General features: G+C 74.2%; 200 protein-coding genes and 8 pseudogenes (2 of these 208 running past the window's edge). 107 read left to right on the plus strand and 101 right to left on the minus strand.

Features of this window, described 5'->3' with window-relative positions; translation table 11 throughout:
• The 5 genes in view from FHS37_RS18395 to FHS37_RS18415 are tightly spaced (at most 27 nt apart) and all read left to right on the plus strand, a layout consistent with a single transcriptional unit that may run on beyond the window.
• Positions 1–1,055 carry the 3' portion of a beta-ketoacyl-[acyl-carrier-protein] synthase family protein gene (locus tag FHS37_RS18395; protein ID WP_184822519.1) on the plus strand. Its footprint begins 214 nt before the window's first position, so only the last 1,055 of its 1,269 coding nucleotides appear in the window; its start codon lies off the left edge, out of view; the stop codon is at positions 1,053–1,055.
• Entirely contained in the window at positions 1,052–2,299 is a 1,248-nt protein-coding gene (locus FHS37_RS18400) for a ketosynthase chain-length factor (protein ID WP_184822521.1), read from the plus strand. The genes FHS37_RS18395 and FHS37_RS18400 overlap by 4 nt, the downstream gene beginning before the upstream one ends.
• A 26-nt stretch (positions 2,300–2,325) precedes the next feature.
• Positions 2,326–2,586: an acyl carrier protein gene (locus tag FHS37_RS18405; protein ID WP_184822523.1), complete on the plus strand. Its 261-nt coding sequence runs from the start codon at positions 2,326–2,328 to the stop codon at positions 2,584–2,586.
• A 2-nt stretch (positions 2,587–2,588) separates the two neighbouring features.
• A complete protein-coding gene (locus FHS37_RS18410; RefSeq protein ID WP_184822525.1) occupies positions 2,589–3,071 on the plus strand; it encodes an SRPBCC family protein in 483 nt (160 codons plus the stop codon).
• 27 nt (positions 3,072–3,098) lie between these two features.
• Positions 3,099–3,434: a TcmI family type II polyketide cyclase gene (locus tag FHS37_RS18415; protein WP_184822527.1), complete on the plus strand. Its 336-nt coding sequence runs from the start codon at positions 3,099–3,101 to the stop codon at positions 3,432–3,434.
• A 76-nt stretch (positions 3,435–3,510) separates the two neighbouring features.
• Here the strand turns inward: FHS37_RS18415 and FHS37_RS18420 are convergent, their stop codons facing one another.
• Both FHS37_RS18420 and FHS37_RS18425 read right to left on the minus strand, forming a co-directional pair.
• On the minus strand, positions 3,511–4,572 hold the full coding sequence (locus FHS37_RS18420) for a right-handed parallel beta-helix repeat-containing protein (protein WP_184822529.1): 1,062 nt from the start codon (positions 4,570–4,572) through the stop codon (positions 3,511–3,513).
• A gap of 163 nt (positions 4,573–4,735) precedes the next feature.
• On the minus strand, positions 4,736–6,553 hold the full coding sequence (locus FHS37_RS18425) for a glycoside hydrolase family 35 protein (RefSeq protein ID WP_184822531.1): 1,818 nt from the start codon (positions 6,551–6,553) through the stop codon (positions 4,736–4,738).
• A gap of 163 nt (positions 6,554–6,716) precedes the next feature.
• Here FHS37_RS18425 and FHS37_RS18430 point away from each other — a divergent pair, with 163 nt between their 5' ends.
• Both FHS37_RS18430 and FHS37_RS18435 read left to right on the plus strand, forming a co-directional pair.
• Positions 6,717–7,820 carry a LacI family DNA-binding transcriptional regulator gene (locus FHS37_RS18430; protein ID WP_184822533.1) on the plus strand — a complete coding sequence of 368 codons (1,104 nt, stop codon included), beginning with the start codon at positions 6,717–6,719 and terminating at the stop codon, positions 7,818–7,820.
• Between the two features lie 203 nt (positions 7,821–8,023).
• Positions 8,024–9,451 carry a Gfo/Idh/MocA family protein gene (locus FHS37_RS18435; RefSeq protein ID WP_184822535.1) on the plus strand — a complete coding sequence of 476 codons (1,428 nt, stop codon included), beginning with the start codon at positions 8,024–8,026 and terminating at the stop codon, positions 9,449–9,451.
• Between the two features lie 201 nt (positions 9,452–9,652).
• On the opposite strand, the gene FHS37_RS18440 is transcribed toward FHS37_RS18435, so the two are convergent.
• Complete coding sequence (locus FHS37_RS18440; protein WP_184822537.1) at positions 9,653–9,871, minus strand: EF-hand domain-containing protein; 219 nt, start codon at positions 9,869–9,871, stop codon at positions 9,653–9,655.
• A 310-nt stretch (positions 9,872–10,181) separates the two neighbouring features.
• On the opposite strand from FHS37_RS18440, the gene helR reads away from it, so the two are divergent.
• Complete coding sequence (gene helR, locus FHS37_RS18445; RefSeq protein WP_184823231.1) at positions 10,182–12,374, plus strand: RNA polymerase recycling motor ATPase HelR; 2,193 nt, start codon at positions 10,182–10,184, stop codon at positions 12,372–12,374.
• Between the two features lie 150 nt (positions 12,375–12,524).
• Complete coding sequence (locus tag FHS37_RS18450) at positions 12,525–12,965, plus strand: pyridoxamine 5'-phosphate oxidase family protein (RefSeq protein ID WP_184822539.1); 441 nt, start codon at positions 12,525–12,527, stop codon at positions 12,963–12,965.
• A 108-nt stretch (positions 12,966–13,073) separates the two neighbouring features.
• Here FHS37_RS18450 and FHS37_RS18455 read toward each other — a convergent pair whose 3' ends face one another.
• The 5 genes from FHS37_RS18455 to FHS37_RS18475 all read right to left on the minus strand — a co-directional run bounded on the left by FHS37_RS18455 (position 13,074) and on the right by FHS37_RS18475 (position 19,221).
• Entirely contained in the window at positions 13,074–14,690 is a 1,617-nt protein-coding gene (locus tag FHS37_RS18455) for an MDR family MFS transporter (protein ID WP_184822541.1), read from the minus strand.
• A gap of 181 nt (positions 14,691–14,871) precedes the next feature.
• Positions 14,872–15,600 (minus strand): TetR/AcrR family transcriptional regulator, encoded by a 729-nt coding sequence (locus FHS37_RS18460; protein ID WP_184823233.1) that lies wholly within the window; start codon positions 15,598–15,600, stop codon positions 14,872–14,874.
• Positions 15,601–15,675: 75 nt separating this feature from the next.
• Entirely contained in the window at positions 15,676–16,656 is a 981-nt protein-coding gene (locus tag FHS37_RS18465) for a TIGR01777 family oxidoreductase (protein WP_184822543.1), read from the minus strand.
• 205 nt (positions 16,657–16,861) lie between these two features.
• Entirely contained in the window at positions 16,862–17,887 is a 1,026-nt protein-coding gene (locus FHS37_RS18470) for a hemolysin family protein (protein WP_184822545.1), read from the minus strand.
• Positions 17,884–19,221, minus strand: coding sequence for a hemolysin family protein (locus tag FHS37_RS18475; RefSeq protein ID WP_184822547.1), 1,338 nt, complete (start codon positions 19,219–19,221; stop codon positions 17,884–17,886). The genes FHS37_RS18470 and FHS37_RS18475 overlap by 4 nt, the downstream gene beginning before the upstream one ends.
• A 437-nt stretch (positions 19,222–19,658) precedes the next feature.
• On the opposite strand from FHS37_RS18475, the gene FHS37_RS18480 reads away from it, so the two are divergent.
• The 3 genes from FHS37_RS18480 to FHS37_RS18490 all read left to right on the plus strand — a co-directional run bounded on the left by FHS37_RS18480 (position 19,659) and on the right by FHS37_RS18490 (position 24,895).
• On the plus strand, positions 19,659–20,615 hold the full coding sequence (locus tag FHS37_RS18480; protein ID WP_184822549.1) for a sporulation protein: 957 nt from the start codon (positions 19,659–19,661) through the stop codon (positions 20,613–20,615).
• Positions 20,616–20,894: 279 nt separating this feature from the next.
• Complete coding sequence (locus tag FHS37_RS18485) at positions 20,895–21,944, plus strand: TerC family protein (RefSeq protein ID WP_184822551.1); 1,050 nt, start codon at positions 20,895–20,897, stop codon at positions 21,942–21,944.
• Between the two features lie 767 nt (positions 21,945–22,711).
• On the plus strand, positions 22,712–24,895 hold the full coding sequence (locus FHS37_RS18490) for an alpha-galactosidase (protein ID WP_184822553.1): 2,184 nt from the start codon (positions 22,712–22,714) through the stop codon (positions 24,893–24,895).
• A 166-nt stretch (positions 24,896–25,061) separates the two neighbouring features.
• Here FHS37_RS18490 and FHS37_RS18495 read toward each other — a convergent pair whose 3' ends face one another.
• The 3 genes from FHS37_RS18495 to FHS37_RS18505 all read right to left on the minus strand — a co-directional run bounded on the left by FHS37_RS18495 (position 25,062) and on the right by FHS37_RS18505 (position 26,404).
• Positions 25,062–25,433, minus strand: a complete 372-nt coding sequence (locus FHS37_RS18495) for a DUF1264 domain-containing protein (protein WP_229889749.1) — start codon at positions 25,431–25,433, stop codon at positions 25,062–25,064.
• A 186-nt stretch (positions 25,434–25,619) separates the two neighbouring features.
• On the minus strand, positions 25,620–25,991 hold the full coding sequence (locus FHS37_RS18500; protein ID WP_184822556.1) for a ribosomal maturation YjgA family protein: 372 nt from the start codon (positions 25,989–25,991) through the stop codon (positions 25,620–25,622).
• A gap of 35 nt (positions 25,992–26,026) precedes the next feature.
• A complete protein-coding gene (locus FHS37_RS18505; protein WP_221499952.1) occupies positions 26,027–26,404 on the minus strand; it encodes an ASCH domain-containing protein in 378 nt (125 codons plus the stop codon).
• 297 nt (positions 26,405–26,701) lie between these two features.
• Here FHS37_RS18505 and FHS37_RS18510 point away from each other — a divergent pair, with 297 nt between their 5' ends.
• From FHS37_RS18510 to FHS37_RS18520, 3 genes are all read left to right on the plus strand, one after another.
• Positions 26,702–27,385: a HEAT repeat domain-containing protein gene (locus FHS37_RS18510; RefSeq protein WP_184822559.1), complete on the plus strand. Its 684-nt coding sequence runs from the start codon at positions 26,702–26,704 to the stop codon at positions 27,383–27,385.
• Positions 27,379–28,383 carry a MerR family transcriptional regulator gene (locus FHS37_RS18515; RefSeq protein ID WP_184822561.1) on the plus strand — a complete coding sequence of 335 codons (1,005 nt, stop codon included), beginning with the start codon at positions 27,379–27,381 and terminating at the stop codon, positions 28,381–28,383. Before FHS37_RS18510 ends, FHS37_RS18515 begins: the two co-directional genes overlap by 7 nt.
• 543 nt (positions 28,384–28,926) lie before the next feature.
• Positions 28,927–29,103 carry a hypothetical protein gene (locus tag FHS37_RS18520; protein WP_184822564.1) on the plus strand — a complete coding sequence of 59 codons (177 nt, stop codon included), beginning with the start codon at positions 28,927–28,929 and terminating at the stop codon, positions 29,101–29,103.
• Positions 29,104–29,760: 657 nt separating this feature from the next.
• Here FHS37_RS18520 and FHS37_RS18525 read toward each other — a convergent pair.
• On the minus strand, positions 29,761–31,893 hold the full coding sequence (locus FHS37_RS18525) for a cellulose binding domain-containing protein (protein WP_184822566.1): 2,133 nt from the start codon (positions 31,891–31,893) through the stop codon (positions 29,761–29,763).
• A gap of 277 nt (positions 31,894–32,170) precedes the next feature.
• Between FHS37_RS18525 and FHS37_RS18530 the strand changes: the two genes are divergently transcribed.
• Positions 32,171–33,688 (plus strand): MFS transporter, encoded by a 1,518-nt coding sequence (locus FHS37_RS18530; RefSeq protein ID WP_184822568.1) that lies wholly within the window; start codon positions 32,171–32,173, stop codon positions 33,686–33,688.
• A gap of 556 nt (positions 33,689–34,244) precedes the next feature.
• On the opposite strand, the gene FHS37_RS18535 is transcribed toward FHS37_RS18530, so the two are convergent.
• Positions 34,245–35,312, minus strand: a complete 1,068-nt coding sequence (locus tag FHS37_RS18535) for a right-handed parallel beta-helix repeat-containing protein (protein ID WP_184822570.1) — start codon at positions 35,310–35,312, stop codon at positions 34,245–34,247.
• Positions 35,313–35,545: 233 nt separating this feature from the next.
• Between FHS37_RS18535 and FHS37_RS18540 the strand changes: the two genes are divergently transcribed.
• Entirely contained in the window at positions 35,546–38,356 is a 2,811-nt protein-coding gene (locus tag FHS37_RS18540; protein WP_184822572.1) for a SpoIIE family protein phosphatase, read from the plus strand.
• A gap of 307 nt (positions 38,357–38,663) precedes the next feature.
• Positions 38,664–39,716 (plus strand): annotated as a pseudogene (locus FHS37_RS18545) (Kae1-like domain-containing protein); the annotation flags it as partial.
• On the opposite strand, the pseudogene FHS37_RS39655 reads toward FHS37_RS18545, so the two are convergent.
• Positions 39,697–40,206: pseudogene (locus FHS37_RS39655) on the minus strand (hypothetical protein); the annotation flags it as partial. The pseudogenes FHS37_RS18545 and FHS37_RS39655 sit on opposite strands and share 20 nt — an antisense overlap.
• Positions 40,207–40,580: 374 nt before the next feature.
• Between FHS37_RS39655 and FHS37_RS18550 the strand changes: the two are divergent.
• Positions 40,581–41,876 carry a glycosyltransferase gene (locus FHS37_RS18550; protein WP_229889746.1) on the plus strand — a complete coding sequence of 432 codons (1,296 nt, stop codon included), beginning with the start codon at positions 40,581–40,583 and terminating at the stop codon, positions 41,874–41,876.
• A 497-nt stretch (positions 41,877–42,373) separates the two neighbouring features.
• Here FHS37_RS18550 and FHS37_RS18555 read toward each other — a convergent pair whose 3' ends face one another.
• From FHS37_RS18555 to FHS37_RS41315, 3 genes and pseudogenes are all read right to left on the minus strand, one after another.
• Positions 42,374–42,649 (minus strand): hypothetical protein, encoded by a 276-nt coding sequence (locus FHS37_RS18555; RefSeq protein ID WP_184822574.1) that lies wholly within the window; start codon positions 42,647–42,649, stop codon positions 42,374–42,376.
• Positions 42,640–43,977, minus strand: a complete 1,338-nt coding sequence (locus FHS37_RS38865; RefSeq protein WP_229889745.1) for a polymorphic toxin-type HINT domain-containing protein — start codon at positions 43,975–43,977, stop codon at positions 42,640–42,642. Before FHS37_RS38865 ends, FHS37_RS18555 begins: the two co-directional genes overlap by 10 nt.
• Before the next feature lie 102 nt (positions 43,978–44,079).
• Positions 44,080–44,254 (minus strand): annotated as a pseudogene (locus tag FHS37_RS41315) (RHS repeat-associated core domain-containing protein); the annotation flags it as partial.
• Between FHS37_RS41315 and FHS37_RS40810 the strand changes: the two are divergent.
• The 4 genes from FHS37_RS40810 to FHS37_RS18575 all read left to right on the plus strand — a co-directional run bounded on the left by FHS37_RS40810 (position 44,232) and on the right by FHS37_RS18575 (position 45,930).
• Complete coding sequence (locus FHS37_RS40810) at positions 44,232–44,462, plus strand: hypothetical protein (protein ID WP_221500071.1); 231 nt, start codon at positions 44,232–44,234, stop codon at positions 44,460–44,462. The pseudogene FHS37_RS41315 and the gene FHS37_RS40810 overlap by 23 nt on opposite strands.
• A gap of 178 nt (positions 44,463–44,640) precedes the next feature.
• Entirely contained in the window at positions 44,641–45,378 is a 738-nt protein-coding gene (locus FHS37_RS18565; protein WP_184822578.1) for a hypothetical protein, read from the plus strand.
• Between the two features lie 84 nt (positions 45,379–45,462).
• Positions 45,463–45,696 (plus strand): DUF5133 domain-containing protein, encoded by a 234-nt coding sequence (locus FHS37_RS18570; protein WP_184822580.1) that lies wholly within the window; start codon positions 45,463–45,465, stop codon positions 45,694–45,696.
• A gap of 63 nt (positions 45,697–45,759) precedes the next feature.
• Positions 45,760–45,930, plus strand: coding sequence for a hypothetical protein (locus tag FHS37_RS18575; RefSeq protein WP_184822582.1), 171 nt, complete (start codon positions 45,760–45,762; stop codon positions 45,928–45,930).
• 176 nt (positions 45,931–46,106) lie between these two features.
• Here the strand turns inward: FHS37_RS18575 and FHS37_RS18580 are convergent, their stop codons facing one another.
• From FHS37_RS18580 to FHS37_RS18595, 4 genes are all read right to left on the minus strand, one after another.
• Positions 46,107–46,517 carry a DUF2795 domain-containing protein gene (locus FHS37_RS18580; RefSeq protein ID WP_184822584.1) on the minus strand — a complete coding sequence of 137 codons (411 nt, stop codon included), beginning with the start codon at positions 46,515–46,517 and terminating at the stop codon, positions 46,107–46,109.
• Positions 46,518–46,551: 34 nt separating this feature from the next.
• Positions 46,552–47,703 carry a baeRF2 domain-containing protein gene (locus FHS37_RS18585; protein ID WP_184822586.1) on the minus strand — a complete coding sequence of 384 codons (1,152 nt, stop codon included), beginning with the start codon at positions 47,701–47,703 and terminating at the stop codon, positions 46,552–46,554.
• A gap of 138 nt (positions 47,704–47,841) precedes the next feature.
• Positions 47,842–48,036 carry a DUF2795 domain-containing protein gene (locus tag FHS37_RS18590; RefSeq protein WP_184823237.1) on the minus strand — a complete coding sequence of 65 codons (195 nt, stop codon included), beginning with the start codon at positions 48,034–48,036 and terminating at the stop codon, positions 47,842–47,844.
• A gap of 501 nt (positions 48,037–48,537) precedes the next feature.
• Entirely contained in the window at positions 48,538–50,922 is a 2,385-nt protein-coding gene (locus FHS37_RS18595) for a BTAD domain-containing putative transcriptional regulator (RefSeq protein ID WP_311136969.1), read from the minus strand.
• On the opposite strand from FHS37_RS18595, the gene FHS37_RS18600 reads away from it, so the two are divergent.
• Complete coding sequence (locus tag FHS37_RS18600; protein WP_184822589.1) at positions 50,853–51,656, plus strand: AfsR/SARP family transcriptional regulator; 804 nt, start codon at positions 50,853–50,855, stop codon at positions 51,654–51,656. The two genes, FHS37_RS18595 and FHS37_RS18600, sit on opposite strands and share 70 nt — an antisense overlap.
• 9 nt (positions 51,657–51,665) lie before the next feature.
• Here FHS37_RS18600 and FHS37_RS18605 read toward each other — a convergent pair whose 3' ends face one another.
• On the minus strand, positions 51,666–55,037 hold the full coding sequence (locus tag FHS37_RS18605) for a type 2 lanthipeptide synthetase LanM family protein (RefSeq protein ID WP_184822591.1): 3,372 nt from the start codon (positions 55,035–55,037) through the stop codon (positions 51,666–51,668).
• A 112-nt stretch (positions 55,038–55,149) separates the two neighbouring features.
• Complete coding sequence (locus FHS37_RS18610; protein ID WP_184822593.1) at positions 55,150–55,365, minus strand: mersacidin/lichenicidin family type 2 lantibiotic; 216 nt, start codon at positions 55,363–55,365, stop codon at positions 55,150–55,152.
• Positions 55,366–55,706: 341 nt separating this feature from the next.
• Here FHS37_RS18610 and FHS37_RS40815 point away from each other — a divergent pair, with 341 nt between their 5' ends.
• The gene (locus FHS37_RS40815; protein ID WP_184822595.1) at positions 55,707–57,863 is read left to right on the plus strand and encodes a peptidase domain-containing ABC transporter; all 2,157 of its coding nucleotides are present in this window, start codon (positions 55,707–55,709) and stop codon (positions 57,861–57,863) included.
• A gap of 368 nt (positions 57,864–58,231) precedes the next feature.
• Complete coding sequence (locus FHS37_RS18620) at positions 58,232–59,617, plus strand: MFS transporter (protein WP_184822597.1); 1,386 nt, start codon at positions 58,232–58,234, stop codon at positions 59,615–59,617.
• Between the two features lie 51 nt (positions 59,618–59,668).
• Here FHS37_RS18620 and FHS37_RS18625 read toward each other — a convergent pair whose 3' ends face one another.
• The 4 genes from FHS37_RS18625 to lnt all read right to left on the minus strand — a co-directional run bounded on the left by FHS37_RS18625 (position 59,669) and on the right by lnt (position 64,744).
• Positions 59,669–61,657, minus strand: a complete 1,989-nt coding sequence (locus tag FHS37_RS18625; RefSeq protein WP_184822599.1) for a helix-turn-helix domain-containing protein — start codon at positions 61,655–61,657, stop codon at positions 59,669–59,671.
• Positions 61,658–61,731: 74 nt separating this feature from the next.
• Entirely contained in the window at positions 61,732–62,532 is an 801-nt protein-coding gene (locus tag FHS37_RS18630) for a 3-hydroxybutyrate dehydrogenase (RefSeq protein WP_184822601.1), read from the minus strand.
• A gap of 54 nt (positions 62,533–62,586) precedes the next feature.
• On the minus strand, positions 62,587–63,066 hold the full coding sequence (locus tag FHS37_RS18635) for an NUDIX hydrolase (RefSeq protein ID WP_184822603.1): 480 nt from the start codon (positions 63,064–63,066) through the stop codon (positions 62,587–62,589).
• Between the two features lie 64 nt (positions 63,067–63,130).
• A complete protein-coding gene (lnt, locus tag FHS37_RS18640) occupies positions 63,131–64,744 on the minus strand; it encodes an apolipoprotein N-acyltransferase (protein WP_184822606.1) in 1,614 nt (537 codons plus the stop codon).
• Between the two features lie 250 nt (positions 64,745–64,994).
• Between lnt and FHS37_RS18645 the strand changes: the two genes are divergently transcribed.
• Positions 64,995–66,113 carry an O-antigen ligase family protein gene (locus FHS37_RS18645; protein ID WP_184822608.1) on the plus strand — a complete coding sequence of 373 codons (1,119 nt, stop codon included), beginning with the start codon at positions 64,995–64,997 and terminating at the stop codon, positions 66,111–66,113.
• Between the two features lie 37 nt (positions 66,114–66,150).
• Here FHS37_RS18645 and FHS37_RS18650 read toward each other — a convergent pair whose 3' ends face one another.
• Both FHS37_RS18650 and FHS37_RS18655 read right to left on the minus strand, forming a co-directional pair.
• Positions 66,151–66,696, minus strand: a complete 546-nt coding sequence (locus FHS37_RS18650) for a hypothetical protein (protein WP_184822610.1) — start codon at positions 66,694–66,696, stop codon at positions 66,151–66,153.
• Positions 66,697–66,805: 109 nt separating this feature from the next.
• Complete coding sequence (locus FHS37_RS18655) at positions 66,806–67,591, minus strand: glutamate racemase (protein WP_184822612.1); 786 nt, start codon at positions 67,589–67,591, stop codon at positions 66,806–66,808.
• A 39-nt stretch (positions 67,592–67,630) separates the two neighbouring features.
• On the opposite strand from FHS37_RS18655, the gene FHS37_RS18660 reads away from it, so the two are divergent.
• Positions 67,631–68,821, plus strand: a complete 1,191-nt coding sequence (locus FHS37_RS18660; protein ID WP_184822614.1) for a glycosyltransferase — start codon at positions 67,631–67,633, stop codon at positions 68,819–68,821.
• 19 nt (positions 68,822–68,840) lie between these two features.
• Here FHS37_RS18660 and FHS37_RS18665 read toward each other — a convergent pair whose 3' ends face one another.
• Positions 68,841–70,121, minus strand: coding sequence for a TerD family protein (locus FHS37_RS18665; RefSeq protein ID WP_184823239.1), 1,281 nt, complete (start codon positions 70,119–70,121; stop codon positions 68,841–68,843).
• A gap of 299 nt (positions 70,122–70,420) precedes the next feature.
• On the opposite strand from FHS37_RS18665, the gene FHS37_RS18670 reads away from it, so the two are divergent.
• The 4 genes from FHS37_RS18670 to FHS37_RS18685 all read left to right on the plus strand — a co-directional run bounded on the left by FHS37_RS18670 (position 70,421) and on the right by FHS37_RS18685 (position 75,037).
• The gene (locus FHS37_RS18670; RefSeq protein ID WP_184822616.1) at positions 70,421–70,852 is read left to right on the plus strand and encodes a DUF6643 family protein; all 432 of its coding nucleotides are present in this window, start codon (positions 70,421–70,423) and stop codon (positions 70,850–70,852) included.
• A 42-nt stretch (positions 70,853–70,894) separates the two neighbouring features.
• Positions 70,895–71,722 carry an MOSC domain-containing protein gene (locus FHS37_RS18675; RefSeq protein ID WP_184822618.1) on the plus strand — a complete coding sequence of 276 codons (828 nt, stop codon included), beginning with the start codon at positions 70,895–70,897 and terminating at the stop codon, positions 71,720–71,722.
• 98 nt (positions 71,723–71,820) lie between these two features.
• Positions 71,821–72,426, plus strand: a complete 606-nt coding sequence (locus FHS37_RS18680) for an Rv1733c family protein (RefSeq protein ID WP_184822620.1) — start codon at positions 71,821–71,823, stop codon at positions 72,424–72,426.
• A gap of 157 nt (positions 72,427–72,583) precedes the next feature.
• Positions 72,584–75,037 carry a right-handed parallel beta-helix repeat-containing protein gene (locus FHS37_RS18685; protein ID WP_184822622.1) on the plus strand — a complete coding sequence of 818 codons (2,454 nt, stop codon included), beginning with the start codon at positions 72,584–72,586 and terminating at the stop codon, positions 75,035–75,037.
• Between the two features lie 13 nt (positions 75,038–75,050).
• Here FHS37_RS18685 and FHS37_RS18690 read toward each other — a convergent pair whose 3' ends face one another.
• The gene (locus FHS37_RS18690) at positions 75,051–77,423 is read right to left on the minus strand and encodes a hypothetical protein (protein ID WP_184822624.1); all 2,373 of its coding nucleotides are present in this window, start codon (positions 77,421–77,423) and stop codon (positions 75,051–75,053) included.
• 292 nt (positions 77,424–77,715) lie between these two features.
• On the opposite strand from FHS37_RS18690, the gene FHS37_RS18695 reads away from it, so the two are divergent.
• Positions 77,716–78,558, plus strand: a complete 843-nt coding sequence (locus FHS37_RS18695; protein ID WP_184822627.1) for a DeoR/GlpR family DNA-binding transcription regulator — start codon at positions 77,716–77,718, stop codon at positions 78,556–78,558.
• Positions 78,559–78,627: 69 nt separating this feature from the next.
• Entirely contained in the window at positions 78,628–79,098 is a 471-nt protein-coding gene (locus FHS37_RS18700) for an SRPBCC family protein (RefSeq protein WP_184822629.1), read from the plus strand.
• A 31-nt stretch (positions 79,099–79,129) separates the two neighbouring features.
• On the opposite strand, the gene cds1 is transcribed toward FHS37_RS18700, so the two are convergent.
• Entirely contained in the window at positions 79,130–80,254 is a 1,125-nt protein-coding gene (gene cds1, locus FHS37_RS18705) for an L-cysteine desulfhydrase Cds1 (protein WP_184822631.1), read from the minus strand.
• A gap of 335 nt (positions 80,255–80,589) precedes the next feature.
• Here cds1 and FHS37_RS18710 point away from each other — a divergent pair, with 335 nt between their 5' ends.
• The 5 genes and pseudogenes from FHS37_RS18710 (at position 80,590) to FHS37_RS18730 (ending at position 83,697) form a co-directional block, all read left to right on the plus strand.
• The gene (locus FHS37_RS18710; RefSeq protein ID WP_184822632.1) at positions 80,590–80,913 is read left to right on the plus strand and encodes a hypothetical protein; all 324 of its coding nucleotides are present in this window, start codon (positions 80,590–80,592) and stop codon (positions 80,911–80,913) included.
• A 225-nt stretch (positions 80,914–81,138) separates the two neighbouring features.
• A complete protein-coding gene (locus FHS37_RS18715; RefSeq protein ID WP_308436696.1) occupies positions 81,139–81,654 on the plus strand; it encodes an ATP-binding protein in 516 nt (171 codons plus the stop codon).
• A gap of 284 nt (positions 81,655–81,938) precedes the next feature.
• A pseudogene (locus FHS37_RS18720) lies at positions 81,939–82,415 on the plus strand (aldo/keto reductase); the annotation flags it as partial.
• A 103-nt stretch (positions 82,416–82,518) separates the two neighbouring features.
• The gene (locus tag FHS37_RS18725; protein ID WP_229889744.1) at positions 82,519–83,082 is read left to right on the plus strand and encodes a TetR/AcrR family transcriptional regulator; all 564 of its coding nucleotides are present in this window, start codon (positions 82,519–82,521) and stop codon (positions 83,080–83,082) included.
• Positions 83,083–83,112: 30 nt separating this feature from the next.
• Complete coding sequence (locus FHS37_RS18730; protein WP_184822638.1) at positions 83,113–83,697, plus strand: DUF4865 family protein; 585 nt, start codon at positions 83,113–83,115, stop codon at positions 83,695–83,697.
• A 126-nt stretch (positions 83,698–83,823) separates the two neighbouring features.
• On the opposite strand, the gene FHS37_RS18735 is transcribed toward FHS37_RS18730, so the two are convergent.
• The 4 genes from FHS37_RS18735 to FHS37_RS18750 all read right to left on the minus strand — a co-directional run bounded on the left by FHS37_RS18735 (position 83,824) and on the right by FHS37_RS18750 (position 87,193).
• Positions 83,824–84,243 carry a PPOX class F420-dependent oxidoreductase gene (locus FHS37_RS18735; protein WP_184822640.1) on the minus strand — a complete coding sequence of 140 codons (420 nt, stop codon included), beginning with the start codon at positions 84,241–84,243 and terminating at the stop codon, positions 83,824–83,826.
• Positions 84,244–84,296: 53 nt separating this feature from the next.
• On the minus strand, positions 84,297–85,184 hold the full coding sequence (locus tag FHS37_RS18740; protein WP_184822642.1) for an NAD(P)-dependent oxidoreductase: 888 nt from the start codon (positions 85,182–85,184) through the stop codon (positions 84,297–84,299).
• An 83-nt stretch (positions 85,185–85,267) separates the two neighbouring features.
• Positions 85,268–86,506: an ROK family protein gene (locus FHS37_RS18745; RefSeq protein ID WP_184822644.1), complete on the minus strand. Its 1,239-nt coding sequence runs from the start codon at positions 86,504–86,506 to the stop codon at positions 85,268–85,270.
• Positions 86,507–86,542: 36 nt separating this feature from the next.
• On the minus strand, positions 86,543–87,193 hold the full coding sequence (locus FHS37_RS18750; protein WP_184822646.1) for an alpha-ketoglutarate-dependent dioxygenase AlkB family protein: 651 nt from the start codon (positions 87,191–87,193) through the stop codon (positions 86,543–86,545).
• A 68-nt stretch (positions 87,194–87,261) separates the two neighbouring features.
• On the opposite strand from FHS37_RS18750, the gene FHS37_RS18755 reads away from it, so the two are divergent.
• Entirely contained in the window at positions 87,262–88,395 is a 1,134-nt protein-coding gene (locus FHS37_RS18755; RefSeq protein WP_184822648.1) for a methyltransferase, read from the plus strand.
• Between the two features lie 16 nt (positions 88,396–88,411).
• Here FHS37_RS18755 and FHS37_RS18760 read toward each other — a convergent pair whose 3' ends face one another.
• On the minus strand, positions 88,412–89,278 hold the full coding sequence (locus tag FHS37_RS18760; RefSeq protein ID WP_184822650.1) for a class II fructose-bisphosphate aldolase: 867 nt from the start codon (positions 89,276–89,278) through the stop codon (positions 88,412–88,414).
• A gap of 21 nt (positions 89,279–89,299) precedes the next feature.
• Positions 89,300–90,181 (minus strand): SIS domain-containing protein, encoded by an 882-nt coding sequence (locus FHS37_RS18765; protein WP_184822652.1) that lies wholly within the window; start codon positions 90,179–90,181, stop codon positions 89,300–89,302.
• Between the two features lie 133 nt (positions 90,182–90,314).
• On the opposite strand from FHS37_RS18765, the gene FHS37_RS18770 reads away from it, so the two are divergent.
• Positions 90,315–91,094, plus strand: coding sequence for a DeoR/GlpR family DNA-binding transcription regulator (locus FHS37_RS18770; protein WP_184822654.1), 780 nt, complete (start codon positions 90,315–90,317; stop codon positions 91,092–91,094).
• A gap of 679 nt (positions 91,095–91,773) precedes the next feature.
• A complete protein-coding gene (locus FHS37_RS18775) occupies positions 91,774–93,609 on the plus strand; it encodes a glycoside hydrolase family 15 protein (protein WP_184822656.1) in 1,836 nt (611 codons plus the stop codon).
• A gap of 3 nt (positions 93,610–93,612) precedes the next feature.
• Here the strand turns inward: FHS37_RS18775 and FHS37_RS18780 are convergent, their stop codons facing one another.
• Entirely contained in the window at positions 93,613–94,614 is a 1,002-nt protein-coding gene (locus tag FHS37_RS18780) for a DUF8832 domain-containing protein (RefSeq protein WP_184822657.1), read from the minus strand.
• A 1,053-nt stretch (positions 94,615–95,667) separates the two neighbouring features.
• Here FHS37_RS18780 and FHS37_RS18785 point away from each other — a divergent pair.
• Positions 95,668–96,339, plus strand: coding sequence for a phosphatase PAP2 family protein (locus tag FHS37_RS18785; protein WP_184822659.1), 672 nt, complete (start codon positions 95,668–95,670; stop codon positions 96,337–96,339).
• Between the two features lie 238 nt (positions 96,340–96,577).
• Here FHS37_RS18785 and FHS37_RS18790 read toward each other — a convergent pair whose 3' ends face one another.
• From FHS37_RS18790 to FHS37_RS18805, 4 genes are all read right to left on the minus strand, one after another.
• Positions 96,578–97,333 carry a cupin domain-containing protein gene (locus FHS37_RS18790; protein ID WP_184822661.1) on the minus strand — a complete coding sequence of 252 codons (756 nt, stop codon included), beginning with the start codon at positions 97,331–97,333 and terminating at the stop codon, positions 96,578–96,580.
• The gene (locus FHS37_RS18795) at positions 97,327–98,253 is read right to left on the minus strand and encodes a DUF6807 domain-containing protein (protein WP_184822663.1); all 927 of its coding nucleotides are present in this window, start codon (positions 98,251–98,253) and stop codon (positions 97,327–97,329) included. Before FHS37_RS18795 ends, FHS37_RS18790 begins: the two co-directional genes overlap by 7 nt.
• Entirely contained in the window at positions 98,250–99,365 is a 1,116-nt protein-coding gene (locus FHS37_RS18800; RefSeq protein WP_184822665.1) for a Gfo/Idh/MocA family protein, read from the minus strand. The genes FHS37_RS18795 and FHS37_RS18800 overlap by 4 nt, the downstream gene beginning before the upstream one ends.
• Positions 99,366–99,572: 207 nt before the next feature.
• The gene (locus tag FHS37_RS18805) at positions 99,573–100,340 is read right to left on the minus strand and encodes a response regulator (RefSeq protein WP_184822667.1); all 768 of its coding nucleotides are present in this window, start codon (positions 100,338–100,340) and stop codon (positions 99,573–99,575) included.
• 321 nt (positions 100,341–100,661) lie between these two features.
• On the opposite strand from FHS37_RS18805, the gene FHS37_RS18810 reads away from it, so the two are divergent.
• The 5 genes from FHS37_RS18810 (at position 100,662) to FHS37_RS18830 (ending at position 106,650) form a co-directional block, all read left to right on the plus strand.
• Complete coding sequence (locus tag FHS37_RS18810; protein WP_184823241.1) at positions 100,662–101,645, plus strand: Bug family tripartite tricarboxylate transporter substrate binding protein; 984 nt, start codon at positions 100,662–100,664, stop codon at positions 101,643–101,645.
• Positions 101,642–102,196, plus strand: a complete 555-nt coding sequence (locus FHS37_RS18815; protein ID WP_184822669.1) for a tripartite tricarboxylate transporter TctB family protein — start codon at positions 101,642–101,644, stop codon at positions 102,194–102,196. Before FHS37_RS18810 ends, FHS37_RS18815 begins: the two co-directional genes overlap by 4 nt.
• A gap of 1 nt (position 102,197) precedes the next feature.
• Positions 102,198–103,691: a tripartite tricarboxylate transporter permease gene (locus FHS37_RS18820; protein ID WP_184822671.1), complete on the plus strand. Its 1,494-nt coding sequence runs from the start codon at positions 102,198–102,200 to the stop codon at positions 103,689–103,691.
• Positions 103,692–103,857: 166 nt separating this feature from the next.
• On the plus strand, positions 103,858–104,955 hold the full coding sequence (locus tag FHS37_RS18825) for a GDSL-type esterase/lipase family protein (protein WP_184822673.1): 1,098 nt from the start codon (positions 103,858–103,860) through the stop codon (positions 104,953–104,955).
• Positions 104,956–105,012: 57 nt separating this feature from the next.
• Positions 105,013–106,650, plus strand: a complete 1,638-nt coding sequence (locus FHS37_RS18830; RefSeq protein WP_184822675.1) for a cellulase family glycosylhydrolase — start codon at positions 105,013–105,015, stop codon at positions 106,648–106,650.
• A 63-nt stretch (positions 106,651–106,713) separates the two neighbouring features.
• Here FHS37_RS18830 and FHS37_RS18835 read toward each other — a convergent pair whose 3' ends face one another.
• Positions 106,714–107,439, minus strand: coding sequence for a class F sortase (locus FHS37_RS18835; protein WP_184822677.1), 726 nt, complete (start codon positions 107,437–107,439; stop codon positions 106,714–106,716).
• A gap of 131 nt (positions 107,440–107,570) precedes the next feature.
• Positions 107,571–108,464, minus strand: coding sequence for an MSCRAMM family adhesin SdrC (locus FHS37_RS18840; RefSeq protein WP_245005556.1), 894 nt, complete (start codon positions 108,462–108,464; stop codon positions 107,571–107,573).
• A gap of 275 nt (positions 108,465–108,739) precedes the next feature.
• On the opposite strand from FHS37_RS18840, the gene FHS37_RS18845 reads away from it, so the two are divergent.
• The 3 genes from FHS37_RS18845 to FHS37_RS18855 all read left to right on the plus strand — a co-directional run bounded on the left by FHS37_RS18845 (position 108,740) and on the right by FHS37_RS18855 (position 111,701).
• The gene (locus FHS37_RS18845) at positions 108,740–109,252 is read left to right on the plus strand and encodes a hypothetical protein (protein WP_184822679.1); all 513 of its coding nucleotides are present in this window, start codon (positions 108,740–108,742) and stop codon (positions 109,250–109,252) included.
• A 790-nt stretch (positions 109,253–110,042) separates the two neighbouring features.
• Positions 110,043–110,921: an SDR family oxidoreductase gene (locus tag FHS37_RS18850; protein ID WP_184822681.1), complete on the plus strand. Its 879-nt coding sequence runs from the start codon at positions 110,043–110,045 to the stop codon at positions 110,919–110,921.
• Between the two features lie 45 nt (positions 110,922–110,966).
• Positions 110,967–111,701 (plus strand): maleylpyruvate isomerase family mycothiol-dependent enzyme, encoded by a 735-nt coding sequence (locus FHS37_RS18855; RefSeq protein ID WP_184822683.1) that lies wholly within the window; start codon positions 110,967–110,969, stop codon positions 111,699–111,701.
• 18 nt (positions 111,702–111,719) lie between these two features.
• Here FHS37_RS18855 and FHS37_RS18860 read toward each other — a convergent pair whose 3' ends face one another.
• Entirely contained in the window at positions 111,720–112,100 is a 381-nt protein-coding gene (locus FHS37_RS18860) for a MarR family winged helix-turn-helix transcriptional regulator (RefSeq protein WP_184822685.1), read from the minus strand.
• An 88-nt stretch (positions 112,101–112,188) separates the two neighbouring features.
• Between FHS37_RS18860 and FHS37_RS18865 the strand changes: the two genes are divergently transcribed.
• Entirely contained in the window at positions 112,189–112,473 is a 285-nt protein-coding gene (locus FHS37_RS18865) for a DUF6332 family protein (RefSeq protein WP_184822687.1), read from the plus strand.
• Here FHS37_RS18865 and FHS37_RS18870 read toward each other — a convergent pair.
• Genes FHS37_RS18870 through FHS37_RS18880 form a run of 3 tightly spaced genes read right to left on the minus strand, consistent with a single transcriptional unit; the run spans position 112,434 to position 114,576 of the window.
• Positions 112,434–113,099, minus strand: coding sequence for a response regulator transcription factor (locus FHS37_RS18870; RefSeq protein ID WP_184822689.1), 666 nt, complete (start codon positions 113,097–113,099; stop codon positions 112,434–112,436). The two genes, FHS37_RS18865 and FHS37_RS18870, sit on opposite strands and share 40 nt — an antisense overlap.
• The gene (locus tag FHS37_RS18875) at positions 113,096–114,373 is read right to left on the minus strand and encodes a sensor histidine kinase (RefSeq protein WP_184822691.1); all 1,278 of its coding nucleotides are present in this window, start codon (positions 114,371–114,373) and stop codon (positions 113,096–113,098) included. Before FHS37_RS18875 ends, FHS37_RS18870 begins: the two co-directional genes overlap by 4 nt.
• A 53-nt stretch (positions 114,374–114,426) precedes the next feature.
• Positions 114,427–114,576 carry a hypothetical protein gene (locus tag FHS37_RS18880; protein ID WP_184822693.1) on the minus strand — a complete coding sequence of 50 codons (150 nt, stop codon included), beginning with the start codon at positions 114,574–114,576 and terminating at the stop codon, positions 114,427–114,429.
• 602 nt (positions 114,577–115,178) lie between these two features.
• Between FHS37_RS18880 and FHS37_RS40545 the strand changes: the two are divergent.
• Positions 115,179–115,274, plus strand: a pseudogene (locus FHS37_RS40545) (hypothetical protein); the annotation flags it as partial.
• Between the two features lie 19 nt (positions 115,275–115,293).
• On the opposite strand, the gene FHS37_RS18885 reads toward FHS37_RS40545, so the two are convergent.
• The gene (locus FHS37_RS18885; RefSeq protein WP_184822695.1) at positions 115,294–116,079 is read right to left on the minus strand and encodes a TetR/AcrR family transcriptional regulator; all 786 of its coding nucleotides are present in this window, start codon (positions 116,077–116,079) and stop codon (positions 115,294–115,296) included.
• Positions 116,080–116,235: 156 nt separating this feature from the next.
• Between FHS37_RS18885 and FHS37_RS18890 the strand changes: the two genes are divergently transcribed.
• Complete coding sequence (locus tag FHS37_RS18890; protein WP_184822704.1) at positions 116,236–116,691, plus strand: nitroreductase family deazaflavin-dependent oxidoreductase; 456 nt, start codon at positions 116,236–116,238, stop codon at positions 116,689–116,691.
• Here the strand turns inward: FHS37_RS18890 and FHS37_RS18895 are convergent.
• Complete coding sequence (locus FHS37_RS18895; RefSeq protein ID WP_184822706.1) at positions 116,681–117,913, minus strand: geranylgeranyl reductase family protein; 1,233 nt, start codon at positions 117,911–117,913, stop codon at positions 116,681–116,683. The genes FHS37_RS18890 and FHS37_RS18895 overlap by 11 nt on opposite strands.
• A 191-nt stretch (positions 117,914–118,104) precedes the next feature.
• On the opposite strand from FHS37_RS18895, the gene FHS37_RS18900 reads away from it, so the two are divergent.
• Positions 118,105–119,466 carry a dipeptidase gene (locus FHS37_RS18900; protein ID WP_184822707.1) on the plus strand — a complete coding sequence of 454 codons (1,362 nt, stop codon included), beginning with the start codon at positions 118,105–118,107 and terminating at the stop codon, positions 119,464–119,466.
• A 73-nt stretch (positions 119,467–119,539) separates the two neighbouring features.
• Entirely contained in the window at positions 119,540–120,355 is an 816-nt protein-coding gene (locus tag FHS37_RS18905) for an MBL fold metallo-hydrolase (protein WP_184822709.1), read from the plus strand.
• 116 nt (positions 120,356–120,471) lie between these two features.
• On the opposite strand, the gene FHS37_RS18910 is transcribed toward FHS37_RS18905, so the two are convergent.
• From FHS37_RS18910 to FHS37_RS18920, 3 genes are all read right to left on the minus strand, one after another.
• Positions 120,472–121,503 carry an NUDIX hydrolase gene (locus FHS37_RS18910; RefSeq protein WP_184822710.1) on the minus strand — a complete coding sequence of 344 codons (1,032 nt, stop codon included), beginning with the start codon at positions 121,501–121,503 and terminating at the stop codon, positions 120,472–120,474.
• Positions 121,504–121,649: 146 nt separating this feature from the next.
• Entirely contained in the window at positions 121,650–121,841 is a 192-nt protein-coding gene (locus FHS37_RS18915; protein ID WP_184822712.1) for a hypothetical protein, read from the minus strand.
• A 175-nt stretch (positions 121,842–122,016) separates the two neighbouring features.
• Positions 122,017–122,970, minus strand: coding sequence for an ROK family protein (locus FHS37_RS18920; protein WP_184822714.1), 954 nt, complete (start codon positions 122,968–122,970; stop codon positions 122,017–122,019).
• A gap of 212 nt (positions 122,971–123,182) precedes the next feature.
• Between FHS37_RS18920 and FHS37_RS18925 the strand changes: the two genes are divergently transcribed.
• Complete coding sequence (locus tag FHS37_RS18925) at positions 123,183–124,259, plus strand: LacI family DNA-binding transcriptional regulator (protein ID WP_184822716.1); 1,077 nt, start codon at positions 123,183–123,185, stop codon at positions 124,257–124,259.
• Between the two features lie 354 nt (positions 124,260–124,613).
• Here FHS37_RS18925 and FHS37_RS18930 read toward each other — a convergent pair whose 3' ends face one another.
• The 8 genes from FHS37_RS18930 to FHS37_RS18965 all read right to left on the minus strand — a co-directional run bounded on the left by FHS37_RS18930 (position 124,614) and on the right by FHS37_RS18965 (position 131,845).
• Positions 124,614–126,227: a serine/threonine-protein kinase gene (locus FHS37_RS18930; protein WP_184823245.1), complete on the minus strand. Its 1,614-nt coding sequence runs from the start codon at positions 126,225–126,227 to the stop codon at positions 124,614–124,616.
• Between the two features lie 228 nt (positions 126,228–126,455).
• A complete protein-coding gene (locus tag FHS37_RS18935) occupies positions 126,456–126,728 on the minus strand; it encodes a helix-turn-helix domain-containing protein (RefSeq protein WP_184822718.1) in 273 nt (90 codons plus the stop codon).
• Complete coding sequence (locus tag FHS37_RS18940; protein ID WP_184822720.1) at positions 126,728–127,225, minus strand: DUF2975 domain-containing protein; 498 nt, start codon at positions 127,223–127,225, stop codon at positions 126,728–126,730. Before FHS37_RS18940 ends, FHS37_RS18935 begins: the two co-directional genes overlap by 1 nt.
• 115 nt (positions 127,226–127,340) lie before the next feature.
• On the minus strand, positions 127,341–128,645 hold the full coding sequence (locus FHS37_RS18945) for a DUF6986 family protein (RefSeq protein ID WP_184822721.1): 1,305 nt from the start codon (positions 128,643–128,645) through the stop codon (positions 127,341–127,343).
• A gap of 170 nt (positions 128,646–128,815) precedes the next feature.
• Positions 128,816–129,778, minus strand: a complete 963-nt coding sequence (locus FHS37_RS18950) for an electron transfer flavoprotein subunit alpha/FixB family protein (protein WP_184822723.1) — start codon at positions 129,776–129,778, stop codon at positions 128,816–128,818.
• A 62-nt stretch (positions 129,779–129,840) separates the two neighbouring features.
• Complete coding sequence (locus tag FHS37_RS18955; RefSeq protein ID WP_184822725.1) at positions 129,841–130,629, minus strand: electron transfer flavoprotein subunit beta/FixA family protein; 789 nt, start codon at positions 130,627–130,629, stop codon at positions 129,841–129,843.
• A gap of 220 nt (positions 130,630–130,849) precedes the next feature.
• On the minus strand, positions 130,850–131,359 hold the full coding sequence (locus FHS37_RS18960) for a flavin reductase family protein (protein WP_184822727.1): 510 nt from the start codon (positions 131,357–131,359) through the stop codon (positions 130,850–130,852).
• Positions 131,360–131,512: 153 nt separating this feature from the next.
• Complete coding sequence (locus tag FHS37_RS18965) at positions 131,513–131,845, minus strand: TlpA family protein disulfide reductase (RefSeq protein ID WP_184822729.1); 333 nt, start codon at positions 131,843–131,845, stop codon at positions 131,513–131,515.
• Between the two features lie 336 nt (positions 131,846–132,181).
• Here FHS37_RS18965 and FHS37_RS18970 point away from each other — a divergent pair, with 336 nt between their 5' ends.
• Positions 132,182–132,910, plus strand: a complete 729-nt coding sequence (locus tag FHS37_RS18970; protein ID WP_184822731.1) for a lysophospholipid acyltransferase family protein — start codon at positions 132,182–132,184, stop codon at positions 132,908–132,910.
• A gap of 45 nt (positions 132,911–132,955) precedes the next feature.
• Here FHS37_RS18970 and FHS37_RS18975 read toward each other — a convergent pair whose 3' ends face one another.
• The 4 genes from FHS37_RS18975 to FHS37_RS18990 form a co-directional block, all read right to left on the minus strand.
• Positions 132,956–133,528, minus strand: coding sequence for a transglutaminase domain-containing protein (locus FHS37_RS18975; protein ID WP_184822733.1), 573 nt, complete (start codon positions 133,526–133,528; stop codon positions 132,956–132,958).
• A 75-nt stretch (positions 133,529–133,603) separates the two neighbouring features.
• Positions 133,604–134,674 (minus strand): threonine aldolase family protein, encoded by a 1,071-nt coding sequence (locus tag FHS37_RS18980; RefSeq protein ID WP_184823247.1) that lies wholly within the window; start codon positions 134,672–134,674, stop codon positions 133,604–133,606.
• Positions 134,671–135,417, minus strand: a complete 747-nt coding sequence (locus FHS37_RS18985; protein ID WP_184822735.1) for an SDR family NAD(P)-dependent oxidoreductase — start codon at positions 135,415–135,417, stop codon at positions 134,671–134,673. The genes FHS37_RS18980 and FHS37_RS18985 overlap by 4 nt, the downstream gene beginning before the upstream one ends.
• A 38-nt stretch (positions 135,418–135,455) precedes the next feature.
• Positions 135,456–136,853, minus strand: coding sequence for a DUF6421 family protein (locus FHS37_RS18990; RefSeq protein WP_184822737.1), 1,398 nt, complete (start codon positions 136,851–136,853; stop codon positions 135,456–135,458).
• Between the two features lie 253 nt (positions 136,854–137,106).
• Between FHS37_RS18990 and FHS37_RS18995 the strand changes: the two genes are divergently transcribed.
• The gene (locus FHS37_RS18995) at positions 137,107–137,790 is read left to right on the plus strand and encodes a glycerophosphodiester phosphodiesterase (protein WP_184822739.1); all 684 of its coding nucleotides are present in this window, start codon (positions 137,107–137,109) and stop codon (positions 137,788–137,790) included.
• Positions 137,791–137,793: 3 nt separating this feature from the next.
• On the opposite strand, the gene FHS37_RS19000 is transcribed toward FHS37_RS18995, so the two are convergent.
• Entirely contained in the window at positions 137,794–138,330 is a 537-nt protein-coding gene (locus FHS37_RS19000) for a GNAT family N-acetyltransferase (RefSeq protein WP_184822741.1), read from the minus strand.
• Positions 138,331–138,422: 92 nt separating this feature from the next.
• Between FHS37_RS19000 and FHS37_RS19005 the strand changes: the two genes are divergently transcribed.
• Positions 138,423–138,815: a VOC family protein gene (locus FHS37_RS19005; RefSeq protein WP_184822743.1), complete on the plus strand. Its 393-nt coding sequence runs from the start codon at positions 138,423–138,425 to the stop codon at positions 138,813–138,815.
• Between the two features lie 9 nt (positions 138,816–138,824).
• Here FHS37_RS19005 and FHS37_RS19010 read toward each other — a convergent pair whose 3' ends face one another.
• Positions 138,825–139,739 carry a GNAT family N-acetyltransferase gene (locus FHS37_RS19010; protein WP_184822745.1) on the minus strand — a complete coding sequence of 305 codons (915 nt, stop codon included), beginning with the start codon at positions 139,737–139,739 and terminating at the stop codon, positions 138,825–138,827.
• 180 nt (positions 139,740–139,919) lie between these two features.
• Between FHS37_RS19010 and FHS37_RS19015 the strand changes: the two genes are divergently transcribed.
• Entirely contained in the window at positions 139,920–140,684 is a 765-nt protein-coding gene (locus tag FHS37_RS19015; protein ID WP_184822747.1) for a VOC family protein, read from the plus strand.
• A gap of 15 nt (positions 140,685–140,699) precedes the next feature.
• On the opposite strand, the gene FHS37_RS19020 is transcribed toward FHS37_RS19015, so the two are convergent.
• Complete coding sequence (locus FHS37_RS19020) at positions 140,700–141,329, minus strand: MarR family winged helix-turn-helix transcriptional regulator (RefSeq protein WP_184822749.1); 630 nt, start codon at positions 141,327–141,329, stop codon at positions 140,700–140,702.
• Entirely contained in the window at positions 141,326–143,008 is a 1,683-nt protein-coding gene (locus FHS37_RS19025; RefSeq protein ID WP_184822751.1) for an FUSC family protein, read from the minus strand. The genes FHS37_RS19020 and FHS37_RS19025 overlap by 4 nt, the downstream gene beginning before the upstream one ends.
• 230 nt (positions 143,009–143,238) lie before the next feature.
• Between FHS37_RS19025 and FHS37_RS19030 the strand changes: the two genes are divergently transcribed.
• The 4 genes from FHS37_RS19030 to FHS37_RS19045 all read left to right on the plus strand — a co-directional run bounded on the left by FHS37_RS19030 (position 143,239) and on the right by FHS37_RS19045 (position 146,516).
• Entirely contained in the window at positions 143,239–143,790 is a 552-nt protein-coding gene (locus FHS37_RS19030; RefSeq protein WP_184822760.1) for a DUF5134 domain-containing protein, read from the plus strand.
• Between the two features lie 101 nt (positions 143,791–143,891).
• Complete coding sequence (locus tag FHS37_RS19035; RefSeq protein ID WP_184822762.1) at positions 143,892–144,827, plus strand: M56 family metallopeptidase; 936 nt, start codon at positions 143,892–143,894, stop codon at positions 144,825–144,827.
• A 124-nt stretch (positions 144,828–144,951) separates the two neighbouring features.
• Complete coding sequence (locus FHS37_RS19040; RefSeq protein WP_184822764.1) at positions 144,952–145,623, plus strand: phosphatase PAP2 family protein; 672 nt, start codon at positions 144,952–144,954, stop codon at positions 145,621–145,623.
• Positions 145,624–145,799: 176 nt separating this feature from the next.
• Positions 145,800–146,516 (plus strand): TetR/AcrR family transcriptional regulator, encoded by a 717-nt coding sequence (locus FHS37_RS19045; protein ID WP_184822766.1) that lies wholly within the window; start codon positions 145,800–145,802, stop codon positions 146,514–146,516.
• Here the strand turns inward: FHS37_RS19045 and FHS37_RS19050 are convergent.
• Positions 146,504–148,006: an LVIVD repeat-containing protein gene (locus FHS37_RS19050; protein ID WP_184822768.1), complete on the minus strand. Its 1,503-nt coding sequence runs from the start codon at positions 148,004–148,006 to the stop codon at positions 146,504–146,506. The two genes, FHS37_RS19045 and FHS37_RS19050, sit on opposite strands and share 13 nt — an antisense overlap.
• A 190-nt stretch (positions 148,007–148,196) precedes the next feature.
• Here FHS37_RS19050 and FHS37_RS19055 point away from each other — a divergent pair, with 190 nt between their 5' ends.
• Positions 148,197–148,865, plus strand: a complete 669-nt coding sequence (locus FHS37_RS19055) for a DUF305 domain-containing protein (RefSeq protein WP_184822770.1) — start codon at positions 148,197–148,199, stop codon at positions 148,863–148,865.
• A gap of 159 nt (positions 148,866–149,024) precedes the next feature.
• On the opposite strand, the gene FHS37_RS19060 is transcribed toward FHS37_RS19055, so the two are convergent.
• The gene (locus FHS37_RS19060; protein WP_184822772.1) at positions 149,025–149,492 is read right to left on the minus strand and encodes a DUF6214 family protein; all 468 of its coding nucleotides are present in this window, start codon (positions 149,490–149,492) and stop codon (positions 149,025–149,027) included.
• Positions 149,493–149,692: 200 nt separating this feature from the next.
• Here FHS37_RS19060 and FHS37_RS19065 point away from each other — a divergent pair, with 200 nt between their 5' ends.
• Positions 149,693–151,078 (plus strand): FAD-dependent oxidoreductase, encoded by a 1,386-nt coding sequence (locus FHS37_RS19065; RefSeq protein WP_184822774.1) that lies wholly within the window; start codon positions 149,693–149,695, stop codon positions 151,076–151,078.
• Between the two features lie 21 nt (positions 151,079–151,099).
• Here FHS37_RS19065 and FHS37_RS19070 read toward each other — a convergent pair whose 3' ends face one another.
• Complete coding sequence (locus tag FHS37_RS19070; RefSeq protein WP_184822776.1) at positions 151,100–151,459, minus strand: ArsR/SmtB family transcription factor; 360 nt, start codon at positions 151,457–151,459, stop codon at positions 151,100–151,102.
• A gap of 124 nt (positions 151,460–151,583) precedes the next feature.
• Between FHS37_RS19070 and FHS37_RS19075 the strand changes: the two genes are divergently transcribed.
• The gene (locus tag FHS37_RS19075; protein WP_184822778.1) at positions 151,584–152,663 is read left to right on the plus strand and encodes an NADH:flavin oxidoreductase/NADH oxidase; all 1,080 of its coding nucleotides are present in this window, start codon (positions 151,584–151,586) and stop codon (positions 152,661–152,663) included.
• Positions 152,664–152,902: 239 nt separating this feature from the next.
• Entirely contained in the window at positions 152,903–153,706 is an 804-nt protein-coding gene (locus FHS37_RS19080) for a pectate lyase (protein ID WP_184822780.1), read from the plus strand.
• 71 nt (positions 153,707–153,777) lie between these two features.
• On the opposite strand, the gene FHS37_RS19085 is transcribed toward FHS37_RS19080, so the two are convergent.
• Positions 153,778–154,545 (minus strand): PaaX family transcriptional regulator C-terminal domain-containing protein, encoded by a 768-nt coding sequence (locus tag FHS37_RS19085; protein ID WP_184822782.1) that lies wholly within the window; start codon positions 154,543–154,545, stop codon positions 153,778–153,780.
• Between the two features lie 72 nt (positions 154,546–154,617).
• Between FHS37_RS19085 and FHS37_RS19090 the strand changes: the two genes are divergently transcribed.
• The 5 genes from FHS37_RS19090 to FHS37_RS19110 all read left to right on the plus strand — a co-directional run bounded on the left by FHS37_RS19090 (position 154,618) and on the right by FHS37_RS19110 (position 160,561).
• Positions 154,618–156,330, plus strand: a complete 1,713-nt coding sequence (locus FHS37_RS19090; protein WP_221499960.1) for an acyl-CoA dehydrogenase family protein — start codon at positions 154,618–154,620, stop codon at positions 156,328–156,330.
• A gap of 313 nt (positions 156,331–156,643) precedes the next feature.
• On the plus strand, positions 156,644–157,798 hold the full coding sequence (locus tag FHS37_RS19095) for a WD40/YVTN/BNR-like repeat-containing protein (protein WP_184822784.1): 1,155 nt from the start codon (positions 156,644–156,646) through the stop codon (positions 157,796–157,798).
• Between the two features lie 73 nt (positions 157,799–157,871).
• Entirely contained in the window at positions 157,872–158,549 is a 678-nt protein-coding gene (locus tag FHS37_RS19100) for a uracil-DNA glycosylase (RefSeq protein ID WP_184822786.1), read from the plus strand.
• Entirely contained in the window at positions 158,546–159,553 is a 1,008-nt protein-coding gene (locus tag FHS37_RS19105; protein ID WP_184822788.1) for an N-acetylglucosamine kinase, read from the plus strand. Before FHS37_RS19100 ends, FHS37_RS19105 begins: the two co-directional genes overlap by 4 nt.
• Positions 159,554–159,637: 84 nt before the next feature.
• Positions 159,638–160,561 (plus strand): sirohydrochlorin chelatase, encoded by a 924-nt coding sequence (locus FHS37_RS19110; RefSeq protein ID WP_184822789.1) that lies wholly within the window; start codon positions 159,638–159,640, stop codon positions 160,559–160,561.
• A 108-nt stretch (positions 160,562–160,669) separates the two neighbouring features.
• Here FHS37_RS19110 and FHS37_RS19115 read toward each other — a convergent pair whose 3' ends face one another.
• Both FHS37_RS19115 and FHS37_RS19120 read right to left on the minus strand, forming a co-directional pair.
• On the minus strand, positions 160,670–161,701 hold the full coding sequence (locus tag FHS37_RS19115; RefSeq protein WP_184822791.1) for a lactonase family protein: 1,032 nt from the start codon (positions 161,699–161,701) through the stop codon (positions 160,670–160,672).
• Between the two features lie 101 nt (positions 161,702–161,802).
• Positions 161,803–163,290 carry an FUSC family protein gene (locus FHS37_RS19120; RefSeq protein ID WP_184822793.1) on the minus strand — a complete coding sequence of 496 codons (1,488 nt, stop codon included), beginning with the start codon at positions 163,288–163,290 and terminating at the stop codon, positions 161,803–161,805.
• A 269-nt stretch (positions 163,291–163,559) separates the two neighbouring features.
• Here FHS37_RS19120 and FHS37_RS19125 point away from each other — a divergent pair, with 269 nt between their 5' ends.
• The 3 genes from FHS37_RS19125 to FHS37_RS19135 all read left to right on the plus strand — a co-directional run bounded on the left by FHS37_RS19125 (position 163,560) and on the right by FHS37_RS19135 (position 165,743).
• The gene (locus FHS37_RS19125) at positions 163,560–164,036 is read left to right on the plus strand and encodes an Lrp/AsnC family transcriptional regulator (RefSeq protein WP_184822795.1); all 477 of its coding nucleotides are present in this window, start codon (positions 163,560–163,562) and stop codon (positions 164,034–164,036) included.
• Between the two features lie 20 nt (positions 164,037–164,056).
• The gene (locus FHS37_RS19130) at positions 164,057–164,752 is read left to right on the plus strand and encodes an HAD family hydrolase (protein ID WP_184822797.1); all 696 of its coding nucleotides are present in this window, start codon (positions 164,057–164,059) and stop codon (positions 164,750–164,752) included.
• Positions 164,753–164,993: 241 nt separating this feature from the next.
• Complete coding sequence (locus tag FHS37_RS19135; protein WP_184822799.1) at positions 164,994–165,743, plus strand: DUF4142 domain-containing protein; 750 nt, start codon at positions 164,994–164,996, stop codon at positions 165,741–165,743.
• A 33-nt stretch (positions 165,744–165,776) separates the two neighbouring features.
• Here FHS37_RS19135 and FHS37_RS19140 read toward each other — a convergent pair whose 3' ends face one another.
• On the minus strand, positions 165,777–166,556 hold the full coding sequence (locus FHS37_RS19140) for a LysR family substrate-binding domain-containing protein (protein WP_184822801.1): 780 nt from the start codon (positions 166,554–166,556) through the stop codon (positions 165,777–165,779).
• A gap of 58 nt (positions 166,557–166,614) precedes the next feature.
• On the opposite strand from FHS37_RS19140, the gene FHS37_RS19145 reads away from it, so the two are divergent.
• Entirely contained in the window at positions 166,615–167,016 is a 402-nt protein-coding gene (locus FHS37_RS19145; protein WP_184822803.1) for a DUF5997 family protein, read from the plus strand.
• Between the two features lie 494 nt (positions 167,017–167,510).
• The gene (locus FHS37_RS19150; RefSeq protein ID WP_184823251.1) at positions 167,511–167,999 is read left to right on the plus strand and encodes a hypothetical protein; all 489 of its coding nucleotides are present in this window, start codon (positions 167,511–167,513) and stop codon (positions 167,997–167,999) included.
• On the opposite strand, the gene FHS37_RS19155 is transcribed toward FHS37_RS19150, so the two are convergent.
• Together FHS37_RS19155 and FHS37_RS19160 are read right to left on the minus strand one after the other, a co-directional pair.
• Positions 167,965–168,366: a hypothetical protein gene (locus FHS37_RS19155; RefSeq protein ID WP_229889741.1), complete on the minus strand. Its 402-nt coding sequence runs from the start codon at positions 168,364–168,366 to the stop codon at positions 167,965–167,967. The two genes, FHS37_RS19150 and FHS37_RS19155, sit on opposite strands and share 35 nt — an antisense overlap.
• 128 nt (positions 168,367–168,494) lie before the next feature.
• A pseudogene (locus FHS37_RS19160) lies at positions 168,495–168,677 on the minus strand (arginine deiminase family protein); the annotation flags it as partial.
• 20 nt (positions 168,678–168,697) lie between these two features.
• Here FHS37_RS19160 and FHS37_RS39675 point away from each other — a divergent pair.
• Together FHS37_RS39675 and FHS37_RS19175 are read left to right on the plus strand one after the other, a co-directional pair.
• Positions 168,698–169,606, plus strand: a pseudogene (locus tag FHS37_RS39675) (ATP-binding cassette domain-containing protein); the annotation flags it as partial.
• Between the two features lie 292 nt (positions 169,607–169,898).
• Positions 169,899–171,002: a DNA polymerase III subunit beta family protein gene (locus tag FHS37_RS19175; RefSeq protein ID WP_184822805.1), complete on the plus strand. Its 1,104-nt coding sequence runs from the start codon at positions 169,899–169,901 to the stop codon at positions 171,000–171,002.
• A gap of 125 nt (positions 171,003–171,127) precedes the next feature.
• Here the strand turns inward: FHS37_RS19175 and FHS37_RS19180 are convergent, their stop codons facing one another.
• Both FHS37_RS19180 and FHS37_RS19185 read right to left on the minus strand, forming a co-directional pair.
• Positions 171,128–172,375 carry a cation:proton antiporter gene (locus tag FHS37_RS19180; protein WP_184822807.1) on the minus strand — a complete coding sequence of 416 codons (1,248 nt, stop codon included), beginning with the start codon at positions 172,373–172,375 and terminating at the stop codon, positions 171,128–171,130.
• Positions 172,376–172,379: 4 nt separating this feature from the next.
• Complete coding sequence (locus tag FHS37_RS19185; protein ID WP_184822809.1) at positions 172,380–172,850, minus strand: cation:proton antiporter regulatory subunit; 471 nt, start codon at positions 172,848–172,850, stop codon at positions 172,380–172,382.
• Between the two features lie 672 nt (positions 172,851–173,522).
• On the opposite strand from FHS37_RS19185, the gene FHS37_RS19190 reads away from it, so the two are divergent.
• Positions 173,523–174,359 carry a universal stress protein gene (locus tag FHS37_RS19190; RefSeq protein ID WP_184822811.1) on the plus strand — a complete coding sequence of 279 codons (837 nt, stop codon included), beginning with the start codon at positions 173,523–173,525 and terminating at the stop codon, positions 174,357–174,359.
• A 139-nt stretch (positions 174,360–174,498) separates the two neighbouring features.
• Here FHS37_RS19190 and FHS37_RS19195 read toward each other — a convergent pair whose 3' ends face one another.
• Entirely contained in the window at positions 174,499–174,876 is a 378-nt protein-coding gene (locus FHS37_RS19195; RefSeq protein WP_184822813.1) for an ATP-binding protein, read from the minus strand.
• A 287-nt stretch (positions 174,877–175,163) separates the two neighbouring features.
• Here FHS37_RS19195 and FHS37_RS19200 point away from each other — a divergent pair, with 287 nt between their 5' ends.
• Complete coding sequence (locus FHS37_RS19200; RefSeq protein WP_184822814.1) at positions 175,164–177,833, plus strand: helix-turn-helix transcriptional regulator; 2,670 nt, start codon at positions 175,164–175,166, stop codon at positions 177,831–177,833.
• A 116-nt stretch (positions 177,834–177,949) separates the two neighbouring features.
• Here the strand turns inward: FHS37_RS19200 and FHS37_RS40550 are convergent, their stop codons facing one another.
• Both FHS37_RS40550 and FHS37_RS19210 read right to left on the minus strand, forming a co-directional pair.
• Positions 177,950–180,067 (minus strand): LamG domain-containing protein, encoded by a 2,118-nt coding sequence (locus FHS37_RS40550; RefSeq protein WP_184822816.1) that lies wholly within the window; start codon positions 180,065–180,067, stop codon positions 177,950–177,952.
• A 287-nt stretch (positions 180,068–180,354) separates the two neighbouring features.
• A complete protein-coding gene (locus tag FHS37_RS19210) occupies positions 180,355–180,777 on the minus strand; it encodes a secondary thiamine-phosphate synthase enzyme YjbQ (RefSeq protein WP_184822818.1) in 423 nt (140 codons plus the stop codon).
• An 83-nt stretch (positions 180,778–180,860) separates the two neighbouring features.
• On the opposite strand from FHS37_RS19210, the gene FHS37_RS19215 reads away from it, so the two are divergent.
• Positions 180,861–181,976, plus strand: a complete 1,116-nt coding sequence (locus FHS37_RS19215; protein WP_184822820.1) for an NAD(P)-binding domain-containing protein — start codon at positions 180,861–180,863, stop codon at positions 181,974–181,976.
• A 51-nt stretch (positions 181,977–182,027) separates the two neighbouring features.
• Here FHS37_RS19215 and mltG read toward each other — a convergent pair whose 3' ends face one another.
• Together mltG and FHS37_RS19225 are read right to left on the minus strand one after the other, a co-directional pair.
• Positions 182,028–182,873 (minus strand): endolytic transglycosylase MltG, encoded by an 846-nt coding sequence (gene mltG / locus FHS37_RS19220; protein WP_184822822.1) that lies wholly within the window; start codon positions 182,871–182,873, stop codon positions 182,028–182,030.
• Between the two features lie 43 nt (positions 182,874–182,916).
• On the minus strand, positions 182,917–184,719 hold the full coding sequence (locus FHS37_RS19225; protein ID WP_184822824.1) for an ABC transporter ATP-binding protein: 1,803 nt from the start codon (positions 184,717–184,719) through the stop codon (positions 182,917–182,919).
• Positions 184,720–184,821: 102 nt separating this feature from the next.
• On the opposite strand from FHS37_RS19225, the gene FHS37_RS19230 reads away from it, so the two are divergent.
• The 5 genes from FHS37_RS19230 to FHS37_RS19250 all read left to right on the plus strand — a co-directional run bounded on the left by FHS37_RS19230 (position 184,822) and on the right by FHS37_RS19250 (position 190,449).
• Complete coding sequence (locus tag FHS37_RS19230) at positions 184,822–185,286, plus strand: MarR family winged helix-turn-helix transcriptional regulator (RefSeq protein ID WP_184822826.1); 465 nt, start codon at positions 184,822–184,824, stop codon at positions 185,284–185,286.
• A 211-nt stretch (positions 185,287–185,497) separates the two neighbouring features.
• Positions 185,498–187,303, plus strand: a complete 1,806-nt coding sequence (locus FHS37_RS19235) for an ABC transporter transmembrane domain-containing protein (RefSeq protein WP_184822828.1) — start codon at positions 185,498–185,500, stop codon at positions 187,301–187,303.
• On the plus strand, positions 187,300–189,081 hold the full coding sequence (locus tag FHS37_RS19240; RefSeq protein WP_184822830.1) for an ABC transporter ATP-binding protein: 1,782 nt from the start codon (positions 187,300–187,302) through the stop codon (positions 189,079–189,081). Before FHS37_RS19235 ends, FHS37_RS19240 begins: the two co-directional genes overlap by 4 nt.
• A 574-nt stretch (positions 189,082–189,655) precedes the next feature.
• Positions 189,656–190,126, plus strand: coding sequence for a DUF5709 domain-containing protein (locus FHS37_RS19245; protein ID WP_184822832.1), 471 nt, complete (start codon positions 189,656–189,658; stop codon positions 190,124–190,126).
• A 68-nt stretch (positions 190,127–190,194) separates the two neighbouring features.
• Positions 190,195–190,449: a type B 50S ribosomal protein L31 gene (locus FHS37_RS19250; protein WP_184822840.1), complete on the plus strand. Its 255-nt coding sequence runs from the start codon at positions 190,195–190,197 to the stop codon at positions 190,447–190,449.
• A gap of 20 nt (positions 190,450–190,469) precedes the next feature.
• Here the strand turns inward: FHS37_RS19250 and FHS37_RS19255 are convergent, their stop codons facing one another.
• Positions 190,470–191,264, minus strand: coding sequence for a metal-dependent hydrolase (locus FHS37_RS19255; RefSeq protein ID WP_184822842.1), 795 nt, complete (start codon positions 191,262–191,264; stop codon positions 190,470–190,472).
• 145 nt (positions 191,265–191,409) lie between these two features.
• On the opposite strand from FHS37_RS19255, the gene FHS37_RS19260 reads away from it, so the two are divergent.
• Both FHS37_RS19260 and FHS37_RS19265 read left to right on the plus strand, forming a co-directional pair.
• Complete coding sequence (locus tag FHS37_RS19260) at positions 191,410–193,923, plus strand: DEAD/DEAH box helicase (RefSeq protein WP_184822844.1); 2,514 nt, start codon at positions 191,410–191,412, stop codon at positions 193,921–193,923.
• A gap of 19 nt (positions 193,924–193,942) precedes the next feature.
• Positions 193,943–194,812: an acyl-CoA thioesterase gene (locus FHS37_RS19265; RefSeq protein WP_184822846.1), complete on the plus strand. Its 870-nt coding sequence runs from the start codon at positions 193,943–193,945 to the stop codon at positions 194,810–194,812.
• A 954-nt stretch (positions 194,813–195,766) separates the two neighbouring features.
• Here FHS37_RS19265 and FHS37_RS19275 read toward each other — a convergent pair.
• Complete coding sequence (locus FHS37_RS19275; RefSeq protein WP_184822850.1) at positions 195,767–196,180, minus strand: roadblock/LC7 domain-containing protein; 414 nt, start codon at positions 196,178–196,180, stop codon at positions 195,767–195,769.
• 119 nt (positions 196,181–196,299) lie between these two features.
• On the opposite strand from FHS37_RS19275, the gene FHS37_RS19280 reads away from it, so the two are divergent.
• The gene (locus tag FHS37_RS19280) at positions 196,300–196,728 is read left to right on the plus strand and encodes a PPOX class F420-dependent oxidoreductase (RefSeq protein ID WP_184822853.1); all 429 of its coding nucleotides are present in this window, start codon (positions 196,300–196,302) and stop codon (positions 196,726–196,728) included.
• Between the two features lie 73 nt (positions 196,729–196,801).
• Here the strand turns inward: FHS37_RS19280 and FHS37_RS19285 are convergent.
• Positions 196,802–197,233, minus strand: a pseudogene (locus FHS37_RS19285) (roadblock/LC7 domain-containing protein); the annotation flags it as partial.
• Positions 197,234–197,502: 269 nt separating this feature from the next.
• Here FHS37_RS19285 and FHS37_RS19290 point away from each other — a divergent pair.
• A complete protein-coding gene (locus FHS37_RS19290; RefSeq protein WP_184822856.1) occupies positions 197,503–198,123 on the plus strand; it encodes a class I SAM-dependent methyltransferase in 621 nt (206 codons plus the stop codon).
• 4 nt (positions 198,124–198,127) lie between these two features.
• On the opposite strand, the gene FHS37_RS19295 is transcribed toward FHS37_RS19290, so the two are convergent.
• On the minus strand, positions 198,128–199,009 hold the full coding sequence (locus tag FHS37_RS19295; RefSeq protein ID WP_184822858.1) for an oxygenase MpaB family protein: 882 nt from the start codon (positions 199,007–199,009) through the stop codon (positions 198,128–198,130).
• Positions 199,010–199,106: 97 nt separating this feature from the next.
• On the opposite strand from FHS37_RS19295, the gene FHS37_RS19300 reads away from it, so the two are divergent.
• The 3 genes from FHS37_RS19300 to FHS37_RS19310 all read left to right on the plus strand — a co-directional run bounded on the left by FHS37_RS19300 (position 199,107) and on the right by FHS37_RS19310 (position 201,987).
• Positions 199,107–199,403 carry a hypothetical protein gene (locus FHS37_RS19300; protein ID WP_184822860.1) on the plus strand — a complete coding sequence of 99 codons (297 nt, stop codon included), beginning with the start codon at positions 199,107–199,109 and terminating at the stop codon, positions 199,401–199,403.
• A 137-nt stretch (positions 199,404–199,540) separates the two neighbouring features.
• Positions 199,541–200,419, plus strand: a complete 879-nt coding sequence (locus FHS37_RS19305; protein ID WP_184822862.1) for a hypothetical protein — start codon at positions 199,541–199,543, stop codon at positions 200,417–200,419.
• Positions 200,420–200,601: 182 nt separating this feature from the next.
• Positions 200,602–201,987 carry a tannase/feruloyl esterase family alpha/beta hydrolase gene (locus tag FHS37_RS19310; protein WP_184822869.1) on the plus strand — a complete coding sequence of 462 codons (1,386 nt, stop codon included), beginning with the start codon at positions 200,602–200,604 and terminating at the stop codon, positions 201,985–201,987.
• A gap of 4 nt (positions 201,988–201,991) precedes the next feature.
• Here FHS37_RS19310 and FHS37_RS19315 read toward each other — a convergent pair whose 3' ends face one another.
• A complete protein-coding gene (locus tag FHS37_RS19315) occupies positions 201,992–202,174 on the minus strand; it encodes a tail-anchor membrane protein (RefSeq protein WP_184822872.1) in 183 nt (60 codons plus the stop codon).
• Between the two features lie 163 nt (positions 202,175–202,337).
• Between FHS37_RS19315 and FHS37_RS19320 the strand changes: the two genes are divergently transcribed.
• Positions 202,338–205,340, plus strand: a complete 3,003-nt coding sequence (locus FHS37_RS19320) for an SCO1167/SCO6262 family helicase (protein WP_184822874.1) — start codon at positions 202,338–202,340, stop codon at positions 205,338–205,340.
• The gene (locus FHS37_RS19325) at positions 205,337–206,608 is read left to right on the plus strand and encodes an SWF or SNF family helicase (protein ID WP_184822876.1); all 1,272 of its coding nucleotides are present in this window, start codon (positions 205,337–205,339) and stop codon (positions 206,606–206,608) included. The genes FHS37_RS19320 and FHS37_RS19325 overlap by 4 nt, the downstream gene beginning before the upstream one ends.
• Positions 206,609–206,642: 34 nt before the next feature.
• Here the strand turns inward: FHS37_RS19325 and FHS37_RS19330 are convergent, their stop codons facing one another.
• Together FHS37_RS19330 and xylA are read right to left on the minus strand one after the other, a co-directional pair.
• Complete coding sequence (locus FHS37_RS19330) at positions 206,643–207,113, minus strand: hypothetical protein (RefSeq protein ID WP_184822878.1); 471 nt, start codon at positions 207,111–207,113, stop codon at positions 206,643–206,645.
• A gap of 446 nt (positions 207,114–207,559) precedes the next feature.
• Positions 207,560–208,726 (minus strand): xylose isomerase, encoded by a 1,167-nt coding sequence (xylA, locus tag FHS37_RS19335; protein ID WP_184822880.1) that lies wholly within the window; start codon positions 208,724–208,726, stop codon positions 207,560–207,562.
• Positions 208,727–208,853: 127 nt separating this feature from the next.
• Between xylA and xylB the strand changes: the two genes are divergently transcribed.
• The 3 genes from xylB to FHS37_RS19350 all read left to right on the plus strand — a co-directional run bounded on the left by xylB (position 208,854) and on the right by FHS37_RS19350 (position 212,117).
• Positions 208,854–210,299 carry a xylulokinase gene (xylB, locus tag FHS37_RS19340; RefSeq protein WP_184822882.1) on the plus strand — a complete coding sequence of 482 codons (1,446 nt, stop codon included), beginning with the start codon at positions 208,854–208,856 and terminating at the stop codon, positions 210,297–210,299.
• 104 nt (positions 210,300–210,403) lie between these two features.
• Positions 210,404–211,612 (plus strand): ROK family transcriptional regulator, encoded by a 1,209-nt coding sequence (locus FHS37_RS19345; RefSeq protein ID WP_184822883.1) that lies wholly within the window; start codon positions 210,404–210,406, stop codon positions 211,610–211,612.
• 109 nt (positions 211,613–211,721) lie between these two features.
• Positions 211,722–212,117, plus strand: coding sequence for a luciferase domain-containing protein (locus FHS37_RS19350; protein ID WP_184822885.1), 396 nt, complete (start codon positions 211,722–211,724; stop codon positions 212,115–212,117).
• A gap of 25 nt (positions 212,118–212,142) precedes the next feature.
• Here FHS37_RS19350 and FHS37_RS19355 read toward each other — a convergent pair whose 3' ends face one another.
• The 6 genes from FHS37_RS19355 to FHS37_RS19380 all read right to left on the minus strand — a co-directional run bounded on the left by FHS37_RS19355 (position 212,143) and on the right by FHS37_RS19380 (position 217,402).
• Entirely contained in the window at positions 212,143–212,337 is a 195-nt protein-coding gene (locus FHS37_RS19355) for a hypothetical protein (RefSeq protein WP_184822887.1), read from the minus strand.
• Between the two features lie 102 nt (positions 212,338–212,439).
• A complete protein-coding gene (locus FHS37_RS19360; RefSeq protein ID WP_184822889.1) occupies positions 212,440–213,303 on the minus strand; it encodes a phosphatidylinositol-specific phospholipase C/glycerophosphodiester phosphodiesterase family protein in 864 nt (287 codons plus the stop codon).
• A 179-nt stretch (positions 213,304–213,482) separates the two neighbouring features.
• Complete coding sequence (locus tag FHS37_RS19365; protein WP_184822891.1) at positions 213,483–214,565, minus strand: acyl-CoA dehydrogenase family protein; 1,083 nt, start codon at positions 214,563–214,565, stop codon at positions 213,483–213,485.
• Positions 214,562–215,743 carry an acyl-CoA dehydrogenase family protein gene (locus tag FHS37_RS19370; protein ID WP_184822893.1) on the minus strand — a complete coding sequence of 394 codons (1,182 nt, stop codon included), beginning with the start codon at positions 215,741–215,743 and terminating at the stop codon, positions 214,562–214,564. Before FHS37_RS19370 ends, FHS37_RS19365 begins: the two co-directional genes overlap by 4 nt.
• On the minus strand, positions 215,740–216,717 hold the full coding sequence (locus FHS37_RS19375; protein ID WP_184822895.1) for an NADPH:quinone oxidoreductase family protein: 978 nt from the start codon (positions 216,715–216,717) through the stop codon (positions 215,740–215,742). Before FHS37_RS19375 ends, FHS37_RS19370 begins: the two co-directional genes overlap by 4 nt.
• A 97-nt stretch (positions 216,718–216,814) precedes the next feature.
• Positions 216,815–217,402 carry a helix-turn-helix domain-containing protein gene (locus tag FHS37_RS19380; protein ID WP_184822897.1) on the minus strand — a complete coding sequence of 196 codons (588 nt, stop codon included), beginning with the start codon at positions 217,400–217,402 and terminating at the stop codon, positions 216,815–216,817.
• Between the two features lie 77 nt (positions 217,403–217,479).
• On the opposite strand from FHS37_RS19380, the gene FHS37_RS19385 reads away from it, so the two are divergent.
• The 6 genes from FHS37_RS19385 (at position 217,480) to FHS37_RS19410 (ending at position 223,207) form a co-directional block, all read left to right on the plus strand.
• Complete coding sequence (locus FHS37_RS19385) at positions 217,480–218,424, plus strand: NAD(P)/FAD-dependent oxidoreductase (protein WP_184822899.1); 945 nt, start codon at positions 217,480–217,482, stop codon at positions 218,422–218,424.
• Between the two features lie 50 nt (positions 218,425–218,474).
• On the plus strand, positions 218,475–220,013 hold the full coding sequence (locus FHS37_RS19390) for an ATP-dependent DNA ligase (protein ID WP_184822901.1): 1,539 nt from the start codon (positions 218,475–218,477) through the stop codon (positions 220,011–220,013).
• The gene (locus FHS37_RS19395; protein WP_184822903.1) at positions 220,010–220,474 is read left to right on the plus strand and encodes an NUDIX hydrolase; all 465 of its coding nucleotides are present in this window, start codon (positions 220,010–220,012) and stop codon (positions 220,472–220,474) included. The genes FHS37_RS19390 and FHS37_RS19395 overlap by 4 nt, the downstream gene beginning before the upstream one ends.
• Positions 220,475–220,551: 77 nt before the next feature.
• Positions 220,552–221,937 carry an NADP-dependent succinic semialdehyde dehydrogenase gene (locus tag FHS37_RS19400; protein ID WP_184822905.1) on the plus strand — a complete coding sequence of 462 codons (1,386 nt, stop codon included), beginning with the start codon at positions 220,552–220,554 and terminating at the stop codon, positions 221,935–221,937.
• Between the two features lie 25 nt (positions 221,938–221,962).
• On the plus strand, positions 221,963–222,199 hold the full coding sequence (locus FHS37_RS19405) for a DUF6213 family protein (protein WP_184822908.1): 237 nt from the start codon (positions 221,963–221,965) through the stop codon (positions 222,197–222,199).
• A 144-nt stretch (positions 222,200–222,343) separates the two neighbouring features.
• Positions 222,344–223,207, plus strand: a complete 864-nt coding sequence (locus FHS37_RS19410) for an RICIN domain-containing protein (RefSeq protein ID WP_184822910.1) — start codon at positions 222,344–222,346, stop codon at positions 223,205–223,207.
• Here the strand turns inward: FHS37_RS19410 and FHS37_RS19415 are convergent.
• Together FHS37_RS19415 and FHS37_RS19420 are read right to left on the minus strand one after the other, a co-directional pair.
• Complete coding sequence (locus FHS37_RS19415) at positions 223,194–223,874, minus strand: transcriptional regulator (protein ID WP_184823253.1); 681 nt, start codon at positions 223,872–223,874, stop codon at positions 223,194–223,196. The two genes, FHS37_RS19410 and FHS37_RS19415, sit on opposite strands and share 14 nt — an antisense overlap.
• 102 nt (positions 223,875–223,976) lie before the next feature.
• On the minus strand, positions 223,977–224,441 hold the final stretch of the coding sequence (locus FHS37_RS19420; RefSeq protein WP_184822912.1) for an acyl-CoA dehydrogenase family protein. Its footprint extends 762 nt past the window's final position; 465 of the gene's 1,227 nt are visible here — the last part of the coding sequence; its start codon lies off the right edge, out of view; it ends in the stop codon at positions 223,977–223,979.

Below are 224,441 nucleotides of genomic sequence, written 5' to 3' on the forward strand. Positions count from 1 at the left end.
GGTACATCCAGTTCGCCGTGGTCGCCGCCGGCGAGGCCGTCCGCGACGCCGGACTCGACGTGGAGGCCCAGGACCCGTGGCGCACCGCCGTCTCCCTCGGCAGCGCGGTCGGCGGCACCACCCGCCTGGAGCACGACTACGTGCTGGTCAGCGAGCGCGGGAAGCGCTGGGACGTGGACCACGAGAAGGCCGAGCCGAAGCTGCACACGGCGTTCCAGCCGAGCACGCTCGCCTCCGTCGTCGCCGAACGGTTCGGTGCCCGGGGTCCCGTGCAGACCGTGTCCACCGGCTGCACCTCCGGGCTCGACGCGGTCGGCTACGCCTTCCACACCATCGCCGAGGGCCGGGCCGACGTCTGCATCGCGGGGGCGTCGGACTCGCCGATCTCACCGATCACGATGGCGTGCTTCGACGCCATCAAGGCGACGTCGCCCAACAACGACGACCCCGAGCACGCCTCCCGGCCGTTCGACGCCCACCGCGACGGCTTCGTGATGGGCGAGGGCGCGGCGGTGCTCGTCCTCGAGGAGTACGAGCACGCCCGGGCCCGCGGCGCGGAGATCCTCTGCGAGATCAGCGGCTACGCCACCTACGGCAACGCCTACCACATGACCGGCCTGACCAGTGAGGGACTGGAGATGGCCCGGGCGATCGACACCACGCTCGACCAGGCCCGGCTCGATCCCACCCTGATCGACTACGTCAACGCGCACGGCTCCGGCACCCGGCAGAACGACCGGCACGAGACGGCCGCGGTGAAGCGCTCCCTGGGCGCGCACGCGTACGACACGCCCATGAGCTCCATCAAGTCGATGGTGGGGCACTCGCTGGGCGCGATCGGCGCCATCGAGGTGGTCGCCTGCGTCCTCGCGCTGCAGCACCAGGTCGTGCCGCCGACGGCGAACTACGAGACCCCCGACCCGGAGTGCGACCTGGACTACGTGCCGCGCACCGCCCGTCCGCGGAAGCTGAGGAACGTGCTCTCCGTCGGCAGCGGTTTCGGCGGTTTCCAGTCCGCGGTGCTGCTGACCGGGCCGGGCGGGAGGACACGATGAGCAATCGGCGCACCCGGCGCGCGGCCGTCACCGGCATAGGCGTGATCGCGCCCAACGGACTGCGGCCCGACGCCTACTGGAAGTCCGTCAGCGAAGGCGTCCCCGTGCTGGACCGGATCACCCGCGAGGGCTGCGACCACCTGCCGCTCCGTGTGGCGGGCGAGGTCCGGGCCTTCGACGCGGCGGCCATCGTCGAGGACCGGTTCCTGGTCCAGACCGACCGGTTCAGCCACTTCGCGATGGCCGCGGCCGCCCTCGCCCTCGACGACGCCGGCCTCGGCAGCGGTGATCCCGCGGAGCCGTTCTCCGTCGGCGTGGTGACCGCCGCCGGTTCGGGAGGCGGCGAGTTCGGCCAGCGCGAGCTGCAGAAGCTGTGGGGACAGGGCTCGAAGTTCGTCGGCCCGTACCAGTCCATCGCCTGGTTCTACGCGGCGAGCACCGGCCAGATATCCATACGCGGCGGCTTCAAGGGTCCGTGCGGGGTGGTGGCGAGCGACGAGGCGGGCGGCCTCGACTCCCTCGCGCACGCGGCCCGCGCGGTGCGGCGCGGCACCGGGACGATGATCGTGGGCGCCGCGGAGGCGCCTCTCGCCCCGTACTCGATGGTGTGCCAGCTCGGCTACCCCGAGCTCAGCACCGTCGACGACCCGGACCGCGCCTACCGCCCGTTCACCTCGGGGGCCTGCGGCTTCGTGCCCGCCGAGGGCGGAGCGATCCTCGTCGTCGAGGACGAGGACCGGGCCCGTGAGCGGGGAGCGGCCGTACGCGCCACCGTGGCCGGTCACGCGGCCACCTTCACCGGGGCCTCCCGCTGGGAGGAGTCCCGGGAGGGTCTCGCCCGCGCGATCCGCGGCGCCCTCGACGAGGCGGGCTGCGCCCCCGAGGAGGTCGACGTCGTGTTCGCGGACGCCCTGGGCGTCCCGGAGGCGGACCGCGCCGAGGCGCTGGCGATCGCCGACGCCCTGGGCGCGCACGGCACCCGGGTGCCCGTCACCGCGCCCAAGACCGGCATCGGGCGCGCCCACTGCGCGGCGCCCGTGCTGGACACGGTGGCCGCGGTGCTCGCCCTGGAGCACGGTCAGGTGCCGCCCACGCCCAACGTGTTGGACGTCTGCCACGACCTCGACCTGGTGACGTCGCGCGCTCGCCCCGCCGAGCTGCGCACCGCCCTCGTCCTCAGCAGAGGACTGATGGGCTCCAACGCGGCGCTGGTCGTGCGCCGTGGTGGCGAATCCGCCCGGTAGGACGGGCGGGGAAGGAGCAGTCCCCCATGATCACCACCGAAGTGACCATCGACGAACTGGCCGCCCTGATGAAGAAGGCGGCCGGCATCACCGTCGACCCCCAGGAGCTCAAGCAGGCGGCGGAGTCCCCCTTCGACTCCTTCGGCCTGGACTCGCTCGGCCTGCTCGGCATCGTCGGCGAGCTGGAGAACCGGTACGGCCGGTCGCTTCCCCCCGACTCGGAGCGCTGCAGGACGCCCCGGGAGTTCCTGGACCTCGTCAACAGCACCCTCACGGCTGGAGCCTGAAAGTGGCCGGACACACCGAGAACAGCATCACCATCGACGCTCCCTTCGACCTCGTCTGGGAGATGACCAACGACCTCGAGAACTGGCCGAACCTGTTCAGCGAGTACGCCTCGGTCGAGGTGCTCTCCCGCGAGGGCGACACGACGACGTTCCGGCTGACCATGCACCCGGACGAGAACGGGAAGGTGTGGAGCTGGGTCTCGGAGCGCACCCCGAACCGCCGGGAGCGGACGGTCCGCGCCCGCCGCGTCGAGACGGGCCCCTTCGCGCACATGGACATCCTGTGGGAGTACGCGGAGCTGCCGGGCGGGGTCCAGATGCGCTGGATCCAGGACTTCGCGATGAAGCCCGACGCCCCGGTCGACGACGCGTGGATGACGGACAACATCAACCGCAACTCCCGCACCCAGATGGCCCTCATCCGGGACCGGATCGAGCAGGCCGCCGGCGAGCGCGAGAGCGCGTCCGTGGCGTCCTCCCGCTGAGCGCCCGGTCAGGAAAGGACACACCCGATGCACCACGCCCTCATCGTCGCCCGGATGAAGCCCGGTTCGGCGCCGCGGATCGCCGACGTGTTCGCCGCCTCCGACCGGGGCGAGCTGCCCCACCTGGTCGGCGTCAGCCGGCGCAGCCTCTTCCAGTTCGGCGACGACGTGTACCTGCACCTCATCGAGTCCGAGCAGGACCCTGCGCCCGCCATCGCGAAGGTGGCGTCGCACCCCGAGTTCCGCCGCATCAGCGAGCAGCTGGAGGCGTACGTCAGCCCGTACGACCCCGCCACCTGGCGCAGCCCGAAGGACGCCATGGCGCAGTGCTTCTACCGCTGGGAGCGCGGCGCCGGTTCCTGACCGGAGCGTCCGACGGACACCACGAGGCCGCCGGGCCCGCGTCAGTCGCGGAGCCGGCGGCCCCGGGCGGGGCCGGTCAGCACATGCCGGCGGGTTCGGAGAGCGTGCAGGTGTTGTGGCTGAACGTGTTGGTCGTGGCGGTGTCCCGGTCGGCCAGGTCGGCCGGGCTGTTGCCGGTCACCAGGTTGTCGCGGACCTCGTTGCGCTCGCCGGGGGTGCCGGCGGGGTCCTTGGAGAGCACGATGCCGCCGGACAGCGGGGACGTGCCCTTGTTGTCCTCGACCCGGTTCCAGGCCACCAGCGTCTCCTCGACGCCGGTGAGGACGATGCCCGAGCCCTGCAGGAAGGGCAGCCGCGCCGTCCTGGGGCAGTGCCTGTTGTTGGCGTGGACGTGATTGCGCGTCACGCTCAGGGCGCCGGCGCGCGGCTTGTTCCCGTCGCCCACCACGAGGACGGCGGCGCAGTTGCCGGTGGCCTCGTTGCGGTCGACGGCCAGGTCGCGCAGTCGCCGCACGGTGACGCCGACCCGGTTTCCGGTCATCCTGTTGTGCCGGATCACCGTCTTCCCGGCGTCCCTGGCGCCTTCCTCGGTGTCGACGGTGCCGGCCACGAACAGTCCGGCGTCGCCGTTGTCCTCGACGGCGTTGTGGCTGAGCACGCTGCGCACGGAGCGTTCCTCGGCGATGCCCCACCGGCCGTTCTTCTCGGCGGTCACCTGCTGGACCGTCAGCCGGTCGGTCCGGCTGGCCCACAGTCCGCTCTTCTCGAAGCCCCGCAGCGCCAGCGAGTGCACGGTGACGCGCTCGACGGGCTTCTTGTCGGTACCGGTCACGCAGATGCCGTTCCCCGCCTCGGCGCAGGCGCCCTTGCCGGCGTCCGTGCCGGGCACCAGGACGGTGCGGTGGGCGCCGTAGCCGCGCAGGGTCAGGTTCGACGTGGTGATGTCGGCGCTCCCCTCGTGGGTGCCGGGCGCGAGGAGGACGGTGTCCCCCGGCTCCGCGGCGTCCACGGCCCTCTGGATCGACTCCCCCGGCTCCACGCGGTGCACGGTCGGGACGTCGGCCGACGGGGCGGCTCCCAGCCCCGCGGCCACGACGGCGGTGGCGCACGCGAGATACGCGATGTGTCGTCTGCTCATGTGCCGAAGCTATGAGCGGGGGTTCCGCCCCGCCACCGATGATCACCCAGGCGGGCAGGCGTCCGGGGCGGTGGCCCGCCGGCGCGGCCCGGAGCGGCGGGGCGCACGTCCGCTCCGGGGCGGACGGGGTGGTGGGGACGCCGTGGTTCCCGCCTCTCGCTCGTCAGAGGGTTTCGACGTACTCCTCGGTGGGCCCCAGTTCGGGCCGGTCGCGCAGCTCCACCCGGTCGCCCCGCCGCTGGAGCTCCAGCAGGGTGAGGGTGTTGTCGCCCGGTACGAGCAGCGGTGCGGGCAGGTAGAGCGTGCGCTGGGGGCCGATCTCCCAGTAGCGGCCGAGCAGGGTGCCGTTGGCCCAGACGAAGCCCTTGGCGAAGCCGGGGAGGGCGAGGAAGCCGTCGGCCGGCTCGGCGACCGCGAACCGTGCCGTCAGGAACCCGGTGGAGCCGTCCGGCCGCGCGGCGGACACGGCACGCGCCAGGTCGTCCGGTGTCCAGGTGTCGAGCGGCAGCCGGTGCATGGTCCAGCCGTGCACGAGCCTCCGGCCGATCGCGACACCGCCGAGGATGCCCTTGTGCTCGCCGAGCCGCGGGCCGTAGTTCACCCGCCCCTGGTTCTCCACCAGCAGTTCCAGACACGCCCGTTCGCCCCGGCCGGTCACCTCGAGCGAGGCGGTCTCCCGGTCGAGGACGCCGAGGGGGACGCCGTCGAGGAAGACCTGGGCGCGGTCGCGCAGACCGGAGACCGTGAGGGTGTGCCGGCCGCCGGGCAGGCGCGGTCCGGCGCGGTAGAGGACGAGGCCCGACGCCTGCTCCAGTTCCTCGAAGCTCAGCGGATGGGGGGAGGCCACCGGCTCGGAGACCGCGCGCAGCGCCCCCAGCAGACCGGCTCCGGCGGTGACGGGGACGGCACGGGGGGACAGCAGCGCCGGTTCGGCGGGCAGCGGGCGGCGCGGCGCTCCGGCGACGGCGTGCAGCCGGTCCCGGAACGCGTGGAACTTCGGGGTGAGCGCGCCGTGTTCGGCGATCGGCGCGTCGGAGTCGTAGCTGGTCACCGTCGGCCGGAGCAGGTCGCCGTCGTGGTTGGCGCCGGCCCACAGGCCGAAGTTCGTGCCGCCGTGGGCCATGTAGACGCTGACCGAGCCGTCGGCGTCGAGGATGTCGGTGAGGGTCCGTGCCGCGCTGTCCACCGACCGGACGTGGTGCTTCTCGCCCCAGTGGTCGAACCAGCCGTTCCAGAACTCGGCGCACAGGAACGGCTCGTCGCGGCGGCGCGCGCGCAGCAGCCCGGCGGCCTCGTGGGCGTGGGAGCCGAACGTCGCGGCCGCGAGGTGTCCGGGCAGACTGCCGCCGTCCTGCATCAGCTCGGTGGGACCGTCGGCCGTGTAGAGCAGTTCGGTGATTCCGCGGGCGACCAGGGCGTCCCGCACCCAGCGGACGTAGGCGTGGTCGTCGCCGTAGCTGCCGTACTCGTTCTCGATCTGGACGGCGACCACCGGCCCGCCGCGCCCCGCCTGCAGGGCCGCGACACGCGGGATCAGCTCGTCGAACCAGCGTCCGACCTCCGTCAGGTAGGGCGGGTGGGAGCAGCGCGGGCGCATGCCCGGTCGTCCGGTCAGCCAGACGGGCAGCCCGCCGTTGTCCCACTCGGCGCAGATGTACGGGCCGGGCCGCACGATGACGTCCAGGCCGGTCTCCCGGGCGGTCCGGAGGAAGCGCTCGACGTCGTGTCCGCCGGTGAAGCGGTACCGCCCCGGACGGGGTTCGTGGAAGTTCCACGGGACGTACGTGTCCACGGTGTTGAGGCCCAGGGCGGCGACCCGTTCGAGCCGGTCGGCCCACTGGTCGGGGTGGACGCGGAAGTAGTGCAGCGATCCCGCCAGGACGCGGTGCGGGCGCCCGGCCCGCAGGAGCCGGCCGTGCGGGTGGGTCAGGACGGGGCCGGGCGCACGGTCCTCCGACGCTTCCGATGTGAGCGATGCCATGCAGCTCCCCCTCGTGGCGTCTGCTCCGTTCCGGGGAGCAACGGCGGGAACTATGGCAGACGGTGTTACCGATGCCAAGGGAGCGGTCGCGGATAGACTGCGGCCGGGGGGCGGTACCTGCGGCGACGCGGCCGGAGCCGCGGTTTCTCTGGAGAAGCGAACGATGGCATCGGACACGCCGGGAACCGGTGGGGGACCCGTGGGGAAACGGGCGGGCGGCGCCGCGCGGCAGCCCGGGATGACCGATGTCGCCCGGCTCGCCGGGGTGTCCGCGCAGACGGTGTCCCGGACCCTGGCCGGCCATCCGAACGTGCGGCCGAAGACCCGCGCCAAGGTGCTCGCCGCCGTCGAGCAGCTCGGCTACCGCAGGAACAACGCGGCGCGGGCGCTGTCCTCGGGGCGCAGCCGGACGATCGGCGTCGTGACCCTGCAGACCGACTCCTCCTCGCGCACGAACCTGACGTTCGGCATCGAGACGGCGGCGCGGGAGGCGGGCTACACGGTGAGCACCGCGACCACCGCGTCGCTGGACACCGCCGCGATCGAGGGGGCCCTGTCCCGGCTGGCGGAGCAGGGCGTCGAGGGAGTCGTCCTCTCCGTGCCGCTGGTCCACGTCAGTCCGCGGATCGAGCAGCTCACCCGCCGGGTGCCGACCGTCACCGTCGACGGGTCACGCACCCCGGCCACCGAGGTCGTCGCCGTCGACCAGGCCCTGGCGGCCCGTCTGGCGACGCGTCACCTGATCGACCTGGGGCACGAGAGCGTGTGGCACGTCGCCGGGCCCGGGGAGTGGCTCGACGCCGCCGGCCGCCGCGCCGGCTGGCGCGACACCCTGGAGGCCGCGGGCCTGGCCGTCCCGCCGGTGCTGGAGGGCGACTGGACGCCCGCCTCCGGGTACCGCAACGGCCTGGTCCTGGGGCGGATCCCCGGCGTCACCGCGGTGTTCGTGGCGAGCGACGAGATGGCCTTCGGCGTGATCCGCGCCCTTCACGAGCTCGGCAGGAAGGTGCCCGAGGACATCTCCGTCGTCGGCGTGGACGACATCGCGCTGGCCGAGTACTGCTCACCTTCGCTGACGACGGTCGCTCAGCCGTTCACGCGGATGGGCGCGCTGGCGGTCGCCCACCTGCTGCGGCACATCGAGGACCCGGACGCGGCGCCCGAACCCGTCACCGTCGAGCCGACGTTGGTCGTGCGCGCCAGCACGGCACCGCCGCCGGCCGGACCGGCCGGCCGGACCGGCCGACCTGGCGGCCCGGCAGCCTGACGGCCTCGCGTGACGCGACGGCACGGGCACGGACACGCACCGGGATGACGTGTGTGATGCTCGATCCTGCTCGTAAACGCTTCTTATCGAGCACGTATTGACATGTAACCGCCGAGCCCGCAGAGTCATGCCCCGACGGTCCCCACCGTCCCGACAGTGCACCGGCAGTGATGCAAGCCACCCCACCGAGGAGTGTTGCCGTCATGTCCGAAATCCCCGCTGTCTCCCGCCGACTGCTCCTGGGCGGAGCCGTCGCCACCGGCGCGCTCGCGGCCGGGGTGACCGCCGCGTCCCCGACGGCGTCGGCCGCGTCCGGGCAGGCTCCCCGCCGCAGACCCGGACAGAAGTCGATGATCGGCGTCCCGTTCGACGCCCACAGAACCGTCCGCGTCGGTGTGATCGGCCTGGGCAACCGGGGTTCGGGCATGGTCACGGGCTGGGCGGCCGTACCCGGCTGCACCGTGACCGCCGTCTGCGACATCCGCGCCGAGCGCGCGAAGCGCGCCGCCGACCGCCTGGCGGGCAGGGGCGAGCCGCGCCCCGCCGAGTACGGCGGCTCCGCCGACTCCTACGCCCGGATGCTCGAGCGCGACGACATCGACCTGGTGTACGTCGCCACGCCGTGGGAGTTCCACCACGAGCACGGCAGGGCGGCGTTGCTGAGCGGCAGGCACGCCGTGGTGGAACTTCCCGTCGCGACCGAACTGCGTCAGCTGTGGGACCTCGTCGACACCTCCGAGCGCACCCGCAGGCACCTGCTCCTCGCGGAGAACTGCAGCTACGGCCGCAACGAACTGGCCATGCTCAGGATGGCGCACGCCGGCCTGTTCGGGGACGTCACCAACGGCCACGGCGGCTACCTGCACGACCTGCGTGAACTCCTCTTCTCCGACACCTACTACACCGACTCCTGGCGGCGGCTGTGGCACACCCGCAGCACCGCGTCCCTCTACCCCATGCACGGGCTGGCCCCGATCGCGGCGGCCATGGACGTCAACCGCGGCGACCGGATGACCACGCTGCGCGCCACCGCGACCGCCCCGAAGGGGCTGGCCGACTACCGCGAGCGCTTCGTCCCCCGGGACCACCCGTCCTGGAAGGAGACGTACGTCAACGGTGACCTGATCACCTGCATGATCGAGACGGAGAAGGGACGGGTCATCCGGGCCGAGCACGACGTGAGTTCGCCCCGGCCCTACAGCCGGATCAACACCCTCGCCGGCAGCCGCGGGATCGTCGAGGACTACGCCGGGCCCGCCCCGACCGGCGCGCGCGTCTACCTCGAACCGGACCACGGCGGCCACGCCTGGCGCGACTTCGCCGACTACCGCAAGGAGTTCGACCACTGGCTGTGGCGGAAGGTCGGTGACGACGCCGCGAACAACGGCGGTCACGGCGGCATGGACTACGTCCTGCAGTGGCGCACGGTGCAGCTGATGCGCGCCGGGCTGGTGCCCGACATCGACGTCTACGACTCCGCGGCCTGGTGCGCGGCGGTCCCGCTGAGCGCGGCGTCCCTGGCCCGGAAGGGCCGTCCGGTCGAGATCCCCGACTTCACGCGGGGCGCCTGGGCCGACGCGCGGCGGCCCGGACTCGACTCGGATCCCACCGAGATGCCGCCCGTCGGCTGAGCGCGGCCGGGAGCCCCCGGACGTCGTCGCCGGTGCCTCGCGGGCACGGGACCGCGAGCCCCCGGCGGCGGCCCGGCCGCGGTCGGCCGACGGTCCGCCCGGCTCGGGAGCCGGGGCCCCGGTCGGGGTCGCCGCCCGTCGCCGTCACCCGGTCCGGCTCCACGGCGGGCGGCCCGGCCCCTCGGTGCCGGGCCGGTGCCGTCAACGGTTCATGGCCGCCCAGAACTCCTCGAAGGACATCCGGCCGTCGCCGTCGGTGTCGAGCGAGTCGATCAGTTCCCGGGCCTGCGACTCCGTGATCTCGGAGCCCTCCAGCTCCGCCACGACCTTCCGGTACTCGTCCACGGTGACCAGGCCGTCCCCGTCCACGTCGTAGCGCTCGAAGACCTTCCGCGCCGCCGTCTCCACGATGTCCGCCATGTGCTCCGTCCTTCTGCGATCTTCGCTGACGTGCTCACACTATCCGCCCGCGGCGGACGGCGGAAAAGAGAAAGGCAAGGAGGTCACCCACTCCTTGCCACTCTCAACTTATAGCGCACCGGGGGGCTTGCGGCAAGGCCCCAGCGGTACCGCAGAATGGCCGGCCAAAGCCAGGACCTGCGGAAACGGGAGTCGCTCAGTGCCTGTGTCGTCCGAGGACACCGTCAGTACCCGCGTGGACCGCGCGGAATCGTCCAGCCAGACCGCCGCACGCCACGGCCGCGAGCGGTCCCACACCGGAGCCGATGCCCTGAACCCCCTGACCACCAGCGCCTTCGACCTCCCCGACCACCTCTCCCCCAAGGCCGACCCGGCGCTGATCGCCGACGACGAGCGGCACTTCGCGGCCCTCGCGGAGTGCCTCGAGCAGTCGGTCGCCGAGGTGTCCGACCGCCTCGACGCCCTGCGCAGGGCACCCGGCGGCCTCGGCCGGCAGGCGATGGAGCGGGACGCGGAGATCCACCGGCTGACCGCCCGCCTGCGCACACTGCGCCGCTTCGGACTGGACCTGTGCCTCGGGCGCATGGTCGGTGCGGACCGTTCCGAGCCCGTGTACGTCGGGCGGCTCGGTCTGACGGACGGCTCGGGCCGCCGGCTGCTGGTCGACTGGCGCTCCCCCGCGGCCGAGCCGTTCTTCGGAGCCACCCACGCCGACCCGATGGGCCTGGCGAGCCGCCGCAGGTACCGCTGGACCCGCGGCCGGATCAGCGACTACTGGGACGAGGTGTTCACCCCGGACGGGCTCGCCGGGCACGCCGCGCTCGACGACCAGTCCGCCTTCATCGCAGGCCTGGGCGCCAGCCGGTCACCGCGGATGCGGGACGTGCTCGGCACCATCCAGGCCGACCAGGACGCCGTCATCCGGGCGGGTTCCCGCGGCACCCTCGTCGTCGACGGCGGTCCGGGCACGGGGAAGACCGTCGTCGCCCTGCACCGCGCCGCCTACCTCCTCCACTCCGATCCCCGCCTCGGTCACCGTCGGGGCGGCGTGCTGTTCGTCGGCCCGAGCCGGCCCTACCTTGCCTACGTCGCCGACGTCCTCCCCAGTCTCGGGGAGGAGGGCGTGCAGACCTGCACCCTGCGGGACCTCGTCGCCGAGGGGGCCGGGGCGGCGGTCGAGACCGACCCGGAGGTGGCCCGCCTGAAGTCGTCCGCGGACCTGGTGAGGGCGATCGAGACGGCCGTCCGGTTCTACGAGGAGCCGCCCGCCGAGGGCATGACGGTCACCACCCACTGGTCCGACGTATGGCTGAGCCCCGACGACTGGGCCACGGCGTTCGAAGCGGCGGAGCCCGGTGCTCCGCACAACGAGGCGCGCGAGCAGGTCTGGGAGGAGCTGCTGACGATCCTGGCGGACAGGCACGAGGACGACGCCCCGGACGACGACGGCGACGTCCCGGCCGAGCTGCTCCGCAGGTCGTTGGGGCGGAACGGGGAGCTGCGCACGGCCTTCGACCGCGCGTGGCCGCTGCTCGAAGCGGCCGACCTCGTCTCGGACCTGTGGTCGGTGCCCGCCTACCTGCGGATGTGCGCTCCGTGGCTCGGCCCCGACGAGGTCCGGAAGCTGCAGCGCGCGGACGCCCGGGCCTGGACGGTGTCCGACCTGCCGCTCCTGGACGCGGCACGGCAGCGGCTGGGCGACCCGGAGGCGGCCCGGCGCAGGCGCCGGCACGAGGCCGTCCTCGCCGCCCAGCGCGAGCGCATGGCGCAGGTCGTCGACGACCTGATCGACGCCGCGGCCGACTCCGGCGCCGACGGTGACGACGGCGAGGGTCTGGTGAGGATGCTGCGCGGCCAGGACGCCCGGGTCAGCCTGGTCGACGAGTCCGAACTGCCCACCGCCGACCCGGACCTGCTCGCCGGCCCGTTCGCGCACATCGTCGTGGACGAGGCCCAGGAGCTCACCGACGCCGAGTGGCGGATGCTGCTGCTGCGCTGCCCGTCCCGGAGCTTCACCGTCGTCGGGGACCGCGCCCAGGCCCGGCACGGGTTCACCGAGTCGTGGCGGGAACGGCTCGAGCGGGTCGGGTTCGACCGGATCGACGTGGCGTCCCTGAGCGTCAACTACCGGACGCCGGAGGAGATCATGGCGGAGGCCGAGCCGGTCGTCCGGGCCGCGCTGCCGGACGCCAACGTGCCGACCTCCGTCCGCAGCAGCGGCGTCCCCGTCGTCCACGGTTCCGCCGCGGACCTGGACCCGGTCCTCGGCACCTGGCTCGCCGCACACGCCGACGGGACCGCCTGCGTCATCGGTGCTCCCGCGTTCCGGCCGACGACGCCCCGCGTGCGGTCGCTGACCCCGGAGCTGTCGAAGGGACTCGAGTTCGACCTGGTCGTCCTCGTCGACCCGGAGGCGTTCGGCGAGGGCGTCGAAGGAGCGGTCGACCGCTATGTCGCGATGACCCGGGCGACCCGGCAGCTCGTCGTCCTCACGAGTCCCTGACCGCGGGCTCCGGCGGCACGCCCCGCGTACGGGCGGAGACGGACCACGGCGTACGGTCGGGTGTGAGGCCCCGAGCCCGGACGGGACCGGAGGCACTCCGCGCAGCCGCACCGTTCGCACCGTTCGCACCGTTCGCACCGAGGAGAAGCGTTGCACCCCGACACCCCGCCGCCGGACGGCGCCGAGACCGAGGCCGGAGCGGAGGCCGGCGCCGCCTTCTGGCGGGAGCGCCGGGTGTGCTTCCTCAGCACCCGGCGCCCGGAGGACGGCACCCCGCACCTCGTGCCCGTCGGGGTCACCTACGACCCCGAGACCCGCATCGCCCGCGTCATCAGCGACGCCGGGAGCAAGAAGGTCCGCAACGTGCGCCGGGCCGCTCCGGGGACCGTGGTCGCCGTCAGCCAGGTCGACGGCCGGCGCTGGTGCACCCTGGAGGGGCCCGCCGTCGTCCGGGACGACGCCGAGTCCGTGGCCGAGGCCGAGCGCCGCTACGCCGAGCGCTACCGGCAGCCGCGCGTCAACCCGAACCGGGTGGTCATCGAGATCACCGTCACCCGTGCCCTGGGCACCGTCAAGCCGCCCGGCTGGTGACGCCGCGGGCCCGCGACCGGGACGGTGCGCGAGAACCGGACGGGGCTGCCCACCTGTGTGGTGGGCAGCCCCGTCCGGTTCCGCGTGTCCCGTCCGCCGGGTCCCGGCTCAGCCGACCGGCGTCGCCTGGTCCTTGCCCGACGACGGGCCGTACCCGGGCTCCTGCTCCGACGCGGTGTCCGAGACACCGGACGCGCCGGCCTCCTCGGCGAGGCGCTCCAAGCCGCTGGTGGTCTTCAGCGGCTTCTCCTTGATGAAGACCACGGCGACCAGTGCCAGCAGCGCGAACGGGGTGGCGACGAGGAACAGGTCCGCGGTGGCGACGCCGTAGGCGTGCTCCACGATCTCCCGCATCGGGGCGGGCAGCGTGCTCATGTCCGGGACGCTGCCCTCGCCGCCGCCCGAGCCGCCCTCGGCCGCTCCGGCGACGCCCGCCTTCTCCATCCCCTTGGTCATCTCGTCGGCGACCCGGTTGGCGAGGATCGCGCCGAGGACGCTGGTGCCGATCGTGCCGCCCATGCTGCGGAAGAAGGACAGCACGGAGGTCGCGGCACCCAGCTCGGCGGCGGGGACGTCGTTCTGCGCCGCGAGCACCAGGTTCTGCATCAGCATGCCGACGCCGATGCCGAGGACGGCCATGTAGACGCTGAGCAGTCCGAAGGAGGTGCCGGCGTCGATCAGGGAGAGCAGCGCGAGTCCGGCGGTCATGATGACCGCGCCCGCCACCAGGTAGCCCTTCCACTTGCCGGTCCGGCTGATGAGCTGTCCGGCGACGGTGGACGACACCAGCAGACCGAGGATCATCGGCAGGCTCATCAGCCCCGCGATCGTCGGCGACTTGCCCAGGGACACCTGGAAGTACTGCGAGAGGAAGACGGTCCCGCCGAACATGGCGACACCGACCAGGAGGCTGGCGACCGTGGTCAGGGTGACCGTGCGGTTCCTGAAGATGTCGAGCGGGATCACCGGCTCGGCGGTACGGGCCTCGACGAGGACCGCCAGGCCCAGCAGCACCACGCCGCCGGCGACGAGCGCGGCGGTCTGCCAGGAGGCCCAGTCGAACCGGTTGCCCGCCAGGGAGACCCAGACGAGGAGCGCGCAGACCCCGGCGACGATCAGGAAGGCGCCGAGCCAGTCGATCTTCACCTCGCGCTTGACGGTGGGCAGCTTCAGCGTCCGCTGCAGCAGGAAGATGGCCAGCAGCGCGAACGGCACGCCGATGAAGAAGCACCAGCGCCAGCCCAGCCAGTCGGTGTCCACCAGCACGCCGCCGATCAGCGGTCCGGCCACGGTGCCGACGGCGAAGACGGCGCCGAAGATGCCGGAGTACTTGCCCAGTTCCCGGGGCGGGATGACGGCGGCCATGACGACCTGCGCGAGGGCGGTCAGGCCGCCCGCGCCGATGCCCTGCACGACCCGGCTGAAGATCAGCAGCGTCGTGTCGTGGGAGAAGCCCGCCAGCAGCGAGCCGACCACGAACATGAGCAGCGAGAGCTGGAGCAGCAGCTTCTTGTTGAAGAGGTCGGACAGCTTGCCCCACAAGGGCACGGTCGCGGTCATCGCCAGCAGTTCGGCGGTGACGACCCAGGTGTAGGAGGACTGGCTGGCGCCCAGGTCGGCGATGATCGTCGGCAGCGCGTTGGACACGACGGTGCCCGCCAGGATGGCGACGAACATGCCGGCCATCAGGCCGGACATGGCCTGGAGTACCTGCCGTCGGGTCATGGAGGTGACAGGCGCGCCGTCGGGCGCCGGGGGTGAGGTCACGGGATCTCTTTCGATGGTGGTCGGACGGTCCGCGCGGGCCGATGCGCCGACACGTGCCGACGCGTCGGCGCGCTCGGGGCGCGGACCGGACAGCAGGGATGGTGGCCGCGGACAAAAGCCGGGCGGCCTGCGCGGTGACTCAGGCGTGAGGAGCCGGAAGCCCGGCGGCGAGGAGGGCGAACACCTCCCGGAAGACGTCGAGGAAGGCCGCTTCCTCCTGCCGGGCGCACCAGTGCTCCACGCTGGTCCGCACCGCGGTGCTCGCCACCGCGGCCAGCAGTCGCGGGTACAGGTCGAGCGCCTCGCGCCGCTCCTCGTCGGACCCGGGGGCGGACTCGGACCCGGGGGCGGACTCGGACCCGGGAGCGGACTCGGACCCGGGAGCGGACTCGGACACCGGCCGGCCGCCGGAGCGGATGCGCGCGGCGATGACCTCGGCCAGTGCGGTCTCGTCCGCCATGTGCGCGCCGAGACTGCGCACCAGCAGGTGCGGCGAGGCGCGCAGCACCTGGGCGTGCAGCCGCCACAGCTCGTGCTGCTGCTCCGTCTCGGCGAGTTCCGCCGCCATGGCCCCGTGCAGGGCCTCCAGCGGGGAGAGCGCGGCCGGCGCGTCGAGCACCGCTCGCCGGATCCGTGCGCCCGCGTCCGCGTCGATCACGACGAAGGCGTCGTCGCGCGTGTCGAAGTAGTTGAAGAAGGTCCGCACGGACACCCCGGCCGCCGCGCTGATCGCCTCGACGGTGACCTTCTCCGCGCCGTGTTCGGCGGCCAGCCGCACCGCGGCCTCGGCGAGTGCGGCACGCGTCGCCCGCTTCTTCCGCTCCCGCAGACCGCCCCCCGCGGCACCCTTCTCCGACATGATGTGCATCATATGAAAAAATGCACGTCATGCAAAATTAGTGACGGTCGCCGCTCCTCGAGGGCTCCGGCGCCACGAGCCGCATCAGCCCGTCGAGGCGCGCACCGGACCGCTCGTGCCCCGCCGTCCGCCCCGTCGGCGCCGCGCCAGGTCGCGGGCCGCCTCCGGCCACCTCGGGTACGTGAAGGCGAAGCCCGCCTCGAGCAGCCGTCCGGGGACGACACGCCGGCTCTTGAGCAGCAGTTCCGTGTCCGAACGCAGTGCGAGGGCACCCACCTCGGCCATCCAGCGCGTCGCGGGCAGGCCCACCGGCACGCGCCACGCGGTGCGCAGGGCGCGCATGAACGCACGCTGCGGAAGGGGCTCGGGGGCGGCCAGGTTCACCGGGCCGGCCAGGTCGTCCCGGTCGACCAGGAACTCGACCGCGCGGACGAAGTCGTGGTCGTGGATCCACGAGACGTACTGCGCACCGCCCGCGACCGGGCCGCCGAGGCCGAGGCGGGCCAGCCACGACAGGACGTCGAAGACGCCGCCCCGGTCGGGACTCATCACCATGGCGGAGCGCAGGGCCACCTTGCGGGTGTGCGGAGCGGCGGCCCGCTCCTGTTCCCGCTCCCAGGCCTTCGCGATGTCGACGCTGTAGGACCAGTAGCCCGGCACGGCGGGCTCCGTTCCGCCGATCACGCCGGCGGCCTCGTCGTTGGGCGCGTCGAAGCGGTGGGCGTAGACGGTGGCGGTGCTCATCTGGAGCCAGACCCGCGGAGGGCGCGCCGCGGCGCCGATCGCCTCGCCCACGACGCGGGTGGAGAGCACCCGCGAGTCCATCATGACCCGGAGGTTGGCGGGGGTGTAGCGGCAGCTCACGCTGCGCCCGGCCAGGTTGATCACGACGTCGCTGCCGTCGATCGCCCCGGTCCACGGCCCCGGGGACCGGCCGTCCCAGTGGACCTCGTCCGGCCCCACCGGCCGCCTGGTCAGTACCACGACCTCGTGCCCGGCCGCGGTCAGCGCGCGGTTCAGAACCGTACCCACCTGCCCGGTTCCCCCGGGAATCACGATCTTCATCCGGCCCTCCCCCTCCGTGTGAGGGCAACCCTACCCCGGAATTGAACACGTTCAAATCATGGGCCCCGTCACCGGTGGCGTACGGCGCGGTGAGCCGTGTCCGACACCCCCGTCACGCCGTCGCGTCCCGCTCGGCCCGCGCCGCGGCGGGCGCTGCCGGGCCCGGCCGCCCCGAGCGGCGGTGCGCTCGGGGCGGCCCGGCGGGTCACGCGGTGGCCGGAGCCGCCGGCCCGACCAGCTCCGACAGCACGTCCTCCATGGTCACGAAGCCGATGACCCTGCCGCTCTCCCCGACGACGGCGGCGAGGTGGCTGCCCTCGGCGCGCAGGGCGGTGAGGGTGTCGTCGAGCGGGGTGTCGATGCGGACGCGGGTCACCCGGTGCAGGGCCGTGCGGGGGAAGGGCCGGTCGCGGTCGGTGACGCCGAGGGTGTCCTTGATGTGCAGGTAGCCCAGGACGGCGCCGTCGGGGCCGGTGACCGGGAAGCGGGAGAAGCCCGCCTCGGCGGCCAGCCGCTCCAGCCGGGCCGGGGTGACGGTGTGGTCGACGGTGCGCATCCGCTGCGCGGGGACGAGGATCTCGCCGACCGGGCGGGTGCCCAGCTCCAGCGCGTCGCGCAGCCGCTCGCCGTCGGCGGGGCCGAGCAGGCCGGCCTCGCTGGAGTCGACGACCATGCGGGCGAGTTGGTCGTCGGTGAAGACCGACTCGACCTCGTCCTTCGGTTCGACGCGCAGCAGCCTCAGCAGGGCGTTGGCGAAGGCGTTGATGCCGAAGACGAACGGCCGCAGCGCCCGGGTGAGGGCCACCAGGGGCGGACCGAGCAGCAGCGCGCTGGGCACGGGCGCGGCGAGCGCGATGTTCTTCGGGACCATCTCGCCGACCAGCATGTGCAGGTACGTGGCGAGGGTCAGCGCGATGACGAACGCGACCGGGTGCACCAGGCCGTGCGGGAGGTGGACCGCCTCGAAGCCGGGCTCCAGCAGGTGCGCGATGGCTGGTTCGGCGACCGCGCCCAGCACCAGGGAGGAGACGGTGATGCCGAGCTGGGCGGTGGCCATCATCGCGGACAGGTGCTGCAGCGCCCACAGCGTCATCCGGGCGCGCTTGTCGCCCGCCCGGGCGCGCGGTTCGATCTGGCTGCGGCGCACCGAGACCAGGGCGAACTCGGCGCCGACGAAGAACGCGTTGGTCAGCAGGGTCAGGGCGCCGATGGCCAGTTGCAGCGCGGTCATCGGGCCTCCTCCACGAGCCGGACGGTCAGTGCGGCGGCCGGCGCGGTGATGCGCACCCGGTCGGCGCGGTGGTGCTCGACCTCCAGCACCTCCAGCCGCCAGCCGCCGAGGTCCACGACGTCGCCCTTGGCGGGGATGCGGGCCAGGCGGGTGGCGATCAGGCCGGCCACGGTCTCGTACGGGCCCTCCGGTGCGGTGAGTCCCATGTCCGTGAGCTGATCGGTGCGGACGCCGCCGTCCGCCTCCCACACCGCGCGGCCGTCGGCCGTCGGCGGGGCGGGCACCAGGTCGGGCACCTCCACGGGGTCGTGCTCGTCGCGGACCTCGCCGACGACCTCCTCGACGATGTCCTCCACGGTGGCCACGCCCGCCGTGCCGCCGTACTCGTCGATGACCACGGCCATGGTGCGGTGCGCGCGCATCCGCTCCAGCAGCCGGTCGGCGGTGAGGCTGTCGGGGACCAGCAGGGGCGGGGTGGTCAGGTCGGTGACCGGCGTACCGGCCCGTTCCTGCGGTTCCAGGGCGAGCACGTCGCGGATGTGGACGGTGCCGACCACCTCGTCCAGGGTGTCGCGGTAGACCGGGAAGCGGGACAGGCCGGTGGCGTGGCTGAGGTTGGCCGCGTCGGCGGCCGTCGCGTGCACCTCGAGCGCCTTGACGTCGACCCGCGGGGTCATGACGTTCTCGGCGGTGAGCTCGCCCAGGTGGAGGGTCCGCACGAACAGCTCGGCGGAGTCGGCCTCCAGGGCGCCCTCGGCGGCCGAGTGCCGGGCCAGCGCGCCCAGCTCCTCGGCGGTGCGCGCGGAGGCCAGCTCCTCGGCCGGCTCCAGGCCGAAGCGGCGCACGAAACGGTTCGCGGTGCCGTTCAGGTGCCCGATGAAGGGCCCGAAGGCGGCGGTGAACGCGCGCTGCGGCCCGGCGACCACCTTGGCGACCGCCAGGGGGCGGGAGATCGCCCAGTTCTTCGGCACCAGCTCGCCGACCACCATCAGCACGACGGTGGACACCAGCACGCCCAGCACGGTCGCCACCGACGGGGCGGCGCCGCCCAGACCGATCGACCGCAGCGGTCCGCGCAGCAGTGCCGCCAGCGACGGCTCGGCGAGCATGCCGATCACCAGGGAGGTGACGGTGATGCCCAGCTGGGCGCCGGAGAGCTGGAGGGTCAGGCGCCGTACGGCCTTCAGCGCGCCGTCAGCGCCGCGCTCACCGGCCTCGGCGGCGCGTTCCAGCTCACCGCGCTCGACGGTGGTCAGCGAGAACTCGGCCGCGACGAACACCGCGCAGGCCAGGGTCAGCAGGAGGGCGAGCAGGAGCAGCAGGACCTCGGTCACCGCGCCACCCCCGCTCCCTCGGTGGCCGCACGGCGCGGACGGCGGGGAATGGCACGGCTGCTACTAGGAGGATCACCCATCGGGAGACCGTCGCTCCTTTTCGAACATGTGGGAAGACACGGTGGGAAGCAGGATGTCCTGCCTCTACACCAACTGTAAAGGAGGCGCAAAGCCCGCCACGGGCCCGGGGCCCCGCGACGCCGGCGGGGTGCGGGCCGGTTCCGGCGCCGGGCGGCACCGGAGTCCGTTTTCGGCCTTTCCCGACGCGTCCGCGCGGACCGTGCCCCCTCCCCGTTCCGGCCGCCTTATGCTTCTACTCGCTTGTAGAACGATCATGCGAGTCGGGCCTCGCGCCTCCGGAGACGACACGCACGGCTCCGACCGGGGTCCCGGCCGCCCCCACGGAACACACGCACGTGTAAGGAGTGGACGCCACCATGGTGTTCAAACGACTGCTCGGCTCACTCGGCGTCGGCGGCCCGACCGTCGACACGGTGCTCGACCCGGGTCCGGCCCGGCCCGGCTCCACGCTCACCGGCCGGGTCCACCTCAAGGGCGGCAACGCCGACTTCGACATCGAGCACATCACGCTGGAGCTGGTGGCCCGGGTCGAGGCCGAGCACGACGGCGGGGAGGGCGAAGGGGTCGTCGCCTTCGACCGGTTCACCGTCGGCGGCGGCTTCCGGCTCGCCGCGGGCGAGGAACGCGGCGTGCCGTTCGACGTGACACTGCCGTGGGAGACCCCGATCACCGAGCTGCACGGACAGCCGCTGGGCATCGTGCTCGGCGTGCGCACCGAACTGTCGGTGGCCGGCGCGAGGGACAAGGGCGACCTCGACCCGCTGACCGTCGGCCCGCTGCCCGCCCAGGAGGCGATCCTCGAAGCCCTCGGCCGGCTCGGCTTCGGCTTCAGGTCCGCCGACCTGGAGCTGGGCCGCATCGGCGGCACCGGGCAGCGGCTGCCCTTCTACCAGGAGATCGAGATCACCCCGTCACCGCGGTACGCCCATCAGGTGAACGAGATCGAGGTGACCTTCCTCGCCCACCCCGGCGGCATGGACGTCGTCCTGGAGGCGGACAAGCGCGGCGGCCTCCTCTCCGGCGGCCACGACGCGCTCACCAAGTTCACCGTCGGCCACGACGACGCGCGCGACTGGAGCACCGACGTCGAGGGCTGGATCCGGCAGTTGGTCGAGCACCGGGCCTCGTACGGCGTCCACGGCCACGGAGACCATCACCACGACGACCACCACCGTTCCGGTCCCGGCGTGGGCACCGCCGTCGCCGCGGGCGCCGCCGGCCTGGCGGTCGGCGTCGTCGGCGGCATGGTCGCGGCCGAAGTCGTCGACGAGGTCGGGGACTTCTTCGAGGGCGACGAGGGGGACGAGGGCTGACGACCGGCTGCCCGACCCCGCGGGCGGGTCGGGCAGCCGCCGTCCTCGCCGCTCGGGGTGCTCCCGGCGTCCGGGGGCCGACGGCCGGTGCGTGCCCGGCGGCACCCCACGGAGCCGGCACCCCTGATCGGCGGTCACCGCCGGTCAGGAGCCGGTCGCCGCCCCCGTCGGCCGTCCGGGCCGGAGAGGGCGCCGGGCGGACGCGGACGACAAGCCGGGGATATCGGGTCAGACTCTTACAAAGGCGTGTTCTCGCCCCGCACGTGTGAGGGGTCTTCCGTGCTCGATGTGCCGTTCTGGCTGTGGGCGGTGTTCGCCGTCACCGTCGTCGTGTCGCTGGCCGTCGACCTGCTGGCGCACCGGGAGGCGCACGTCATCGGCTTCAAGGAGGCCGCCGCGTGGAGCGGCGTGTGGATCGGTCTCGCCCTCGTCTTCGGCGCGGTCGTCTTCCTGGTTCTGGGCGTGACGCCGGGGGTGGAGTACACGACCGCGTGGCTGCTGGAGAAGAGCCTGTCGGTCGACAACCTGTTCGTCTTCGCGCTGATCTTCGCCTACTTCAAGGTGCCGCGCGCCTACCAGCACCGCGTGCTGTTCTTCGGCGTCATGGGCGCGCTGGTGTTCCGGGGCCTCTTCCTGGCCGCCGGAGTGGCCGTGGTCAGCCGCTTCACCGCGGTGCTGTTCGCGTTCGCGGCCGTCCTCTTCTACAGCACCTACAAGATCCTGCGGGAGGAGGAGGAGAGCTTCGACCCGGGCAGGAGCATCGCCGTGCGGCTGCTGCGCAGGATCGTGCCCGTTCGGGACGACTACGCCGGCATGAGGTTCTTCGTCAAGGAGGCCGGGAAACGGGTCGCCACCCCGCTGCTCGCGGTCGTCGCGGCGGTGGAGGCGGCCGATCTGGTCTTCGCCGTGGACAGCGTGCCGGCCGTGCTGGCGGTCAGTGACGACGCCTTCATCGTCTACACCAGCAACGCGTTCGCCATCCTCGGTCTGCGCGCCCTGTACTTCCTGCTCGCCGGGCTGCTGGACCGGTTCCACTACCTGAGCAAGGGCCTCGCGCTCATCCTGTCCTTCATCGGCGTGAAGCTGATCCTCCAGGCGTCCCACGAGCTGTTCAGCAGCAGCATCCCGGAGATCCCGTCCCCGGTCAGCCTGGCGGTCATCGTCGTGGTCCTGACCGCGTCCGTCGTCCTGAGCGTCCGGCGCCCTCCCGCCCACGGGGACACGGCCCCGGCCGCACAGGACCGGAACGGCGACGTCCGGGCCCCGGTCGGCGAGCGGCCCCCGGTGGAAGGGACGGGAGAGAGGGGCGACCCGCCGCAGGACGGTTGAGCCGCGCACCCCGCCCGGTGCGGTCTTCGCGCCTGCCGCACCCCGCGCCCTTCACCGCCGCCGGCCGGGCCGGACGGGACCGGCGGTCCACCGTCCCCGGCGGACCCTCCGGCCGGGAACGGCGAGGCCAGGGCGTCCGCTCCCCGTGGCGCCGGGCCGCTCCGCCGGGGACCCCACCGGATCGGTCTCCGCCCGCCGGCCCAGGACCGTCTCCCGGGCCGGCCGCGGGGCCGGCCGCAGGGCCGGCCGCGGGGTGCCGTCCGGGACCGCGAACGCCCCACGGCGTCACCGCGGAGCCGGACCCGCCGGTCCCCGGGGCACGAAGTGCGCGGCCGGCGACCGGCGGCTCTCGGCCGGCCGCCGATGCGGTCCGGGGCCGCCTAGGCGACCAGGACGCCGTAGCGGTGGGCGTCCACGCTCGTCGTGGTCGGCGGCGGGAAGGCCGGCCGGCACGCGGTGGAGTCGTCCCGGGCGACGAGGGAGAGGTCGTCGGGCGCCCCGGGGCCCGGCTCCGGCCCGCCCGGGGCCGGGAGGCGAGCGGGGGTGTGCCGTGCCCGTCGGGCGGTGCCGGGCAGCCGGCCCTCGTGCGGGGCGTCCGTGCCGTGTCCGCTCCTTCCGGATCCGGGCGTGCGCGCCGGGGCGGGTCCGCGCCGGGCCCCCTGTTGTTCCCCGGCAGGAGCACCTACGGTTGTCGGGCCGGTGATATCGAGCAAGTCGACAGGTGGCCCTTCCGCTCCCCCTTCCGTTCTCCCGGAGAAAGCCTCCCCGTGCCAACTGACTCCCCTCTCCCCCCGCACGGCGTCGTCCTCCTGCGTGCCGCAGGTGCCTCGCTCGTCCTGGACGCCTCCGGCGACACCCTTCCGCGGGTCCTGCACTGGGGCGCCGATCTCGGTGACCTGTCCGCCGCCGGCCTGCGGGCACTGCGGCTGTCGTCACGCCCCCAGCCGATCGGGTTCTCGGTCGACGGGCCGGTCGAGGTGTCCGTGCTGCCCGAGCAGTCCGCGGGCTGGCTCGGCACCCCCGGGCTGGTGGGCAACCGGGACGGCGCGGACTTCTCGACCGCCTTCCGCGTGGTACGGGCCGAACTCGCGGTGGACGCGGCGCCGCCCGGCGACCGGCCCGGCCGCCTCCTCGTCCACGCCCGGGACCCGGTCGCCGCCCTGGACCTGGAGCTGGTCATCGAACTGACCGCTGCGGGCCTGGTGCGCCAGCGCGCGACCGTGACCAACCGCGGCGGCACCCCGTTCGCCGTCGACGCGGTCAACCTGACCCTCCCGGTGCCGGCCGCGGCCACCGAACTGCTCGACTTCACGGGGCACCATCTGCGTGAACGCAGCCCTCAGCGGACCCCCTTCACCCAGGGGCTGCGCCTGCGCGAGAACCGCACCGGCCGCACCGGCTACGACTCGGCGTACCTGCTGGCCGCCGGCACCGAGGGCTTCGGCAACCGCGGCGGCGAGGTGTGGGCGGTGCACACCGCCTGGTCGGGCAACCACCGCGCCTTCGCCGAGCGCACCTTCCACTCCGTCTCGCTGCTCGGCTCCGGAGAGCTCCTGCTCTCCGGCGAGGTGCTGCTCGGACCGGACGAGAGCTACTCCGCGCCCTGGCAGTACGGGTCCTACGGCCGCGGTCTCGACGAGGTGTCCGCCCGCTTCCACCGCCATCTGCGCGCCCGGCCGCACCATCCGGGCCCACCGCGGCCGGTGGTCGTCAACACCTGGGAGGCGGTCTACTTCGACCACGACCTGGAGCGCCTCCGGCGGCTCGCGGACGCGGCCGCCGCGGTGGGCGCCGAGCGGTTCGTGCTCGACGACGGCTGGTTCGGCGCGCGCCGCGACGACCGGCGGGGCCTCGGCGACTGGTACGTCTCCCCCGAGGTCTGGCCGCAGGGCCTCGGCCCCCTGATCGACCACGTCACCGCGCTGGGCATGCAGTTCGGGCTCTGGGTGGAGCCCGAGATGATCAACGAGGACTCCGAGCTGGCCCGCGCCCACCCGGACTGGATCATGGCGACCGGCGGCCGGCTGCCCGGCGCCGCCCGCCACCAGCAGGTCCTCGACCTGGCGCGGCCCGAGGCGTACGCGTACATCCTGCAGCGCCTGGACGACCTGCTGACCACGTACCCGATCGCGTACCTGAAGTGGGACCACAACCGGGACCTGGTGGAGGCCGGCCACCAGCCCGGCGGCCGGGCCGGGGTGCACGACCAGACGGCGGCGGTCTACCGCCTGCTGGACGAGCTGCGCACCCGCCACCCCGGTGCCGAGATCGAGTCCTGCTCGTCCGGCGGCGGCCGGGTCGACCTGGGCGTCCTGGAGCGGACCGACCGGGTGTGGGTGTCGGACTGCATCGACGCGCTGGAGCGGCAGCGGATCCAGCGGTGGACCAACGCCCTCGTCCCGCTGGAGCTGATGGGCACGCACGTCGGCTCCCCGGTCTCGCACACCACCGGGCGCACGCACACCCTCGACTTCCGTGCCGGGACGGCGCTGTTCGGCCACTTCGGCATCGAGTGGGACCTGACGTCCGCCGAGCCGGCCGACCTGGAGCGGCTGGCCGAGTGGGTGGCCCTGTACAAGGAGATGCGCCCGCTGCTGCACTCGGGCACCGCGGTGCACGGCGACCATCCCGACCCGGCCTACTCGCTCCACGGCGTGGTCGCCGAGGACCGGTCCGACGCGCTCTACGCCCTGGTGGCCACCGGCACGTCGGAGCTGTACCCGACCGGCCCCGTCCGCCTGCCCGGCCTGGACCCGCACACCGTCTACCGGGTGCGTCCGCAGGCCCCCGGCGACGTCCCGGACGGCAACGCCCACCACTGGGGCGCGCACCTGCCGTGGTGGACCCCGCAGGGCGTCGAACTCCCCGGTTCCGTGCTCGCGGAGGCGGGGGTGCAGGCACCCGTGCTGTACCCGGAGAGGCTGGTCCTGCTGCGGGCCACCCGCCGGTAGTCCCCGCCCCGACGTCCCGGGCCCGCCGTCCGGGGAAGGCCGCGCCGGGCCCCGGCCGGGACGGCCACCCGACGTGCCGGTCCCGCCGCTCGTGCGACGTCGAGCCTGTGGTCCCGGGCGCGGATCATCTCGTCCGCGGCCTGCCCGTCCCCGGTGAAGCCCGTCGTCAGCTGCGGAATCCCGTGGGGAAACCGTCGCGGTCGTACCGCCACGTGTGGAGCGCCTTCCCGTAGGTCCTCACGCGGTCCTCGAAGCAGGCGTGCCCGGCCGTGTCGGGAACGCCCGGGGCGGTGAGGCTGCCGGACTCGGCCTCGTAGCGGTGGCTGTGCCACAGCCGCTTCCCGTCGTCGGGCAGGCCGCGGAAACGCTCCTCGCCGATGAGGTGCCCGACGCCGGTCAGGCGGGCGTCGGGCGCGTTGCGGTCGAAGGTCACGCATCGGTGCGGATCGTGCCGGAGGTGGATGCAGAAGTGCGTCGCCTCCACCCGCCGGCCCATGTCGTCGGCGTACGTGGGGAAGCCGTTGGGGTAGGTGCTCATCGCGTCGAGCGGGTACCTCGGCCGCAGGGCACCGGCCGCCGGGTCGAGCGCGCGGTGCTCGAGGGGATGGCCCTTGCCGGTCCTGGCCGGTCCCGGGGGAGGCCGTGCGAGTGGTACGTGCCGGGTGTGAGTGCCATGGGCGGCGGGCGCCCCGCGTCCAAAGGCCGTGACCGCGGGAGGCGGTGCTCACCTCCGGCGCCGGCCCGCCCTTCGGGCGGCCACGGCGAGCCCTCCGGCCAGCGCGCCGACCGCGTACCAGAACAGGTCCGGTGCGTGGAAGGTGGAACCGAGGACCAGGCGGGCGGCGGTGCTGTGCCGGGAGAGCTCCGCGGGCACCCCGCTGAGCTGCAGGAACTCGACCCCCCAACTGAAGGCCAGGGCAAGCGCGCCGGCTCTTTGCGCCGTCACCCGGGGCGCCACCAGGACGACGAGGGCGACGATCAGCAGGGTGTACAGGGCGTCCCCGCCGTACTCGGCCAGGTCTCCCGCCGCCACCGCCCTGAGCCCCAGCCCCGCGCCGGCGATCACCAGCGCGGCCACGGCAGCCGAGAGCCGCACGGCCCGTGTCCGGGACCCGGGGCCGAGGTCCACGGTCAGGAGGCCCGCACGAGGCGGAAGGCGATGCACACGACGGGAGTGTCGTCCTCGACCGGCGTGCCCTCGCCCCTCCAGAACCTGCGGTGGCCCGCGCGCCACTCCTCGAGGGAGGCGTCGCCCTCGCCCTCGGCGAGGGCGTGTTCCCACGGGACCCCGATGAAGGACGTCTGCTCCACCCCCGTGATCTCTATGGTGGCGATCGCGTGACCGTCGTCGTCCAGGAGGGCCATCCGCTCACCGACGAACTCGAGGCCCTCGGTCTCCTCCACGTACTCGGCCAGCAGACCGGTCGTGGCGGTCTTCCGCCCGGCCAGCACCAGGGAGTTCAGCCGCCCCCGCAGCCCGCCCGGGGTGCCGAGCTCCATCGTGCGCATGCCGTCGACCCGTGGCCACACCGTTCATCGCCTCACTCGATCGTCCACGCGACGGGCGTGGGTCCCCTCGGAACGATCATTATGCGCCGTCGGCGGGCCGCCCGTCCTCCGCCTCCGTGGACCGCGTGACCGGAGCATCCGGCTCCCGGCGGCCAAAGCCGCGCCCTGCCGTTCCCGGCCGGACGCGAGGCGCCGCGGACGCCTCCTCCGGGGCCAGGTGCCGGGCGCCCCCCGGTGCGGCCGACTTGACCTTGACACGGTGACAAGGTCTTCACTGCTGCCAGGGAGGTGGTCCCGATGACCATGCCGAGGGAGCACACGGACGTGATGCGGGTTCTTCGAGGGCTGGAGCACGGCAGCCCGGCGGTGCGGCTGCGGACGGCGCTGGCGGCCGGCGCGGCCCCGGATCCGCGGTTCGTCGACGAGCTCGTCGAACGATGCGCGGTCGAGCCCGACTTCCACGTGCGCGACATGCTCACCTGGGCGCTCACCCGCCACCCGTCGTCGCTGACGGTCCCGAAGCTCGTCGAAGCGCTCCGTTCGGAGCGCGCGCAGGCACGGAGCCAGGCCCTGCACACGCTGTCCAAGATCGGGGACGGACGTGCGTGGCCGGCGGTCACGCGAGCGCTCCTGACCGACGCCGACGACGAGGTGGCGCGGAGCGCCTGGCGAGCGGCGGTCGTCCTCGTGCCCGAGGGCGAGGAGCCGTGGCTGGCCGCAGTGCTGGTGACGCAGCTCGGGCGCGGCGGGCGCGAGACGCGGTTGAGTCTCAGCCGGGCGCTGATCGCGCTCGGCGAGGAGGTGGTCATGCCGGTCCTGGGGACCGCGACGACGGCTTCCGACCCCCGCGTGCGCGGGCACGCGATCGCCACGGAGCGGTTGTCGCGCGACCCGGACGCCGGCTCCGGGTTCGCGGTCGAGGAGGCGAAGCGCATCGTCCTCCTCGGGACGACCGGCCGGGAGGCTGACCGACCGTGCTGATCGGCGAGGTGGCACGACGGTCCGGGGTCAGCGCCCGCATGCTCAGGCACTACGACTCGCTCGGCCTGGTGCGGCCGACGGGCCGTACCGAGGCCGGCTACCGGGAGTACTCCAGCGAGGACATCCGGCGGATCTTCCACCTGGAGAGCCTGCGGTCGCTGGGGCTGTCGCTGCGCGAGGCCGGGCGCGCGCTGGACGATCCCGGCTTCACGCCCTCGGAGCTCGTCGACGACCTCGTCCGCCGGACACGGGAGCGCATCGCGCGCGAGACGGAGCTGCTCACGCGGCTCCGTCGGATCGGTGCGGCGGAACCCGCCGACTGGGGGGACGTCCTGCGGACCGTCGCCCTCCTCCAGGCCCTGGGCTCGGAGAGCGCCGGGAAGCGCCAGCACGCGGCCCTGTCCTCGGCCGCGGAGGTACCGGTGCCGGTGGAAGCCCTGGCCGAGGCGGCGCTGGGCGAGACGGACCCGAACGTCGCCGGGGCCCTCCGGTGGGCCCTGGCGCGCTCGGGCGACGGCGGACTGGACCTGCTGGCGGAGGGCCTCGGCTCACCACTGGCCGAAGTGCGCGAGCGCGCCGTCCGGGCCGTCGTCGAGCTTCCCGGCGACGCGGCGACCGCGGTGCTGCGGGACGCCCTCGCGCACCCCGACATCGTGGTGCGCAGGTGTGCGGCTCTGGCGCTCGGAGCACGCGGAGCGGCCGAAGCGGTCCCGACGCTCATCGACATGATCGTCGCGGAGACGAACGACGTCGACGCGGCCGACGCGCTGAGCACGCCGGCGGACGACCCCGCGTGGGCGGACCGGATCACCACCGGGCTCGTCGACCGCCTCGCCGACGCCGCCCTCGCAGCGCCCGCACGTCGGCGGCTGACCCAGGCGCTCGCCGACGTCCCGGGGCCGGCGGCGTCCCGTGCCCTCGCGGACCTGGCGGACGACGGGGACCGCGTCGTCGCGCTCACCGCGGCCTACGCCCTCGAGCTGCGCGGCGCACGGTGACGGACCCTGCCGGGGCGGCCGGACCGGTGCGGGCCCCGCGGCGGATCGGGCCGCACCCCACGACCGGCCCGCCCCGCCGGGGAACAGCCGCCGCGGGCCGCACCGGGCCGCCCTCGGGAAGGGACCGACGGGAACCGCTTCAGGCACGTGCGGAGCCCGCGGTCCGGGCCGCCGGCGGCTGCGTCGAAGCTCTGGACTTGCTCAAGAGGCGCTTCGGGCCACCGGGGCGCGGGGCATCCTGCGGACAGTCGGTGCACGGGCCCGGCGGAAGGGGGACGTCATGTCGATCGCGTTCGTGCTGGTGGGCGGGTGCGTACTGGCGCTCGTCGCGGTGATCACCTGGACGGTGCGCCGGGCGTGGCGCCGGGCCTGGGACGATCTGGGCGTGCGGGCGACCGCGTACGGCTCGGGTGCCGGGCCCGGCCGTGGCGCGTGGCCGGCCGGGACCGGTGCGCACAGCGGAACGTCGGCGCATGACGCCGGCGGCCCCCTCCCCCATGCGTCCTGGTGGGCAGCGGACGCGGGCGGAGGTCCGTCGAGCGAGTGCTCCGGCGGCTCGTCGTCCTGCGGGAGCGGCTCGTCGTCCTGCGGGAGCAGTTCCTCCTCCTGCGGCAGTTCCTCGTCGTGCGGGAGCAGTTCCTCGTCCTGCGGGAGCAGTTCCTGCTGACCCGGGAGGCGGGTCGCCCTCCGCACCCCCTGCGGGCGAAGGCGGGGCGGTGACCCGCCCGTGCCACCGGACGCCCCGGTGACCACGCCCGCGGAACGAGGTGCCGAGGCCCGGACGGTCCGCGCCGTACCGCTCGACCGCCCTCGGTCGGTTCCCCCGGAGCACGGAGAGGACGTTCCCCGCCGGACCGGTGAACCACCCGATCGCCGCGGGGCCGTCGCCGCCGGCCCGGACGACGCCCTTCTCGTCGTGGTCGAATCCCGCGCAGCGCTCCAGGGTGACGCCCCGCCGCTCCAGTTCGGCGACGGCGGCCCCGATGCCGTCGACGGGGAAGCCGAGGGCCGTGAACGTCGCGGGGGTGTGCGTCTCCTCCGGGTGGACGAGGACCTGCGCGCCGCTGCCGAGCGTGAGGGTCAGCATCCGCATGTCCCCCTGCCCGGTCTCCTCCACCCGGAGGCCGAGGGTCCCGCCGCAGAACCGGCGGGCCTCGCCGAGGTCGTCGACCGAGAAGCCGCCGAACGCCTGCGCTTGGCCGGACATGCTCCGTGTCTCCTCCGCGGGTGGGCCGTCCCGCACGTCTCACGCCACACCGCGCGCGCCACCGTGCCGGGGCGCGCCACGCGGGCGGCCGGATGGTCGTACGTCCTTCACCCCGTGAGGAGACCGGCCCGCCCGGGGGCAGGTCGCCCTGCCGCCGGGCGGGCCCGGTGTCAGCCGCCCGAGCAGACGGTGCCGTTGAGGCGGAAGACCGTCGGCTCGGGGTTGGGTCCGTCGTTGGCGCCGACGAAGCCGAACGAGGCCGTCGACCCGCCGTCCGGGGCCAGCGCCCCGGCGCCCTCGGGGGCGGTCACCCGTACGTGCCGGCCGGTCTGGTGGAACGTGGCGTTCCAGCCGGAGGACACCGACTGGCGGTCGGTCGGCCAGTCCCAGTCCACGGTCCAGCCGGTGATCGGGGTGTCCGAGAGGTTCCGGACGGTGACCGTGGTCACGAAGCCGTTGCCCCAGCTCGTGTCACGGTGGTAGGTCACCGCGCAGGCGGCGTCCGGCGGGGTGCCGGTGGTGAAGGTCAGCGGAGCGGACGGGGCGGAGAGCCGTCCCGAGGCGTCGGCCGCCAGCACGTTGACCGTGTGGGTGCTGCCCGGGGGCAGGTTCCGCAGGGTCACGGAGGTGCCGGTGGTCTCGCCGACCAGCCGGGTGTGGGCGCCGTCGCGTGCCTGGACCAGGTAGCGGGCGGCGCCCCGCGCGCCCTCCCAGGACAGGAGCGCGGTGGTGTCGGTGACCGCCTGAAGCCGCGGGGTCCCCGGGGCCCCGGCGTCGGAGGCCCCTGGCCCGGTGCCGGCCTGCGGGGTGAGCGTGAGGGCGAGCATCCCGTACGGCGGCACGGTGACCCGGGAGGCGGACGCCCCGCCGTCGGTGACGGCGGTGACGTCACTGTCGCCGCGCGCGTAGCGGCTGACCTCGGGGGCGGCGGCGGACGGGGTGAAGCCCGCGTACTCGAGGTCCACGGTCCGGGCGGCGTCCGGGTCCTTGTTGACGAGCAGGACGCTCAGCCGCCCGTCGCGGCGGTGCACGGCGTGTGCGGAGACGTCCTGCGCGGAGGACGCGGCGGCGACCAGGGTGTCGCCCGCGGTGCCCAGTTCGCTGGTCATCTTCATGCCGTAGTAGGGGTGGAACGGTGTGTTCGGCGCCGGCTCGCAGACGTCACCGGTGCAGGAACCGCTGGACAGCATGCCCATGTCGCCGTAGTCGGTCTCGCCGTCGACGGTGGTGATCTGCCCCGGGCCGTTGTGGGTGTTCCACCAGTCGACGGTGAAGACGCCGTTCTCCAGGGCCGTCAGGTACGCGTCGGCGGCGAACAGGCCGTTGGGGCGCGCGGTGAGCCGGGCGCCGCCGGTGTTGGTGTTGATCTCGGTGAGGGCGATGCCGATGCGGGGGGAGTCGGCGCCCGCGTACCGGTCGATCTGGCTGCGCACCTCCCGCAGTTCGCCGGGCAGTCTGGCCAGCCTGGCCATGGCGTCCTCGGCGGTGGTGTCGGAGCCGCCCGCGTACCAGTGGACGCTCACGAAGTCGATGACGTCGGTGACCTCGGAGAGCACGGTGTGGTTCCAGTCGCCCGGATCGCCTTCGCCGACGACGCCGTCCGGCCAGTGGCCCGGGGTGGTGAGGACCGCGCCGATCTCGACGGTCGGGTCGACGGCCTTCATGGCCTCGGCGTAGGCGCGGACCTGACGGGCGTACTCCCGGGGGCTCTTGTCCTCGTGCTCGTCGTGCTCCCAGCCGTTGCCGTAGTGGCCGTTGCCGTAGATCTCGTTGCCGATCTCCCAGTACCGCACGCCGTAGTCCTTGGTGACGTTCGCGTACCGGACCCAGCCGGCCGCCTCCTCGGGCGTGCCGGAGCCGTAGTTGGCGATCAGGATCGGCTGGGCGCCGGCGGCGCGGACGGTCCCCATGAAGGAGTCGAAGTCGGTGCCGGGGGCGACGTATCCGCCGGGCGCCGTGTGCGTCTCCCAGTGGTAGATGTCCGCGTACGAACCGCCGGGGTAGCGCATCGCCCCGACGTCGGCCGCCTTCATCAGGGCGGCGACCTCGGGATCGTTCATGTGGGAGTCCCAGACGGCCGTGTTGACTCCGCGCGCGGTGTCGTGCAGGCGGCCCAGCGACGCCTGCGTGTTGACCCGCACGCCGACGTCCGCGGCGGGTGTCCCGGGCTCGGCGGCCGACGCGGCGCCGGCGGCGTCCAGCGGGGCCAGCAGGGCGAGCGCGGCGGCCAGGGCGGCGGCGGTGCGTGCGAGGCGGCGGGTGCCGGTACCGGCCGACCGGCCGGATCTCTGCGGTAAGGGCATGGGGGTCCTCCCCGGGGGTCCGGCGGCACGGGCGGGACGGCGGGTGCCGGACCGTACGGCCGGCCCCGTCGATGGGAGCGCTCCCATGATGGGAGCGGAGTGACGCCCTGTCAACGGACGGTACGGGAGTCGACGGGACGGACTCCCGGCGACGTCCGGCACGGTGATGCGGGTACGGCCTCCTCCGGGAACGTTCCGGTCCACGGGCCAAAGGTGTGCCCGTGCCCCGGTGAGGAACTTGTTCCGCCCGGACCCGGGCCTGGTGAGAGGAGCCCTCGTGACAGCGGCGACGTCGGCGGGAGACGGTCCGGGCCCGGACGCCCGGGAGACCGGGTACGAACCGGATCCGCACCGGTGGCGGGCCCTGTGGGTCACCCTGGTGGCCGGCTTCATGAGCCTGCTGGACGTGACGATCGTGGCGGTCGCCCTGCCCACCGTCCAGCGCGACCTGCACGCCTCCCCCGCCCAGGTGCAGTGGGTGGTGTCCGGCTACGCCCTCACGTTCGCCCTCGCCCTCGTCACCGCCGGGCGCCTCGGCGACGCCCTGGGCCGGCGCCGCATCTTCCTGCTGGCCCTCGGCGGTTTCGTGGTCTTCAGCGCGGCCTGCGGAGCGGCCCCCGACATCACGCTGCTGGTGGCGGCCCGCCTCGCCCAGGGCCTGGCGGCCGGCTTCATGGCCCCGCAGAACTCCGCACTCATCCAGCAGCTGTTCCGCGGTGCCGAACGCGGTCGCGCCTTCGGCCTCTTCGGCGCGACCGTCGGCATCTCCTCGGCCACGGGCCCGGTCCTCGGCGGCGCCGTCCTGGCCCTGGCCTCCGGCCCCCAGGGCTGGCGGTGGATCTTCTACGTCAACGTCCCCATCGGCATCCTCGCCGTCCTGCTCGGCCGCCGCCTGCTGCCCCGCACCCGGCGGTCCGGCCGGGGACACGTGGACCTGCCCGGCGTCCTGCTCCTCGGTACCGGTGTCCTCGGGCTCATGTACCCGCTGGTCCAGGCGGACTCGGGGGGCATCGGCCGCCTGTGGTGGCTGTTCCCCGCCGGGGCCGTGGTCCTCGCCGTCTTCGTCCGGTGGCAGCGCCGTCTCGTCGCCCGGGACGCCCAGCCGCTGCTCGACCCGCGCCTGTTCACCACGGTGCGCGGGTACGCCGTCGGCGCCGGCATCGGCACGCTGTACTTCATCGGCTTCAGCGGGGTCTGGCTGGTGTTCGCCCTCTTCTACCAGCACGGCCTCGGCTTCTCCCCGCTGCGGTCCGGCCTCGCCGTGACCCCCTTCGCCCTCGGGTCGGCGGGCGCGGCCGTGGTCGCGGGCCGGCTGGTGGACCGGTTCGGCCGCCTGCTCACCGTGTGCGGTCTCCTGGGGGTGGTCGCCGGCCTGGGCACCACCGCGCTGCTGCTCCGTTTCGCGCCTCTCGACATCGCCCCCTGGGTCGCCGCCCCGGCGCTGTTCCTCGGCGGCGTCGGCAGCGGCTTCGTCGTCTCTCCCAACATCACCATGACCCTGCGGGAGGTGCCCGTGCGCATGGCGGGTGCGGCGGGCGGCGCCCTGCAGACCGGGCAGCGGCTCGGCGCCGCGGTGGGGACCGCCGCCCTGCCGGGCCTCTTCTACGTGGTGCTCGACAGGAGCGGCGACCACCGCGGCGCCCTCGTCACCGCGCTGGGCGCCGCGCTGGCCGGCATGGTGGCGTCCCTGGCCCTCGCCGTGTCCGACTGGCGACGCGGCCGGCGGGCGCGCCGGCCGCACCGCACGTGCCCGGACGAGGTCCCCCACCAGCCGGTGCACGCCGAACAGGCCTGACCGGCCGGCCCGCCACGGGACGGTGACGGCCGCGGGCGGCCGGAACGCCTCGGGACGGTGGCCCCGGTCGTCCCGCAGCGGGCGCCTCGGAGCTTCCCCGCAGCGGCCGCGCCGGGCGGACACCGCCCGCCGCACCGGTGAGCGCGCCGACCTGTCCGGCGGATCAGGGGGCCACCGGGCCGCGACGATGGAACGTGTGACCGACGTGCCCGAGACCACCGCGCAGCGCCACCGCCGGTCACGGGGCGGACTCGTGCCCGGATCGGATTCCCCGGGCGGGTGTCGCGGTTCGGATCCTGCCGGGGCACCGAGAGGAGGGCCGGCCCGGGAGGGGTCCCCCCGGGCCGGCCCTCCGTCGTTCCGGGCGTCACGCCGCGCACGTGTCACCGCGTCCGCGCGGCGCCCTGCCCGAAGGAGCACGACGCCGCTCCCGGTCGCCGGTCACGTGCTGCGGGACGGCGCCCCTGGCCGTGCGCCGGGGAAGGGGCCTCCTCTCCCGTGGTCATCGCGTTCGCACCCCGGGGACGACCGCCTCGGACCGCCGCGGCCCGGCCGGTCAGCAGGCGCCGGCCGGCTCGGAGGTCTCGCAGACGTTGCTGACGAACTCGTTGCCCTTCCCCTTGTCGTCGCGGGTGGCCAGGTCCGCCGGCCGGTTGCCCAGCACGAGGTTGTGGCGGATGACGTTCCGCTCGTTGGAGACGCCGTCCATGCTGCCGAACACGATGATCCCGCCGGAGTACGGCGAGTCACCCGCGTTGTCGCGGACCGCGTTCTGCGTCACCAGCACCTTCTCCGTGCCGACGAGGACGATGCCGATCCCCTGGAGGTGGGGCAGGCGCGCGGAGGCGGGGCAGTACCTGTTGTTCTCGTGGACCGCGTTGCGGCGGACGGTCAGGTCGCCCGCCGTGCGCGGCAGCACGACGAAGACGCCGGCGCAGTTCCCGGTGACGACGTTGTGCTCGACGGTGAGGTTCCCGAGTCGACGGGTGGTCATGCCGATCCGGTTGCCCGTCAGGCGGTTGCCGCTGATCACCGTGCCGCGGGTGTCGAAGGTCTTGCTCTCCGCATCGGCCTCGAACACGTTGGCCGTGTAGATCCCGGCGTCGCCGTTGCCGCTCGCGGTGTTGTCGCGGAACGATGCACGGGTGGAGCGGTCCTGCGCGATGCCCCACTGGCCGTTGTCCCGGGCGGTCACCCGGTGGACCTCCAGCCGGTCGGTGCGCGTGGCCGAGACGCCGGTCTTCTCGAACCCCTTGACGGTCAGCGACCGGATCCGCACCCCGGTGACGGGGCGGTCGTCCGTGCCGGTGACGCAGATGCCGTTGCCCGCCTCGGCGCAAGCGCTCTGCGCTCCCCCGTCCTTCCCGGGCACGATCACGGTCTGCTCGCCCGCGCCCCGGAGGGTCAGCTGCTTGGTGATCGTGACGCTTCCTCTGTAGGTGCCCCGCGTCAGGACGATGGTGGATCCGGGGTCGGCCGCGTCGACGGCCGCCTGGAGGGACTGGTCCGGCCGGACCAGGCGCTCGCCCCCGCTGTGGGCGGAGACGACCGGGGCGAGGGCGCCCGTGCCGACGACCAGGGGCACGACGGCACAACTAAGGGATATGATCCGATTTTTCCTCATGATCCCGACGCTATGACCCTCCCTCACACAACCGCCACTCCTGGCGACCACATGGATCCAGAAAGTCACCGATCGGATTCATCGGACGAGGGTGTCCGGGGCGGCCCCGGGGGCTCCGCCGTCGGGGGCCGCGCGGACGACGGAGGCGGATCGGCGCGGCGGCCTCGACGGTGTCGGTCGGGTCTCGGCTCCGGCTGTCGCCTCCGGCACGTGAAGCGATGTAGAAATTGGCCATGAGAGGAAAGCGGTCATTCCGCCCGAACCGACGGCCGCGAGACCGCTTCGATCGACGCGAGGCCGGCGGCCCGCGTCGCCGTTCGGGGCCGGGGCTGCGCTCACTGCTGAGCCTGCGCACCACGGCGGGGCAGGCGTTCCTGTTGCAGGTCGTGATCGTGCTGCTGCTGGTCGCGTCCGCGGTGACGGCCCTGCTGGTCCAGGCCACCCAGGACAGTGAGGGAGAAGCCGAGCGCGTGTCGGTGGCGGCGGCCGCGTCCTTCGCGAACGCCCCGGGCACGGCCGAGGCGCTGAACGCCCAGGATCCGACGGCCGTCCTCCAGCCGAGCGCTGAAGCGGCCCGCCGGAAGGCGGGCGTGGACTTCATCGTGGTCACGGACACCGAGGGTGTCCGCCTCACCTACCCGGACCCGAAGGAGATCGGGAAGAAGTTCGTCGGCACCATCGGACCGGCCCTGGAAGGCCGCACCGTCGTCGAGCGGGCCGGTGGGCCGTCGCTGCCCGCCGGCGAAGGAACGGCCGTGCAGGCCGTGGTCCCGGTGACCGGTGCCGACGGTTCCGTGGTCGGCCTGGTGTCCGCCGGGATCACGGTCGAGAACGCGGGCGACATGGTCGAGTGGCAGCTGCCGATCATCCTGGCCGCCGGCGCGGCCGCGCTCGTGCTGTCCACCGCGGGGGCGGCACTGGTGTCGAGCCGGCTGCGGCGGCAGACGCACGGCATGGGCCCGGCGGAGATGACCCGGATGTACGAGCACCACGACGCGGTGCTGCACGCCGTGCGGGAGGGCGTGCTGATCACCGGGGCGGAAGGGCGGGTGCTGCTGGCCAACGACGAGGCCCGGCGGCTGCTGGACCTCCCGGCGGACGCGGAGCGGCGCCGGGTGGAGGACCTGGGGCTGGACGAGGAGATGGCGCGGTTGCTGGCGTCGGACGAGCCGGTCACGGACGCGGTGTGTCTGGTCGGGGACCGGATGCTGGCGGTGAACAAGCGGTCCACGGCCCCGCACGGGGGCCAGGCGGGCAGCGCGGTGACGCTGCGGGACACCACGGAGCTGGCGACCGTGACGGGGCGGGCGGAGACGGCACGGGAGCGGCTGAAGCTGCTGTACGACGCGGGGGTACGGATGGGTGCCACGCTGGACGTGGCGCGTACCGCTCGGGAACTGGCGGAGGTGTCCGTGCCGAAGTTCGCCGACGTCGTCACCGTGGAGCTGTCGGACCCCGTCCTGCGGGGCGAGGAGCCGCCCGGCGCGGGCACCGGGTTGCGCCGCACCGTCGTCCACGGCCGGGAGGGTGGCCACGGCCTCTCCCCCGTCGGTGAGCTGATCCGGTTCCTGCCCACCGGCCCCGGCGCCGCCGCGGCGGTCAGCGGCCGAGCGGTCCTGGAGGCGGACCTGAGGGCCTCCGACGACTGGCGGGCGCAGGACCCCGAGCACGGACGGCGGGTGCTGGAGCAGGGGGTGCACTCCCTCATCGCGGTGCCGATGCGGGCGCGGGAGGCCTTGCTGGGAGTGGTGCACTTCTGGCGGGCGGACGCCTCCGCACCGTTCGAGGAGGAGGACAGGTCCTTCGCCGAGCAGCTGACCGCCCGTGCGGCGATCGCCATCGACAACGCCCGCCGCTACACCCGCGAGCACACCATGGCCGTCACCCTGCAGCGCAGCCTCCTGCCCCGGGGCGTGCCCGAGCAGAACGCGCTGGAGGCGGCCTACCGGTACCTGCCGGCCCGGGCGGGGGTGGGCGGCGACTGGTTCGACGTCATCCCCCTGTCCGGCACCCGGGTGGCGCTGGTGGTCGGCGACGTCGTCGGCCACGGCCTGCACGCCGCGGCCACCATGGGCCGGCTGCGTACCGCCGTGTACAACTTCTCCGCCCTGGACATGCCGCCCGACGAACTGCTGGGCCACCTGGACGAGCTGGTGGCCCACATCGACACCGACGAGGCCGCCGCCGAGGACCAGGACGGGCAGGAGATCACCGGGGCCACGTGCCTGTACGCCATCTACGATCCCGTCTCCGGGCGGGTGACCGCCGCCACCGCCGGTCACCCGGGGCCCGCGGTCGTCCATCCCGACGGGAACGTGAGCTTCCCCCGCCTGCCGGTCTCCCCGCCGCTGGGCCTGGGCGCGGCCCTGCCCTTCGAGACCGCGGAGCTGACCCCGCCCGAGGGCTCGAAACTGGTGCTCTACACCGACGGGCTGATCCGGGACCGGAACCGCGACCTGGACACCGGTCTGGAGGCGCTGCGCGCCGCCCTGGCAGGCCCCGACCGCAGCCCGGAGGCCACCTGCACGGCGGTGATCGAGGCCATGCTGCCCGCCCAGCCGAGCGACGACATCGCGTTGCTGGTGGCCCGCACGCGTCGCCTCGGCCCCTCGGACTTCGCCGAGTGGGACGTGGCCCGCGACCCCGCGGCGGTGGCGCCGGTCCGCGCCGCCTGCGCCCGGCAGCTGGCGGACTGGGGGCTGGACGACATCAGCTTCGCCACCGAGCTGATCCTCAGCGAGCTCATCACCAACGCCATCCGCTACGGCGGCGACCCGATCACCGTGCGGCTGACGCGCGACCGGAGCCTGATCTGCGAGGTGTCCGACGGCAGCAGCACCTCGCCCCGCCTGCGCCGGGCCAAGACCACCGACGAGGGCGGCCGCGGCCTGTTCCTCGTCGCCCGGTACGCCGAGCGCTGGGGCACCCGCCACACCCCCGCGGGCAAGGTCATCTGGACCGAGCAGTCCCTGCACGGCGGTGCGGCGGAACCCGGGAACCTCGCGGACGTCCTGCTCGACCAGTGGGGTGACGAAGCCCTCTGACGAGGACGGGGCCGGGGCCCGCCGTGCCGTCGCGGTCCCGCGCGGGAGCAGCCCGCCGCCCGTCTCCGGCCCCGTGCCGCGGTCCGGATGGAGGAAGGCGGCCGGCGAAACGCCGTCGTGGTCCTTCTCGGCCTCCCCGGGACCGGTGAGCGTGCCTCGTCATGGACACCTTGCTCGTGACCGGCGCGTTCGACGGCCCGTCGCAACGGGTGCGCGCGGAACCAACGGGTGCGCGCGGAACCGTCGGACCGGGGGCACCGGGTGGACGTCGTTGCGGCCCCGCACGGCCCCGAAGCGGTTCGGGCCGGCCGGGCTGGCCGACGCCTGGCTCGCCCACGACCGGGCCGTCGCCTCGCCCTGCGACGACTCCCTGCTGCGGGTGCGCCCCGACGGCACCGAGCAGGTGCTGCGCCGGTCCCGGGGGTACGTACCCCGTCCGCTGCGCCTGCCGGCGGCGGTGCGGCCCGCGCTCGCGGTGGGCGGCGACCTGAAGAACGCGCTGTGTGCCGGTGAGGGCGACCAGGCGTGGTTCGGACCGCACATCGGCGGCATGGGCGACCTGACCACCCTGGAGGCGGCCCGGCGGGCGGAGTCGCTGATGCGGCGTCTGACCGGCGTCAGCCCCGAACTCGTCGCCGCGGACCGGCACCCGGGGTACCACTCCGCGCGGTGGGCCGCCCGACTGGCGCTGGGCGAACCCGTGCTCGTGCAGCATCACCACGCGCACATCGCCTCGGCGACGGCCGAGCACGGCCTCGACGGGACCGCACCCGTGATCGGCGTCGCCTTCGACTGCACGGGCTACGGCGACGACGGCACCGTCCGGGGCGGTGAGATCCTGCTCGCCGACTACGCGGGCCACCGGCGCTTCGCCCACCTGGCCCCCGCCCCACTGCCCGGCGGGGTCTCGGGGGTGGCCGACCCGTGCCGTCTGGCGCTGGCCCGGCTGTGGGCCGCCGGCCTGCCGTGGGACGCGGACCTGCCCGGCGTGACCGCCTGCGCACCGGACGAGATCAGCCTCCTGGAGCGGCAGTTGACGCGCGGGCCGGCCTGTGTGGCGACCTCCGGCATGGGCCGGCTCTTCGACGCCGTGTCGTCCCTCGCGGGCGTGTGCCACCGCGCGGGATACGGGGCCCGGGCCGCCCTGGAGCCGGAGGCCGCGGCCGCTTCGGCCTGGGGCACCGACACCTCGGCGTACGCCCTCGGCATCACCGCCGAGGTGTGGGACCCGGCACCCGTGCTGCGCGCACTGGTCACCGACCTGCGGCGGGGCACCCCTCCCGCCGTGCTCGCCGCGCGCTTCCACCGCGGCGTCGCACGGGCCGTCGTGGAGGTCTGCCGGCGTGCGCCTCGTGCTTCTCCTGGTCGGTCAGCAGCATCGTGCGCAGCGTGGGGATCTCGTCGATCTCCGCGGCGTCGTGCAGGTCGCCCGGGCTCCCCGGGGCCACCTGGGGGTGGTCGGGCAGGACGATCGGCGAGGAGAGCAGGACGTGTCCGGTGGGGGGCTCGCCGCCGAGGACGGGGAAGGTGAACTCGCTCCGGCACGCGCGTGCGTGTTCGCCCAGGTCCGCCGGCGGGTCGATCAGCGAGACGAACTCCACGCCGTCACCGGCGACGAGGGTGTGGATGGCGATGAGTGCCCGCCGCAGCGGCTCGGTGTCCTCGCCGGCGGCCGCTTCGAGCGGGACGGTGCGCTCACCGCGCAGCAGGTCGTCCAGCGGGACCGCGACCTCGGTTTCGCGCGGCACCGCCTCGTCGAAGGTCAGGTGGACCGTGCCGTCGTCGGTCCGCAGCGATGCGACGGCACGGTGGCCGCCGTCGCGTCCGGCTTCCTCCACCTGCTTGCGCCGCGCGCGCCGTGCCGCCCCGACCGGTCCCTGCGACATCGCGCCTCCTCCCGTCCGTGTGCGCGCCCGCCTTGCACCAAGGTCACCTCTCCCGTCCGTTCTCGCCTCCTCCGGCGCGGCCCAGTGGGCCGTTCAAGAGCCACTCGCGGTGGTCGGGTGGGCCGCGGGCGGGTGCCCGTGCCTCCGCGCTCCGGCGGCATCGCTTCGAGGCGCCGGGCCGGAGCGGCGGCCGCACCACCGTGGCGGGGGGCCCGCGCTCCCGGGCGCCGTCCGCACCCGCCTCCGGGCTGCCCGGGACGGCGGTCCCGGCGGTCTTGCCCGGCGTTCGGGTGCGGTGCGAGACTTCCGGACCGCGTTCGCCTGCGAAGGAGTCGGACTTGTCACCCACGGGAAGACCGTTACGGCCACTGACCGTCCTCTTCGCGCCGGAGAGCGCGTACGGGCCGACGAACAACTGCGTGGGGATCGGGGGTGTGCTGCGCCGCCGGGGACACCGTGTGGTGTTCGCCGCCGAGGCGTCCTGGAAGGGCCGCCTCGCGCCGCTCGGTTTCGAGGAGCAGCTGGTCGATCTGGCCCCGCCGCCCGAGAGGCCCCAGGACGCGGGCCAGTTCTGGAAGGATTTCGTACGCGACACCGCGCCCGAGTTCCGGAAGCCGACCATCGATCAGCTGGGCACCTGGATCAAGCCGGTGTGGGAGGAGCTGATCTCCGGCGCCCGGTACTGCGAGCCGCGGTTGAAGGAGATCGTCGACCGGGTCCGGCCGGACGTGATCGTCGAGGACAACGTCGTGTGCTTCCCGGCGTTGACCACGGCGGGCGTTCCCTTCGTGCGGATCGTCTCGTGCAACCCGCTGGAGATGAAGGGCGAGGGCGTTCCGCCGCCGTTCTCCGGGTACCCGGCCGGGGACCGGAGCGAGTGGGACGGGTTCCGCGCCGCGTACGACCGCACGCACCGGGACCTGTGGAGCGACTTCGACGCCTGGGTGACCGGGCAGGGCGCGCGCCCGCTGCCCGACCTGGAGTTCATCCACGAGGGCGATCTGAACCTGTACGTCTATCCGGAGGCGGCCGACTACACGGACGCCCGTCCGCTGGGCCCCACCTGGCACCGGCTGGACTCCTCGGTCCGCGAGACGCGGGAGGGGTTCACGCTGCCGCCCGGCCTGGCCGGTGACGGCGCGCTGATCTACTTCAGCCTCGGCTCGCTCGGCTCCGCCGACGTGGACCTCATGCGCAGGGTCATCGCCTCGCTCGCCCGCACCCCGCACCGTTACATCGTCTCCAAGGGCCCGCTGCACGAGGAGATCGAGCTGCCGCCGAACATGTGGGGCGAGGAGTTCCTGCCGCAGCCCCGGATCCTCCCGCTCGTCGACCTCGTCATCACGCACGGCGGCAACAACACGACCACCGAGGCCCTCCACTTCGGCAAGCCCATGATCCTGCTGCCGCTGTTCTGGGACCAGCACGACAACGCCCAGCGCATGGCCGAACTGGGGTACGGCGTCCGGCTCGACCCGTACCGCTTCACCGACGCCCAGCTCCACGGCGCGATCGGCCGTCTGCTCGGCGACACGGCCCTGCGGCGCACTCTCACCGGAGTCGGTGAGACGATCCGGGCGCGCGACGGGCTGCACACGGCCGCGGATCTGATCGAGCGGGCCGCCGCGGGCTGATCCCACCGGCCCCGGGGGAACCGGGTCCCGTACCCCGACCGCTCGTCGTGGTCGGGGAGGAGGTGGGCGGTGGCGATCCTGCCGCCCTGGGCGGTGCGCACCTTCGCCGGGCCGGCGGGGTGCTGGTAGGAGCGCGTGCCCTTGACGACGTCCCCGGCCTTGTCCAGCCGGATGCCGGCCGGCGGTCCGGCACCGCGTCCGGGGAGGCCGCGGAGACCAAGCGGCTCCGGACCGGGAACGCCGCACTGCGGCGGGCGAACGGGATCCTGAAGGCGGCGTCGGCTCGTCCTCGACGCCCTCGGCATGGCCCTGTGACGCCGCGACCGCGCTGGGCCTCCCGCCGGACCGGGGTGGTTCCTCATCCGGACGCGGGCAGTCACCACACGTCTTCCGCTTTCAGCGAGAGGCCCCGCCGAGACGTCGTCTCGGCGGGGCCCGTCATGACCGTGTTCAGTTGGTCAGAGACTTTCTTTCCTCAGGTCCTCCCCCAACGCCTCTCACCACGGAGGGCAGGGGACCCCTGAAGCCCACCTGGGTTCGAAGAACTCCTCCCGGAAGATGTCCACCGCCGCCCTGAGCAGGGTGATGTCGATTTCCGGCCGGATGAAGCTCAGCCGCGCCGAGGTGTCGTCCATGCGGAATTCGAGCAGTTTCCCGCCGGGTGCGCCGTCGACCCACTCCACCACTTCCATGGCGTCAAAGTCGTTGTGGTCGCTCAGGACGATGAGTGCGAAGTAGTCGCGTCCCTGTACGGAGAAACGCCTCATAGCCACCCCGCGAACTGCACTTGCCCGCCTCGCATGCTCCACCTTGCTCCACGCCCTGTCACATCGTCCAGGATGTTGAGGTGGATGCCGCCGTAGAAAGCGGAGGCGGGTTCGAACACCCTTCGGGCGTTCGGATTGCCCAAGAGCTCGCCGAGCAGTTCCGCGCCACCCCGGTTCAGGACGGAAAAGTCGTTCAGCCGATTGCCGCCGTGGAGGAAGGGCTCGTACTTGGCCACATGACCGGGGCTGCGCTTGACGGGATCGGTGTGCTTCTGCAGAGCCCGTCCGGCCTCGTGCATGTGGAACTTCGGATTCCATGCCTTGTTCTTCTTGGGCGGGATCGGCCTCAGCGCCGCGGCGCTCAGATCGAGGTCGGTCGCGTCCTTGATGTCGACACCGCAGTTGTGGACCAGGGCCGAAGCCCCGCCCGTCACCACGTAGTACGTGTGGATGTCGGCGACGGTCAGGTTGTAGACCGTGGCCTGCTGGGTCCAGCGTTCGACGGCGCTGACCTGGACGCGGGTGCCGGCGCCCGTCTTCAGCCAGTCGCCGGACTCCAGGTCGGTGGCCCTGACCCACTTGCGCAGTTCCGGCACCCAGAAGGGGTGGCCGTCGGTGGCCGTGGTCTTGGCGGTCTCCTTGCCCTTCTCGCCGTCGGTGTCGACGGTGATCTCGACGAGGTTCTTCGCGCCCTTGCCGATGATGAGGGCCGTGACCTCCTTGACCGCCGTCTTGCCGGTCTCCGGGTCCGTGGCCACCGCCTTGTCGCCGGGCCTGATGTCCTTGATGGGCTTCTTCCGCCCGTCGGCCGTCAGGACCGGGGTCTCGGGCGTGAAGCTGTTCACCCGGCAGGACTCGCCGGCGGACTGGGTGCCGTCGCCGCCGTCGCCGTCGCCGTCGCCGTCGCCGTCGGCCTTCCTGGCGGCTGTCGCTTCGGCTTCGTCGGCTCTCGCCTTCTCCGCGGCCTTGGCGGCGTCAGCCTGTTTCCTCCATTCGGCCGTGTCCTCCGTGTACTTGGCCATGGCCTTGGCGTCCTCGTCGGCCCGCCTGATGATGCCGGTGGCCCAGCGGACCTCGTCCTCCCACTTGCGGTAGGCGCTCCAGGCCTTCTCCAGGGCCTTCAGCAGGCGCTTGGCCTTGCCCGCGAACGGGACCGCCGCCTCCAGGGCGATCATGGCGCAGGTGCCCACGGAGCCGTTGAGGCAGCCGACGATGTCGTTGTAGCCGCTGGCCTCCTTCACCGCCTCCTTGGCCACGTGCATGACCATGTCCGTCTTGGACTGCTTCTTCAGCCACCTGGCCCGCTCCACGTCCTTCTTGCTGACGCTGGGCACCGGCTCGGAGGGGGCCGGAGGCGTGCCGCCGGTGAGTGCGGCGTAGGCCTTCTTGTACAGCTTGACGGCCGCCTTGATGAGGTTGAAGAAGCCCCAGAACTGACCGGAGGGGTCGCTGTACGTGACCGGGCTGTTGGTTGGCGTACGCGTACGGGTTCATCGTCTGCGACTCGGCCACGTCCGTCATCGGGTCGACCGAGATGAACCGTCCGATCGCCGGGTCGTACTCCCGTGCGCCGAGGTGGGTGAGTCCGGTGGACTCGTCCGTCGTGCCGCCGGGCTGGAAGTCCCAGCCGGAGACCTGGTACGCCAGCAGCTCGGGGATGCCGGTCTCCGGCGACGCCGACGGTGACGGCCGGGCCGACGTCCTGGCCATGTACCACTACGCGGTCGGGGCCACCCGGGCGTTCGCCTTCCCCTCCCGGGAGGACGGCACGTTCGAGAACCCGCAGCGCTCCTGGTACGCGGAGCCGGGCACGTGGTGACGCCGAACCGGTGACGCACCCGCGCGACCGGTGATCGACGGCCGCCCGTCGCCCCACACCGGCGCGGCACGGTCCTCTTCTCCGCGGCCCACCCCATGCGCGCACAACGGGGTACCCGGTAGGCGTGCAGTCCCCTCAGCGGGGCGCTGGGAGACGGAGCGGAGAGGGGATACGTCCCGTGACCGAGCCGGTGAAGGCGGGCAGGACGCTGACCGGTCTGATGATGCCCGGCCACCTGGTGACGCTGGAGGAGCTGCCGCGGATGGCGGCCGGCCACGGCGAGGCGATGGGCCTTGGCGACGTGGCGTTCTTCCTGGCCGACCCGCAGGGCACGGTGCTGCGCCAGCTCACCGGGCGGGGACTCGACGCCGGTGCCGACGGTGCGGAGCCGGCCGTCGATGCGACCGTGGCGGGGCCGGCGTTCCAGCGGGTGGATCTGGTCGCCGGACCGGATGCGTCGTCCGGGCGGGCGGGCCGCCGGTGGTGGGTGCCGGTCACCGACGGGGTGGAACGCCTCGGGGTGCTGCGGGCGGACACCGATCACGACGACGAGGCGACCCGCGACGCGCTGCGCGCGCTGGCGTCGGTGGTGGCGTTGCTGTTGCTGGGCAAGAGGGCCTTCAGCGACTTCTGCGCCCGCCTGGTCCGGGCCGCGCCGATGAGCGTGGCCGCCGAGACGCAGCGGCGGCTCATCCCGCCGTCGGCCTTCGCCGGCCACCGCACCACCGTCGCCGCGGGGTCGGAACCCGCCTACGCCGGCGACGGCGGCACTCCCCTGGTCGCCGAGGACGAGCAGGCCCGGGACGCGGTGCCGCTCGTCCGCCGGGCCGGAGGGCCGGGGGCGAGATCCGTGGCCGGAGGGCTTCCCGTCCCAGGACGCACGGCGTTCCTCCGGACGTCACCGGCTCCGTGGTGACCGTGGGGCATGCGAGGCGGGGAACGGGGTAATCGGGCGGCGACCTCGCCCCGGATCCGTGGCGGTGTGGAAGGAGAACCCCTGATGTTGATGGCCCACCCCGCAGTGCTGCGGGATCTGATCGAGCAGTACGAGGCCCTGGTGGCTCTGGACGCCTCCGAGGCGGACAGCGCGCGGGTGCGGCAGCGGATGGAGGACGTCGCCTACACCCTGTGCGTCTCCACCGGCACCCGCGACATCGACGCGGCCCTGATCGCGGCCCGTCACCGGTTGCCCGGCGCCCGGCCCCAGGACGACTCCCTCCTGAGCGGCAGCTGACCCTTCCCGGGCCGCACCCGCACTCGTGCCTGTGCCTGTGCACCGAACAGAACGGACGAAGACGTGAACACCACCGGAAGAGCGGCCGCGCCGATCTACGACCGCCTGATAGCCGAACGCGGCGACGTCGTCGCGGTGGCCGCGCTCACCGCGGAGGAGACCCGCCGCGAGGTCGCCGCGGTCCTGGACTTCGGCTTCTCGAGCACGGGCGGTGAGACGGACGAAGACGAGTAGGGCGGGCTGCCCCGGGACAGGCTGAGCACTGCCCGCGGCGGCGGACGCGCGGCCCGGCACCAGGCGTGTCGACGCGGGCAGGCGACGGGCGGTGGCCGCAGTCGCGAGCTGCCGCACCGTCTCGTCCCCCGTGCCTGGTCCGGGTCGCGCGGGAGCCGTCCGCCGGCTCCTCGTCGTCACCGTGTCGGCCGGTGGCCGAGTGCCTCGACGATCCCGGTCACATCGGCGTACGTGCCGTCCTCCGGAAGGCCCCGTGCCGCCTCCAGCACCGGGTCCGGTGCGTGGTGCGCCTCCAGGGCGTCCAGCACCGACCGCCGGTCGGCGGGGAAGGCCGTACGGTCCAGGTGGCGTGCCAGTTCGAGGCGCAGGGAGTCCGCCTCCGCCTCGGCGCGCGCCCGGTCGCGTTCCTCGCCGGGCGGGGGCACCGGTCCGCCCGGGTCCACCCGGATGTCGTCGTCCGCCGGCGGCTCCGGGTCGCTCGCTTCCTCCACGTGGGCCGGCCGACCGGAACGCAGGTGTCCTTCCAGCTCGTGCTTCATCTCGTCGTCGGTACGCGGACTGATCGGGTTGCTGCCTCGTTCGGCCATGTCCCGACACCTCCCTTTCTCGCTTGCGTCGCTGTCACGCCGGAGTCGTGTCGTAGGTCCAGCGCAGAAGGGCGCCCAGGCCGCCTGCCGGAATGTCCGCGGCGTCCGTGCCGTCCTCGTCCGCCGCGGGTAGGACCAGTACGTCGGCGGCGGTGACGGCGGCTGCGCGCAGCAGCGCGTCGTCCGCGCGCACCGTCGTCGGATCGCTCTCCCCCAGCGTCCGGGCGTCGCTCCGGCGCGCCGCGACCTGGTCGGGCCGGGCGCCGACCCACGTCTCACGGTCCAGCTCCGGTCCGTCGGGCCGGACGAGCAGCGTGTCGATGCGGTGTTCCCGGGCCGCTTCCACCAGCGCCGGGATGCCCTCCACCGCCTCCGTGGGCCGGTCGGTGCCCACGCGGCCGGCGCGGAAGCGGTCGAGCGCCTCCTCGACACGGTGACGCGTGTGCCGCTGCCGGGCCTGCTCGACGGCCTCCTCCAGCGCGGGAGAGGCGGACCCTGCGGCGCGACCGCCGTGTTCGGTCTCCGTCGTGACCCGGCGAACCGCCTCGGGGAGCTTCTCGCGCACGGCCGGCCGCTCGCGGGGGTCACCGGCCAGGACGACCAGGTCGGCACCGGATTCCTCGTAGGCCGCACCCAGCGCTTCGGCGATCTCGCCGGCGTTGTGCTCCCAGGTGTTCTCGACCTTGAGCTGGAAGTGCCGCTCGGACCAGTCGGCCGAAGCCGTGCGGTGCACGGGGTGCCGCTCCCCCTCGACCTGCCCTGCGGACCGCGGTCCGACCGCCCCGCGCAGCTCGAAGTCGGCACCCGTCCGGTCGATGTACGCCACGAGGCGGACCGGATCCCGGCCCGCCAGTTCCAGCAGCGGTGTCAGCCGGGGCAGCGGGGCCCAGCAGGCGATCTGCCGCTGCGGTGGGCGGGAGAGCCGGTGGCTGAGCACCACCTCGCCCCCGGCCGCGAAGACCACTCGGCCCGCCGGGTCCTCCGCCGGTCCGATCCGCAGGAGGGCGTCACGCACCGCTTCCGTGGTCGTGGCGTCGGCACCCTCCTCCTCGAGCGTCCGGCACGCTTCGCGCACGGACAGCTCACGCCGCTGGGCACCCGACTCGTCGTTCTGGGCGGGATCGAAGTACACGGTGGCCCACGGGCCCGGGCGGTCGAAGAGCGGTTGCAGGAAAGACAGCTGCACCTTTCCTCCTTCGGTCCGTCGTCGGGCCGGGTGCCCGGAGCACGGCGAGGGACACGCGGCGAACCCGGCACGCGGGTCCCGCCCCGCGCGGTCCGACCACGGCCGGATCGCCGGCGGTGCCCTCAGGAGCCGTCCGGGCTATTCGTTCCCGAACACGGCCTTCTGGACGTCGTTCGGGCCGTCGAACTCGTCCGTGGGGGCATCGGCGAGCTTCTCGACGAGGGTGTCGTCCGCGCCGTTGTCCCTGGCCAGCGTGACCAGGTCGTCGCGGCTGGCAGGGTACTCGGCGCCCTTGAGCGCCTTCTGCAGGTCGATCGGGCTGATGCTCGCCATGGCGGTCTCCTCGCTGTCCTGGTGGTCCTGCCGGTCGGCCCGTCGTACCGGGCCGACCGGCAGGTACATCGTGTCCACAGTGGAGGGGGCGGCGCATGTCGGCCCCTCCGTCCCGGCGCCCCGGCGAAGGGGGCGGCACCGCCCGCGGCACGGGCCGGCCCCGGTTCCGTGGAAGCCCCGGTCCAGCCACTCACGCCGGCATCCGGGTCGCCGCGGGAGCGAGGAGGGCCCCGTGAGCGGACACCCCTGGCGCAGAACCCCGGTGACCGGCGGAGCGGGCTCCGTCGGCTCCCCTCTCGTCGCACGTCCTCGGTCAACCGTCGTCAGTCCCGCGCCACCGCACGGAGCGTCTTGGCCGAAGGGCCGGCCGCGCCCGGGGATCAGGCCCCCGTGCTCGACACCGCTGCGTGCCGGACAGCGGCCTGCGGGGCGCGGACGACGAGGCCGCGCGGCGGGTGCGGTGGCTGGGGTTCCCGCCCGCGTCCGAGAAGCGGATCGCGGTCATGGAGGAGCGCCTCGGCCGGCGGATGCCCCCGTCGTACCGGAAGTTCCCCGAGTCTGCTCCTCGTGGAGTTCTGCGGCCAGTTCGGTGAGGCGGACGCCGGGGCTCGTGGTGGCGCGGGCGGCCAGGACGCCGATGGCGAGGGGCAGACCCGCGCAGTGGTCCAACAGAGCGGTGACGCCCTCGGGTTCGGCGGCCACGCGATCGGTGCCGAGGTACCGGGTGAGGAGGTGGCGGGCCTCGGTGTCGGTGAGCGTGTCCAGGATGAGGGGACGAGCGCCGTGGGCGACGGCCAAGCCGGCGAGCCGCCTGCGGCTGGTGACGATGACGGTGCACGTGGGGCTGCCCGGCAGCAGCGGAGCGACCTGAGCGGTGTCGCGCGCGTTGTCCAGGACGATCAGCAACCGCTTGCCGGCGGTCAGGCCGCGGTACAGCGCGGCCTGCGCGTCCGGATCCGCGGGGACGGTCGCCGGATCGGCGCCGAGAGCGTCCAGGAAGCCGCGCACCGCGGTCCGCGGCTGCACCGGTTCCCCAAGGGGGGTGGAGCCGCGCAGGTCGACGTACAACTGCCCGTCGGGAAAGCGCTCCAGGTTCTCGTGGGCCCAGTGCAGGGCGAGCCAGGTCTTGCCGATGCCTCCCACGCCACCGATCGCGAGGATCACCACGGAATGTGCCTGCCCGGTCGAGGGGCCGAACGGGCTGTCCAGGAGGCCGAGTTCACGGGTCCGACCGGTGAACAGCAAAGGCGGCGCGGGTAACTGGCGCGGTACGGGGGTGGGCGACGGTGCGGACCGGGTCGCCGGCCGGGCCGCGGGGGTGGCGAGGACCGGGGCGGCGGTGAGGACCTGCTGGTGGAGTTGTCGCAGAGCCGGTCCGGGGTCGATGCCCGGTTCGTCCGCCAGTCGCCTCCGGACGGCCTGATAGAGGTCGAGCGCTTCGGCGGTCCGTCCGCTGCGGTACAGAGCGGTCATGAGCTGACCGGCGACCCGTTCGTCCAGCGGGTGCTGCTGTGCCCGGGCGGACAGCTCGGGCAGGAGCCGGGCGTGGTCGCCACGGCGCAGGCGGATGTCGGCCAAGTCCAGTTCGGCCGCGAGGCGCTCCTGGTGCGCAACGGCGCGCAGCGCGTTGAACCAGGGCGTGTCCGCAGCGGCGAAGGCCTCCCCCCGCCAGAGCCCGAGCGCCCGCTCCAGCAGGTCCGCTGCCCGCTCGTCCCTGTGTGCGGCACCGGCTCGGACGACGAGGCGGCGGAAGTGGTGCAGGTCCACCGCTGACGGGTCGACGGTGAGCAGGTAACCACCGGCCTGTCGGGCGATGCGCACGTCCCGGGAAGCGGGTGCCAGGGCGCGACGCAATCGGGAGATGCAGCTGTAGAGGGTACCGAGGGCTCGTTGCGGCGGGCGGCCCGCCCACACGCGGTCGATCAGCTGTTTCGCCGGCACCGGACGATTGGCTCCGATCAGCAGGGCGGCCAGCACGTGTCGCTGGCGGGGGTGGCCCAGGTCCTCGACGAGCAGGCCGTCGATGCGTGCCTCGGTGGTGCCGAGTAAGCCGAACTTCACCGTCATCCACTGTCCCCCGTGGATCGCTGCGAGCTTCGATACTCGAACGCCGACTTGCGGATGGAAGGTTCCCTGAAGGTCGGTGCAAGGTCTGTTCCGCACAGTGGTGCTGCGGTTGTCCCCCAGCGCCGGACCGGCGGCCCGTCGCGGGATCCGGTCGAGGAGGCACCGCCGACGCCGATTCGGCACCGTCCCGGTCCGGTGCCGAAGGAAGGGGGGCAACGGTGCAGGGACAGTACTGCGGCACGGCAGGACGCACGGAAGCCGTACCCGCCGGAATCCCGGACGTCCGACCGGGAACGCTGCCGCGCGCCGGGGGTGCCCGACGCCCGGGCCTTCGCCACCAGGACCGGGCTCGCCCGGAGCCTCCCCGCCCGGGCGCACACCTCGCTCCCGCCCGTCGCGGGGCCGACGGCGGACGCCCTCCGCTGGATGAGGAGGACACCTCGATCTCCTGCGGTCGGGCCAGGGCCCGCGTCCACGACCACATGGCAGCGCGACCGCCACGATGCGTCCCCCACCGCGCCCGTCCGGCCTGGAGCCGTCGGTCCGGGGCCGAGAGGCCGGAACCCACTTCGCGGGCCCGAGGGCAACACCTGCGCGGTTCTCGTCCTCCGCCTCGCCCATGACGGTACCGATCGGCCGCCGGGCTCCGTCACCACCGGTGGCGACGTCAGCACCCGCTTCGGAAACACCACACCACCGTGACTCCGGCTCCCTTGTCCCCACGCACGAGAAGTTGAGAGGTGTTCGCCATGGCCCTGCCCACGCTGATCCGGTACCGGATACTCGGACCCGTCCAGATGCGGTCCGCCGACGGCACATGGCACGACGTGCCGCAGGACAAGTGGCGAACGCTGCTCGCGGTGCTGCTGGTCCGGGCGAATCGCGTCGTGCCGTACGAGGAGCTGTACCGGCAGCTGTGGCCGGAGGCGCCGCCGGAGAGCCGGCGCAAGCTCGTCCAGCAGTACGTGCACCGGCTGCGCCGGATTCTGGGCGATCCCGGCGGCGAGACCCTGCGTACCCGGGCCGCCGGGTACGAGATGCGCGTGCCCGCCGATGAGCTGGACGCCGAGCAGTTCGACGGGCACTGCTCGGCCGGCCGGCTGGCTCTCGCGACGGGGACGCCCGCCGAGGCCATGGAGCACCTGGGGCGGGCGGTGGCACTGTGGCGGGGGGCCGCGATGTCCGACGTCGTGGATACCCGCGCGATCGCCGCCGAGCGCGTCAGGTTGGACGAGCGGCGGCTCGTCGCCACCGAGATGTGGTTGCGCGCGGGGCTGGCCAGCGGTCAGCACGACGTCCTGATCCCCGAGCTGGAATCACTGGTCACCGCGCATCCGCTGCGGGAGTATTTCCGGGAGTTGCTGATGACCGCGCTCTACGAAACCGGTCGGCGGGCCGATGCGCTCAGCGTCTCCCGGAACCTGCGCCGTGTGCTGAGGGAGGAACTCGGCCTCGACCCCGGTGCGGCCGTCCAGCGGTTGGAGCGGACCATTCTGCTCGGGGAGGACGTCAGCCTGCCCCTCCTGCGCCCGTCGGCGCGCTCCTGCTCCTGACTCCCGCCGTCAGCGCGTCTCCAGCAGCAGCACGTTCGGGACGCGGTCCGGCATCGCTGCGCGGAGCAGGCCGTAGCCGATTCCGGACAGTCCCATCAGCAGGCCAGGTGTGCTGACACGGTCCGGCACCCCGGGCCGGAGAACCCCCGAGAGCACGTGCTCGGCCACCGCCCGCGCGCACCGGCGTCCCAGCACGGCGCCGTCCCCCGTGCCGTGCTCGGCGAACCCGCCGAGCACCGAGTCGGCCGTCAGCAGGGCCTCCACCAGGCCGAGGTCTCCGTGGCAGATCGAGTCGTTGCCGATGCCCGCGTACCGGCCGTCCACGATCAGGTCGGCACGGACGCGGTCGGTCGCGATGCGCAGGTCCTCGCGCATCAGGTCCCGCCACGGTGACAGTACGGGCAGTCGCAACATCGCCGCACGCGCCAGGCCGATCCCGGCCGCACCGTGGCACCAGGCGTTCATGAAGGCACCGGGACCACTGATCGCCCGCAGGTCGGGCCAGTTTCCACGCTCCGGCGAGAAGTGGTGCCGCTCGTAGCTCAGGGCCCGCCCGCACAGCTCGGCGAACCGGTCCTCGCCCGTGGCCTCCGCCACCAGGGCCAGCGAGTAGGCGATGCCGCTGGCGCCGTGCGAGAACCCGAGCAACGCGGGCGCGTCCTCGAACGCCGGGCGCCACGCGCTTCCGCCGGGCACGTGGACCGCCCGGTCCGCGAGTGTCGCGCCGGCCGCCTCGAGGGCGTCATGGGTCCGGTCGTCGGGGTGGGCGCGGTGCAGGGCGTGGATCGCCAGCGCCGCCCCGGCGGTGCCGCTGATCACGTCGAACACCCTGTCCTCGGCGAACCTCGCGCGGCAGAGCGAGGCGGCGTCCCGGGCCGACTCGACCATCGCGGGTTCCCCGATCACCGTGGCCAACCGGGTCAACGCGTAGACCAGACCGCCGAGTTCGCCGTACCCGCCGATCGACAGCCCGGCGACCGGGTGTGCGCCGACGCGGAGGTGACGGGTCACCTCGACGAGCTGTTCGGCGAGCCGCTCGGCCGGGCGCCGGAACCGCGCCTCACCGGTGACCGCCGCGAGCTGCGCCAGGAACAGGGCGATCCCGGGAACTCCGCTGTAGAGGTCGAGTCCTGCGTGTCCGACCTTCCAGAAACGATCTCCGATGAAGTTCACCGAGAGCCAGGACGGTGCCTCGCCGTCGGAGGACAGGGCGGCTTCGAGCAGCAGGTCGGCGACCGAACGCGCGGCAGCGATCGCGAGGTCCTGGTCGATCTCCTTGTCGGGAAGCGGCCTCGGGTCGTCGCTGCCGGACTCGCGCGTGGTGACCCTGCCCGTGCCGACCGTGAGCCCGGACATCGACGCGCGGATGCACCAGACCTGGCGTCGCAGGTCCGCCGAGGACATCGCGGTGATCCGCGACCGCACCGCCTCGAGCCCGGCGGTTTCCAGGAAGTCGCGCGCCACGACGCCGTACCCGTCGTAGAGGTCGGTCGAGGCGGGGGTGGTGTGGAAGGACGGGATGTCCTGATCGGCCAACTGACGCTGCTCGGTGGCGAGCAGTGCGTCCCGGTCCGGCACGTCGGCGAACCCGGTGGAGAGCATCTCGAAGAAGATCTCGCGGTCCAGGGAGTCGCGCAGCAGGTCCGGATGCCACGATTCCATCTGGAGGCGGGCGTACGTCAGGGTGGGACGCGGAATGAACCGCACCTCCACGTCGCCGAACCCGGCGACAGGGCCCCCGGCACCGAGAAGGTCGTCACGGTTCGCCTCGATGATCCGGTAGCAGTCGGTGAACCCCGCGGTGAGGGAGTCGAGGTGAGCGAGCGGGTCGACGGGACGGCCGGCCAGCCGTACGCGGTTCTGCGTCTCCTTCATCTCGCGTCGGTCGCGCACCACCCGCGCCTCGTCGGTGCCGCTCGCGACGACCGTGGGCACGCGGCCGGGCGAGAGCTGGCCGCCGCTGCCGGCGAGGCCGCTTATCTCCGCGTCGTAGATGCCCTTCTCGTCGACGGTGATCATCCGTTCGGGCAACAGGCCGATGCGCAGGACCGATTCCCGTACGATGCGCGGCGCTTCGCCCAGCATGAGCGGTGCCCGCTGGTCGGCCACGTCGTCCGTGAGCCGGGGCGGGGCCTGGAAGATGGCCTCCAGGTCGACGAGGACGGGGTGCTCCCCGGCCGCTATGACGTTCTCCAGGTGCATGTCCGAGCCGCAGAGGGCGTGGAAGAGCGCGAGGTGGGCGCCCTGACGCCAGAAGAACCGTCCCACTTCGTCCTCGTCGCCGCACGACGAGGTGGCGACGTGCTCCACCCAGCCGTACTCGTCCCGGTCCAGTACGCGCAGCGGCCGGAGCCGGTGGTGCAGGCCACGGGCGTTGAGCCAGTCGAGCAGTCGATTGAAGTGGACCTCCACGCGGAGGCTGCGTGGCTTGTAGACGAGCTTCTTGCCGTCCTTGAACGTGAGGACGGCGACGGACCGGCCGCCGCGGTGGGTGTCCCCGGCTCCGAGGCCGACCTCGTCCAGATCGGCCGGACCCTGCCAGCGCCCGCCGAAGGTCTCCCGGATCTCGGGCAGATCGTTCAGAAGGCGCTCGACGAACTCGGCCCGGACGTTCACCGTGGTGCGCAGGCAGAGGACCAGTTCCCGGGCGAGCACCGGGTACTCGGCGAGGATCTCGAGCGCTGTCGCCGGTTCGCGGATCTGCTCGACGAACGACGTCATCCGCTCGCCGGGCGTCGTCCCGGTCAGACGGCCCTCCAGACGGGCGAGGTTCACTTCCAGGACCAGGACGGAGGCGATCATCTGGAGGAGTCGATCGAGGGGGAGCCGCAGCAGGGGGTGGGAGGGCGGCAGGCGCCCCTCGTGTCCACGGTGCCCGGGCAACTCCTCGATGCGGTTGCGCAGTTCGTCCTGGGCCCACGCGAGCAGCGGCGCGATGAGGTTCAGGAACCCCAGGTTGCCCGGTTCGGCGTGGGGTTCGTGGTCGCCGACATCGCCCCGTGGTTCGTCACCGTGCGTGTGGCCGGCCGACGGGGCGCCGATGCCGAGGTCTTCGAGCCGTACACCCCGGAACCGCTGCCACGCGTCGAAGATCGTGTCCAGCCAGGCCGGCCGACCGGGAACCCGGGACGCCAGCGACTCGGGCGGCTCGCCCAGCAGCTCCACGATCTGCTCCTCGGTCAGCCCGAGGCGTTCCCAGCGGTCGAGCCGGATGTCCGTACCACGCACGATATGGCCGCCACGCCATGCCTCACGTCGCCGCCGGCCGTGGTCCCGCTGCTCCTCGGTGAGGGCGGGTGTGCCTCCGGTCCGTTGCGAGCGGGGCAGACCGCGCCACCAGGTCGGTGTGTCGAGGGTCGTGTCGAGGGTCGTGTCGATCATGTTCTCCGCCTTCAGTGTCTGCACCGGGTCCGGGGCCGGGCGCGGGGCGGGGTGGGCGTCGCCCGGGCGACGCCCACCCCGGTTGTCCGACTGGCGATCAGCTGGTCACTGGTCAGCAGCCCCAGCAGGTGACACAGGTCCAGTGGCAGGTGAGGCAGGTGTGGAAGGTGAAGGGCCGGTGGTCCCCGCCGAGGATTTCGGCGAGGTCGGTGTCGTCGCCGATGGCGCCGACCGTGCCGACCGGGTGGGTCGGCAACGCCGCGAGGTCGGCGTCGTCGAGGGTGGCCCGGAAAACCGGGTCCTTCCAGGCCCTGGCGACAGTGCTCATGTCTGCTCTCCGATCAGTGCTCGATGAGGGAACGATCGCGCGGCGAGAGGCCGCGATGACGAACCGGCAGCGGGACCCGAACCCATGACCAGGCGGGCGAACGGAGACCGCCTGCTGCCGACGGGACCACATTCGGCAGTCGCCACCCGGCCGGTCAACAGGGGAAGAAGCTCCGCCACCCGCAGCGAACCGACGCCGAACCGAGCGGAGACCACCAGGTCAACGCCGGCCAACCACCGGAGGGCACTCTGGGCGTGCGGGATCCCGTCCCGCCGTGCGACGGGACTCGAACCGTCGGCCACGGACCTTGTGGTCAGTCGTGCAGCCAATGAGGAGGCGGAGTGCCGCGCGTCCCAGTGATCGTGCAGATGAGCAACACCGAGTGCGGACCGAGTTGTCTCGCCATGGTGCTCGGCGGCCTCGGCCGCGCGACGAAGGTGGGGGAGCTGCGTGCGCGCTTCGCGGCGGGGCGCGACGGCACGAGCGCCCGCCGCATCATCGAGGTGGCCCGGGACTACGGGCTGGCCGGGCGGGGACTGCGCGTGAACGCGGCAGGGCTCGCCGAGATCCGCCTGCCCGCCATCGCCCACTGGGGCCAGAACCATTTCACCGTGCTGGAGAAGGTCGGGTCGCGCCGGATCCGGTTGGTGGATCCAGGGCGTGGCCGGCGGTCGCTGACCCACGAGGAGTTCTTCGCGGAGTTCTCGGGCAGTGTCCTCGAGTTCACCCCGGGCGACACGATGCAGCGCCGGCGCCGTCGGCTTCGCGACCATCTGGCACTGCGGTTCCTGCGCGACCTGGTGGGACTCGCCCCGTACTTCATGCTGCTCGCGGTCGTGCTCTCGGGCCTGGTGCAGGTGCTCGGTCTCGCCTCGGCCTGGGCGACCAAGTACGGCGTGGACACCCTGGTCGGGCAGGGAGCGGACACACTGCCACTGTTCGCGGTGGGCATCGGCGCGTACGTCGTGGCCCAGACGCTTGCCTCCCTGGCCCGGGGGATGGCACTGCTGGTGCTGCAACGACGTCTTGACGGCAGCCTGGGCGAGCGCTTCATGACCCATCTGCTGGGGTTGCCGTACGCCTACTTCCAGACCCGCGGCGTGGGCGATCTGATGAGCCGGCTGAGTAGCAACATGGTCGTGCGCGACATGCTGACCTCGCGGCTCGCCTCGTTGCTGCTGGACAGCCTCTTCGTCGTCGTCTACTCGGCGCTGCTGGTGGCGATGAGCCCCGCGCACGCGGCCGTGGTCGCGGTGGTGGCCGGCGCCCAGGTCGGCATCGTGCTGCTCACCGTCCGGCCGGTGCACGAACGTGCCCAGCGTGAGCTGGCCGCCGACGCCAAGGCGCAGAGCGGCGCGATCGACGCGCTGGCCGGTGCGGAGTTCCTGAAGAGTTCCGGCCTGTCCCACCCGGCGTTGCGGCGCTGGGTGCAACAGTTCGCCGAATCGGTGCGAGCGGGGTTCCACCGGCGGCAGCTGGACCTCGTCAACGAGTCGGCGATGGGCGTGTTCCAGGTCGCCGCGCCGCTCGTACTGCTGATCCTCGGGATCGTCCAGGTGACCGCGGGGCGGATGTCCCTGGGCACCATGCTCGGCCTCAACGTCTTCGCGGCTCTGTTGCTCGCGCCCGTCGGCCAGGTCATGGGGGCGTTGCGCTACCTGCAGACGATCGGCTCGCACCTGGAACGCATCTACGACGTACTGGACGAGGAACCCGAACCGACCCGTCCGCAGGCGCCGGGGCCGGTGGAACTGCGTGGCGGGATCGAGTTGCGCGGGGTCGGCTTCCGGTACGACCCCGGCGCCCCCCATGTGCTCGAGAACATCGACTTCCGCGTGACTCCCGGCTCTAAACTGGCCATCGTCGGCTCCACCGGTTCCGGCAAGACGACGCTGTCGCGGCTTCTCACCGGACTGCTGCGACCGACCGCGGGAACGGTCCTGGTGGACGGCCGTCCGCTGGACGACTACGACCCCGAGGCGCTGCGCCGACGCTTCGGCGTGGTCACCCAGTTCCCGTACACCTTCGGCGGGTCGATCCGGGAGAACCTGACGCTCGGCCGCCCCGACGCCGGTGACGACGAGCTGCGCGAGGCGCTGGGCAAGGCGCGCTTCCTGGAAGACCTGGATCGCATGCCGATGGGTCTCGACACCGGCGTGGGCGAGGGCGGCGGAGCGCTCTCCGGTGGCCAGCGTCAGCGTCTGGCGATCGCGCGGGCCCTTCTCGCCGACCCCGATGTGCTGCTGCTGGACGAGGCGACCAGCCACCTGGACACCCTGACGGAGGCGGCGATCGCCGCAGAGCTGTCGGCCACCGGCTGCACGCGGATCGTGATCGCGCACCGGATCAGCACGGTGAGCGACGCCGACCAGATCCTGGTCCTCGACCACGGTGTGATCACCGAGCGCGGCGACCACCAGGAGCTGATGGCGTCGGGCGGACGATACGCCGCGTTGGTGCACCAGCAATCGGCACGGCTCACGGGGCGCGCCACATGACTCGAGGCGGACGGCTTCGAGGGATGGCTTCTTGACGTCCTCGGTGCCGTCGTGGACGGCGTCGACGGCGGCTTGGCGGATGAGGCCGGCGGGGCTTCCGGTGCGGCCGGCGGTGCGTCGGTGGAGGCGGGCAGCGTGGCGGGGAGGGTGCCGGATCTGTGGTCGGTGAGCCCTGACCGCACTTTCCGGACAGCGCTCGTCCCGGCCTCTCCCGGGCCCCTGAACCACCCCTCCCCGAGCCAGCATGGTGGCCGCGCGCATACCCAGCCCCCGAACTATGGGGCCCCGCCACATGTGCGCCTGACCTGCGTGTTTCTACGGTGTGCCGACACGTACCCGTCCCCACCGCACACGAGGAAGTGGCGCACATGGCCTCCCCAGCAACCGCTCCCCCGCCCCCCGGCAACCTCAAGCGCATCGTCGCCGCCTCCCTCATCGGCACCACCATCGAGTGGTACGACTTCTTCCTCTACGGCTCCGCCGCCGCGCTCGTCTTCAACGAGTTGTTCTTCCCGGACTCCGACCCGCTCGTCGGCACGCTGCTGTCGTTCCTGACGTACGCCGTCGGGTTCGCCGCGCGGCCGCTGGGTGCGCTGGTCTTCGGGCACTACGGGGACCGGCTCGGGCGCAAGAAGCTGCTGGTGCTGAGCCTGCTGCTGATGGGCGGGGCCACCTTCGCGATCGGGCTGCTGCCCACGCACGCCACCATCGGCAGTGCCGCGCCCGTGCTGCTCACCGTGCTGCGGCTCGTCCAGGGGTTCGCACTGGGCGGCGAGTGGGGCGGTGCCGTGCTGCTGGTGTCCGAGCACGGGGACGCGCGACGACGCGGGTTCTGGGCCTCGTGGCCGCAGACGGGTGCGCCGGCGGGGCAGTTGCTGGCCACCGGAGTGCTGGCCCTGCTGACCGCCGTCCTGTCGGACTCGGCGTTCGGCTCCTGGGGCTGGCGGATCCCGTTCCTGCTGTCCGGCGTGCTGGTGATCGTCGGTCTGTGGATTCGTCTCTCCGTCGATGAATCGCCCGTGTTCAAGCAGGCGCTGGCCCATGCCGAGGCCCGCAAGGCGGACGCCGCCGCCGAACGGATGCCGGTCGTGGCCGTCCTGCGGCACCACTGGCGCGACGTGCTGGTCGCGATGGGCGCGCGCATGGCGGAGAACATCAGCTACTACGTGATCACCGCGTTCATCCTCGTGTACGCCACCACCTCGGCCGGCGTCTCGAAGCAGACCGCGCTCAACTCGGTGCTCGTCGCCTCGGCCCTCCACTTCGCCGTCATCCCGGCCTGGGGCGCGCTGTCGGACCGGATCGGCCGCCGTCCCGTGTATCTGATCGGCGCGGTCGGTGTGGGGCTGTGGATGTTCCCGTTCTTCGCACTGATCGACACCGGTGACTTCGCGAGCCTGCTCCTCGCGGTGACCGTGGGCCTGGTGCTGCACGGGGCCATGTACGCGCCGCAGGCCGCCTTCTTCTCCGAGATGTTCGCGACCCGGATGCGCTACTCCGGTGCTTCCATCGGCGCCCAGTTCGCCTCCGTCGCGGCGGGTGCGCCGGCCCCGCTCATCGCCACCGCGCTGCTCTCGGACTACGACAGCTCCACGCCGATCGCGCTGTACGTCATCGCGGCGAGCCTGCTGACGGTCGTCGCCGTGGCGGCGGCCAAGGAGACCCGGCACCGGGACCTGGCCGAGGTCGCCCCGTCCGGTGACGCGGGGGAGCCGGCCGGGATCCGGCCCGCGCGGGACGCGCACACCGTCTGATGTCCTGACCCCGTGGGCCACCGGCCCCCGTGCGCCTCGCGCGTACGGGGGTCAGTGCGGTGCGGACGGCGGCGTCTTCGCCGACAGCCGGTGCAGGCGCAGGGCGAGCTGGATCTCCAGCGCCCGGGCGGGGCTCTGCCAGTCCTCGCCGAGGAGGCGGCCGACGCGTTCCAGGCGCTGGGCGACGGTGTTCACGTGGACGTGCAGGTCGTCCTTGGTGCGGGCGGGGCTCATGCCGCTGGCGAAGTACGCGTCGAGGGTGCGCACCAGCTCGGTGCCGCGTCGTTCGTCGTACGCCACGACCTGGCCGATGGTGCGGTCGACGAAGCCCGCGATGTCCCGTTCACCGGCCAGCAGCAGTCCCAGGAAGCCGAGGTCCTCGGCGGCGGCGCCGTCGCCGCAGCGGCCCAGCCGCCGCAGGGCGTCGAGGCAGCGCCGGGCCTCCGCGTAGGCCGCCGCCACGGTGTCGGGGCGGGCGGTGAGGCGCCCGACCGGGGCGGACGCGCCGACGGTGACCGGCTCGTGGACGGCCGTGCCCAGGTGCCGGGCGGTGCGGCGGGCCAGGTCGGTGGCGGTGTCCCCGGGGGCGAGGGGCAGCAGCAGGACGGTGCCGCCGTCGCGGGCGGCGGCGAGGCCCTGCCGGGTGGCCGCGAGGTGCGAGGCCGCGGCCCACAGGCGTCTGCGGGCGTCCGCCTCCTGGTCCGCGTCGGCGGTGCCGCCCTCCAGCCGGGCCGCGAGCACCACGTGGGTGGCGTCGAGGTCGGCGTGCAGCCGGGCCGCGCGCTCGTGCAGCAGGCGCGGGTCGCGGTCGCGGGCATCGAGCAGGTCGTCGAGCAGCTCGCCGCGGACGCGCTGCTCGGCCTCGGCGGCGGAGCGCCGGGCGAGCAGCAGCAGCGAGGTGACCATGGCCGCGCGCTCCAGCGTGCGCTGGTCGACGGGGTCGAGGCCGGGGTGCCCGCGCAGGACGAGGGCGCCGAGGAGTTCGTCCCCGGCGGTCACGGCGGCGACCCAGTCGTCCCGGTGCCGCACCGCGTGTCCTTCCGCCCGCGAGGACTCGAGGGCCTGGGCGGGCGCCGCCGCGGCCTCGGTGAACTCGACCGTGCCGTCCAGGACCTGGGAGACGGCGGCGGCCACGTCGTGCACCCCGCCACCGCGCAGGACCAGCTCGGCCAGCCGGTCGTGGACGTCCGAGGCGCGTTCGATGGCCCCGCTGCGGTCCTGGATGATCTCGTTGGCGCGTTCCAGGTCGGCGAGTGCCGAGCGGGTCTCGGCGAGCAGGTTGGCGGTGTCGATGGCGGCCGCGGCGAGGGCGGCGAAGGAACCGAGCAGGGCGATCTGCTCCCGTTCGAAGACCCGGGCCCGCCGGTCGGCGGCGAACAGGACGCCGATGACGTGGTGCCCGAGCATCAGGGGCACCCCGAGGATGGCCACGAGCCCCTCGTCCCGCACGCCGGTGTCGATGGTGTGGGTGTGCCGGAAGCGGTCGTCGCGGAAGTAGTCGTCGGTGACGTAGGGGCGGGCGGTCTGGGCCACCAGGCCGCCGAGCCCCTCCCCCATGCCGAGGCGCAGCTGCTGGAAGCGGGCGGCGACCGAGCCCTCGGTGACCCGCATGTAGGTGTCGCCCCTGACCGGGTCGTTCAGGCTGAGGTAGGCGACGTCGGTGCCGAGCAGCGAGCGGGCGCGCTGCACGATCGCCTGGAGCACGGCGTCCAGGTCGCGCAGCCCGGCGAGGTCGTGGGCGGTCTCGAAGAGCGCGGACAGCTCGGCCTCCCTGCGGCGCCGGCCCTCCAGTTCCGAGCGGACGCGCAGGGCGAGCAGCTTGGCCTGTTCGAGCGCGGTGACGCGCTCGTCGGCCGTCCCCTCGGCACGGGCGAGCAGCACCGGCTGCTCGTAGGCCTCGGCGGGCGCGCCCCGGGCGAGCAGTTCCAGGAACGGCGTCTCGGCGCTGCCGGACGCGGAGCGGGTGCCGGGGCGTGCCCGGTCCGGCGTGACGGCGCCGGGGGCGGCGCGCTCGGCGGACTGCACGTGATCGCGGGACATGCTCACAGGATTCCTCATCCCACGGCCGCTCCGTCAGGCCTGTGGACAACTCGGCCGGGGCGTCGGCGGACGCCTCAGTGGGCGGTCCAGCCTCCGTCCAGGACCAGGGACGTGCCGGTCACGAAGGACGCCCGCGGGCCGCACAGGTAGGCCACCGCCTCGGCGACCTCCTCCGGTTCGATGAGCCGTTTGACGGCGCTGTCCTGCAGCAGCACCTCGGACAGGACGCGTTCCTCGGGGATGCCGTGCGCACGGGCCTGGTCGGCGATCTGCCGCTCGACCAGCGGGGTGCGCACATAACCGGGGTTCACGCAGTTCGAGGTGACGCCGTGGGGGGCGCCCTCGAGGGCCGTGGTCTTGGACAGGCCCTCCAGGCCGTGTTTGGCGGCCACGTAGGCGGACTTGTAGGCCGAGGCGCGCAGACCGTGGACCGAGGACACGTTGACGACACGGCCCCACCCCTGGCCGTACATGTGGGGCAGGGCTCCGCGGATGAGCCGGAACGGTGCCTCCAGCATCACGGTGAGCACCGTGTGGAAGACGTCGGGCGGGAACTCCTCGATCGGGCGGACGAGCTGCAGTCCGGCGTTGTTGACCAGCACGTCCGTGCCGGCGGCGGCGAGCTCGGCGGCGTCCAGGTCGGTGAGGTCGAGGACGTGCGGCTCGACGGTGCCCCCGAGGCCGCGGGCCCCCTCGGCGAGCGCCTCCAGGCCTTCGGCGTCCCGGTCGACGGCTCTCACCTTGGCCCCGGCGGCCGCGAGCCGCAGCGCGCAGGCACGGCCGATGCCGCCGGCGGCGCCGGTGACGAGGGCGGTGCGGCCACCGAGGTCGAGCGGGGGGACGTGGGGGGCCGGGAGGGCACGGGACGCGGTCATGTCTCGACCCTAGGCAGCACCCGCCCCTCACCCCATGTGGTCACGCCCTACAGTTCAGCCGGTTCCAGTGGGGTCGAACCATGTGGGTGCGTCCGCCATGGCCTGCTTGATCCGGAAGCGGCCGAACTCGTCCAGCTCCGGCAGCGCGTCCACGGCGAACCAGCCGACGTCCAGCGACTCGTCGTCGTTGACCCGTGCCGTCCCGCCGACGGCCCGGCAACGGAAGGTGATGTCCATGTACTGGCAGACGTCGCCGTTGCCGTACGTCACCGGCTCCAGCGCCTGGACCAGCACGACCCGCTCGGCGACGCAGCGCACCGCGGTCTCCTCCTCGACCTCCCGCACCGCGCAGGCCGCGGGCTGCTCCCCCGGGTCGGGGATGCCGCCGATCACCGACCACCTGCGGGTGTCGGACCGGCGGTTCAGCAGCACTCTGTCCTCCTCGTCGAAGACGATCGCGGTGACTCCGGGGAGCCACAGCAGCTGGTGACCGGCGGAGGCGCGCAGGGTACGGATGAAGTCGGGAGTAGCCATGCCCCCGACCCTAACCGGCCGGTCAGGGCCCTCCCCGGCGTTTCGGGGATGTACGGCGGGCGTACTACCGCACGTCACCGGCGCGTCGCCCGCGCACACCGGCGGCGACGGCCCAGCCGAGTCCGCCCGCGGCGACGAGCACCAGGGCGACCTCCGGGAGGACGCCGAGGCGGGTGGCGGGGGTCTGCGAGGAGCGCAGCGGCACCTCCTGCACCAGGGAGTCGGCGACGAACATGCCGGTCCGCTGCGTGACCCGTCCGTCCGGCATGATGACCGCGCTGACGCCGCTGGTCACCGGAACGGTGACGGCACGGCTGTGCTCGACGGCGCGGACGCGGGACATGGCGAGCTGCTGGTAGGTCATCTCGCTGCGGCCGAAGGTGGCGTTGTTGCTGGGCACGGAGATCAGCTGGGCGCCGGCGGTGACCGTGTCGCGCACGGCCCAGTCGAAGGCGGCCTCGTAGCAGGTGACCAGGCCGACCCCGGCGCCGCCCATGCGGAAGACGCCCGGTTCGTCGCCCCGGCTGAAGTCCTGGCGGACCATCGACGTCCAGTCCTCGTTGATCGCCCCGACGAGCGAGCGCAGCGGGAGGTACTCGCCGAACGGCTGGATCTGCCGCTTGTCGTAGGTGTCGACGGGGCCCTTCACCGGATCCCAGAGGATCTGCTCGTTGAGCAGCTCGCCGTCCCTGGCGACCACGCCGCCGACCGAGACGGGCGCGCCGATGGCCCTGGCCGCCTTGTCGATGACGGCGCGCGCGTCGGGGTTGACGAAGGGGTCGATGTCGGAGGAGTTCTCCGGCCACAGCACGATGTCCGGCTGCTCGGCCTCGCCGGCCGCCACCTCGGCGGCCAGGCGCTCGGTCTCGCGCGCGTGGTAGTCGAGGACGGCGCGCCGCTGGGAGTTGAAGTCGAGCCCCAGGCGGGGCACGTTGCCCTGGATGACGGCGACGGTCACGGTGCCGGTCTCGGCCTTGTCGCCGACCAGTGCCCGGGCCGCGAGGGCCGCGACCACCGGGACGGCGACGCTCAGCACGCCGACGACCGCCGCGGCCCGGCGCAGGGTACCGGTGCGGCGCGCCCGCACGGCGAGCCGCACGATCTCGTACAGGCCGAAGCCGCACAGCACGACGGCGAAACCGAGCACCGGGGTGCCGCCGAGCGCGGCGAGCGGCAGGAAGACACCGTCCGCCTGGCCGAACGCGATCTTGCCCCAGGGGAAGCCGCTGAACGGCACGCGCGCGCGTGCCGCCTCGCCGGCGATCCACAGGGCCGCCGCCCACACCGGCCATCCGGGCAGTTTCGACACCACGGTGACACCCGCGCCGACCAGCGCGACGAAGATCGCCTCGATCGCCACCAGGGCGATCCACGGACCGGGGCCGACCTCCACACCGGTCCACACCAGCAGGGGCAGCAGGAAGCCGAGGCCGAAGAGGTAGCCGAGACCGAGTCCCGCCTTCCAGCCGCGTCCGCGCAGCGCCCAGGCGAAGACGGCGAAGGCGGGCAGGGCCAGCCACCACAGGGTGCGCGGCGGGAAGCTGACGTAGAGGAGCAGGCCGGAGAGGGCGGCCGCGGCGGCCGGGAGGAGGCGGACGAGCCGCCCGCCCCGCGCCGTGGGCGCGGTCTGCGGCGGCATCGGGTCCGACGCGCCGACGGAGGTTGCGGTGACGGTCACTCCGGGAGTCTACGGGGAGTGCCGTCGCGGCCGACAGCACGGCCGCCCGGGGTCCGCGCGGCCGGACGGCGCGGTCGGGGCGACGGGCGGCGCGGTTCGCGCCGGATCGTTTCCGCGGGACTTGTCACCACACGTCCCCCGAACGACCACCAGCCGTTACGGTGTGCCGGTGCCTCTGTCGTGCGGCCGGTCGCGGCGTCGGCGGCCGGGGTCCGTCACAGGTCGGGGGCGACGCGGTGCGGGGTGCGGGATGGGTTCCACGGGGACGGCTGGTGCCGGTCCGGAGACGGACGGCGAGAGACGGAACGGTCCGGACGCGGCGGGCGTCGTGGTGCTGGGAGCCTGCGCGGCCTGGCCGCTGATCACGGCGGCGGCCCGCAACGGCCGCCCCGAGGGCATGCTGCTCGCGGTCCTGGCCGTGGCGGCGGGCTACGCCGCCGGCCGGATCGGCGGAGCGCTGCTGCCGGTGGCCGCGCCCTGTGCCGGCGCCCTGGCCGGCGTCGGCCTGACGGTGGCGGTTCCGCACCTGGCGCCGGGTCCGCAGATCACCGCTCCTCTGGGGCACCTCGGTGCCACGGCCGCGATGCTGGCGCTCTCGGCCGGCGCCGCGTGCTGCGCCGCCTGGGCGGTCTCCGCCCGGACCGTACGGTTCGCGCTGCGCCTGCTGGCCGTGGGGATCGCGGTGACCGCGGCCGTGCTGGGCTCGGCCGCGGGCTGCTTCGCCGCCGCCGGGGTGCTGCTGTGCTCCCTCGCCGCGGGCCGCGTGCGGCGCCGCGGGCCGGGCATCGCCTTCCTGGCCGTGACCGCCGCGGGGATGGCGGGGCTGACCTGGGCGGTGGCCGGCGGCGCCGTGCCGCGGGGGTTCGCCGCCTCGCTGGAGGGCCGGCTGACGGCGCACCGCGTGGGCCTGTGGCGGGACGCGCTCGCCATGGTCCGTCACCACGCGGGACTGGGGGTGGGGCCGGGACGTTTCGGGGAGCTGAGCACGACGGCCGTCCGGTCGCCGCTGTCCGACGGGAAGCCCCACTCCGCACCGCTCCAGCTGGCGGCCGAGCAGGGCGTCGTCGGGGTGGTGCTGCTGGCGCTGGCCTTCGGCTGGCTGCTGTACGCGCTGTGGCGCAGTCCGCGCGCCACACCGGTGGTCCTCACCGCGGGGGCGGCCCTGACGGCCGTCGCGGCCGTCGCCGCGGTGGGCAACGCGCTGAGCTTCACCGCGGTGTCCGTGGGAGCCGGTCTGCTGGCGGGACTGGCGACGGCCCGGCCGTTCGCGGACGACGCGGCACGGTGCTCGGCGCCGACGCGACGGACGCCTCCGCGCGGGGACCACCGGCCTCCGCGCGGGGACCGGGCGCTGCCGGGCGCCGGATGACCGCGGTGCGCGACCGGCTCCCGCGGTCCGGCACGGTTCAGTGCGTCGCGCCCGGTCTGCGGGGACGGAGCCGGTCGCGGATGACGTGCACCGCCGCCTCCGCGTCGTCCACGGTGACCGTGAAGGTGTGTCCGTCCCACAGCTGCAGCACGACGCCCTCACCACGGCGTACGACGACCGCCGTGCCCTTCTCGGGCCGCCAGCGGTAGCCCCAGCCGCCCCAGTGGCGCGGGGTGACGAGCGGCGCGAACTCCGCGCCGGCCACCTGCGAGAGCAGGATGCGGCGGCGCGGCACGCCCATGTGGCCGCAGCGCACTTCCAGGTGGTCCTCGTGGACCCGCAGCGCGACGTGCACGAAGGCGAGGGTGCCGAACAGGACGAGCAGCCCGGCGGCGATGCACCCGACGACGGCCATGGCCAGGGGTGCGACACCGCTCGTCCAGGCGGAGCCGACGGCCAGCGCGATGCCGAGCGCCAAGCAGGCCGCGCCGATCAGCGCCAGCAGCCACTGGTAGCGGTTGGTCGCGCGACCGGTCCAGACCTCGGGGCAGGCGGTGTGACCGCCGTGGCGGTGGTCCCTCATACGTCCGAGGTTACTCAGGATCCGCTCCGCGGGGACCGGGCAGCGCAGCGTCACTGGGCCGACCGGGCGGGCGACGGGCCGGGGCCTCCGCGGGCCGGCCCGGCGGTGTTCACCCGGCGGTGGTGACCTGCCGGAGCAGCCGGCCCTCCGCGTAGGTGAGGGCGGGTGCGGGGAGCGCGCCCTCGCGTCCGCTCAGCAGGACCGTCAGGGAGCCGCTCGCCGGGGCCTCGGGGGCGGGCTCCCCGCCGATGCGGCGCAGGGCCTGGGCGGCCACCGCTCCGGCGGAGCCGTGCAGGGCGAGCGGCGGGTGGGCGGAGCGCTGCACGGCGGCCCGGATGCGCTCGGCGACCAGTTCGTAGTGGGTGCAGCCCAGGACGACGGCCGTCACGTTCTCGGGAGTGAGCTCGGCGGCCGCGGCGACGGCGGCGTCGATCGCCGTCGCGTCGGCCCGTTCCACGGCCTCGGCGAGCCCCCAGCACGGCACCTCGGTGACGGCCACGCCGCCGGCGAAGTTCTGGATCAGGTCCTTCTGGTACGGGCTGCCGGTCGTGGCCGGCGTGGCCCAGATGGCCAGCGGTCCGCCGCCGGCCGCGGCGGGCTTGATCGCCGGGACGGTGCCGATGACCGGCAGGTCCGGTTCGAGGCGGGCGCGCAGGGCGGTGAGCGCGTGCACGGTCGCGGTGTTGCAGCCGACGATCAGCGCGTCGGGCCGGTGCGCGGCGGCCGCCTCGGCGACGGCCAGGGCACGCTCGGTGAGGTCCTCGGGCGTCCTGGGTCCCCACGGCATGCCGTCGGGGTCGAGGGAGAGGACGAGATCGGCGTCGGGGCGCAGGCGCCGCACCGCGGCGGTGGCCGCCAGCAGGCCGATTCCGGAGTCCATGAGCGCGATCTTCACCCGGCCACGATAGACGATGGGCCGCTTCCGGCCGGTTCCGTGGGGCAGACTGCGCACGTGAGCGCCGTTGTGTGGACCGCCGCCGGATCACTCGCCGCCTGGCTGTGGCTGCTGCTCTGCCAGGGCTTCTTCTGGCGTACGGATGTGCGGCTCCCGCCGTCGCGCGACCCGGGGGCGTGGCCGTCGGTGTGCGTCGTCGTCCCCGCGCGCGACGAGGCGGCGGTGCTGCCCGCGAGCCTGCCGTCGCTGCTCGCCCAGGAGTACCCGGGGCGGGCCGAGGTCTTCCTCGTCGACGACGGCAGTACCGACGGCACCGGGGAGCTCGCGCGCGAGCTCGCGCGCCGGACCGGCGGGCTGCCGCTCACCGTGGACTCCCCGGGCGAGCCGCCCGCCGGCTGGACCGGCAAGCTGTGGGCGGTGCGGCACGGCATCGGCCTGGCACGCGCGCGCGGTCCCGAGTACCTGCTGCTGACGGACGCGGACATCGCGCACGCCCCGGACGGTCTGCGCCGGCTGGTGGCGGCGGCGCGCACCGGGGGGTACGACGTCGTGTCGCAGATGGCCCGGCTGCGGGTGGAGAGCCTCTGGGAACGACTGGTCGTGCCGGCCTTCGTCTACTTCTTCGCGCAGCTCTACCCGTTCCGCCGGATCGGGAAGGACGGGACGCGGACGGCCGCCGCGGCCGGCGGCTGTGTGCTGCTGCGCGCCGACACGGCCGCGCGGGCGCGGATCCCGGACGCCATCCGGCACGCCGTCATCGACGACGTGGCCCTGGCCCGGGCGGTCAAGCGCGCCGGCGGGCGCGTCTGGCTGGGGCTGGCGGACCGGGCGGACAGCGTGCGTCCGTACCCGCGGCTGCACGACCTGTGGCACATGGTGGCGCGCAGCGCGTACGCGCAGCTGCGGCACGACCCGGTGGTGCTGGCCGGTACGGTCGCCGGGCTGGCCCTGGTGTACCTGGTGCCGCCCGCGGCGGTGATCGCCGGGGCGGCGGGGAACCCGGTCGCGGCGGTCCTCGGCGGGGCGGCCTGGCTCGTGATGACGGGGACCTACCTCCCGATGCTCCGCTACTACCGGCAGCCGCCGTGGCTCGCTCCCCTGCTGCCGTTCACCGCGTTCCTGTACCTCCTGATGACGGTCGACTCGGCGGTGCGGCACCACCGGGGGCGCGGTGCGGCCTGGAAGGGCCGCACCTACGCCCGTCCGGACGCCGTGCCCGACGAGGGCTGACCGGACGGTCCCCCGCCGCTCACTTCCGGCCGGGCGTCCAGTTCATGCCCCAGCCGTAGGCGTGGTCGACGGTGCGCTGCGGGCTCACGCCCCGTTCGGGCACCAGGTAGCGGGCCTCGCGCCGGACGACGAGGTCACCGCCGCCGGTGTTGGTGATCAGGGCGAGCGCGCACACCGTGGAGGGGACGGTGCACTCGTCGAGCGAGAAGTCGATCGGCGCGCCGTGCTGCGGCTGGAGGGTGACCGTGGCGTGCAGGTCGGCGAAGGAGCGGGCGCCCTCGTAGATGGTGACGAAGACCAGGATGCGCCGGAAGAGGTGCTTGTGGTCGAGGTTGACGGTGAGGTTCTCGCCGGTCGCCACGGCACCGGTGCGGTCGTCCCCGTCGAGGTGGATGAACGGCGGCTGGTGCAGGGCCCCGAAGGCGTCGCCGAGGGCCTGGACGACTCCTTTCCTGCCGTCGGTGAGTTCGTACAGGGCGCACAGGTCGAGGTCGAGGTCGGCGTGCATGGCGGCCGGGCGGCCCAGCTTGGCGGCCCATCCCGAGAACTGTTTGCGCACCTGCCAGTTGAGGTTCACGTGCAGGGCTCCGGAGGTGCCGCCCTGTTTGGTCAGCGAGACGGTGGGGGCCGCCTTGGTGAGCGTCACCTTGGTCAGCCGGACGGGCGGGGGCGCGGGGGCCGGCGCGGGAGGTGCCGCGGGCGGCGGGGCGGCCGGCCGGGTCACCGGGGGCGGGGCGACCGGGGGCGCCGCGGCCGCCGGAGGGGCGGAGGCGGTGTGCTGCGGCTCGTCGATGGTGATGCCGTAGTCGGTGGCCAGGCCCTCGAGTCCGCTGCTGTAGCCCTGGCCGACGGCGCGGAACTTCCAGGCGCCCTGGCGCCGGTAGAACTCCCCGAGCACGAACGCCGTCTCGCTGGTCGCCCCCGTGCTGTCGAAGCGGGCCGCCACGGTGCCGTTCGCGGCGTCCTTGACCTCGATGTACAGGTCCGGGACCCGTCCGAAGGCGCCGCCGTCGGAGGAGGCGGCCACGATCACGGTCTCGATGCCGGGCTCCACGCGCGTGAGGTCGACGAGCAGGGTGTCGGTGACCCGGCCGCCGGCGTCCCGCTTGCCCTCGTGGCGGACGGCGCCGGAGGAGTGGGCGGGCTGGTTGTAGAAGACGAAGTCGTCGTCGGAGCGGACCTTCCCGCCGACCAGCAGGAGCGCCGAGGCGTCCGCGTCGGGGACGCCGGGACCGGAGCGCCAGCCCAGTTCCACCCTCAGTGCCGTGGCCGGCACCGGTGTGTTCGATCCTTTCGGCATTGACATGTCCGCCCCCATCACAGGTCGCCGCGCCGGGCCGTCGTGTCCCGGCATCCGTCGGGTTCTCGTCCGCACAACCTATTCCCCGCGGGCGGGGGCTCCTACGGGGAACGCACGAAGGCCGGGGGGCCAACCGTCGGTAACCCACCCGGAACTCGGCCTTTACACGAAATCCATCCGACGGAACGCCCCTTTTACCCAAGTTCACTCACATTGGGGATCCCCGGTCACGGCGGGCACGGAAAACAACCCTCTTATCGGTCTCCCCAACCAGCACATCGTGGGCTTAACTTATGGCCATGACCTCCCCCCGCTCCACTTATGGTGGCGGCTACTACTCCGCCTCCTTCCCGGAGACCCCGATCTACGACTCGCTCGTGGCCGAGCGAGGCACCCCGCAGATCGCCCCGATCCGGGTCCCCGCCGCGTACGACGCGCCGGCCAGCCACCTGCCCGCGCTTCCCTCGGCGTTGCCCGCCCTCCCGGCGGCCCCGTCCCAGCCCGCCTACGGCTACCCGCAGGCGCCGCAGCCGGCCCCGCTCCAGCAGGCGCCCACGGCGTACATCCCGCAGCAGGCCACCGCGCCGCGCGGCTACCCCGGTCCCCAGCCGCAGCCACCGCGTCCGGCCGCCCCCGGCGGCTACGAGGCGATGCGCCCCGCGGCTCCCCGGCCCGGTCCGGCCCCGTACCAGGACCCGTACCACAACCAGCAGCAGTACCGCGGGTACTGAGCCGACCCGGGGGCCGTCGGTGCCGGCTGGCACGATGGCCCCATGGGGAACGCACGCCTGCACTCGATCCACGTTCATCCGGTCAAGGCCTTCCGGAGCCTGCCGCTCCGGGAGGTCCTCGTGGAGCCCTGGGGGCCGGCCGGAGACCGGCGCTGGATGCTGATCGACGACGGGGGAAAGGTCGTCACCCAGCGCCAACAGCCGCGCCTCGCGCTGGCCGCCGCCGAGCCGCTGCCCGACGGCGGCGTCCGGCTGTCCGCGCCCGGGGCGGAGCCGGTGACGGTGCCCGTGCCCCGGCCCGGCAGGACGGTCCCGGTGGTGATCTTCCGTGACAAGGTCGAGGCGGTCCCGGCCGAGGACGACTCCGTGCACGCCTGGTGCAGCGCCTACCTCGGCATCGACGTACGCCTCGTGCACCTGGACGATCCGGCCACGCGCCGGCCGGTCGACCCCGCGTACGCGCGGCCGGGCGAGACCGTCACCTTCGCCGACGGCTATCCGCTGCTGCTCACCACGACCGCCTCGCTCGACCGCCTCAACTCCCTGATCGCGGAGGGCGACCACCCGGCCGAGGGCCCGCTGCCGATGAACCGCTTCCGGCCGAACGTGGTCGTCGAGGGCACCGCCCCCTGGGACGAGGACACGTGGACGCGCATCACCATCGGCGAGGTCCCCTTCCGCGTCGCGAAGCCCTGCGGCCGGTGCGTGGTGACGACCACCGACCAGGAGACCGCCCGGCGCGGGAGGGAGCCGCTGCACACGCTGGCCGCCCGCCGGCGGACCGACGGCAAGCTCGTCTTCGGACAGAACCTGGTGCCCCTCTCCACCGGCACGCTCCGCGTCGGCGACCCCGTGGAGGTCCTGGCGTAGCCGGTTCCCGCCCGCGCGGGCGGGAACCGGGCCCCGGGCCCGCGCGTTGGCCCCCCATGAGAGGTCCATGAGGAAGCGGGTGGACGGCAGGGGGGGCGGTGCGGGCGATCAGCGGACTCTGGCGCTGGCGGCACAACCCGCTGTGCCGCAGGACCGACCTGGCCGAGGCCTGGGTGGCGCTCACGGCGCTGCTGCTCGCCCTGGTCGTCGCCCCGGTGGCCGGCTGCCTCGTCGGCGGCGCCGCCCAGGACGCGCTGCAGCGGTCCGTCCGCGCCCAGCACCAGGCCCGGCACCCGGTGCCGGCCACGGTGGTGCGCACGCTCGGCCCGTCCCCGTCGGCCGCCGACCCGGAGGGCTCCTCCGGCCAGGACGTGCGCAGCCGCGTCCTCGCCCGCTGGACCGCACCGGACGGCACCGGGCGGAGCGGGCCGGTGCCGACGCGTCTGAGAGACCCGCGGCCGGGCGACCGCTTCGGGATATGGACCGACGGGCGGGGGCGCGTCGTGGCCCGCCCGCTGGACACCGCGACGGCGACGACGCACGCCGTGCTCGCCGGGTTCGGCGCGGCCCTGGTGGCCGCGGCCCTGGTGGAGGGCGGCAGACGGCTGATCGTCTGGCGCATGGTCCGCCGCCGGTACGCCCGTTGGGACCGGGCGTGGGACAAGGCGGGCCCGGACTGGGGCAGGACGGGCACCGGCAACTGACGGTGTTCCGCCTCCGGTCAACCCCGTGCCCGCGCGCACGCTACGGTGGTCCGGCCGAACCGGTCGGCGACACCCCGCGCGCGAGCCGGGGGGCCGGCCGCGGTGTCCGGCAGGCGAACGAGCCACAGGTACGACGAGGTGGGGGCACGGCTACACCATGGCACAGGGCACGGTCCAGGTGACGCACACCGGCACGTCGAGGTGGCGCCGCCGCACGGGTGAGTACGCGTCGCTCGCCGCCGCCCTGGAGGCCGCGGCCGACGGCGACGTCCTCACCGTCGCTCCCGGCACCTACCGGGAGAACCTCGTCATACAGCGGGCGGTGACCCTGCGCGGCCCCGAGGGCTCCCCCGGATCGGTGCGCCTCGCGCCCGTGGACGGCGTTCCGCTGACCGTGCGCGCCTCGGCGGTGGTGCAGGACCTGCACGTGGAGGGCCAGGACGCCGCCGCCCCGGCGGTGCTGGTCGAGGAGGGCACCCCGGAGCTGCGCGACGTCCGCGTGGTCACCCGCTCCGCGGCCGGTGTCGAGGTGCGCGGCAGCGCCCGTCCCACGGTGCGCCGCTGCACGGTCGACAATCCGGCGGGCGTCGGCATCGCCGTACTGGACGGCGGGGGCGGGGTCTTCGAGGAGTGCGAGGTGATAGCCGCGGGACAGGCCGCCGTGGCCGTACGCGGTGGTGGCCGTCCCCGCCTGGAGCGCTGCCGGGTGCACCACGCCTCGGGCTCGGGGCTGACCGTGACCGGGGAGAACTCGGCGCTGGAGGCGGTGGGTTGCGAGGTCTACGAGGTGCGGGGCAGCGGCGTCCAGGTGACGCACCGCGCCACCGCCCACCTCACCGACTGCGCAGTGCACCGGACCACCGGCGACGGCGTCACCCTCGACACGGACGCGGTGCTGACGCTGGCCGACTGCCGGATCCACGACATCCCGGAGAACGCGGTCGACCTGCGGTCCCGGTCGGTGCTCACGATGACCCGCACCAGCGTGCGGCAGTTCGGCCGCAACGGCCTGTCCGTGTGGGACCCGGGCACGCGCGCGGACGCCAACCAGTGCGAGATCTTCGACAGCACCGGCGACTACCCGGCGGTGTGGGTGAGCGACGGCGCCACCGCCGTGCTGGACTCCTGCCGGGTGCACGACGTGCCGGACGCGCTGTTCGTCCTCGACCGCGGCTCGCGCGCGGACGTGGTCGACAGCGACCTGTGGCAGGTGCGCAACACGGCGGTGTCGGTGAGCGACGGCGCCACCGCGCAGCTCGACGACTGCCGGATCCGGGAGGCGTCGACCGGCGCCTGGTTCCGGGACCACGGCAGCGGCGGCACGCTCGGCAACTGCACCCTGGACGGCGTGCAGACCGGCGTGATCGTCACCAAGGGCGCCGACCCGACCGTCGAGCGCTGCACGATCGGTTCCCCGGCCGAGGCCGGCGTCTACGTCTCGGCCGGTGGCCGCGGCACCTTCCTCGGCTGCCGGGTCACGGGCAGCGGCGGCTACGGCTTCCACGTGATCGACGGCAGCCGCACGACGCTCAGGAAGTGCCGCACCGAGCGCTGTGCGCGCGGTGGTTACGAGTTCGCCGAGGGCGGCGCGGACGCGGCCTCGGGTGCGGGCGGTCCGGTCGTCGAGGACTGCACGAGCGACGAGAGCGGGAGCCTGAGGCCGGCACCGGCTCCGGCACCGGAGCCGGCCGTGCAGACGGTGGGCGGCTCCCCGGGTCTGCTGGGCCCGGTTCCCGCTCGGCGCACCGAGGCGGCACCGCCCGCGTCCCCCGCACCGGTCCGCGAGCCGGAGTCGGCCGCGCGCACCTCGAAGGACGTCCTCGGCGAACTCGACGCGCTGGTGGGCCTGGAGAGCGTCAAGCGCGAGGTGCGGGCCCTCATCGACATGATCGAGGTGGGCCGGCGTCGGCAGCGGGCGGGGCTGAAGGCGGCGTCGGTCAAGCGGCACCTGGTGTTCACGGGCTCCCCCGGCACCGGCAAGACCACCGTCGCCCGTCTGTACGGCGAGATCCTCGCCGCGCTCGACGTGCTGGAGAAGGGGCACCTGGTCGAGGTGTCCCGGGTCGACCTGGTCGGCGAGCACATCGGCTCCACGGCGATCCGCACCCAGGAGGCGTTCGAGAGGGCGCGCGGCGGCGTGCTGTTCATCGACGAGGCGTACGCGCTCTCCCCGGAGGACGCCGGGCGTGACTTCGGCAAGGAGGCCATCGACACCCTGGTGAAGCTGATGGAGGACCACCGGGACGCGGTGGTGGTGATCGTCGCCGGCTACACGGCCGAGATGGAGCGGTTCCTCTCGGTCAACCCGGGGGTGGCGTCCCGCTTCTCACGGACGATCACCTTCGGCGACTACGGCCCCGAGGAGCTGCTGCGGATCGTGGAGCAGCAGGCCGAGGAGCACGAGTACCGGCTGGCACCGGGTGCGGGCGAGGCGCTGCTGAAGTACTTCGCGGAGCTCCCCAAGGGCCCCGCGTTCGGCAACGGGCGCACCGCGCGGCAGACGTTCGAGGCGATGGTCGAGCGGCACGCGAGCCGCGTCGCCCAGTTCGACGAGCCGACCACCGACGACCTGACCCTCCTCTACGCCGAGGACCTGCCCGCACTGCCCTGAGCACCGCCCGCCGCTACGCCGAGGGCACCGGGGAGCCGGGCGGGCCGCCGCCGTCGGGATCGTCCGTGTGCCGCGGTGCCGGTACGTCCGGCCGCAGTCGGGCGAGCAGCCTGCGGCGTTCCTCGGCGAACGCCGGGTCCGCCTGGTAGTCGGAGTGGCCCAGGATCGGCGCGGGCAACGGGTGGGCCCCGGTGCGGCCGTAGGCGAGGGGATCCCTGAGCGGGGCGCGGTCCACCTCGGGGCCGCGGTCGCCGGGCAGCCGCACCGGGCCGCCGATGGGGTCGGTGAGCCGGTACAGGTTGCGCCAGCAGTCGACCTCCTGGTGCAGGGAGCCGAGCGCGGCCGGGCCGAAGTGGGCCGGGAACCAGCGGCCGTACAGCCGCTCCAGCGGGGAGCCGTAGGTCAGCAGCGCGACGCGCCTGCGGGTGGACGGCGGCAGCTGCCAGGCCGCGGCGGCGGCGAGGACGCTGCCCTGGGAGTGGCCGGAGATCACCAGCCGTCCGCCGGTGGCCTCGGTCCAGGTGGCGATCCGCCAGGTCAGGTCGGGCACCGCGCGCTCGGCGTAGCAGGGCGGCGCGAAGGGGTGGGCGGCGCGCGGCCAGAAGGTGCCCACGTCCCACAGGATGCCGATGGTGCGCCGCGTGGAGGCGTCCTTGTAGGCGCGCCGGCCGTAGGCGACGAGGAGGACGAAGCCCAGGCCGATCAGCCAGGAGCCCAGCGCCTGCGCGGTCTCGGCGGCGCCGTGGACGGCGGCGTACGAGCCCCGGGTGGCCGCGCCGGGCGTCCGGTCGGTGATCAGGGCGCCGGCGAGGGCGCCGGCGCCCAGCAGCAGGGTGGCGGCGGAGGTGACGGCGACGACGCGCGGTGCGCGGTCGGTGAGGGCGGCCATCGCACGCGTGGTGGCGATGCGGCGGGTGCGGCCGGGGTCGCCCGTCTCGCCGGGGTACTCGCGTGCCACGGCGGCGCGCTCGGCCCGCGCGAGGCGCCAGGCGCGCCGGGCCAGCCGGCCGCACAGCACCAGCAGCAGCACCAGCAGCGGCGGGATCACGGACGCCTGCCAGGTCAGCAGCACCGGCGGTCCCGGGATCGACGTCCCGGTGCCGTCCAGCCAGTCGGACATCCGCTGGGACACACCGCCGGACATCACGCCGCCGAGCGCGCAGGCGAGCATGGCGACCGCCGGCCCGGCCAGGCCCCGCATCGCGGCGCGCCGGTCGGGGTCGGTGCGGTACAGGGTGCGGGCGACCCCGGCGAGGACGATCACCAGCAGCCCCTGGGCGAGGGCGAGGGCGCCGAAGGTCGGGTCGCCGGGCAACCGGCCCGCCGACTCCCACCCGTCGCGTTCCCATCCGGCGTACAGGAAGGTCAGCGCCAGCAGCACGAGGGCGGCGAGGGGCAGGCGCCGCACCAGAGCCGCGTCGAGTTCGTCGTCCAGACGGCGTTCGGTGCGGCCCCGGCGGCAGACCACCCACACCACCGCGCACGCCCCCGCCACCAGCACCGCCTCCAGGAGCACGCCGAGCACGGCCAGGAGGGCGGAGCCGCCGGGCTCGCGGTCGTGCCGGGCGGCGGCGGAGCCGACCGCGGCGGCGACCGTCAGCAGTCCGGCGGCGGTGTGCGCGGCGCGCAGTCGCGCGACCAGGCGCCGGCCGTACCAGAAGCCGGGCCGGTTCAGGGCGGTGCGGCAGCCGGCTTCCTCGGGCTCCGGGTCGCGGGGCACCGGCTGCTGGGACTCGTACGCGTTCCAGGTGCGCAGGGACAGGAACCACAGCAGGCCGGTCAGGGCGGTGGGCACCAGGGCGGCGAGGGCGAGCCTGCGGCCCGGGAGGCTCCACCAGCCGCCGCCGGAGACCTCGGGTGAGAGGAAGCCGAGCCAGGAGTGCCGTTCGGCGCACGCGCGCGTGCCCGCGCACTGCCAGGCGGCCAGGTCGAGGGCGACCTCGCAGGCGGCCGCGACGAGCAGCACCGTCAGGCTCAGCCCGACCAGCCGGACCAGCAGCCCGTACAGCCGGACCGTGCGTCTGCGGCCCCGGGTGGTGGGGCGCATCCAGTGGGCGAGGTTGACCACCATGAAGGGCAGCAGCAGCAGCCACAGGGCACGGCTGCCGTTTCCGGAGGTGAGGTTGCACCAGACGTAGGCCTCGGGGACGGGCCCGTCGCGGCGGTCGGCGGGCCGCTGCTCCGCGTCGGCGTCGTCGGCGCGCCGGAACACGGCGGCGATGTCGTCGCCGGTGATCCGGACCGTGCGCGGATCATTGAGCATGGCCTCGGGGGTGGTGCCGCCCACCCCGTGGACCAGGAGTTCCAGGGCGGCCCCGGACGGTCCGGGCCGTGGGGCGGTGCCGTCCGCGTTCCCCGCCGGTCCGTGTTCCTGCGTACGTTCCACTGATGCGCACTTCCCCCGTGACACGCCGTCGGCTCCGCCCGTGCGGACACAGGATCTCCCGTGCCCGCGCGGCTCGCACCCCTCGTCACGGGATCTCCCCGATCCGCGTGACGCGCAAGCACCCTACGGGACACCACTGGCATGTGCGCGACGATCCGCCGGTGGCGCCGCCCGGGGCCCGGCGTGCGAGGATGGGACGCCCGCGCACCGACGACGCGGAGAACGCGCTCGTCGGAGTGGATGCGCGGGGCGGCGTGTCGGGTGGCTTCGAAGCGAAAGGACCGGAGCGTACGTGAGCGAGAATCAGAACCTCCTCGCGGAGCAGCGGCGCACCCTGATCCTCGACGAGGTCCGGCGCCGGGGTGGGGTCCGGGTCAACGAGCTGACCCGCAGGCTCGGCGTGTCGGACATGACCGTCCGCCGCGACCTCGACGCGCTGGCCCGGCAGGGCGTGCTGGAGAAGGTGCACGGCGGTGCGGTCCCCGTGGTGGAGGCGAGCACGCACGAACCCGGCTTCGAGGCCAAGTCGGGCCTGGAGCTGAGCGCCAAGGAGGACATCGCGCGGGCGGCGGCCGAGCTGGTGTCCCCGGGCGCGGCGATCGCGCTCTCGGGCGGTACGACGACGTTCGCGCTGGCGCACCAGCTGCTCGACGTCCCCGATCTGACGGTGGTCACCAACTCGGTGCGGGTGGCCGACGTCTTCCACGCGGCGCAGCGCACCTCGGGTCCCCGGCCGGGCGCGGCCACGGTGGTGCTGACCGGCGGGGTGCGCACTCCGTCCGACTCCCTGGTGGGGCCGGTGGCCGACCAGGCGATCGCGACGCTCCACTTCGACCTGCTGTTCCTCGGGGTGCACGGGATATCCGTCGAGGCGGGCCTGTCGACGCCGAACCTCGCGGAGGCCGAGACCAACCGCCGGCTGGTGCAGTCGGCGCGGCGCGTGGTGGTGGTCGCCGACCACACCAAGTGGGGCACCGTGGGGCTGAGTTCGTTCGCCGCCCTGGACCAGGTCGACACCCTCGTGACCGACTCCGGGCTGCCGGACGAGGCACGCGCGGAGGTCGCGGAGCATCTGCGGCGGCTGGTGGTGGCGGGCGAGCCCGAGGAGCCCGACGGGGAGTCCGCGGACGTCTGACGGGCCGCGGGCCGGGGTGTACGCTGCCCGCCCGCCGCAACTCCGGTTCCCGTCAAGGGGGTTACTCCCATGGCTCACCGTCTGCGCCCCGTGGGGCTCGGCTTCGTCCGGACCGCGCCCGTCCGTCTGGTCTTCGCCCGGGAGCTCTCCGCCGCTCCGGAACCGGTCTTCCGCGCGCTGGCCGAGGACGTGACCGGCTGGACCGAGTGGTTCGGGGCCGTCACGCTGGCCCGCCCCCTCGACGGCGGCGCGGGGCGTGAGATCCGGCTCCGGGGCGGCACCCGCTTCCGCGAGGCGGTCCTCGCGGCGGAGGAACCCGAGGTGTACGCCTATCGCGTCGACGTGACCAACGCGCCCGGCGCGCGCGCCCTGGTGGAGGAGTGGCGACTGACGCCGGCCGGGACGGGCACGCGGGTGCGGTGGACGTTCGCCGCCGACGGCACGGCACCGTTCCGCCTCGCGCTCAGGGCCGCGCGGCCGGGGCTCGGGCGGGCGTTCCGCTCCGCGGTGACCTCGCTGGACCGGCGGCTCGCGCGGTAGGGGGCGCCCGTGCGGCGGGGCCCGCCGGCCGTCAGTCGGGCCAGGCGCCGGTCCGCAGCAGGGTCTCGATCGCCGCCGCGCAGGGCGCGATGTCCAGGCCCTGCTCGGCCAGCCAGGCGTCCGAGTAGTACTTGTCGAGGTAGCGGTCCCCCGGGTCGCACAGCAGCGTCACCACGCTCCCCCGCCGTCCGTCGGCCACCATCTCCGCGACGATCTTCAGCGCGCTCCACAGGCCGGTGCCGGTCGAGCCGCCCGCCTTGCGGCCGATGGCCCGCTCCAGGGCCCGCACGGCGGCCACACTGGCCGCGTCGGGCACCTTCATCATGCGGTCGATCGCGCCGGGCACGAAGCTCGGCTCCATGCGGGGCCGGCCGATGCCCTCGATACGGGAGCCGCGGTCACAGGCGACGTCGGGGTCGCCGGTGGTCCAGCCCTCGAAGAAGCACGAGTTCTCCGGATCGGCGACGCAGATGCGGGTGTCGTACTGCATGTAGTGCACGTAGCGCGCGAGGGTCGCGGAGGTGCCGCCGGTGCCGGCCGTGGCGACGATCCAGGCGGGCTCCGGGAACCGCTCCAACTCCAGCTGCCGGAAGATCGATTCGGCGATGTTGTTGTTGCCCCGCCAGTCCGTGGCCCGTTCGGCGTAGGTGAACTGGTCCATGTAGTGGCCGCCGGTCTCCGCCGCGAGGGCCGCGGACGCCTCGTACATCGTGCGGGGGTCGTCCACGAAGTGGCACCGTCCGCCGTGGAACTCGATCAGGCGGCACTTCTCGGCGCTCGTCGTGCGCGGCATGACGGCGATGAAGGGGACGCCGATCAGCTTCGCGAAGTACGCCTCGGAGACGGCCGTCGAACCGCTGGAGGCCTCGATCACCGGGCGGTCCGGTCGGATCCAGCCATTGCAGAGCCCGTAGAGGAAGAGGGAACGGGCCAGCCGGTGCTTGAGGCTGCCGGTGGGGTGGGTCGACTCGTCCTTCAGGTAGAGGTCGATGCCCCACCGCTCGGGCAGCGGGAAACGCAGCAGGTGGGTGTCGGCCGAGCGGTTGGCGTCGGCCTGGACCCTGCGCACGGCCTCTTTCAGCCAGGCGCGGTAGGCGGGGTCGCTGTGGTCGACGTCGAGGGTGGCGCCGGTCAGGGTGGGGTGGGCAGTGCTCACGACGGGGCTCCTTACGCTGAGCGCCGACGGCGTCTCGCGCGGCCGGTACGCCGATCATAAGCATCCTCCACACCACTTCCCACCTGCATAAACGCATCTTTGAGCGACTCAAAGGCACCCCTGGGACGAGGGGGCGCGGGGGCGCGGGGGCGCATTGGCGCGAGTGCTCCGGGCGCCCCTGGGAAGGGGGGCGCGCGCACTGGTGCTCGACGGCGGGTGGGGGCAGACTGCACCGGCGGGAGCAGGGCCCCGCACCAGGGGCACGCTGGATCTGGACACGGGCCGGCCCGCGGAGCACGGTCCGGCACACCGACGCGCACAAGGGGGCGGGCGGCATGGCGGAGCCGGAGTTCACGGCCACGGGCGTGCGGATCGGCAAGCGGCTGCGGTCGCTCACCCGGGCCGGCCAGGTCCGGATCAGCGACGGCAGGCTGCAGCTGCTCACCAGCTACGGCAGCGAGATCGACAGCGCGCCGGTGCAGGCGGTGCGCGCGTCCCGGCCCTGGTTCGCGCCCGAGGACCGGGCGTTGGCGGACCTCAACGGCAAGCGGTACCTGCTGACCCTGGGCGACCACGACCCCGCGCCGGGCGAGCCCGGTCCGCCCGCGGCCCGCCGTTTCATCGAGGCCGTCCGCCGGGCGTCGGGGCGCGACGCCTGAGATGCCCGTGACTTGCGTCACTCCGCCCCTTGCGTCACGCTGTTCTCACGTCACTCTGGGTTTACCGGCGATAACGCTGCGAACCAGCCCGCCGGCCACGACAGCAGGCGGCAGCGTCACGCGGGCGTCCTGCTGGATCCGTACTCCGTGTTCTTCCGGACCCCTTTCCGGACCTGACACCGGGGAGTCGCAGCCGTGATCAGTCATCCGAGCAGGCACTGCACGGTGGAGCTCCAAGCCCTGCCGTCGCGGATCGGCCAGGTCCGCAGAATCGTATCTGCGCAGTTGCGCTACTGGCACATGGATTCCCTGATAGACCGGGCCTCGCTCGGTGTGACGGAGTTGTTGTCCAACGTCCACCGGCACGCCCGACCCGACAAGACGTGCACCGTCGAGATGGAACTGCTGCTCGACCGGCTCAAGGTCTCGGTGCGCGACCGCGACCCGCGTCTGCCGGTCGTGGAGGACGCCGGTCCGCTCGCCACCTGCGGGCGCGGGCTGGCGATGGTGGCCGCGATGAGCGAGAGCTGGGGCGCGCTGCCGGACGGTGATTCCGGCAAGGTCGTGTGGTTCACCCTGCTGACGCCCTCCGCGACCGCCCCGGCGGCCTGGGACCGGCATCCGCGGCTCACGGCCGGCGAGCCCGCCGGCCGGCGCTTCGCGGAGGTCGCCCTCGTGGAGCACACCGCCGAGGACCCCCACCGCGAACGGGCTCCGGCCCGCTCCACCGTCCCCGGCTGACACCGGCGACCGTCAGGCCGGCGGGGAGCCGGTGGTGAGACCCACCGGGTCCCCGCCGGCCCGCGGGCCCCCGGCCGGCGAGCACGCCGCTGCCGGTCGAACGCTTCGGCAGTTCCGACGGCCGCACCCCGGTGGTCCGTTCCCGGTGCGGACGTGACATTTCGTCCAGTCCACCGGCCTGCCGCGGCCCCCGCGCCCTCCTGCTCTCCTGCTCTCCTGCTCTCCTGACGAACCGACGGGTGAAGGAGCACGGTGAGCGCAGCAGCGGCAGCGGGGACCTGGAGGTGAACCGCGTCGGTTACGGCGCGATGCGGCTGACCGGCAACGGCACGAGGGGCGGCTCCGACGGCGGACCGATCGGCCGCGGCGCCGCCGTCCGGATCCCGCGCAGCGCGTTCGAGCGGGGCGTCAACCACGTCGACACGGCCGCCTTCCGCTTCCCGCCGCTGCGCTCCGCGAACGAGCTCGTCAACCCGGCCCTCGCGTCCCGGCGCGACGACGTGGCCGTGGTGACCGAGGCCGGCCCGGGGCGCGCCCCCTCCGGACAGCGGCTCGCCATGGTCCGCCCCGACCGGCTCCGCGGCCAGGTCGAGGAGAACCTGCGCCGGCCCGGCCGGGACCACCTCGACGTGGTCGACCTGCGCGTCAACGACCCCGGCACCTCGGTCGCCGCGCACTTCGGCGCCCTCTCCGAGCTGCGCGAGGCGGGCCTGGTCCGGCACCTCGGACTCTCGGACGTCCGGCCGGAACACCTGGCCGAGGCCCGGGCGATCGCCCCGGTGGTGCCCCACGGGGAGCAGGCGGACGGCCGGCCCCGCCGAGGAACGCTCGCCTTCTGTACCTACTGGTATGTACAGTGCTGGCATGAGCACCTCGGAACGGCTGATCGAGTCCACCCGCGAACTGCTGTGGGAGCGCGGCTACGTGGGCACCAGCCCGAAGGCGATCCTGGAGCGGTCGGGCGCGGGCCAGGGCAGCATGTACCACCACTTCAGGGGGAAGCCGGACCTCGCGCTGGCCGCGATCCGGCGGACCGCCGAGGAGACACGGGCCACCGCCGACGCGGTCCTCGCCGGGCCGGGAACGCCGTACCAGCGGATCGAGGCGTACCTGCTGCGCGAGCGCGACGTCCTGCGCGGCTGTCCGGTCGGGCGGCTCACCATGGACCCGGACGTCATCGCCGACGACGCGCTGCGCGCCCCGGTGGACGAGACCCTGGACTGGCTGCGCACGCGGATCACCGGGATCGTCGAAGAGGGCAAGGAGCAGGGCGAGTTCGCGCCGGTTCTCGACAGCTCGGAGGTCGCGGCGGCCGTCGTCGCGACCGTCCAGGGCGGCTACGTACTGGCCCGTGCCTCCGGCTCCCCCGCCGCCTTCGACGCGGGGGTGCGCGGTCTGCTCGTGCTGCTCGCGCCACGAGAGCGGTAGGTCCCGTCGATCTCCCCGGAGGTGAACCCGTTGCACGCCCTGCAGTACGAACTCACCCTGCCCGCCGACTACGACATGGGGATCGTCCGGGACCGGGTGGCCCGGCGCGGGCACCTGCTCGACGCGTGGCCGGGCCTCGGCGTCAAGGCGTACCTGACACGCGAGCGCGGAGTCCACGGCTCACCCGTCAACCAGTACGCGCCGTTCTACCTGTGGAACACCGTCGAGGGCATGAACGCCTTCCTCTGGGACGGCGGGTTCCAGGGCGTCGCCGACGACTTCGGGCGTCCCCCGGTGCGGCAGTGGACCGGCCTCGCGTACGAGGAGGGGGTGGCCGCGGACGCTCCGGCCGTCGTCGCCGTCCGGCACCGGCGTCCCGTGCCGGACGGGGGGCGGGTGGGCGAGCGGGCCGAGGAGGCGGTGCGGGAGTGCGGGCGGCTGGCCGGCCGGGACGGCGCGGTGCTCGCCGCGGCCGCCGTGGACACCGCCCGCTGGGAGCTGGTGCACTTCTCGCTCTGGGCGCACGACGCGCCCGAGGAGGACGGCGAGGTCTTCCAGGTGCTGCACGTGTCGGCACCGGAACGGGACCGGCTGCCCCGGAGGCGCCAGTGGTGAGCGCGGTCCGTCCCGGCCCCGGCGATGTGCCGCCCGGGCGCCCCGGGGGGCGCCCGTCCTCGCCGGGGACCCCCGTCCGGGACCTCGATGCCGACCGGCACCGAGGGCCGCCCGCGCGGCGGGCGGTCAGCCGGACTGGTCGCTGTCCTTCATCGCGCCCCAGCCGTGCCAGCGGTCGACCTCGATCCAGGCGCTGACCCGGGCGCGCTCCCGGTCCGGGTAGGCGTTGCCGGTGTAGTGCCGGGCGAGGCGGTCGATGTCGGCCAGACCGTCGTCGTCGCGCAGCTCGGCGACGCGGCCGAGCAGGGTGACGTGGGTGTACCAGTCGTCGTCGGCCAAAACGGTGAGGGTGACGCGCGGGTCGCGGCGCAGGTGCTTCAGGCGCACCCGGCCCTCGTCGAGGTTGACCAGCGCACGGCCGTCCTCCCACAGGTACCAGGTGGGGGTGGAGACGGGCGCGCCGTCGGAGCGGACCGTGGCCATGACGCAGGGGTTGGGACGGCGCAGCAGGGCAGCGGCCTCGGGGGGCAGTGGGGGTTTGGACATGACGACCTCCTGTGATGGTCTTCGGACGGTTCCCGCGCGCCGCGTACGGCTGTTCAGGTGGTGGGCTCGTCGAAGCTGGCGTGGTAGGCGGCGGCCATGTCCTCGTCGCCGTGGCCCCGGGCGGCGGCCCGCTCCAGGCGTTCGGCGCTCGCGGCGGCCACGTCCAGGCGGACGCCGTGCTGCTCGCCCGCCCGCACGATCAGACGGGCGTCCTTGGCGGCGGTGGTCACGGCGAACTGGGCCGGGGACAGCTTCCCGTCGAGGATCAGGGCGGCCTTGGCGCGCAGATAGCCCATGTCGAGCGGACCGCCGGCGATGAGGTCGAAGAAACCGTCCGGTGCGACGTCGAGGGCCTCGGCGAGGGCGAGGGTCTCGCCGGCGGCGGCGGTGGCCGCCAGCACCCAGCTGTTGGCGACCAGCTTCAGGCGGGTCGCGCTGCCCGCCGTCCCGTCCTCCCCGGTCCACACGGTGCGCGCGCCGACCGCGTCGAACACCGGCGTCACCTTGTCCCGGCCCTCGGCGGGGCCGGCGGCGAGCACGGTCAGCCGTCCCGCCTCGGCGGGCTGGCGGGTGCCCAGGACCGGGGCGTCGTAGAAGTGCAGGCCGTGCTCGCGGGCGAAGCCGGCCAGCTCGGCGACGCCCTCGAGGCCGGCGGTCGTGGACTGCGCCCAGGCCGTTCCCCGGCGCAGGGCGGGAGCGGCCCGACGCATCGTCTCCAGGGTGGCCGGGCCGTCGTACAGCACGGTCAGCACGGTGTCGGCGGACTCGACCGCCTCGGCGGGGGTGTCGGCGACGTACGCGCCGTCGGCGGCGAGCGGCTCGGCCTTGGCGCGGGTGCGGTTCCAGGCGCGGACGGTGTGTCCGGCACGGACGAGGTTGCGGGCCATCGCCGCGCCCATGATGCCGGTGCCCAGGACGCTCACGGTGAGCTTGTCGGTCATGACGTCGGCTTCCTCCGGTGGGGCCGTCTTCTGCGATCGGTGCTCGCCGGTCATTGTGCGTGATCCGGTCCCGGCGCGGGCCGCTACGCCAGCGCCGCCAGCGGGTCGTCCAGCACCGGCTGCCAGGCCAGCTCGGCGGCACCGACCAGGCTGTTGTGCTCCAGTGTGCAGGCGAGGATCGGGACGCCGCCGCTGCGGCCCCACAGGCTGCGGTCGGCGACGACGGCGCGGAGCCGGTCGGGGTCGGCCTCCAGGAGGGTGCGGTGCAGGCCGCCGAGGATGATCCGGTCGGGGTTGAGGATGTTGACCAGGCCGGCCAGGCCGAGGCCGAGGCGGTCGATCAGGGTCTCGGTGGCCGTGCGGACGGCCGGGTCGTCGTACTGCCCGCGGATCAGGTCGTCGGCCTGCTTCAGCAGGGACATCTCGGGGCCCGGTGCGCGTCCCGCCGCGGTGAGGAGGGCCAGCGGGTCCGCCTCCACGTCCAGGCAGCCACGGCTGCCGCAGTGGCAGGGCCGGCCCTCGGGGTTGACGGCGAGGTGGCCGACCTCCAGGGCGAGACCCGAGCTGCCCGAGTGCAGACGGCCGTCGAGCACCAGCGCACCGCCCACACCGCGGTGCCCGGTGGCCACGCACAGCAGGTCGCGGGAGCCGCGCCCGGCGCCGTGCCGGTGCTCGGCCAGGGCGGCGAGATTGACGTCGTTGGCCGCGAAGGCGGGTCCGGGCAGGCCGGCCGCCCGCACCTGCTCGGCGAAGATCTCCCGCACCGGTGCGCCCGCGGGCCAGGCCAGGTGCAGCGGGTTGAGCGCCAGCCCTTCCGGTTCGGCCACCGCCGACGGCACCGCGAGACCGGCGCCCACGCACCGCCGCCCGGTCTCCCGCAGCAGCTCCGCACCGGCCGCGACGACGGAGCCCAGGACCTTCGCCGGGTCGGCGTCGACCGCCTCGCAGCCGGGCGTCGTGGCGACGGTACGGCCGCCGAGGCCGACCAGGGCCGCCCGGAAACCGTCGGCGTGCACCTGTGCGGCGAGGGCCACGGGTCCGTCCTCGGCGACCGAGAGCCGGTGCGAGGGGCGCCCCTGCGAACCGGCCGCCGCGCCGGGCCGGGCGTCCACCCGGATCAGTCCGAGCGCCTCCAGTTCGGCGGCGACCGCGCCGGCCGTGGCCCGGGTCACCCCGAGTTCGGCGGTGAGCACCGCGCGGGTCGGCGCGCGTCCGGTGTGCACGAGCTCCAGTGCGGGACCGAGCGCACCGCGTCCCCGGTCCAACCGCGTCCTCGAGGTGGTCCCTTCCCCCGCCGGCCGGGGGTCCGCCTTCCCGCTCATGAGGGCGAGTCTCCCATGATCCGCAACCGGTGCCGACTACAGGCCGCTGACCCGCACGGTGATGTTCAGCCGCCCGGTCAGTCCCAACTCCCGCGGCGCCGTGCCCGCGTGCACCTTCGGCACCCCGTGGTACGCGAACCGGGACGGCCCGCCGAAGACGAACAGGTCGCCGCTGCGCAGCTCGACGTCCGTGTGGGGGCGGGTCCGGGTCTCGGTGTTGCCGAAGCGGAAGACGCAGGTGTCGCCGAGGCTCAGCGACACCACCGGCGCGTCCGCCTTCTCGTCGCTGTCGCGGTGCATGCCCATGCGGGCGTCGCCGTCGTAGAAGTTGACCAGCGCGACGTCGTACGCGGCGTCCCGCGCGGTCCCGGCGCCGAGCGTGTCGGTCACCGCGCGGTGGGCCAGCGCGCCGAGCCGGTCGGGGAAGGGTTTCACCGGGGCGCCGTCGCCGTCGACGACGGTGCGGGCGTAGCCGTACGGGTACCAGTGCCACCCCAGGCACACCTGCCGGGCCGTCATGGTGCCGCCGCCGGGGGTGCGCACCGTGCGCAGTCCGGCGGGCGGCCGGGCCCACTCCCGGCAGGCGTCGAGCAGCTCGCGCTGTGCCCGGGCGTCCAGCCAGTCCGGCACGTGCACCGCGCCGGGCGCCACCTGGGTACGGGAGCGGGGGAACAGCTCGGCGTCCATGCTCCCCATCCTGCCCGACCCGTCCTGAGCTGCGGCTCGGCTAGCCTGGTCGCACGATGAACGACCGTATGACGACTCCGTGGGGCGAGCCGGTGCTGGCCCGCTTCCCCGAGGACCCGCGCGAGAGGCTGCGTGCCTGGGACGCCTCCGACGCGTATCTGCTCAGGCACCTCGCCGAGCGGGAGGTCCCGCTGTCCGGCACGGTCGTGGTCCTCGGTGACCGCTGGGGGGCGCTGGTCACGGCGCTCGCGGAGCACCGGCCGACGCAGATCACCGACTCCTGGCTCGGGCAGGAGGCGACCCGCGCGAACCTGGCCCGCAACGGCGTCGAGCCGGGCGCGGTCCGGCTGCTCACCACGCAGGACCCCCCGCCGGGCCGGATCGACGTGCTGCTGGTGCGCGTGCCGAAGAGCCTGGCGCTGCTGGAGGACCAGCTGCTGCGGCTGGCGCCCGCGGTGCACGGGGGCACGGTCGTCGTCGGCACCGGCATGGTGAAGGAGATCCACACCTCGACGCTGGACCTCTTCGAGCGGATCCTCGGCCCGACCCGCACCTCGCTCGCCGAGAAGAAGGCCCGGTTGATCTTCTGCACGCCGGATCCCGCGCTGGAGCGGCCCGCCAGTCCGTGGCCGTACCGCTACACCCTGCCCGGGGACGTCGGCCCGGTCTCCGGCCGGACCGTCGTCAACCACGCGGGCGTCTTCTGCGCCGACCGCCTCGACATCGGCACCCGCTTCTTCCTGAAGCACCTGCCCGCCGGCCGGAGCGGCGGCCGGGTGGTGGACCTGGGCTGCGGCAACGGCGTCGTCGGTACGGCGGCGGCGCTGGCCGATCCGCGGGCCGAGGTGCTGTTCGTGGACGAGTCCTTCCAGGCGGTGGCGTCCGCCCAGGCCACCTACCGGGCGAACGACGTCCCCGGGCACGCGGAGTTCCGGGTCGGCGACGGCCTGGCGGGCGTACCGGCCGGCAGCGTCGACCTGGTGCTCAACAACCCGCCCTTCCACTCCCACCAGGCGACCACCGACACCACGGCCTGGCGCATGTTCACCGGCGCCCGGCGCACCCTGCGCCGGGGCGGCGAACTGTGGGTGATCGGCAACCGGCACCTGGGGTACCACGTGAAGCTGCGGCGGCTGTTCGGGAACAGCGAAGTGGTGGCGTCCGACCCGAAGTTCGTGGTGCTGAGGGCCGTGAAACGCTAGCCGGCCGGCGGTCCGCTCAGGGCGCCGCGGGGACCGGGCCGAGCGCCCCGATGATCGCCGCCACCGTCCGGGTCATCGCCTCCCGGCCCACCGTCAGGTAGCCGCGGGAGTCGACCGCCTCGGGGTGGGCGGCGAGGAACTCCCTGATCGCGCCGGTCATGGCGATGTTCAGGGCCGTGCCGACGTTGACCTTGGCGATGCCGCCCGTGACCGCCGCGGCGAGTTCGTCGTCGGGCAGGCCCGAGGAGCCGTGCAGGACGAGGGGGACGTCGAGGGCGGCGCTCAGGCGTTTGAGGAGGGCGTGGTCGAGGGCTGCCGTGCGGGTGGTCATGGCGTGGGTGGTGCCGACGGCGACGGCCAGCGCGTCCACGCCGGAGCCGGCGACGAAGGCGCGGGCCTGCTCGGGGTCGGTGCGGGCGCCGGGGGCGTGGGCGTCCAGCGGGGGCTGTCCGTCCTTGCCGCCGATCTGTCCCAGCTCCGCCTCGATCCAGAGGCCGTGGGCGTGGGCCCAGTCGACGGCGGCCCGGGTCGCGGCGAGGTTCTCGGCGTAGGGCAGCCGGGCCGCGTCGTACATCACGGAGCCGAAGCCGGCGTCCGGCGCCTGGCGGAGCAGGGCGTCGCTCCGGACGTGGTCGAGGTGCAGGGCGACGGGGACGGCGGCGCGTTCGGCGGCGGCGACGGCGGCGCGGGCCAGCGGCAGCAGGCGGCCGTAGCGGAACTTGACGGCGTTCTCGCTGACCTGGAGCACGACGGGGGCGGGCACCGATTCCGCGCCGGCGATGACGGCCTCGACGTGTTCGAGGGTGATGACGTTGAACGAGGCGATCGCCGAGCGGTCCGCGGTGGCGCGGGTGACGAGTTCGCCGGTGGTCGTGAGGGGCACGGCCCGTCCTTTCCGACGGTGTCAGGGCGCGAGGATGACCGAGCGGGTGAGGTGGCGGGGGCGGTCCGGGTCGAGGCCGCGGGCCGCGGCGACGGCGACCGCGAGGCGCTGGGCGCGGACGAGTTCGGCGAGCGGGTCGAGGGTGCCCCCGACCCACAGTCCGCCGGTGCCCCGGACCTGTCGGGCCAGGCCGTCCGGGGCCGTCCCGAACATCCAGGTGGCCGTGCCCCGTGTGGTGACGCTGATGGGGCCGTGCCGGTACTCCATCGCCGGGTAGGCCTCCGTCCAGGCCAGTGCGGCCTCGCGCATCTTCAGCCCGGCCTCGTTGGCCAGGCCGACGGTCCAGCCGCGGCCGAGGAAGGTGAACTGGGAGCAGTCCACGAGTCCTTCGGGCAGGGGTGTCGTCAGGGCCGTCCGGGCGTCCTCGACGACCGCTCCGGTGTGCAGGCCCAGATGGGCGCGGAGCAGGGTGAGGGCGGTGGTCGCGAACCGGGTCTGGACGACGGAGCGTTCGTCCGCGTAGTCGAGGACGACCGGCTCGTCGGCCAGTGACATCACGGGGGTGGCCGGGTCGGCGGTGACCGCGGTGGTGCGGGTGGTGCCCTTCAACTTCTCGAGCAGGTCCAGGACTTCGGTGGTGGTTCCGGAGCGGGTCAGGGCGACGACCCGGTCGTAGGCGCGCCCGTGCGGGAACTCCGAGGCGGCGAAGGCGTCGGTCTCGCCCCGGCCCGCCGCCTCGCGCAGGACCGCGATCGCCTGCGCCATGAAGTACGAGGTGCCGCAGCCGATGACCGCGACCCGCTCACCGGGCGCCGGCAGCGCCGGGGCGTGCTCCGCGGCCTGTGCCGCGGCGCGGTTCCAGCACTCGGGCTGGCTGTTCAGTTCGTCCTCGACATGGGTCATGTCGCACCCCCGACCACTCGATGATTGTTGTTGCAACATAGAGCGAGGTTTCGCGCAGAATCAAGCATTCGAGCGGAGGGCGGGTGCGTTAGGGTCGCCGGAGGACGGGGAACGGCCGGGAACGGGAGGGCGGATGTCGCGGGACGCCCGCTGGAAGACGCTGCTGGAGCTGCTCGTCGAGCGCGGCCGGCTGGACGTCGAGGAGGTGGCCGCCGAGCTGTCGGTGTCGGCCGCGACGATCCGGCGCGACTTCGACCAGCTCGCCGAGCAGCAGATGCTGGTGCGCACCCGGGGCGGCGCGGTCGTGCACGGGGTGTCGTACGAGCTGCCGCTGCGCTACAAGACCGCGCGCCGCGCCCCGGAGAAGCAGCGCATCGCGAAGGCGGTGGCGGACCTCGTCGCGCCGGGCGAGGCGGTCGGGCTGACCGGCGGCACGACCACCACGGAGGTGGCGCGGGCGCTGGCCGTGCGCGGCGACCTCGGCTCCGGGTCGCCCGCGCTGACCGTGGTGACGAACGCGCTCAACATCGCCAATGAGCTCGCCGTACGGCCGCAGTTCAAGATCGTGGTGACCGGCGGGGTGGCGCGGGCCCAGTCGTACGAGCTCATCGGGCCGCTCGCGGACGGGGTGCTGGATCAGATCACCCTCGACGTGGCGGTGCTCGGCGTCGTCGCCTTCGACGTCGCGCACGGGGCCGCGGCCCACGACGAGGCGGAGGCGGCGATCAACCGGCTGCTGTGCGAGCGGGCCGAGCGGGTGGTCGTGGCCGCCGACTCCAGCAAGCTGGGCCGGCGGGCGTTCGCCCGGATCTGCGCGACCGAGTCGGTGGGCACGCTCGTGACGGACTCGGCGGCGGCTGCCGAGACGGTGCGCCGGTTCGAGGAGGCGGGGGTGCGGGTCGTCGTGGTCTGAGCCGCGTTCAGGGGGCCGACGGGTGGAGGGCCGTAGGACGGTTCCGCCTGAGGCCTCGGGATGCGGCTGGTGGACGCCCGGCCGGGCCAAGGCGCCGAGTGCCCGCGCGCGGACGGGGGCCGGCGCCTCCGCCGGCCCGGCTCCGAGGTCGCGTCCCCCGGCCGCCGGGATCGGGCCGTCGTCGGCGATCCCGCCGTGCGGGGAGGGCCCGGGGACGTACTCGCTCGCGATCCGCGGCTCGGGGGCGTCCGGGTCCGCCTCCACCACGGCGGCGGTCCGGCGGCCGCCGGCCCTCATCGCCGGCTCGACCTCGCGGCGGAAGCGCCCGCGGAATCCGGGGGCGTCGGCGATGCCGCTCCTCCCCGCCTCGACCGCCACCCGTCGGCCCGGCGGAGACCGGCCGGGGCGGACGCGGCCCGCCCCTCCGCTGCCGGGCCTGCCGGGGAGCCGGCGGGGCCCGACCTCCCGGGGACCGCTCGGTGCGGACCCGTCCGACACCGCGCCCCTCCCCCGCTCGCCGGGCCCATCCGCACTCCCGAGGGGCCGGTGCGGGACCGGGCACGTCCCGGGCCGGCCGCCCCGGGCGGCCGGCCGTCCTCCACCGGCGAGCGCGGGCTGACCTCGTGGAGAGGCCCTAAGCTGGCAGGTGAGGCGTGCCGGGCCGGCCAGGGAGGCTGCGATGGACGGGACGACCGGGGAGCGGGACACGTTCGGGGCACGGCGGTACGTGCCGATCGCCGACCACGGTCTGATCGGCGATCTGCGCACCGTGGCCCTGGTGGGCACCGACGGCACCATCGACTGGTACTGCTGTCCGGCCTTCGACGCGCCGAGCGTCTTCGCCGCCGTCCTGGACGCGGAGCGCGGCGGGTGCTTCGAACTGGCGGCGGCCGTGCCGGCCCGCACCAAGCAGTTCTACTTCCCCGACACCAACGTCCTGATCACCCGGTTCTTCACCGAGGAGGGGCTCGGCGAGGTGCAGGACTTCATGCCCATCGCCGGGGAGGCGACCGAGGAGGAGCGCCACCGGCTGATCCGGCGGGTGCTGTGCGTGCGCGGTTCCCTCCCGTTCCGGACGCGGGTGGCACCGCGGTTCGCGTACGGCACCCGGCCGCACACCCTGCGGCTGACCGGCGACACCGCGGTCTTCGACTCCCGCGATCAGGCCCTCGCGCTCACCGCGACCGTCCCGATGGAGGCCGACGGAGCGGACGTGCGGGCCGACTTCAAACTGGCCGAGGGCGAGACGGCGGTGTTCGCCCTGGACCAGATCGGCGGCGACGTGTCCCCGAGCCGGTGCGAGTGCGGGGAGGCGGAGAGGCAGTTCGGCGCGACGGTGCGGTACTGGAGGCGGTGGCTCTCCGCCTCGCGCTACCGTGGCCGCTGGCGGGAGATGGTGCACCGCTCCGCCCTCACCCTGAAGCTGCTCACCTACGCGCCGACCGGGGCGATCGTGGCGGCACCGACCACGAGCCTGCCCGAGGAGCTCGGCGGGGAACGCAACTGGGACTACCGGTACGTGTGGGTGCGCGACGCGGCGTTCTGCGTGTACGCGCTGCTGCGGCTGGGCTTCACCGAGGAGGCCGAGGCGTTCATGGGGTTCGTGTCCCGGCACATCAGCCCGGGTGACGCCAAGCCGTCCGGCCCGCTGCAGATCATGTACGGCATCGACGGCCGCACCGACCTGCCCGAGCGCGAACTCGGCCACCTGGAGGGGCATCAGGGCTCCGCACCGGTCCGCGTCGGCAACGCCGCGGCCGATCAGCTGCAGCTCGACATCTACGGGGCGCTGATCGACTCGATCTACCTGTACGACAAGTGGGCCGAGCCTGTCTCCAGCGAGCAGTGGGACCACGTGTGCGCGCTGGTGGACTGGGTGTGCGCGCACTGGGACCAGCCCGACGAGGGGATCTGGGAGACCCGCGGCGGGCGCAGGGACTTCCTGTACTCGCGGCTGATGTGCTGGGTGGCGATCGAGCGGGGCATCCGCATGGCGAACCGGCGCGGCCTGCCCGCCGACCTGGCCCGCTGGCAGACGGTCCGTGACACCGTCTACCGGCGGATCATGAGCCGTGGCTGGTCCGCGACGCGCCGGACCTTCGTCCAGTACGAGGGCGGGGACGTGCTGGACGCGGCGCTGCTGATGATGCCGCTGTCGAAGTTCATCGCGCCGACCGACCCGAAGTGGCTGTCCACGCTCGACTCCCTCACCGAGGACCTGGTGTCGGACTCGCTGGTCTACCGCTACGACCCGCAGGCGAGCCCGGACGGACTGCGCGGCGACGAGGGGACGTTCTCCATCTGCTCGTTCTGGTACGTCGAGGCGCTGACCCGGGCCGGACGGCTCGACGAGGCGCGCCTCGCCTTCGAGAAGATGCTCACCTACGCCAACCATCTCGGCCTGTACGCCGAGGAGATCAGCCACACCGGGGAGCAACAGGGCAACTTCCCGCAGGCGTTCACGCACCTCTCCCTGATCAGCGCCGCGTTCAATCTGGACCGCGCCCTGGGCTGAGGCTCAGTGGCCGTGGCCGTCCGGGTGCGCCGGCGCGTCGTCGCCGGAGGGCGCCGGGTCTGCGGGCGTGCCGTCGTCCGGTGCCCGCGTGCCCGCCTCCGCTCCGGCCCGGACCGTGAACGCCGCCGTGCGGACGACTCCGTCGTGCTTGAAGTCCAGGAACAGCCGGTAGGTGCCGCTGCTGGGTGCCGTGGCCGTGAACGAGACCGTCGGACCGGGCTCGGTCGTGCCGTCGCCGGGTTCGCCGTGGGGGTGGACGTGCAGGTAGGCGAGGTCTCCGGAGCGCAGGGCGACCAGGTGGCCGTAGGCGCCGAGGTAGGGCTGGAGGTCGGTGACGGGCTTGCCGTCGCGGGAGACGGTCAGGCGCAGTTCGCCCGCCCGGCCCGGGCGCAGCGCCCCGGTCAGTTCGACCTCGTAGCCGTCGACCTGTGCCGTGCCGGCGGGGTGCGGCAGTTCCTGCGGGCGGTAGGGGCCGGACGCGGCGAGGTCCGCGCCGAGGGTGAGGTTGCGCGCGCCCTCCTTCGCCGGGGTGAAGTCGGCGAAGACCCGGTAGCCGCCGGCGTGGGGCAGCTCGACGGGGGTGGACCAGGTGCCGTCCGCGGCGCGGGTCGGGTGCAGGTGGCGGTAGGTGAGCAGGTCGCGTGAGGCCACGATGAGGTGGAGTTCCTTGTCGTGCTCGCGGCGGTACTCGGTGACCGGGCGGCCCTCGTCGTCCCGGACGGTGAAGCGCAGGTCGGCGCGGTCTCCGGCGGTGACGTGCGGGGTCCTCAGGTCGAGGGTGTAGCCGTTCTCGGAGATCTGGAGCCCGCCGGCGGGGGTGGTCTCGTGCCCGGCGTGGCCGCCGGCCCCCTCGGCCGCCGCCGGCGGCGGCGGGGCGTGCCGCTCGTCGTGCGCGGGCGGGCGGTCCGCGACGACCGGGTCGAGGCCCTGGCCGACGCCGTAGGCCGTGCCGAAGGTGGCGGCCAGGGCGGCGGCGAACGCGGTGATCTTCAGTCCGGTGTGCATGACCGTCTCTCCTCGGAAAACGGGGCCTCCGGCCCGCTCGGACCGGCTTCCATGCAGCTCACCATACCCCCTGGGGGTACCAAGTCAAGCTGTCGGCGCGCGTGTGCGGCATACGGGGCAGGGGTATGCGTGAAACTCGGGACGGATACCCCATGAGCCGGTGGACCGGGAAGAGGCCCGGCCGGAGGACGGCGCCCCGAGCGCGCCGGTGGCCGGCACCGTGGTCCTCGACAGGACCGGCGGGCGCGCCGGAGGAGGGGGGGCGCGCCGCCCGCACCGGAGGACTCCGCGAACGTCACCGGGCTCGGTGTCCGGGGTGCCGCGGACGCTCGCGCGGTGCTCGCGGGGCGGGAGCGGCTGCCGGCGGGGCGGGCCCTTCGGGTGCCGCGGGACCCGCTCGGGCCGGGGACGCGGCCGAGGCGGTCCGTCGCCCGCGCGGTCGGCCCCGCGCCGGAGGGCGTCAGCACCGGGGTGCTGCCGCGGGACGCTGGGGACGGGGTCGAGCGGCTCCCGGCGGAGGGCCGTCCGGGCGCCGTGGCCGGCGACGGGGGCGACGACGCCGCCACGCCCGCCCACGGCCGGCCCGGGGCCGGGCCGGGGCCGGGCCGGGGCCGGGCCGGGGCCGGGCCGGGGCCGGGCCGGGGCCGGGCCGGCCTCGGGCGTCGGCACCGATGTGGCGGTCGGGGCCGACGGCCCGGCCCTCGTCCGGGGCCGCCTGCGGGTGCGGCGGGCGCCCTCCGGTGCGCCCGCCGCGCCCTCGGCACCGGCCGGTCCGACCCGTTCCGGTGCTCCGCCCACGACGGCGTCGCGCTGCCGCTCGCGGCGGACGGGTCCTCGATCCGACGACCGCCGGTGCGGCCACGGCCTTCTCCCCCGTCCCCGTGCCGGCACCTCCCTGCGCCCGCGCGCCTTCCGGGTGGGGCGGGCGGTGCCCTCGTGTGGGGCGTGCGTACCGTGGGCACCTGTGGTGGTTCCCGCCCCACCGTGCGGGAACCACCAGGCGCGGCCCCGTCCGCGGGCCCTGTTCCACGATGCCACCGCGGGAGAGACGAGATGAGCGAGCCGACCAGCACCGACCAGGACGTCACCCGTCCGCTCACGGAGCCCGTACCGCCCGCCGACGGACTGCGCAGAGTCGCCTCGGCCGTGCTCGGCGACCTCAGGGCCGTGGACGGCGCCCTGTACGCGGCGGTGGCCGCCACGCCCACGCCGACCCTCGACCGGGCACTGCGCCGGCTCTCCCACGCGGCCGACCACTCCAAGATCTCGTTCGCCGTCGCCGGGGCCCTCGCCCTGGGCGGACCGCGGCCGCGCCGGGCGGCGCTCGTCGGCGTCGGGGCCGTCGCGGTGGCCTCGGCGTCGGCCAACCTGCTGGGCAAGCGCCTGGTCCGCCGGGCCCGGCCGGACCGGGAGGCGGCCCGGGTGACCGTGGACCGGCACGTGCCGATGCCGACGTCGGCGTCCTTCCCGTCCGGGCACACCGCCTCGGCGGTCGCGTTCGCCACCGCCGTCGGGACGGTGCTGCCCGCCGCTTCGGTGCCGCTCGGCGCGCTGGCGGGCGCGGTCGGCTACTCCCGCGTCCACACGGGCGTGCACTACCCCGGTGACGTGGCCGCCGGCGCGGTCCTCGGCATCGCCAGCGCCGCCACCGCCCTCGCCGTGGCGGCGTCCCGCTTCCCCGCCTCGTACGGACCCGGCCGGGCGCTGCGGGCCCGGCGGCGGTGACCGGCGGCGGTGACCGGCGGCCGTGACGGCCGCCTCCGGCCGGCGGCCCCGACGCGGACCGGCGCCCGGCGGCCGTGAGGCACGGCCGGGACCCGCGGATGCCGGGCAGCCCTGCCCCGCGGCGTTCCGCAGCCGTAGCGGGCGCCGGACGACGCTGCCCCCGAACCCCGCACGGCCCCCGAACCCCGCACGGCCGCCGGACGACGGGCGCCGCCGGGGCCCGCGCGGCGGCCGTGCGTCACGCTCCGTCGTACGGCACCGTGGCTCCCGGCAGCGCGTACTCGTCCCGCCGTCCGCACATGCCGAACCCGCCGAGGCGGCTGGGTTCCGCCCGGTACGCCGTCGCCTCGCCCAGGTGGGCGGGGTCGCCGGCGGCCAGCGCGTCCAGGTGGGCGCCCGTGCGTTCGGCGGCGGCCAGCGCCCCGGCCCGCCACAGTTCCCGCCACACCGGCACCCGGTCGCGCACCAGCCGGGCGGCGGCCCGCTGGAACTCCCGGTAGGGGCCGGCGTCCCCGGCGACGAGCGCCTCGCGCAGGCCGAGGTAGCCCTCGACGGCGAGGTCCCGGCGGCGCCGCGCGGCCGCCTCCGTCTCCGGTCCGGTGCCGGGCGGGAGTGCCGCCGCGGCGGCGTAGCGGCCGGGGTCGGCCAGCACCTCGGGCGGGAAGGTGAAGACGGCGTCCCCGGCCTCGGGCAGTCCGCTGTTCTGCATCAGCACGGTGGTCCGCAGGCCGTCGCCCTGCACCATCCGGTGCACCGTGCCGGGCGTGAACCAGGCGACCGTGCCCGGCCGCAGCGGGATGTCCCGGTGGCCGTCGGGGCTCAGCGTCTGCACGGCGCCGCGGCCGCCGGTGACGACGTACGCCTCCGTGCACACCAGGTGCAGGTGCGGGCTGCCGCCGCACAGCCCGTCGGCGGCCTCCCAGTCGTAGGGGCTCAGGTGCGACAGCCCGACCGCGCCGGGCAGCGGGGCGCCGAACACGGGCCCGCTCACCACGGCACGCCCTTCAGGTGGGCGCTCACCCGGTCCCGGTCCCAGGCTCCGTCCGCCACGACGATCCGGTAGCGGTAGGCGAAGGACCCGCCCGGCGGCAGCGCGAACTCCTCGAAGAACGCCCAGGAGAACGCGACCGACGGGATCGGCTCCGCGCGGACGAACCAGTGCGACGCGTGGACGGCGGTCCGCTCGTCGAGGTTCTCCGGCGCGTGCGCGAAGACGAGCGTGGAGTGGCCGTCGTACTCGTCGTGTTCGGCGGTGAAGGCGAGCCACGGGCCCTGCGTGCCCATGAGGTCCGCCGCGCCCGCGTCGGAGTCCGGGGCGAGGACCGTGCCGCCGGTGAAGTCGCGCGGGCCGCGCCACTGGAGTCCGGTGTAGCCGGCCATCTCCCGGCCGGCGGTGGTCGGCGAGCCGAACTCCAGCGCCGTGTCACGGAGGTTGGTGAGCCGGATCGACCAGTCCAGCACCCAGGCGCCGGCCTCCTCGTCGACCGAGTGGACGCTCAGGCCCCGCTCCTCCCGGGCCCACTCGGCGCCGCCGTTCGCGACCCAGGTGAGGTCCTCGGTGCAGTCGAGGCGGTCGTCCCCGGCGGTGAACGCGGAGAAGCCCTCGTGTCGCATCGAACCGACGCGTTCGGGCAGCGCGAGGTAACCCCGGCCGTGCACGTAGGAGTTGCCGCCCCAGAAGTTCTGCCCGGACAGATGACTGGCCGTCATCTGCAGTCCCTTGTGCCAGCGGTGGTCGTTCGGGCGGTACCCGGTCACCGTGCGGCCGGCCAGGGTGCGCACCGGATGGGCGTACGGCTTGCGGGACTCGAACGGTTCGGGGTCGGGGCGGTAGACGTAGCGCAGGATCTCCGTACCGCCCGCGGCCGTGACCGTGACGGCCTCGCCGTGGGTGTGGGTGACGCGGATGCTCATGCCCGCTCCTCGGGCGCCCAGTCGGGGTGACCGCCGTGCATGGCCGCGTGGAAGGGGTCGCCGGGGGCGATCTCACCGGCCCGCACCGGCCGTCCGGTGAACGCCGCCTTGTACAGGGCGGCGGCGAACTCCAGGGTGCTCCGGGCCTGTCGTCCGCTGCCCGGGGGCCTCTCCCCGGTGTCGTAGGCGTCGAGGAAGGCTCCCAGCTGGGCCGTGTGCGAGCTGGGGACGTCGGGTGCCGGGGCGCGCCAGGCGGCGGCGCGCTCGGCGGGGACGTGCCGGGCCGGGGTGTAGGACCAGTCGTCGTTGCCGTGCCCGTAGAGGTGGGTGAGTTCGACCGTCGCGTCGGCGCAGTCGACGCGGATGCGGCTCACCTCGTCCGGCGAGAGCACGCTGTTGACGACGGTCGCCAGCGCGCCGCTGCGAAAGCGCACCAGAGCGGTGGAGACGTCCTCGCTCTCGGTGTCGTGGACCAGGCGGGCCGCCATCGCCCGCACCTCCTCCCACTCGCCGAGCAGGTGCAGCAGCAGGTCGTACTGGTGGATGCCGTGCCCCATCGTCGGCCCGCCGCCCTCGGTGGCCCACCGCCCGCGCCAGGGCACGGCGTAGTAGGCGGCGTCCCGGTGCCAGGTGGTCTGGCAGTGCGCGACCAGCGGGGCGCCCAGTTCGCCGCTCGCGATCAGTTCACGGGCGTGCCCGGCACCGGATCCGTAGCGGTGCTGGAAGACCACGGACGCGTACGCCCCCGACGCCTCCTCGGCGGCCGCGATCTCGTCGTACTCGGCGAGCGACAGGCACAGCGGCTTCTCGCACAGCACCCAGGCGCCCGCCTTGAGCGCGGCCACCGTCTGCTCCCGGTGCAGCGACGGCGGGGTCCCGATCAGCACCAGGTCGGGGCGCACGGCGTCCAGCATCGCGCCCACCGAGGTGAAGCCGGCGACGTGTTCTCCCGCCGCGGTGCGGAAGGCGTCGAGGCGCCCTCGGTCCACGTCGACGGCGGCCACCAGTTCGGTGCGGTCGGCGTGGGCGCGCAGCGCGGGCAGGTGACCACCGGTGACGATGGCGCCGGTGCCGATCACGGCGACACGGCGGCGGACGGGGGACAAGGTCATGCGGCGCTCCTGGGAGGATCGGCGGGCACACGCTCGGAAAGCGCTTTCTCCAGCCGTCGACCCTAGGCCCGGGCAGGGGACGGGACAACCCCGCGCACCCTGCCGAGGACGCGCGGACCGACATCCGCGAACCGGTCTCCGGGCCCGCTGCCCGGTGTCCGGCATCTGTTGCCCGGGATCCCGGATCCGCTGTCCGCGCCCCGGTGTCTACGCCCGGGCCCCGCCGCCCGAGCGCAGCCCGCCGGACCGCCCGCCGCCCTGGCCGAGGAACCGGTACCGGCGTTCCGGCCGTCCCGCCGCTCCGTACCGCAGCGACACCTCCGCACAGCCGGCGGTGTGGAAGTACTCCAGGTACCGGCGGGCGCTGACCCGGGAGACTCCGGTCAACCGGGCGCACTCGGTGGCCGACAGGGTGCCCTCGGCCTCGCGCAGGGTGCGCTCGATCAGCTCGGCGGTCTCCGCGCTCATGCCCTTGGGCAGCAGGGGGGACGCGGGAGCCGCCGCCCCGGCCAGGACGCGGTCGACGTCGGCCTGGCCGCGGACGACCGTCTCGAGCAGCCGGCCCCGCTGGACGGCGTAGCGCTCCAGGCGACCCCGCAGGTCCTCGAACTCGAACGGCTTGAGCAGGTAGTCGACGACCCCGTGCCGGACCGCGCCGCGCACCGCGTCCGCCTCCCGGGCGGCGCTGATGACCATCACGTCGCAGTCGTGCCCCGCGGTGCGCAGCCGGGGGATGACGTCGAGGCCGAAGAGGTCCGGCAGGTAGAGGTCGAGCAGGACCAGGTCGGGACGGAGTTCGTCCACGGCGGCGAGGGCCTGCTCACCGGTGCCGGCCACGCCGACGACCCGGAACGGTTCGAGGCGTTCGACGTAGGCGCGGTGCACCCGGGCCACCCTGAAGTCGTCGTCGACCACGAGCACGTCGATCGGGTCGGCGGTCGTGGGCGTGGGGTGCTCGCCCCGCCTGCTGGTCATCGGCCTTGCTCCTTCCGCCACCGCGTCGACGAGGTGGCCGGCGGTCCTTCGGTGACCGTCGCCCCCGACCGGCGCGACGGTGTGCGGCGTGGGCGCCGGAGCCGCCCATCATGGCCCTCACCTGCGGCCGCAGGAAAGAGACGTGCGCCACGAGGGGCCGGCGAGGGGGCCCGGAGCACCCGTTGACGCAAAGACCACAACCTCCTTTGGTTGCGCAAGCGGGACAGCCCGGCGACGCCCGGGCACCATGTGGCCCGCGTCACCCTCCCCCACAGGGCTTCGCGCCATTCCCCAGACGACGACCGACAGGTGGTGGCACTCGTGCGCCTGCGCACCCCCCTCGCCCTGCTCGGAGCCGCCGTGCTCGTGCTCGTGGGCCCGCCGCTGCTCACGACCGGCAGCGGCGCCGACACCGGCACCCGGATCCCGGGCCTGCGCTTCATGGTTCCCAACACGCCCGGCGGCGGCTACGACATCACGGCCCGCACGGCCGCGAAGAACGCCGAGGACGCCGGGCTCACCCCCGGCATCGAGGTGTTCAACCTGCCCGGTGCCGGCGGCACCGTGGGCCTGAGCCGGCTGGTGAGCGAACACGGCAACGGCAAGCTCGCCATGTCGATGGGCCTCGGCGTGGTCGGCGCCGTGCGCTCCAACGACGCGCCCAGGACCCTCGCGGACACCACCCCGATCGCCCGGCTCACCGAGGAGCAGGACGTCATCGTGGTCGGGAAGGACTCCCCGTACCGGACGATCGACGACCTGATCGGCGCCTGGAAGGAGAACCCCGGCAAGCTCCCGGTGGGCGGCGGATCCTCCCCCGGCGGGCCCGACCACCTCGCGCCGATGCTGATGGCACGGGCCGCCGGGATCTCCCCGAAGCAGGTCAACTACATCCCGTTCGACGGCGGCGGCGAACTGCTCGCCTCGATCCTCGGCGGCAAGGTCGCCTTCGGCGTCTCCGGCGTCGGCGAGTACCTCGACCAGATCAAGGCGGGCGAGCTGCGCCTGCTCGCGGTCACCGGTCCCGAGCGCGTCCCCGGGCTCGACGCGCCCACGCTCCGGGAGGCGGGCTACGACGTGAGCTTCACCAACTGGCGCGGCATCGTCGCCCCGCCCGGCCTGTCCGACACCGAGCGCCGCAAGCTCGTGAGCCTGGTGCAGGAGTTGCACGCCTCGGACGAGTGGCGGGAGTCGCTGAAGCGCAACGGCTGGGACGACGCCTTCCTGACCGGCGAGGAGTTCGGCGCGTTCCTGGACGCCGAGGACGAGCGCGTGGTCTCGGTGCTGAAGGAGCTGGGACTGTGACGACACCGACCACCGACCCCTCCCCCGCCTCCCCCTCCCCCGCGCCCGCCGCCGGACGGCGCTCCTGGCTCCGCGACCACTCCGAACTCGGCGTGTGCGTCCTGCTGTCGGTGCTGGGCGTGCTCGTCCTGGCCGACGCCCTCACCATGGACGTCGACATCACCCAGCGCGGCCCCGTGGGACCCCGGACCGTGCCGGTCGTCGTCGGCGCGGGACTGCTCGTCGTCGCCGCCCTGCTCGCTCTCGACGTGCTGCGCGGCGGCCGGGGGCAGGCCGAGACCGGCGAGGACGTCGACCTGTCCGAACCCGCCGACTGGCGCACGGTGCTGCTGCTGGCCGGGGTGTTCCTCGGCGCGGCCGTCCTCATCGACCCGCTCGGTTTCCCCGCCGCGGGCGCGCTCCTCTTCTGGGGTGCGGCGTTCGCGCTGGGCAGCCGCCGGTTCGACCGCGATCCGCTCATCGCGGCGGTGGTCTCCCTCGTCACCTACGCCGTGTTCGACAAGCTGCTCGGAGTGCCGCTGCCCGGCGGTCCGCTGATGGGAGTGCTGTGACATGAACGCCTTCAACTCCCTCATGGACGGCTTCGGCACGGCCCTCACCCCGATCAACCTGCTGTGGGCGGCCGTGGGCGTGCTGCTCGGCACGGCGATCGGGGTCCTGCCCGGCATCGGCCCGGCGATGGCGGTGGCGCTGCTGCTGCCGGTGACGTACGGGCTCGATCCGACCGGCGCGTTCATCATGTTCGCGGGCATCTACTACGGTGCGATGTTCGGCGGTTCGACCACGTCCATCCTGCTGAACACGCCCGGGGAGAGCGCGGCCGTGGTCGCGGCCATGGAGGGCAACCCCATGGCCAAGGCGGGGCGCGGCGCGCAGGCGCTGGCGGCCGCCGCCATCGGGCACTTCGCGGGCGGCATGGTCGGCACGATCCTGCTGGTCGCCCTCGCGCCGGCGGTCGCCGACCTGGCCGTGGACATCGGGGCGCCCGACTACTTCGCCATCATGGTGCTGGCGTTCATCGCGGTGACGTCGGTGCTCGGCTCGTCCCGGATCCGGGGCATGGCCTCGCTGCTGATCGGCCTGACGATCGGTCTGGTGGGCCTGGACCGGATGACCGGTCAGCAGCGGCTGACCTTCGGCTCCCTGCAACTCGCCGACGGCATCGACGTGGTGATCGTCGCGGTGGGCCTGTTCGCCATCGGCGAGGCGCTGTGGGTCGCCGCCCACCTGCGGCGCAGGCCGCCGGAACCGATCCCGGTGGGCCGGCCGTGGCTGGGCCGCGCCGACGTGAAGCGCACCTGGAAGTCCTGGGCGCGCGGCCCGTTCATCGGCTTCCCGTTCGGCGCGATCCCGGCGGGCGGCGCGGAGATCCCGACCTTCCTGTCGTACGTCACGGAGAAGCGGCTGTCGAAGCACGAGGACGAGTGGGGCAAGGGGGCCATCGAGGGGGTCGCCGGCCCGGAGTCGGCCGCGTCGGCCTCGGCGGCGGGCACGCTGGTGTCGATGCTGACCCTGGGCCTGCCGACCACGGCGGTCGCGGCGGTGATGCTGGCCGCGTTCCAGCAGTACGGCATCCAGCCCGGCCCGCTGCTCTTCGAACGCGAACCGGACCTGGTGTGGGGCCTGATCGCCTCGCTGTTCGTCGGCATGGTGCTGCTGCTCGCCCTCAACCTGCCGCTCGCACCGGTGTGGGCGAAGCTGCTGCGCATCCCGCGGCCGTACCTGTACGCCGGGATCCTGTTCTTCGCGGCGGTCGGCGCGTACGCCGTCGGCGGCGAGGTGATCGACCTGGTGATCCTGCTGCTCATCGGCCTGGTCGGCTTCGGCATGCGGCGCTACGGGCTGCCGGTGCTGCCCGCCGTCATCGGCGTCATCCTCGGCCCGGCCGCCGAGCAGCAGCTCCGCCGCGCCCTGCAGATCAGCGACGGCAGCGTCACGGGTCTGGTCGGCACGCCGTTCTCGGTGACCGTGTACGCGGTCGTCGTGCTGCTGCTGGCCTGGCCGCTGGTGCGCAAGGCCCTGCCCCGCAGGCGCGCCGGCGCCTGACCGACGCGCGGTTCCCGTCGGGACGCGGCACACCGGGGCCGCGTCCCGAGGGAACGGGGACCGCTCCGGAACCGGAGACCTCACCCCACCTCTTGACGTGTTAATGACAATGATGGCTTGATGTCTTCATGGGAGCGCTCCCACCTCACTCAGGGAAGGGAACACCATGCGCGGCACCCGCCTCTCACGCTTACGCACGCTCACGGTCCGCAGCCTGCTGACCGCCCTGCTCCTGCTGCCCCTCGGCCTGGCCTCCGCCCCGGGCGCGGCGGCCGCCCCGAGGGCCGCCCCGGTGCGCGTCATGCCGCTGGGCGACTCGATCACCGGTTCACCCGGATGCTGGCGAGCGGTGCTGTGGAACCGGTTGCTGGACGCCGGTCACACGGACATCGACTTCGTCGGCACCCTGCGCGAGCAGGGCTGCGCCCTGGCGCACGACGGCGACAACGAGGGCCACGGCGGCGAACTGGTCACCGACGCGGCGGCCCGGGACCTGCTTCCCGGACGGCTGGCGGCGACGCGTCCCGACATCGTTGTCATGCACTTCGGCACGAACGACGTCTGGAGCAGCGTCTCCCCCGACCGCATCCTCGCCGCCTACACCGAGCTCGTGACGCAGATGCGGGCGTCCAACCCGGACATGCGGGTCCTCGTCGCCCAGCTCATCCCCATGAACCCCGGCTCGTGCGCCGCCTGCGCCCAGCGCGTGGTCGACTTCAACGCCCGGATCCCCGCGTGGGCCGAGGCGACGAGCACCGACCGCTCCCCCGTGACCGTGGTCGACCAGTGGACGGGTTTCGACACGGCCACCGACACCTACGACGGCGTGCACCCCAACGCCGCCGGCGACGAGAAGATCGCCGCCCGCTGGTTCCCGGCCCTGTCGGCCCTCCTGGAGGAAGGCGTCCCGGGCGGCGATCCCGGTGACCCGGGTGACGGCGACCCCGTCTGCACCGCGTCCCTCCGGGTCGTCGCCGAATGGCAGGGCGGACACCAGGCCGAGGTGACGGTGCGCAACGCCTCCCCCGTCCCCGTGTCGGGCTGGACGGTGACGGTCGTGCCGGCGGACGGCGCCCGCCTCACCCAGGTCTGGAACGGCACCCTCACCACGGCCGCCGACGGCACGGCCCGGGTCACCGACGCGGGCTGGAACGGCACCCTCGCCCCCGGCGCGAGCACCTCCTTCGGCCTCATCGCCACGGCCCCGGCGACGTCCACCGCCCCCGCGGCGGCCGTCGGCTGCACGGCCACGGCCACCCCCTGACGCACCACACGCACCGCGACCACCCCGCACACCACCCCTCACCTCCTTGGAGCCGCCATGAGACCCCCTGCCCGCACCGCCCCACGAGCGGCCGGCCTCGTCGCCGCCCTCCTGGGGCTCCTCCTCCCGCTCCTCGCCCTCACCACCCCGGCGCACGCGGCGCCCACCGGCTTCCGCGTCGAGAACGGACGGCTGCTGGAGGCGTCCGGGAACGACTTCGTGATGCGTGGTGTCAACCACGCGCACACCTGGTACGCCGACCGGACCGACTCGCTGGCGCACATCAAGGCCAAGGGCGCCAACACCGTGCGCGTCGTCCTCTCCAGCGGCGACCGCTGGACCCGCAACGACACCGCCGACGTGGCGAACATCGTCGCGCAGTGCAAGCAGAACCGGCTGATCTGCGTCCTGGAGGTGCACGACACCACCGGCTACGGCGAGCAGAGCGGAGCGGTCACCCTCTCCCGCGCCGCCGACTACTGGATCAGCGTGCAGAGCGCCCTGGCCGGCCAGGAGAACCACGTCATCGTCAACATCGGCAACGAGCCGCACGGCAACACCGGCTACGCGAACTGGACGGCCGACACCAAGGCCGCGATCCAGAAGCTGCGCGCCGCCGGGTTCGACCACACACTGATGGTCGACGCGCCCAACTGGGGCCAGGACTGGACGTTCACCATGCGCGACAACGCCGCCTCGGTGTTCGCCGCCGACCCGGACGCCAACACCGTCTTCTCCGTCCACATGTACGGCGTCTTCGACACCGCCGCCGAGATCAGCGACTACCTGGGCCGCTTCGTGGCCGCGGAACTCCCCATCGTGGTGGGTGAGTTCGGCCACGATCACTCCGACGGCAACCCCGACGAGGACACCATCCTGGCCGTCACCCAGCAGCTCGGCCTCGGCTACCTCGGCTGGTCCTGGAGCGGCAACGGCGGCGGCGTCGAGTACCTGGACATGGTCACGAACTTCGACCCCGACCGGCTGACCGCCTGGGGGGAGCGCCTCTTCAACGGCACCGACGGCATCGCCGCCACCGCCGAGGAGGCCGAGGTCTACTCCTCCGGCTCCGGCGGCGACACCACGGCCCCGACCCCTCCCCGCACCCCGGCCGCCTCGGCGGTGACCTCCTCGTCGGCCACCCTCACCTGGGGCGCCGCCACCGACGTGAACGGTGTCACGGGCTATGACGTCGTGCGGATCGCCGACGGCGAGGAGACCGTCGTCACCACGGCGACCGGCACCTCCGCCACCGTCACCGGCCTCGCCCCGGCCACGTCCTACACCTTCGCCGTCTACGCCCGGGACGCCGCCGGCAACCGCTCCCAGCGCTCCGCCACGGTGGCCGTCACCACGTCCTCCGGCGGGACGACGGGAGCCTGCGAGGTCGGTTACCGGGTGACGGGCGAGTGGCCCGGCGGCTTCCAGGGCGAGGTCACCGTCCGCAACACCGGCGACTCGGCGGTGAACGGCTGGACGCTGCGCTGGACCTTCCCCGGCGGCCAGCGGATCACCAACCTGTGGGGCGGCACCCCGGCGCAGGACGGTTCCGAGGTCAGCGTGACCGCCGCCTCGTACACCGCGACGATCCCCGCGTCCGGTTCCGTCACCCTCGGCTTCACGGCCTCGCGGTCCGACGCCAACCCCATTCCCACGGCGTTCAGCCTCAACGGGGCCACCTGTTCCGTGGCCTGACGGGCGTGCTGCCCGGAAGGTGCCGTCCTCCCCTTCCGGGCAGCTGCCCGACCACCGTCCGCCTCAGACCAGGTGGGCGAAGACCACCAGGTTCTCGGTGTAGTCCTTGGCGGCACGGTCGTAGTCCCCCGCGCAGGTGATCAACCGGACCTCGGCCCTGGAGGCGTCGGCGTACACGCGCTCGTCGGGGAAGTCGTCCTTGTCGAACGACTCCGTGTCGTGCACTTTGAACGTCGCCTTGCTCCCGTCGGCCCGCACCACCCGGAACCGGTCCCCCTCCTCCAGCTCGCTGAGCCGGGCGAACACGGCCGGAGACGTCGCCGTGTCCACGTGCCCGGCGATGATCGAGGTGCCCTTCTCCCCCGGGGTGGCGCCCTTGGCGAACCAGCCGACCAGGTTGGTGTTGTGCGGCGGCGGGGCGTCGAGCTGCCCGTTCTTGCCGATGGCGAGGTCGACGAAGGGCGCGTCGACGTCGATCTCCGGGATGAGCAGCCGGGTCGGCTTGGACCGTGCCATGTACTTGCCGGACGGTCCGTTCCCGGACGGTTCGCTCGCCTCCGGTTCGCTCGCCCCCGGATCGGCGGCAGCGGTGGAGATCGCGGGAGGAGCGTGCGGCACTCGGGTGTCGTCGGGAGGGTCTCCCCCACCGCCGAGCAACGTCATGGCCAGCACCAGGACGGTCCCGCTCCAGAAGACCGCCGTCATGGCGGCGCGCAGTCTCCGCCTCGTCGGCGTCGGTTCGGTTCCGGCCGGCTCGGTTTCGCGGGGGGAAGGGGGACTGGCTGCCATCGGGGGAACCACCTCACTCGGGCACGGCAGCGGACATGACGGGCTCAGGAAGCGAACGGGGCCGCCATGACGCGCGACGCGCGTACGGCGGCCCCGGCCGCTATGGCGGCCGCTATGGCGCCGGACATGGCTCAGGCCACGCTTCCGGAGGCCTTCTTGCGCCGCAGCGCGTACGCGCCGGCGCCGAGGACACCCAGTGCGGCCAGACCGCCCGCGGTGGCACCGGACTCGGAGAGAGCACCGCCACCGGCGTGCACGCCACCGCGCGGCTTGTCGTACTTACCGTGCTCGTCGTCCTTGCCGCCCCAGGAGTCCTCGCCGTGCGAGTCTTCCTTGTCCTTGTAGGACTCGGACTCGTACTTCGAGTCCTTGCCGCCCCAGTCCTCGTCGTTCACGGCGGCCAGGGCCCCGCCGCCCGTGTGCATCCCGCCGCGCGGCTTGTCGTACTTGCTGTCCTCCTCCTTCTTGTCGTACTTGCTGTCCTTGTCGTGCTCGCTGTCCTTGTTGTAGTCGCTGTCCTTGTCCTTGTCGGACCCGTTGTCCTTGTCGTAGTCCTTGTCCTTGTCGGACCCGTTGTCCTTGCCGTACTCGCTGTCCTTGTCGGACCCGTTGTCCTTGCCGTACTCGCTGTCCTTGTCGGACCCGTTGTCCTTGCCGTACTCGCTGTCCTCGTCGGACTCGCCCACGGCGGTCAGGGCCCCGCCGCCCGTGTGCATCCCGCCGTGCGGCTTGTCGTGCTTGCTGTCCTTCTCGTCCTTCTCGTCCTTGCCGTAGTCGCTGTCCTTCTCGTCCTTCTCGTCCTTGCCGTAGTCGCTGTCCTTCTCGTCCTTCTCGTCCTTGCCGTACTCGCTGTCCTTGTCGGACCCGTTGTCCTTGTCGGACCCGTTGTCCTTGTCGTACTCCTCGCTGTAGGAAGACTTGTCGTGGTCCCCGTCACTCGAGTGGTCGGCGTAGGCCGCGGGCGCGGCGATGGCGAGGGCCGCCGTGGCCGTCGCAGTGGCGAGCACCATGCGGGCAGAGCGCATCTGAGAGTCCTTCCCTCGGCGGCCGGTCTGCTGACGCCTCGTCAGCACGGTGGACCCGGCCGCGCGTGATCCACAGTCGGCCATGCGGTCCGGTCCCACCATCCGAGAGGTTCACATGGGTTAATCCCGGTGTCCTTACGGAGCATCCGAAGGCCCCTGCCTGCGGTTTCGCACCGGAAACCGGGAGAGCCCGAAACCACCGCGGCGCCGCCGCCGTCTCCCTCGGAGGAGGAGCGGAGACGGTCTTCGCCGGAAGCGAGCTGCTGGAGGCATCCATGGCCATGGTCGGGCTGTTCTGGATCACCGAGGACGCCGTGTACCTGGGGGCCGAGCCCCGTGGATCGGCCTCCGGGGTCCGGTTCACCGAGGACGGCGTCGAAGCGCTGGGAACCGACCCCGGCGGCTTCTGGGCCTGGGACGGGATCGTCGGGATCGACGTCGACGACGTCCCCGTCCGGTCCGCGGCGCGGCGGCTCGCCTCCATGGTGTTCGACTCGGTGGTCGTCGCGTTGACCGGAGAGGGCGAACTGCCGCCCGGCTTCACCGTCCGTCTGACGACCGGGGACGGGATGGTGGAGGTGGGCGTCTTCACCGCCGCCGCCGGCGGAATCTACGAGGCGGTGGAGTACGAGCTGTCCACGGCGGTCCTGGGGCGTCTCGCCGACGGCGGCACCGGCCTCGACGACCTCCTGGCGTGGGGCCGCGACCACGCCGCCGCCGGTACTCCGGACCGCGGGGAGCGCGAGGCGCTGCTCCGGGGCTGGGCGGGCGATCGGTGCGCGTCCTGACGGCCCGGCCCGTCGCCGGTGTCGTGGCCTCGCGCGGGCCGCGCCGGAGCCGTCAGACCTTCGGCCGGGTGAACCTCCGCGCCTCGGGGACGACGGCGATGACGCGCCGGGTCCCGATGGGCGCGGGCGTGGCGTGGACGGCCCTCGCCGAGGGCCGGGCCCGCGCCAAAGACGCGCAAGTCGATCGCGGCCCCGCTGGGGAGCCTCGCGTTCCAGGGGTTGTCGCGACATCCCGGCTCGGAAGGTGCGAGGTGTTCCGAGGTCCCGGCACCGACCCGAGGCCGACCGGCTCCGGCTGATCCGGGACTTCGCGTGTGACGGACGGCGGTGAGGGCGGGTTCACGGCGACGAGCGGGTCCCCGACGGCCACGGCGCCCCGGATCCGGTCCGGCACCGGCCGCGCTTGTCGGCGGCGGGCGAGCAGGCCACGCGGTAACCGCGACGACGCTCCGGCGTCACGGACCGTGACGGCGTCGTCACAGGCGCGCGGACGAGGTGCCGGATCCCCGTCCTCGCTCCGAGGGCAGCACCGCCTCGTCCCACGGCGTGCCGGCGACGGCCGCCCGGGCTTCCACCGGTTCCGCAGGCCGCGCCCCGGGGAGGGGCCCGGCCTGCGCCCGATGCGGCGGTGGTCCCGAGCGGTGAACAGCCGGTCGCGCAGCCGGTCGGCCGTTCGGGGCAGGGCGTCGGGTCGATCGTCCCGTGTCGGGGTACCCGGTTCTGCGCGTCCGTCGATCACATGGCGACGGGACGGCGCACACGACCGACCCCCGCGGAACAGGGAGAGACCGTGACCGAACAGCAGAACCCCGCCGAGCGGCATCCGACCCCCGACTTCCCGTCCCAGGACCAGCCGCACCCCGGCTGGACCGGTCCCATGGACCCGCCGCCGGACCACGGGGAGGACTCCTACCGGGGCAGCGGCCGGCTCGCGGACCGCAAGACCGTGATCACCGGTGGTGACTCCGGGATCGGGCGGGCGGTCGCCCTGGCGTTCGCACGCGAGGGGGCCGACGTGCTCTTCACCCACCTGGAGAGCGAGAAGGACGAGGCCGCCGAGACCGCGCGCTGGGTGGAGGAGGCCGGCCGGCGCGCCGTGCCCGTCTCGTGCGACATCCGGGAGGAGGAGAACTGCCGGGCGCTGATCGACCGCGCCGTGTCGGAGTTCGGCCGGATCGACGTCCTGGTGAACAACGCGGCGTACCAGATGTCGCAGCCGGACGGCATCGAGGCGATCTCCACCGAGCAGTTCGACCGCGTGCTGCGCACCAACCTGTACGGCATGTTCTGGCTGTGCAAGATGGCGCTGCCGCACATGCCTGAGGGCGGCAGCATCATCAACTCGGCCTCCGTGCAGGCCTACAAGCCGAGCCCGCACCTGCTGGACTACGCGACGACCAAGGGCGCGATCGTCACCTTCACCCAGGGGCTGGCGCAGATGGTGATCGAGCGCGGCATCCGCGTCAACGCCGTCGCGCCGGGCCCGGTGTGGACACCGCTGATCCCGGCGACGCTGCCGGACACGGAGGAGTTCGGCAAGCAGGCGCCCATCGGGCGGCCGGCCCAGCCGGCCGAGATGGCCCCGGCGTACGTCTTCCTCGCGTCCCAGGAGGCGTCGTACATCACCGCGGAGATCGTCAACGCGACCGGCGGCACACCGCTGCCGTAGGAAAATCCGGGGCGTGCTCCGGCCGCGTGCGGCAGACTCCGCCGCATGGACGCTTCCCGGTTCCTGGAAATCCTGGACAAAGAGGGCCAGTTGCTGGCCACAGCCGCCGAGGAGGCCGGCGTGGACGCCCCGGTGCCGGCCTGCCCGGGCTGGCGGGTCCGGGACCTGCTGCGGCACACCGGTGCGGTCCACCGGTGGGCCGCCGGCTTCGTCGCCGACCGGCAGGCCGCCCCCCGCCCGATGGACGAGCCCCCGGAGGTCGACGGCGCGGAACTCGTGGACTGGTACCGCGACAGCCACCGCCGCCTCCTCGACGTCCTGGCCGGCGCGGCGCCCGACGTGGAGTGCTTCACCTTCCTGCCCGGTGCGCCCTCCGCGCTCGCCTTCTGGGCCCGCCGTCAGGCGCACGAGACGGCGGTGCACCGGTTCGACGCGGAGTCGGCGCGCGGCGGTGCCCCCACCCCGGTGGCCACCGACTTCGCCGTGGACGGCATCGACGAGCTGCTGCGCGGCTTCCACGCCCGCGGCAGGAGCCGGGTGCGCACCGAGAGGCCGCGCGTCCTGCGGGTGCGGGTCACCGACGCCGACGCCGTGTGGACCGTACGGCTGTCCCCGGAGCCGCCGGTGACCGTGCGGGACGGGATCGGGGACGCCGAGTGCGAACTGACCGGCCCGGCCGAGCGGTTGTACCTCGCGTTGTGGAACCGGCTGCCGGTGCCGGCGGTTTCGGGTGACCCGGCGCTCGCCGCGCTCTGGCGGGACGCGTCCGCCGTGATCTGACGCCCGGGGCCCGGCCGTTCAGCCGTCCGTGAGCGTCCGGGCCAGTACCGCGCGCTGTACCGGCAGCACCTCGCCGTGCAGCGCGCGCCCCTTCGCCGTGAGGGACACCCGCACCCCCCGCCGGTCCTCCGGGCAGCTCCCCCGCTCGACCAGCCCCTCCCTCTCGAGACGGGCGATCAGCCGGGACAGCGCGCTCTGGCTCAGGTGGACACGCGCGGAGATCTCCTGGACGCGGTAGGAACGGTCGTGGGCGGCGAGCACGTCCAGGACCTCGAAGTCGCTGGCGCACACGCCGTGCGCGTGCAGGGCACGGTCGAGTTCGCACTGGATCCGCGCGTGCAGCGCGAGCATGCCCCGCCACCGTTCCACGAGCGCCTGTTCGACCGGGATCGCCGCCATGGGCGCACCGTAGCAGGGCCGTCGGTCACTTGCCGCGGCCGGACCTCTCCGGCATGATCCCGGGACGACCACGGACGGGGGGGCGCGGATGACGGGGCGCGGAGGGCGGCGGACCCAGGCCGAGCGGGACGCGATCACCGTCGAGATCGGGTACGCGCTGTGCAGCGCGGCCTTCGCGGCGGCGGTCGTCTTCGGGGCCGTGGCGGGACCGGCGCTGCTCTTCACGCTGCCGGACGTCCTGGAGACCGTGCTGCTGCACGCCGGGCTGGTGCTCGCGCCGGTCCTGTTCGCCGTCCGCACGGTCGGCGTGCTGCTCCGCTTCGGGCGGCCGGTTCAGCCCAGCCAGCCCGGCCGAACCAGTCCCGACTCGTAGGCGAGGACGACCAGTTGGGCCCGGTCGCGGGCGCCCAGCTTCACCATGGTGCGGCTGACGTGGGTCTTGGCGGTGAGCGGGCTCACGACCAGACGGCGGGCGATCTCCTCGTTGGACAGGCCGATGCCGACCAGCGCCATCACCTCCCGCTCCCGCTCGGTGAGCAGGGCCAGGGCGTCGGCGGCGGCCGGTTCCTTGGAGCGGGCCGCGAACTCGGCGATCAGGCGGCGGGTCACCCCGGGCGAGAGCAGCGCGTCCCCCGCGACCACCGCCCGCACCGCGCGCAGCAGTTCCTCCGGCTCGGTGTCCTTGACCAGGAAGCCGGAGGCGCCCGAGCGGATCGCCTCGAAGACGTACTCGTCCAGCTCGAAGGTGGTGAGCATGACCACCTTCACGTCCGCCAGCTCCGGGTCCCCGGTGACCCGGCGGGTCGCGGCCAGACCGTCCAGCGCGGGCATGCGGATGTCCATCAGGACGACGTCGGGCCGCAGTTCGCGGACCAGGCGCACCGCCTCCTCCCCGTCGGGCGCCTCCCCCGCCACCCCGATGTCCGGCTGCGCGTCCAGCAGCGCGCGGAACCCCGCCCGGACCAGTGACTGGTCGTCGGCGAGCAGTACGCGGATCACCGGTCCTCCTCGGCCTCGAGCGGCAGTACGGCGAGCACCCGGAAGCCGCCGTCGGGGCGCGGGCCCGCCTCGATGGTGCCATGCAGCGCGGCGGCACGCTCCCGCATCCCGGCGAGCCCCCTCCCGCTGCCGCCCGCGTCGGCGCCGGTCGCCGGCCCGTCGTCGTCGATCCTCAGCCGCAGCCTCCCCTCCCGCTCCCCGACGTGCACGCGTGCGTGCCGCGAGCCCGAGTGCCGTACGACGTTGGTGAGGGCCTCCTGGACGATGCGGAAGGCGGCCAGGTCCGCGCCGGGCGGCAGTTCGGGCGGCTCCCCCTCGACGGTGACCGTGAGACCCGCGCTCGCGGCCTGCTCCACCAGCTCGGGCAGCCGGTCCAGGCCGGGCGCCGGGGTGCGGGGCGCGGCGCCGGGCGCCCGCAGCGTGTCGAGCACCTGACGCACCTCCCCGAGCGCCTCCTTGCTCTTGTCCCTGATCGTGGCGAGCGCGGTGCGCGCCTGCTCCGGATCGCTGTCCAGCAGCGCGAGACCGACGCCCGCCTGCACGTTGATGACGGAGATGCTGTGCGCGAGCACGTCGTGCAGCTCGCGGGCGATCCGCAGCCGCTCCTCGTCCGCGCGCCGGCGCGCCGCCTGGGCCCGCTCGGCCCTCTCCCGCGCCCACTGCTCGCGCCGGTTCCGGGCCAGCTCGGACACCGCCACGATCGCCACCGCCCAGGTCGCGGCCACGACCTCCTGGTTCCAGGAGGCGCCCGGGTCACCGGACGGCGGCAGCCACCGGTACAGCAGGTGGGCGATCAGCAGGTGCCCCGCCCAGAGCGTCCCCAAGGCCGCCCACGCGGCCCGGCGGCGCCCCGAGACGACGGCGCTGAAACAGGCCACGGCGACGGTGAGGAACACCGGGCCGTACGGGTATCCGGCCCCCAGGTAGAGCAGGACGGCGGCGACCGTGCCGAACGCCACGAGCGCGGGGTGACGCCATCGCCACAGCAGCAGCACCCCCGCGACGAGCAGCAGCACCCGCGCGACCGGGTCCAGGGCGACCCGCTCGCCCTCCTGGGCGTGCCCCGCGAAGGTGGCGCCGACCAGCACGAAAGCGGTGAGCAGCGCGGTGGAGCGCCAGGGCCACCGGGGGCTCCGGTCCTCCCCGGCCCCGCCGCCGTCGCCGGTCCGGTCGGACCGGCCGCTCCCTCCGGGCGGGCCGTACCGCCACCGGGCGGGCGGCCCGTGGCGCCACCGCCCGGACGGCCCGCCCCCTCGCCCACGCTGCTCGTGCATGCCGGCCACGCTAGACGCCGGGCGCCCCGCGCGGCGTCACCCCGGCGTGGTGATCACGCGTACTCCCGGCGGAGTACCTCCGCCGGCCCGTCGGCCTCCCTGATCCGCAGCCGGCGCAGCGGTCGCGGCGCCCACCGGTTCGCACGCCCCGCGAGCCGCATCGTCACCGGCAGCAGCACGACCCGGACGAGGGTGGCGTCCACGGGGATCGTCAGGGCGGTGCCGGCCCCGAGTCCCTCGAGGAGGACGACGCCGCCGGCGGCGCAGGACGGGAGGGACAGGGCGAGGACGCCGGCCGCGGCGGTGACCGGCGGGGACCGCGCCGGAGGCCCTCGCCGACGGCCTTCCCGGTGTCGCCGGTGCGGTCGTGCTCCTCCTCGACGCGGGCCGGCGGGAAGACCTCGTGGTCCCCGTCGACAGTCCGTAGGCCACGCAGGACGTCGGCACCGGGATGCCGGGCTCGATCGAGCCGGTCGGGGTGGAGCCGAGGAGCCGGGACGGGTTCCCGTCCCGGAGGACCCGCACCGGGCGGCCGGACATCACCGACAGGCCCAGCAGGTCGAGCACGGTCGCCTTGAGCGGCAGCGGGTGGCTGCCCGTCATCAGGAAGAGGATCACGTAGGCAGCCGCCAGGACGAGGACGAGGCCGAGCGGCTGCGGTGGGCCGAGAAGCGGCCCACCGTCCTGGAGGGGCGGCTGGAGGGCGGGGCCGCCCTCGGCCGGTCCTTCGGGCACCCGCACGAACTCGTCCGGCTCGTGGCGGCGCACCCGCTGCACGAACGCCTCGCGGAGCTGCTGGTGCCGCACCGGCCGGCCCGCGGACGCGCTCGCCGTGCACGGGGAGGCGCGGGGGCGGCTCGCCGAGGTGGCGGGTGCGGATCCGGGTCCCGGGCTGCGGTCGTTGCACGCCCGGTGCTGCGTCAGGCCCCGGAACTGCTGCCGTCGCCCCCGGTCCCGGTGGCCTGGGAGGCACGGCCCCGGTCGGCCTCGCCCCGGTCGGCCCCGTCCTGCTGCGGAGGCACCAGCCCCACGGTGCGGGCGAGTTGCCCCGCCGCGTGCCGGAAGAACGTCTCGCGGTCCTCCACGACCCGGTTGAACTGCCCGAACAACTCGAAACCGACCAGTCCGAAGAGCTGCGCCCAGGCCGCCACCATCGCCACCGCCGCCGCGGGCGGCAGGTCGGGCGCGAAGTCGGCGGCCATCCGCACGGCCTCGGGCCGCAGGTCGGCCGGCAGCGGGGGCCCGGCCAGTCCGTGGTCCCGGTGCGCGTCGCGGAGGATGCCGATGAGGACGAGGGCGACGCGGGAGGCGGGCGGGACGGTGCTCCTGGGCGCGGTGTAGCCGGGCACCGGTGATCCGTAGATCAGCGCGTACTCGTGCGGACGGGCGAGCGCCCAGCCGCGCACGCCCTCGCACACCGCGGTCCAGCGCCGCACGGGCCCGGCGCCCGCGGCCGCGTCGTGCGCCGCCTCGGCAGCCGCACCGAGGGAGTCGTAGGCGTCGATGATGAGGGCGGTCAGCAGGTCGTCGCGGCTGGGGAAGTAGCGGTACAGCGCGGAGGAGGCCATGCCGAGCTCGCGGGCCACGGCCCGCAGCGAGAGCTTGGCGGCCCCCTCCACCGCGAGTTGCCTGCGGGCCTCTTCCTTGATGGCCGCGGTGATCTCGGTCCGGGCGCGGGCGCGGGCGCCGCGTGCGGTGCTGCTCATGCGGATCAGTGTCCCACGGAACCAGAGCAGTGCACACAAACGAGAGCGGCGCTCTTGCGCCGCCGCACCGGCTTCCTGCAGACTGAAGCACACAACGAGAGCACTGCTCACAAAAGAGAGCGCCGCTCACACCACTGTGCCGCCCGGGGGTCACCGATGTCGTCGTCAGCGCCGTACTACCGCAAGAGCGGCCCGATGGCCGTCCGGCTCAACCGTGTCGTCGGCTGGCTGGCCCGGCACGGTGTCAGCCTCGCCGGCACCGCCGAGATGTCCGTCCGCGGCCGCAAGAGCGGACGGATGCAGCGCATCCCGGTCAACCCGCACACCTACGACGGCGGGCGGTACCTGGTCTCGGCGCGCGGTCACTCCCAGTGGGTGCGCAACATGCGCGCCGCCGGGGGCGGGGAACTGCGCGTCGGACGCAGGGTCCGCTCGTTCACCGCGGTGGAGCTCCCCGACGAGGAGAAGCTCCCGATCCTGCGGACCTACCTGGAGAAGTGGGGCTGGGAGGTGAACCAGTACTTCCAGGGGGTCACCGCCGCGTCCCCCGACGAGGAGATCGTCGCGTCCGCCCCCGACCACCCGGTCTTCCGGATCACGGTCAGGAACTGACCTCGTCGCCCGCGGGACGCCGGTCCAGCGCCAGCAGGGCGCGGTGGGCCAGCGGGTGGGTGCGGACCAGCTCGCCGAGCGTCGTCGAGCCCTGGGTGATGTCCTTGAACGCCTTCCAGGCCGGGCGGAAGCCGGTGAGGACCGCGTGGAACACCCCGGGGCGCCGTTCGAACGCCGCGAGCATCCGCTTGCCGACGCTCATCTCCACACCGAGGCCCGCCTTGACCGCGAAGGCGTAGTTCAGCGCCTGCCGGCGCGTGTCCACGGCGTCGTGGGCCTCGGCGATCCGCACCGCCCACTCCCCGGCCAGCCGGCCCGAGCGCAGCGCGAAGGAGATGCCCTCGCGGGTCCACGGCTCCAGCAGCCCGGCCGCGTCCCCGCACACCAGCACCCGCCCGCGCGACAGCGGCGAGTCGTCGGCGCGACAGCGGGTCAGGTGGCCGGAGGAGATGCTCGGTTCGAACCCGGCGAGGCCGAGCCGCCCGATGAAGTCCTCCAAGTACCGCTTGGTCGCGGCGCCTTCCCCGCGCCGCGAGATCACGCCGACGGTCAGCGTGTCGCCCTTGGGGAAGACCCAGCCGTAACTGCCGGGCATGGGGCCCCAGTCGATGAGCACCCGGCCCCTCCAGTCCTCGGCGACGGTCTCCGGCACCGGGATCTCCGCCTCCAGGCCCAGGTCGACCTGGTCGACCTTGACCCCGACGTGCGCTCCTATCCGGCCGGCGCTGCCGTCCGCGCCGACCACGGCCCGGGCGAGCACCGTCTCGCCGCCCTGCAGCACGAGGGCGACCGTGCGCCGGTCCGGCACGGCCGAGCCGTGCTGCTCGACCCGCTGCACGGTGACGCCGGTGCGCAGCTCGGCGCCCGCCTTCTGCGCGTGCTCCACCAGCTGCTGGTCGAACTCGGGCCGGTTGATCAGCCCGAACAGCATCCGCCGGGAGCGGCGGGTACGGCTGAAGCGGCCGTTGTTCGAGAACGTCACCGCGTGCACCCGGTCCTTGAGCGGGAGCTCGAAGCCGGGCGGGAGCGCGTCGCGCGAGGGCCCGATGATGCCGCCGCCACAGGTTTTGTAGCGCGGCAGCTCCGCCTTCTCCAGCAACAGCACGCGCCGTCCCGCGACCGCCGCCGCGTAGGCGGCCGAGGCCCCCGCGGGTCCCGCGCCCACCACGACGACGTCCCATACCTGCCGCACGTCGTCCGCCGAAGAGTTCTCGCTGCTCACGATGGTCTACTGCTCCCGATCAAGCCGCCTGCCGCTGTCCCCCGCATCCTACGGCGGCGGTCACCGCAGGCCGCTGTGGGAGGATCGGCGGCGTGGGTGCCCCGTACACGGGAACGCACCCGCGCCCGCACGATCATCTCGTACACAGAAGTACGCAGAAGTACAACGTCGCACCTACAAGGAGCGTGCCCATGTCGTCGAATCCGGTCGCCGCGACCGTCGCTTCCCTCATGCCCGGGGCGAAGGCGGAGCTCACCGAACTGGTGGCCTTCAAGTCGGTGGCGGACTTCGGCCAGTTCCCGCGCGAGGAGAGCGAGGGCGCCGCGCGCTGGATCGCGGACGCGCTCACCGCCGAGGGGTTCCAGGACGTGGCCCTGCTCGACACCCCGGACGGCACCCAGTCGGTGTACGGCTACCTGCCCGGCCCCGAGGGCGCGAAGACCGTGCTGCTGTACGCCCACTACGACGTCCAGCCGCCGCTGGACGAGGCAGGCTGGGCCACCCCGCCCTTCGAGCTGACCGAGCGGGACGGCCGCTGGTACGGGCGCGGGGCCGCCGACTGCAAGGGCGGCGTGATCATGCACCTGCTGGCGCTGCGCGCGCTGAAGGCGAACGGCGGCGTACCCGTGCACGTCAAGGTGATCGTCGAGGGCTCGGAGGAGCAGGGCACCGGCGGCCTGGAGCGGTACGCCGAGGACCACCCCGAACTGCTGGAGGCCGACACCGTCGTCATCGGCGACGCGGGCAACTTCCGCGCCGGCCTGCCGACGGTCACCTCCACCCTGCGCGGCATGACGCTCGTCCGGGTGCGGATCGACACCCTGGAGGGCAACCTGCACTCCGGCCAGTTCGGCGGTGCCGCGCCCGACGCGCTGGCCGCGCTGGTCCGCGTCCTGGACTCGCTGCGCGCCGAGGACGGCAGCACGACCGTCGACGGGCTGACCGGCGACAGCGCGTGGGACGGACTGCAGTACGACGACGAGCAGTTCCGCAAGGACGCGAAGGTGCTCGACGGTGTGGAGCTGATCGGTTCCGGCACGGTCGCCGACCGCATCTGGGCGCGCCCGGCGGTCACCGTGCTCGGCATCGACTGCCCGCCGGTGGTCGGCGCCACGCCGTCCGTCCAGGCGAGCGCCCGCGCGCTGATCAGCCTGCGGGTCCCGCCGGGCGTCGACGCGGCCGAGGCGACGAAGCTGCTCCGGGCGCACCTGGAGGCGCACACGCCGTGGGGCGCACGGGTGAGCACCGAGCAGATCGGCCAGGGGCAGGCGTTCCGCGCGGACACCACCAGCCCGGCCTACCAGGCCATGGCCGACGCGATGGCGGTGGCGTACCCGGGTCAGGAGATGCAGTACGCGGGTCAGGGCGGCTCCATCCCGCTGTGCAACACCCTCGCCGCCCTCTACCCGAAGGCGGAGATCCTGCTCATCGGCCTGAGCGAGCCGGAGGCGCAGATCCACGCGGTGAACGAGAGCGTGTCGCCCGACGAGCTGGAGCGGCTGTCGGTCGCGGAGGCGCTGTTCCTGCGCAACTACGCGTCCGACGCGAGCTGAGCGGGGCGGTTCCCCGCTCTGCCACCGGCAGAACCCCCGCCCCTGGGGCGGGGGTTCGCCCTACGGTCGTCCCATGGACGTCGTCGAGCTCCTCCCCCGTCTCCACCTCCTGCGCTTCCCGGTCGGCCAGGCCTACCTCTGGCGCGACGGCCCGGACGGCGGCGACGGCGCGCTGACGCTGGTCGACGCCGGCCCGGCGGGTTCGGGCGCGCCGATCGCCGAGGCGCTGACCGCGCTGGGCCGGCACCCGCGGGACGTCCGCCGGATCGTCCTCACCCACTTCCACGAGGACCACGCGGGCGGCGCGGCCGAGGTGGCGGCGCTCACCGGTGCCGAGGTACTGGCGCACCGGCTGGACGCGCCGCACGTGCGCGGCGAAGTCCCGGGACCGCCCCCGGTGTTCGAGGACTGGGAGCGCCCCCTGCACGAGCGGGCGGCACGGCTCCTGCCCCCGGCGGACTTCGAACACCCCACCCGGGTAACGGAGTTGTCCGACGGCGACGTCCTCGACCTGGGCGGCGGGGCACACGTCGTGCACGTCCCGGGGCACACGCACGGCAGCATCGCGCTCCACCTGCCCCGGTACGGTGTGCTGTTCACCGGGGACACGGTCGCCGCCTCGCCCGTGGACGGCACCGTGATGCCGGGCGTGTTCAACCTCGACCGGCACCGGGTGCTCGCCGCCTGCCACCGGCTGGCCGCCCTCGACGCGGAGGTGGCCTGCTTCGGCCACGGCGCTCCGGTGCGCGCCCGGGCAGCGCGGGCACTGCGTGCGGCGGCGGAGGCGGCGGAGGCGGCGGACAGGAGCGCGGCGGGGCCGGACGGAGCGGACGGGGGCCCGGCGGACACGGACGGCGCGCCGCCGGGTGACGCGAGGACGGGCCGCTGACCGGCGGCCCCGCGACCGGCGGGGCCGGGCAGGAGCAGCGCGGCCGTTCGGGGGGACCGACGCGGCCGCGGGAACGGCGGGCCGGGCGGCTGCGCCGGGCGCGCCGGCCCCCGCCGTCATCCCACCGGCACCCCGGCCTCCAGGTACATCGCCTTCCCGCGTTCCCGTGCCCGCAGCGCCCGGCGCAGCCGCTCGTAGCGGACCGGCGGCAGCAGCTCGGCGGCCTCGGCCTCGGAGACGAAGCGCCAGTCGCGCAGTTCGGGGCCGGGCAGCAGCAGCCGGCCGGCGTCCGCGGAGTCGAGGCGGCCACCGTCGAAGAGCAGGCGCAGGCCGCCGAATCCGGGCGGTGCGGGCGGTTCCCAGTCGACGACGAGCAGCGCCGGCACGTCGTCGAGGCGGATCCCGGTCTCCTCGGCGACCTCGCGCATGCCCGCGCGTGCGGGTGCCTCCCCGCGCTCCACGACCCCGCCCGGGAACTCCCAGCCCGCCTTGTAGGTCGGGTCGACGAGCAGCACCCGGTCCTGCTCGTCGAACAGCAGGACCCCGGCGGCGACGGTCTCGGCGGTGGGCTCGGGCGTCTGCACGATGTCGCAGGCGGGCGCCGTCCCGCTGCCGACCGCCTCGGCGATCCGCAGGGCGGTGTCGTACGGGGTCAGGGCGCCGCTGTCGATGGGGTAGGCGTCGGCGGTGAGCCAGGAGGCGAGGGCGGACTTGTACGGCTCGATGTGGTCGTAGGACCACTGCCGGACGCGTATCTCGCCGTCGGGGGCGTCCCGGCCGGCTATGCGCTCCCGCAGGATCGTTTCCGCCGGAGCGAGGAGGACGTGGCGGACCGGGATCCGGCGGGCGGCGAGGCCGCCGAAGATCTCGTCGCGGTACTCCTGGCGCAGCAGTGTCATGGGCACCACGAGGGTCCCACCGAGCTCGGCGAGCATCGCGGCCGCCGTGTCGATCACGAGTCGTCGCCAGATCGGGAGGTCCTGGAAGTCGCCGACCTCGGCGAGGCGTTTGGGCGGCAGCAGATGTGCGAGTGCTCCGCCGATGACCTCGGGGTCGAAGAGCGTGCTGTTCGGGATCAGGTCGATCAGTTCGCGTGCGGTGGTGGTCTTCCCCGCACCGAACGCGCCGTTGATCCAGACGACGGTCACGGTTCCCCCTCTTCTCTTGGCCCCCTGTGGCTTGCCCGCTCCACCCTGCCACGGAAACCAGCCCCAGTTGAGAACGCGTGACAACGCGCCGGCGCCCCTCTGGCCGAGGGACGCCGGCGCCGTGCGGTCCTGTCGTGGGGCTCTCGTCAGGCCTTGCCCTCCTGGGCCCCGCCCAGGTCCAGGACGCCGTCGGTGTCGACGGCCTGGTCGAGGGTGCTGAGGGCGTCGTCGGCGCCGAGGCCGTCGAGGCTCTCACCGAGCGCGTGCGACGGGGTGACCGCCGCGACGACGAAGCCGGTGGCGAGGGAGGCGATGGCGAGCATGCTGCGTTTCTTCATGACGGGCTCAACTGCCGCGACGGCCCCGAGGTCACGCACGCGTCCGCGCGACCGGGCGGGCGGCCGGACCCCGCTCCTCCCCGGCGGACCGCCCCGGGCGGGTCCGGCACGCTCCCGCGCCCCCGCGCGACGCCCGTTCCCGCACCCCGCGACGCCCTCGCCCGGGAGCCCGCGTTCAGACGCCCATGGCCGCCGTGTCCGTCCGCCCGGCCAGCGCCGCCGCCGCGGCGCCCACGAGACCGGCGTCGGTGCCCATCCGCGCCGGAGTCACCGCGAGGCGCTGGACGAAGGACAGGGTGGCGTACTCGGCCAGGGCCTTGCGCAGGGGGGCGAAGAGGATCTCGCCGGCCTTGCCCACTCCCCCGCCGATCACGGCGACGTCGATCTCGACGAGGGTCGCGGTGGCCGCGATGCCGGCGGCCAGCGCCCGGGCGGCGCGTTCGAAGGAGGCGACGGCCACCGGGTCCCCGGCCCGGGCGGCCGTGGCCACCGCGGCGGCGGAGGTGTCGCCGTCCGGGCCGGGCCGCCAGCCGTCGGCCAGGGCGCGGCGGGCGATGTTCGGGCCGCTCGCGATGCGCTCCACGCAGCCGCGCGAGCCGCACGGGCACGGGTCGCCGTCCAGGTCGACGCTGATGTGGCCGATGTGGCCCGCGTTGCCGGTCGGTCCGGGGTGCAGCCGGCCGCCCAGCACCAGGCCGCCGCCGACCCCGGTCGACACGACCATGCACAGCGCGTTGTCGTGGCCGCGGGCGGCGCCCTGCCAGTGCTCGGCCGCCGTGATCGCCACGCCGTCGCCGATCAGCTCCACGGGCAGGCCCCCGGCCGCGTCCCGGACCCGGGCGACGAGCGGGTAGGCGCGCCAGCCGGGCACGTTCACCGGGCTCACCGTGCCCGCGGAGGCGTCCACGGGGCCGGCGCTGCCGATGCCCACGGCGCGGGCGTCCTGCCACAGCGGGGACGCGTGGAGCTCGCCGAGCACGGCCTCGACCGCCCGCATCACGGTCTCCCCGTCCTCCTGCGCGGGCGTCGGCCGCTGGGCACGGACCAGGATCCGGCCCCGGCCGTCCACCAGCGCGCCGGCGATCTTGGTGCCGCCGATGTCGAGCGCAGCCACGAGGTCGGTGTGCATCAGTGTCGGATCTCCCCGTCAACCATCGGAAAACGCCCGGAAGGCCCCTGCGCGGCCGGAAGGCGGCACAGGGGGCAGACAACATCCCCGGTCCCGCGGTGACGCGCGGGCCGGAGGGTGCGGTGGACAGTGTCCCCCGACTCTGACAACGTTGTCCAGGCTCTATGCTCGACGCCACATCCTCATACAACCCCACGGCCCCACGCATCCCCGTGGACGACAGGACAGGACAGGACACCGTGCCGGAGACGCCCCGCCGCACCGACCGCCCCTCAGGGACCCGTTACGGCAGCCGTCCGACGATGAAGGACGTGGCCGCCCGCGCCGGGGTCGGGCTCAAGACGGTCTCCCGGGTGGTCAACGGCGAGCCCGGGGTCACGCCGGAGACGGAGCGCCGCGTCCAGGAGGCCATCGAGGCCCTCGGCTTCCGCCGCAACGACAGCGCGCGGGTGCTGCGCAAGGGCCGCACCGCCAGCATCGGACTGGTCCTCGAGGATCTGGCGGACCCGTTCTACGGGCCGCTGAGCCGGGCGGTCGAGGAGGTGGCCCGCGCGCACGGCGCCCTGCTGATCAACGGCTCCAGCGCCGAGGACCCCGACCGGGAGCAGGAGCTGGTGCTGGCGCTGTGCGCCCGCCGGGTGGACGGGCTGGTGGTGATCCCCGCCGGTGACGACCACCGGTACCTGGAGCCGGAGCTGAAGGCGGGCGTCGCCACCGTGTTCGTGGACCGGCCGGCCGGGAAGATCGACGCGGACGTCGTCGTGTCGGACAACTACGGCGGCGCCCGCGACGGCGTGGCGCACCTGATCGCGCACGGGCACCGCAGGATCGGCTTCATCGGCGACATGCCCCGCATCCACACCGCGGCCGAGCGGCTGCGCGGCTACCGGACCGCCATGGAGGACGCGGGCATACCGGTGGCGGACTCCTGGATGTCGCTGGGCGTCACCGATCCCGAGCGGGTGCGCCGGGCGGCCGGGGAGATGCTCTCCGGCCCGGACCCGGTCACCGCGATCTTCACGGGCAACAACCGGGTGACGGTCACCGTGATCCGGGTGCTGGCCGAACACACGCGCCGGGTCGCGCTCGTCGGCTTCGACGACATCGAGCTCGCCGATCTGCTCCAGCCGGGCGTCACGGTCGTCGCCCAGGACGCGGCGGCCCTCGGCCGGACCGCCGCCGAGCGCCTCTTCCGCCAGCTGGACGGCACCCTGCTGCGCCCCGAGCGCGTCGAGCTGCCGACCCGGCTGATCACGCGCGGTTCGGGCGAGCTGCCCCCGGCGGACTGAGCGACCGGTGCCGGCGGAGGACCGCTCACCGCGCGCCGGGGTCCGCCGGGGCACCGCGGGAGCCGGGCCGTCCGGCGGGACGGGCCGGACGGGTCGGGACCGCCTCGCCGGTCGGCGTCCCGGCCCCGCGCGGGAGCCGTTCGTCGTCCGGCCCGGCGCGCGGCAGCCCTCGGTGACCGACACGAGCGAGGACGCGCCACTGCCGCGTCGCGGCCGCGCACCACGGATCCGGCCGTGCCCCGGCCGCCCGCGCCCGGGCACGGGTCGAACGCGCCGGCGCACGGGCGCGGGGCGCGCCCGTGCGCCGCGAGGAAACCGGGGACGGCGGCCGGGTCCGGAGCGGTGCGTACGGCCTCAGCAGGCGGGCAGCCCGGGCACCGGCCCGTCGTTGTCGCCGCCCGCGACGTAGACGACGCTGACCCAGACACCGGTGTTGCCGCTGTCGTCGTCCGTCCTGGCCCACCAGACGTTGGTCCACTCGCGGTACGTCTCGCGGCGGCCCAGGTTCTGCTGGCAGTAGAAGTAATCGGTGCCGGCGTTGAGGACGCCGGCCTCGGTGCCGGAGTCCGTGTAGGACTTGGCGGTGCGCCCGACCCGGCAGTTGTACTTGCCGCCGCCCGTGGGGCGGCAGGCCGGGGCCGGTGTGGTCGCGCCGCCGTCGTCTCCCGCCGTGCCGCTGCTCCCGGAAGCGTCCTCGCCCGGGGTTTTTGCCGGAGCCGTCGAGGCGGGAGGGGCGGTGGTCCCGTCCCTCCCGCCGGGCTCGTCCTGCGGGGCCTCGCGCTCCGCCTCGGCCCGTCCGGTCGGCGCGGGGCTCCGGAGGCGGTCGGCGTCCGCGTCGGCGGAGGCCGACACGTCGGTGCGGCTGCCGCCGGTGCGCGCGTCCGCCCGGGTGCCGCCCGCGGAGTCGAGCACGACGACCGTGAGCGCGGTCGCGGCGAGGGCCGCGGTGACGGCCACGGCGGCGAGCAGGGCGCGCCCCCTGCGGCGGGGGCCGGCGGGGGAGGCCACGGTCCCGACGGACGTGGCGGTGCCGGGGACGACGTGCGCACCGCCGGCCCCGGGGCCCGTCGCTCCGGCCCCCGGTCCGGGCGGCCTCGGCGGGCCGAGGTCCGACGGCGTCGCCGGGACGCCGTGCTCCGTCTCGGCCCGGTCGAGCGGGACCGCGGGCCCGCGCAGGGAGGCCGTCGGGACGTCCGCGCCGGTGGCGTCCGCGACCGCCTCCAGCAGCGCGCGAGCCTCCTCGGCCGTCGGGCGGCACTCGGGCCGCTTGTCCATCAGGCGCCGCAGGACCGGCGTGAGGGGGCCCGCGCGGCGGGGCTCGGGCAGGGGCTCGGTGACGATCGCGGTGAGGGTGGAGAACGTCGACGTGCGCCGGAACGGCGTGTCGCCCTCCACGGCCACGTACAGCGTGGCGCCCAGGGCCCAGACGTCGGAGGCCGGTCCCGGAACGGCGCCCTGGGCGCGCTCGGGGGCCAGGTAGTCGAGGGAGCCGACGATCTCCCCGCTCCGGGTGAGACGGGTCGCCGAGCCGTCGCCCGGGTCGTCCATGGTGGCGATGCCGAAGTCGGTGAGCACGGTCCGGCCCGAGCGGTCGAGCAGGATGTTGGCGGGCTTCACGTCCCGGTGCAGGACGCCGGCGCGGTGCGCGGCGGCCAGCGCGTCCACGACCTGGGCGCCGGTCCCGGCCGCCTCGCGGGGATCGAGGGCGCCGCGCTCGCGGAGCACGTCGTCCAGGGACGGCCCGTCGATCGGTTCCATGACGACCAGCGGGCGCCCGTCCACCTCGGCGACGTCGTGCACGGCGATGACGCCGGGGTGCCGCACCCTGGCCGCCGCGCGTGCCTCGCGCTGCATCCGCAGGCCGAGATCGGCCAGTTCGGGACCGGCCGCGTCGGTGTAGGTGCGCAGTTCCTTCACCGCCACCTCGCGGCCGAGAACCTCGTCCACCGCCTTCCAGACCACGCCCATGCCACCGCGTCCGAGCCGCGCCGTGACCCGGTAACGGCCGGCCAGCACCCGGCCGGTTCCGTCCGTGTGTGTCCGTACTCCCCCGCTGACACCGCCACCCCGTTCCCGTGACCCCGCTGATCATGTGTGCCGTAAGCCTGAGGGGCCTGCCGGGAAAGGGCGTTCGGAGCTCGTGTGACGGGGCCGCCGCACGACGGCCCGGCGCCGGACCCTCGGCCGTGGCCGGCGTCACGGACGGCCGGCGTCGCCCGCGAGGGGCGCCTCCGCGCCCTCGGGGTCTCCGGGACCCCCGGGATGCTCGGGCTCCCAGCGCAGCAGATCGCCCGGCTGGCACTCGAGCACCTCGCAGAGCGCGGCGAGCGTCGTGAACCGCACCGCCTTGGCGCGGCCGTTCTTGAGGACCGCCAGGTTGGCGGGGGTGATCCCGACGCGCTCGGCGAGCTCGCCCACGGACATCTTCCGCCTGGCCAGCATCACGTCGATGTCGACGGCGATCGGCATCAGATCACCTCGGCCAGCTCGGCCCGCATCCGCGACGCCTCGACGTCGCGCGCGACGGCCTGGGCGAGCAGCATCCGCAGCACGAGCACGACGAGCGCGACCCCCAGGACCGCCAGACCGACCCCGCCCAGCAGGAGGACGACGCCCGGGGCCACAGCCTCGCCCGGCGCCAGGAGCACCCCGAGCGTGAACACCAGGAGCGCGGCGGCCACGAACGCGCCGATCACGATGTGCACGTACCGGAAGGCGGCGTGGGAGAACACGGTGCCGCGCCGCACCATCGTCACCAGCCGCCAGACGCAGACCAGGACGACCTGGGCCGCCACCACCCCGAGGAGCACGATGAGGAGGAACGGGACCCGCAGGTACGCGTAGTCCGGGTCCAGCCCCTCCAGGTCGCTCGCCAGCAGCGGCACCATCACCGCCTGCACGAACACCGAGCCCGCCAGCAGCGTCGCGAGCACGGCGCGCAGCGCGAGCACCGTCAGTTGTCCCATGACCCCTCCTCCAATCGAACCACGATGGAAATCTATCGAGATTCGATAGGTGGGGCAAGCGGACGACCCGGGCCCGCGACGGGGCGCCCACCGCGGACCCAGGCCACCTGGCCGGCTACCGCGCCGAGGTCGTGAGGTCTCCCCGCCGGGGCGCCGCGAACCCCTCGAGGCCGGCGCGGGTCAGACCGGTCAGCCGTGCCACCTCGGCGGCGTCGAGGGCGCCGCAGTCCAGGCCGCGCAGCAGGTACCCCGCGAGGGCCTTGGCGGTGGCGGGCTCGTCCATGACGTCACCGCCGGCCCGCTCGGCGTACCGGGAGAGGCGGGCGGCGGCCTGCTCGAAGCCCTCGCGGTAGAAGGCGAAGACGGCCGCGTAGCGGGTGGGGAGGTGACCGGGGTGCATGTCCCAGCCCTGGTAGTAGGCACGGGCCAGGGCACGGCGGGTGAGCCCGTAGTGCAGACGCCAGGCGGCGTGCACCTTCTCGGCCGGCCCGACGGGCAGGACGTTGGTGGAGCCGTCGGAGACCCGCACCCCGGTCCCCGCCGCCGCGACCTGCATGACGGCCTTGGCGTGGTCGGCGGCCGGGTGGTCACTGGCCTGGTGGGCGGCGGAGACGCCGAGGCAGGCGCTGTAGTCGAAGGTGCCGTAGTGCAGACCGGTGGCACGGCCCTCGGCCGCCTGGATCAGGCGGGCGACGGTGGCGGTGCCGTCGGCGGCGAGGATGGACTGGCTGGTCTCGATCTGGATCTCGAAGCCGATCCGGCCCGGCTCGAGGCCGCGCGCCTCCTCGAAGGCCTCGAGGAGCCGGACCATGGCGGCGACCTGCTCGGGATAGGTGACCTTGGGCAGGGTCAGGACCAGTCCGCCCGGCAGGCCGCCGGCCTCGGTCAGGCCGGTGAGGAAGACGTCCAGGGTGCGGATGCCCCGGTCGCGGACGGCGGCCTCCAGGCACTTCATGCGGATGCCCATGTACGGGGCGGCGGTGCCGTCGCCGTACGCCCCGGCGATCAGGCGGGCCGCGCGGGCCGCGGCCTCGTCCTCCTCGGCGTCGGGCCGATTGCCGTAGCCGTCCTCGAAGTCGACGCGCAGGTCCTCGACCGGCTCGCGCTCCAGCTTGGCGCGGACGCGACCGTACACGTCCTCGGCCAGCCGGTCCTCCAGCCCGAGGACGGCGGCGAACGAGGCGGCGTCCGGGGCGTGTTCGTCGAGTGCGGCGAGGGCCCGGTCGCCCCAGGAGCGGAGGGTGTCGGCGGCGAAGGCGTCACCGGGGACGTAGACGGTGTGGACGGGCTGGCGGGTGCCGGGGTCCCCGGGGTAACGGCGCTCCAGTTCGGCGTCGACGGACGCGAGGGAGGCCCCGATCTCCTCACCGACGGCGCCCGCGAGACTCGTCGCCACCCGCTCCTGCTGCCCCTGGCCCATTCCCCGCTCCTCACTTCCGCGATGCGGAATCAACAATTCGTTGAAATGAAGTTATCGGGCACTCGTCCGCCGGTCAACACCCTCAGTGTCCCCGCCCGGAAAGGCTCCGGCGACAGACCGAGGCCCCCGCGACCGGCACGGTCGCGGGGGCCTCGTACGGCCGGGGACGATCAGCCCTTGCGGGTCTTGATCTCCTCGGTCAGCTGCGGGACGACGTCGAACAGGTCGCCGACGACGCCGTAGTCGACCAGCTCGAAGATCGGGGCCTCGGCGTCCTTGTTGATGGCCACGATGGTCTTCGAGGTCTGCATGCCCGCGCGGTGCTGGATCGCTCCGGAGATGCCCGAGGCGATGTACAGCTGCGGCGAGACCGACTTGCCGGTCTGGCCGACCTGGTTGGTGTGCGGGTACCAGCCCGCGTCGACGGCGGCACGCGAGGCGCCGACGGCCGCGCCGAGCTGGTCGGCGAGCGCCTCGATGATCGCGAAGTTCTCCGCGCCGTTCACGCCGCGGCCGCCGGAGACCACGATCGCGGCCTCGGTCAGCTCGGGGCGGCCGGTCGACTCGCGCGGCGTGCGGCCGGTGACCTTGGTGCCGGTCGCCTGGGCGGAGAAGGTCACCGACAGGGCCTCGACCGCACCGGCGGCCGGAGCGGCCTCCACGGCGGCCGAGTTCGGCTTGACCGTGATGACCGGGGTGCCCTTGGAGACGCGGGACTTGGTGGTGTAGGACGCGGCGAACACCGACTGGGTGGCCACCGGGCCGGAGTCGCCGGCCTCCAGGTCGACGGCGTCGGTGATGATGCCGGAGCCGATGCGCAGCGCCAGACGGGCGGCGATCTCCTTGCCCTCGGCGGAGGACGGGACCAGTACGGCGGCCGGGGAGACGGCCTCGACCGCGGCCTGCAGGGCGTCCACCTTCGGCACGACCAGGTACTCGGCGTACTCGGCGGCCTCGTGGGTGAGGACCTTCACCGCGCCGTGCTCGGCGAGCGTCGCGGCGGTCTCCGCGGCGCCGCCTCCCAGCGCGACGGCGACCGGCTCGCCGATGCGGCGGGCCAGGGTCAGCAGCTCCAGGGTGGGCTTGCGGACGGCACCGTCCACGTGGTCGACGTAGACGAGAACTTCAGCCATGGGACTTCTTCTCTCCTGCTTGCGAAGGGTGAGGGGCGGGAAGCGAGCTCGAGCCTCTCGGCTCAGATGAACTTCTGGCTCGCGAGGAACTCGGCGAGCTGCTTGCCGCCCTCGCCCTCGTCCTTGACGATCGTGCCGGCGGTGCGGGCCGGACGCTCGGTCGCGGCGTCGACCGTGGTGTAGGCGTTCTCCAGGCCGACCTCGTCCTCGTCGATGTCGAGGTCGGACAGGTCCCAGGACTGGACCGGCTTCTTCTTGGCCGCCATGATGCCCTTGAAGGACGGGTAACGGGCCTCGCCCGACTGGTCGGTGACCGACACGACCGCCGGCAGGGACGCCTCGAGCTGCTCGGAGGCGGCGTCGCCGTCGCGGCGGCCCTTGACCGTGCCGTCCTCGACGGAGACCTCGGACAGCAGGGTCACCTGCGGCACGCCCAGGCGCTCGGCGAGCAGCGCGGGGATGACGCCCATGGTGCCGTCGGTGGAGGCCATGCCGGAGATGACCAGGTCGTAGCCGGCCTTCTCGATCGCCTTGGCCAGGACCAGGGAGGTGCCGATGGCGTCGGTGCCGTGCAGGTCGTCGTCCTCGACGTGGATCGCCTTGTCGGCGCCCATGGACAGCGCCTTGCGCAGGGCGTCCTTGGCGTCCTCCGGACCCACCGTCAGGACGGTGATCTCCACGTCGTCGTCGGAGTTCTCCGAGATCTGCAGCGCCTGTTCGACCGCGTACTCGTCCAGCTCGGAGAGCAGACCGTCCACGTCGTCACGGTCGACGGTCAGGTCATCGGCGAAGTGCCGGTCGCCAGTGGCGTCGGGCACGTACTTCACGGTGACAACGATCCTCAAGCTCACGCCGGCTCTCCTACTGCATCGTCATTTCTGGCTGCCTGCCTGCAGGCAGCATAGGCGCCTGAAGCGGGCGATCCCGGTCGGGGCGGCCCACGCTCCGAACGAAATATTACTCGTCAGTACACCCAGTTCCTTCCCGCTAAGCAAGCGCTTTGAACTGTGACCTTCGCAACGCAGCGTAACCGGAACCCGACGGGTCCGCAGCAGGGGGCCGGGCGCCGGCTCAGTCCCGCAGTCCGCTGAAGCGCCCCTGGTGGTAGAGGAGCGGACGGCCGTGGCCGGTGGGGTCGCCGACCAGCACCTCGGCGAGCACGATCCGATGGTCCCCGGCGGGCACCCGCGTCACCACCCTGCACACCGTCCAGGCCGGAACGCCGTGCAGCACGGGGACGCCCTCGGGCCCCTCCCGCCAGGCGGTGGCCGGGCCGAAGCGGTCGGCGCCGCTGCGCGCGAAGACGGCCGCCAGCTCCCGCTGGTGCTCCCCGAGGACGTGCACGCCGACGTGCTCGCTCACCGCTATCGCGGGCCAGCTGGAGCCCCCGGTACCGACGGCGAAGGACAGCATCGGGGGGTCGGCGGAGACGGAGGCGAGGGAGGTGGCGGTGAAACCGACCGGGCCCGACCGCCCGCGCGCGGTGATCACGGCGACGCCCGCCGCGTGCTTCCGGAAGACGGAGCGCAGCAGATCGGGCGAGGCGGGCCGGGCGGTGCCGAGGTCGGACGGGGCCGTCATGAGACTGTCCTTCTGCGGGAGGTGACCGGGAGATGACGCGGGCGGCCGGGTACCCACCGGAGGCGAAGGAGTTCCGACGACATGCCGTCAGACTGACGATAGCCGGAAGGCGCAGTCAAGCCGGTCCCGGGATGTGGGAGATGGCTCACGGCGTCACACGGCCTCGCCGAGGGCGGCGATCACATCGGCCTTGCGCGGCTGCCCGACCGCGCGCTGGACGACACGGCCGTCGGCGTCGAGCACCAGCACCGTCGGGGTCCTGAGGATCCCCAGCCGCCGTACGAGTTCCAGACGGGCCTCGGCGTCGATCTCCACGTGGGCCACGCCGGGGACCATGCCGGCCACCTCCCCGAGCACCCTCCGGGTCGCCCGGCAGGGCGCGCAGAACGCGGTCGAGAACTGCACGAGCGTCGCGCGCTCCCCGAGTCGTGCGCCCAGTTCCGCCGCCTCGAGCCTCTTGCCGTCGTCCCGCCCGCGCACCCGCACTCTCCCGCTCCGCCGTCGTCCGCACCGCCACCGCGGTCCTCACCGGTGTGAAGCGTCCACGGGACCCCGGAGATTCCCGGCCGCCCGGTGCCGCCCGGGCGCGCTCCGGCGCGCCCGGGCGGCACCGGGCGGACTCACCGGAGTAACGGCCACGCAAAAGCCCGAGGTGGACCAGGGGGTGGACGTGACGAGAATCTCGCCGCCGACGGGCACCGGGACTGGTTCCCGGGCCGTTCTTGGGGCACGATCTGCGACAGGCCGTAAACCTACGGCTGCGTAACTTCAGACTGGGAGCTTCCCCTTCCCAGGCAGAGATGGAAGGGTTCCACCCCGCCCATGGCAGAACTCGTCTACCGTCCCGTGATCGGTTTCGCCCGCACGCTGTTCAAGGTGTGGGACCTCAGGATCGACTGCCGAGGTTCGGAGAACATCCCGCGCTCGGGCGGCGCCGTACTGGTGAGCAATCACATCAGCTACCTGGACTTCGTCTTCAACGGCCTGGCGGCACTCCCGCAGAAGCGGCTCGTGCGCTTCATGGCGAAGGAGTCCGTCTTCCGGCACAAGGTCTCCGGACCGCTGATGCGCGGGATGAAGCACATCCCCGTGGACCGGGAGCAGGGCGAGGCGGCGTACGCGCACGCGCTGCAGTCGCTGCGGTCGGGCGAGATCGTGGGCGTCTTCCCGGAGGCGACGATCTCCCAGTCGTTCACGCTGAAGAGCTTCAAGTCGGGTGCCGCGCGCCTGGCGCAGGAGGCGGGCGTCCCGCTGGTCCCGATGGCGGTGTGGGGCACGCAGCGGCTGTGGACCAAGGGTCATCCGCGCAACTTCAAGCGCAGCCACACCCCGATCACCATCCGCGTCGGCGAGGCGGTCGAGGCGTCCAGGGACAAGTACGCCGGGGCCGTCACCCGGCAGCTGCGCGAGCGCGTCCAGGAGTTGCTGGAGGCGGCACAGCGCGCCTACCCGGTACGGCCCAAGGGCCCGGACGACACCTGGTGGATGCCGGCGCACCTCGGCGGCACGGCCCCGACCCCGGAACAGGTGCGCGCGGCCGAGGCGCACTGACCGGGCGGTGCCCGACCGCCGCGAGGTCCCGGGTTCCGCCCCGGCTCAGAGTGCGGTGGGGAGCGTCCGCCACAGGTGCGGCCGGTCGGAGGCGGCCCTGAGGGCGTCCAGCACGACCGGATGCGGTGCGGCGTACAGCACCGGGTGGTCCGTCTCGCCGGACGCGGCGTCGGGCGTGAAGGCCAGGCGCTCACCGTCCAGGGAGAACCGCGCGTCGACCCCCGGCCTGTTGCCCCGCGGGTCCTGCCGGTGCCAGGCGCCGTTGAAGCGGACGGCGACCAGGCCGTGCACGACTCCGAGGTTCTGGTAGCAGAACGCGGTCGGGATGTCCTCGGCCCGGAGCAGCGCGGCCAGCGCGTGGGCCTTGGCGTAGCAGATGCCGGTGCGCCGCTCCAGGACGTCGGAGGCGCGCCAGGTGACCCGGAGGTCACCGGAGTCCTGCGAGTGCGGGATGTGATCGCGCACGTACTCGAACGCCTCTCGCGCATAGTCATACGAGTCGACCGCCCGCTCGGCGAGGCGCGCCGCCGTCTCCCGGACCAGCGGATGATGGTGATCGATGACCTCGTCAGCGGCCAAGTACGCGGAGAGGTCGGGATTTTCCTGGATCAGCTGCATGCGACCAGAGCATAGGTATGCGACCGATCGAGAGTCAATGCATTTTCGATCGGTCGCATACCTATGCATACGCTGCTAGCGGGCCATCTCCTCCTTGAGCGCCGCCACGAACATGTCCACGTCGTCCTCGGTGGTGTCGAAGGCGCACATCCAGCGGACGTCGCCCGCGGCCTCGTCCCAGAAGTAGAACCGGAACCGCTTCTGCAGGCGCTCGCTCACGTCGTGCGGCAGACGCGCGAAGACCGCGTTGGCCTGCACCGGGTGGAGGATCTCCACACCGTGCACGGCGCGCACGCCCTCGGCCAGGCGCTGGGCCATCTCGTTGGCGTGCCGGGCGTTGCGCAGCCACAGGTCCCGGGCCAGCAGGGCCTCCAGCTGCACCGACACGAAGCGCATCTTGGACGCGAGCTGCATGGACAGCTTGCGCAGGTGCTTCATGTGGCGGATGCCGTCCGGGTTCAGCACGACGACCGCCTCGCCGAACAGGGCGCCGTTCTTGGTACCGCCCAGGGAGAGGATGTCGACGCCGACCGCGTTGGTGAAGGTGCGCATCGGCACGTTCAGCGCGGCGGCGGCGTTGGCCAGCCGGGAGCCGTCCACGTGCACCTTCATGCCGTGCGCGTGGGCGTGCTCGCAGACGGCGCGGATCTCGTCGGGCGTGTAGACCGTGCCCAGCTCGGTGGCCTGGGCTATGGAGACCACCTGCGGCATGGCGCGGTGCTCGTCCTCCCAGCCGTACGCCTGCCGGTCGATCAGCTCGGGGGTGAGCTTGCCGTCCGGGGTGGGCACGGTGAGCAGCTTGATCCCGGCGACCCGCTCCGGCGCGCCGCCCTCGTCCACGTTGATGTGGGCGCTCTCGGCGCAGATCACCGCGCCCCAGCGGTCGGTGACCGCCTGGAGCGCGACGACGTTGGCGCCGGTGCCGTTGAAGACCGGGAACGCCTCGGCCGTGGGGCCGAAGTGGCTGCGGACCACCTGCTGGAGGTTCTCGGTGTACGCGTCCTCGCCGTAGGCGACCTGGTGCCCGCCGTTGGCCAGGGCCAGGGCGGCGAGCACCTCCGGGTGGGCACCGGCGTAGTTGTCGCTGGCGAAACCGCGGACGTCCGGGTCGTGATGACGACGCGCGTCGGTCCTCGGCGGGTTCACGGCTTCTCGGTCAGCCACAGACGGTTTCCGTTCACTTCCGCGGCGGGCTTGTCCCAGACGCCGACGATGGCCTCGGCCAGGTCCTTGACGTCCGTGAAGCCCGCGAACTTCGCGTTGGGGCGGTCGGCGCGCATCGCGTCGTGCACCAACGCCTTCACCACCAGGATCGCAGCCGCCGACGTCGGCCCCTGCTCGCCCCCGGCCTTGCGGAAGTAGTCGGCCATGGCGAGCGTCCACGCCTCGGCGGCGGCCTTGCCGGCCGCGTACGCCGCGTTGCCCGCGGTGGGCCTGCTCGCGCCGGCCGCGCTGATCAGGACGTACCGGCCGCGGTCGCTGCGCTGCAGCGCCTCGTGGAAGGCGAGGGAGGTGTGCTGCACGGTGCGCACCAGCAGCAGCTCCAGGAAGTCCCAGTCGTCCAGGCTGGTCTTGGTGAAGGTCTCGCTGCCGCGCCAGCCGCCGACGAGGTGGACCAGGCCGTCGACCCGGCCGAACTCCTTCTCGGTGCGGGCGGCCCACTCACGGGTGGAGTCCAGGTCGAGCAGGTCGACCGTGTCACCGGTGACGGTGGCGCCGCCGTGCGCGTAGCGCGCCGCGTCCACGGCCTGCGCCAGCCGTTCCGGGTCGTTGTCGGAGCCGACGACGGTCGCTCCCGCCTCGGCCAGCCTGAGCAGTGCCGCGCGCCCCGCGGGTCCCCCCGCGCCGGCCACCGCGATCACCGCGCCGTCGAGCGCACCGTGCCCCATGGTCCTCGCCTCCTGAGCAGTTGTGGATACGCGATCGCTCACGCGGCGACCCGCTCGGCGCCGTCCGCCGTGATGCCCTTGGTGGAGGCGATCACGTTCTTCAGCTTCTTGGACAGTGCCTCATAGAACATGCTCAGCGGAAACTCGTCCGGAAGCACGTCATCGACGAGCTTGCGCGGCGGCTGCGAGAGGTCCAGGGCCTCGGGGCCCTTGGCCCACTTCGACCCCGGGTGCGGGGAGAGGTAGGCGGACACCAGCTCGTAGCCGGCGAACCAGTGGACGAGCTTGGGGCGGTCGATGCCGTCGCGGTACAGCTTCTCGATCTCGGCGCACAGCTGGTTGGTGACCTGCGGGGCGCGCTCCCAGTCGATGGAGAGCTTGTTGTCGGTCCAGCGGACGACGTCGTGCTTGTGCAGGTAGGCGAAGAGCAGCTGGCCGCCGAGGCCGTCGTAGTTGCGGACCCGCTCACCGGTGACCGGGAAGCGGAACATCCGGTCGAAGAGCACCGCGACCTGCACGTCACGGGCCTGCGGAACGCCGTCGCCGGCGAGCTTCACGGCCTCCTTGAAGGCGGTGAGGTCACAGCGCAGCTCCTCCAGGCCGTACATCCAGAACGGCTGGCGCTGCTTGATCATGAACGGGTCGAACGGCAGGTCGCCGTGGCTGTGGGTGCGGTCGTGGACCATGTCCCAGAGCACGAACGCCTCTTCGCAGCGCTTCTGGTCGTGGACCATCGCGGCGACGTCCTCGGGCAGCTCCAGGCCCAGGATGTCGACGGCGGCCTCCGTCACGCGGCGGAAGCGGGCGGCCTCGCGGTCGCAGAAGATGCCGCCCCAGGTGAACCGCTCGGGGGCCTCGCGCACGGCGATGGTCTCGGGGAAGAGGACCGCGGAGTTGGTGTCGTAGCCCGCGGTGAAGTCCTCGAAGGTGATGCCGCAGAACAGCGGGTTGTCGTAGCGGGTGCGCTCCAGTTCGGCCAGCCACTCGGGCCAGACCATGCGCAGCACGACCGCCTCGAGGTTGCGGTCCGGGTTGCCGTTCTGCGTGTACATCGGGAAGACGACCAGGTGCTGCAGACCGTCCTCGCGGTGCGCGGCCGGCTGGAAGGCCAGCAGCGAGTCGAGGAAGTCGGGCACCTCGAAGCCGCCCTCGGCCCAGCGGCCCAGGTCCTTGGCCAGAGCCTCGTGGTAGGCGCGGTCGTGGGGCAGCAGCGGGGACAGCCGCTCGACGGCCCCGATCACCTCGCGCACCGCGCGCTCGGCGTCGGCACGGGCCGGGGCGCCCTCGGCGTCGAAGTCGATCGACCCGTCCTTGGACTGCCAGGGCCGGATCCGCTCCACGGCATCCTTGAGCACGGGCCATGCCGGGTGCTCGACCACCCTGCTCTCCGAAGGAACCTTCTCCTCCGAACCCACCTGCACAAGAATTTCCGTCATGTCCCATCCTCCACAGGAGAACCTCGCGTAAGCAGACCGTATACATACGAGGTTTCACTCAGCAAGGGGCACCTCAACAAATTATCCTGCCTCACCCCCAGCTTCACCGCACTTTTTCCTGCCGGTCACGCGTACGGGGGAGGCTCCACGCGAAGGGGGTTCAGCCTCTGGACGCTGCGGGCACAGGCGATACGGTCCAGGAGGGCCGTAGGGACGCGGCCCCCCGCCGCCGTCGACGGAAGCGAGTCGCGCCTTGAACTTCCTCACCATCGGTCACCGCGGAGTCATGGGTGTCGAACCCGAGAACACCCTCCGGTCCTTCACCGCCGCCCAGGAGGCGGGCCTCGACGTCATCGAACTCGACCTGCACCTGAGCAAGGACGGCGCGCTCGTCGTCATGCACGACACGGATGTGGACCGCACGACGGACGGAACGGGCGCGATCGCCGACAAGACCCTCGCCGAACTGCGCGCCCTGGACGCCGGGCGCGGCGAGCGGATCCCCGTCTTCGAGGAGGTGCTCGACGCCGTCCGGGTGCCGCTGCAGGCCGAGATCAAGGACGTGCAGGCGGCCAGGGCGCTGGCCGGCGTGATGAACGGACGGAACCTGGCCGGCCGGGTCGAGGTCTCCTCGTTCCACGACGAGGCGATCACCGAGATCGCGCGGCTGGTGCCCGGGGTGCGCACGGCGCTCATCGGCAGCCGCTACCACACCGACATCGTGGAACGGGCGGTCGCGGCCGGTGCCTCGACCGTCTGCCTCAACATCCGCCGGCTCACCCTGGAGATCGTGGAGCAGGCGCGGAAGGCCGGGCTGAGGGTCATCGGCTGGGTGGTGAACACCCAGGACCACCTCAGACTGGCGCGGGCCCTGGGGCTCGACGGCGCGACCACCGACTACCCGGAGATCAAACGCACCGGGCGCTTCACCGCGTGACCGTCAGGCCAGTTCCTTGACCAGCAGCTCGAACTCCAGGTCGTCGCGGAGCGGAACGCCGAAGCGCTCGTCGCCGTACGGGAAGGGGGACGTCTCCCCCGTACGGCGGTAGCCGCGCCGCTCGTACCAGGCGATCAGGTCCTCGCGCACGGAGATCACGGTCATGTGCATCTCGCGCACGCCCCAGGTCTCACGGGCCTGCCGCTCGGCCTCCGCGATGATCGTCTTGCCCAGCCCGGCGCCCTGGAGGGCGGGGCTGACCGCGAACATCCCGAAGTAGGCGTGCGCACCGCGGTGCTCGAGCTGGCAGCAGGCGACGATCCGTCCGTCGCGCTCCACCGTCAGCAGCCGGCTGTCCGGCGACGTGACGACCTCCCGCACGCCCTCCGGGTCGGTCCGCTGCCCCTCGAGGATGTCCGCCTCGGTGGTCCAGCCGGCCCGGCTGGAGTCGCCCCGGTACGCCGACTCGATCAGCGCGACGAGCTCGTCCACGTCGGCGTCGGTGGCGTCGCGGAAGGTCAGTGCGGTGGCGGTTTCCATGGGCGCTTCTCCGGTTCCTCTGCTGTGTCTGCGTCGCCTTCCGGCGTGGCTCGGCCGGGGACGAGACTAACCCGGGCACTACGCTCGGCCGCATGGTGCACGTACTCGGCAGCCGCATCCTTCTCCGCCCCACCGATCCCGAGCGGTCCCGCGTCTTCTACGGCGAGCGTCTGGGCCTCGCCGTGTACCGCGAGTTCGGCACGGGGCCGGAGCGCGGCACCGTCTACTTCCTCGGCGGCGGCTTCCTGGAGCTTTCGGGCCGCTCGGAGACGGCCCCGTCCCCCGCCGTACGCCTGTGGCTCCAGGTCGAGGACGTGGGCGCGGCGCACCAGGAGCTGCGGGACGGGGGCGTCGAGATCGTCCGGCCGCCGGTGAAGGAGCCGTGGGGACTGGTCGAGATGTGGATCGCGGATCCGGACGGGACGCCGATCGTGCTGGTGGAGGTCCCGCCGGACCACCCGCTGCGCCACCGCCCGGGGATCTGAGCACGGCGGTCAGCCGGGGCGGTGCTCCCAGCCGCGGTCGGTGCGGGTCAGCTCGCGGAAACCGGCGCCGGTGAGGTGGCCGGGCAGGGTGCGGTCGGTCTCCGTCCCGTAGGCGACCAGGCGGTCGACGCCGCACAGGCGGAGCCAGTCGGCGGCGTGGGCGAGGAGCCGGTGCTCCAGACCCGTGCCGTGCGCGGCGGGGGCGACGTGCAGGTTGCCGATGTCCGCGAGGCCGGCGGCGCGAGCGTGACGTTCCGGGCGGTCCAGGGCCGTGTCGACCTCGATGAAGCCGAGGGCGCTTCCGCCGTCGTGGACCGTGAGGCGGGTGCCGCACTCCCCCACGGTCCGTTCGACCGCGAGGTGCTCGCCCGGCTCGGTGCGCGGCAGGTCGGCCACCCGGGCCAGGAGGATCACCTCGGTGTCCCCGACATGGCGGAATCCCGCGTCCGCGTAGACCGCGCGGACGTGCGGCCAGTTGCGGGGCAGGCCGTGGACGACGGGGGCGGGCAGCGCGCCGTCGGCGTACCCGGCCCGGACGTTCCAGCCGGCGAGCCGGGCCAGGCAGGCCCGCATCAGCAGGTCGGCGGCCTCCCGCGTGTCCGGCCGGAAGGACGCCGGCGGACGGAAGACGAACCAGTCGATCGCGCCGGCGTCCCGGTAGGACTCGCCGACCTCGGCGTCGGCGCGGTAGCGCAGCAGGTGGGCACCGGCGACGACCTGTCCGTGCTGCTCGGCGACGAGTGTCGCCCGCTCGGCCACCCAGGGGTCCGTGACGATCTCGCCGGGCTGCCGTTCCAGCTCGCTGAGCACGGTGTTCACGGAGACGGAGACGCCGGGGACGACGGCCGCCACATGCGCGTTGACCAGGTCGGTGAGCTGGTCGCGGTCGGCGCGGCGGAAGGGGCGCACTCGGGGCGCGGGCATGGGGGGTACCTCCGGGCAGGGTGAAGGAGTCGGAGGCCGCCATGCGATGCGGTACGGGCCCGAGGATACGGTCCGCCACCGCCCCGCACCAGCGGATTTCGCGCCGGATGGCCGGGTGCGGGAGCCGGGCTTAGCGTGCTGGAGGGGGTGCACCCGGGAGGGGCCCGTGGAAGGAGCGCCATGGAGCTGACCGCGCCGGTGACCGGCGGGCCGTGCTGGGTCGAACTGGGGACCAGCGACCTGGAGTCCGCCCAGCGGTTCTACACGCGGCTGTTCGGCTGGCGCCCGGATACGGACCCGCGCCGGGAGGCGGGCGGTTACACGGTCGCGCGCCTCGGCGGCGCCGCGGTCGCCGGCCTGGCACCGCTGTACCAGCCGTCGCAGCCGGTGGCCTGGAACGTGTCGTTCGCGGTGGCCGACGCCGACGCCGCCGTCCGCGCGGTGGCCTCGGCGGGCGGGACGGTGCTCCTCGGCCCGGTGGACGTGTTCGACGCGGGCCGTTTCGCGGTGGCCGCCGACCCGTCCGGTGCCGTCTTCCAGCTGTGGCAGGCCGACGCCTTCCCGGGCGCCGGGCTGTTCGACGCCCCCGGGTCGCTGGGCTGGGCGGAGCTGCTGACCCGCGCGCCGCGGGAGGCCGCGGCCTTCTACACCACCGTGCTCGGCTGGAGCGTGGATCCCTCCCTGCGCTACCCGCGGTGGGGCGTCGACGGCGCGGACTTCGGCGGCATGGTGGTGATGGACGACAAGTTCCCGCACGAGGTGCCGGCGCACTGGTTGCCGTACTTCGCGGTCGAGGACGTGGACGACGCCGCCCTGACGACGACGCGGATGGAGGGCAACGTGCTGATGGAGCCCACCTCGCTGCCCGACGGCCCGCGCATCGCGGTGCTCCGGGACCCGCAGGGGGCGATGTTCGGCGTGTACCGGGCGGGTGACGGGTTCTGAGGCCCGGGGCCGGTCTCAGGCCCGCAGGGTGCCCAGCCGGCCTTCCAGTTGCCCGAGCAGCTCGCCCAGCAGGGCGGCGAGCTCGCCGAGTTCCGGTCCGTCCAGGCCGGACAGCACGGCGGTCTCGTAGGCGAGCTGCGCGGGCAGGATGCCGTCGACCAGGTCGCGCCCGGCGTCGGTGAGGCGGACGTGCGCGACGCGGCGGTCGCGGGTGTCGCCGCGGCGTTCCACCAGCCCGCGCTCGGTGAGCTGCTTGAGGCGTTTGGTGACGGCGGCGCCCGAGGAGAAGGTCTCCCGGGCCAGCTCGCTCGGGGTCAGTTCGTGGCCGGTGCGGCGCAGTGCGCCGAGCAGGTCGAACTCGGGGCGGGTCAGGCCGGCCCGGCGCAGCGGGGCGTCCTCGGCCTGCTGGAGGAGGGCGGCGCAGCGGTTGATGCGGCCGATCACCTCCATGGGGCCGGTGTCGAGGCCGGGGTGGACGGCCCGCCACTGCCGGACCACCGCGGCGACGGTGTCGCCCCGCCCGTGGCCGGGCCCGGCCCCGCCGGCCGCCCCCGTGGGGGCCGGCGTCCCCTCGCCGGCCGTCGGGCCGTCGCCACCGGTCACCGGTGCCCCCTCGCCGGCCGATGGTCCTTCGGTCGCCGTCATGGCCGTACGTCCTCCGTGTGCGTGCTCGTGCCGGGGTCCGGAAGCAGTCCCTGGCGTCGTACCGTCGTCGCGAGCGTACGGTGTGCCGCCTGCTCGGCGAGCACGACCCGCTCCCGGGGCAGCGCGCGCTGCCGCCATTCACCGGCCGCGGCGTCGGCGGTGGCCCGCAGGTCGACCAGTGCGGCGGCGAGGCCGCGGCGGGCGGCCTCCAGGGCGGCGGGCGCGGCCTGCGGGTCGGCCAGCAGGCGGGCGGCCTCCTCGCGGGCGTGGTCGACGGCGGTGAGCGCCCGCTCGACGCGACGGCCCGCCCGCCGGTTGGTGACGGCCACGGCGGCGGCGAACCCGACCAGGGCGCCGACGAGGGTGTCCACCACGCGCTCGGTGACCAGGTCGCCGGGGCGCTGGTAGCCGGCGAACTCGGTGACGAGCAGCGCGAGCGGGGTCACGCAGACGCTGCCGAGCCAGTAGTTGCGGCCGATGAGCGCCTCGGCGCCGAAGTTGAGGACGAGGCAGCACAGGACGAGGGCGAGCGGTCCGAGATGGGCGAGCGGCGCCACGGCGGCGAAGAGCAGGACGCCGACGAGGTTGCCGACGACGCGCTGCACGGCCCGGTTCCAGGTGAGGGTGATGTTGGCCTGGTGGAGCGATGCCGCGGTGACCAGGGCCCAGTAGGGGCGCCCGATGCCGAGGGCGAGGGAGGCGTAGCCGGCGAGCGCGCAGCCGAGCCCGGTGCGGACGGCGATCGGGGTGAGCGGTCCGAGCCTGCCCCACAGGGGGCGCGGCGCGGTGGCGCGTTCCGCGGCCGCGCCCGGGAGTTCGCCGGCGTCCGTGCGGGAGCCGTCGGTGTGCGGGACGCGACCCGCGCCGCGCAGGGCGCGGGCCCAGGCGCGCAGGCGTGCGGGGTCGGCGTCGGCCGGCGCGGCGAGCGCGACCTCGGCACGGACCACGAGTCGTCCGAGGGCGCGGCGGACGGCCGCGGAACGGGACCCCGCCGCCGACAACGACTGCCGTGCGGCCTGGACGGCGGCGTACGCGGCGGCCCGGGCCCCGGGGTGGCCGTCGTCCACGTCCGCGGTCTCGACGTACGCGGCGGCGGCGTCCAGGGCCTGGGCGGTGGCCCGGCGCTCCGGACCGTGCGGCCGGACCAGCGCGGGCGCCATGCCGACCAGCCAGGCCCACGCGCCGGCCGCGGCGGCGAGCGCGAGGTGGCCGGGGACCTGACCGAGGGTCTGCGGGACGAACAGCGAGGCCGAGCTGACGAAGGTGAGGATCACATGGGCGGGCGGGCCGACGCGGGTGGCGTCGCACAGCGCCTTCTGGGCGGCGGCCAGCACGGCCCCGACGGTGACCAGGACGACCGCGTTCCCGGTGAGGGATGCGGCGACCAGGGCGACGGCCAGGCCGCCGAGCATGCCGAGCACCACGCCCGCCAGCACCCTGGCCCGGGCGGCGTACGGGCGGTTGTGGGCGTACAGGGCGCACAGGGACCCGGCCATGGTGTACACCGCCAGGTCGAGCCGGCCGAGCGCCACCAGGAGCAGGCTGGGCGGTGCGACCGCGACGACCACGCTGAGGGCCGGCTTGAACCAGATGTCGGAGGGCCGGCCGAGGCGCAGCGCACCGGCGACCGGGAGGCGCCGGACGGGCGGGACGGCGGGGGTGGGGGTCGCACTGCTCATGGAGAACGATGTTAGCAAGTGTTTTACTTGTAAATCACATGCGCGGCTCCTCCCGGCCGCGCCGCCCTCGCGCCGACCGTCCCGCGCGTCGCCCCCTCGCGCCGCCTGCTCCCGTGCCGGCCCGCCGCGCTCCCCCGAACGCTCCCCGTGCACCCCCTTGCGCTCGCGTGCACGCCACCGGGCCGGGGCATCCCTTGACCGACCGTCGGAGCGGGTCGAGGGGGATGCGCGTGCACGGACCGGTGTCGTCCGGCTGGCTGCTGGTCGCACTCTGCGCGGCGACCGGGGCCTACTGTCTGCTGCGGATGCGCAGCAGTGTCGAGGAGCAGCGCCGCGCCGCGGGCGGTGAGGCGCTCATGGGGTTCGGCATGGCCGCGATGGCCGTGCCGGCGACGGCGTTCACCCCGCCGTCGTGGGCCTGGCCGGCCTACGCGGTGGTGTTCGGCGCGGCCGGGCTGCACGCGCTGTGGACGGCCCGTGCGGGCGCGCGTCACCTGCATCACCTGGTGGGGGCCGGAGCCATGGTGTACATGGCGGTGGCGATGGCCGCGTCCCCGGGGCACGGGCACGGCGGCTCGGGCATGCCCCTGCTGACCGGGATCCTGCTGCTCTACTTCACCGGGTACGTGCTGGTGACGGGTGTCCGGCTGGTGCCCGGGCCCGCCGGGCACGCCGTGGCGGCCGCCGGCGGGCCCGGCGGATGGGGCGACCGGCCGGAGCTGGCCCGGGCCTGCCGGCTGTCCATGGGGATGGCGATGGTCGCGATGCTGCTGACGATGTGAGGCGGGCCGGGGACCGCCGGCCGCGACGCGGGACCGTTGGCTGCGTCACTTTGCCCGGTGGGCCGTACTCACCGGCGGTACGCGCTCAATAGGCTGCGCGCATGATGCTCCCCGCGGCCCTGTTGCTGCTCGGCGTCCTGACCGCCGTCGCCGGTCCCCGGCTGCTCGCCCGGGCCGACTGGCCGGACCGGGAACCGGTGGTGGCGTTGTGGGCGTGGCAGTGCGTGATCGCGGCGGTCCTGCTGTGCTGCGCCCTGTCGATGACGTTCAGTGCGGCGGCCGCCTGGCACGCGGTGGGCGGCCGGGTGTTCGCCGCCGCGCCCCGCGCGGTGGCGGAGGCGTACGCCCTGGGGACGGCCGGACTCTGGGCGGCGACCACCGCGGTGGCGCTGGCGTGCGGCGGGGCGTGGAGCGCGGCGATGCTGGTCCGGGAGGTCGTGCGGGCCCGCGCCCGGCGCCGGGCGCGCCGGGCCGAACTGCGGCTGCGGGCTCCGCTGCTGCCCGGGGAGGAGCCGGGCTCCGACCGGCTGGTGGTCCTGGAGGGAGAGCGCCCCGACGCCTGGTGGCTGCCCGGCGCCCCGCCTCGGCTGGTCGTCACCACGGCCGCGTTGCGCCGGCTGAAGGGACGGCAGCTGGACGCCGTCCTCGCGCACGAGCGGGGACACGCACGGGCCCGGCACGACTGGCTGCTGCACTGCTCCTCCGCGCTCGCCGACGGGTTCCCCCGGGTGCCGGTGTTCGCCGCGTTCCGCGACGAGATGCACCGGTTGGTCGAACTCGCCGCCGACGACACCGCGTCCCGCCGCTTCGGCCGGCTGACCACGGCCCTCGCCCTGGTGGAACTCAACGAGCACCGGGGGGTGTTCGGTCCCTGCCCGGCTCCGCAGGCGAACGTCCCGGCCCGGGTGCGCCGGCTGCTCACCCCGCCGGACCGGCTGACGGCGGGACGGCGGCTGCGGCTGACGGCCGTGGCGTCGCTGGTGCCGGTGATGCCCGTACTGGTGGCGTTCGCACCGGGATTGCGGGCACTGGGATAGTCATCCGCCCCGGGGCGGGCCGGAACACTCCGGACGGCCCGGCGGACACGGACGACCGGCCCCGGACGGCAGGACGGGGGCGGACGACTGGCCCCGGACCCCGTCGGTCGACAAGGATCACCGCATGCACACCCCCCACGTCGATTCCCCGCCCCGTCCCTCCGACCACCGTCCCGCCACCCTGTCCGCCGGCACGCTGGCGCTGTGCTCGGCGCTGCTGCTGGCCCTGGTCGCCGTCGGATGGCGTCCGCTGCTCGATCTGGACGGCGACATCTCCCGCACCACCCACCGCTGGGCGGTCGAGGAACCCGGACTGACGCAGACGGCCCGTGTCCTGACGGACTGGGTCTGGGACCCGTGGACGATGCGGGTGCTGTGCGGCGTGACCGCGGCGCTGCTGGTGTGGCGGTACGCGGCCCGGTGGACGGCGATGTGGCTGGTGGTGACGGTCGCCCTGGGGACGGCCGTGCAACAGGGGCTGAAGGCCGCTGTGGACCGCGCCCGCCCGGTCTGGCCCGATCCGGTCGACTCCGCGCACTACGCGGCCTTCCCGTCGGGCCACGCCATGACCGCCACGGTCGTCTGCGGGCTCCTGCTGTGGCTGCTGCGCCGTCACGGCGTGAGCCGCCTCGTGTGGCGCACGGCGCTGGTCCTGGCGGTCCTCTCGGTGACCGGCGTCGGCCTCACCCGCGTCTGGCTCGGCGTCCACTGGCCCACGGACGTCCTCGGCGGCTGGCTGCTCGGCGCACTGGTGGTGGCCGTGGCGGTGCGGATCCACCGGCGTCGGCACCCGTGAGCCCGCACCGCGGGACCCGACGGTAGTGGCCCGGGGCTGCCGCCCGCTTCGTACCGTCCGCCTCGGACGATCCCCCGCGTCGCCCGAGGCGGACGGCAGCCCGGAGCGGACCCCGAGGGTCCGACCGGACGCGTTGAGTATAGTTGGCTGTCAGCCAGTCAACGCAGGAGTCAAGCATGTCCCCGCGCAGCGCCCTGGTCAATGAAGAGTTGCGGAGGCGTTCGAAGGAGCGGCTTCTGCACGCGGCCGTCGAGCTGGTGAGCGAGCACGGATACGAGGCGACCACGCTCGGCGACATCGCCGACCGGGCGGGCTCCGCGCGCGGTCTGGTCTCGTACTACTTCCCGGGGAAACGCCAGCTCGTGCAGTCCGCCGTGCACCGGCTGATGCACCGCACCCTGGAGGAGGCGCTGGAGCGCGAGCCGCGCACCGAGGACGGCCGGGAGCGGATGGCGCGGGCCATCGACGCGATCCTGGGCCTGGCGCGGGACCGGCCGGTGCTGATGCGCCAGCACATGGCGGGGCTGCTGCAGGCCGAGGGTTTCCTGCAGTGCCCCGAGCAGCGGCGCCTGGCCGAACTGTTGCGGGACACCGTCGCCCGGTACGGCTCGTGCGACGTCGACGCCGACTACCCGATGATGCGCGCCCTGCTGATGGGCGCCGTGTTCGCGGCGCTGGTCCCGGGCGTGCCGATGCCCGTTCCGGTGCTGCGCGCGGAGCTGTTCAAGCGCTACCGGCTCGACTGGGAGATGGGCGTCCCGCCGGACACCGAGGTTCCCGGCGGGACGTGCGGGACGGGCCGGACGGATCTGGCCCGGTTCTTCGCGACCGGGCCGGAGCCCGGCTTCCCGGCTCCGGCCCTCCGGCCGGAGCCGGACGCTCAGTCGAAGTAGTCCGGCTGCGTCTGCACGTTGAGCTCACGCAGGTGGACCCATCGGGCCGGGTCCGTGCGCCGGTCGTCGATCCTGAGGACGTCGAGGCCCTTGGCCATGTCGTTCGAGTAGATGTAGCCGTTGTAGTAGTACGCCGACCAGGAGCCGCCGGTGACGATCCGGTCGGTGGTCAGCGGTCCGCGCTCGAAGTAGGCGATCTCCTTGGGCTTCGAGGAGTCCGTGAAGTCCCAGACGGAGACGCCGCCCTGGTACCAGGCCTGGACCATCAGGTCCCTGCCCTTGACCGGGATCAGCGAGCCGTTGTGGGCCACGCAGTTCTCGGTGTCCGCCTGGTGGCGGGGGATCTTGAAGTAGCTGCGGAAGACCAGCTCGCGCTTGTCGCCCCTGCCGACGATGTCGTAGATGCCGTCCGCGCCGCGGTTCGGACCGACCTCCGCGTTGCAGGTGGCGCCGCCGCCGCCGCCCAGCTCGTCGGTGAACACGACCTTGTTCGCCTTCTGGTTGAAGGTCGCCGAGTGCCAGAACGCGAAGTTCACGTTGTCCTGCACCCGGTCGATCACCTTCGGGCGCTCCGGGTCCTTGATGGAGAACAGGATGCCGTCGCCCATGCAGGCGCCGGCGGCCAGGTCCTCGGACGGCAGCACGGTGATGTCGTGGCAGCCGGTGGTCTTGGAGACGCCCGGGTTGGTGGGCGCGCCCGGGTTGCCGCCGCCGTCCGGGCCCTCACCGGGGAACAGCACCGGGAAGCCGACCACCGCCGCCTTGTGCGGGGCCTTGCGCGGCACCTTGATGACCGAGATGCCGTCGTGCGGCGGCTGGCAGTCGGGGTAGGCCGCGTTCGGCGAGTACGAGGAGACGTAGACGTAGACGTTCCTCCGCTCGGGCACCAGTGTGTGGGTGTGCGAGCCGCAGGCGGTCTCGACGGCGGCGACGTACCGCGGGTTCCTCTTGTCGCTGATGTCGAAGACCTTCATGCCCTCCCACGAGGACTTCTCGGTCGCGGGCTGGGTGGTGCTGTTGCAACTGCTGTCGCTGCGCGAGGAGTCGGTGGACAGGAACAGCAGGTCACCGGAGACGGAGATGTCGTTCTGCGAGCCGGGGCACAGGACCTGGGCCACCGTCTTCGGCGACCGCGGGTTGCTGATGTCGAAGATGCGGAAGCCGTCGTAGTTGCCGGCGAACGCGTAGCGCCCCTGGAACGCCAGGTCCGAGTTGGTGCCGGGCAGCGCGTCCTTGGGGATGTTGGCCACGTGCCGGATGTTGCCGGAGTGGACGATCGCGTCCTGACCGGGGATCTCGCCGCTCTCGATGGCCTCGCGCGCCTCGGCCCGGTCGCTCGGCGAGAGCTCCTTCTGGGCGGCCGGTGCGTCCCCGGGGTCGGGGATCGCCGCGGCCGGGGCGGCGGTGAGGAGCGCGGCCAGCAGCCCACCGGCAGCGGCGGCAACTCCCAGGCGTCTGCGCCGGGTTCGGGGAACACTCAACAGGATCACTGTTTTCCTCCCTGGTTCCGTTCGCTTCGGAACGGGTTACGCACCGGCAGTATGTCTTCGCCATGCACATACCAACAGAGGGCAACACACTCGCAATGAAGTTTTCTGATCACTGACGCGCGGAAGCGTGCTAGGACGGTCGTCAGCACTCACGAGGTGTTCTGCAATCCGCCTGCCACAGGAGGTCCTTGTGCTCTACCGCCGTGTGCCACGCGTGTCCGCCGTCGCGGCCGGGCTGACCGCCCTGGCCGTACTGGGGCTCGCGGGCTGCGATTCCGACACGGACGGCGCCGGGGCGGCCGCGACGAGCGGGCCGTCGGTCATCGCGCCGGGCGAGCCCGGGGAGGCGAACCGGACCCTGTCGGCCGAGGAGGCCGCGCAGCAGCGCGCGGAGGACGACTCCCCCAACTCGGCCGACGTGTCCTACGTGCGGATGATGATCGAGCACCACGCGCAGGCCCTGGAGATGACCGAGCTGGTCCCCGACCGCGCCGAGTCGTCGAAGATCGTCAAGTTGGCCGAGCGCATCGCCGCCGCACAGCAGCCGGAGATCACGGCGATGGAGGGCTGGCTGAAGACCCACGGCAAGGCGGCGCGGGACGACGGGCAGGGACACGGCCACGACCACGCGACGATGCCCGGAATGGCGACGCAGGCCCAGCTGAAGAAGCTGCGCGCGGCCGACGGCAAGGCCTTCGACCAGCTCTTCCTCACGCTGATGATCACCCATCACGAAGGGGCGATCACCATGGCCACCGACGTGAAGGGGCAGGGCAACAACATCCAGGTCGAGGAGATGGCCGACGACGTCGTCGCCCAGCAGACGAGCGAGATCACACGGATGCGCGACCTGCTGTGAGGTGCGCCGTCCCGCCGGCGGGGGCCGCGCCGCGGGGCGGGGCCCCGTCGGCCGGGCGGGGCTCATCGGCCGGGCGGGGCCGGGCGGCGGCACCCGCCGGGCCCGCCCGCGGCAGGGCCCGGCGCCGGGTGTCCGGGCGGTCAGCTCGTCGCCCACCGCTCACCGCCGGGCGTGGCGCGGGGCCAGCAGGCCCGCGTCGCGCGCCCGGCCGATCAGCCGGAGCGCCCCGCGCCGGCTGTGTCCGGTCGCACTCATCACGGCGAGGACCGGATCGGCGCCCCGTTCCTGGGCCGCCCGGTACTCCCAGGCCACCAGGTGCCGGCCCGCCGGCCCCGGTGGGGCGGCGGATCGGCCCCGGTGCGTCCCCGGGCCGGCGTCGTCCCCGCCGGCCGGTTCGGCCTCGGCGCCGCACGCCCGCGCCAGCGGCTCCTCGATCCAGTCGGCGAACACCGCCAGGTCCTCCAGGGCCAGCGCGGGCCGGGCCCGTACGTCCTCGACGCACACGCACCCCTCGGACACCGTCGCGAGCGCGTCGACCCGGGCCCCGTCGCCGAAGGCCAGCCGCACATGGAGCCACCGCGTCGCACGGTCCCCCTCCCGTACCTCCCACGCGGGCCACACCGACACCGCGCCCTCAGCCGGAGAGCGATCGGAAAGCTGAAGAAAAGACTCCTCGATCACGCACGAAACGTAACCGTGCGATCACTTCCCCTTCGGCGGAACACGCACCCCACACGGCGTACGGCACCCTGTCAGCGGAGCGCCGACGGTGCGATGCTGGAGGCGTCAGCGGTCCCCCGTCGGTCTCCCGGGTGAGGAGTTCGGCCGTGCTGCGTGTCGCCGTCATCGGTTCCGGGCCGAGCGGGTGCTACACCGCCCAGAGCCTCGTCCAGCAGGACCCCCAGGTGCGTGTCGACGTCCTGGACCGGCTGCCCTGCCCCTACGGCCTGGTCCGCTACGGCGTGGCACCGGACCACGAGAAGATCAAGTCCCTGCAGAACAGCCTCCGCACGGTCCTGGAGCACGAGCGGGTGCGCTTCCTCGGCGGGGTGCCGGTCGGCGCGGGCGGGGTACCGGTCGCCCGGCTGCGGGAGCTGTACCACGCGGTGGTGTACTGCGTGGGCGCCGCCGCGGACCGGCGGCTGGGGATCCCCGGAGAGGACCTGCCGGGCAGCTGGTCGGCGACCGAGTTCGTGTCCTGGTACAGCGCGCATCCGGACGCCCCCGGGTTCCCGGCCCCTCGCCACGGGCGGGGCGGGGCCCCCACCGACGGCGGTTTCCTGCACGGCGTCCGGTCCGCCGTGGTCATCGGCGTGGGGAACGTCGCCGTGGACGTCACGCGCATGCTGGCCCGGGGCGTGACGGAGCTGAGCCCGACCGACATGCCGCACGCCGCCCTGACCGCACTCGCCGCGAGCGAGGTGACGGACATCCACATGGTGGGCCGGCGCGGCCCGTCCCAGGCCCGTTTCACCACCAAGGAGCTGCGCGAGCTGGGCACGTTGCCGGACACCGGAATCGTCGCCGATCCGGCGGAGCTGGCGCTGGACCCGGCGTATCCGGACCCCTCCGCGCTGCCCGCCCCGCAGCGCCGCAACATCGAGGTGCTGCGCGGCTGGGCCGGGGCGCCGGCGGCGGACGCCCGCCGCCTGATCCGGCTGCGTTTCTTCCTCCGCCCGGTCGAACTGATCGCCCGGGCGGGCCGGGTGGGCGCGGTCCGCTTCGAGCGGACGGTGCCGGACGGGCGCGGAGGCGTGGCGGGCACGGGACGGTTCGAGGACGTGGAGGCCCAGCTGGTGCTGCGTTCGGTGGGCTACCGGGGAGTACCGCTGGAGGGGCTGCCGTTCGACGCCGCCGACGGCACGGTGCCGCACCTCGCCGGGCGCGTGCTGCGCGAGGGCGCCGTCGCGCCGGGCGAGTACGTGGCGGGCTGGATCAAGCGCGGCCCGACGGGGGTCATCGGCACCAACCGGCCGTGCGCGAAGGAGACGGTGGCGTCCCTGCTGGAGGACGCCCCCGCCCTCGTGGCCCGCGACCTGGCCGGCGATCCGCCGGCGGCACTGCGGGCCGAGGGGATCGAGCCGGTCGAGTGGGCGGGATGGCGGGCGATCGAACGGGCCGAGGCGGAGCTGGGCGCCTCGCTCGGACGGAGCGTGGTCAAGCTGCCCGACTGGGAGTCGCTGCTGGCGGCGGCGCGGAGCGCCGGTGCGTGAGGCCCGTGCCCCGCGGCCGGGTCAGCCCTCGCCGTGGCGCACGGCCTGGTGGGCGGCGGCGGCGAGCAGGCAGTCGAGCAGCCCCGGGAAGAGTTCCTCCAGGTCGTCCCGGCGCAGGCCGTTCATCTTGGCGGTGCCCTCGTAGACCTGCCGGATCACGCCGCTCTCGCGCAGCACCCGGAAGTGGTGCGTGGTGGTGGACTTGGTGACCGGCAGGTCGAAGTGCGAGCAGGACAGCGCGACGCCCTCGGCGGCGAGCTCACGGACGATCCGCAGCCGCACGGGGTCGGAGAGGGCGTGCAGCACGCCCTCCAGCCGGATCTCCCCGCACGCCGGGTGCGGCAGATCGCGGCTGCTGGGGGCGGGGGCGGCGGTCGTCACGGCGGCTCCACATTCGGTCCGGGAGCCCTCATTGTACGAGAACCCTCGTAGTTTGACATCTCCCGTACTACGATGGCTATCGTACGAGCCGCACCCCTCCGCCCCCTGACGAACGGAGTCCACCGTGAGCGCGCTGTTCGAGCCGTACACCCTGCGCGACGTGACGATCCCCAACCGGGTGTGGATGTCCCCGATGTGCCAGTACTCGGCCGCGCCCGAAGGGCCCGGGGCCGGCGCGCCCGGCGACTGGCACTTCGCGCACTACGCGGCCCGCGCGGCCGGCGGCACGGGCCTGATCGTCGTCGAGGCCACCGCCGTGTCGCCGGAGGGCCGCATCTCCCCGTACGACCTCGGCCTCTGGAACGACACCCAGGCCGAGGCGTTCCGCCGGATCACCTCCTTCCTGGTCTCGCAGGGCACGGTTCCCGCCGTCCAGCTCGCCCACGCCGGCCGCAAGGCGTCGACCGACCGCCCCTGGAAGGGCGGCGCCCCGGTGGGGCGGGACGCGCACGGCTGGCAGCCGGTGGCCCCGAGCCCGCTCGCCTTCGACGAACGGCACCCGGTGCCGGACGAACTGACCGTCGAGCAGATTCACGACGTCGTCGGCCAGTTCCGCTCCGCGGCCCGCCGGGCGCTCGCCGCCGGGTTCGAGATCGCCGAGATCCACGGCGCCCACGGTTACCTGATCAACGAGTTCCTCTCCCCGCACACCAACCACCGCACCGACGCCTACGGCGGCTCGTACGAGAACCGGACGCGCTTCGCGCTCGAGGTCGTCGACGCCGTGCGCGAGGAGTGGCCGGACGACAAGCCGCTGTTCTTCCGCGTCTCGGCCACGGACTGGCTGGAGGAGTCCGGCTGGACCCCGGACGACACCGTCCGCCTCGCCGGTGAACTGCACGCCCACGGCATCGACCTGCTCGACGTCTCCACCGGGGGCAACGTCCCCGGCGTCCGCATCCCGACCGGGCCCGGCTACCAGGTCCCCTTCGCCGCGCGGGTGCGCGGCGAGACGCCGATGCCGGTCGCCGCCGTCGGGCTGATCACCGACGCCGAGCAGGCCGAGAAGATCCTGGCCAACGGCGAGGCGGACGCGGTGCTCCTCGGGCGCGAGCTGCTCCGCAACCCCTCGTGGGCCCGGCACGCGGCCCGCGAGCTGGGCGGCGAGGTCCACGTGCCGGACCAGTACCACCGCTCGGTCTGACCGCGTCCGCCGAGTACCGCGCCGGCGGCCCGGGGTGCCTGTCGCACCCCGGGCCGCCGGCGTCTTGCCGTCCCCGGCGAACGCGATCTGCGCGAGACGTTGACTAGAAAGCGCTTACCCTCTACGTTCCGTTCAACAGCATGACCCGACCACCGCACGTGACCGGGACTGCTGCGCACAACCAAGAACGTCGTTCACGTACATGGTTCACACCCCCACACCACGACAGAGGGAACGACATGACTTCCGCGACACGACCGCGCGCCCGTGGGCGCGCACTGACGGGCGCACTCGCCACCCTGGGCCTCTCGGTTGGCATGCTCATGACTACCGGGGCGTCCCCGGCGGGCGCCGCCACCTGGCCGACCCCCAACGGCAGCCAGGGCGTCTCCTCCACCATCTCCGTGTCCGGCACCAAGGACTACGGGATGAAGCGCCTGTACGGCACCGGCGACCTGGGCTCGGGCGGGCAGGACGAGGACCAGGGCCCGATCCTGGAACTGGCGGACGGCGCGGTCCTGAAGAACGTCGTCCTGGGCGCCCCCGCGGCCGACGGCATCCACTGCAAGGGCTCCTGCACGCTGCAGAACGTGTGGTGGGAGGACGTCGGCGAGGACGCCGCCACCTTCAAGGGCAAGTCGTCGTCGGCGGTCTACACCGTCAGCGGCGGCGGCGCCAAGGAGGCGAGCGACAAGGTCTTCCAGTTCAACGGCGCCGGGACGCTGAACGTCTCGAACTTCGCGGTGAAGAACTTCGGCACCTTCGTCCGCTCCTGCGGCAACTGCTCCACCCAGTACAAGCGGACGATCAACCTCAACACCATCGAGGTGACCTGGAAGGGCAGCAGGCTGGCCGGCATCAACACCAACTACGGCGACAGCGCGACCCTGCGGAACATCACGATCATCGGGGACAGCAGCAGGAAGATCGTCCCCTGCCAGAAGTACATCGGCAACGACGACGGTGACGAGCCGGACACCAACGGCTCGGGCCCCGACGGTACGCACTGCAAGTACGCGTCGTCCGACATCACCTACCGGTAGCCCGCGGGAACGGTCCCCCACGGTGGCGGCCGTACGGAGCGCCCCGCGCGGCGCTCCGTACGGCCGCCGCGTCATGCGCCGCCCACCCGTGCCCGCACCTGCCCCACCCGCCCCGTCAGCTCCCGCCGGTAGTCGGCGTACGCGGTCCGCAGCGCCTCACCGGGCCAGCCGTCGGGCAGCAGTCCGGGCGGCAGGACCGGGTCGGCGAGCAGATGGCGCACCACGGCGGCGAACAGGGCGAGCCGGTCGGCGGGGCGGCCGGCGCGGTCGGGGTGCTCGAGGAGCGCGCGGGCCGTGCCGGACCACGCGTCCAGCGGCCAGAGGTCCGCGGCCAGGTCCCGGGCGGATCCGGCGGGGCGGGCGGTGCAGCGCCGGGCCACCTCGTCGAGGGCGGCGGGCAGGGGGCGGCTCAGGTTGGCGGGGCGCAGCCAGACGCCCTCGCGGAGTTCGGCGAGCCGGAGGGCGGCCAGTTGCGTGCGCAGGTCCGCGCGTTCGGCGGGGCCGCGGCCCGTCGCGGTGACGACGACCATCTCCCAGTCGCCGTCCCACACGCGCGTGCGGGGCCGCACGGCCTCGTCCTGGCGGCGCTGGCGTCGCACCAGCCGGTCGCTGAGGCGGTAACCGGCGTCCGTGCGCAGCAGATCACCGGCGGCGACCATCCGGCTGAGCGCCGCCCTCAGGGTGGATCCGCCGATGTCGAAGCCCTCCACGAGCCGCCCGAGCTCCCGGGTCCCGAGCTCCGGCGGGTGCGTGCCGAGCATCAGGCTCAGCACGACCGACCGCGCGGACAGGGGGCGCGGTCGCAGGTCGTCCGGGAGCGCCGGGTCGTTCATCCGCATGGGTCCGTACTGTACGGCGGACCTTGCGTTGCATCATTGCTGCGACCGCAGAGGAAGTGCAACACTCGGCGCATGGTCACGACTTCTGTGGACGAGCGGCACGAGAGCGCCGGCGAGCAGGGCGGTGGACACGGCGGGTACGGCGGACACGGTGGGAACGCCACGCACGACGTCGCCAACCAGCCCGTTCCCCTGGCGCCGTACGACGCGTCCGACGACACCGCCCTGCTGGAGGGCCTGCGGCGCGAGGGCGGCGGCTGGGCCGAGGAGGAACTGCGGCGGCTCGGCAGGCTGGCCGGCAGCGCGCAGGTCCAGGAGTGGAGCGATCAGGCCAACCGCCACGAGCCCGAACTGCGCACGCACGACCGGTACGGGCACCGGATCGACGAGGTCGAGTTCCACCCGAGCTGGCACCACCTGATGCGCGCGGCCGTCGCCGAGGGGCTGGCCGCCGCGCCCTGGGCGGACGACCGGCCCGGCGCGCACGTCGTCCGCACCGCGAAGGGACTGGCGTGGGGGCACACCGACGCGGGGCACGGCTGCCCGACGTCCATGACGTACGCGGCGGTCCCCGCCCTGCGCCGGCAGCCGGAGCTGGCGAAGGTGTACGAGCCGCTGCTGACCGGCCGGGAGTACGAGCCGGGCCTGCGCGTGCCGACCGAGAAGCGCGGGCTGCTGGCCGGCATGGGGATGACCGAGAAGCAGGGCGGCTCCGACGTCCGGACCAACACCACCGCGGCGACGCCGACCGCCGAGCCCGGCGTGTACACCCTGCGCGGGCACAAGTGGTTCACGTCGGCGCCGATGTGCGACGTGTTCCTGGTGCTGGCGCAGGCCCCGGGAGGGCTGTCGTGCTTCCTGGTGCCGCGCGTGCTGCCCGACGGGACGCGCAACGCGTTCCGCATCCAGCGGCTGAAGGACAAGCTGGGCAACCGGTCCAACGCCTCCTCCGAGCCCGAGTTCGACGGGACCGCGGCCTGGCTGGTCGGTTCGGAGGGGCAGGGCGTGAAGACCATCATCGAGATGGTCAACTGCACCCGGCTGGACTGCGTGATGATGTCGGCGGCGCTGATGCGCAAGACGCTCGTCGAGGCGGGGCACCACGTGCGGCACCGCAGCGCGTTCGGGGCCCGGCTGGTGGACCAGCCGCTGATGCGCAACGTCCTGGCCGATCTGGCGCTGGAGTCCGAGGCCGCCACGGCCCTCACCCTGCGCCTGGCCGGGGCCGCCGACCGCGCGGTGCGCGGGGACGCCGGGGAGGCCGCGTTCCGCCGGATCGCGACCGCGGCGGGCAAGTACTGGGTCACCAAGCGCGGTCCGGCCTTCACCGCCGAGGCCCTGGAGTGCCTGGGCGGCAACGGCTACGTCGAGGAGTCGGGCATGCCCCGGCACTACCGCGAGGCCCCGCTGCTGTCGATCTGGGAGGGAGCGGGGAACGTCAACGCCCTCGACGTCCTGCGGGCCCTCGGCCGGGACACCGCCACCGCGCAGGCCCTCTTCGACGAACTCGCCCTGGCGCACGGGGCGGACGCCCGGCTGGACGCGGCCGTGCTCCGGCTGAAGGACCGCCTGGCCGAGGGGTCGCCGGTGAGCGCCCGCCGGCTGGTGGAGCAGATGGCCCTGACGCTGCAGGGCTCCCTCCTCGTCCGGCACGCTCCGCACGCCGTCGCCGACGCCTTCTGCGCCACACGGCTCGGCGGCGACTGGGGGCACGCCTTCGGCACGCTGCCCGCGGCGGCCGGGCTCGACGCGATCGTGGAGCGCGCGCTGCCGGACACCGTCTGAGCCTCGTCGCGCCGCCGCGCGCACGGTCCGCGCGACCTCACCCCCCGGCCGCGCCCGGCCGCCGGTGCCGTGGTGCGGACTCCCCGACCGGCGGGCGCTCCGCCCGGGAAGGGCACCGTGCGCACGGGGCCGACGAGTCGACCGGGCCTCGACGCGGCACGTGCACGAAGCGCCGGGGACGTGCCCCGTCCGCCCGGGGACCGGCCGCCGCGGACACCGGCCGGCGGGCCGGCGTCCCTCCGGCTGCGGAACGCACGGGTGACATCCGCGCCGCGCACGCCGGTGGTACCGCGCGGCCCGGAGCCGACTGTCAGTGGTGGGGTGCAGACTGGCCGGTGTCGGGGACGAGGACGTCGACGAAGACGTCGCGGAGGTGATCGGCATGTCCGAGGTACTGCTCGCCGTGGGCACCCGCAAAGGCCTGTTCATCGGGCGCCGGCGGGGTGGCGCCTGGGAGTTCGACGAGAGTCCCTACTTCAACGCGCAGGCCGTGTACTCGGTCGCCGTCGACACCCGCGGCGCGAGCCCGCGGCTGCTGGTCGGCGGCGACAGCTCGCACTGGGGCCCGTCGGTGTTCCACTCCGACGACCTGGGCCGCACCTGGACCGAACCGGCGCGGCCCGCCGTCAAGTTCCCCAAGGACACCGGGGCTTCGCTGGAACGGGTCTGGCAGCTGCACCCGGCCGCCGCCGAACCGGACGTGGTGTACGCGGGCACGGAACCGGCCGCGCTGTACCGCTCGGAGGACCGCGGGGAGAGCTTCGAGCTGGTCCGGCCGCTGTGGGAGCACCCCACCCGCTCGAAGTGGATGCCGGGCGGCGGGGGCGAGGGCCTGCACACCGTGCTGACCGACGGGCGCGATCCGCGGGCCGTGACGGTGGCCGTGTCGACGGCGGGCGTGTTCCGCACGCTGGACGGCGGCGCGAGCTGGTCCCCGTCCAACTCCGGGGTCTCCGCGGTGTTCCTGCCGGACCCGAACCCGGAGTTCGGGCAGTGCGTGCACAAGGTCGCCCGGGACGCGGTGAACCCGGACCGGCTGTACCTGCAGAACCACTGGGGGGTGTACCGCAGCGACGACGCGGGCGGGCACTGGACGGACATCGGCGAAGGGCTGCCGTCGACGTTCGGTTTCACGGTGGTGGCCCATCCGCACCGCGGTGACACGGCGTACGTCTTCCCGATCAACGCCGACTCCGACCGGGTGCCGGCCGACCGGCGCTGCCGGGTCTTCCGGACCTCGGACGCGGGCAGGAGCTGGGAGCCGCTCACGGCGGGCCTGCCGCGGGAGGCCCACTACGGCACGGTGCTGCGCGACGCGATGTGCCACGACGGCGCGGACCCGGCGGGCGTGTACTTCGGCAACCGCAACGGCGAGGTGTACGCGTCGGCCGACGACGGCGACAGCTGGCGGCAGTTGGCCTCGCACCTGCCGGACGTGCTGTGCGTGCGGGCCGCGGTCGTCGGATGAGCCGGAGCGTGATCGCGGCCGGTCCCGGCCACGGGTTGATCTCCGCCGTCGTTGCGGCAGTAGGGTGACGTCCGTGGCACCACGACCCTTGCATGAGATCGTCGAAGCGGGCTGGGCGAAGGCCCTGGAACCGGTGGCCGGCCGGATCGCCGGGATGGGGGACTTCCTGCGCGCGGAGATCGCCGCGGGACGCACCTACCTGCCGGCCGGAGCGAACGTCCTGCGGGCCTTCCAGCAGCCCTTCGACGAGGTACGCGTCCTGATCGTCGGGCAGGACCCCTATCCCACCCCGGGGCACGCGGTGGGGCTGTCCTTCTCGGTCGCGCCCGAGGTGCGGCCGCTGCCCGGCAGCCTCGTCAACATCTTCCGCGAGCTGACCACCGACCTGGGGCTGCCCCAGCCGTCCAACGGTGATCTCACGCCGTGGACCGAGCAGGGCGTGCTGCTGCTCAACAGGGCGCTGACGACGGCCCCGCGCAGACCGGCCGCCCATCGCGGCAAGGGCTGGGAGGAGGTCACCGAGCAGGCGATCCGCGCGCTGGCGGGGCGGGGCAAGCCCCTGGTCTCCATCCTGTGGGGGCGGGACGCCCGCAACTGCCGTCCGTTGCTGGGCGACCTGCCCGCGGTGGAGTCGGCCCATCCGTCGCCGATGTCCGCCGACCGCGGCTTCTTCGGCTCGCGTCCGTTCAGCCGGGCCAACGACCTGCTGATCCGTCAGGGCGGCCAACCGGTGGACTGGCGCCTGCCGTGACCGGTTCCGGGTTCCTCGCCGTGGACTCCGGAGGCTCCGGGGTGCGGGTCGCCGTCGGCGCCGCCGGGCACGGCGTGTCCGCCCGAGGGGCCTCGACGGAGCCGGTGCGGACCGGGGCCCGGGGCATCGATCCCGGACACTTCGTGGAGCGACTGGTGCCGATGGCGCGCGCCCTGTGCGCCGAGGCCGGGATCGGACGGCTGGACACGGCCGTCGTCGGCGCGGCCGGAATGGCCGGTCTGGGGGACGCGCTGCGCGCCGAGCTGCCGGGGGCGCTGGCCCGCGACCTGGGCGTGCGGCGGGTCGCGTTGGCCGCCGACGCCGTCACCGCCTACGTCGGTGCCCTCGGGCCGCGGCCCGGTGCGGTGATCGCCGCGGGTACGGGACTGATCGCGATCGGCACCGATCTGACCGGCTGGCGCCGGGCGGACGGCTGGGGCCATCTGCTCGGCGACTGCGGCGGCGGCGCCTGGATCGGGCGGGCGGGACTGGAGGCGGCGCTGCGCGCCCACGACGGGCGGGAGGGCGGCTCCGCACGGCTGCTGGCGGACGCCGAGGAGACGTTCGGTCCCGCGCCGGGGCTGCCCGGCCTGCTGTACCCGCGCACCGACCGGCCGGCCGTCCTCGCCTCCTTCGCGCCCCGGGTGGCCGAGTGCGCGGCCGACGGCGACCCCGTCGCCGCGGACGTGCTGCGGGCGGCGGCCCGGCACATGGCGGACTCGGCCGCGGCCGTGTGCCCGGACGGGGACGAACCGCCGGTCGGTCTCACCGGCGGCCTGTTCAAGATGGGCGCCCCTCTGCTCGTACCGCTGGACGAGGAGCTGGCGAAGCGGCTGCCGCGGGCACGGCGGGTCACGGCCGAAGGGGACCCCCTGCACGGGGCGGTGCGCATCGCCACCGACCTCATGACGGGCGCGTTCGCCCTTCCGTGTGAGGGAAGGATGCTGTGCGTGACGAGCCCGGCGGACGCGGGCGCCACCCGGACGGCCGGTCGCGGGACGTAACCCATCAGACAAATCCGGACGGATACCGCTCACCTGCCCCCTCCCCGAACAGGGGAACCCGGGAAGCCACTAACATGCCGCAGCATGAGCACCCCCACTGGGCCCGCGTCCGGCCTGCCAGTACGAATGCCGCGCCCCCGCCAGCCCGGGCGGCACCGCCGCCCCGAGCCCCTGGTGGCTCCCGAGGGCGCGCCCGCGCTCGTCCTCGCCGTGCCGGGTGCGCCCAGTAGCACCACCCGATCCCTCGCCGACGAGGTCGTGAGCATCGCCCGTTCCGAGCTGCCCGGTCTCGACGCCCGGATCGGCTACCTCGACGGCGACGACGAGGAGTTCCCCTCGCTGCAGTCGGTGCTCGCGCACGCCGGCGAGGAGCGCACCGCCCGCTTCGAGCAGGCCCGCGCCGCCGGTCTGGACGTGAAGGAGCCCGACGGGCCCGTCGCCGTCGTCGTGCCGCTGCTCGCCGGCCCGGACAGCGCGCTGCTGCGCCGGATCCGTCAGGCCGTGATGGACAGCCGTGTCGCCGCGGAGCTGACCGATGTGCTCGGCCCGCACCCGTTGCTCGCCGAGGCGCTGCACGTGCGGCTGTCCGAGGCCGGTCTGGCCCGTGCCGACCGGGCCCGGCTGTTCACCGTGGCGACCGCCGCGGACGGCATCATCCTGGCGTCCGTGGGCGGTGACGAGGCCGTGCAGGCGGCCGGGATCACCGGCATGCTGCTCGCCGCGCGCCTCGCGGTGCCGGTGATGGCGGCGGCCCTGGACCAGGAGGGCTCCATCGCCTCCGTCGCCGAGCAGCTGCGCGGCTCCGGTTCGCAGCAGCTGGCGCTCGCGCCGTACCTGATCGGCCCGGAGATCGACGCGAGCCTGGTCGAGGAGGCCGCGAAGGAGGCGGACTGCCCCGCCGCCGAGGCGCTCGGCCCGTACCCGGCGATCGGCAAGCTCGCCCTGGCCAAGTACACGACCGCGCTGGGCATCGCGCCGCAGCAGGCGCAGGGCTCCCCGGTCCGCTGACGCGGCCGGCGCTCGCACCGACGTCGGAAGGGCCCGCTCCGGTGACCGGAGCGGGCCCTTCCGTATGGGCTCGGAGAATTCGGGAGGGTCCGGACGGGCCGGCTCCGGTCAGCCGGTGACCACGCAGGACGCCGCGGGCACCGGGATCGAGCCGCCGCGGCGGGGCACCCCCGTGTCCGGGTCGACCGCGAACCAGGTCACGTCACCGGAGCGCTCGTTCGCGACGTACAGGAAGCCGCCGGACTCCGTGATCGCGCGGGGCCAGTGACCGCCGCAGGACACGGTGGTGAGCGGGCTCAGCCCCTCCCCCCGCCCCTCGACCGCGAACACGGACAGCACGTCCTCGCCGCGGGTCGCGGTCCACACGAAGCGGCCGTCGGGCGAGACGGCCACGCCCGACGGATAGGCGTCGCCGGCCGGGGCGCCGGGCAGCACCGGGACCTCCGTGAGCGGCTTCAGCTCGCCGCCCGCGGCGTCCCAGCGGCAGACGACGAGGGTGGGGCTGAGCTCGTTGAGGACGTACGCGTGCGCACCGTCCGGGTGGAAGGCCAGGTGACGCGGACCCGATCCGGGGCGCAGGGCGATCTCCCGGTGCTGTGCGGGAGCGCCGTCGGTCAGGGTGCACACCCGTACCGAGTCCGTGCCGAGGTCGACTCCGACCGCCCAGCGACCGCTCGGGTCGGGCTGCACCTGATGGGCGTGCGGACCCTGCTGGCGCTGCGGGTGAGGGCCCGAACCGCTGTGCCGCAGCACCCCGGACGCGGACCGCGCGAGGCCGCCGTCCGCACGGACGGGGACGGCGGTGAGGCTGCCCGAGCCGTAGTTCGCGGTGAGCAGGTGCCCGGCGAAGAGGGCGAGGTGGGTCGGCCCGTTCGCGTCGACCGGCACCGGGGGTCCGACCGGCTCCGGTTGGTCCCCGGTCACGCGGAACGCGGCCACGGCACCCTCGGCCGTCTCGCTGACCGCGTACAGCATGCGCCGGTCGGCCGACAGGGCCAGGTAGGAGGGGTCGGGAACGCCGTTCACGGTGCTCAGGACGGTCAGCGCGCCGCTGTCGGGGGCGATGGCCGCGGTGACGATGCCGGGGCCCCCCGCCGCGGTGAACGACCCGATGAACGCCCGCCGCCCGCTGTCCGCCACTGCCGTCCCCTCTCGTCCGGTACCGCTCCGGAGCGACGGTAGCAGGCGACCCCCTAGGTCTAGACCAAACGGGCCGATCCGGTGCGCGTCCGGGGTGCCGCTCAGGCGCCGACCAGGGGGGAGCCGGAGGGCGCCCGCAGCGGCGCCGCGAGCTCGGCGAGGGCGCGTTCCAGGCCGTGGAGGTGGGCCAGGGCGCCCTCCGCCGCGGTCGGAGCCGTGCGCACCACGATGTCCCGGCCGTCGGTGAGCGCCTCGACCGCGACCTCCACGCGCCGGCAGGCGGCGGCCAGCCGGGCGTCGTGCGAGGCCTCCGGGTCGGCGGCGACGGCGACGAGGCCGCGGATCTCCCGGGCGCAGTCGTCGAGCAGGGCGAGCACCCGGCGGGCACGCCGCTTGCGGCCGCGCATGGGGTTCAGCGGATGCACCAGCGGGGCGACCGAGAGCCGCACCCGGGCGAGGAGCTGTTCCAGCTCCGCCACCTCCGGCGCGGGGTCGGCGTCCTCGGCGCCGGCCAGCCGCGCGGCCGTCCGAGCGGTGCACGCGTGGACGCAGTGCAGGGCCCGCTGGATCCAGGCGTCGGTGATGCTGTGGGTGGTCACGGGGAGGACGAAGGCCACCGCCAGCACGGCGCCGAGCGCACCGACGCCGGTCTCCACGAGCCGCAGCACCAGCAGACCGGGGCTCAGCACGCCCAGGAGGCCGTAGAGCACCGCGGCGAGCAGCGTCACCCAGAGCATCATCCAGGTGTAGGACACCGCGGCCGTGTAGAAGATGCCGAAGACGGACACGGCGACGATCAGGGCGGTGGGGACCGCGTCCCCGTGCACGGGGACGGCGACGAACAGCGCGAGGCCGATGCCGATGACCGTGCCCAGCACCCGCCGGAAGCCGCGCACCAGGGTCTCGCCGCGCGAGGTGGTGTTGACGAAGACCCACCAGGTGGCGCCGACGGCCCAGTACCAGCGCTGCCCGGACACCAGCTGGCCCACGACGAGGGCGAAGCCCGCGCCGGCCGTCGCCTGGATCGCCTGGCGGGTCGTCACGCGGGCCAGCCCCGTGCCGCCGGGCGGAGCCGGCACGACGGCGGGCGGCAGACGGCGCTCGTAGCACCACAGCCCGAAGCGCACCGCCGCCGCGGTGAGCACGGACAGCACGACGGAGGCGTACAGCTCGGGGAGCTGGTCCGTCCTCGCGTGCAGGAACTGCGCCACGAAGTAGGTCATGAACGCGAAGACCCCGAGGCTGTGCCCGCGCGGACCCCAGCGCCGTGCGTACACGCCCAGTCCGACCACGGCGAGGAAGGTGAGGTCGCGCGCCACGGGGTGGTCGTGCAGCCCCGCCGCGACGGCGAGCACCGGCAGACCCACGGCGGGCAGCAGCGCGGTCGTGACGGCCTGCCCGCGGACCGTGGCGTCGGTGACGGTGAACAGGGCGAGCAGCGCGGCGAGCCCACCGGTGACGGCACCCGTCAGGGAGTGGCCGGCCAGGCCGCACACGACGACCGCCAGCCCGACGCCGAGCACGGCCCGCGCCGCGAAGCGCAGCCGGACCCGGCCCGGGTCCGGCGCCATGAACACCCTCTTCAGCACTGCTTACCGTCCCCCTGGAACGTGGTGTGAACCGTGACATGAGAAAGGCGCCGCGGGGTCCGCAGCGCCATCGACACCTCCATATCAGCATCCTTGCCGTCATTGGCTCAACAGGACTTCGAAGAACTGGTCCATTGGCCCAGCACGGACCGGGGGAGGACGGCCGACGGGGTGCCAACGGCCGAAGACGACCGGTCCGGGGGTCCGGCACTCCCCCGGGCCATTGGTACAGTCGGAAACGATCACGGAGAGCGAGGAGGCCGGGCGTCATGGCCGTGGACGAGCTCGACACCCGCATCCTGCGGCTGCTGCTGGAGCAGCCCCGCACCAGCGTGCGTGAGTACGCCCGCATCCTCGGGGTCGCGCGCGGCACCCTGCAGGCCCGTCTCGACCGGATGGAGCGCGAGGGCGTGATCACCGGCACCGGTCCGTCCCTGTCCCCCGCCGCACTGGGCCACCCCGTGCTGGCCTTCGTGCACATCGAGGTCACCCAGGGCCACCTGGACGACGTGGGCGAGGCGCTGGCGACCGTACCGGAGATCGTCGAGGCGTTCTCCATCACGGGCGGCGGGGATCTGCTGACCCGGGTCGTGGCGCGCGACGCCGGGCACCTGGAGGACGTGATCCAGAAACTGATCAGCCTTCCCGGTGTGGTGCGCACCCGCACGGAGGTGGCGCTGCGCGAGCGCGTTCCGCACCGGCTGCTGCCCCTGGTGGAGTCGATCGCCCGGACGGCACGGAAGTAGGCCTTGGCATCCTGGACCCCATGAGCACCCCCGGCACCCTCTCGGTCATCTTCGATCTCGACGGAACGCTCGTGGACAGCGAGCCGAACTACTACGAGGCGGGTCGGCTGACCCTCGCCGAGTACGGCGTCCCGGACTTCTCGTGGGCCGAGCACGAGCGCTACGTCGGGATCAGCACGCGGGAGACGATCGCCGACTGGCGGGAACGGTACGGGCTGCGGGCCGGCGTGGAGGAGCTTCTCGCGGTCAAGAACCGCCGCTATCTGGAGCTGGCCCGCGCCTCCACCCGCGTGTACCCGGAGATGCGCGCCTTCGTCGAGCTGCTGGCGGGCGAGGGCGTGCCGATGGCCGTGGCCTCCGGTTCCTCGCCCGAGGCCATCGGGGCGGTCCTGGCGGGCACGGGCCTGGACGCGCACCTGCGCACCGTCGTCTCGGCCGACGAGGTGGCGCACGGCAAGCCGGCCCCCGACGTCTTCCTGGAAGCGGCCCGCCGGCTCGGCGCGGACCCCCGCGACTGCGTGGTGCTGGAGGACGCGGCCCCGGGCGCCGCCGCCGCGCACGCGGCCGGGATGCGCTGCATCGCGGTCCCGTACGTCGCCGCCCAGGCCGACGCCGCGGAGTTCGCCACCGCCGACCTGCTGCTGCGCGGCGGGCAGCGGGAGTTCACGGCGCGGGCGGCGCACGCGTGGCTGACGCGGACGGCCCGGCCCGCCTGACCGGCGCACGCGGCGCCTCCCGGCCCGTCGACGCCCTCCCCGTCTCCTCCTCGTCGCCCGATCGGCCACCTGAACGTCACGCGGGATCCCGACCGCCGGGTGCGGGCAGGGGAGCGTCCACGGCACGGCAGCCGCGCAGGCGTCCCGAGGCCGGCCGGAAGTTCTTCGCCGGAACGGTGATTGTTTCGCGCCTCCCGTCCGTACTCCCTGCTGTTGGGCCGTTCACATCCCAGGAGGCACGATGCGCATCTCGCGCAGCACGGCAGGAACCGCGTTCGTGGGCGGAGCGATGATCCTCACCCTCGCCGCGCTCGCCTACCCCACCATGCTGGGCGTGCAGAACACATCCACCCAGCAGGACCGGGTGGTCGCCAACACGAACTACGGCCCGCTGACCGAGGCGGACCGCGACTTCGTGGTCAAGGTGCGCGCGGCCGGACTCTGGGAGCACCCCCTGGGTCTGCTGGCGATGGAGCGGGGGACGACGCCCGAGATGAAGGAGGCGGGAGAGCACCTGGTCGTCGGTCACGGCCGGCTCGACGAGTCCTGCCGCAAGATCTCCCTGGAGCTGGGCATCACGCTGCCGAACCAGGCCTCGCCGCAGCAGCAGGGGTTCGTGGAGACCGTGAAGTCCACCAGCGGCAAGGAGTTCGACTCCACCGCGGTGAACATCATGCGGGTGACGCACGGGCAGATCTTCCCGGCCATCGCCAAGATCCGGGCCAATACCAGGAACACCCTCGTCCGGCAGCTCGCCGACCAGGCCAACGACACCGTGCTCGACCACATCACGGTGCTGGAGAAGACGGGGCTGGTCAATCACGAGCAGGTCAACTTCCAGCAGACCAGCCCGCCCAAGATGCCCCTGGAGCAGGTGACCCCGCCGGCGCCGCAGGCGGGCGCGCCGGTCCTCGCGCTGGAGATCCCCGAGGACCTGAAGGACCTGAACACGGCTTCTCCGGCGCCGTCTCCGTCCCCCACGGTGAAGTAGGGCCGGACCCGCCCGCGTGGTGCCGCCCGTGGGCTACGACCCGCGGCGGGGCCTGCCCCGGCGCGGGTTCTTCGCCGGGCCGCCGGCGCTTCTCCGGCGGCCTCCGCCGGCCGGCCGGCCCGCCGCCTGCTGCCGACGGGCACCGTCCCGGTCGGTGCGCCGGGGCTTCTCCGGCGCCGGCTTCTCCGGCGCCGGCTGCTGTCTGCGTCCGCGCGTGCTGTTGACGGTCCGGCCGCGCACGATGCCGATGAAGTCCTCCACCCGGTCCGTCGTCGCGTCCTCGGGCCAGGCCAGCGCCACGCTCGACTCGGGGGCGCCCGCGAGGGGCCGGTGGGTGAGGTCCTTGCGGTGGTGCAGCCGGGCGAGGGAGAGCGGTACGACGAGCACGCCGATCCCGGCCGCGACCAGTTCGACGGCGTCGGCGGTGGTGGCGGGACGCTCGAGGGCGGGCCGGCCGGGCAGGGCCTCCCAGTCGAGGACGTCGTCGAGGGGGTGCAGCACGATGTCGTCGGCCAGGTCCTCGAGGGTCACCTCGTCGGCCGCCGTGACGAGGTGGTCCTTGGGGACCACGACGACCGTCCGCTCGGTGTAGAGGGGGATCGCGCTGAAGACCGTCCGGTCGACGGGCGACCGGACCAGCCCCGCGTCGGCGTCCCCGCCCAGCAGCAGGCCCTGCGCCGCCCCGGCGGGCACCTGCGTGAGGGTCAGCGGGACGTCGGGCAGCCGCTCGTTCCAGATGCGCACCCATTTGTCGGGCATCACCCCGGGCACGTACACGAGCCGGAACGAGGGGGGTACTTCCGAGCCTGTCACCTGGCCAGGTTACCGGCCGTGGTCGGCCCTCGTGCACACGCTCGATACCCTGGACACCATGACGTCGCACCAGAGCACCCAGACGATGAAGCCCGCGACCGCGGCCAAGAAGCTGGGTGTGTACCTCGAGGCCACCCCCGCCGAGTTCCGGGAGGGTGCCGTCTCGCGGGCCGAGCTGAACGCGCTCCAGGCCGACCCGCCCCAGTGGCTGCGCGACCTGCGGCGCGACGGTCCGCACCCCCGTCCGGTGGTCGCGGCGAAGCTGGGCGTCTCCATCTCCGGTCTCGCCCGCGGCGGGATCACCGAGCCCCTGACCACCGAGCAGATCGAGGCGCTGAAGCAGGAGCGGCCCGAATGGCTGGAGCGGGAGCGCGCCACCCAGGCGGAGGTCCGCAAGGAAGCGGCGCGGGTCAAGAAGCGCAACGCCGAACGCGCCGAGCGCACGGCAGACGGCCACTGACCCGGCCGGGGCCGCCCGGAACCCCCGGAGCCCCGGAGAGCCCGGGTGCGGCGGCGCTCGGGACCCCGGGAACACGCCCGGACGGCCCACCGCCTCGAACGGCTGACCGTCCGGCACGCCCGTCGTCCCCCCGCCCCCACCGGTCCCTCGGTGGACGGGAGCGTCGCGGCGCGCCGGTTCGACGCCGCGCTGGGGTCTTTCGTTCGGATCCGGCCTGATCCAGACGAGAGGCCTTAGCCCTGGCCGGCGCGTGCGTGGCCGGGCCGCGGCCCGAGGCGGTCCCGGTGCGGGGGAACCGCGCGGTCGTCGACCGGGCACGTCCCGGGGCCGGCGCGGACCTGCTGCTGGACGCACCCCGGCTCCGGGGGCTCGTCCGCGCCGGCCGCGCGACGAAACGCCAGCCTTCGCCACCCTTCCGGCGGATAGAAATATCTACCAGCATGGCCGTACTGCACGCGCCCGCAGCGGCGCGGCCGACCGTGCCGGGGTGGTCCATGCACAGCGTCATGTGGAAGCAAGCCGTCGAATGGCTGGCCGCGGCGGCCACGGATCCCCAGCGGTGCAAACGCGAGTGGGACCGGGGGACGGGCACGGCGCTGCTCGCGGCGGGACGGTACTGGGACGTGCTCAGCGTGCCCGACCGGCTGGGGCTGCTCGCCCTGGACGTCCTGTGGCGTGATCCGCTGGAGGTGCCCGGACCCACGCTGGTGGACGTCATGGCGCGCCGGGTGGGGTTCTTCCTGCCGCCCGATCCGGTCAGCGAGTGGGTCGGGTGCGGTGTGCGGCACGTCGGCCGGGGGTCCTGGGTGGCCGTACCACCGCCGTACCGGCCCGCCGACCGCCTGGAGTGGCTCGTCCCGCCGGACGGCAGCGGTGCCCTGTACGCCCCCGGCGCACTCGAACTGGCCCTGCGCAGGGCCACCGGCACGTTGGCCGTGCTGGCGCCGGTCAGCGCGGAGCCGGCGGAGGCGGAGTGCTGGTGATGTCCTCGTGGGTGTCCTCGGCGCGAGGCGCGTCGTGGCGGGCCTCGCCGTCGGACACGTCGTGATCGGGCGCCTCCTCGTCGGGCGCCCCGTCGTCGGGCGCTTCCTCGTCGGGCGGCCGCAGCAGGGGGACCGGCACGGGGAAGGGCACGGACAGCACGGGCGCGCGCCCGCTCGCCGTGGAGGCGGCGAAGGACGCCCACTGGCCGTCGTGGTGCTCCGGGACGGTGCGGCCCCGGGCCCGCCACTCCGCGACGAGGGCCGCGTAGATCGGTGTGTGCCCCGCGTACCCACTGGTGAGTTCGGCGTACGGCCGGCTCGCGGCGCCGTGCCCGAGAAGGCGCCGCGCCGTCTCAGTGCTGTCCATGCCGGGCCAACGCGCCTCCGTGCGCCGGTGGTACGCGGGTGGCTCCAGGTCCGCCGGACCGGGTGAAGCCGTCACCCGTACGGAGGCACGCACCGGTGAAACAGGCATGCAGTGAAGGGCCCATTCGTTCAGAACTCGACCGGGTCGCGCGCGATCGGGCAGGTCATGCAGTGGCCGCCGCCCCGCCCCCGGCCGGGTTCGGCGCCGGCGATGGTGACGACCTCGACGAACGGGGTGGAGCCCTCGTCGGTGAGGTGGATTCCGGACGGGGTGTCGTCGGGGCGCGGGGAGAAGGCGTGGACCGGGTCCACGCGGTGCCGGCCTCACCGCCGCACCGGGACGGCTCGTCGCCGTCGTGGGCGAGAACGGCGCCGGGAAGTCCACGCTGCTCAAGGCACTGGCGGGCGTCCTTCCCGCGGACCGGGGCGAGGTGACCCGGTCCGGGACGCTCGGCCACTGCCCGCAGGAGCCGGTGCTCAACGGCAGCCTGACCGTCGAGCAGCACCTGCGGTACTCCGCCGCCGCCCATCGGCCGCCCGGCCCGGAGCCCGGCCCTGAGCACGGCCCCGAACTCGTGCGCCGACCGGGTCTCGAGCGGTCCCCGGGGACCGTGACCGGTGAGCTGTCCGGCGGTACGCGCCAGAAGCCCGACCTCGTCCTCGCCCTCCCGGACGACCCGGACGTCCTGCTGCCGGACGAGCCCTACCAGGGGTTCGACCGGAAGGCGTACCTGCGTTTCCGGGACCTGGACGAGGAGCCGCGCACGCGCGGCAAGGCCGTCGTGGCCGTCACCCGCCTCGTCGACGGGCGGCTCGTCCCGTGCGCCACCACCGCCGTGCGGTTCTCGGTGCGCGACCGGACCCGCGACCGGCCCGGCGGGCTGCTGCTCGTGCTGTTCGTGCCCGCCGGGTACCTGCTGGTGGGCGTGCCGGCCGCGGGCGAGGTCCTGGAGTCCGGGCCGTACGCGACCGGTGACGTGCCCCACGCCGACGGCGGCCGGCTCACGCTGATCACGGCCGGGCTCGACTGCGTCACGGCGATCGCGGGTCTCGTGGTCTTCGACGCCGTCCGCAAGGCGCTCGCCGTCCCGCTGTTCTGGCGTCCTGCGGTGGGGGCCGGTGCGCGGTGCCCACCGGGTTCGCGGTCGTCGCCCGCGCCCACGGCGCGCTCGGTCTGCTCCTCGGGGTGCTGGTCGAGCGTGGCCTCGAGGGCTTCCTCCTCATCGTCATGGGCGGGCTGACGGCCACCTTCCTGCAGAACCCGCCGGGCAGCCCCCTGGCCGACGAGCCCGTGTGCAGTGGTTCCCCTCCTTCGGCCCCCTGCGGTTCGCGGCTGGCGGCGCCTTCGGGACACCGTCCCGTGGGGACACCTCGCGCTCGGCCTGCTGGGGGCGGGCTCGTTCAGCGCGGTGGGCCTGCCGGTGTTCCGGGCCAGGACCCGCGGCCGCGCGGCGACCGGCCGCCGGACCGGGCCGGGCCGGATTTGACCCTCGACCTTGTCGAGGCACCAGGGTGTGGCGGGTGGAGAACGAGATGCGCAGCATCGGTGAGACGGCCCGGGACAGCGGGCTGAGCGTGAGCGCCCTGCGGTTCTACGACCGTGCCGGTGTCCTGGTCCCCGCCCGGGTGGATCCGGTCAGCGGCTACCGCTGGTACGCCCCCGAGCAGCTCGAGGAGGCCCGGCTGCTGGCCCGGTTGCGCCGCGCCGGCATGCCGCTGGCGGACATCCGGCTGGTGCTGGCCGGCTGGTCCGGCGCGGACACCGACCTCGTACGGCAGCTCCTCCAGGCGCACCTGCGCCGTCTCGAGCAAGGGCTGTCCGATGCCCGCGGCGAGTTCTCCGCACTCCGCACCCTTCTCGATCGACGGGAGAACCCCATGACCTCGTCCCGCACCGCCGTCCCCGGCCCCGCCCCCGCCGCCGTCCGGCTGACCGTCCCCGCGCCCGAGCTGGCCGCCGCGCTGGACTCGGTCCGTTTCGCGGCCGGCACCGATCCGGAACTGCCGGTGCTCGGCGGGGTCCTGTTCGACGTCGAGGGCGACGCTCTGCGCCTCGTGGCCACCGACCGGTACCGGATGGCCGTGGCCCGCACCGCCGCCACCGGGCACGTCGGGCCCCGCGTCCAGGTCGCCGTTCCGCTGCCGCTCGTCGACGCGATGCGGGCGCTGCTGGACGGCGACGGCCCGGTCCGGCTCACTGTGGACGGGGACCGGGTGGCCCTGGAGGCCGGGGACCGCCGGGCGGCCGGTCGGTGCCTCGGCCAGGACTTCCCCGACTACCGCCGCCTCGTCCGCCTCCCGGCCGGGAGGCGTGTCCTCGTCGAGGTGCCGGTCTTCCGCGAGGCGGTGCTGGCCGGTCCCGTCCGCGCGGGCGAGGTCCGCACGGAGGACGGCGTGCCCTGCGATCTCAGCGTGCTCAAGGTGGCGGACGGCGGTTCACCGGTCCTCGCGGAGGAGGGGGACGACGGCCAGGACCTCGTCGCCGTGAACCGCGCGTTCCTGCTGGACGCGCTCGCCGCGGGGGGCCGTGACCGGCTGGTCCTGGAGATCGGCGCCCCCACGGCACCCCTCGCGATCCGTCGGCCGGACGACGAGGACGCCTTCTCCCTCCTGATGCCGGTCCGGCTGGAGGACTAGCACCCGTCGCCCGTACGCCCGTCGTTCGCCCCCCGTCCGTACGGCGGCGGGTGCGCTCCGGGTCACCGCGGGACGGGCGGCGGCACGGGCTCGCCGCTGCCCGGCCCACGGCCGACCGCCCGGTGTCACCGTTCGGGCGTGCTGTCCTGCACCGGCTCGAGGGTCTGCGCGGTCGGCGTCGCGGCGGGCGCGGGCCGGGCGTCGGCGGATGCGGTGCGGCGGCTCGCCAGGCGCAGCGCGACGGGCTCGGTGTAGCGGGCCGTGAGCGGGCCCAGGACGACCAGGACCAGGACGTACGCCGTGGCCAGTGGACCGAGGTCCGGTTCGATGCCCGCGGTGACCGCGAGCCCGGCGATGACGATGGAGAACTCTCCGCGGGCGACCAGGGTGCCGCCCGCGCGCCAGCGGCCCTTGGGGGAGATCCCGGCCCGCCGGGCGGCCCAGTACCCGGTGGCGATCTTCGTCAGCGCGGTGACCACGGCGAGCGCGAGGGCGGGCAGGATCACCGGCGGGATGGACTGGGGGTCGGTGTGCAGGCCGAAGAAGACGAAGAACACCGCGGCGAACAGGTCCCGCAGCGGTGCCAGCAGGTTGTGCGCGCCCTCGGCGACCTCACCGGACAGGGCGATGCCGACCAGGAACGCGCCCACGGCCGCCGAGACCTGCAGCTGCTGGGCGAGTCCGGCGACGAGCAGCGTCAGGCCCAGCACCACCAGCAGCAGCTTCTCCGGGTCGTCGCTGGAGACGAACCGGGAGATCACCCGCCCGTAGCGGACGGCGACGAACAGCACGAGCCCGGCGACGCCCAGCGCGACGGCGAGCGTGAGGCTGCCCGCGGCGAGGCTGACCCCGGCCAGCAGGGCGGTGATGATCGGCAGGTAGACCGCCATCGCCAGGTCCTCGAGCACCAGGATGCTGAGGATCACCGGTGTCTCGCGGTTGCCGAGCCGCCCGAGGTCGCCGAGGACCTTGGCGATGACGCCGGAGGAGGAGATCCAGGTGACGCCGGCCAGCACCACCGCGGCGACCGGGCCCCAGCCGAGCAGCAGGGCCAGGGCGGCGCCGGGCAGGGCGTTCAGCGCCATGTCCACGAGGCCGGCCGGGTACTGGGTCTTGAGGTTGGAGACCAGGTCACTGGCCGTGTACTCCAGACCGAGCATGAGCAGCAGCAGGATGACGCCGATCTCGGCGCCGATCGCCACGAACTCCTCGCTCGCGCCGAGCGGCAGCAGCCCGCCCTCGCCGAAGGCCAGCCCGGCCAGCAGGTAGAGGGGGATCGGGGAGAACTGGAGACGCCCGGCGAGGCGTCCCAGCAGGCCGAGCCCGAGGATGATCGCGCCGAACTCGATCAGGAAGGTCGCGGAAGAGTGCACGCGCTCACTCCCGCCCGAGTATCTCGGCGGCGGCCTCGATGCCCTCGCGGGTACCGATCACGATCAGTGTGTCCCCACCGGCCAGCCGGAAGTCCGGAGCGGGGGACGGGATCGCCTCCGCCCGCCGCAGCACGGCCACGATCGAGGCGCCGGTGTCGGTGCGCATCCTCGTCTCGCCCAGCAGCCGGCCGTTCCAGTGGGAGACGGCGGACAGCTCGATGCGCTCGGCGACCAGTCCCAGGTCGGTGGTGTGCAGCAGGTTGGGGCTGTGGTGGTCGGGCATCAGCGCGTCGATCATCGCGGCCGACTCGGCGACGGTCAGCCGCAGCGACTGGGCGCAGGCGTCCGGGTCGTCGGAGCGGTAGACGTTGACCGTGCGGGCGCCGTCCCTGTGCGCGATCACGGACAGATGCTGGTGCTCACGCGTGGTGAGGTCGTATTTCACGCCGATGCCCGGCAGCGGCGTGGCGCTCATCCGTGGAGCAGGCACAGCCTCTCCCTCCCGGTTTCCTTCGATGGCTCGTGCTGGACGGGGTGCCGCATCGCACGGATGATCCACACCCACAGCGGACATGGTGCCATCCGGCCATTCGGCCGGGATATGGGTGTTGTCACGGATGGACGCGGGTCGCAAGAAGGCCGAGGATATCCGGAGAAGCCGTGTTGCCGCAGGTCAGCGGGGTGCACCGTTGGTCACATGACGGCGGATCCCGTCGAAGCCGCCCCTGGGCGCGTCCGCCGGGGAGGGCGGCCGGGGGGCGGGGGCGCGACCGGCCGGTCCGCGGGTGGTGCACGCGTTCCTCCGCCCGGCGGTGCGCGTGCCGCCGGGCGCGCCGCACGACGCGGTCGCCGGCGGCCGGGGCCCGTGGACGGGGCGGCCGCTCCGGACCGGTGCCGGGTTCGGTGAGCCGGGCCGTGCGGCCCGGCACCCGGGCCTCGTGCGCCGTTCACGGGCCTCCCCGCCGTTCACCGGGGTCCGGCCCGCCGTGTCCCCGGACCCGTGCGGCGGGCGGCGCCGCGGACGGCGCGCCGCGTGACGCGTAGGCGCCGCCGCCCGCGGGTACCCGGGTGCGCTGCCGGGACCGGGGACGCGGGGCACCGGGTCCTCCGCGCTCCGGTGCAGGGCGGCCGGGGACGGGAGAGAGCAGTGAACGACACGGTCATCGTCGGGGTGGACGGCTCACCGCCCAGTCTCGCCGCGGTCGACGTCGCGGCGGCGGAGGCCCGTCTGCGGGGCGCGCAGCTGCGGATCGTGCACGCCTTCAGCCGTACCGCCGATCTGGACCCGATGATCCACGGCGTGCTGGCGCAGGCCGAGCGGCGCGCCCACTCCCTCGCACCGGAGCTGGAGGTCGCCCGGACCGTGGCGTCGGGTGAGACGCTGACGGTGTTGCAGAGCGAGTCGCGCCACGCGGTGCTGGCGGTGGTCGGCGGGCGGGGCCGCAGCGGGTTCGGGGGGCTGCTGCTGGGCTCGACGGTCGTGCAACTGGCCGCGCACGGCCACTGCCCGCTCATGGTGGTCCGGGGCCGTCCCGATCCCCGGGGGCCGGTGCTCCTCGCCGTGGACGGCTCGCCGGCCGGGAACGCGGCGGCGGGGTTCGCCTTCGCCGAGGCCGCCCTGCGCGGGGCTCCGCTGGTCGCGATGCACGTGTGGAACACCTGGAGCGAGCCGACGCCCTACGAGGGCCCCGCCGACCCGTTGAACGTCGTGGTGGACCTCGACCGGCTCCGCGAGCGGCACCGCCGGCTGCTGGAGGAGACGGTGGCGCCCTTGCGGGCCGCCCATCCCCGGGTCGCCGTGGAGCTGCGCCTGGAACGGGCGCGGGTGCGCCACGCGCTACTCGACGCCGCCCGGGAGGCCCAACTGGTGGTGGCCGGCGCCCGCGGTCACGGCGGCTTCACCGGGATGCTGCTCGGCTCGGTCAGCCAGGCGCTGCTGTACCACGCCGACTGCCCCGTCGCCGTCGTCCGCGGGACGAGATGACCGTTCGGCCGGCCGGACGTCCCCGGTGCCCGGCACCGCGCCGGGCGTGCGGGGCGGGGCGCACGGGTCCGAGGCGCCGGATCCGTCAGCGCGCCGCACGTGTCCCCGCCCCGTCGCCGCCGACGGCGGCGACACGGCGTCACAGGGCGATCACGGCCCGCACCACCGTCCCCTCGGCGGAGCGCAGCACCGACGTGTCCACGGAGTAGGCGTCGACCAGGACGAGCCCGCGGCCGAACGCGGCGTCCATGTCGGCCGACTCGCAGCGGGGCGCGGGGCGCTGCCGCCAGCGTCCCCGGTCGCGCACCCCCACGGTCAGCGAGGTGCCGTCGATCTCGAACATCACCGACAGGTCGGGACTGCCGCTGTGCAGGACGGCGTTGGTCCCCAGTTCGCTGACGATCACGGTGAGCGCCTCCTCCGCCGCGTCGGGCAGCCGGTGGCTGCGGACCACCGCCCGCGCCAGCCGCCGCAACCGCGGCACGGCGCGCGCGGACGCCGGGAGGGCGACCACCATCAGGAACCGTGCGGTGCGCGAAGACCCCCTCCCGGGCAGCCGCTCGCGGCTCGACGGCCCGGCTTCCGGGGGGAACGCCCGGACCGGGGCCGGATCAGTCACGTGTCTCAACGCCGGACTCCTCGTCGCGCGGCCGACCTCGCCGACAGCCGGCCACGCCGGTCCGGCGGGCCACGAGGTCTCAGGGATCCCACGCTGCCCGCCTCCCGGGGCACATGGCAATCAGGGCAGACTGAGTACGGATACGCAAACAATGGGTGTGGCGCCCGGGACGGGGGGGACGGACCATGCCGGACACCGCCGGGGCGGTGGCCGAAGCCGAGGCCGTGCTGGCAGGACGGCTCGCTTCCGCCCTCGACACGAGGACGACGGGCCGGCCCGTGCTGCTGCTGGTCGAGGGCGCCGCCGGCACCGGCAAGAGCCGCCTGGTGGACCGGCTGGGTAAGGCGGTGGCAGGCTCCGTGCGCCGGACCGTCCCCGGCGAGCCGCCGACCGGTGACGGGCCGGTGCTGCTCGTCGTCGAGGACGTGCACCGGGCGCCGGCCGCCGACACCGCCCGCCTGCGGGCCCTGCTCGCCGACCCGCCCGCCCGCCTCGCGTGCGTCCTGAGCTACCGCCCCGAGGAGCTCGCCGAACCGGGGCTGGTCCTCGGCCCCGGCACCGAGTTCCCGGCCGCCCTCACGGTCGTACGGCACGTCCTCGGGCCGCTCGGCGTCCCGGACGTCCACCGGATGGCCGCCGACGCACTGGGCGCGGACCGCTGTACGGCCGGCCTGGCCGCCGCCCTGCACCACGCCTGCGGCGGTGTCGCCCAGACCGTCGCCGACCTGCTCGACCTGCTGGCCGCGAGCTGCCCCGTCACCGGCCGGCCGCACCCCGGCGACCTCGACCGGCTCGGCGTCCCTCCCCGGCTCGCCGCCCTGACGCTGCGGCGCGCCGCCACCGTGCCCGAGGAGCACCGGCGGATCGTCTTCGCCGCCGCCGTCCTCGACGAGCCCGCCACGTCCCGCGACCTCGCGGCCGTGGCCGGGCTTTCCGGCCGGGCCGGCCCCGACGGCCTGTCCGCCGCGCTGCGGGCCGCCGTGCTCGAGGAACGCGGGGACGGCAGGTACGGCTTCGGCTCACCGCTCGCCGCAGCCGCCGTCCGCCGCTCGGTGACCGGGCCCGTCCGCGAAGTGCTGCACCGGCGGGCCGCACGCCTGCTCGCCGGGCGCCAGCCCGTCCCGTGGGAACGCGTGGCCGGCCACCGCCGCGCCTGCGGTGACGAGCGGGGCTGGCTGCGGGCCGTCGAGCGCGCCGCCCGACAGTTCGAGGACGCCGGTGAACAGCAGCGCGCCGTGGGCCTGCTGGAATCGGCTCTGGCGACCGGACCGGTCCCCGAGCGGGCCCGCTCCCGGCTCGCCATGCTGCTGGCCCGCAGCGCCGTCGTGGGTCTGCGTTCCGACGAGACGCTGAAGGTCCTCCGGCACATCGTGGCCGACCCCGGCCTCCCCCCTGCGGTGCGCGGTGAGATCCGCCTGGACCTGGGCCTGCTGCTGTGCAACCAGACGGGTGAGGTCACGGAGGGGCGGGACGAACTCGCCCGCGCGGTGGACGACCTGGCCGGCCGGCCGGTTCCGCTGGCCCGGGCGCTGTCGGCGCTCGCGATGCCGTACGGGCCTGACGCGTCGTTCGCCGAGAACGTCCTGTGGATCGAGCAAGCCGTGTCGTTCGCCGAGGAGTCGGGCGACCCCGTCGTCCAGGCCGCCGTCGCCGCGAACCGGGTGAGCGTCCTGCTCAACAGCGGCGATCCGGCGGCCTGGCCGCTCATCGAGCGCCTGCCCCGTGACAGCGACCTGGTCGGCTGCCGGCAGCAGACCGCCCGCGGCCTGTGCAACGCGGCGGACGCGGTGGTGTGGCTCGGCCGGTACGAGAAGGCGCGCGCCCTGCTCGCCGAGGGCGTCGCCCTGGCCGCGCGCAGCGGCGCCGCCTACGCCGAGCAGACCGGCCGGGGCTGCGCCCTCGTCCTCGACTGGGCGACCGGGCAGTGGTCCGGACTCGCCGACCGGTGCCGCGCCTTCGTCGCCGAGGCCGGCGACATGCCCTACCTCGCCTCCGACGCCCGGATGGTCCTCGGCCTGCTCTGCCTCGCCCGCGGCGAATGGGCCGACACCCTCCACCACCTGACCGGCCCCGGCGCGGCCGACCTCGACACCGGCCCCGTGCCGATCTCGGCGACCGTGTCCGGCGCCCTGATCAGACTCGCCCTCGCGCACGACGACGTCGGCGCGGCCGCCGAGGCCGCCGCCGCGTGGAGACGGCTGCGCGCCAAGGAGATCTGGGCCTGGGCCGCCGAGCTCGCCCCGTGGGCGGTGGAGGCGGCCCTGCGGGCCGGGGACGCGCTGGAGGCGGGTGCGATGGCCGAGGAGTTCGCCGCCGGTCTGGCCGGCCACGACGCCCCGTCGGCGGACGCCGCCCTGGAGTGGACCCGCGGTGTCCTCGCCGAGCACACGGGCAAGCGGACCGAGGCCGTCGCGTGCTACGAGAGGAGCGCCGCCGCCTACCGGTCGCTCGCCCGGCCGTACCACGCGGCCCTCACCGCGGCGAGCGCCGCCCGGTGCGCCCTCGCCCAGGGGGAGGACGGCGGGTCCGCCGTGGCCGCCCTCACCGACTGCGCCGCGGCCTTCGACGCCCTCGGCGCCACCTGGGACGCCGCCCGCACCCGCGCCGATCTGCGCCTTCACCGGCCCACCGGGGAACGTCGGCCTCCTGGCCGCCCGCGCTACGGCGACGTGCTCTCGCCGCGGGAGGCGGAGGTCGCGGAACTCGCCGCCGCGGGCATGTCCAACCGGGAGATCGCCGCCACGCTGCACCTGTCCCCGCGCACGGTCGAGCAGCACATCGCCCGGGCCCTCCAGAAGACCGGAGTGCACTCCCGCCAGCAGCTCGCCCGGGTCCTCGGGCCTGCTCCGGACTGACTGCGCGTCCGCGGGACCCGTGCCCCGGACGGGCCGGGCCCCGCTTCGGCGCCGCGGTCGCCCCGTTGCGGCACCGCACCCCCGTGCGGCACCACGGCGGGGCGCTCCCGCGGACCTCAGGTGAGGTGGGCGAACGAGTTCACCTGGGACGCGGTGAGGGCTCCGCCGAAGACGCGTACGGTGTCCGCCCCGCCGTGGAAGTACTCGCCCCAGCCGCCGTCGGCGGTGTGACCGCGGCCGATCTGAAGCGGACCGGGGGCGCTCCAGGAGGCGTCGAACTCCGCGGTGGCCACGGCCTCGCCCCGGACGTACAGGGTGATGCGGCCCTCGGAGTCGTCGTGCACGACGACCACGTCGTCGGAGTGGGGCGTGGGGGCGCCGGGCCCGGTGGTCACGGTCCGCGCGGCGCCCGGTTCGCTGCCGTGGGTGACGACCAGCTGCCACTCGGACGCGGCCGGGTCGTAACGGACCTGGAAGGCGTCGCTGTCGGCGTCGCCCTGGGACAGGAGGGTCATCGGCCGGTCGGGGGTGGTGTCGGCGAACCGGACCCGCAGGCCGACGCTGTAGCTGTCGGCGGTGTCGACGACGGGGCCGCCGGTGGCGGCGTGGTCGTCCGTGCCGTCCAGGGCCAGGTGGTCGTCGCCGTCGAGGGCGTCCGCCGGGAACTCGACGCACTCGGGGTCTTCGAAGCAGGCCTCGTAGTCGGGTGTGTAGAAGCCGGCTCCGCCGTGCAGGGTGAGCGGCCGTCCGCCCTTCCGGTCGGGGACCACCCCGTCGGCGGTCCGCTCGATGTCCCAGGCGGCGGCCAGTTCGGCGGGACGGGAACCCATCCTCTCGATCTCCTTGCGGGGCACGACCCGGTCCCAGACGCGGACGTCGCCGATCTCGCCCTGCCAGCGCGCGCCGGCGTCGCCGCGGGCGCGGCCGATCTGGAAGGCGCCGGGGGCGGCCGTCGGGGCGACGCCGGTCTCGGCGGCGACCTCCTCGCCGTTGACGTAGAGGCGCAGGCTGTCGTCCTCGGCGTCGTACAGGCCGGTCAGGTGGGCCCAGCCGCCGGCGGAGGCGCTGCCGCCGGTGAGGGTGGTGCCGCCGTAGCGGAAGGCCCAGGTGGCCCGGGAGTCCGCGGCCGGGCGCAGGCCGAGGGTGAAGGCGGAGGTGCCGTCGGCGGCGTCCTGGCTGGCCACCGTCATCGGGGTGTCGGTGGCGGCGGGACGGACCCAGGCGGAGAGCACGAAGGTCCTGGCGGTGTCCGTCGCGGGGACGTCCGGGGTGAGGTAGCCGTTGCCCCGGCCGTCGAGGGTGACGGTCGAGGTGAGGCCGGTGCGGGAGGGAGCGGGGGCGCCGAAGACGACGCCCTTCCCGGCACGGGCCACGGGGCCGGTCTCGGCGGCGGCGCTGCCGGCTCCGGCCGGATCGGCGAGCGTCCAGTGGGCGACGGGGGCGCGGCCGGCGGCGACGCGCGTCCAGTAGGTCGTCCGGGAGCTGGGACGCCCGGCCCGGTCGACGGCGGTGACCTCCAGGTAGTAGGGCTTGCTCTCCTCCGGCATCCACCGGACGGTGACCGGTCCGCCCGGTTCCTCGGGCCTGACCCGCTCGGGCGCGGAGCCGAGGAAGGAGTAGACGTACTCGACGACGTCCTCGGACGGGGAGTCGAACGTGAAGCTGCCGTAGACGCCGACGCCGCCGTGCCAGCCGCCGGCGTCGTCCGGGTACTGCTCCGAGACGACCGTCGCCGGTTCGGGGCTGACCGTGTCGATGACGAACCGGCAGGTGACGCCGGGGGTCTCGTCGCTCCAGGCGGAGGTCGCGCCGTCGGCGTCGACGGCCCGGACGTGCCAGGAGACGACGGTGTCGGCCGGAAGGTCGGAAGGGGTGCGCCACAGCTGGGTGACGGGGGAGTGCACGACGCCGGAGGTGTGGGTGCGTCGCTGTTCGGTTCCGTCGGCGTCGGTCCACCAGAGCTCGAACTCGGCGCCGGCCCCGTTGGTCTCCCCCTCCTGGTTGTCCTGCGCCGTGTCCTCGACGACGGCCCGGAGTTCGGGCGCGCGGGGGACGTGGACGGGCTCGTCGGAGCAGGCCTTGTTCCAGTCGGCGGTGAGGGTCCCGGTGTTCGGCCGGAGCGGGGGGAGGTTCTCCTCCGCCGCCGTGGCCGTCGCGGGAGCGGCGGCGAGCAGCGCGGCTGCCAGTCCCGTGGCGGCGGCGTTCCTGGCGCGCCGGCCGGAGTGCGTGTTCATGCGGTCGGGTCCCCCCTGTTTCGGTCGTCCGGTCCTGCGCGAGGGCGGTTCGCCGCCTTCGGCTCGCGCAGCGGGCCACGCGGAGACCAGCGGCTGTCATGCTCACCATCAGTCTCGGGCTGCACGACTATAGGCCCCTCCTCGAACGCGTTCACAACGTTTTCCGGCGGGTTCGGAACCGTGGCGCCGCCCCGGGCCGGGACGGCTCGCGCGTCCCGGCCCGGGGCGGCGTGCCCCCTCGTCCGGTACGGCCGGGCACCGCTCCCGCGGTCACGGCCGCCACGGAGCTACCCGAGGAACGACAACCGCACCCGGCGATCGGGGTTGTCCCGGTTGGTGTCGACCAGGCACACCGACTGCCAGGTGCCCAGCTCCAGCCGTCCGTCCACCACCGGCAGGGTGGCGTGGGGCGGGACGAGGGCCGGGAGGACGTGGTCGCGGCCGTGGCCGGGGCTGCCGTGGCGGTGCTGCCAGCGGTCGTCGGCGGGCAGCAGGGTGTGCAGGGCGGCCAGGAGGTCGTCGTCGCTGCCGGCGCCGGTCTCGATGACGGCGATACCGGCTGTCGCGTGCGGCACGAAGACGTTCAGCAGGCCGTCGCGGCCGGCCGCCGCCTCCCGCAGGAAGGACTCGCAGTCGCCGGTGATGTCGACGACCCTCTCCGAGGAGCCGGTGGCGACGGTCAGGACTCGGGTGGTGAAGGCATCTGGCATGCCCTCCATCCTGGCCCATGTGCCGGGGCCCCGCCGGGACCGTCCACGGGAAGATCCGCGGCCCGCGGCTCGTTGGTGGAAACGTGAACCGCATACGTGAGGTCGAGGTGGTCGTCGTGGGCGCGGGACAGGCGGGGCTGTCCGGCGCCTATCACCTGCGGCGGACCGGGTTCGAGCCGGACCGCGACTTCGTGGTGCTCGACCACTCCCCCGGTCCGGGCGGCGCGTGGCAGTTCCGGTGGCCCTCGCTGACGTACGGCAAGGTGCACGGGATGCACGCGCTGCCCGGCATGGAACTCACGGACGCCGATCCGGCACGGCCCTCCTCCGAGGTGATCGCCGCGTACTTCGACCGCTACGAGCGGACCTTCGACCTGCGGGTACGGCGCCCGGTGGACGTGCGGGCCGTGCGGGAGGGGGCCGGGGGGCGGCTGCTCGTGGAGACCTCGGACGGCACCTGGTCGGCGCGGGCGCTGATCAACGCCACCGGGACCTGGGACCGGCCGTTCTGGCCGCGCTACCCGGGGCAGGAGACCTTCCTGGGGCGGCAGTTGCACACCGCGCAGTACCCCGGGCCCGAGGCGTTCGCCGGGCAGCGGGTGGTCGTGGTGGGCGGCGGCGCCTCGGGCACCCAGCACCTGCTGGAGATCGCGCCGTACGCGGCCTCGACCACCTGGGTGACCCGGCGGCCGCCGGTCTTCCGTGAAGGCCCCTTCGACGAGGGGGCGGGGCGGGCGGCCGTGGCGCTCGTCGAGGAGCGGGTGCGGCAGGGGCTGCCGCCGCGCAGTGTCGTCTCGGTGACGGGGCTGCCGCTCAACGACGCGATCCGGCAGGGTCTCGCGGACGGTGTGCTCGACCGGCAGCCCGTGTTCGACCGCATCACGCCCGACGGCGTGGAGTGGGGGCGGGGACCCTCCCTGCCCGAGCGCGGCCGGGAGCCCGGCGGAGGACGGCACGTGGCGGCCGACGTCATCCTGTGGGCGACCGGCTTCCGTCCCGCCGTCGACCACCTCGCCCCGCTGCGGCTGCGGGAACCGGGTGGCGGGATCCGCGTCGAGGGAACGCGCGCGGTGGCCGATCCTCGCGTCCACCTGGTCGGCTACGGCCCGTCCGCCAGTACCGTCGGCGCCAACCGGGCGGGGCGGGCGGCGGTACGGGACATCAGGCGGCTGCTGGTGGAGGAGCGGGTCGCCGCGTGACGTCCGGCCGAGCGGGAGTGCGCAGCCGCCCGCTCCCGCGGGCGGCCCGGCTCACTTCTCCGGCTGCTCGCCGCTCTTGCGCTGCCGGGCCTCGGACTCGGCGACGTTGCGCCGGTGTTCCTCGTAGTCGGCGGTGAAGCGGGTGTCGCCCGGCGTGACCGTGACGAAGTAGAGCCAGTCGCCCGGGGCCGGGTTGATCGCGGCGCGCATCGCGTCCTCGCCGGGGTTGCCGATCGGGGTCGGCGGCAGCCCCATGCGCTCGTAGGAGTTGTAGGGGCTGTCGACCTCGGTGTCGGTCACCTTCGCGCGCAGCGTCGAGCGGCCCAGCGCGTAGTTGACGGTCGAGTCCATCTGCAGCGGCATCCCGCGCTCCAGCCGGTTGAAGATCACCCGGGCCACCTTGCCCATGTCGGCCTTGGTGGAGGCCTCCGCCTGGACGATGCTCGCGACGGTGACCGCCTGGTACACGTTCATGGCGTTGCGCTGCGCGCCCGCGGCGATCGGGGCTCCGTTGAACTTCCTGTCGGCGGTGTCGACCATCCGCGCCAGCAGTTTCTCCGGGGTCGTCTTCTCCCCCAGCGGATACGTCGCCGGGAAGAGATAGCCCTCGGGATTGCCCTCGGCCCCCTCCGGCAGCTTGAGGCGGGCCTTCGCGACGGACCTCTTCGCGGTGCCCGCGGGGAGTTCCAGTGCCTTGTCGATGGCCGTGTACACCTGGCTCGCACGCCGTCCCTCCGGGATCACCAGTGTGGTGGGACGGGGGGCACCGTCGTCACGCAGGGTCAGCAGCGGCACCCCCACGGCGGTGCCGGCCACGACGGCCCCGGTCGCGACGAGGGCGAGACGGCCCCGGCGCGTCAGTCGGATCGTGCTCCGTGACGGAGTGTTCGTCTGCATGCGGGCACGGTAACCCGCACACCCCCGCAAATCCGGCATATCTTCATCTTGTCGGCTCCAGTCGGGCGTCCCGGCGCACGAGGGCCGCATAGCGCCCGCCCCGCCCCAGCAGCTCCTCGTGCGTGCCGCGCTCGACCGCGCGGCCGGAGTCGAGGACCACGATCTGGTCGGCACTCCGGATGGTGGACAGCCGGTGGGCGATGGTGAGCGTGGTGCGATCGGCCGACAGCGCGTCGATGGCCGCCTGGACGGCGGCCTCGGTCCGGGTGTCCAGGGCGCTGGTGGCCTCGTCGAGCACCAGGACCGGCGGGTCGCGCAGGATGGTGCGGGCGATCGCCAGGCGCTGCTTCTCACCGCCGGAGAAGCGGTGGCCGCGCTCGCCGACGACCGTGTCGTACCCGTCGGGCAGGGCGGCGATGTGGTCGTGGATCTGGGCCGCCTTCGCCGCCGCGTACAGCTCCTCGTCGGTGGCGTCGGGCTTGGCGAAGCGCAGGTTGTCGGCGACCGAGGCGTGGAAGAGGTAGGTCTCCTGGGAGACCACGCCCACCGCACGGGCCAGCGTGTCGAAGTCGAGGTCGCGGACGTCGACCCCGTCGAGGGTGACCCGGCCGCCCGTGACGTCGTACAGCCTCGGCACGAGGTGACCGAGCGTGGACTTGCCGGCGCCGGTCGGGCCGACGACGGCCAGGCTGCCGCCCGGGGGGACGGTGATGTCGATGCCGTCGAGGACGGGGCCGCTCCTGTCGTCGTAGCGGAAGGTGACGTTCTCGAAGCGGACCTCGCCCTTGATCCGGTCGAGGTGCACCGGGTCCTCGCGCTCGGTGATGTCGATCGGGAGGTCCAGGTACTCGAAGATGCGCTGGAAGAGCGCGAGCGAGGCCTGGATCTGGACGCCGGTGGACAGCAGGCTCACGGCCGGGCGGAACAGACCCTGCTGGAGCGAGACGAAGGCGACGATCGTGCCGATGGAGACCCCGGGGCCGCCCGTCTGCAGGGCGATCCCGGCCGTCCAGTAGATGACGGCCGGCATGGCGGCCATGACGATCGTGATGACGGCCATGCGCCAGCGGCCGGCCATGTTCGACCGCACCTCCAGGTCGACCAGACGCTCGGACTCGTCCGAGAACGCCCCGGTCAGGGAGTCGGAACGGCCCATGGTGCGGCCGAGCAGGATGCCGCTGACCGAGAGCGACTCGGTGACCGTGGCGGCCATCGCGGCCATCTGCTTCTGGCGCTGGGTGGTGATCTTCTTGCGTTCGTCGCCGACGCGGCGGCTGATCCAGACGAACACCGGGAGCAGGACGAGCGTGACGACGGTCAGCCGCCAGTCGAGCGCGAGCATCGCGACGACGGTGGCGACCACGCTGGTGAGGTTGGAGACCAGGGAGGTCGCCGTGGAGGTCACGGTGGCCTGCATGCCGCCGATGTCGTCGGCGATGCGGGACTGGACCTCGCCGGTGCGGGTGCGGGTGAAGAAGGCGAGCGACATGCGCTGGAGCCGGCCGTAGACGGCGGTGCGCAGGTCGTGCATGACGCGCTGGCCGACGGTCGTCGAGATCAGGGTCTGCAGCACGCCGAAGACGCTGGTGAGGACCGCACCGAGGATCATGCCGAGCGCGAGCAGGCTGAGCAGTCCGGTGCGGCCCTCGGGGATCGCGACGTCGAGGATCGCCTTCAGCAGGAACGGCGTGGCGACCGAGACCAGGGACGCGGCGCCGACGAGCAGGCCGACGATCGCGAGACGGCCCCGGTAGGGGCGGAAGAGCCTCAGGATGCGCCGCACCTGCCGGGGTTGCCCCTCGGCGCCGGCGGGCGGGGTCCAGGTGGGTTCGCGGTCGGGGTGCATGGTCTCCTTCGGGACGGACGTCAGGGGTGGTCCGGAGGCGGGCTGAGCTCAGCTCATTGTTACCTGTACTCACAATGAACGGCATCCTGTTACTGTTCCCGCATGACCGCCCCCGACCCCGACGGCCTGCTGGCCGAGCAGCTGCTCCGGCTCACCCGCAGGGTGCACCGCATCCAGAAGCGTCACCTGGAGCGGCGCGAGCTCGGTGTCACCCCTGCCCAGTCCCGTCTGCTGCGCACCCTCGCGCACTACGGATCGCCGCCCCGCATGGCGGACCTCGCCGAGCGGCTGGAGGTGGTGCCCCGGGCCGTCACCACGCTGGTCGACGGGCTCGAGGCGAGCGGCAAGGTACGGCGCGTGCCGGATCCGGCCAACCGGCGGGTGATCCGCATCGAGCTCACCGGGGACGGACGCGCCGCGCTGCGGGAACTGCGCGCCGCGCGCAGGGCCGCCGCGGAGGAGATCCTGGCCCCGCTGGCGGACGAACAGCGCGAAGCGCTGGGCGAGTTGCTGAACGCCCTGATCGACGGAACGGCCGTCCCGCGGCACGGCGACACCTCCGTGTGACCCGCGTCCCGGGCGGCGGCCGGTCGGCCCGGCCCCCGGCAGCCGGTTCCGCGCGGTGGTGGGGAAAACCGGTTGCCTCCCGGCACTGAGCGGCGTCAACCTGTCACGGTTTGCTGTTGCCGTCCGGCGGCGGCGTGCGACGTGCCCGCACTCCCCTCCGGCCGCTTCGCGCCCACTCCGCCGCCCTCCCGACCCGAGTCACTGGGACGTCATGCAGATCCAAGACCTTCCGTTCTCCGACCCGGGTGTGCCCGACGCGCGCTCGGGTCCCCGATTCCTGTGGTGGCTCTTCCGGAACCAACTGTCCGGGCAGCTCACGTCGCTGGCCTGGGGCCTGCTGCACTTCGCCTCCGTCGCCTCGCTGCCGTTCTGCGTCGGGGTCGCCGTCCAGGCCGCCGTCGACCGCTCCGGGGACCGGCTCGCGCTGGCCGGCGGCCTGATGGCGCTGGCCTGCGCCGGCAACGCGGTCGGCGACACCTTCCTGCACCGCGCGGCCGTGACCAACTGGATCACCGCCGCCGCCCGCGTCCAGCAGCTGCTGGCCCGCAAGGCCGCGACGCTGGGTGCGGCGCTGACGCGGCGCGTCGCGGCCGGTGAGGTCGTGGCCGTCTCCACCGGTGACGTCGAGAAGATCGGCTGGTTCGTGGAGGCCCTGTCGCGGTTCACCGCGGCGGCGGTCACCGTCGTGCTGGTCTGCGTCGGTCTCGTCGTCTACCAGCCGGCGCTCGGCGTGATCGTGGCCGTGGGGCTGCCCGTGCTGGCGATCGCGGTGCTGCCGCTGCTGCCGCGCGCCACCCGGCGGGCCGACGTCCAGCGCGAGAAGGCCGGCCGGGCCACCGAACTCGCCTCGGACACCGTCGCCGGGCTGCGCGTGCTGCGCGGCATCGGTGGTGAGGAGCTGTTCCTCGACCGCTACCGCCGCGCCTCCCAGGAGGTCCGCCACGCCGCCGTGCGCAGCGCGCGCATGTGGTCCCTGATCGCCGCGATCCAGGTGCTGCTGCCGGGGCTGCTGCTGATCACGGTGGTCTGCTACGGCGTCCACCTGGCCCGCGAGGGCCGGATCGCCGTCGGCGAACTGGTCACCGTCTACAGCTCGGTCATGGTGCTCACGTATCCGCTGCGCCACTTCGAGGAGATCGCGATGGCCTACTCCTTCTCGCGCCCCTCGGCCAAGCGGGCCGCGAGCGTGCTGTCGCTGGAGCGGGCCACGGACACCTCTGGGTCGCGTGCCGCCGAGGCCCCCGCCGGTGACCTGTACGACCCGGCGACCGGTCTGCTCGCGCCCGCGGGCCTGTTCACCGCCGTGGTGTGCGGGGATCCGGACGCGGCGGGACGGCTGGCCGAACGGCTCGGCGGGCACGCCTCGGAACCGGGCACCTCGGTGCTGCTCGGCGGGGTGCCCCTCGACGAACTGCCGCTGGACTCCGCCCGCCGGGCCGTCCTCGTGCAGGACAAGGATCCGGTGCTGCTGTCCGGCACGCTGCGCGAGCTGCTCGACGTGCCCGCCTCCGGTGCGGTCGACCCGCGGGACGCGCTGGACGCCGCGCGGTGCGGGGACGTGCTGGCGGCACTGGTGCAGGGCTCGCTGGACGCCGACGACCCGATGGACGCCCGGATCACCGAGCGCGGGCGGTCCCTGTCCGGTGGGCAGCGCCAGCGGCTCGCGCTGGCCCGGTCGCTGGTCACGGACCCGGAGGTGCTCGTCCTGGACGAGCCGACCTCGGCCGTCGACTCGCACACCGAGGCCCGCGTCGCCCGGGGCGTGCGCGAGCTGCGGGCGAACCGCACCACCGTGGTGTTCACCTCCTCCCCGTTGCTGCTGGACCGCGCGGACCGGGTCGTGTTCCTGCACGGCGACACGGTCGCCGCGGTCGGCGGCCACCGCGAGCTGGTGCGCACCGAGCCCCGGTACCGGGCCGTGGTGACGCGCGAGACGGAGGAGGAGGTCCTGGCGGCCGACGCCCTGCGCGGGGACGACGTACTGCACCGACTGGAAGAGATCGAGGAGACAGCATGATCGGCGTGGCGCCACCGGCCTACGACCCGGCGGCCCCGACCACGGCCGGCACCCTGCCCGTGGGTGCTCCCGCGACCGTCCGCGCCTACGTGGCCGAGCTGCTGCGCCGGCACCGGCGGGCCTTCCTCCTGCTGATCACCGTGAACACCGTCGCCGTGGTCGCCTCGATGGTCGGTCCCTACCTGCTGGGCGACCTGGTGGAGCGGGTCCCGGACCGGGCGCGGGAGCTGCACCTGGGGCTCACGGCCGCACTGTTCGTGCTGGCGCTGGTCGTCCAGGCGGTGTTCGTCCGGCAGGTGCGGCTGCGCGGGGCGGTGCTCGGCGAGCGGATGCTGGCCGACCTCCGCGAGGACTTCCTGGTGCGGTCGGTCGGACTGCCGCCGGGTGTGCTGGAGCGGGCGGGCACGGGTGATCTGCTGTCGCGGATCACGACCGACATCGACCGGCTCGGCAACGCCATGCGCGAGGCCGTGCCCCAGCTGGCCATCGGCGTGGTGTGGGCCGTCCTGCTGCTGGGCGGGCTGGTCGTCACGGCGCCCGAGCTGGCACCGGCGGTCCTGGTGGCCGTGCCGCTGCTGGTGGCCGGCTGCCGCTGGTACTTCCGGCGGGCGCCGGCCGCCTACCGTTCGGAGGCGGCCGGGTACGCCGCCGTGGCCGCCGCGCTCGCCGAGACCGTGGACGCGGGGCGGACCGTCGAGGCCCACCGCCTCGGCGCGCGCCGCGTGGCGCTGTCGGACCGGCGGGTCAGGGAGTGGACGGCCTGGGAGCGTTACACGCTCTGGCTGCGGTCGGTGCTCTTCCCCGTCGTCAACATCACGCACGTGACCGTGCTCGGCTCGGTGCTGATGATCGGCGGGGTGTTCGTCCTGCAGGGCTGGATCGGCGTCGGCCAGCTGACGACGGGCGCCCTGATCGCGCAGATGCTCGTCGACCCGGTGGGGCTGATCCTGCGGTGGTACGACGAGCTGCAGGTGGCCCAGGTGTCGCTGGCCCGGCTGGTCGGGGTCCGGGACATCGAGCCCGACGCCGGTGACGCCGCGCTGCTCCCCGACGGGCGGCGGGTGCGTGCGGAGCGGGTGCACTTCGGCTACCGCGAGGGCGTGGACGTCCTGCGCAAGGTGTCGCTCGAGGTCGCCCCGGGGACCAGGATGGCGCTGGTCGGCCCGTCGGGCGCGGGCAAGTCCACCCTGGGCCGGCTGCTCGCCGGGATCTACGCGCCCCGGGACGGCCGGGTCACCCTGGGTGATGCCGAGCTGTCGCGGATGACGGCGGAGCGGGTCCGGGCGCATGTGGCCCTGGTCAACCAGGAGCACCACGTCTTCGTGGGCTCGCTGCGCGACAACCTGCGGCTCGCCCGGACGGACGCCGAGGACGCCGAGCTCTGGGCGGCGCTGGGCGCGGTCGACGCGGACGGGTGGGCCCGTGCGCTCGACGACGGCCTGGACACCGAGGTCGGCTCGGGCGGCCTGTCGCTCACGCCGGCCCAGGCCCAGCAGGTCGCCCTGGCCCGGCTGGTGCTGGCCGATCCGCACACGCTGGTCCTGGACGAGGCGACCTCGCTGCTCGACCCGCGCGCGGCGCGTCACCTGGAGCGCTCCCTGGCCCGCGTCCTGGACGGCCGGACCGTCGTCGCCATCGCCCACCGCCTGCACACCGCCCACGACGCGGACGTCATCGCCGTCGTGGAGGACGGCCGCATCAGCGAGCTCGGCAGCCATGACGAGCTGGTCGCCGCGAACGGGGCGTACGCGGCGCTGTGGCGGTCCTGGCACGGGTGAGGGGGCCCTCCGGGCGCGGCGCGGCCTCGGGCCGGGCAGCCGCACCAGGCCTCCGCGCGAAGCCGGCGCCTCCCCGGGCAGGGCGCTCGCCGTCGGCACCGCGGGGCCGACTCGGACGGGGAGTGCGCCCGGCCCGTGACCGAGGCCGTCGAGGCGCGAGGAGGCCGGACGGCGGGAGACCGGACGGCGGGAGACCGGACGGCGGGAGACCGGAACGGCCCCGAAGCCGGCGGCGCTCCCCCAGCGGTCAGGAGTGGTCCGTGCCGGGCGGGGCAGCGCACGCGGCTCCCGGCGGGACGCGGTGGGTCGTGGCGGGGCGCGGCGGGATCGGGGCTTCGGCCTCCCGGGACGGCAGGTCCCGGTCCCGCCGCCCGGTCGTGGGCGGAGGCGGCGTCCCGGCCGGGCGTGCCGTTGCGCGGTGGGGAACACCGGTGGAAGGCTGGAGTCAGGCACCGGCTCGGGGAACGCCCGGGGCCCGGCGGACCGGGCACGGGTGGCGCCTGTGCCCCGTGCAGCGGCGGTCCCGCGCGGACCGCGGTGACAGCGGGTTCGTCCCCACCCCCTGGAGGTATCCGTGAACAACGCCGACGGATGGGGAGACGACGTCTACCAGCCCCAGCAGGACGGGCAGCTCGAGGACACGGGTGTGCTCGACACCGAGGACACCCTCGCGTTCGAGGGCACCGACGACCCCCTGGACCCGGGCTGGTCCCCTCCCGAGCGGCCCTGGGCCGTGGAGCACGTCGGGGTGACGGCGGCGGAGCGCCTGCGGGGGGAGACGCTCGACCAGCGGCTCTCCGAAGAGCTCCCGGACATCGGCGTACCCGACGGCGACGGCTTGGGCGACTCCCAGGACACCGACGGTGAACTCCTGGACAACGAGGTCGGCGCCGCACGCTCCGGCCGGCTCGTGGCCCCCGACGAAGGGGCGCACGAGGACGAGGAGGAGGCCCTGGTCGCGAACGACGTCGGCATCGACGGCGCGGCCGCCTCCGCCGAGGAGGCCGCCGTGCACATCGTCGACGAGGACGCCCTGCCGGGCTGACCCGCCGGACCCGCCGTCGCCCCGCCGTCACGCCTGCCCGAGTCACCCGAGTCGCCCGAGGAGCATTCATGCAGCAGGACAAGCACCCCGACTACCACCCCGTCGTCTTCCGCGACCGCGCCGCCGGCTACGCCTTCCTCACCCGGTCCACGGCGACGAGCGACCAGACCATCGAGTGGGACGACGGCGAGACCTACCCGGTGGTGGACGTGGAGATCTCCTCGGAGAGCCACCCGTTCTACACGGGCAAGGCCCGGACGGTGGACACGGAGGGCCGCGTCGCCCGGTTCGAGCGCCGGTACGGCGGTGAGGGGTCCGGCTGAGTCCCGGGCGCGCGCGGCCCTCAGATCACGTTGAGCGCCGCCGCGCAGCCCACGCCGCCCAGCAGCATGAACGCCGGCATCAGCACCCTGAGCTCGATCCAGCTGCCCGCCCGGAACCGCATGGCCTTCGGGGGGCCGACCGGGTACCAGCGCTTGCGGCCCACCGGTATGGGCCACAGGATCGGGCAGCCGGAGACGGTCAGCGCGTCCCCGATGTCGTGCACCAGCGCGCCCAGGACGACCGGCAGGCCCAGCCACAGGTACTCCTGGCCCGGCGCGGTGAACAGCCAGTCGGATCCGTTGCCCGGCTCGTCCAGGACACCGGCGAGGATCCACGAGCTGGTCGCAGCCAGCAGCCACACCAGGACATCGCTGCTGGAGCCCCGGGTCGCCCGCCACAGCAGGCCCTCGATGGCCAGCACCATGTGCACGAAGAGGATCGCCAGCACCGCCCAGCGGCCCCCCGTGATCGCCAGGACCGCGGTGCCCGCTCCGATCAGCACGGCCCACAGCCAGGTGTGCGTGAGCGTGCGGTGCCCGCCGGAGCGGCGCGGGTCGCCCTGCTTCTTGGTGGCCTTGTAGACCGCGTAGGAGAGCTTGTCGACGATCTCGCACAGCCAGCGGGACAGCGGCCCGAAGGCCCGCGAGATGGTGGCCGCCTTGTGGTCCAGGTCCGGGGCGAGCGCGGCACCGGCACAGACCAGGGCGCCGACCAGGAGGACCGGCCAGGGCATCGGGTGTCCGGCCGCGGCCATCGCCGCACCGACACCGAGCCAGGCCGCGGCGCCCGACAGTGAGTGTGCTGGTCCCATCATCGTCGTTGCCCGCCCCATTCCTCGTCCGCCACCGGCCGGTTGACCGGGCGCGTCGACGCTCCGTCGGCGACACAGCGTAGCGTTCGCGATCTTCGTACCCGCATCCGATTCCCGCATCGGGCGGGAGGCCAGGCAAGATGGGGGCGTGACCCTCATCGATCAGCTGCCGCCGACCGCCGACCCCGACGCCCTGTACGAAGCCTTCGAGTCCTGGGCCCAGGAGCGCGGTCTCACGCTCTACCCCCATCAGGAGGAGGCGCTGATCGAGGTGGTCTCCGGGGCGAACGTGATCGTGTCGACGCCCACCGGCTCCGGCAAGAGCATGATCGCCGCGGGCGCCCACTTCGCCGCTCTGGCCCGCGACGAGGTCACCTTCTACACGGCCCCCATCAAGGCGCTGGTGTCGGAGAAGTTCTTCGAACTGTGCAAGATCTTCGGCACGGAGAACGTCGGCATGCTCACCGGTGACGCGTCGGTCAACGCCGACGCCCCGGTCATCTGCTGCACCGCCGAGGTGCTGGCGTCGATCGCGCTGCGCGACGGCAAGGACGCCGACGTCGGCCAGGTCGTGATGGACGAGTTCCACTTCTACGCGGAGCCGGACCGCGGCTGGGCGTGGCAGATCCCGCTGCTGGAGCTTCCGCAGGCGCAGTTCGTGCTGATGTCGGCGACGCTCGGCGACGTCTCCTTCTTCGAGAAGGACCTCACCCGCCGCACCGGCCGTCCCACGGCGGTGGTCCGCTCGGCCACCCGGCCCGTGCCGTTGTCCTACGAGTACCGGTACACGCCGCTCACCGAGACGCTCACCGATCTGCTGGGGACCCGCCAGGCACCCGTCTACATCGTGCACTTCACCCAGGCGCAGGCGGTGGAGCGGGCGCAGGCGCTGATGAGCATCAACATGTGCACGCGCGAGGAGAAGGACCAGATCGCCGAGCTGATCGGCAACTTCCGCTTCACCACCGGGTTCGGCCGCAACCTCTCCCGCTACGTCCGGCACGGCATCGGCGTGCACCACGCCGGCATGCTGCCCAAGTACCGGCGCCTGGTGGAGAAACTCGCGCAGGCCGGACTGCTGAAGGTCATCTGCGGTACGGACACGCTCGGCGTGGGGGTCAACGTCCCCATCCGCACGGTGCTGTTCACGGCCCTGACCAAGTACGACGGCAACCGGGTGCGCACGCTGCGGGCCCGTGAGTTCCACCAGATCGCGGGCCGGGCCGGCCGCGCCGGCTTCGACACCGAGGGCTTCGTCGTCGCGCAGGCGCCCGAGCACGTCATCGAGAACGAGAAGGCGCTGGCCAAGGCGGGGGACGATCCGAAGAAGCGGCGGAAGGTCGTGCGCAAGAAGGCGCCCGAGGGCTTCGTCGGCTGGACCGAGCAGACCTTCGAGAAGCTCATCGGCTCCGAGCCGGAGCCGCTGACGTCCCGTTTCCGGGTGACGCACACGATGCTGCTGTCGGTGATCGCCCGGCCGGGCAACGCCTTCGACGCCATGCGGCGCCTGCTGGAGGACAACCACGAGCCGCGCAAGCAGCAGCTGCGGCACATCCGGCGGGCGATCGCCATCTACCGGTCGCTGCTGGACGGCGGCGTCGTCGAGAAGCTGGACCGGCCGGACGCCGAGGGCCGCATCGTCCGCCTCACCGTGGACCTCCAGCAGGACTTCGCGCTGAACCAGCCGCTGTCCACCTTCGCGCTGGCCGCGTTCGAGCTGCTGGACCCCGAGTCGCCGTCGTACGCGCTGGACATGGTGTCGGTGGTGGAGTCCACGCTGGACGATCCGCGCCAGATCCTCGCCGCCCAGCAGAACAAGGCGCGCGGCGAGGCGGTCGCCGCGATGAAGGCGGACGGGGTGGAGTACGAGGAGCGCATGGAGCGCCTCCAGGACATCACCTACCCGAAGCCGCTGGAGGAGCTGCTCTTCCACGCGTACAACACCTACCGCAAGAGCCACCCCTGGGTCGGCGACCATCCGCTGTCGCCGAAGTCGGTGGTGCGGGACATGTACGAACGGGCGCTCTCCTTCACCGAGTTGGTGTCGTTCTACGAGCTGGCGCGCACCGAGGGCATCGTGCTGCGCTACCTCGCCGGCGCCTACAAGGCCCTGGAGCACACCATCCCGGACGACCTCAAGTCCGAGGACCTTCAGGACCTGATCGCCTGGCTGGGCGAGACGGTGCGCCAGGTCGACTCCAGCCTGCTGGACGAGTGGGAGCAGCTGGCCAATCCGGAGGAGGTGACGGCCGAGGAGGCGCAGGAGAAGGCCGACCAGGTCAAGCCGGTCACCGCCAACGCGCGCGCCTTCCGCGTCCTGGTCCGCAACGCCATGTTCCGCCGCGTCGAGCTGGCCGCCCTCGACCAGGTGGAGGAGCTGGGCGAACTGGACGCCGAGTCGGGCTGGGACGCCGACGCCTGGGGCGAGGCGATGGACGCGTACTGGGACGAGTACGAGGAGCTCGGCACCGGTCCCGACGCCCGCGGGCCGAAGCTGCTGCTGATCGAGGAGGAGCCGGAGAACGCGCTGTGGCGGGTCCGGCAGATCTTCGACGACCCGAACGACGACCACGACTGGGGCATCAGCGCCGAGGTCGACCTCACGGCCTCCGACGCGGAGGGCCGCGCCGTCGTCCGCGTCACCGATGTCGGCCAGTTGTGAGCACAGGAGAGACCCACCCATGACGAACCCGGCCGAGAGACTCGTCGATCTGCTCGACCTGGAGCAGATCGAGGTCGACATCTTCCGTGGCCGCAGCCCGCAGGAGTCGCTGCAGCGGGTCTTCGGCGGCCAGGTGGCCGGCCAGGCACTGGTCGCCGCGGGCCGCACCACGGAGGGCGACCGCCCCGTGCACTCGCTGCACGCGTACTTCCTGCGCCCGGGCCGGCCCGGGGTGCCGATCGTGTACCAGGTCGAACGGGTGCGGGACGGGCGGTCGTTCACGACCCGCCGGGTCACCGCGGTGCAGCAGGGCCGCACGATCTTCAATCTCACCGCCTCCTTCCACAGGCCCGAACAGGGGGGTTTCGAGCACCAGCTGCCGCCGGCCCGCACGGTCCCGGACCCGGAGTCGCTGCCGACGGTCACCGACGAGATCCGCGAGCACCTGGGCGCGCTGCCGGAGCAGTTGGAGCGGATGGCGCGCCGCCAGCCCTTCGACATCCGCTACGTGGACCGGCTGCGCTGGGACCCGGACGAGGTCAAGGGCGCCGAGCCGCGCAGCGCGGTGTGGATGCGCGCGGTCGGTCCGCTCGGTGACGATCCGCTGGTGCACACCTGCGCCCTGACCTACGCCAGCGACATGACCCTCCTGGACGCCGTCCGGATCCCGGTGGAACCGCTGTGGGGCCCGCGCGGCTTCGACATGGCGTCGCTGGACCACGCCATGTGGTTCCACCGCCCGTTCCGCGCGGACGAGTGGTTCCTGTACGACCAGGAGTCGCCGATCGCCACGGGCGGACGGGGCCTGGCCCGCGGGCGGATCTACGACCTGCACGGGCGCATGCTGGTGTCGGTCGTCCAGGAGGGGCTCTTCCGCAGGCTGGGCTGATCCCGGCTCCCTACGCCGTCAAGATCGTCCCCGGTGCGACCGGAAGCACGAGGAGGATCACACGCGGCACGACGACAACGTCCCGTCCGAGGACGGGGGCGCCCCGCCCGCCGCGGGTCCAAAGCCCTCCGGCGCTCCCGTCGGCACGGTGACCTGTGTGCCGGCCGGGCGGGTGGCCGGCGGGCTCGGGGCCGTCGAGGACGACCACTGGGGCGAGGAGACGGCCGTCATCCGGCCGTCATCCGGCTGGACTCCGGCCGGTTCGGCCCCGAGGCACTCTTCGCCCTGGAGGACTTCCCGCACCTGGAGGTGGTGTGCCACTTCGACCGGGTGCCGCCGGAGAAGGTCCGGACCGGCGCCCGACACCCCCGGGGGCACCACCGACTGGCCGCTGGCCGGGATCCTCGCCCAGCGCGGCAAGAACCGGCCCAACCGGCTGGGCGTCTCCCGCTGCCGGCTCCTGCGGGTGGACGGGCCGAGGTGCACGTGGCCGGCCTGGACGCCGTGGACGGCACTCCGGTGCTCGACATCGAGCCGTGCACGGCGGAGTTCGGGCCGACCGGCGGGACCGTGCAGCCCGAGTGGCCCGTGGAGCTGATGCGCGACCGCCGCCGACGGCCCGTCGGCCGGCAGGCGCGGGACCACACGACGTCTCCGGGACGGGGACAGCACCCCCTCGGAAACGTGCCGGCCCCACCCGGTTCCCGGGCCGCGCGGCCGGGCGTGACCCGGGTGTCACCCGCCGCCGTGGCCCGTTCGACAGCGACGGCGACGGCGGCGGCGGCGGTGGCGGTGGCGTCGTGCGTGAGGGCGTGGTGTCCGGACATGCTCGTCTCCCCCGTGGAGTGTGGGCGGCCGGGCGCCGTGCGCACCCGCCCGGACAAACCGTAGCCGCACCGTCACGCTCCGCGGCAGTCCTGTGGAGAACTCCACGAGGGCTGACGAACACGCAGGTCAAAGGCCTGTGGAAGGGCCGGGATCCGGCTGTCGGGTGTCCACGTCCAGATGTTCGCCGACCCGGTTGACCAGGAGGGTCATCTCGTACGCGATCTGCCCGATGTCGGCCTCGGCACCGCTGAGGACGCACAGGCAACTGCCGGTGCCGGCCGCGGTGACGAAGAGCACCGCGTCGTCGAACTCGACCATCGTCTGGCGCACCCCGCCCGCGCCGAAGTGCCGTCCCGATCCCTTGGCGAGGCTGTGCAGCCCGGACGACACGGCGGCGAGGTGCTCCGCGTCCTCCCGGCGCAGCCCCGTGCTCGCGCCCGTCACCAGCCCGTCGTTGGACAGGACCAGCGCGTGCCGCACGTGTTCGACGCGCTGGGTCAGGTCGTCCAGCAGCCAGTCGAGTCCCTGGTTCTGCGTCATGCCGTGAATCTCCCCGTGTTCTTCCCCGTGGCTTTCCCCGCGTGCCGTCCCCTCCTGGCGGGAGGGTCTCCGCGCCAGCCTTCCCCACGACCGGGCGCCGGGCAAGGAGGATGGGGGCCATGGGACAGAAGATGACCGACGAAGAGTGGCGGGAGTTCGTCTCGTACGGGACCCGCACCGCCAAGCTCTGCACCGTACGCGCCGACGGAAGTCCGCACGTGGCCCCGATCTGGTTCCTGGTCGACGGGGACGACGTGGTGTTCAACACCGGCGCGCGGACCGTGAAGGGGCGCAACCTGGCCCGTGACGGGCGGGTCGCCCTCTGCGTGGACGACGACCGGCCACCGTTCTCCTACGTGGTGCTGCACGGCCGGGCACGGCTCTCGGAGGACCTCGGGGAGCTCCGGCACTGGGCCGCCCGGATCGGCGCGCGGTACATGGGCGAGGACCGCGCCGGGGAGTTCGGGGCCCGCAACGGCGTGCCCGGCGAACTCCTCGTCCGCGTCACGATCGAGAAGGTCCTGGCGGAGAAGGGCGTCGCGGACTGAGACCCGGGCCCGCAGCGGCCGCCCCACGGTCATCCCACCGAGTCGAGCAGCCGGGCGGTGCGCATCCGCCCGGGGCGGCGGAGGGCCGCGCACCGACGCGCGGCGGGGCGTGGAGGTGCTCGCCGACGCGTTTGACCAGCCGCGCCGTCTCGTAGGCCACCAGACCGATGTCGGCGGTCACGGCGGTGAGCAGGGCGAGGCAGGAGCCGTCTCCGGCGACGGCCACGAACAGGAAGGCGTCGTCCATCCCGACCGTGGTCTGGCGCGCTCCGCCGGCTCCGAAGTGCCGGCCCGCGCCCTTGGCGAGGCTGTGGAAGCCGGAGGCGACCGCTGCCAGGTGCTCGGCGTCCTCGCGTCCGAGTCCGCCGGAGGCGCCCACGGCGAGTCCGTCGTCGGACAGCACCACGGCGTGCCGTACGTCGCCGACGCGCAGCACCATGTCGTCCAGCAGCCAGTCGAGTTCACCGGACCGCCGGCCGGTTCCGGTGCGCGGGTCCTGGATCATGCGGGATCTCCTTCACTGCTCTGCTCGGCCGGTCCCGGGGTGGCACCGCGGCCGGGTCGTCCGCCGCCTCCGCGCGCCCAGCCGTCGCGGTAGGCCGTCGTACGTCCGCGCCCAGCCCGCGCGTCCTTCGCGCACCGCCGTCCGCAGCGGGCGCAGGCTCTCCGCCTCGGCGAGGAAGGACTCCAGCCGACCGGACACCGCGCGGGGCAGGTCCTCGCCGTCGGCGACGCGCAGCGCATCGTCCGTCCCGGTGAGGGATCATGCGGTGCATGAGCGACGACCACACACACGTCCAGGAGTTCTTCGGCGCACGTGCGGCCGGCTGGGACCGCCGCTTCCCCGACGACGGTCCGGTCTACGCGGCCGCGGTCGCCGAGCTCGGGCTGCGCGAGGGCGACCGGGTGCTCGACGCGGGCTGCGGCACGGGGCGGGCGCTGCCTCCGCTGCGTGCGGCCGTGGGGCCCTCGGGGGTCGTCCTCGGCGCGGATCTGACCCCGGCCATGCTGCGGGAGGCGGCACGGGCCGGGCGGGACCGCGACGGGGCGCTGCTGCTGACCGACGTCACCGCGCTGCCGCTGTGCCCGGGGGTGCTGGACGCCGTGTTCGCGGCGGGCCTGATCGCGCACCTGCCCGACCCCGCCGCGAACCTCCGGGAGCTCGCGCGGGCGGTGCGGCCCGGTGGTGTGCTCGCGCTGTTCCATCCGGTCGGCAGGGCGGTGCTCGCCGCCCGCCAGGGCCGCTCGCTCACACCGGACGACCTGCGGGCGGAGCCGAACCTCCGTCCGCTGCTCGCCCGTTCGGGGTGGCGCATGACGTCCTACACCGACGAGGACGCCCGGTTCCTGGTGCTCGCCGTGCGCGAGGACCGAGTTCCCGGAGCGGGGGCGTAGCCCTTCACTCCGCGTGCCGTACCGGGCAGCCGCGCAGTCCCGGGACGGGACGGGTGCCCAGGTCCTCCAGCCGGTAGCCGTTCGGGTAGCCCTTGATCTCCCGGTTCTGCCGGGCGAAGTGCGGGACGCTCCGGGGCGGCAGCAGACGGACGGCGCGCCCCCGCAGCCGCACCGCGCGGCGCACCCACGCGCGCGTGGCGGGGCCGGGCGGGGTGTAGCGGAAGGCGCGCAGCAGGGGGTCGTCGAGCAGGGCGAGCGTGGCGGTGCGCAGCAGGGGGGCGAGCGGACGCGGGTACCAGGAGGCCATGAGGTCGAGCGTGGCGTCCGAGACCCGCCGCGCGCCCTCGTCCCAGCCGAAGTGGGCTTCCTCGTAGGCGTCGAGGAAGGTCTCGAACTCCTCGTAGGACCCGGGGATGTCCTTGATGCCCATGTGCCGTCCGAGGGTCTGGTAGTGGACGGCAGCGGCGACGGTCTCGTGACGCGACATCCTGCGCCATCCGTAGGCGTCGATCCAGCGCTTGGGCATCACGACGAACGTGCACAGGACGTAGCGCATGTCGTCGTCGGGGATGTCGTAGCTGCGGTGCATCCGGTTGATGCGGCGGATCGCGGTCCGGCCCCGGTCGCTGCCGAACCCGTGCTCGACGACGGCGTCCAGGAGCAGCGAGGTGTCGTCGTAGCGTTTCTGCGTGCGGTCCGTGAGCTCCGCCGTCTCGGCGAGCAGCCGGCCGATGCGGGGAACGGCGTAGGTGCGGTAGAGGGCCAGCTCGAGGGACCGGGCGAAGTCCCAGGGGAACTCGTACGCCACGCTGAGCCGGTAGATCTCCGTGGCCTCCCGGTAGGGGTCCATCCGCCGGATCCGCTCCAGCCGTTCGAAGCGCTTCACCGCACCGCCCTCTTCTGTCGTCGAAGTTCCAACTCTACGTTGGGCGGCAGGAGATGGACGGTCGGCGCGGGCAACCGCACAGGGGAAGGTGAACCGCATGTGGGGCAGGGTTCGCGGGATCGGCGTCAGAGTGGCCGACGGCGTGCGCACGCGGCGGCGGGCCGAGCGGGCGGATCGTCCGCACAACCTGTTCGAGGCCGCCGCGGCCTACGTGTCGGCCTGCGCGGAGGACGATCAGGAGCGGATCGACGAGGTGTCCGGCTGGGTGTCGCCGGAGGCGCTGTCGTTCGGGGTGAACGAGCTGGCGTGCCGGGCCGTCGTCGCGCTCGCGCGGGAGCGCGACGAGTCCCCGCGGACGGTCGCGCGTGCGCTGCTGGGACTCCCGGCGGCCTGACCGTCCCGGCGGCGCGTGGCCGATTCGCCCCGTCCGGCCGGAAACCCGCAGCTCCGGGTGCGGCTGCGGGGTCGTGACAAGCGGCTCGGGGTCGGCATAGGGTGCGCGCCGACGGACGAACCTATGGGGAGGCTGGGATGGCCGGGACGGACGAGGAAGCCGTCGCCGCCGCGGACGACGCGCTCTACGTGCTCACGGCGGTGCTGCTGACACCGGCGAAGTTCCCGAGCGTGCTGGGCGACGACTACCCGGAGGCGTGCGCGGCGCTCGGTCTCCCGCCGCTCGCCGACGGGTACGGGCTGGTGCTCGGCCAGGACGACGAGGGGGCCCGGTGGACGGTCGTCGTCGACGACGTCTCGCTGGTCGCCGTCGCGATCGCGGCCTGGGACTGCGGCATGGAGCACGACCTGTCGCCGGACGAGCGGACGGTCGTGACCGCGCTGCCCGGCTGGCCCCTCGCGGTCGCCGTCGCCGCGCCGAACGTGCCCGCGCCGCACGACCCCGGCCCCGACGCCGCGGACCGGCCCCCGCTGTCCCCGCCGGACGCGAGCGTCTGGGGGCCCGCCCAGCGCCGCCTGGGTGCCGACGAGATCGCGCTGCAGTGGGCGATGTGGCGGGAGCAGGTCGACGACTCGGCGTTCGCGGCGCCCGGTGGCCCGGGGGAGGCGGCCGACGGCACCGGGGAGACCGCGGAGGGCAGCACGGAGGACGGCGGGCAGGAGGGCGGCGACCGCGGTCGGCAGCCGGGCCACAGCGGCGTCCGGCGCGTCCTGGCGGAGGCACGCGCCTATGTCGACTCGCCGCCGCCGCTCGGCCGGGTCCGCTCGTCCTTCGCGCCGGGCGGCGCGCGCACCCTGCGGGCCGACGGTCCCGGCTGGTCGCTGGTCGCCAGGACCGACGACATCGCGTTCGTCCTGCTCGACGACGAACCCGGTGAGGTGCTGCCGGTGGGCCGGGGACCGGAGCTGCCGGGACTGCTCGAAGCGCTCGACAAGATGGCCGTGCGGCCGCTCTGAGCCCGCCCGGCCGGCGGAAGGGCCACGGACGACAGAGTTTGCGTGTGGTGAACCTCTACGCGCAGACGTCGTTCCATAGGGTCCCGACCCATCGATGACGGCGCGGTCGCGCCCTCACCATGGGGCGGCCCCGTGCTCCGCCCGGGGCCCCCTTCCGTTCGTCCGTCTTCCCGGAGGCCGTCATGCGCCCGTCCCGTGGCGTTCCGTTGCTCGCCGTCGTCCTCGCGGCGGCTGCCCTCACCGCTCCGTCTCCGGCCCGCGCGGCCGGGGACGGTCACTGCGCGCGCCAGGAACGGGTGCGCGTGCCCGGCGCCGCCCATCAGCGCAGCGCCTGCCTGCCCGACCTGACCACCACGGGGCTGGCCGGCACCCCGTACACCGACATGGCCGACCAAGCGGGCCTGACCGCCGCGGCCACCCGGTCGCCGTCCGGTGTGCCCGGGGTGCAAATCGACGGCTACTTCCCGGACTCCTCGCGCTTCAACACCACCCACGGATGGCGGCACGACGCGCAGTTCGTCATCCGGTTGCCCGACCGCTGGAACGGTGGTCTGGTCGTCACCGGCGCGCCCGGCAACCGCAAGCAGTACGCGACGGACAAGGCGATCTCCGACCAGGTGCTGGCCCGGGGCTACGCGTACGCGTCGACCGACAAGGGCAACAACGGCGTCGACTTCCACCGGGACGGGATCCGGCCCGGTGACGCGGTCGCCGAGTGGAACGCGCGGACCACACAACTCACCCGGGCGGCCCGGCGCGCGGTGGCCCAGCGCTACGGGCAGGCCCCGCGCCGTACCTACATCACCGGTGTCTCCAACGGCGGTTACCTCACGCGCTGGCAGTTGGAGAACCACCCGGAGCTGTACGACGGCGGGGTGGACTGGGAGGGCACCCTGTGGGCGGCCGGCGGGCACCACCCGCTCACCTCCCTGCCGGTGGCGGTGGCCCGGATGTCCGGCACGGCGCAGGACGAGGACATGTACGCGGCGGGCTTCGCACGCGGCTCCGAGTTCCTGTGGCCGTACCACGAGAAGGCCTACTGGGGAGTCACCCAGAAGATCTACCGCGCCGAGTTCGACCCGGCCTACGACCCCCGGTGCCCCGGTCCCTCCGCGGGATCGACGACGGAGGAGATCCTCGCGCCGTGCGCCTCCGACGCCGTCTACGACTTCGCCTCGCGTCCCGGCTCCGTGCACCGTGCCGTGGCCCGGGTGGCGCTGACCGGCCGCATCGGCCGACCGCTGATCACCCTGCACGGCGATCTGGACGCGCTGCTGCCGAAGGCCGCCGACTCCGACGTGTACGCGCGCATGATCGACACAGCCGGGCGAGGGGCGCTGCACCGCTTCTACACGGTGCAGGACGGCACGCACGTCGACGGCCTGTACGACACCTATCCGGACCGGCTGCGGCCGGTCCTGCCCTGCTACCGGTCGGCGTTCGACGCTCTGGTGGCCTGGGTGGAGCGCGGAGTCAGGCCGCCCGCGGACCGGACGATCGACCGGCCCGCCGACGGTGACGTGGTCGACTCCTGCGCGCTGGACTCCGGCGAGGCGGCGGTGCGGTAGCGCCTCAGCGGCCCAGCTCCTTGCGCGAGACACGGCGCAGCCTGCGCCGCTGTGAGGGATCCAGGGCGAGATACGCGGCGGCCGGGACGCCCAGGACTATCAGGAGCGCGGCCCACCAGGGCAGCCAGACGAGCAGGACGATCCCGGCCGCCACACCCCCCGCGGCGATCTTGGCGTTCTTCGACATGAGTGTCGCCTCCTTCGCGGCCACTGCCGCTCTCTGTCGTGAAAACGGCTCCGCGCCCGCGGTGGTTCCGGACCGCTACCCTGAGACGCCCCTGAGCCACGACCCCTAGGGTGCTCCGGGCACTCGTCGGCTCCTCCGGCAGGAGGAGACACGGCGCGCCCCCATGGTGACCGAGCCCACAGTCCAGGAACACCCGGTCGGCCACGTCCGTGCTGTACCCTCGGCGACCCGGACTTTACTAGTCAAATTTGAGGACTCCGTCATCGCTGCGCAGACTCACCCCCCGGCTCCGCCCTCCCCGTACTCCGAACTGGCCCATGGCCCGGCCGTCTTCGTGCCCGGCGACCCCGCCCGCACCGGCCGTGTCGCCTTCTGGCGGTCGGACGGTTCGGCTCCCCCCGCCGTGCACGCGGCACCGGTCGAGGACCTGACCGTCGTCGTGCCCGGTGACGACGGGATCGCGCCGGTACGCGTGCCCGCCGTCCTCCTTCCGGTGCACACCGCCCTGCCGGTGCTCACGCGCGCGCGGGCCGGCGGTGAGGGGCACCGGGCCGCCGTGTTCTGGGGTGCTGCCGCCGTGCACGCCCTGCACCTGGTGGCGCGCGGACTGCTGCTGCCCGGCCTGTCCCCGACCGACCACGACGCCTGGCGCATCGGCCCCTTGGGCGCGGAGGACATCGACGCGGTGCGCCGGCTCGCCGCGTCGATGCCGCCCGAAGCGCACGCCGTGCCGGTGGACGCGACCGGACCGCTGCGGCTGCAGGACCCGGAGCGGCTGCTGCGCGCGTTCCTCGACGCGGTCGCCGACACCCTCCCCCGCTCCCCCGCCGCGCCCTTCGTGACCGGCGCCCCGGCCTTCGCGGTACCGCGGCCGCAACGGCTGCCCGACCTGCGCGGCTGGGCCGCCGACGTCGCCGCGGGCCACGACGCGGGCGTACGGCTGTCCCTGCGGATCGAGGTGCGGGGGCTGACGGATCCGGCGGATGCGCGGGAGGCGGGGGACACGGCGGACGACGAGCCCGGCGGCGCGCAGGCGTCGTTCCGGGCCGTGCTCCAGGTGCACGGTGTGAGCGATCCCGCCCTGGTCGCGGACGCCACCGAGGTGTGGGGCGGGGCGCCCGACGGGGACTTCGGTCCCCGCGCGCGGACGGACGCCCTGCTCGCGCTGCGCCGCGCCGCCCGGGCCTGGGCGCCGCTCACGCCCCTGCTGTCGGCGGCCGTCCCGGACGCCGTGGACCTCGCCGCCGAGGAGGTCGCCGAACTCCTCGGCGAGGGCACCCGGGCGCTGGCCGGCGCGGGCGTCGACGTGCACTGGCCCAGGGAGCTGATCCGCGGACTCACCACCCGCGCGGAGGTCGGTCCCGCGGACGACGGACGGGAGCCCGGGACGGCCGGCTTCCCGCAGGGGGCGTCGTCCCTGTCGGCCGACGCGCTGCTCGCCTTCGACTGGTCGTTCGCCGTGGGCGACCGGCCCCTCACGCGCGAGGAGCTGGACCGGCTCGCCGAGGCGAACCGCCCCCTGGTGCGGCTGCGCGACCAGTGGGTCCTGATCGACCCTCAGGAGGTGCTGCGCGCCCGGGCGCGCCAGGACCACAAGATCACGCCGGTCGACGCGCTCGGCGCGGCCCTGACGGGCTCGGTGGAGGTCGACGGCAGCCGGATCGAGGTGCGCCCCACCGGATGGCTGGCGGCGTTGCGGGACCGGCTCGCGGACCCCGAGGCCCAGGAGCCGGTCGGGCAGCCGGCCGCCCTCGCCGCCACGCTGCGGGACTACCAGCGGCGCGGCCTGAGCTGGCTGGCCCGCATGACCTCCCTGGGCCTGGGCTGCTGCCTCGCCGACGACATGGGGCTCGGCAAGACCGTCACCCTCATCGCCCTGCACCTGCACCGCCAGACCGACCCCGCGTCGGCGGGGCCCACCCTCGTGGTCTGCCCGACCTCGCTGATGGGCAACTGGCAGCGGGAGATCGAGCGGTTCGCGCCCGGCACCCCGGTGCGCCGCTTCCACGGGGCGCGGCGCACGCTGGACGACCTGGCCGACGGCGAGTTCGTGCTCACCACGTACGGCACCATGCGGCTGGACGCGCCCCGGCTCGCCGGGGTCGCCTGGGGGATGGTCGTCACCGACGAGGCCCAGCACGTGAAGAACCCGTACTCGGCCACGGCCCGGCAGCTGCGTTCCATCGACGCACGCGCGCGCGTGGCGCTCACCGGCACGCCGGTGGAGAACAACCTGTCGGAGCTGTGGGCGATCCTCGACTGGACGACGCCCGGGCTTCTGGGCCGGCTCGGCACCTTCCGCAGGCGGTACGCGGACGCCGTCGAGGGCGGCCAGGACCCGGCCGCCGCGGACCGGCTGGCCCGGCTGGTGCGGCCGTTCCTGCTGCGCCGCCGCAAGTCGGACCCGGGGATCGCGCCCGAGCTGCCGCCGAAGACGGAGACCGACCACGCCGTGTCGCTGACCCAGGAGCAGGCGGGGCTGTACGAGGCCGTGGTGCGCGAGGCGCTGGCGGAGATCTCCGGCGCCGACAGCATGGCGCGGCGCGGGCTGATCGTGAAGCTGCTGACCGGCCTGAAGCAGATCTGCAACCACCCGGCGCAGTTCCTCAAGGAGGAGCGGCCCGTGGTCGCGGGACGGTCCGGGAAACTGGAGCTGCTGGACGAACTCCTCGACACGGTCCTCACCGAGGAGGCCGGCGTCCTGGTGTTCACGCAGTACGTGCAGATGGCCCGGCTCCTGGAACGGCACCTGGCCGCGCGGGGCGTACCGGCGCAGTTCCTGCACGGCGGCACGCCGGTCGCCGAGCGCGAGGCGATGGTGCGCCGCTTCCAGGACGGCGAGGTCCCGGTCTTCCTCCTGTCGCTGAAGGCGGCGGGCACCGGGCTGAACCTCACCCGCGCGGAGCACGTCGTGCACTACGACCGCTGGTGGAACCCCGCCGTCGAGGCGCAGGCGACCGACCGCGCGTACCGCATCGGCCAGACCCGGCCCGTGCAGGTGCACCGGATCGTCGCCGAGGGGACGATCGAGGACCGCATCGCCGAACTCCTGGTCCGCAAGGGCGAGCTGGCCGACGCGGTGCTCGGCTCCGGCGAGGCGGCGCTCACCGAACTGACCGACGCCGAGCTGGCGGATCTGGTCGCCCTGCGAGGAGGACTGCGATGACCCGGTACGACGGTGACGAGGCCGACGCGGAGCGCACCTTCGCCGCGCTGCCGCCCGCGCAGGGACGGGGTTTCGCACAGACCTGGTGGGGCCGGACCTGGCTGACGGCGCTGGAGGGCACGGCGCTCGACCCCGGGCAGCTCAAGGCGGGCCGCAGGCTCGCGCGCGCGGGGGCGGTCGGTGCGGTGTCCGTGCGGCCGGGACGCATCACGGCGGTCGTGAAGGACCGTGACGGGACGGCCCACCGGGCGGACGTCCTGCTGCAGGAGCTGTCCGGGGGGCAGTGGGACCGCTTCCTGGCCATGACCGTCGAACGGGCCGGGCACGTCGCGGCGCTGCTCGACCGGGAGATGCCGACGCACCTGGTCGAGGACGCGGAGCTGGCCGGGGTGGAACTGCTGCCCGGCCTGGGCGATCTGGAACCGGAGTGCGACTGCGGCACCTGGGACCACTGCGGTCACACGGCGGCGCTCTGCTACCAGGTGGCCCGGTTGCTGGACCAGGACCCGTTCGTCCTGCTGCTGGTGCGGGGGCGCGGTGAACGCGCCCTGCTGGACGCGCTCCGGACGCGCGGTGACGCGTCCGCCGCCCGTCGGCCGGCCCGCCCGGAGGGCGTGGACGCGGCCGAGGCGTACGCGGCCGGGGACATCCTGCCGCCGCTGCCCCGCCCTCCCGCGCTCCCCGCGGAGCCGGGGGCCGTGCCGTCGCTGGACACGGAGGCCGCGCCCGTCGCCGGGATCGATCCGCGCGCGCTGGAGTTCCTGGCCGCCCGCACCGCGGCACAGGCCCACCGCCTGCTGGCCGAGGCGCTCCGGGAAGGGCACGGGCGGCGGGCCGAGGAACCGGAGCCGACGGTGGCGCAGGACGCGGTGCGGCTGGCCGCCGGGGACCCCGGAGGGGCTGTGGCGGACCGGCTGGCGGCCGGTTCGGGGCGCGGCCGGGAGGGGCTGGCCGTGGCCGTGCGGGCCTGGCGGCACGGCGGACCGGCGGCACTGGCCGTGCTGGACGGGGAGTGGACGCCGGACGGCGAGAGCCTCGCACGCGCGCGTGCCGCCCTGGAGTCGGCGTGGGACGAGGGCGAGCGGCCGGAGCTGCGGGCCCGCGCCAACCGGTGGACGGTCGTCGGCGCGCCCGTCCAGCTGCGCCTGGGACGCGACGGCCGCTGGTGGCCGTACCGCAAGGAGCGCGGCCGGTGGGTCCCGGCGGGAGGTTCCGCCCAGGACCCGGCGACGGCACTGGCCTCGGCGGAACGCGCCTCCGGGGAGTGAGCGTCCTGCGGGGGCGCGCCCGGCGTCCCTGACGTCAGGGCAGTCCGACGTCCCCCAGGGACGGCAGGAGGGATTCGAGACCGCTCGGCAGGTTGCTGGGCACCCCGCTCGGCAGCTCGGTGGGGAAGCCGGAGGGCAGCTCCGTGGGGAAGCCGGACGGGAGCCAGCTCGGCGGAACGCTGGGCAGCTCGGAGGGGATGCCCGGCAACCGATCGGGCGGACCGCCGGTGCCCGTGCTGCTCTCGGCGGGCTCCTTGTCCGGCGAGTCGTCGTCGCCCGAGGCCACCAGCACGACGAGGGAGACGGCCACGACGGCCGCGATCACGGCGAGCAGGACGAGCAGGAGCCTGCGTCCGCCGGGACCGCGGCCCGGGCCGCCCCGGTCGCCGGGCGGCCCGGGCGGCGGCGCACCGCCGTACGAGGGCGGTCCGAAGTCCCCGCCCGGAGGGGGTGTGTCACCCGGCGGGCCGGACGGCGGCCGGGGCGGTACGGGTGGCATGGCCATACGCACCATGGTCGCCGCGGATCCCGGCTCCGCGCGAGGGTGCCGCGCGGAAGCCGACGCGGCCCCGGGGCACCGGTGCGACGACTCCGGCGCACTCCGCGCGGAGGCGCGCCGCGCACGGCGTCGCACGCGCGGGGGCGCCGGCAGGCGCACCGGACGCGGGACGCACCCGGCGCCGACGAACGCGGGCGGCGGGCCGCCGGTGGAGGCACGGCGGCGCGGGGGCCATCACCGCGGGAAGCACGGCGGCGTGCGCCGGACGCGGCCGGCACCGCGGCGCGCGGGGGCACGGCCGCCCGGGAGCACGCAGCGCACAGGGGTCCGCTGCGGGACCGCCGCAACCGTCCGGGACGCCGTCGCGGAAACCACCACGGACGCGCGGGGGCGCGACCGCCCGGCGTGACAGCCGGTGCGACCGCGCCCCCGCGCGTCCGTGTGCCCGAAGGTCAGCCCCGGGCCCCCAGCAAGTGGTCCATCGCCAGCTGGTCCAGGCGCTCGAAGGCCATGCCGCGCGCGGCGGCGGCGTCGACGTCGAAGTCCTCGAACGCGGACCGGTCGTCGAGCAGGGCCTGGAGGCCGTCGGCCGCCGTGGGCTGGGCCAGCTGGTCCAGACGGGCCGCGCGCAGCGCCTCCTGCACCTCCGGGTCGGCGCGGAACGCGGCCGCGCGCTCCTTGAGGATCAGGTAGTTGCGCATGCAGCCGGCCGCCGAGGCCCACACGCCGTCGAAGTCCTCGGTCCGCGGCGGCTTGAAGTCGAAGTGCCGCGGGCCTTCGTACCCGGCCGACTCCAGCAGGTCCACCAGCCAGAACGCGGCGCGCAGGTCACCCGCGCCGAAGCGGAGGTCCTGGTCGTACTTGATGCCGGACTGGCCGTTGAGGTCGATGTGGAACAGCTTGCCCGCCCACAGCGCCTGGGCGATGCCGTGCGGGAAGTTCAGCCCGGCCATCTGCTCGTGGCCGACCTCCGGGTTGACGCCGTACAGCTCCGGGCGCTCCAGGCGCTCGATGAACGCCAGGGCGTGTCCGATGGTGGGCAGCAGGATGTCGCCGCGCGGCTCGTTCGGCTTGGGCTCGATGGCGAAGCGGATGTCGTAGCCCTGGGCGGTGACGTACTCGCCGAGCAGGTCGAAGGCCTCCTTCATGCGGTCGAGGGCGACGCGCACGTCCTTGGCGGCGCCGGACTCGGCGCCCTCCCGGCCGCCCCAGGCCACGTAGGTCTGCGCGCCGAGCTCGGCCGCGAGGTCGATGTTGCGCATGGTCTTGCGCAGCGCGTAGCGGCGCACGTCGCGGTCGTTGGCGGTGAACCCGCCGTCCTTGAACACCGGGTGGGTGAACAGGTTGGTGGTGGCCATCGGCACCTTCATGCCGGTGTCGTCCAGCGCCTGCCGGAACCGCTTGACGTGCTCCTCCCGCTCGCTCTCGCTCGAGCCGAAGGGGATGAGGTCGTCGTCGTGGAAGGTGACGCCGTGGGCGCCCAGCTCGGCGAGACGCCGAACGGACTCGACCGGGTCGAGGGCGCGCCGCGTGGCGTCACCGAAGGGGTCCCGTCCCTGCCAGCCGACGGTCCACAGTCCGAACGTGAACTTGTCCTCGGGGGTGGGCTGGTAGCTCATGCCGCGGCTCCTTGCTCGCTGAGACTATTTCGTCATGGCGCTTTACAAATTAGTATGCAGGAACATTTCTGGGAAGAGACACACCCCGCCGAGTCGCGGAAGTGGGTCGCAGAAGAGGGAGAGACCGATGTCAGCAGCCGAGGGTCCGCTCGTCGTCGGCGTGGACACATCCACCCAGTCCACCAAGGCGCTGGTCGTCGACGTGGCCACCGGCCGGATCGTGGCGAGCGGCCAGGCGCCGCACACGGTGACCTCCGGGGCGGGCCGGGAGAGCGATCCGCGCCAGTGGTGGGACGCCCTGCGCGAGGCGCTGCGCCAGTGCGGCGAACCGGCGCACGAGGCCGCCGCCGTGTCGATCGGCGGGCAGCAGCACGGCCTGGTCACCCTGGACGAGCGGGGCGAGCCGGTGCGGCCGGCGCTGCTGTGGAACGACGTGCGCTCCGCGCCCCAGGCCCGCCGGCTCACCGAGGAACTGGGCGGCGCGAAGTTCTGGGCCGAGCGCACCGGAAGCGTGCCCGCCGCCTCCTTCACGGTCACCAAGTGGGCCTGGCTGGCGGAGCACGAGCCGGAGGCGGTCCGCGCCACCAGGGCCGTCCGGCTCCCCCACGACTACCTCACCGAGCGGCTCACCGGCCAGGGCACGACCGACCGCGGCGACGCCTCCGGCACCGGCTGGTGGGCCTCCGGGACCGAGGCCTACGACGAGGAGATCCTCGCCCACGTGGGCCTCGACCCGGCGCTGCTGCCCCGCGTCGTGCGGCCCGGCGAGGTGGCCGGGACCGTGCGCGACGGCCACGACCTGCCGTTCTCCAGGGGCACCCTGGTGGCGTGCGGCACCGGGGACAACGCCGCCGCCGCGCTGGGCCTCGGGATACGCCCCGGCACGCCGGTGATGAGCCTCGGCACCTCGGGCACCGTGTACGCCGTGTCGCGGCGCAGGCCGGCCGACCCGACCGGCACGGTCGCGGGCTTCGCCGACGCGCGCGGCGACTGGCTGCCGCTGGCGTGCACCCTCAACTGCACGCTGGCCGTGGACCGGGTCGCGGCCCTGCTGGGCCTGGACCGCGAGGCCGTCGAACCCGGCCGCGGCGTCACGCTGCTGCCGTTCCTGGACGGCGAACGCACCCCGAACCTCCCCGACTCCTCCGGCCTGCTGCACGGGCTGCGCCACGACACCACCGGCGGCCAGCTGCTCCAGGCCGCCTACGACGGCGCCGTGTACTCCCTGCTGGCCGCGCTCGACCTCGTCCTCGACGAGGACGCCGACCCGTCGGCACCCCTGCTGCTGATCGGCGGCGGCGCCCGGGGCACGGCCTGGCAGCAGACCGTACGGCGGCTGTCGGGGCGGCCCGTGCAGGTGCCCGGGGCCAAGGAGTTGGTCGCGCTCGGCGCCGCGGCGCAGGCGGCCGGGCTGCTCACCGGGGAGGACCCGGCCGCGGTCGCCCGGCGCTGGGACACGGCGGCCGGGCCGGTGCTGGAGGCGGTGGAGCGGGACGAGGAGACGCTGGCCAGGCTCGCCGGGGTACTCTCCGACGCGGCCCCGCTGCTGGAGCGCGCCCCGGGCGCCGAGTGACGGCACGGCCCGAGGACACCGGCCGCACGCCCTGCCCGAAGGCACCGCCCGACGGCGGGGAGCGGCGGCAGGCGACGACGGAGAGACCGAGGACTGACGGAGGAATGAGCGCACCGCTGCACGAGGCCCGCCCGGCCGGCCCGGGGCGCGCACTGCCCGACACCCAGCAGGGCATGCGCCGTCGCAACCTCTCGCGGGTGCTGCACACCGTCAGCGCCGAGGGGCCGCTGTCCCGGGCCGCCGTCGCCTCACGCATCGGGCTGACCCGCGCGGCGGTGTCCACCCTGGTCGACGAGCTCATCCGCTCGGGGCTCCTGGAGGAACTGGGCCCCGAGCGGCCCGGACGCGTGGGCCGCCCCGGCTCGGCGCTCGCCGTCAGCGGCAACGGCCCGGCGGGAGTCGGCGCCGAGGTCGGCGTCGACCACCTCGCGGTCTGCGCGGTCGACCTGCGCGGGCGGGTCCGCTCACGGGCGGTGCGGCACGTGGCGAACCGGGACCGCTCCCCCGAGCCGGTGATCGGGGACCTCACCGAGCTGGTCCACCGGGTCGTCGCCGAGGCGGAGGCCGAGGGCCTGTGGCCGGCGGGGCTCGCCGTGGCCGTACCGGGGCTGGTGGCGCGCGACGCCCGGACCGTCGTGCGCGCCCCGAACCTCGGCTGGCAGGACACGGACCTCGGCGCGCTGCTGCCGGCCCGGTTCCCGCTCACCGTGGCCAACGAGGCCAACTTCGGCGCACTCGCCGAACTCTGGCTCGGTGAGGGGACCCCGCGGGACTTCCTCCACGTGTCGGCCGAGATCGGCATCGGTGCCGCGGTGGTCGTGGACGGGCGGCTGCTGCACGGAAACCGGGGCTTCGCGGGCGAGTTGGGCCATGTGCCGGTGCAGCCCGAGGGACCGGAGTGCGCGTGCGGCGGACGCGGCTGCCTGGAGCAGTACGCCGGCGAGGACGCGGTGCTGCGCGCGGCCGGGCTGGAGCCGGGCGAGGACCGCGTCGGAAGGCTCGCGGGCCGCGCCGAACAGGGCGACGCGGCCGTACGGCGCGCCCTGCACGACGCGGGAACGGCGCTCGGCATCGCCCTGACCGGGGCGGTCAATCTGCTGGACCCCGAGAGCGTCGTGCTGGGCGGCGCGCTGTCCGGACTCGCGCCCTGGCTGCTGCCGGCCCTGCGGTCCGAGCTGGCCCGCCGTACGGCGGGACCGGCCTGCCCCGTCTCCGTGTCCGCGCTGGGTCCGGAAGGACCGCTGCTGGGCGCGGCGCACTCGGTGGTGCGGGGGGTCCTGGACGACCCGGCGGCCGTCGCCGAGCGGGCCTGAGACGGCCCGCCGTCCCACGGACGGCGGGCGACGGCTCCGGCACCTCACCTCTCGATTACGAATCGTTCAACTCCTGGTTTCCGCACGGTGAGCAGGCGACGATGAGAACATGACACCGGCGCAGCGAGCCATGGAGCGACTGGGGACGTGGCCCGACCTCACGGCCTGTCCGGCAGGTTGCGGTACGGGGCAGGCGTTCCGCACCGCCCGTGACGAGATCGTCCACTTCCACTCCGATCGGGACGTGGACCTCCACCTCACCCGCCGCGCCATCCAGCGCTTCCACTACGACCTGGGCGGGTCGAGCGCGATACAACTGGTCCCGGGCTCGTGCTGGGTGACGGTGCATCTGGACTGCGCGACGGACGTCGACCTGCTGCTGAGCCTGGTGAGCGTCGCCCTCAAGGCCCACCAGGTCCGGCCCCCGTCCACCGGGCCGGTGCCGGCCGGGTGCAACTTCCACCGGGTCACCGTGCTGCCGCGCGACGCGGTGAACGAGCGCTGAGCCGCCCGCCGGGACCCGTGGGCCCTCACGGCCGCAGACTGCCGACGATGTCCGCGGTCGCCGTGAGGCCGCTGTGGATGGTGGGGGCGATGCTGGTGCTGGCCAGGTAGAAGCCGAGCAGCAGGCAGACCAGGGCGTGGGAGATCTTCAGCCCGCCGTTGCGCAGGAAGATCACCGCCAGGACCGCGAGCAGCAGCACCACAGAGATGGAAACGGCCATCGTCAACCTCCTCCGCCACGTCCGCTTCGCGGCGTTCGGCCGCAAGTGTGGCGTAGCGGAGGGTTCGTCCGGGCGGCTGACCTGTCCTCCGAACGTGTGGTGTCACGCCCGCCGGTGGGCGTCGAGGAAGGATTCCAGCCCGGCGAGGTCGTCGGTGTTGAGGTGGTCGACGTCCGCGGCGACCAGTTCGCCCCACAGCGCGTCGCGTGCGGGGCCCGGGAGGTCCGGGGTGGCCCAGAACCGTACCTTCTGCCCGCGCGCGTGCGCGGTGCCCACGATGTCCCGCAGTTTCCGGCGCTCGGCGTCGGGGAACGCTCCGGCGCCCCGCCAGGTGAAGTGGAGCGTCCAGTTGTCGCTGATCAACGGGACGAAGGAGGCCGGCGCCGGGCCGCCGAGGTCGGCGAGACGGCCGTCGTAGAAGGCGCGGCGCACCCGCTGGGCCTCCATGGGCGCACGGGCCGCGCGGTCGCCGGAGACGACGGCCGTGACGGGCCCGGGCAGGACCCGGCCGTGCGCGTAGGTGGTGAACAGGTGCCGGTAGCGGCGCAGACGGCGGTCGAGTGCGAGGTAGGTGGACGAGCCCTCGGTCTTGAGGTCGACGAGGAGCTGGAACGGCCCGCGGTGCCCGCGGTACACGGAGCCCCGGTGGGCGCGGACGCGGGCGGCGAGCGGATCGAGGTAGAGGGATTCGAGGGTGCGGGACGGGTCGAGGTCCTCGGGGTCGTGGGCGACGAGGAGTTGGTCGCCGACCAGGAAGACGTCCGCCTCGACGCTGCCGAAGCGGTGGTCGAGGGCGTCGAGGAGGGGGCGCGGGTGCTCGTAGTCGTTGTGGGCGTGGGCGCGCCACAACGGGCGCGGGTGGTGCTTCCGTTCGCCGGCCAGCGCCTGGGCGGCGGGGAGGGCGACGGAACCGGCGAGGGCGGCGCCGAGGGTGGTGAGGGCTCTGCGGCGGGTGGTGAGGGCCATGTTCTTCCTCCCTGGTGGGGCCGTACGGGGCCTCAGTGAGTATGCGGTCCGTACGAGGCCGAGGAGCAGTACCGTGCGGGGAGTTGGCCGATCCGCCGTCGTGTGTTCACCTCACCGCGCGGGGCGCGCAGAAGCCCGCCCCCCGAGGGGCGGGCTTCTGCCGCTGTTCGACCGGGGGGTCAGGGCGCCCGCAGGTCGACCAGTTCGGCCAGCGCCTCGCGGTGGGCGCCCGCCGTCCCGTAGGCGATCGAGTCGGCCTTGGCGCGCTTCAGGTAGAGGTGTGCCGGGTGTTCCCAGGTCATGCCGATGCCGCCGTGCAGCTGCAGCGCCTCCTCGGCGGCGCGGACCGCGGCGGGGGCCGCGTAGGCCTGGGCGACGGCGACCGCCACGTCGGCGTCCTCACCGGTCGCCAGGGCGTCGGCGGCGCCCCGCGCGGCGGCGCGGAGGTTGACGACCTCCAGCCACAGCTGGGCCAGCCGGTGCTTGAGCGCCTGGAAACCGCCGACGGGGCGGTTGAACTGCTTGCGGTCCTTCAGGTAGCGGACGGTCTCCGTCAGCGACCGGTCGGCGAGACCGAGCTGTTCCGATGCGAGCAGTCCGGCCCCGGCCCGCAGGGCACGGCGTACGGCGGGTTCGGCGTCGCCCAGCCGGCGCCCGGGGGCGCCCTCGAGCGTCACGCGCGCCACCGGTCGGGTCAGGTCCAGGGAGACCTGAGGGGTGACGGTCGCGGCGGAGGCGTCGACCGCGTACAGCCCTCCGTCGTCCGCGGGCACCAGCAGCACGTCGGCGAGGGCCGCGTCGGCGATCCCGGTCAGCTCCCCGTGCAGAGCGCCCTTCTCGAGCCGCGCGTTCGCGAAGGCGCCGCCCGGGGCCACGTGCAGTCCGACGGCCAGCGCACCGATCGTCGTCGCGGACGCCAGCTCCGCGAGCAGACCGTCGGTCCCACAGGCCAGCAGCGCCTCGGTGGCGACGACGGCGCTCGTCAGATAGGGAACGGGCGCGACCGCGCGGCCCAGTTCCTCCAGGACGACGGCGGCCTCCCGGTGTGTGGCGCCCTGACCGCCCAGTTCCTCGGGCACCAGCAGGCCGGCGAGGCCCATCGTGCCGGAGAGCGCCTTCCACACCTGCACGTCGTGCGGCGCGGCCGACTCGGTCCGGGCGATCACGCCCGCCGCGTCGCAGTGGTCGGTGAGCAGGTCCCGGACGGCGGCGCGCAGCGCCTCTTCCTCTTCCGAGTACAGCAGGTCGGGCTGTGCGCTCATCGGGCCAGGTCCTTCCACGCGACGTCCTTGTCGGTGCGCGGCTCGGCCGGCAGGCCCAGGACGCGCTCGGCGACGATGTTCAGCAGGACCTCACTGGTCCCGCCCTCGATGCTGTTGCCCTTGGAGCGGAGGTAGCGGTAACCGGCGTCGCGGCCGGTGAAGTCGACCAGCTCCGGGCGGCGCATGGTCCAGTCGTCGTACAGCAGGCCCTCTTCGCCGCGGAGTTCCACCTCCAGCCCGCTGATCTCCTGGTTGAGGCGGGCGAAGGCGAGCTTCATGCCGGCCCCCTCGGGGCCGGGCTGGCCGGCGACGAGCTGCTGGCGCAGGCGTTCGCCGGTGAGGCGGGCGACCTCGGCCTCGACCCAGAGCCTCAGCAGCCGCTGGTGCAGGTCGTGGGTGCGCAGTTCGGGGCGTTCGCGCCAGGTCCTCGAGACCGGGCCGATCATGCCGCCCTCGCGGGGCAGCCGCATGCCGCCGATGGCGACGCGCTCGTTGTTCAGCGTGGTCTGCGCGACCCGCCAGCCGTCGCCGACCTCGCCGAGGCGGCGGGAGTCGGGGATGCGGACGTCGGTGAGGAACACCTCGTTGAACTCGGCCTCACCGGTGATCTGGCGCAGCGGCCGCACCTCGACCCCGGGGTCGGTCATGTCGCAGAGGAAGTAGGTGATGCCCCGGTGCTTGGGGACGTCCGGGTCGGTGCGGGCGATGAGGATGGCCCAGCGGGCGAGGTGGGCGCTGGACGTCCACACCTTCTGCCCGTTGACCACCCAGTCCTCGCCCTCCCGGACGGCACGGGTGCCGAGCGCGGCCAGGTCCGATCCGGCGCCCGGCTCGCTGAACAGCTGGCACCAGACCTCCTCGCCCGTCCACAGGGGCCGCAGGAAGCGCCGCTTCTGCTCCTCCGTGCCGTACTGCAGGATCGTCGGCGCGGCCATGCCCAGACCGATGCCGATGCGCCGCGGGTCGTTGTCGGGGGCCCCCGCGGCCGCCAGCTCGGCGTCCACGACGGCCTGGAGGGAGCGCGGGACGCCGAGCCCGCCGAGTCCCTCGGGGAAGTGCACCCAGGCGAGTCCGGCGTCGAAGCGGGCGCGCAGGAACTCCAGGCGCTCGGTCCCGGCGGGCGGATGCGCGGCCAGCAGCTCGTGCGTGCGGCGGCGCAGCTCGGCGGCGTCGGTCATGCGGCGGCTCCGTTCTGAAGGGCGGGCAGCACGGCGACGCGTCCGGTGGTGACACCGTCGGCGACCCGCTGCACGGCGGTCGCGGCGCCGGCGAGCGGGACGCGCTCGCTCACCAGCGGCTTGATCGCACCCCGGGCGGCCAGCTCGGTGAGCTGCTCGTGGCAGTGCTGGACCAGCTTCGGGTTCTTGGTGTTGTACAGGCCCCAGTGCAGGCCGAGGATCGAGTAGTTCTTCACCAGGGCGTGGTTCAGCGCCGGGCTGGGGATCGTGCCGCTGGCGAAGCCGACGACGACGATGCGCCCCTCGAAGGCGACCGCCTTGGCGGACTGGGCGTAGGCCGGGCCGCCGACGGGGTCGTAGACCACGTCGGCGCCCCGGCCGCCGGTGGCCTCCTTGACGGCGGCGACGACGTCCTGCTCCCGGCGGTCGACCACCACGTCGCAGCCCAGCTCGCGGGCGACGGCCGCCTTCCCCGCGCCGCCGACGACACCGATGACCGTGGCGCCCGCCGCCTTGCCGAGCTGCACGGCCGCGCTGCCGACCCCTCCCGCGGCGGCGTGGACGAGCAGGGTCTCGCCGGCCTCCAGGCCGGCCCGGCGGTGCAGGCCGAACCAGCCGGTCTGGTAGCCGATGTGCAGGGCGGCGGCCTCGGCGTCGTCCAGGGCGTCGGGCGCGGGCAGCAGGGCGCGGGCGTCCGCGAGGGCGTACTCGGCGAAGCCGCCGTGCGGCAGCGCGGGATTGGCGATCACCCGGCGTCCGTCCTCGGTCTCGCCGCAGATCTCCACGCCCGGCGTGAACGGCAGCGGCGGCCTGACCTGGTACTGCCCCCGGCACATCAGCGCGTCGGGGAAGTTGACGTTGGCGGCGCGCACCTTCAGCAGGATCTGCCCCTCGCCGGGCGTCGGTCGCGCCACGTCCGCGAGGCGCATCACCTCGCCCGGCTCGCCGAGCTCGTGCACTTGCCATGCCTGCATGCGGGGCCTCCACGGGGCTGGTGGACGTCGGGGTTCACCCGGACCGGGTCCACCGCATACTAAGCGGTTGCTTGCTCTCAGGGAACAGTCGTGTGCGTCACGCCCGCTTGGGCCGTGCCCGTACGTGCATCCGCTCCCCCTGCGGCCCGAACAGGCTGAGGAACTCCACCGGCCCCTCCCCCGTCGAGCCGAACCAGTGCGGCACGCGCGTGTCGAACTCGGCGGCCTCGCCCGCGGTCAGCACCACGTCGTGCTCGCCCAGCACCAGCCGGAGCCTCCCGGACAGCACGTACAGCCACTCGTAGCCCTCGTGGGTGCGGGGTTCGGGCTCGAGCCTGCGCCGCGGTTCGAGCACCTTGTAGGCCTGGAGCCCGCCGGGCTGGCGGGTGAGCGGCCAGTGGGTGCGGCCGTGGCGCACGATCGGCTCGGAACGGACCCGCGGATCGCCGACCGGCGGCGCGCCGACCAGTTCGTCCAGCGGCACCTGGTGGGCCTGCGCGATCGGCAGCAGCAGTTCCAGACTGGGTCTGCGCAGTCCGGACTCCAGCCGCGAGAGGGTGCTGACGGAGATGCCGGTCGCCTCGGACAGAGCCGCGAGCGTCACCTCCCGCTCCCTCCTGATCCGCCGCAGCCGGGGGCCCACCTCGGCGAGGACGTCGTCCGTGCTCGTGCTGTCGTCGGTCATACCAGTATTGCAGGATCGGCAAAGTCGTTTGTCAATCCTGCAGTGCCTGGGCGACCGTCGTCGTGGAGGTGGTCAACATGAACAAGACGTACACCGACGAGCTCTACGACGTGGTCGTCGTCGGCGGCGGCGCGGCGGGGCTGTCCGCCGCTCTGGTGCTGGGCCGGGCCCGGCGCCGGACGCTGGTCGTCGACGCCGGCGAACCGCGCAACGCGCCCTCGTCCCACATGCAGGGCTATCTGTCGCGCGACGGGATGTCGCCGGCCGAGTTCCTCGCGGCCGGGCGGGAGGAGATCGCGCGCTACGGCGTCGAGCTCGTCCGGGACCGGGTCACGGACGTGTCCCGGGGCGAGGACTTCACCGTCGTGCTCGGCACAGGGCGGACCGTGCGGGCCCGCCGGCTGGTCGTCGCCACCGGGCTGAAGGACGAGCTGCCCGCGGTGCCCGGGGTCGCCGAGCGGTTCGGGCGGGACGTGCTGCACTGCCCGTTCTGCCACGGCTGGGAGGTGCGCGACGAGCCCTTCGGCGTCCTCGCTTCCGGTGCGACGAGCGTGCACCAGGCGCTGATGGTGTCCCAGTGGTCCAAGGACGTCACCTTCTTCCTGCACACGGTCGCCGAGGAGGAGCTGTCCGACCAGGACCTGCGGCGGCTGGCCGCCGCCGGGGTCGACGTGGTGCCCGGCGAGGTCGCGGAGCTGCTGGTCGAGGACGACCGGCTCGCCGGGGTCCGCCTCGCCGACGGCTCCACGCACGCCCGCTCCGTGCTCTACGTCGGACCGCGCCCCGTGCCGCAGACGGGCCTGCTCCGGCGGCTGGGCGCCGAGATGAACGAGACCCCGTTCGGCACGTACCCGGTCGTCGACGCCACGGGCCTGACCACGGTGCCCGGCGTCTGGGCGGCGGGCAACGCGATCGGCTTCGCCGAGCAGGTCGTCCACGCGGCGAGCGGCGGCTACCGCGCGGCGGCCGCGATCGTCGGGGACCTGCTCATGACCGACCTGGACGCGGCGGTGACCGGGTGACCCCCGGACGGCCGGGTGTGAAGGACACGACTCCGTAGCACTCTGACTGCATGCTGCTGTCCCGTCTGGCCCGTGTGTCCCAGGAAGTCGCCGCCGCCTCCGCGCGGTCCCGGAAGATCGCTCTGCTCGCCGAGCTGTTCCGGGACGCCGAGGCGGACGACGTGCCGATCGTCATCCCGTATCTGGCGGGGCGGCTGCCGCAGGGCCGGCTCGGCGTCGGCTGGAAGGTGCTGGGCCGTCCGGTCGCCCCCGCCGCCGAGCCGACCCTGACCGTCCGCGAGGTCGACGCCCTGCTCGGCAGGCTGGGCGGGGTGTCCGGTCCCGGATCACGGGCCGAGCGGGCCCGGCTGGTCGGGGAGCTGCTGGGCGCGGCCACCGAGGACGAGCAGCGGTTCCTGTTCGGGCTGCTCACCGGGGAGGTCCGGCAGGGCGCCCTGGACGCGGTCGCGGTGGAGGGGCTGGCGCGGGCGACGGGGGCGCCGGCGGCGGAGGTGCGGCGCGCGGTGATGCTCGCGGGCTCCCTGCAGACGGTGGCCGGGGCGCTGCTGGCGGACGGCCCCGCCGCGCTGGAGCGGTTCCGTCTCACCGTCGGCCGCCCGGTGCTGCCGATGCTGGCCCACAGCGCCTCCTCGGTCGCCGAGGCGGTCGAGAAGCTCGGCGCCTGCGCGGTCGAGGAGAAACTGGACGGCGTCCGGATCCAGGTCCACCGCGACGGCGACACCGTCCGCGTGCACACCCGGACCCTCGACGACATCACCGACCGTCTGCCGGAAGTGACCGCGGCGGCACGGGAGTTGCCGGGCGAACGCTTCGTCCTCGACGGGGAGGTCGTCTCCTTCGACGCGGACGGGCGCCCCCGCTCGTTCCAGGAGACCGCCGGACGGGTCGGCTCCCGGGTGGACGTGGCGACGGCCGCCCGGGAGGTCCCCGTCTCGCCCGTCTTCTTCGACGCGCTGTCCGTCGACGGCCGCGACCTGCTGGACCTGCCGTTCGCCGAGCGGCACGCGGAGCTGGCCCGGCTCGTCCCGGAACCCCTGCGGGTGCGGCGCACGGTGGTGTCCGGACCTCAGGACACGGGCGCCGCGGAGGAGTTCCTCGCCGCGACCCTGGAGCGCGGCCACGAGGGCGTCGTGGTCAAAGGACTCGACGCCCCCTACAGCGCGGGCAGGCGCGGCGCCTCCTGGCTGAAGGTCAAACCCGTGCACACGCTCGACCTGGTGGTGCTGGCCGCCGAGTGGGGTCACGGCCGGCGCGCCGGGAAGCTGTCCAACCTGCACCTGGGCGCCCGCACCGCCGACGGCGGCTTCGCCATGCTCGGCAAGACGTTCAAGGGCATGACCGACGCGATGCTCGCCTGGCAGACCGAGCGGCTGCGGGAGCTGGCCGTCGACGAGGGCGGGTACGTCGTCACCGTACGGCCCGAGCTCGTCGTGGAGATCGCCTACGACGGCCTCCAGCGCTCCCCCCGCTACCCGGCCGGCGTCGCCCTGCGCTTCGCCCGCGTGGTCCGCTACCGCGAGGACAAGCGCCCCGAGGAGGCCGACACGGTCGAGGCGCTGCTCGCCGCGCATCCGGAGGTACGGCCGTGAGGGGCGCCCGGAGCGCCGGCCTGCTGCTGTTCCGGCGCACCGACCGGGGCCTGGAGGTGCTGCTCGGGCACATGGGCGGCCCGTTCTTCGCGCGGCGGGACACCGGGGCGTGGACCGTGCCCAAGGGCGAGTACGACCCCGCAGAACCGGCCTGGGAGGCGGCGCGCCGGGAGTTCCGGGAGGAGCTGGGGCTGGAGCCGCCGGACGGGGAGGCGTTCCCCCTCGGGGAGGTCCGGCAGTCGGGCGGCAAGGTCGTCACGGCGTGGGCGGTCGAGGCCGACCTCGACCCGGCGACGGTCGTCCCCGGCACGTTCACGACGGAGTGGCCGCCGAGGTCCGGGCGGATCCGGGAGTTCCCGGAGCTGGACCGGGTGGAGTGGTTCGCACTGGACCGGGCCCGGGAGGTGATCGTCACCGCGCAGTCGGCGTTTCTCGACCGCCTGGCGGAGCACTCGTCCTGAGGGGCCCTCCCGCGTTGCGCGGCCCATCTCCGCGCGGGAAGGTCGAAAAGCACAGCCCGTCCCCAGGGAGGTCAGCGATGCACATCGCAACGGTCAATCCGGCGAACGGCGAGACGGTCAAGACGTACCACCCCATGGGAGAGGACGAGATCGAGCGCCGGCTCCAGCTCGCCCAGGCCACGTTCCGCACGTACCGGACGACGGCCTTCGACGAGCGCGCCCGTCTGCTGCACCGGGCCGCCGACCTCCTCCTCGAGGACCAGCAGGACATCGCCCGGGTGATCACCACGGAGATGGGCAAGCCGGTCAAGCAGGCCCGCGCGGAGGCCGCGAAGTGCGCCAAGGCGATGCACTGGTACGCCGATCACGCGGCGGAACTCCTCGCCGACGAGGAGCCCGACGCCTCCGACGTGAAGGACTCCGGCGCCTCCCGGGTCCTGGTGCGCTACCGGCCGATCGGCCCGGTGCTCGCCGTGATGCCGTGGAACTTCCCGCTGTGGCAGGTGATCCGGTTCGCGGCGCCCGCGCTGATGGCGGGCAACGTGGGCCTGCTCAAGCACGCCTCGAACGTGCCGCAGACCGCCCTGTACCTGGAGGACCTGTTCCACCGGGCGGGCTTCACCGAGGGCTGTTTCCAGACCCTGCTGATCGGCTCCGCCGCGGTCGACGACATCCTGCGGGACGAGCGGGTGAAGGCCGCCACCCTCACCGGCAGCGAGCCCGCCGGACGCGCGGTCGCCTCCACCGCCGGGGAGATGGTCAAGAAGACGGTGCTGGAGCTGGGCGGCAGCGACCCGTTCGTGGTCATGCCCTCCGCCGACCTGGACCGGGCCGCCGAGGTCGCCGTGACCGCGCGGACCCAGAACACCGGGCAGTCCTGCATCGCCGCCAAGCGGTTCATCGTGCACACGGACGTCCACGACGCCTTCGCCGAACGCTTCGTCGCGGGCATGAGGGCGCTGAAGGTCGGCGACCCGATGGACGAGGAGACGGACGTCGGGCCGCTCTCCAGCGAACGGGGCCGGACCGACCTGGAGGAACTGGTCGACGACGCCGTCCGCTCGGGCGCCACCGTGCTGTGCGGCGGCGAACGCCCCGACGGGCCCGGCTGGTTCTACCCGCCGACCGTGCTCACCGGGATCACCCGGGAGATGCGCATCCACCGGGAGGAGGCCTTCGGTCCGGTCGCCACGCTGTACCGGGCGGCCGACCTGGACGAGGCCCTGCTGATCGCCAACGACACCGACTTCGGCCTGAGCTCCAACGTCTGGACGCGCGACGAGGCCGAGACCGACCGGTTCGTGAGGGACCTGGAGGCGGGCAGCGTGTACGTGAACGGCATGACGGCGTCCCATCCGGCGTTCCCGTTCGGCGGGGTCAAGCGGTCCGGGTACGGGCGTGAGCTGTCCGGGCACGGAATCCGCGAGTTCTGCAACATCACCACGGTTTGGCACGGTGCGTGACGCTTCCGCGGCTACGATCCCGACTGTGAACCGCGAAGTGACTCTGCCTCTGATCGTCGACGACCGCGGTGCCTTGCAGGTGGCCGCGGCCGACGTGAGCAAATTGCTCCGCACGGTGGGCGGACGGTGGCTGCATCTCGTGGAGGCCGGGGAGGACGGGCTCGACGAGGACACGGTGGCCGCACTCACCATCGAGCTGGCGAAGCTGGCCGACCGGATCGACGTGGCGTGCATCGCGCACAGCAGCGGCGGTGCCCCGTAGGCCCCGCCCGGCCGCCGCGCCCGGTCGGCACGGGAACAGGAAATGTGACGCAATCCTTACGCCGGCACCCGAAGGGCTGACGGGGGACGTGCGGTGGTGTGGACTGCTGAGCGACCGAGTGATCGATCGTGCGATGGAGCAGTCATGAGACGGAATCGTTCCGCGGCCGCCGCGGCCACGGGCCTGGCCGCCGCCTTCCTCGGCCTCGGCCTTCCCGCCACCGCGTGGGCCGCCACCCCGGACGTCCCCGAGGCGTTGCGGATCTCCACCAGCGCCTACGCGGGCTTCCAGCAGTGCGGCGCCGCGACCCCGCCGACGTTCAGCACCGCCAACGGTTCCGCGCCGATGTTCGCCGCCTCGGTCAAGGGGCTGGAACCCCAGCCCGGCCTCGCCGCAAGGATGGAGCTCGCACGCCTCGGCGAGCAGCCGTTCAGCGCCTTGCGGACCACCACGGGGACCGGCCACGTGTGGGCGGTGCAGATCCCCACCAGCACGTTCGGCCCGGGTGACTACCAGTGGCGGATCCGCGCCGAGGGCGCCGAGGGCCCGTCCGACTGGTCCGCCTGGTGCACGTTCACCGTGACCGGACCGGAGCCCGCGCCCACGGGGTTCGCCTACAGCCCCGACGGCGGCGAGCACTGCCTGGACGTGAGCGGCGCCGGCACGGAGGACGCCACGAGGGTGCAGCTGTGGGACTGCAACGGCTCCCTGGGCCAGACCTGGAGGGCCACGCCCGAGGGCACCCTGGTGAACCCGAACTCGGGCAAGTGCCTGGACGTGGCCGACGGGGGGACCGCCGACGGCACCAAGGTGCAGATCCACACGTGCAACGGCACCGGCGCCCAGCAGTGGCGCTACGACCAGACCGTCCCGGTCGGCTTCGTCAACCCCCGGTCCGGCAAGTGCCTGGACGTGCCCTACGCGGACTTCGCCAACGGCGTCCGGGTCCAGATCCACGAGTGCAACGGCACCGACGCCCAGGTCTGGAAGCAGCTCACTCCCGCCTGACCGGCCGGGCGGGAGACCGCAGGGCCGCCCAGAACATGGCTTCGTAGCTCTGCAGGAGACGGCCGTGACGGCGTGCGCGGTGCTCGTCCAGGCTGCCCGTGTCCAGGGCGGCCCGGACCGCCGCCCGGGCCGTGCGGTCGAGGTCCGGGGCCGGTTCGGCGAAGAAGTCGAAGAAGGCGCAGGCCTCGTCGGTGAAGCCGTAGTGGGTGCGCAGGGCCTTCGCGATCGTGGCGCAGTAGCCGCCCCAGGCCGAGAAGTTGGCGGTCACGGCGAGGACGGCGTCGGCCGGCGCGGCGTTGAGGGCCAGCCAGGCGACGCAGGCCGGGTAGGCCTGGCAGCCCGGCAGCGGGTCGTACGCGTCCGCCCGGGCCGCGTCGACACCGCAGGCGGCCGCGAACGGCTCGAGGTGTTCCTCGGCGAGCGCCTCGCCCTCCGCGAGGGCGGTGAAGAACGCGGCGCAGTGCGGTTCGGCGGCAGACCGGTCCGCCAGGTGGAGGAACGCGCGGCGGTCCGCGGGGATCACCAGGCCCTGCTCCAGGGCGAGCGCGGCCAGGACGTCCCGGTCCGCCTCGCCCCGGGCGATCAGCGGCACGAGGGGGTTGGCGCGCGGGTCCGGGGCCAGGTCGCGGGTGGTGGTCTCCAGCAGGTCCCGGGCCGTGCGGGTCATCGCGTCCTCCGTCGCGTCGGTCACACACGAACGTTCCCCCGGGAGGGGACGGGGATAACCCGGCGGTGCCGCCCGCACCGCCGGGTGGTCCTCGCGGCCGCCTCAGCGGATGGGCATGCCCGACAGGGTGCGGGCGATCACCAGGCGCTGGATCTCGCTCGTGCCCTCGAAGATCGTGTAGATGGCGGCGTCGCGGTGCATCCGCTCCACCGGGTACTCGCGCGTGTAGCCGTTGCCGCCGAGGATCTGGATCGCCTGGCCGGTGACCTTCTTGGCGGTCTCGCTGGCGAACAGCTTGGACATCGAACCCTCGGCGGCCGTGAACGGCTTGCCGTTGATCGCCATCCAGGAGGCGCGCCAGACCAGGAGGCGGGCGGCGTCGATCTGGGTGCGCATGTCGGCGAGCTGGAAGGCGACGCCCTGGTTGTCGATGATCGGGCGGCCGAACTGCTCACGCGTCTGGGCGTACTCCAGGGCGACCTCGTACGCGGCGCGGGCGGTGCCGACCGCCATGGCGCCGACGGCCGGACGGGACGCCTCGAAGGTGGCCATGGCGGCGTTCTTCAC

It is taken from the genome of Streptomyces griseomycini, assembly GCF_014203535.1.
Classification (GTDB): Bacteria; Actinomycetota; Actinomycetes; order Streptomycetales; family Streptomycetaceae; genus Streptomyces; species Streptomyces griseomycini.

What these genes read in the sequence shown, in the direction of transcription:
- FHS37_RS18735 (WP_184822640.1), bottom strand. Translation starts at nt 84,243, where the DNA reads ATGTCCAAACCCCCACTGCCCCCCGAGGCCGCTGCCCTGCTGCGCCGT.
- FHS37_RS18460 (WP_184823233.1), bottom strand. Translation starts at nt 15,600, where the DNA reads ATGCACATCATGTCGGAGAAGGGTGCCGCGGGGGGCGGTCTGCGGGAG.
- FHS37_RS19155 (WP_229889741.1), bottom strand. Translation starts at nt 168,366, where the DNA reads ATGGACAGCACTGAGACGGCGCGGCGCCTTCTCGGGCACGGCGCCGCG.
- FHS37_RS19370 (WP_184822893.1), bottom strand. Translation starts at nt 215,743, where the DNA reads ATGACCGACGCCGCCGAGCTGCGCCGCCGCACGCACGAGCTGCTGGCC.
- FHS37_RS18435 (WP_184822535.1), top strand. Translation starts at nt 8,024, where the DNA reads ATGTCCGAAATCCCCGCTGTCTCCCGCCGACTGCTCCTGGGCGGAGCC.
- FHS37_RS19265 (WP_184822846.1), top strand. Translation starts at nt 193,943, where the DNA reads ATGACGAACCCGGCCGAGAGACTCGTCGATCTGCTCGACCTGGAGCAG.
- FHS37_RS18940 (WP_184822720.1), bottom strand. Translation starts at nt 127,225, where the DNA reads ATGGGACAACTGACGGTGCTCGCGCTGCGCGCCGTGCTCGCGACGCTG.
- FHS37_RS19290 (WP_184822856.1), top strand. Translation starts at nt 197,503, where the DNA reads ATGAGCGACGACCACACACACGTCCAGGAGTTCTTCGGCGCACGTGCG.
- FHS37_RS19355 (WP_184822887.1), bottom strand. Translation starts at nt 212,337, where the DNA reads ATGGCCGTTTCCATCTCTGTGGTGCTGCTGCTCGCGGTCCTGGCGGTG.
- FHS37_RS19185 (WP_184822809.1), bottom strand. Translation starts at nt 172,850, where the DNA reads ATGAGCGCCACGCCGCTGCCGGGCATCGGCGTGAAATACGACCTCACC.
- FHS37_RS19000 (WP_184822741.1), bottom strand. Translation starts at nt 138,330, where the DNA reads ATGGAAACCGCCACCGCACTGACCTTCCGCGACGCCACCGACGCCGAC.
- FHS37_RS18645 (WP_184822608.1), top strand. Translation starts at nt 64,995, where the DNA reads ATGGGTTCCACGGGGACGGCTGGTGCCGGTCCGGAGACGGACGGCGAG.
- FHS37_RS18625 (WP_184822599.1), bottom strand. Translation starts at nt 61,657, where the DNA reads ATGTCCCGCGATCACGTGCAGTCCGCCGAGCGCGCCGCCCCCGGCGCC.
- FHS37_RS18595 (WP_311136969.1), bottom strand. Translation starts at nt 50,922, where the DNA reads ATGTGCCGTCGGCGGACCGCATCTGGACGGGTCCGAGTATCCGGTACC.
- FHS37_RS18740 (WP_184822642.1), bottom strand. Translation starts at nt 85,184, where the DNA reads ATGACCGACAAGCTCACCGTGAGCGTCCTGGGCACCGGCATCATGGGC.
- FHS37_RS18990 (WP_184822737.1), bottom strand. Translation starts at nt 136,853, where the DNA reads ATGACGGAAATTCTTGTGCAGGTGGGTTCGGAGGAGAAGGTTCCTTCG.
- FHS37_RS18540 (WP_184822572.1), top strand. Translation starts at nt 35,546, where the DNA reads ATGAGAGGAAAGCGGTCATTCCGCCCGAACCGACGGCCGCGAGACCGC.
- FHS37_RS18915 (WP_184822712.1), bottom strand. Translation starts at nt 121,841, where the DNA reads ATGAAGAAACGCAGCATGCTCGCCATCGCCTCCCTCGCCACCGGCTTC.
- FHS37_RS19250 (WP_184822840.1), top strand. Translation starts at nt 190,195, where the DNA reads ATGCAGCAGGACAAGCACCCCGACTACCACCCCGTCGTCTTCCGCGAC.
- FHS37_RS18510 (WP_184822559.1), top strand. Translation starts at nt 26,702, where the DNA reads ATGACCATGCCGAGGGAGCACACGGACGTGATGCGGGTTCTTCGAGGG.
- FHS37_RS18665 (WP_184823239.1), bottom strand. Translation starts at nt 70,121, where the DNA reads ATGCCGAAAGGATCGAACACACCGGTGCCGGCCACGGCACTGAGGGTG.
- FHS37_RS18465 (WP_184822543.1), bottom strand. Translation starts at nt 16,656, where the DNA reads ATGAAGATCGTGATTCCCGGGGGAACCGGGCAGGTGGGTACGGTTCTG.
- FHS37_RS18855 (WP_184822683.1), top strand. Translation starts at nt 110,967, where the DNA reads ATGGACGCTTCCCGGTTCCTGGAAATCCTGGACAAAGAGGGCCAGTTG.
- FHS37_RS18835 (WP_184822677.1), bottom strand. Translation starts at nt 107,439, where the DNA reads ATGGCAGCCAGTCCCCCTTCCCCCCGCGAAACCGAGCCGGCCGGAACC.
- FHS37_RS19415 (WP_184823253.1), bottom strand. Translation starts at nt 223,874, where the DNA reads ATGACCCGCACGGCCCGGGACCTGCTGGAGACCACCACCCGCGACCTG.
- FHS37_RS19045 (WP_184822766.1), top strand. Translation starts at nt 145,800, where the DNA reads ATGTCCCCGCGCAGCGCCCTGGTCAATGAAGAGTTGCGGAGGCGTTCG.
- FHS37_RS18960 (WP_184822727.1), bottom strand. Translation starts at nt 131,359, where the DNA reads ATGACGGCCCCGTCCGACCTCGGCACCGCCCGGCCCGCCTCGCCCGAT.
- FHS37_RS19240 (WP_184822830.1), top strand. Translation starts at nt 187,300, where the DNA reads ATGATCGGCGTGGCGCCACCGGCCTACGACCCGGCGGCCCCGACCACG.
- xylA (WP_184822880.1), bottom strand. Translation starts at nt 208,726, where the DNA reads ATGAGCTACCAGCCCACCCCCGAGGACAAGTTCACGTTCGGACTGTGG.
- FHS37_RS18630 (WP_184822601.1), bottom strand. Translation starts at nt 62,532, where the DNA reads ATGACCGCGTCCCGTGCCCTCCCGGCCCCCCACGTCCCCCCGCTCGAC.
- FHS37_RS18415 (WP_184822527.1), top strand. Translation starts at nt 3,099, where the DNA reads ATGCACCACGCCCTCATCGTCGCCCGGATGAAGCCCGGTTCGGCGCCG.
- FHS37_RS19225 (WP_184822824.1), bottom strand. Translation starts at nt 184,719, where the DNA reads ATGCACCCCGACCGCGAACCCACCTGGACCCCGCCCGCCGGCGCCGAG.
- FHS37_RS18875 (WP_184822691.1), bottom strand. Translation starts at nt 114,373, where the DNA reads ATGCACGAGCAGCGTGGGCGAGGGGGCGGGCCGTCCGGGCGGTGGCGC.
- FHS37_RS19360 (WP_184822889.1), bottom strand. Translation starts at nt 213,303, where the DNA reads ATGGCCCTCACCACCCGCCGCAGAGCCCTCACCACCCTCGGCGCCGCC.
- FHS37_RS18795 (WP_184822663.1), bottom strand. Translation starts at nt 98,253, where the DNA reads ATGAGCATCCGCGTCACCCACACCCACGGCGAGGCCGTCACGGTCACG.
- FHS37_RS18570 (WP_184822580.1), top strand. Translation starts at nt 45,463, where the DNA reads ATGTTGATGGCCCACCCCGCAGTGCTGCGGGATCTGATCGAGCAGTAC.
- FHS37_RS19375 (WP_184822895.1), bottom strand. Translation starts at nt 216,717, where the DNA reads ATGCAGGCATGGCAAGTGCACGAGCTCGGCGAGCCGGGCGAGGTGATG.
- FHS37_RS18755 (WP_184822648.1), top strand. Translation starts at nt 87,262, where the DNA reads ATGACGACTCCGTGGGGCGAGCCGGTGCTGGCCCGCTTCCCCGAGGAC.
- FHS37_RS18945 (WP_184822721.1), bottom strand. Translation starts at nt 128,645, where the DNA reads ATGGGCCAGGGGCAGCAGGAGCGGGTGGCGACGAGTCTCGCGGGCGCC.
- FHS37_RS18480 (WP_184822549.1), top strand. Translation starts at nt 19,659, where the DNA reads ATGGTGTTCAAACGACTGCTCGGCTCACTCGGCGTCGGCGGCCCGACC.
- FHS37_RS18440 (WP_184822537.1), bottom strand. Translation starts at nt 9,871, where the DNA reads ATGGCGGACATCGTGGAGACGGCGGCGCGGAAGGTCTTCGAGCGCTAC.
- FHS37_RS19315 (WP_184822872.1), bottom strand. Translation starts at nt 202,174, where the DNA reads ATGTCGAAGAACGCCAAGATCGCCGCGGGGGGTGTGGCGGCCGGGATC.
- FHS37_RS18975 (WP_184822733.1), bottom strand. Translation starts at nt 133,528, where the DNA reads ATGCAGCTGATCCAGGAAAATCCCGACCTCTCCGCGTACTTGGCCGCT.
- FHS37_RS19195 (WP_184822813.1), bottom strand. Translation starts at nt 174,876, where the DNA reads ATGGTGGTCGCCCTCCCGGCGTCCGCGCGCGCCGTGCCGCGGTTGCGG.
- FHS37_RS18770 (WP_184822654.1), top strand. Translation starts at nt 90,315, where the DNA reads ATGTCGCGGGACGCCCGCTGGAAGACGCTGCTGGAGCTGCTCGTCGAG.
- FHS37_RS19400 (WP_184822905.1), top strand. Translation starts at nt 220,552, where the DNA reads ATGCACATCGCAACGGTCAATCCGGCGAACGGCGAGACGGTCAAGACG.
- FHS37_RS40550 (WP_184822816.1), bottom strand. Translation starts at nt 180,067, where the DNA reads ATGAACACGCACTCCGGCCGGCGCGCCAGGAACGCCGCCGCCACGGGA.
- FHS37_RS18985 (WP_184822735.1), bottom strand. Translation starts at nt 135,417, where the DNA reads ATGGGGCACGGTGCGCTCGACGGCGCGGTGATCGCGGTGGCCGGCGCG.
- FHS37_RS19080 (WP_184822780.1), top strand. Translation starts at nt 152,903, where the DNA reads ATGACTTCCGCGACACGACCGCGCGCCCGTGGGCGCGCACTGACGGGC.
- FHS37_RS18840 (WP_245005556.1), bottom strand. Translation starts at nt 108,464, where the DNA reads ATGCGCTCTGCCCGCATGGTGCTCGCCACTGCGACGGCCACGGCGGCC.
- FHS37_RS18670 (WP_184822616.1), top strand. Translation starts at nt 70,421, where the DNA reads ATGACCTCCCCCCGCTCCACTTATGGTGGCGGCTACTACTCCGCCTCC.
- FHS37_RS19300 (WP_184822860.1), top strand. Translation starts at nt 199,107, where the DNA reads ATGTGGGGCAGGGTTCGCGGGATCGGCGTCAGAGTGGCCGACGGCGTG.
- FHS37_RS19330 (WP_184822878.1), bottom strand. Translation starts at nt 207,113, where the DNA reads ATGGCCATGCCACCCGTACCGCCCCGGCCGCCGTCCGGCCCGCCGGGT.
- FHS37_RS18745 (WP_184822644.1), bottom strand. Translation starts at nt 86,506, where the DNA reads ATGAGCGGGAAGGCGGACCCCCGGCCGGCGGGGGAAGGGACCACCTCG.
- FHS37_RS19040 (WP_184822764.1), top strand. Translation starts at nt 144,952, where the DNA reads ATGCACACCCCCCACGTCGATTCCCCGCCCCGTCCCTCCGACCACCGT.
- FHS37_RS19135 (WP_184822799.1), top strand. Translation starts at nt 164,994, where the DNA reads ATGCGCATCTCGCGCAGCACGGCAGGAACCGCGTTCGTGGGCGGAGCG.
- FHS37_RS18605 (WP_184822591.1), bottom strand. Translation starts at nt 55,037, where the DNA reads ATGATCGACACGACCCTCGACACGACCCTCGACACACCGACCTGGTGG.
- FHS37_RS18725 (WP_229889744.1), top strand. Translation starts at nt 82,519, where the DNA reads ATGAGCACCTCGGAACGGCTGATCGAGTCCACCCGCGAACTGCTGTGG.
- xylB (WP_184822882.1), top strand. Translation starts at nt 208,854, where the DNA reads ATGTCAGCAGCCGAGGGTCCGCTCGTCGTCGGCGTGGACACATCCACC.
- FHS37_RS19385 (WP_184822899.1), top strand. Translation starts at nt 217,480, where the DNA reads ATGAACAAGACGTACACCGACGAGCTCTACGACGTGGTCGTCGTCGGC.
- FHS37_RS19320 (WP_184822874.1), top strand. Translation starts at nt 202,338, where the DNA reads ATGGTGACCGAGCCCACAGTCCAGGAACACCCGGTCGGCCACGTCCGT.
- FHS37_RS18775 (WP_184822656.1), top strand. Translation starts at nt 91,774, where the DNA reads ATGGACGGGACGACCGGGGAGCGGGACACGTTCGGGGCACGGCGGTAC.
- FHS37_RS18525 (WP_184822566.1), bottom strand. Translation starts at nt 31,893, where the DNA reads ATGCCCTTACCGCAGAGATCCGGCCGGTCGGCCGGTACCGGCACCCGC.
- FHS37_RS19200 (WP_184822814.1), top strand. Translation starts at nt 175,164, where the DNA reads ATGCCGGACACCGCCGGGGCGGTGGCCGAAGCCGAGGCCGTGCTGGCA.
- FHS37_RS19125 (WP_184822795.1), top strand. Translation starts at nt 163,560, where the DNA reads ATGGCCGTGGACGAGCTCGACACCCGCATCCTGCGGCTGCTGCTGGAG.
- FHS37_RS18845 (WP_184822679.1), top strand. Translation starts at nt 108,740, where the DNA reads ATGGCCATGGTCGGGCTGTTCTGGATCACCGAGGACGCCGTGTACCTG.
- FHS37_RS18805 (WP_184822667.1), bottom strand. Translation starts at nt 100,340, where the DNA reads ATGACCAGCAGGCGGGGCGAGCACCCCACGCCCACGACCGCCGACCCG.
- FHS37_RS18685 (WP_184822622.1), top strand. Translation starts at nt 72,584, where the DNA reads ATGGCACAGGGCACGGTCCAGGTGACGCACACCGGCACGTCGAGGTGG.
- FHS37_RS19305 (WP_184822862.1), top strand. Translation starts at nt 199,541, where the DNA reads ATGGCCGGGACGGACGAGGAAGCCGTCGCCGCCGCGGACGACGCGCTC.
- FHS37_RS18635 (WP_184822603.1), bottom strand. Translation starts at nt 63,066, where the DNA reads ATGGCTACTCCCGACTTCATCCGTACCCTGCGCGCCTCCGCCGGTCAC.
- FHS37_RS19230 (WP_184822826.1), top strand. Translation starts at nt 184,822, where the DNA reads ATGACCGCCCCCGACCCCGACGGCCTGCTGGCCGAGCAGCTGCTCCGG.
- FHS37_RS19130 (WP_184822797.1), top strand. Translation starts at nt 164,057, where the DNA reads ATGAGCACCCCCGGCACCCTCTCGGTCATCTTCGATCTCGACGGAACG.
- FHS37_RS18405 (WP_184822523.1), top strand. Translation starts at nt 2,326, where the DNA reads ATGATCACCACCGAAGTGACCATCGACGAACTGGCCGCCCTGATGAAG.
- FHS37_RS19255 (WP_184822842.1), bottom strand. Translation starts at nt 191,264, where the DNA reads ATGATGGGACCAGCACACTCACTGTCGGGCGCCGCGGCCTGGCTCGGT.
- FHS37_RS19350 (WP_184822885.1), top strand. Translation starts at nt 211,722, where the DNA reads ATGACACCGGCGCAGCGAGCCATGGAGCGACTGGGGACGTGGCCCGAC.
- FHS37_RS18765 (WP_184822652.1), bottom strand. Translation starts at nt 90,181, where the DNA reads ATGACCCATGTCGAGGACGAACTGAACAGCCAGCCCGAGTGCTGGAAC.
- FHS37_RS18860 (WP_184822685.1), bottom strand. Translation starts at nt 112,100, where the DNA reads ATGGCGGCGATCCCGGTCGAACAGGCGCTCGTGGAACGGTGGCGGGGC.
- mltG (WP_184822822.1), bottom strand. Translation starts at nt 182,873, where the DNA reads ATGCAGACGAACACTCCGTCACGGAGCACGATCCGACTGACGCGCCGG.
- FHS37_RS18710 (WP_184822632.1), top strand. Translation starts at nt 80,590, where the DNA reads ATGGCGGAGCCGGAGTTCACGGCCACGGGCGTGCGGATCGGCAAGCGG.
- FHS37_RS18675 (WP_184822618.1), top strand. Translation starts at nt 70,895, where the DNA reads ATGGGGAACGCACGCCTGCACTCGATCCACGTTCATCCGGTCAAGGCC.
- FHS37_RS19280 (WP_184822853.1), top strand. Translation starts at nt 196,300, where the DNA reads ATGGGACAGAAGATGACCGACGAAGAGTGGCGGGAGTTCGTCTCGTAC.
- FHS37_RS19175 (WP_184822805.1), top strand. Translation starts at nt 169,899, where the DNA reads ATGCGCAGCATCGGTGAGACGGCCCGGGACAGCGGGCTGAGCGTGAGC.
- FHS37_RS19015 (WP_184822747.1), top strand. Translation starts at nt 139,920, where the DNA reads ATGGAGCTGACCGCGCCGGTGACCGGCGGGCCGTGCTGGGTCGAACTG.
- FHS37_RS18950 (WP_184822723.1), bottom strand. Translation starts at nt 129,778, where the DNA reads ATGGCTGAAGTTCTCGTCTACGTCGACCACGTGGACGGTGCCGTCCGC.
- FHS37_RS18830 (WP_184822675.1), top strand. Translation starts at nt 105,013, where the DNA reads ATGAGACCCCCTGCCCGCACCGCCCCACGAGCGGCCGGCCTCGTCGCC.
- FHS37_RS19365 (WP_184822891.1), bottom strand. Translation starts at nt 214,565, where the DNA reads ATGAGCGCACAGCCCGACCTGCTGTACTCGGAAGAGGAAGAGGCGCTG.
- FHS37_RS18420 (WP_184822529.1), bottom strand. Translation starts at nt 4,572, where the DNA reads ATGAGCAGACGACACATCGCGTATCTCGCGTGCGCCACCGCCGTCGTG.
- FHS37_RS18935 (WP_184822718.1), bottom strand. Translation starts at nt 126,728, where the DNA reads ATGCCGATCGCCGTCGACATCGACGTGATGCTGGCCAGGCGGAAGATG.
- FHS37_RS18425 (WP_184822531.1), bottom strand. Translation starts at nt 6,553, where the DNA reads ATGGCATCGCTCACATCGGAAGCGTCGGAGGACCGTGCGCCCGGCCCC.
- FHS37_RS18820 (WP_184822671.1), top strand. Translation starts at nt 102,198, where the DNA reads ATGAACGCCTTCAACTCCCTCATGGACGGCTTCGGCACGGCCCTCACC.
- FHS37_RS19145 (WP_184822803.1), top strand. Translation starts at nt 166,615, where the DNA reads ATGACGTCGCACCAGAGCACCCAGACGATGAAGCCCGCGACCGCGGCC.
- FHS37_RS18400 (WP_184822521.1), top strand. Translation starts at nt 1,052, where the DNA reads ATGAGCAATCGGCGCACCCGGCGCGCGGCCGTCACCGGCATAGGCGTG.
- FHS37_RS19020 (WP_184822749.1), bottom strand. Translation starts at nt 141,329, where the DNA reads ATGACGGCGACCGAAGGACCATCGGCCGGCGAGGGGGCACCGGTGACC.
- FHS37_RS18920 (WP_184822714.1), bottom strand. Translation starts at nt 122,970, where the DNA reads ATGCACACCGACCTCGTGGCTGCGCTCGACATCGGCGGCACCAAGATC.
- FHS37_RS18600 (WP_184822589.1), top strand. Translation starts at nt 50,853, where the DNA reads ATGGCCCTGCCCACGCTGATCCGGTACCGGATACTCGGACCCGTCCAG.
- FHS37_RS18470 (WP_184822545.1), bottom strand. Translation starts at nt 17,887, where the DNA reads ATGACCGCGCTGCAACTGGCCATCGGCGCCCTGACCCTGCTGACCAAC.
- FHS37_RS19410 (WP_184822910.1), top strand. Translation starts at nt 222,344, where the DNA reads ATGAGACGGAATCGTTCCGCGGCCGCCGCGGCCACGGGCCTGGCCGCC.
- FHS37_RS18580 (WP_184822584.1), bottom strand. Translation starts at nt 46,517, where the DNA reads ATGGCCGAACGAGGCAGCAACCCGATCAGTCCGCGTACCGACGACGAG.
- FHS37_RS18930 (WP_184823245.1), bottom strand. Translation starts at nt 126,227, where the DNA reads ATGGGCGTGGTCTGGAAGGCGGTGGACGAGGTTCTCGGCCGCGAGGTG.
- FHS37_RS19390 (WP_184822901.1), top strand. Translation starts at nt 218,475, where the DNA reads ATGCTGCTGTCCCGTCTGGCCCGTGTGTCCCAGGAAGTCGCCGCCGCC.
- FHS37_RS18700 (WP_184822629.1), top strand. Translation starts at nt 78,628, where the DNA reads ATGGCTCACCGTCTGCGCCCCGTGGGGCTCGGCTTCGTCCGGACCGCG.
- FHS37_RS18590 (WP_184823237.1), bottom strand. Translation starts at nt 48,036, where the DNA reads ATGGCGAGCATCAGCCCGATCGACCTGCAGAAGGCGCTCAAGGGCGCC.
- FHS37_RS19310 (WP_184822869.1), top strand. Translation starts at nt 200,602, where the DNA reads ATGCGCCCGTCCCGTGGCGTTCCGTTGCTCGCCGTCGTCCTCGCGGCG.
- FHS37_RS19090 (WP_221499960.1), top strand. Translation starts at nt 154,618, where the DNA reads ATGGTCACGACTTCTGTGGACGAGCGGCACGAGAGCGCCGGCGAGCAG.
- FHS37_RS18905 (WP_184822709.1), top strand. Translation starts at nt 119,540, where the DNA reads ATGGACGTCGTCGAGCTCCTCCCCCGTCTCCACCTCCTGCGCTTCCCG.
- FHS37_RS18505 (WP_221499952.1), bottom strand. Translation starts at nt 26,404, where the DNA reads ATGCGCACGATGGAGCTCGGCACCCCGGGCGGGCTGCGGGGGCGGCTG.
- FHS37_RS18750 (WP_184822646.1), bottom strand. Translation starts at nt 87,193, where the DNA reads ATGGACGCCGAGCTGTTCCCCCGCTCCCGTACCCAGGTGGCGCCCGGC.
- FHS37_RS19210 (WP_184822818.1), bottom strand. Translation starts at nt 180,777, where the DNA reads ATGCCAGATGCCTTCACCACCCGAGTCCTGACCGTCGCCACCGGCTCC.
- FHS37_RS18865 (WP_184822687.1), top strand. Translation starts at nt 112,189, where the DNA reads ATGACGGGGCGCGGAGGGCGGCGGACCCAGGCCGAGCGGGACGCGATC.
- FHS37_RS18800 (WP_184822665.1), bottom strand. Translation starts at nt 99,365, where the DNA reads ATGACCTTGTCCCCCGTCCGCCGCCGTGTCGCCGTGATCGGCACCGGC.
- FHS37_RS18610 (WP_184822593.1), bottom strand. Translation starts at nt 55,365, where the DNA reads ATGAGCACTGTCGCCAGGGCCTGGAAGGACCCGGTTTTCCGGGCCACC.
- FHS37_RS19110 (WP_184822789.1), top strand. Translation starts at nt 159,638, where the DNA reads ATGAGCACCCCCACTGGGCCCGCGTCCGGCCTGCCAGTACGAATGCCG.
- FHS37_RS19085 (WP_184822782.1), bottom strand. Translation starts at nt 154,545, where the DNA reads ATGCGGATGAACGACCCGGCGCTCCCGGACGACCTGCGACCGCGCCCC.
- FHS37_RS18785 (WP_184822659.1), top strand. Translation starts at nt 95,668, where the DNA reads ATGAGCGAGCCGACCAGCACCGACCAGGACGTCACCCGTCCGCTCACG.
- FHS37_RS18825 (WP_184822673.1), top strand. Translation starts at nt 103,858, where the DNA reads ATGCGCGGCACCCGCCTCTCACGCTTACGCACGCTCACGGTCCGCAGC.
- FHS37_RS18495 (WP_229889749.1), bottom strand. Translation starts at nt 25,433, where the DNA reads ATGAGCACCTACCCCAACGGCTTCCCCACGTACGCCGACGACATGGGC.
- FHS37_RS19010 (WP_184822745.1), bottom strand. Translation starts at nt 139,739, where the DNA reads ATGCCCGCGCCCCGAGTGCGCCCCTTCCGCCGCGCCGACCGCGACCAG.
- FHS37_RS18970 (WP_184822731.1), top strand. Translation starts at nt 132,182, where the DNA reads ATGGCAGAACTCGTCTACCGTCCCGTGATCGGTTTCGCCCGCACGCTG.
- FHS37_RS19325 (WP_184822876.1), top strand. Translation starts at nt 205,337, where the DNA reads ATGACCCGGTACGACGGTGACGAGGCCGACGCGGAGCGCACCTTCGCC.
- FHS37_RS19380 (WP_184822897.1), bottom strand. Translation starts at nt 217,402, where the DNA reads ATGACCGACGACAGCACGAGCACGGACGACGTCCTCGCCGAGGTGGGC.
- FHS37_RS19025 (WP_184822751.1), bottom strand. Translation starts at nt 143,008, where the DNA reads ATGAGCAGTGCGACCCCCACCCCCGCCGTCCCGCCCGTCCGGCGCCTC.
- FHS37_RS18620 (WP_184822597.1), top strand. Translation starts at nt 58,232, where the DNA reads ATGGCCTCCCCAGCAACCGCTCCCCCGCCCCCCGGCAACCTCAAGCGC.
- FHS37_RS18900 (WP_184822707.1), top strand. Translation starts at nt 118,105, where the DNA reads ATGTCGTCGAATCCGGTCGCCGCGACCGTCGCTTCCCTCATGCCCGGG.
- FHS37_RS19150 (WP_184823251.1), top strand. Translation starts at nt 167,511, where the DNA reads ATGCACAGCGTCATGTGGAAGCAAGCCGTCGAATGGCTGGCCGCGGCG.
- FHS37_RS19275 (WP_184822850.1), bottom strand. Translation starts at nt 196,180, where the DNA reads ATGACGCAGAACCAGGGACTCGACTGGCTGCTGGACGACCTGACCCAG.
- FHS37_RS18430 (WP_184822533.1), top strand. Translation starts at nt 6,717, where the DNA reads ATGGCATCGGACACGCCGGGAACCGGTGGGGGACCCGTGGGGAAACGG.
- FHS37_RS19035 (WP_184822762.1), top strand. Translation starts at nt 143,892, where the DNA reads ATGATGCTCCCCGCGGCCCTGTTGCTGCTCGGCGTCCTGACCGCCGTC.
- FHS37_RS18650 (WP_184822610.1), bottom strand. Translation starts at nt 66,696, where the DNA reads ATGAGGGACCACCGCCACGGCGGTCACACCGCCTGCCCCGAGGTCTGG.
- FHS37_RS18890 (WP_184822704.1), top strand. Translation starts at nt 116,236, where the DNA reads ATGTCGTCGTCAGCGCCGTACTACCGCAAGAGCGGCCCGATGGCCGTC.
- FHS37_RS18885 (WP_184822695.1), bottom strand. Translation starts at nt 116,079, where the DNA reads ATGAGCAGCACCGCACGCGGCGCCCGCGCCCGCGCCCGGACCGAGATC.
- FHS37_RS19235 (WP_184822828.1), top strand. Translation starts at nt 185,498, where the DNA reads ATGCAGATCCAAGACCTTCCGTTCTCCGACCCGGGTGTGCCCGACGCG.
- FHS37_RS18780 (WP_184822657.1), bottom strand. Translation starts at nt 94,614, where the DNA reads ATGCACACCGGACTGAAGATCACCGCGTTCGCCGCCGCCCTGGCCGCC.
- FHS37_RS18535 (WP_184822570.1), bottom strand. Translation starts at nt 35,312, where the DNA reads ATGAGGAAAAATCGGATCATATCCCTTAGTTGTGCCGTCGTGCCCCTG.
- FHS37_RS19005 (WP_184822743.1), top strand. Translation starts at nt 138,423, where the DNA reads ATGGTGCACGTACTCGGCAGCCGCATCCTTCTCCGCCCCACCGATCCC.
- FHS37_RS18455 (WP_184822541.1), bottom strand. Translation starts at nt 14,690, where the DNA reads ATGACCCGACGGCAGGTACTCCAGGCCATGTCCGGCCTGATGGCCGGC.
- FHS37_RS19345 (WP_184822883.1), top strand. Translation starts at nt 210,404, where the DNA reads ATGAGCGCACCGCTGCACGAGGCCCGCCCGGCCGGCCCGGGGCGCGCA.